The 230,686-nt window shown below is 63.5% G+C and carries 207 protein-coding genes (2 of these 207 only partly in view); 110 read left to right on the top strand and 97 right to left on the bottom strand.

All coding sequences use genetic code 11. The features are described from left to right. The 5 genes from LI72_RS11070 to LI72_RS11050 form a co-directional block, all read right to left on the bottom strand. Positions 1–1,695: the 5' portion of a thiamine pyrophosphate-binding protein gene (locus tag LI72_RS11070; protein ID WP_033925894.1), read on the bottom strand. The gene continues 135 nt to the left of window position 1, outside the view; the window shows 1,695 of its 1,830 coding nt (coding positions 1–1,695); its start codon is at positions 1,693–1,695; the stop codon falls past the left edge of the window. Beyond that, positions 1,692–3,083 (bottom strand): aromatic ring-hydroxylating oxygenase subunit alpha, encoded by a 1,392-nt coding sequence (locus tag LI72_RS11065; protein ID WP_033926312.1) that lies wholly within the window; start codon positions 3,081–3,083, stop codon positions 1,692–1,694. Before LI72_RS11065 ends, LI72_RS11070 begins: the two co-directional genes overlap by 4 nt. A 28-nt stretch (positions 3,084–3,111) precedes the next feature. Beyond that, entirely contained in the window at positions 3,112–4,938 is a 1,827-nt protein-coding gene (locus LI72_RS11060) for a flavin-containing monooxygenase (protein WP_033925893.1), read from the bottom strand. A 140-nt stretch (positions 4,939–5,078) separates the two neighbouring features. Beyond that, entirely contained in the window at positions 5,079–5,570 is a 492-nt protein-coding gene (locus LI72_RS11055) for a nuclear transport factor 2 family protein (RefSeq protein ID WP_033925892.1), read from the bottom strand. Beyond that, on the bottom strand, positions 5,570–6,346 hold the full coding sequence (locus LI72_RS11050) for an SDR family NAD(P)-dependent oxidoreductase (protein ID WP_033925891.1): 777 nt from the start codon (positions 6,344–6,346) through the stop codon (positions 5,570–5,572). Before LI72_RS11050 ends, LI72_RS11055 begins: the two co-directional genes overlap by 1 nt. A gap of 118 nt (positions 6,347–6,464) precedes the next feature. Here LI72_RS11050 and LI72_RS11045 point away from each other — a divergent pair, with 118 nt between their 5' ends. Genes LI72_RS11045 through LI72_RS11030 form a run of 4 tightly spaced genes read left to right on the top strand, consistent with a single transcriptional unit; the run spans position 6,465 to position 9,337 of the window. Next, positions 6,465–7,340, top strand: coding sequence for an SDR family NAD(P)-dependent oxidoreductase (locus LI72_RS11045; RefSeq protein ID WP_033925890.1), 876 nt, complete (start codon positions 6,465–6,467; stop codon positions 7,338–7,340). Continuing rightward, entirely contained in the window at positions 7,337–8,269 is a 933-nt protein-coding gene (locus LI72_RS11040) for an SDR family NAD(P)-dependent oxidoreductase (RefSeq protein ID WP_033925889.1), read from the top strand. The genes LI72_RS11045 and LI72_RS11040 overlap by 4 nt, the downstream gene beginning before the upstream one ends. After that, the gene (locus LI72_RS11035) at positions 8,262–8,789 is read left to right on the top strand and encodes a nuclear transport factor 2 family protein (protein ID WP_033925888.1); all 528 of its coding nucleotides are present in this window, start codon (positions 8,262–8,264) and stop codon (positions 8,787–8,789) included. The genes LI72_RS11040 and LI72_RS11035 overlap by 8 nt, the downstream gene beginning before the upstream one ends. Next, the gene (locus LI72_RS11030; protein WP_033925887.1) at positions 8,786–9,337 is read left to right on the top strand and encodes a nuclear transport factor 2 family protein; all 552 of its coding nucleotides are present in this window, start codon (positions 8,786–8,788) and stop codon (positions 9,335–9,337) included. Before LI72_RS11035 ends, LI72_RS11030 begins: the two co-directional genes overlap by 4 nt. On the opposite strand, the gene LI72_RS11025 is transcribed toward LI72_RS11030, so the two are convergent. Next, complete coding sequence (locus LI72_RS11025; protein WP_033926311.1) at positions 9,309–10,916, bottom strand: AMP-binding protein; 1,608 nt, start codon at positions 10,914–10,916, stop codon at positions 9,309–9,311. The two genes, LI72_RS11030 and LI72_RS11025, sit on opposite strands and share 29 nt — an antisense overlap. 168 nt (positions 10,917–11,084) lie before the next feature. On the opposite strand from LI72_RS11025, the gene LI72_RS11020 reads away from it, so the two are divergent. From LI72_RS11020 to LI72_RS11005, 4 genes are all read left to right on the top strand, one after another. After that, on the top strand, positions 11,085–11,837 hold the full coding sequence (locus LI72_RS11020) for an SDR family NAD(P)-dependent oxidoreductase (RefSeq protein ID WP_033925886.1): 753 nt from the start codon (positions 11,085–11,087) through the stop codon (positions 11,835–11,837). A 1-nt stretch (position 11,838) separates the two neighbouring features. Further along, the gene (locus LI72_RS11015; protein WP_033925885.1) at positions 11,839–12,642 is read left to right on the top strand and encodes an SDR family NAD(P)-dependent oxidoreductase; all 804 of its coding nucleotides are present in this window, start codon (positions 11,839–11,841) and stop codon (positions 12,640–12,642) included. A 103-nt stretch (positions 12,643–12,745) separates the two neighbouring features. Beyond that, positions 12,746–13,588, top strand: coding sequence for a TauD/TfdA dioxygenase family protein (locus LI72_RS11010; RefSeq protein ID WP_052129735.1), 843 nt, complete (start codon positions 12,746–12,748; stop codon positions 13,586–13,588). 2 nt (positions 13,589–13,590) lie between these two features. Then, on the top strand, positions 13,591–14,436 hold the full coding sequence (locus LI72_RS11005; protein WP_033925884.1) for a TauD/TfdA dioxygenase family protein: 846 nt from the start codon (positions 13,591–13,593) through the stop codon (positions 14,434–14,436). Positions 14,437–14,511: 75 nt separating this feature from the next. Here LI72_RS11005 and LI72_RS11000 read toward each other — a convergent pair whose 3' ends face one another. Then, complete coding sequence (locus tag LI72_RS11000) at positions 14,512–15,873, bottom strand: aromatic ring-hydroxylating oxygenase subunit alpha (protein ID WP_033925883.1); 1,362 nt, start codon at positions 15,871–15,873, stop codon at positions 14,512–14,514. A gap of 160 nt (positions 15,874–16,033) precedes the next feature. Here LI72_RS11000 and LI72_RS10995 point away from each other — a divergent pair, with 160 nt between their 5' ends. Then, on the top strand, positions 16,034–17,191 hold the full coding sequence (locus LI72_RS10995) for a CaiB/BaiF CoA transferase family protein (RefSeq protein ID WP_033925882.1): 1,158 nt from the start codon (positions 16,034–16,036) through the stop codon (positions 17,189–17,191). Next, positions 17,188–18,042 (top strand): SDR family NAD(P)-dependent oxidoreductase, encoded by an 855-nt coding sequence (locus LI72_RS10990; protein WP_033925881.1) that lies wholly within the window; start codon positions 17,188–17,190, stop codon positions 18,040–18,042. Before LI72_RS10995 ends, LI72_RS10990 begins: the two co-directional genes overlap by 4 nt. Here LI72_RS10990 and LI72_RS10985 read toward each other — a convergent pair whose 3' ends face one another. Both LI72_RS10985 and LI72_RS10980 read right to left on the bottom strand, forming a co-directional pair. Further along, a complete protein-coding gene (locus LI72_RS10985; RefSeq protein ID WP_052129734.1) occupies positions 18,043–18,609 on the bottom strand; it encodes a nuclear transport factor 2 family protein in 567 nt (188 codons plus the stop codon). Then, a complete protein-coding gene (locus LI72_RS10980; RefSeq protein ID WP_033925880.1) occupies positions 18,606–19,784 on the bottom strand; it encodes an FAS1-like dehydratase domain-containing protein in 1,179 nt (392 codons plus the stop codon). Before LI72_RS10980 ends, LI72_RS10985 begins: the two co-directional genes overlap by 4 nt. 237 nt (positions 19,785–20,021) lie before the next feature. Between LI72_RS10980 and LI72_RS10975 the strand changes: the two genes are divergently transcribed. The 3 genes from LI72_RS10975 to LI72_RS10965 are packed head-to-tail and all read left to right on the top strand — an operon-like array spanning position 20,022 to position 23,019. Continuing rightward, entirely contained in the window at positions 20,022–21,425 is a 1,404-nt protein-coding gene (locus LI72_RS10975; protein ID WP_231562441.1) for an aromatic ring-hydroxylating oxygenase subunit alpha, read from the top strand. 12 nt (positions 21,426–21,437) lie between these two features. Next, positions 21,438–21,791, top strand: coding sequence for an EthD domain-containing protein (locus LI72_RS10970; protein WP_033925878.1), 354 nt, complete (start codon positions 21,438–21,440; stop codon positions 21,789–21,791). Beyond that, positions 21,784–23,019 carry an MFS transporter gene (locus tag LI72_RS10965; protein WP_033925877.1) on the top strand — a complete coding sequence of 412 codons (1,236 nt, stop codon included), beginning with the start codon at positions 21,784–21,786 and terminating at the stop codon, positions 23,017–23,019. The genes LI72_RS10970 and LI72_RS10965 overlap by 8 nt, the downstream gene beginning before the upstream one ends. Positions 23,020–23,043: 24 nt before the next feature. Here the strand turns inward: LI72_RS10965 and LI72_RS10960 are convergent, their stop codons facing one another. Then, on the bottom strand, positions 23,044–23,955 hold the full coding sequence (locus LI72_RS10960; RefSeq protein WP_033925876.1) for an acyl-CoA dehydrogenase family protein: 912 nt from the start codon (positions 23,953–23,955) through the stop codon (positions 23,044–23,046). Beyond that, complete coding sequence (locus tag LI72_RS10955) at positions 23,955–25,100, bottom strand: acyl-CoA dehydrogenase family protein (RefSeq protein WP_033925875.1); 1,146 nt, start codon at positions 25,098–25,100, stop codon at positions 23,955–23,957. The genes LI72_RS10960 and LI72_RS10955 overlap by 1 nt, the downstream gene beginning before the upstream one ends. 162 nt (positions 25,101–25,262) lie before the next feature. On the opposite strand from LI72_RS10955, the gene LI72_RS10950 reads away from it, so the two are divergent. Continuing rightward, on the top strand, positions 25,263–26,447 hold the full coding sequence (locus tag LI72_RS10950) for an acyl-CoA dehydrogenase family protein (RefSeq protein WP_231562440.1): 1,185 nt from the start codon (positions 25,263–25,265) through the stop codon (positions 26,445–26,447). Then, positions 26,444–27,412 carry an acyl-CoA dehydrogenase family protein gene (locus LI72_RS10945; protein WP_033926308.1) on the top strand — a complete coding sequence of 323 codons (969 nt, stop codon included), beginning with the start codon at positions 26,444–26,446 and terminating at the stop codon, positions 27,410–27,412. The genes LI72_RS10950 and LI72_RS10945 overlap by 4 nt, the downstream gene beginning before the upstream one ends. Before the next feature lie 220 nt (positions 27,413–27,632). Here the strand turns inward: LI72_RS10945 and LI72_RS10940 are convergent, their stop codons facing one another. Then, positions 27,633–28,622, bottom strand: a complete 990-nt coding sequence (locus LI72_RS10940) for an alpha-ketoacid dehydrogenase subunit beta (RefSeq protein WP_033925873.1) — start codon at positions 28,620–28,622, stop codon at positions 27,633–27,635. After that, the gene (locus tag LI72_RS10935; RefSeq protein WP_033925872.1) at positions 28,619–29,614 is read right to left on the bottom strand and encodes a thiamine pyrophosphate-dependent dehydrogenase E1 component subunit alpha; all 996 of its coding nucleotides are present in this window, start codon (positions 29,612–29,614) and stop codon (positions 28,619–28,621) included. The genes LI72_RS10940 and LI72_RS10935 overlap by 4 nt, the downstream gene beginning before the upstream one ends. A gap of 158 nt (positions 29,615–29,772) precedes the next feature. On the opposite strand from LI72_RS10935, the gene LI72_RS10930 reads away from it, so the two are divergent. Then, positions 29,773–30,039 (top strand): hypothetical protein, encoded by a 267-nt coding sequence (locus LI72_RS10930; protein WP_033925871.1) that lies wholly within the window; start codon positions 29,773–29,775, stop codon positions 30,037–30,039. 18 nt (positions 30,040–30,057) lie between these two features. Here LI72_RS10930 and LI72_RS10925 read toward each other — a convergent pair whose 3' ends face one another. Continuing rightward, on the bottom strand, positions 30,058–31,734 hold the full coding sequence (locus tag LI72_RS10925; protein WP_331378360.1) for an FAD-dependent oxidoreductase: 1,677 nt from the start codon (positions 31,732–31,734) through the stop codon (positions 30,058–30,060). Between the two features lie 123 nt (positions 31,735–31,857). Here LI72_RS10925 and LI72_RS10920 point away from each other — a divergent pair, with 123 nt between their 5' ends. After that, a complete protein-coding gene (locus tag LI72_RS10920; protein WP_033925870.1) occupies positions 31,858–32,652 on the top strand; it encodes an enoyl-CoA hydratase/isomerase family protein in 795 nt (264 codons plus the stop codon). A gap of 20 nt (positions 32,653–32,672) precedes the next feature. Here the strand turns inward: LI72_RS10920 and LI72_RS10915 are convergent, their stop codons facing one another. The 7 genes from LI72_RS10915 to LI72_RS10885 form a co-directional block, all read right to left on the bottom strand. Further along, on the bottom strand, positions 32,673–33,638 hold the full coding sequence (locus tag LI72_RS10915; protein WP_052129732.1) for an alpha/beta hydrolase: 966 nt from the start codon (positions 33,636–33,638) through the stop codon (positions 32,673–32,675). A 92-nt stretch (positions 33,639–33,730) separates the two neighbouring features. Further along, positions 33,731–34,849, bottom strand: a complete 1,119-nt coding sequence (locus LI72_RS10910; protein ID WP_033925868.1) for a Gfo/Idh/MocA family protein — start codon at positions 34,847–34,849, stop codon at positions 33,731–33,733. Positions 34,850–34,861: 12 nt separating this feature from the next. Continuing rightward, positions 34,862–35,092 (bottom strand): biotin/lipoyl-containing protein, encoded by a 231-nt coding sequence (locus LI72_RS10905; protein WP_033925867.1) that lies wholly within the window; start codon positions 35,090–35,092, stop codon positions 34,862–34,864. 121 nt (positions 35,093–35,213) lie between these two features. Next, positions 35,214–35,855: a carboxymuconolactone decarboxylase family protein gene (locus tag LI72_RS10900; protein WP_033925866.1), complete on the bottom strand. Its 642-nt coding sequence runs from the start codon at positions 35,853–35,855 to the stop codon at positions 35,214–35,216. 31 nt (positions 35,856–35,886) lie between these two features. Continuing rightward, positions 35,887–37,245, bottom strand: coding sequence for a spinster family MFS transporter (locus LI72_RS10895; protein ID WP_033925865.1), 1,359 nt, complete (start codon positions 37,243–37,245; stop codon positions 35,887–35,889). Further along, positions 37,242–38,072 carry an acid phosphatase gene (locus LI72_RS10890; RefSeq protein WP_033925864.1) on the bottom strand — a complete coding sequence of 277 codons (831 nt, stop codon included), beginning with the start codon at positions 38,070–38,072 and terminating at the stop codon, positions 37,242–37,244. Before LI72_RS10890 ends, LI72_RS10895 begins: the two co-directional genes overlap by 4 nt. A 26-nt stretch (positions 38,073–38,098) precedes the next feature. Continuing rightward, positions 38,099–38,854, bottom strand: a complete 756-nt coding sequence (locus tag LI72_RS10885) for an SDR family oxidoreductase (RefSeq protein WP_033925863.1) — start codon at positions 38,852–38,854, stop codon at positions 38,099–38,101. A 123-nt stretch (positions 38,855–38,977) separates the two neighbouring features. Here LI72_RS10885 and LI72_RS10880 point away from each other — a divergent pair, with 123 nt between their 5' ends. Further along, positions 38,978–39,853, top strand: coding sequence for an SDR family NAD(P)-dependent oxidoreductase (locus LI72_RS10880; RefSeq protein ID WP_033925862.1), 876 nt, complete (start codon positions 38,978–38,980; stop codon positions 39,851–39,853). Here the strand turns inward: LI72_RS10880 and LI72_RS10875 are convergent. Together LI72_RS10875 and LI72_RS10870 are read right to left on the bottom strand one after the other, a co-directional pair. Next, on the bottom strand, positions 39,811–40,740 hold the full coding sequence (locus tag LI72_RS10875) for an SDR family NAD(P)-dependent oxidoreductase (protein ID WP_231562439.1): 930 nt from the start codon (positions 40,738–40,740) through the stop codon (positions 39,811–39,813). The two genes, LI72_RS10880 and LI72_RS10875, sit on opposite strands and share 43 nt — an antisense overlap. Next, positions 40,737–41,777, bottom strand: coding sequence for an NAD(P)H-dependent amine dehydrogenase family protein (locus LI72_RS10870; RefSeq protein WP_033925861.1), 1,041 nt, complete (start codon positions 41,775–41,777; stop codon positions 40,737–40,739). Before LI72_RS10870 ends, LI72_RS10875 begins: the two co-directional genes overlap by 4 nt. Before the next feature lie 153 nt (positions 41,778–41,930). On the opposite strand from LI72_RS10870, the gene LI72_RS10865 reads away from it, so the two are divergent. Then, complete coding sequence (locus LI72_RS10865) at positions 41,931–43,187, top strand: acetyl-CoA C-acetyltransferase (protein ID WP_033925860.1); 1,257 nt, start codon at positions 41,931–41,933, stop codon at positions 43,185–43,187. An 8-nt stretch (positions 43,188–43,195) separates the two neighbouring features. Then, positions 43,196–43,633 carry a MarR family winged helix-turn-helix transcriptional regulator gene (locus LI72_RS10860; protein ID WP_033925859.1) on the top strand — a complete coding sequence of 146 codons (438 nt, stop codon included), beginning with the start codon at positions 43,196–43,198 and terminating at the stop codon, positions 43,631–43,633. A 301-nt stretch (positions 43,634–43,934) separates the two neighbouring features. Here LI72_RS10860 and LI72_RS10855 read toward each other — a convergent pair whose 3' ends face one another. The 4 genes from LI72_RS10855 to LI72_RS10840 all read right to left on the bottom strand — a co-directional run bounded on the left by LI72_RS10855 (position 43,935) and on the right by LI72_RS10840 (position 47,832). Further along, positions 43,935–44,729 carry an SDR family oxidoreductase gene (locus LI72_RS10855; protein ID WP_033925858.1) on the bottom strand — a complete coding sequence of 265 codons (795 nt, stop codon included), beginning with the start codon at positions 44,727–44,729 and terminating at the stop codon, positions 43,935–43,937. A 162-nt stretch (positions 44,730–44,891) separates the two neighbouring features. Beyond that, positions 44,892–45,653, bottom strand: coding sequence for an SDR family NAD(P)-dependent oxidoreductase (locus tag LI72_RS10850; RefSeq protein WP_033925857.1), 762 nt, complete (start codon positions 45,651–45,653; stop codon positions 44,892–44,894). Beyond that, positions 45,653–47,371 carry an FAD-dependent oxidoreductase gene (locus LI72_RS10845; protein WP_033925856.1) on the bottom strand — a complete coding sequence of 573 codons (1,719 nt, stop codon included), beginning with the start codon at positions 47,369–47,371 and terminating at the stop codon, positions 45,653–45,655. The genes LI72_RS10850 and LI72_RS10845 overlap by 1 nt, the downstream gene beginning before the upstream one ends. Beyond that, complete coding sequence (locus tag LI72_RS10840; protein ID WP_033925855.1) at positions 47,365–47,832, bottom strand: hypothetical protein; 468 nt, start codon at positions 47,830–47,832, stop codon at positions 47,365–47,367. The genes LI72_RS10845 and LI72_RS10840 overlap by 7 nt, the downstream gene beginning before the upstream one ends. A gap of 89 nt (positions 47,833–47,921) precedes the next feature. Between LI72_RS10840 and LI72_RS10835 the strand changes: the two genes are divergently transcribed. After that, complete coding sequence (locus tag LI72_RS10835; RefSeq protein ID WP_033925854.1) at positions 47,922–48,239, top strand: Rieske (2Fe-2S) protein; 318 nt, start codon at positions 47,922–47,924, stop codon at positions 48,237–48,239. Between the two features lie 58 nt (positions 48,240–48,297). Here LI72_RS10835 and LI72_RS10830 read toward each other — a convergent pair whose 3' ends face one another. The 3 genes from LI72_RS10830 to LI72_RS10820 form a co-directional block, all read right to left on the bottom strand. Further along, entirely contained in the window at positions 48,298–49,887 is a 1,590-nt protein-coding gene (locus LI72_RS10830) for a class I adenylate-forming enzyme family protein (protein ID WP_231562438.1), read from the bottom strand. Between the two features lie 86 nt (positions 49,888–49,973). After that, entirely contained in the window at positions 49,974–51,155 is a 1,182-nt protein-coding gene (locus LI72_RS10825) for an FAS1-like dehydratase domain-containing protein (RefSeq protein ID WP_033925852.1), read from the bottom strand. A gap of 41 nt (positions 51,156–51,196) precedes the next feature. Next, entirely contained in the window at positions 51,197–52,174 is a 978-nt protein-coding gene (locus LI72_RS10820) for an enoyl-CoA hydratase/isomerase family protein (RefSeq protein ID WP_033925851.1), read from the bottom strand. A 141-nt stretch (positions 52,175–52,315) separates the two neighbouring features. On the opposite strand from LI72_RS10820, the gene LI72_RS10815 reads away from it, so the two are divergent. The 3 genes from LI72_RS10815 to LI72_RS10805 all read left to right on the top strand — a co-directional run bounded on the left by LI72_RS10815 (position 52,316) and on the right by LI72_RS10805 (position 57,372). After that, positions 52,316–53,377, top strand: a complete 1,062-nt coding sequence (locus LI72_RS10815) for an AraC family transcriptional regulator (RefSeq protein WP_033925850.1) — start codon at positions 52,316–52,318, stop codon at positions 53,375–53,377. Positions 53,378–53,494: 117 nt separating this feature from the next. Continuing rightward, positions 53,495–55,297, top strand: coding sequence for a hydantoinase B/oxoprolinase family protein (locus LI72_RS10810; protein ID WP_033925849.1), 1,803 nt, complete (start codon positions 53,495–53,497; stop codon positions 55,295–55,297). Next, positions 55,294–57,372: a hydantoinase/oxoprolinase family protein gene (locus LI72_RS10805; RefSeq protein ID WP_033925848.1), complete on the top strand. Its 2,079-nt coding sequence runs from the start codon at positions 55,294–55,296 to the stop codon at positions 57,370–57,372. The genes LI72_RS10810 and LI72_RS10805 overlap by 4 nt, the downstream gene beginning before the upstream one ends. 47 nt (positions 57,373–57,419) lie before the next feature. Here the strand turns inward: LI72_RS10805 and LI72_RS10800 are convergent, their stop codons facing one another. Genes LI72_RS10800 through LI72_RS10790 form a run of 3 tightly spaced genes read right to left on the bottom strand, consistent with a single transcriptional unit; the run spans position 57,420 to position 59,884 of the window. Next, the gene (locus LI72_RS10800; protein ID WP_033925847.1) at positions 57,420–58,274 is read right to left on the bottom strand and encodes an SDR family NAD(P)-dependent oxidoreductase; all 855 of its coding nucleotides are present in this window, start codon (positions 58,272–58,274) and stop codon (positions 57,420–57,422) included. A 5-nt stretch (positions 58,275–58,279) separates the two neighbouring features. Beyond that, entirely contained in the window at positions 58,280–59,554 is a 1,275-nt protein-coding gene (locus tag LI72_RS10795) for a cytochrome P450 (RefSeq protein WP_033925846.1), read from the bottom strand. Between the two features lie 12 nt (positions 59,555–59,566). Next, complete coding sequence (locus LI72_RS10790; RefSeq protein ID WP_033925845.1) at positions 59,567–59,884, bottom strand: 2Fe-2S iron-sulfur cluster-binding protein; 318 nt, start codon at positions 59,882–59,884, stop codon at positions 59,567–59,569. 149 nt (positions 59,885–60,033) lie between these two features. Here LI72_RS10790 and LI72_RS10785 point away from each other — a divergent pair, with 149 nt between their 5' ends. The 5 genes from LI72_RS10785 (at position 60,034) to LI72_RS10765 (ending at position 65,673) form a co-directional block, all read left to right on the top strand. Further along, complete coding sequence (locus LI72_RS10785; RefSeq protein WP_052129730.1) at positions 60,034–61,281, top strand: amidohydrolase family protein; 1,248 nt, start codon at positions 60,034–60,036, stop codon at positions 61,279–61,281. A 40-nt stretch (positions 61,282–61,321) separates the two neighbouring features. Next, a complete protein-coding gene (locus LI72_RS10780) occupies positions 61,322–62,743 on the top strand; it encodes an aromatic ring-hydroxylating oxygenase subunit alpha (protein WP_033925844.1) in 1,422 nt (473 codons plus the stop codon). A 21-nt stretch (positions 62,744–62,764) separates the two neighbouring features. Beyond that, positions 62,765–63,889, top strand: coding sequence for a CaiB/BaiF CoA transferase family protein (locus LI72_RS10775; RefSeq protein ID WP_033925843.1), 1,125 nt, complete (start codon positions 62,765–62,767; stop codon positions 63,887–63,889). Beyond that, entirely contained in the window at positions 63,886–65,085 is a 1,200-nt protein-coding gene (locus LI72_RS10770; protein WP_033925842.1) for a CaiB/BaiF CoA transferase family protein, read from the top strand. Before LI72_RS10775 ends, LI72_RS10770 begins: the two co-directional genes overlap by 4 nt. Positions 65,086–65,229: 144 nt before the next feature. Beyond that, positions 65,230–65,673 (top strand): MarR family winged helix-turn-helix transcriptional regulator, encoded by a 444-nt coding sequence (locus LI72_RS10765; RefSeq protein WP_231562437.1) that lies wholly within the window; start codon positions 65,230–65,232, stop codon positions 65,671–65,673. 119 nt (positions 65,674–65,792) lie between these two features. Here the strand turns inward: LI72_RS10765 and LI72_RS10760 are convergent, their stop codons facing one another. Continuing rightward, positions 65,793–66,092 (bottom strand): hypothetical protein, encoded by a 300-nt coding sequence (locus tag LI72_RS10760; protein ID WP_033925841.1) that lies wholly within the window; start codon positions 66,090–66,092, stop codon positions 65,793–65,795. Positions 66,093–66,444: 352 nt separating this feature from the next. Between LI72_RS10760 and LI72_RS20305 the strand changes: the two genes are divergently transcribed. From LI72_RS20305 to LI72_RS10735, 6 genes are all read left to right on the top strand, one after another. Further along, positions 66,445–66,642: a hypothetical protein gene (locus tag LI72_RS20305; protein ID WP_197051875.1), complete on the top strand. Its 198-nt coding sequence runs from the start codon at positions 66,445–66,447 to the stop codon at positions 66,640–66,642. Positions 66,643–66,657: 15 nt separating this feature from the next. After that, on the top strand, positions 66,658–69,120 hold the full coding sequence (locus LI72_RS10755) for a TonB-dependent receptor (RefSeq protein ID WP_033925840.1): 2,463 nt from the start codon (positions 66,658–66,660) through the stop codon (positions 69,118–69,120). Between the two features lie 280 nt (positions 69,121–69,400). After that, positions 69,401–70,630: a CaiB/BaiF CoA transferase family protein gene (locus LI72_RS10750; RefSeq protein WP_033925839.1), complete on the top strand. Its 1,230-nt coding sequence runs from the start codon at positions 69,401–69,403 to the stop codon at positions 70,628–70,630. Positions 70,631–70,659: 29 nt separating this feature from the next. Next, positions 70,660–70,950, top strand: a complete 291-nt coding sequence (locus LI72_RS10745; protein ID WP_033925838.1) for a hypothetical protein — start codon at positions 70,660–70,662, stop codon at positions 70,948–70,950. Between the two features lie 9 nt (positions 70,951–70,959). Further along, on the top strand, positions 70,960–72,447 hold the full coding sequence (locus LI72_RS10740; RefSeq protein ID WP_033925837.1) for a class I adenylate-forming enzyme family protein: 1,488 nt from the start codon (positions 70,960–70,962) through the stop codon (positions 72,445–72,447). Then, complete coding sequence (locus tag LI72_RS10735; RefSeq protein WP_033926303.1) at positions 72,437–73,540, top strand: CoA transferase; 1,104 nt, start codon at positions 72,437–72,439, stop codon at positions 73,538–73,540. The genes LI72_RS10740 and LI72_RS10735 overlap by 11 nt, the downstream gene beginning before the upstream one ends. A gap of 3 nt (positions 73,541–73,543) precedes the next feature. Here LI72_RS10735 and LI72_RS10730 read toward each other — a convergent pair whose 3' ends face one another. Beyond that, entirely contained in the window at positions 73,544–74,485 is a 942-nt protein-coding gene (locus LI72_RS10730) for an enoyl-CoA hydratase/isomerase family protein (RefSeq protein ID WP_033926302.1), read from the bottom strand. 193 nt (positions 74,486–74,678) lie between these two features. Here LI72_RS10730 and LI72_RS10725 point away from each other — a divergent pair, with 193 nt between their 5' ends. The 3 genes from LI72_RS10725 to LI72_RS10715 all read left to right on the top strand — a co-directional run bounded on the left by LI72_RS10725 (position 74,679) and on the right by LI72_RS10715 (position 78,355). Continuing rightward, positions 74,679–76,142: a class I adenylate-forming enzyme family protein gene (locus LI72_RS10725; RefSeq protein ID WP_033925836.1), complete on the top strand. Its 1,464-nt coding sequence runs from the start codon at positions 74,679–74,681 to the stop codon at positions 76,140–76,142. A 113-nt stretch (positions 76,143–76,255) separates the two neighbouring features. Then, the gene (locus tag LI72_RS10720; RefSeq protein WP_033925835.1) at positions 76,256–77,062 is read left to right on the top strand and encodes a helix-turn-helix domain-containing protein; all 807 of its coding nucleotides are present in this window, start codon (positions 76,256–76,258) and stop codon (positions 77,060–77,062) included. A 24-nt stretch (positions 77,063–77,086) separates the two neighbouring features. Next, positions 77,087–78,355, top strand: coding sequence for an amidohydrolase family protein (locus LI72_RS10715; protein WP_052129726.1), 1,269 nt, complete (start codon positions 77,087–77,089; stop codon positions 78,353–78,355). A 79-nt stretch (positions 78,356–78,434) separates the two neighbouring features. Here LI72_RS10715 and LI72_RS10710 read toward each other — a convergent pair whose 3' ends face one another. The 3 genes from LI72_RS10710 to LI72_RS10700 are packed head-to-tail and all read right to left on the bottom strand — an operon-like array spanning position 78,435 to position 80,642. Continuing rightward, on the bottom strand, positions 78,435–79,163 hold the full coding sequence (locus tag LI72_RS10710) for a hypothetical protein (protein WP_033925833.1): 729 nt from the start codon (positions 79,161–79,163) through the stop codon (positions 78,435–78,437). Further along, a complete protein-coding gene (locus tag LI72_RS10705) occupies positions 79,156–80,316 on the bottom strand; it encodes a thiolase family protein (RefSeq protein ID WP_033925832.1) in 1,161 nt (386 codons plus the stop codon). Before LI72_RS10705 ends, LI72_RS10710 begins: the two co-directional genes overlap by 8 nt. Then, on the bottom strand, positions 80,316–80,642 hold the full coding sequence (locus LI72_RS10700) for a Zn-ribbon domain-containing OB-fold protein (RefSeq protein WP_231562436.1): 327 nt from the start codon (positions 80,640–80,642) through the stop codon (positions 80,316–80,318). Before LI72_RS10700 ends, LI72_RS10705 begins: the two co-directional genes overlap by 1 nt. Here LI72_RS10700 and LI72_RS20480 point away from each other — a divergent pair. The 4 genes from LI72_RS20480 to LI72_RS10685 all read left to right on the top strand — a co-directional run bounded on the left by LI72_RS20480 (position 80,634) and on the right by LI72_RS10685 (position 84,739). Further along, positions 80,634–80,798, top strand: a complete 165-nt coding sequence (locus LI72_RS20480; RefSeq protein ID WP_231562435.1) for a hypothetical protein — start codon at positions 80,634–80,636, stop codon at positions 80,796–80,798. The two genes, LI72_RS10700 and LI72_RS20480, sit on opposite strands and share 9 nt — an antisense overlap. A 91-nt stretch (positions 80,799–80,889) precedes the next feature. Further along, positions 80,890–81,711, top strand: coding sequence for a coniferyl-alcohol dehydrogenase (locus LI72_RS10695; protein WP_033925831.1), 822 nt, complete (start codon positions 80,890–80,892; stop codon positions 81,709–81,711). Between the two features lie 13 nt (positions 81,712–81,724). Then, positions 81,725–83,920, top strand: coding sequence for an acyl-CoA dehydrogenase (locus tag LI72_RS10690; RefSeq protein ID WP_033925830.1), 2,196 nt, complete (start codon positions 81,725–81,727; stop codon positions 83,918–83,920). A gap of 9 nt (positions 83,921–83,929) precedes the next feature. Continuing rightward, positions 83,930–84,739 (top strand): enoyl-CoA hydratase/isomerase family protein, encoded by an 810-nt coding sequence (locus tag LI72_RS10685; protein WP_033925829.1) that lies wholly within the window; start codon positions 83,930–83,932, stop codon positions 84,737–84,739. A gap of 18 nt (positions 84,740–84,757) precedes the next feature. Here the strand turns inward: LI72_RS10685 and LI72_RS10680 are convergent, their stop codons facing one another. From LI72_RS10680 to LI72_RS10635, 10 genes are all read right to left on the bottom strand, one after another. After that, positions 84,758–85,510, bottom strand: coding sequence for a TetR/AcrR family transcriptional regulator (locus tag LI72_RS10680; RefSeq protein ID WP_231562434.1), 753 nt, complete (start codon positions 85,508–85,510; stop codon positions 84,758–84,760). A gap of 8 nt (positions 85,511–85,518) precedes the next feature. Continuing rightward, the gene (locus LI72_RS10675) at positions 85,519–86,988 is read right to left on the bottom strand and encodes an aldehyde dehydrogenase family protein (protein WP_033925828.1); all 1,470 of its coding nucleotides are present in this window, start codon (positions 86,986–86,988) and stop codon (positions 85,519–85,521) included. 36 nt (positions 86,989–87,024) lie between these two features. After that, positions 87,025–87,762, bottom strand: coding sequence for an SDR family oxidoreductase (locus LI72_RS10670; RefSeq protein ID WP_033925827.1), 738 nt, complete (start codon positions 87,760–87,762; stop codon positions 87,025–87,027). Positions 87,763–87,843: 81 nt separating this feature from the next. Beyond that, the gene (locus tag LI72_RS10665; protein WP_033925826.1) at positions 87,844–88,665 is read right to left on the bottom strand and encodes a TauD/TfdA dioxygenase family protein; all 822 of its coding nucleotides are present in this window, start codon (positions 88,663–88,665) and stop codon (positions 87,844–87,846) included. A 4-nt stretch (positions 88,666–88,669) separates the two neighbouring features. Beyond that, the gene (locus LI72_RS10660; RefSeq protein WP_033925825.1) at positions 88,670–89,452 is read right to left on the bottom strand and encodes a hypothetical protein; all 783 of its coding nucleotides are present in this window, start codon (positions 89,450–89,452) and stop codon (positions 88,670–88,672) included. Positions 89,453–89,474: 22 nt separating this feature from the next. Then, positions 89,475–90,236 carry an SDR family NAD(P)-dependent oxidoreductase gene (locus LI72_RS10655; protein ID WP_033925824.1) on the bottom strand — a complete coding sequence of 254 codons (762 nt, stop codon included), beginning with the start codon at positions 90,234–90,236 and terminating at the stop codon, positions 89,475–89,477. A 14-nt stretch (positions 90,237–90,250) separates the two neighbouring features. Beyond that, a complete protein-coding gene (locus tag LI72_RS10650; RefSeq protein ID WP_052129725.1) occupies positions 90,251–90,649 on the bottom strand; it encodes a nuclear transport factor 2 family protein in 399 nt (132 codons plus the stop codon). Positions 90,650–90,663: 14 nt separating this feature from the next. Beyond that, positions 90,664–92,358 carry a class I adenylate-forming enzyme family protein gene (locus LI72_RS10645; RefSeq protein WP_033925822.1) on the bottom strand — a complete coding sequence of 565 codons (1,695 nt, stop codon included), beginning with the start codon at positions 92,356–92,358 and terminating at the stop codon, positions 90,664–90,666. Between the two features lie 19 nt (positions 92,359–92,377). After that, complete coding sequence (acuI, locus tag LI72_RS10640) at positions 92,378–93,361, bottom strand: acrylyl-CoA reductase (NADPH) (RefSeq protein WP_033925821.1); 984 nt, start codon at positions 93,359–93,361, stop codon at positions 92,378–92,380. A gap of 34 nt (positions 93,362–93,395) precedes the next feature. After that, on the bottom strand, positions 93,396–94,259 hold the full coding sequence (locus tag LI72_RS10635) for a TetR/AcrR family transcriptional regulator (protein WP_231562433.1): 864 nt from the start codon (positions 94,257–94,259) through the stop codon (positions 93,396–93,398). A 156-nt stretch (positions 94,260–94,415) separates the two neighbouring features. Here LI72_RS10635 and LI72_RS10630 point away from each other — a divergent pair, with 156 nt between their 5' ends. The 5 genes from LI72_RS10630 to LI72_RS10610 all read left to right on the top strand — a co-directional run bounded on the left by LI72_RS10630 (position 94,416) and on the right by LI72_RS10610 (position 98,129). Beyond that, positions 94,416–95,606, top strand: coding sequence for an aromatic ring-hydroxylating oxygenase subunit alpha (locus LI72_RS10630; protein WP_231562432.1), 1,191 nt, complete (start codon positions 94,416–94,418; stop codon positions 95,604–95,606). Next, the gene (locus LI72_RS10625) at positions 95,603–95,941 is read left to right on the top strand and encodes a hypothetical protein (RefSeq protein ID WP_052129723.1); all 339 of its coding nucleotides are present in this window, start codon (positions 95,603–95,605) and stop codon (positions 95,939–95,941) included. Before LI72_RS10630 ends, LI72_RS10625 begins: the two co-directional genes overlap by 4 nt. A 143-nt stretch (positions 95,942–96,084) precedes the next feature. Further along, complete coding sequence (locus tag LI72_RS10620) at positions 96,085–96,387, top strand: DUF1330 domain-containing protein (protein WP_033925820.1); 303 nt, start codon at positions 96,085–96,087, stop codon at positions 96,385–96,387. Between the two features lie 15 nt (positions 96,388–96,402). Further along, positions 96,403–96,942, top strand: a complete 540-nt coding sequence (locus LI72_RS19065; protein WP_081984853.1) for a MarR family winged helix-turn-helix transcriptional regulator — start codon at positions 96,403–96,405, stop codon at positions 96,940–96,942. A 74-nt stretch (positions 96,943–97,016) separates the two neighbouring features. Next, entirely contained in the window at positions 97,017–98,129 is a 1,113-nt protein-coding gene (locus LI72_RS10610; protein ID WP_033925819.1) for an NADH:flavin oxidoreductase, read from the top strand. 47 nt (positions 98,130–98,176) lie between these two features. Here the strand turns inward: LI72_RS10610 and LI72_RS10605 are convergent, their stop codons facing one another. The 4 genes from LI72_RS10605 to LI72_RS10590 form a co-directional block, all read right to left on the bottom strand. After that, positions 98,177–98,938: a 3-hydroxyacyl-CoA dehydrogenase gene (locus tag LI72_RS10605; RefSeq protein WP_033925818.1), complete on the bottom strand. Its 762-nt coding sequence runs from the start codon at positions 98,936–98,938 to the stop codon at positions 98,177–98,179. A 100-nt stretch (positions 98,939–99,038) separates the two neighbouring features. After that, a complete protein-coding gene (locus LI72_RS10600) occupies positions 99,039–100,166 on the bottom strand; it encodes an acyl-CoA dehydrogenase family protein (protein WP_033925817.1) in 1,128 nt (375 codons plus the stop codon). A gap of 140 nt (positions 100,167–100,306) precedes the next feature. Further along, entirely contained in the window at positions 100,307–101,104 is a 798-nt protein-coding gene (locus LI72_RS10595) for an SDR family NAD(P)-dependent oxidoreductase (RefSeq protein WP_033925816.1), read from the bottom strand. After that, positions 101,101–101,574, bottom strand: a complete 474-nt coding sequence (locus LI72_RS10590; protein ID WP_033926295.1) for a VOC family protein — start codon at positions 101,572–101,574, stop codon at positions 101,101–101,103. Before LI72_RS10590 ends, LI72_RS10595 begins: the two co-directional genes overlap by 4 nt. Before the next feature lie 150 nt (positions 101,575–101,724). Here LI72_RS10590 and LI72_RS10585 point away from each other — a divergent pair, with 150 nt between their 5' ends. Genes LI72_RS10585 through LI72_RS10575 form a run of 3 tightly spaced genes read left to right on the top strand, consistent with a single transcriptional unit; the run spans position 101,725 to position 104,813 of the window. Then, positions 101,725–102,549, top strand: a complete 825-nt coding sequence (locus LI72_RS10585; protein WP_033926294.1) for an SDR family NAD(P)-dependent oxidoreductase — start codon at positions 101,725–101,727, stop codon at positions 102,547–102,549. A 9-nt stretch (positions 102,550–102,558) separates the two neighbouring features. Then, positions 102,559–103,566, top strand: a complete 1,008-nt coding sequence (locus tag LI72_RS10580; RefSeq protein WP_033925815.1) for a zinc-dependent alcohol dehydrogenase — start codon at positions 102,559–102,561, stop codon at positions 103,564–103,566. A gap of 2 nt (positions 103,567–103,568) precedes the next feature. Then, the gene (locus tag LI72_RS10575) at positions 103,569–104,813 is read left to right on the top strand and encodes an MBL fold metallo-hydrolase (protein WP_033925814.1); all 1,245 of its coding nucleotides are present in this window, start codon (positions 103,569–103,571) and stop codon (positions 104,811–104,813) included. A 9-nt stretch (positions 104,814–104,822) separates the two neighbouring features. Here the strand turns inward: LI72_RS10575 and LI72_RS10570 are convergent, their stop codons facing one another. Then, positions 104,823–105,458, bottom strand: coding sequence for a TetR/AcrR family transcriptional regulator (locus tag LI72_RS10570; protein WP_231562431.1), 636 nt, complete (start codon positions 105,456–105,458; stop codon positions 104,823–104,825). Positions 105,459–105,581: 123 nt separating this feature from the next. Between LI72_RS10570 and LI72_RS10565 the strand changes: the two genes are divergently transcribed. From LI72_RS10565 to LI72_RS10555, 3 genes are all read left to right on the top strand, one after another. Continuing rightward, positions 105,582–105,914: a 2Fe-2S iron-sulfur cluster-binding protein gene (locus LI72_RS10565; RefSeq protein WP_331378332.1), complete on the top strand. Its 333-nt coding sequence runs from the start codon at positions 105,582–105,584 to the stop codon at positions 105,912–105,914. A gap of 14 nt (positions 105,915–105,928) precedes the next feature. Further along, positions 105,929–107,176: a cytochrome P450 gene (locus LI72_RS10560; protein ID WP_033925812.1), complete on the top strand. Its 1,248-nt coding sequence runs from the start codon at positions 105,929–105,931 to the stop codon at positions 107,174–107,176. A gap of 63 nt (positions 107,177–107,239) precedes the next feature. Further along, positions 107,240–108,385, top strand: a complete 1,146-nt coding sequence (locus LI72_RS10555) for a sulfotransferase family protein (protein WP_033925811.1) — start codon at positions 107,240–107,242, stop codon at positions 108,383–108,385. Between the two features lie 109 nt (positions 108,386–108,494). On the opposite strand, the gene LI72_RS10550 is transcribed toward LI72_RS10555, so the two are convergent. Together LI72_RS10550 and LI72_RS10545 are read right to left on the bottom strand one after the other, a co-directional pair. Next, positions 108,495–109,313, bottom strand: coding sequence for a sterol desaturase family protein (locus LI72_RS10550; protein WP_052129720.1), 819 nt, complete (start codon positions 109,311–109,313; stop codon positions 108,495–108,497). Positions 109,314–109,453: 140 nt separating this feature from the next. Further along, a complete protein-coding gene (locus tag LI72_RS10545) occupies positions 109,454–110,197 on the bottom strand; it encodes an IclR family transcriptional regulator (protein ID WP_033925810.1) in 744 nt (247 codons plus the stop codon). A gap of 86 nt (positions 110,198–110,283) precedes the next feature. Here LI72_RS10545 and LI72_RS10540 point away from each other — a divergent pair, with 86 nt between their 5' ends. The 6 genes from LI72_RS10540 (at position 110,284) to LI72_RS10515 (ending at position 117,269) form a co-directional block, all read left to right on the top strand. After that, positions 110,284–111,888, top strand: coding sequence for an acyl-CoA synthetase (locus LI72_RS10540; protein ID WP_197051874.1), 1,605 nt, complete (start codon positions 110,284–110,286; stop codon positions 111,886–111,888). 44 nt (positions 111,889–111,932) lie between these two features. After that, positions 111,933–113,078, top strand: a complete 1,146-nt coding sequence (locus tag LI72_RS10535; protein WP_033925808.1) for an FAS1-like dehydratase domain-containing protein — start codon at positions 111,933–111,935, stop codon at positions 113,076–113,078. 98 nt (positions 113,079–113,176) lie between these two features. Further along, a complete protein-coding gene (locus LI72_RS10530; protein ID WP_033925807.1) occupies positions 113,177–114,343 on the top strand; it encodes an acyl-CoA dehydrogenase family protein in 1,167 nt (388 codons plus the stop codon). A gap of 19 nt (positions 114,344–114,362) precedes the next feature. Continuing rightward, positions 114,363–115,229 carry an HpcH/HpaI aldolase/citrate lyase family protein gene (locus tag LI72_RS10525; protein WP_231562430.1) on the top strand — a complete coding sequence of 289 codons (867 nt, stop codon included), beginning with the start codon at positions 114,363–114,365 and terminating at the stop codon, positions 115,227–115,229. Further along, on the top strand, positions 115,229–116,500 hold the full coding sequence (locus LI72_RS10520) for an acetyl-CoA hydrolase/transferase family protein (protein WP_033926291.1): 1,272 nt from the start codon (positions 115,229–115,231) through the stop codon (positions 116,498–116,500). Before LI72_RS10525 ends, LI72_RS10520 begins: the two co-directional genes overlap by 1 nt. Position 116,501: 1 nt before the next feature. Further along, on the top strand, positions 116,502–117,269 hold the full coding sequence (locus LI72_RS10515; RefSeq protein WP_197051873.1) for an enoyl-CoA hydratase/isomerase family protein: 768 nt from the start codon (positions 116,502–116,504) through the stop codon (positions 117,267–117,269). Between the two features lie 137 nt (positions 117,270–117,406). On the opposite strand, the gene LI72_RS10510 is transcribed toward LI72_RS10515, so the two are convergent. Then, positions 117,407–119,770, bottom strand: coding sequence for a TonB-dependent receptor domain-containing protein (locus LI72_RS10510; RefSeq protein ID WP_231562429.1), 2,364 nt, complete (start codon positions 119,768–119,770; stop codon positions 117,407–117,409). Positions 119,771–120,755: 985 nt separating this feature from the next. Then, positions 120,756–122,141, bottom strand: coding sequence for a M61 family metallopeptidase (locus tag LI72_RS10505; RefSeq protein WP_033925803.1), 1,386 nt, complete (start codon positions 122,139–122,141; stop codon positions 120,756–120,758). Positions 122,142–122,641: 500 nt separating this feature from the next. Here LI72_RS10505 and LI72_RS10500 point away from each other — a divergent pair, with 500 nt between their 5' ends. Then, a complete protein-coding gene (locus LI72_RS10500) occupies positions 122,642–125,701 on the top strand; it encodes a TonB-dependent receptor domain-containing protein (RefSeq protein ID WP_033925802.1) in 3,060 nt (1,019 codons plus the stop codon). A 24-nt stretch (positions 125,702–125,725) separates the two neighbouring features. Next, positions 125,726–127,486, top strand: a complete 1,761-nt coding sequence (locus LI72_RS10495; RefSeq protein ID WP_052129719.1) for a hypothetical protein — start codon at positions 125,726–125,728, stop codon at positions 127,484–127,486. 12 nt (positions 127,487–127,498) lie between these two features. Here the strand turns inward: LI72_RS10495 and LI72_RS10490 are convergent, their stop codons facing one another. Further along, entirely contained in the window at positions 127,499–128,752 is a 1,254-nt protein-coding gene (locus LI72_RS10490) for an aminotransferase class V-fold PLP-dependent enzyme (protein WP_052129718.1), read from the bottom strand. Positions 128,753–128,996: 244 nt separating this feature from the next. Between LI72_RS10490 and LI72_RS10485 the strand changes: the two genes are divergently transcribed. From LI72_RS10485 to LI72_RS10445, 9 genes are all read left to right on the top strand, one after another. After that, the gene (locus LI72_RS10485; protein WP_033925801.1) at positions 128,997–130,445 is read left to right on the top strand and encodes a S10 family serine carboxypeptidase-like protein; all 1,449 of its coding nucleotides are present in this window, start codon (positions 128,997–128,999) and stop codon (positions 130,443–130,445) included. Positions 130,446–130,535: 90 nt separating this feature from the next. Then, positions 130,536–131,018 carry an Lrp/AsnC family transcriptional regulator gene (locus tag LI72_RS10480; RefSeq protein WP_033925800.1) on the top strand — a complete coding sequence of 161 codons (483 nt, stop codon included), beginning with the start codon at positions 130,536–130,538 and terminating at the stop codon, positions 131,016–131,018. 168 nt (positions 131,019–131,186) lie between these two features. Continuing rightward, positions 131,187–132,611 carry a S10 family peptidase gene (locus tag LI72_RS10475; RefSeq protein ID WP_231562428.1) on the top strand — a complete coding sequence of 475 codons (1,425 nt, stop codon included), beginning with the start codon at positions 131,187–131,189 and terminating at the stop codon, positions 132,609–132,611. Then, the gene (locus LI72_RS10470) at positions 132,611–133,582 is read left to right on the top strand and encodes an ornithine cyclodeaminase family protein (RefSeq protein ID WP_033925798.1); all 972 of its coding nucleotides are present in this window, start codon (positions 132,611–132,613) and stop codon (positions 133,580–133,582) included. Before LI72_RS10475 ends, LI72_RS10470 begins: the two co-directional genes overlap by 1 nt. Next, positions 133,579–135,639: an amidohydrolase family protein gene (locus LI72_RS10465; RefSeq protein WP_052129717.1), complete on the top strand. Its 2,061-nt coding sequence runs from the start codon at positions 133,579–133,581 to the stop codon at positions 135,637–135,639. Before LI72_RS10470 ends, LI72_RS10465 begins: the two co-directional genes overlap by 4 nt. After that, positions 135,636–136,103 carry a RidA family protein gene (locus LI72_RS10460; RefSeq protein WP_081984850.1) on the top strand — a complete coding sequence of 156 codons (468 nt, stop codon included), beginning with the start codon at positions 135,636–135,638 and terminating at the stop codon, positions 136,101–136,103. Before LI72_RS10465 ends, LI72_RS10460 begins: the two co-directional genes overlap by 4 nt. After that, positions 136,100–137,614: a S10 family peptidase gene (locus tag LI72_RS10455; RefSeq protein ID WP_231562427.1), complete on the top strand. Its 1,515-nt coding sequence runs from the start codon at positions 136,100–136,102 to the stop codon at positions 137,612–137,614. Before LI72_RS10460 ends, LI72_RS10455 begins: the two co-directional genes overlap by 4 nt. Next, on the top strand, positions 137,611–138,930 hold the full coding sequence (locus LI72_RS10450; protein ID WP_033925796.1) for an APC family permease: 1,320 nt from the start codon (positions 137,611–137,613) through the stop codon (positions 138,928–138,930). Before LI72_RS10455 ends, LI72_RS10450 begins: the two co-directional genes overlap by 4 nt. 169 nt (positions 138,931–139,099) lie before the next feature. Next, on the top strand, positions 139,100–140,209 hold the full coding sequence (locus LI72_RS10445) for a pyridoxal phosphate-dependent aminotransferase (protein ID WP_156139575.1): 1,110 nt from the start codon (positions 139,100–139,102) through the stop codon (positions 140,207–140,209). Between the two features lie 107 nt (positions 140,210–140,316). Here LI72_RS10445 and LI72_RS10440 read toward each other — a convergent pair whose 3' ends face one another. Next, the gene (locus tag LI72_RS10440) at positions 140,317–140,679 is read right to left on the bottom strand and encodes a PaaI family thioesterase (RefSeq protein ID WP_231562426.1); all 363 of its coding nucleotides are present in this window, start codon (positions 140,677–140,679) and stop codon (positions 140,317–140,319) included. Positions 140,680–140,755: 76 nt separating this feature from the next. Continuing rightward, positions 140,756–142,225 carry an efflux transporter outer membrane subunit gene (locus tag LI72_RS10435; protein WP_033925794.1) on the bottom strand — a complete coding sequence of 490 codons (1,470 nt, stop codon included), beginning with the start codon at positions 142,223–142,225 and terminating at the stop codon, positions 140,756–140,758. A gap of 83 nt (positions 142,226–142,308) precedes the next feature. Here LI72_RS10435 and LI72_RS10430 point away from each other — a divergent pair, with 83 nt between their 5' ends. From LI72_RS10430 to LI72_RS10410, 5 genes are all read left to right on the top strand, one after another. Further along, entirely contained in the window at positions 142,309–142,929 is a 621-nt protein-coding gene (locus tag LI72_RS10430) for a TetR/AcrR family transcriptional regulator (RefSeq protein WP_033925793.1), read from the top strand. A 75-nt stretch (positions 142,930–143,004) separates the two neighbouring features. Further along, positions 143,005–144,129, top strand: coding sequence for an efflux RND transporter periplasmic adaptor subunit (locus LI72_RS10425; RefSeq protein ID WP_081984849.1), 1,125 nt, complete (start codon positions 143,005–143,007; stop codon positions 144,127–144,129). Then, entirely contained in the window at positions 144,126–147,266 is a 3,141-nt protein-coding gene (locus LI72_RS10420; RefSeq protein ID WP_033925791.1) for an efflux RND transporter permease subunit, read from the top strand. The genes LI72_RS10425 and LI72_RS10420 overlap by 4 nt, the downstream gene beginning before the upstream one ends. Before the next feature lie 41 nt (positions 147,267–147,307). After that, positions 147,308–147,487, top strand: a complete 180-nt coding sequence (locus tag LI72_RS10415; RefSeq protein WP_033925790.1) for a hypothetical protein — start codon at positions 147,308–147,310, stop codon at positions 147,485–147,487. Beyond that, positions 147,484–148,878 (top strand): MATE family efflux transporter, encoded by a 1,395-nt coding sequence (locus tag LI72_RS10410; RefSeq protein WP_033925789.1) that lies wholly within the window; start codon positions 147,484–147,486, stop codon positions 148,876–148,878. The genes LI72_RS10415 and LI72_RS10410 overlap by 4 nt, the downstream gene beginning before the upstream one ends. A 57-nt stretch (positions 148,879–148,935) precedes the next feature. Here LI72_RS10410 and LI72_RS10405 read toward each other — a convergent pair whose 3' ends face one another. From LI72_RS10405 to LI72_RS10380, 6 genes are read right to left on the bottom strand one after another with little or no spacing between them, the layout of a single operon-like run. After that, positions 148,936–149,448: a GlcG/HbpS family heme-binding protein gene (locus LI72_RS10405; RefSeq protein WP_052129715.1), complete on the bottom strand. Its 513-nt coding sequence runs from the start codon at positions 149,446–149,448 to the stop codon at positions 148,936–148,938. Continuing rightward, entirely contained in the window at positions 149,445–150,614 is a 1,170-nt protein-coding gene (locus LI72_RS10400; RefSeq protein ID WP_033925788.1) for an aldo/keto reductase, read from the bottom strand. The genes LI72_RS10405 and LI72_RS10400 overlap by 4 nt, the downstream gene beginning before the upstream one ends. Positions 150,615–150,673: 59 nt before the next feature. Next, positions 150,674–151,687, bottom strand: coding sequence for an aldo/keto reductase (locus LI72_RS10395; protein WP_033925787.1), 1,014 nt, complete (start codon positions 151,685–151,687; stop codon positions 150,674–150,676). 19 nt (positions 151,688–151,706) lie between these two features. Then, positions 151,707–152,306, bottom strand: a complete 600-nt coding sequence (locus LI72_RS10390; RefSeq protein ID WP_033925786.1) for an NAD(P)H-binding protein — start codon at positions 152,304–152,306, stop codon at positions 151,707–151,709. A gap of 7 nt (positions 152,307–152,313) precedes the next feature. Beyond that, a complete protein-coding gene (locus LI72_RS10385) occupies positions 152,314–153,303 on the bottom strand; it encodes an aldo/keto reductase (RefSeq protein ID WP_033925785.1) in 990 nt (329 codons plus the stop codon). 40 nt (positions 153,304–153,343) lie between these two features. Then, positions 153,344–154,177 (bottom strand): SDR family oxidoreductase, encoded by an 834-nt coding sequence (locus LI72_RS10380; protein WP_033925784.1) that lies wholly within the window; start codon positions 154,175–154,177, stop codon positions 153,344–153,346. Between the two features lie 116 nt (positions 154,178–154,293). Here LI72_RS10380 and LI72_RS10375 point away from each other — a divergent pair, with 116 nt between their 5' ends. The 3 genes from LI72_RS10375 (at position 154,294) to LI72_RS10365 (ending at position 157,456) form a co-directional block, all read left to right on the top strand. Beyond that, positions 154,294–155,187 carry a LysR family transcriptional regulator gene (locus LI72_RS10375; protein WP_033925783.1) on the top strand — a complete coding sequence of 298 codons (894 nt, stop codon included), beginning with the start codon at positions 154,294–154,296 and terminating at the stop codon, positions 155,185–155,187. A 49-nt stretch (positions 155,188–155,236) separates the two neighbouring features. Next, on the top strand, positions 155,237–155,842 hold the full coding sequence (locus LI72_RS10370) for a TetR/AcrR family transcriptional regulator (protein ID WP_033925782.1): 606 nt from the start codon (positions 155,237–155,239) through the stop codon (positions 155,840–155,842). Between the two features lie 174 nt (positions 155,843–156,016). Continuing rightward, a complete protein-coding gene (locus LI72_RS10365) occupies positions 156,017–157,456 on the top strand; it encodes an NAD-dependent succinate-semialdehyde dehydrogenase (RefSeq protein ID WP_033925781.1) in 1,440 nt (479 codons plus the stop codon). 72 nt (positions 157,457–157,528) lie between these two features. On the opposite strand, the gene LI72_RS10360 is transcribed toward LI72_RS10365, so the two are convergent. Beyond that, the gene (locus LI72_RS10360; protein WP_033925780.1) at positions 157,529–157,957 is read right to left on the bottom strand and encodes a winged helix-turn-helix transcriptional regulator; all 429 of its coding nucleotides are present in this window, start codon (positions 157,955–157,957) and stop codon (positions 157,529–157,531) included. A gap of 156 nt (positions 157,958–158,113) precedes the next feature. On the opposite strand from LI72_RS10360, the gene LI72_RS10355 reads away from it, so the two are divergent. Next, positions 158,114–159,070 (top strand): alpha/beta fold hydrolase, encoded by a 957-nt coding sequence (locus LI72_RS10355; RefSeq protein ID WP_081984847.1) that lies wholly within the window; start codon positions 158,114–158,116, stop codon positions 159,068–159,070. Between the two features lie 69 nt (positions 159,071–159,139). On the opposite strand, the gene LI72_RS10350 is transcribed toward LI72_RS10355, so the two are convergent. Next, positions 159,140–159,376, bottom strand: coding sequence for a GNAT family N-acetyltransferase (locus LI72_RS10350; RefSeq protein WP_269429439.1), 237 nt, complete (start codon positions 159,374–159,376; stop codon positions 159,140–159,142). Positions 159,377–159,562: 186 nt separating this feature from the next. Here LI72_RS10350 and LI72_RS10345 point away from each other — a divergent pair, with 186 nt between their 5' ends. After that, positions 159,563–160,093 carry a DsrE family protein gene (locus LI72_RS10345; RefSeq protein WP_197051872.1) on the top strand — a complete coding sequence of 177 codons (531 nt, stop codon included), beginning with the start codon at positions 159,563–159,565 and terminating at the stop codon, positions 160,091–160,093. Between the two features lie 116 nt (positions 160,094–160,209). On the opposite strand, the gene LI72_RS10340 is transcribed toward LI72_RS10345, so the two are convergent. Beyond that, positions 160,210–161,796, bottom strand: coding sequence for an amidohydrolase (locus LI72_RS10340; protein WP_156139596.1), 1,587 nt, complete (start codon positions 161,794–161,796; stop codon positions 160,210–160,212). 104 nt (positions 161,797–161,900) lie between these two features. Further along, entirely contained in the window at positions 161,901–164,711 is a 2,811-nt protein-coding gene (locus tag LI72_RS10335; protein WP_231562425.1) for a TonB-dependent receptor plug domain-containing protein, read from the bottom strand. A gap of 371 nt (positions 164,712–165,082) precedes the next feature. On the opposite strand from LI72_RS10335, the gene LI72_RS10330 reads away from it, so the two are divergent. Together LI72_RS10330 and LI72_RS10325 are read left to right on the top strand one after the other, a co-directional pair. After that, the gene (locus LI72_RS10330) at positions 165,083–165,595 is read left to right on the top strand and encodes an Lrp/AsnC family transcriptional regulator (RefSeq protein WP_033925778.1); all 513 of its coding nucleotides are present in this window, start codon (positions 165,083–165,085) and stop codon (positions 165,593–165,595) included. A 41-nt stretch (positions 165,596–165,636) separates the two neighbouring features. Beyond that, a complete protein-coding gene (locus LI72_RS10325) occupies positions 165,637–168,114 on the top strand; it encodes a zinc-dependent metalloprotease (RefSeq protein WP_081984841.1) in 2,478 nt (825 codons plus the stop codon). Positions 168,115–168,338: 224 nt separating this feature from the next. Here the strand turns inward: LI72_RS10325 and LI72_RS10320 are convergent, their stop codons facing one another. The 4 genes from LI72_RS10320 to LI72_RS10305 form a co-directional block, all read right to left on the bottom strand. Then, complete coding sequence (locus LI72_RS10320; RefSeq protein WP_033925777.1) at positions 168,339–169,478, bottom strand: NAD(P)-dependent alcohol dehydrogenase; 1,140 nt, start codon at positions 169,476–169,478, stop codon at positions 168,339–168,341. Between the two features lie 67 nt (positions 169,479–169,545). Then, complete coding sequence (locus tag LI72_RS10315; protein ID WP_033925776.1) at positions 169,546–172,158, bottom strand: TonB-dependent receptor; 2,613 nt, start codon at positions 172,156–172,158, stop codon at positions 169,546–169,548. Between the two features lie 103 nt (positions 172,159–172,261). Further along, on the bottom strand, positions 172,262–173,182 hold the full coding sequence (locus LI72_RS10310; RefSeq protein ID WP_033925775.1) for a helix-turn-helix domain-containing protein: 921 nt from the start codon (positions 173,180–173,182) through the stop codon (positions 172,262–172,264). Between the two features lie 43 nt (positions 173,183–173,225). Further along, complete coding sequence (locus tag LI72_RS10305; RefSeq protein ID WP_033925774.1) at positions 173,226–174,629, bottom strand: aldehyde dehydrogenase family protein; 1,404 nt, start codon at positions 174,627–174,629, stop codon at positions 173,226–173,228. A 143-nt stretch (positions 174,630–174,772) separates the two neighbouring features. Between LI72_RS10305 and LI72_RS10300 the strand changes: the two genes are divergently transcribed. From LI72_RS10300 to LI72_RS10290, 3 genes are all read left to right on the top strand, one after another. Then, positions 174,773–175,213, top strand: coding sequence for a MarR family winged helix-turn-helix transcriptional regulator (locus tag LI72_RS10300; protein ID WP_081984839.1), 441 nt, complete (start codon positions 174,773–174,775; stop codon positions 175,211–175,213). A 105-nt stretch (positions 175,214–175,318) separates the two neighbouring features. Continuing rightward, positions 175,319–176,140 (top strand): p-hydroxycinnamoyl CoA hydratase/lyase, encoded by an 822-nt coding sequence (locus tag LI72_RS10295; RefSeq protein ID WP_033925773.1) that lies wholly within the window; start codon positions 175,319–175,321, stop codon positions 176,138–176,140. A gap of 12 nt (positions 176,141–176,152) precedes the next feature. Further along, entirely contained in the window at positions 176,153–177,646 is a 1,494-nt protein-coding gene (locus LI72_RS10290) for an AMP-binding protein (protein ID WP_231562424.1), read from the top strand. 8 nt (positions 177,647–177,654) lie between these two features. Here LI72_RS10290 and ligD read toward each other — a convergent pair whose 3' ends face one another. Then, positions 177,655–180,132, bottom strand: a complete 2,478-nt coding sequence (ligD, locus tag LI72_RS10285; protein ID WP_033925772.1) for a DNA ligase D — start codon at positions 180,130–180,132, stop codon at positions 177,655–177,657. A gap of 1 nt (position 180,133) precedes the next feature. Next, a complete protein-coding gene (gene ku, locus LI72_RS10280) occupies positions 180,134–181,003 on the bottom strand; it encodes a non-homologous end joining protein Ku (RefSeq protein ID WP_033925771.1) in 870 nt (289 codons plus the stop codon). 352 nt (positions 181,004–181,355) lie between these two features. Here ku and LI72_RS10275 point away from each other — a divergent pair, with 352 nt between their 5' ends. From LI72_RS10275 to LI72_RS19625, 8 genes are all read left to right on the top strand, one after another. Continuing rightward, positions 181,356–182,495 (top strand): glycosyltransferase, encoded by a 1,140-nt coding sequence (locus LI72_RS10275; RefSeq protein WP_033925770.1) that lies wholly within the window; start codon positions 181,356–181,358, stop codon positions 182,493–182,495. Next, on the top strand, positions 182,488–183,420 hold the full coding sequence (locus LI72_RS10270) for a glycosyltransferase (RefSeq protein ID WP_033925769.1): 933 nt from the start codon (positions 182,488–182,490) through the stop codon (positions 183,418–183,420). The genes LI72_RS10275 and LI72_RS10270 overlap by 8 nt, the downstream gene beginning before the upstream one ends. Beyond that, positions 183,417–184,454, top strand: coding sequence for a glycosyltransferase (locus LI72_RS10265; RefSeq protein WP_033925768.1), 1,038 nt, complete (start codon positions 183,417–183,419; stop codon positions 184,452–184,454). The genes LI72_RS10270 and LI72_RS10265 overlap by 4 nt, the downstream gene beginning before the upstream one ends. Continuing rightward, positions 184,451–185,578, top strand: coding sequence for an acyl-CoA dehydrogenase family protein (locus tag LI72_RS10260; protein WP_033926277.1), 1,128 nt, complete (start codon positions 184,451–184,453; stop codon positions 185,576–185,578). The genes LI72_RS10265 and LI72_RS10260 overlap by 4 nt, the downstream gene beginning before the upstream one ends. Next, on the top strand, positions 185,575–186,255 hold the full coding sequence (locus LI72_RS10255; RefSeq protein ID WP_231562423.1) for a PIG-L deacetylase family protein: 681 nt from the start codon (positions 185,575–185,577) through the stop codon (positions 186,253–186,255). Before LI72_RS10260 ends, LI72_RS10255 begins: the two co-directional genes overlap by 4 nt. A gap of 1 nt (position 186,256) precedes the next feature. Beyond that, the gene (locus LI72_RS10250; protein WP_033925767.1) at positions 186,257–186,844 is read left to right on the top strand and encodes a class I SAM-dependent DNA methyltransferase; all 588 of its coding nucleotides are present in this window, start codon (positions 186,257–186,259) and stop codon (positions 186,842–186,844) included. Further along, the gene (locus tag LI72_RS10245; RefSeq protein WP_197051871.1) at positions 186,841–187,650 is read left to right on the top strand and encodes a glycosyltransferase family 2 protein; all 810 of its coding nucleotides are present in this window, start codon (positions 186,841–186,843) and stop codon (positions 187,648–187,650) included. The genes LI72_RS10250 and LI72_RS10245 overlap by 4 nt, the downstream gene beginning before the upstream one ends. A 313-nt stretch (positions 187,651–187,963) precedes the next feature. Then, positions 187,964–191,080: a GAF domain-containing protein gene (locus tag LI72_RS19625; RefSeq protein WP_081984836.1), complete on the top strand. Its 3,117-nt coding sequence runs from the start codon at positions 187,964–187,966 to the stop codon at positions 191,078–191,080. 57 nt (positions 191,081–191,137) lie between these two features. On the opposite strand, the gene LI72_RS10230 is transcribed toward LI72_RS19625, so the two are convergent. Continuing rightward, the gene (locus LI72_RS10230) at positions 191,138–192,037 is read right to left on the bottom strand and encodes a LysR family transcriptional regulator (protein ID WP_052129712.1); all 900 of its coding nucleotides are present in this window, start codon (positions 192,035–192,037) and stop codon (positions 191,138–191,140) included. Between the two features lie 192 nt (positions 192,038–192,229). Between LI72_RS10230 and LI72_RS10225 the strand changes: the two genes are divergently transcribed. Then, a complete protein-coding gene (locus tag LI72_RS10225; RefSeq protein ID WP_033925766.1) occupies positions 192,230–193,135 on the top strand; it encodes an alpha/beta fold hydrolase in 906 nt (301 codons plus the stop codon). A 64-nt stretch (positions 193,136–193,199) separates the two neighbouring features. Here LI72_RS10225 and LI72_RS10220 read toward each other — a convergent pair whose 3' ends face one another. The 4 genes from LI72_RS10220 to LI72_RS10205 all read right to left on the bottom strand — a co-directional run bounded on the left by LI72_RS10220 (position 193,200) and on the right by LI72_RS10205 (position 197,568). Next, positions 193,200–195,392, bottom strand: a complete 2,193-nt coding sequence (locus LI72_RS10220) for a TonB-dependent receptor (RefSeq protein WP_231562422.1) — start codon at positions 195,390–195,392, stop codon at positions 193,200–193,202. 38 nt (positions 195,393–195,430) lie between these two features. After that, positions 195,431–195,610 carry a hypothetical protein gene (locus LI72_RS10215; RefSeq protein ID WP_033925765.1) on the bottom strand — a complete coding sequence of 60 codons (180 nt, stop codon included), beginning with the start codon at positions 195,608–195,610 and terminating at the stop codon, positions 195,431–195,433. After that, a complete protein-coding gene (locus LI72_RS10210; RefSeq protein ID WP_033925764.1) occupies positions 195,607–196,773 on the bottom strand; it encodes a PepSY-associated TM helix domain-containing protein in 1,167 nt (388 codons plus the stop codon). The genes LI72_RS10215 and LI72_RS10210 overlap by 4 nt, the downstream gene beginning before the upstream one ends. A gap of 276 nt (positions 196,774–197,049) precedes the next feature. After that, positions 197,050–197,568: a chromate transporter gene (locus tag LI72_RS10205; RefSeq protein ID WP_033925763.1), complete on the bottom strand. Its 519-nt coding sequence runs from the start codon at positions 197,566–197,568 to the stop codon at positions 197,050–197,052. Positions 197,569–197,847: 279 nt separating this feature from the next. Between LI72_RS10205 and LI72_RS10200 the strand changes: the two genes are divergently transcribed. After that, a complete protein-coding gene (locus tag LI72_RS10200) occupies positions 197,848–200,136 on the top strand; it encodes an FdhF/YdeP family oxidoreductase (RefSeq protein WP_033925762.1) in 2,289 nt (762 codons plus the stop codon). Between the two features lie 77 nt (positions 200,137–200,213). Here the strand turns inward: LI72_RS10200 and LI72_RS10195 are convergent, their stop codons facing one another. The 12 genes from LI72_RS10195 to LI72_RS10140 form a co-directional block, all read right to left on the bottom strand. Next, positions 200,214–200,822 (bottom strand): retropepsin-like aspartic protease family protein, encoded by a 609-nt coding sequence (locus tag LI72_RS10195; RefSeq protein ID WP_033926270.1) that lies wholly within the window; start codon positions 200,820–200,822, stop codon positions 200,214–200,216. A gap of 76 nt (positions 200,823–200,898) precedes the next feature. Beyond that, on the bottom strand, positions 200,899–201,711 hold the full coding sequence (gene fdhD / locus LI72_RS10190; RefSeq protein WP_052129711.1) for a formate dehydrogenase accessory sulfurtransferase FdhD: 813 nt from the start codon (positions 201,709–201,711) through the stop codon (positions 200,899–200,901). 29 nt (positions 201,712–201,740) lie between these two features. After that, positions 201,741–203,522, bottom strand: coding sequence for a YbhB/YbcL family Raf kinase inhibitor-like protein (locus tag LI72_RS10185; RefSeq protein ID WP_033925761.1), 1,782 nt, complete (start codon positions 203,520–203,522; stop codon positions 201,741–201,743). A gap of 310 nt (positions 203,523–203,832) precedes the next feature. Beyond that, a complete protein-coding gene (gene paoC / locus LI72_RS10180; RefSeq protein WP_033925760.1) occupies positions 203,833–206,031 on the bottom strand; it encodes an aldehyde oxidoreductase molybdenum-binding subunit PaoC in 2,199 nt (732 codons plus the stop codon). A gap of 5 nt (positions 206,032–206,036) precedes the next feature. Then, positions 206,037–206,987, bottom strand: a complete 951-nt coding sequence (locus tag LI72_RS10175) for an FAD binding domain-containing protein (RefSeq protein ID WP_033925759.1) — start codon at positions 206,985–206,987, stop codon at positions 206,037–206,039. Beyond that, the gene (paoA, locus tag LI72_RS10170) at positions 206,984–207,616 is read right to left on the bottom strand and encodes an aldehyde dehydrogenase iron-sulfur subunit PaoA (protein WP_033925758.1); all 633 of its coding nucleotides are present in this window, start codon (positions 207,614–207,616) and stop codon (positions 206,984–206,986) included. Before paoA ends, LI72_RS10175 begins: the two co-directional genes overlap by 4 nt. 171 nt (positions 207,617–207,787) lie before the next feature. Continuing rightward, positions 207,788–210,145, bottom strand: a complete 2,358-nt coding sequence (locus LI72_RS10165; protein WP_033925757.1) for a transketolase — start codon at positions 210,143–210,145, stop codon at positions 207,788–207,790. Between the two features lie 121 nt (positions 210,146–210,266). Then, complete coding sequence (locus LI72_RS10160) at positions 210,267–212,036, bottom strand: SulP family inorganic anion transporter (protein WP_033925756.1); 1,770 nt, start codon at positions 212,034–212,036, stop codon at positions 210,267–210,269. 3 nt (positions 212,037–212,039) lie between these two features. Then, positions 212,040–213,332: an NAD(P)/FAD-dependent oxidoreductase gene (locus tag LI72_RS10155; RefSeq protein WP_156139573.1), complete on the bottom strand. Its 1,293-nt coding sequence runs from the start codon at positions 213,330–213,332 to the stop codon at positions 212,040–212,042. A 34-nt stretch (positions 213,333–213,366) separates the two neighbouring features. Next, positions 213,367–213,777, bottom strand: a complete 411-nt coding sequence (locus LI72_RS10150) for a DUF6691 family protein (RefSeq protein WP_033925755.1) — start codon at positions 213,775–213,777, stop codon at positions 213,367–213,369. After that, complete coding sequence (locus LI72_RS10145) at positions 213,774–214,217, bottom strand: YeeE/YedE family protein (RefSeq protein ID WP_033925754.1); 444 nt, start codon at positions 214,215–214,217, stop codon at positions 213,774–213,776. The genes LI72_RS10150 and LI72_RS10145 overlap by 4 nt, the downstream gene beginning before the upstream one ends. An 8-nt stretch (positions 214,218–214,225) precedes the next feature. After that, the gene (locus LI72_RS10140) at positions 214,226–215,143 is read right to left on the bottom strand and encodes an MBL fold metallo-hydrolase (RefSeq protein WP_033925753.1); all 918 of its coding nucleotides are present in this window, start codon (positions 215,141–215,143) and stop codon (positions 214,226–214,228) included. 105 nt (positions 215,144–215,248) lie between these two features. Between LI72_RS10140 and LI72_RS10135 the strand changes: the two genes are divergently transcribed. The 11 genes from LI72_RS10135 (at position 215,249) to LI72_RS10085 (ending at position 224,656) form a co-directional block, all read left to right on the top strand. After that, positions 215,249–215,890: a peroxiredoxin gene (locus tag LI72_RS10135; RefSeq protein WP_033925752.1), complete on the top strand. Its 642-nt coding sequence runs from the start codon at positions 215,249–215,251 to the stop codon at positions 215,888–215,890. Further along, positions 215,887–216,285 carry an ArsR/SmtB family transcription factor gene (locus tag LI72_RS10130; RefSeq protein WP_033925751.1) on the top strand — a complete coding sequence of 133 codons (399 nt, stop codon included), beginning with the start codon at positions 215,887–215,889 and terminating at the stop codon, positions 216,283–216,285. Before LI72_RS10135 ends, LI72_RS10130 begins: the two co-directional genes overlap by 4 nt. 118 nt (positions 216,286–216,403) lie before the next feature. Next, entirely contained in the window at positions 216,404–217,714 is a 1,311-nt protein-coding gene (gene purB / locus LI72_RS10125; RefSeq protein ID WP_033925750.1) for an adenylosuccinate lyase, read from the top strand. Between the two features lie 130 nt (positions 217,715–217,844). Then, positions 217,845–218,369, top strand: coding sequence for a chlorite dismutase family protein (locus tag LI72_RS10120; protein WP_033926267.1), 525 nt, complete (start codon positions 217,845–217,847; stop codon positions 218,367–218,369). Positions 218,370–218,477: 108 nt separating this feature from the next. Beyond that, positions 218,478–218,813 carry a hypothetical protein gene (locus LI72_RS19060; RefSeq protein WP_052129710.1) on the top strand — a complete coding sequence of 112 codons (336 nt, stop codon included), beginning with the start codon at positions 218,478–218,480 and terminating at the stop codon, positions 218,811–218,813. Between the two features lie 29 nt (positions 218,814–218,842). Continuing rightward, the gene (pyrF, locus tag LI72_RS10110) at positions 218,843–219,517 is read left to right on the top strand and encodes an orotidine-5'-phosphate decarboxylase (RefSeq protein WP_033925749.1); all 675 of its coding nucleotides are present in this window, start codon (positions 218,843–218,845) and stop codon (positions 219,515–219,517) included. Between the two features lie 13 nt (positions 219,518–219,530). Beyond that, positions 219,531–220,184: a phosphoribosylanthranilate isomerase gene (locus tag LI72_RS10105; protein WP_033925748.1), complete on the top strand. Its 654-nt coding sequence runs from the start codon at positions 219,531–219,533 to the stop codon at positions 220,182–220,184. Next, positions 220,159–221,403, top strand: coding sequence for a tryptophan synthase subunit beta (gene trpB, locus LI72_RS10100; protein ID WP_033925747.1), 1,245 nt, complete (start codon positions 220,159–220,161; stop codon positions 221,401–221,403). The genes LI72_RS10105 and trpB overlap by 26 nt, the downstream gene beginning before the upstream one ends. After that, the gene (trpA, locus tag LI72_RS10095) at positions 221,400–222,206 is read left to right on the top strand and encodes a tryptophan synthase subunit alpha (RefSeq protein ID WP_033925746.1); all 807 of its coding nucleotides are present in this window, start codon (positions 221,400–221,402) and stop codon (positions 222,204–222,206) included. Before trpB ends, trpA begins: the two co-directional genes overlap by 4 nt. A 13-nt stretch (positions 222,207–222,219) precedes the next feature. Next, complete coding sequence (accD, locus tag LI72_RS10090) at positions 222,220–223,077, top strand: acetyl-CoA carboxylase, carboxyltransferase subunit beta (protein ID WP_033925745.1); 858 nt, start codon at positions 222,220–222,222, stop codon at positions 223,075–223,077. A 253-nt stretch (positions 223,078–223,330) separates the two neighbouring features. Continuing rightward, positions 223,331–224,656, top strand: coding sequence for a bifunctional folylpolyglutamate synthase/dihydrofolate synthase (locus LI72_RS10085; protein WP_033925744.1), 1,326 nt, complete (start codon positions 223,331–223,333; stop codon positions 224,654–224,656). A gap of 245 nt (positions 224,657–224,901) precedes the next feature. On the opposite strand, the gene LI72_RS10080 is transcribed toward LI72_RS10085, so the two are convergent. From LI72_RS10080 to LI72_RS10070, 3 genes are all read right to left on the bottom strand, one after another. Beyond that, positions 224,902–226,242, bottom strand: coding sequence for an AmpG family muropeptide MFS transporter (locus tag LI72_RS10080; protein WP_033925743.1), 1,341 nt, complete (start codon positions 226,240–226,242; stop codon positions 224,902–224,904). A gap of 88 nt (positions 226,243–226,330) precedes the next feature. Then, a complete protein-coding gene (locus LI72_RS10075) occupies positions 226,331–227,122 on the bottom strand; it encodes a DUF1223 domain-containing protein (RefSeq protein WP_081984830.1) in 792 nt (263 codons plus the stop codon). Positions 227,123–227,203: 81 nt separating this feature from the next. Next, a complete protein-coding gene (locus LI72_RS10070) occupies positions 227,204–227,632 on the bottom strand; it encodes a response regulator (RefSeq protein ID WP_033925742.1) in 429 nt (142 codons plus the stop codon). A gap of 97 nt (positions 227,633–227,729) precedes the next feature. Here LI72_RS10070 and LI72_RS10065 point away from each other — a divergent pair, with 97 nt between their 5' ends. The 4 genes from LI72_RS10065 to LI72_RS10050 are packed head-to-tail and all read left to right on the top strand — an operon-like array spanning position 227,730 to position 229,568. Next, positions 227,730–228,542: a pseudouridine synthase gene (locus LI72_RS10065; RefSeq protein WP_033925741.1), complete on the top strand. Its 813-nt coding sequence runs from the start codon at positions 227,730–227,732 to the stop codon at positions 228,540–228,542. A gap of 15 nt (positions 228,543–228,557) precedes the next feature. Beyond that, on the top strand, positions 228,558–229,118 hold the full coding sequence (gene rsmD, locus LI72_RS10060) for a 16S rRNA (guanine(966)-N(2))-methyltransferase RsmD (protein WP_197051870.1): 561 nt from the start codon (positions 228,558–228,560) through the stop codon (positions 229,116–229,118). A 5-nt stretch (positions 229,119–229,123) separates the two neighbouring features. Then, the gene (gene relB, locus LI72_RS10055; RefSeq protein ID WP_033925740.1) at positions 229,124–229,315 is read left to right on the top strand and encodes a type II toxin-antitoxin system RelB family antitoxin; all 192 of its coding nucleotides are present in this window, start codon (positions 229,124–229,126) and stop codon (positions 229,313–229,315) included. After that, positions 229,287–229,568, top strand: coding sequence for a type II toxin-antitoxin system RelE/ParE family toxin (locus LI72_RS10050; RefSeq protein ID WP_033925739.1), 282 nt, complete (start codon positions 229,287–229,289; stop codon positions 229,566–229,568). The genes relB and LI72_RS10050 overlap by 29 nt, the downstream gene beginning before the upstream one ends. A 3-nt stretch (positions 229,569–229,571) precedes the next feature. Here LI72_RS10050 and LI72_RS10045 read toward each other — a convergent pair whose 3' ends face one another. Continuing rightward, a protein-coding gene (locus LI72_RS10045; protein WP_033925738.1) for an MFS transporter crosses the window boundary here: on the bottom strand, positions 229,572–230,686 show its 3' portion. Its footprint extends 148 nt past the window's final position; only the last 1,115 of its 1,263 coding nucleotides appear in the window; the start codon falls outside the window, past its right edge; the stop codon is at positions 229,572–229,574.

Raw genomic sequence — 230,686 nt, 5'->3', positions numbered from 1 at the left:
GATCTCGTCCGCCCTTGTCAAGAATTCGCCATGCGCACCCAGGCCTTCAGCAATCTTGTCGAAACGTACCTTGTCGGACCAGTGCGTGCCGGTTTCCTCCGTCCCCTGACCGAAGGTACGCTTGTACACGCCCACCTCGAGGCCCCATTGGAAGTCGACGGCCACCACGCAGACCAGAGGCAGGTTGCGACGCACCGCCACCTCCAGCTCTGCAATGTGGAACAGGAACGAGCTGTCCGACGTGATCAGCATGCCCGGACGCACCTGACCGGTTTCGGCCTGGTCGGCCAGCATGGCTCCGGTCGCATAAGGCAGGCCGGTGCCGATATGGCCGTAATTCTGGTTCCAGATCACGTCATTGGGCTTGCACTGGTTATAGGTCCAGCCGAACACCACCGATGCGCCACCATCGCGGATCATGATGCCGCCTTCGGGGAAGGCCTTGGTCGCCTCCACGATGAAGCGCGAGGTATGAATGGGCACGTTGCCGGTACCGTCGCTCTTGGTCAGCGATTCCTCGGCCAGCTGGTCCAGCTCGGCCTGACCGTCGCGCATGAACTTGTGCAATGCCTCATCTGCTGGACGTCCCTCGCCCAGCGCCCGCGTCAGCTGCGGCACCACGGCGCGCACGTCCCCGACCAGCGGGATGTCGATCGGGCGGTTGACACCGATCGCGGTCGGGTCCTGCTGCACATAGATCCACTTGCGATCCGCCTCACCCGCATACCAGTGACGCCAGCGGCCGAAATGCACCGGTTCACCCAGCTCCGTGGCGAGCGCCACGACACAGTCCGATGCTTCCACAGCCTCGATTGATGCGTCAGAGAACACATACTGGAACGTCCGATCCTCGAGGCCCTTGATGTAGCTGGTGCCGCCCGAGGTCTGGATCACCGGGCAGTTCATCTTCAGCGCCAGTTCCTTGACCGCCTCGCCGGACCTAGTGGTGTGAACGGCATGGCCGACCAGCAGGATTGGGTTCTTCGCAGCCAAGATCGCCTCGGCCGCCTCGATGATACGATCGCCATCGGCCCCCTGGTTGGTCAGGCGATAGCGGTGCGGCGGCAGCACTGGCGGTGCGTCCAGTTCCTCCAGGATGACGTGGCTGGGATATTCGACATAGGTCGGTCCGGGGGTGCCCGACATGGCCACCCGAATGGCCTCGCGGATCACCTCGTCGGTCTGATCCGCATATTCGATGGCCCCGGAATATTTGACCGAATCCTCAATCATGGGTTCCTGGCGGACGAACTGGATGCGACCGCGGCGCACACGCCGCTCGGTCACGCGCGCCCGCTGCCCGCCGAGGAAGATCACAGGAGAATTCTCGACCTTGCAGCACTGGATGGCGGGCATCATATTGGCAAGGCCGGGGCCAAGCGTGCCGAAGCAGAGCGCGGGCTTGCCGGTAATGCGGCTGGCAGCTTCTGCCATGAACCCTGCCGATGCTTCATGATGCGGCGATACGACGGTCCAGCCCCGACGCTCTGCCTCCAGGCACATGTGCACGAAATTGGGGTCGGGAATGCCGAACAGGGTGCGGATGCCTTCGGCCTCGAACAGGTCGAGAATGCGTTTGTAGACCGGGGTGCCGCCAGCCTTGAGCTTCAGCTCCGAGGTCGAGGTGTTCTTCGGGGCTGCCTGTCCTGGCAGAAGCGATATCGGCTGTGCGGGCTTGGGATCATCATAGCTCATAGAAGTTTCCTCGGTGCGCCGGTCCCCATGAACTCGGCAAGGTTGCGGTGCATGTTGATGATTTTCTGTTCCTGGTGGGGATTGGGCAGCGCGCCGCGGAAGCCCCGAGATTTCATGCCCTTGTGCACCCACTTCATGTTGGCGAAGTCCTGTGCCAGCACCAGCCCCCAGTTCTCCTGGTTTGGTTCGGCATAGACCCATTCGGTCCTGGGTTCCTCGCCCTCGGGATAGCGTTCCAGGGCATAGGCCTCGAAAATGCACTTGTCGGGATCGTTGCCGTACGGCCGCGCGCGGTAGCACAGGGCGAAGGTGACGCCCTGCAGGATGTTCTGGTTGGGGAAAAGGCTCCAGGCGAGCCCGGCCTCTGCCATCACTTCGGGCGGAATTTCGGGCCAGATGACGCCGCGCGCGGCGTCATCGGCCTTCGCGCTCTTCATCCAGTGCGCCATTACCTCAGCCACGGTCGCGGTCTCGGGCAGTTCGTCTTTCAGCCGCGCCGCCGCCGCGATCAGCGTATCGGTCGATGCCGAATAGTTGATGGTGGTATAGTTCTCGCGTGCCAGTTCGTAGGTCGAGACGCGCGGGTCGTCGCCCTTGCCCGCGCGGCTGACCGAACCGCCCTGGGTCGTTGTCTCGGACTGCTTGCGCTGATCGAAGCCGGAGACCGAATGCAGCCCATAGGCCTTGGAATAGGCATAGAATTCCGCATAGGCGGTCAGCTGATTGTGCGTGGTCGTGGTGTGATATGGCTCCATGAACGCTTCGAGCGACGTCTTCCAGTTGGCCGGATAGATCACCCATTGGCGCCATTTATAGCGCATCTTCTCGAACTCGAAATGCTTGAGGATGCGCCCTGCGTCGCCGAGAAACTCCTCCAGGCTTTCGCCATCTTCGCGCATGTCGACATAGATGAACCCGCCCCACGTATCGACGCGGACCGGCGACAGCGACGTGCAAGTGGAATCGAGCGCACCGTGCCAGTCGTCCTTGTCGAGAATATAGGTGCAGTTGCCATCCAGGTCATAGGTCCAGCCATGAAAGGCGCAGACGAAATTGCGGGCCTTGCCGCGCACGCCGTTGACCGTATCAGGCGTATCGACGAGCTGCCGCCCCCGGTGCGAACACACGTTGTGGAACGCCTTGATGGTGTCCGGCCCGGTGCGCACGATGATGATCGAGTCGTCGCAGATATCGTAGGTCATGAAGTCGCCCGGCTCCGGAATGTCCTCCAGCCGACCCGCCATCTGCCATACGCGCGGCCAGAGCCGCTCCTTTTCCGCTGCAGCATAATCTGCCGAAAGAAACGCTTCGGTGCCATAGGTGGCCGCCCGCTCGGAGGCGAGATCCTCTACCGAAAGGATCGGTCTCTCATCCGTGGTTCCGCTCATCGCACCCATCCCGTCTGCCAGACCGCCCTCAACTGGCCAGTTCCATGCCGGCCATGTCGCCGCGCGCCCGCCAGTCCGCCATCATCGCGTCGAAATTGTCCCAGCCATAGCCCCAGCCCGGAAACAGCGCCCATTTGGGGTTGGTCTCGCCCTCGTTGTTGAAATATCCCGGGGGGCAGCGCGCCTGCAGAGCCGTGATGTCCGGCTTGATCTCCTGGAAGGTGCGGACATATTCGTCCTGTGCTGCCTGGCTGGGCTCGACCCGAGTGACGCCTCGCCGCAGGCATTCGGCAAAGATCCAGGCGGCATGCTGCCCCTGCTTGCCGAACTGTTCGGTCACGGACGAATTCACCCCGCCCTGGATATAGCCGATGAACGCCATGTTCGGAAAACCATGGGTCGTTACGCCATGAAAGGTGAGCGGGCCATTGCCCCAGTGATCGTAGATCGATAGCCCTCCGACACCTTCAAATGCGGGAATGCCCCACCGCCGGTCGAGATCGGACGTGACCTCGAATCCGCTGGCGAAAATGACACAATCGACGGGATGTTCGACGCCATTGGCGATGAAACCAGTCTCCGTGAGCTCCTGAATGCCCAGTGTGTCGGAAACATCGACCAAGGTTACGTTGTCACGATTGAATGTGGGATAATAGTCGTTGCTCGACAGCGGCCGCTTGCACATGTGGTGATACCAGGGCTTCAGCGCCTCCGCCGCTGCCGGATCATTGACCAGCTCGTCGCAGCGCGCGCGCAGACGCTCCATGACGCGAAAGTCCATCAATTCGCGCTTCTCCATGAACTCTTCCATGGTCAATTCGCGCCCTTCGGCGGCAATCTCAGCGGCGAGGTTGCGGTTGATCTCGGTCCAGATGTCGCAGATCAGATCGTCTTCGCCGGGCAGGAACACTTCCTGTGCGCCGCGATGGAAATTGGCGATGCGCTGCTGCTGCCAGCCGGGCTGCAGGGTGCTTGCCCATTCGGGATCGGTCGGCGGATTGGGTCGCTCATCCACGGTCGAGGGCGTGCGCTGGATGACATACAGATGCCTGGCATGCCGCGCGAGATGCGGTATCGCCTGGATGGCGGTGGCACCGGTGCCGACGATGGCGACTCGCTTGTCGGTCAGCCTGTCCAGAACCGGGCTCGTTTCGCTGCCGCCGGTATAGCCATAGTCCCAGCGCGACGTATGGAACAGCTTGCCGCGAAAGCTGTCGATGCCCTTGATCGCAGGCAGCTTGGGCATATTGAGCACGCCCGGCGCCATGACCACGAACCGGGGCCGAAGAATGTCGCCGCGATTGCTCGTAACGGTCCAGCGACGATCGGTCTCATCCCATTTGAAGCTTGTCACCTGGGTGTGCAGCAGCGCCTTTTCGGCAAAGCCGAAGCGATCGGCGATCGAGCGGGCATAGGCCTGAATCTCTGCACCGTCCGCGAATTTCTTCGACGGGAGAAAACCCATCTCTTCCAGCAGCGGCAGGTAGCAATAGGCATCATTGTCGCACTGGACGCCCGGATATTTGTTCCAGTACCAGACCCCGCCGAAGTCGCCCGCCGTATCGACATTCCGGATGCTGGTCACGCCTTCGCGAGCCAGATGATAGCTGGCAATGATGCCGCCCCAGCCGGCTCCCAGCACCAGCACGTCCAACTCTTCGGTGATCGGCGCGCGCGGCGCGACCGGAGTATAGGGATCGACTGCATAATCATCGGTTCCACCATTGCCCAGGCGCACATATTGCGCCTGACCATCACGCCGCAAGCGGCGCTCCTTCTCGATCCTGTATTTCTCGCGCAGCGCGGAAATATCCAGCCTGTCCGCCGAAGGTACGGTTGTGGTTTGGCAGGGCATGGCAGACATCCATCTCTCGCTATTGTGCAGCGTCTGGCGCGCTTGGCATGGCACTGTTATCAACAGCACTGTTGATTAACGTCAATCGGAGCTATGCCTTCCGCAGCGGATAGCGCCACCGCGATATCCGCAGGGTGCGCTCAGCCCTTGCGGACGAAGGTCGGCTCGTCCGCAGCCGGAAATGCCGGAAAGGCTCCGTAGTCCGGCGTGTCGATATAGGTACCGGTCAGGTCCGGCGGGCCGCGATACTTGAAACTCCAGTGACGCAGGGCGAACCGCCATTGGCCGCTCTCTTCGACATAGCGATCATGGTACCAGCCGATGGTCATGGCCGTGGAACCGTCGTTCATGGTTGCAAACTCGGTGATGTTCAGTCGGCCGATCACGCCGCTTCCTTCGGGCTTCAGCATCGCAGGCCCGCACAGAAGATGAATGCGCTTGCACCGCCCGAGCAACTGGCGGCAGGCATCGACCAGCGCGGCCCGCCCCTGAACCTCCATACCAGCAATCTTCCAAAGGCCGTCCTCGCTCCAGCAGGCGGCAAAGGCCTCGGCATCCTGTCGCCAGACCGCATCCACAAAACGGGCGTGCAACTGGCGAATGCCGTAATCGGCAGCAATCATGTCGGTCATCAGTCCTCCTCCACCCAGCGCGAGGTCAGCGCCCGCGGGCTGAGATATTTGGTCCGGGTCCAGCCGCCATCGACGACGATCGACTGGCCGTTGATGAGTTCCGCGCCGGGGCTGCACAGAAAGGCTATGGTGCTTGCGACGTGCTCGACCTCGGCCAGGCGCGGATAAGGCGTGGTTTCGACATTGTTGCGCCGAAAGGTCTCATCCTCGAAACGGTGACGCACCATGTCCGTCATCGTCACGCCCGGAGCGACGCAATTGGAACGGATGCCGCGCGGGCCATATTCGCACGCCATATGCTCGGTCAGTGACTTGAGGCCGCCCTTGGCTGCGGAATAGGCTCCGCCCCGACGCCCGCCAATCATGGCAAAGGTAGAGGTGACATTCACGATGCCCGATCCCGGCCCCAGATGGGGAATGACCTCGCGCGCCAGGCGGAACGGCGCCTTGAGCATCAGGTCCAGGAAGCCGTCCAGCGTCTCGTCGTCGGTTTCGTCCAGCGGTTTGGGGCTGCCAGCGCCGGCATTGTTGACGAGGAAGTCGATCCGACCGAATCTGCCGAGCGCCAGCTCCACGATCCGCTGCGGCGCCTCCTTATGCGTCACATCAATGGAAAGCGTGGCGAGCCTTGCGGGATCGCCGATGGCCTTTTCCAGATTGGCAAGCTTGGCAGGATCGCGGCCCACGCCGACGATCGCCATGCCCATTTCGTGAAGCTTGATGGCGGTGCCGAGGCCTATGCCGCTACCCGCGCCGGTGATGATGGCTGTCTGCATGCGCGCAATGCGCCGCGTCGGGCCGCGACTGTCAAGCAAGCCCCCTGCAACCATCGCCCCAGCGGTTTGACCCTGGGGTCGGCCCTGCGATAGCCAGCCAGCAGAGAGGATCGGCCAAATGGGAATGCTTCAGGGCAAGACTGCTCTGGTGACCGGAGCCAGTCGGGGGATCGGCAAGGGAATCGCGCTTGCACTCGCTGCCGAAGGCGCGACAGTATTCGTGACCGGTCGCAGCGTCACAGGTGGCGATCATCCGTTGCCGGGCACCGTGCGCGAAACCGCCGACCTTTGCACGGGGCGCGGCGGCCAAGGCATTGCCGTACCTTGCGACCATGCCGACCCGGACCAGATCGCCGCGCTTTTCGACCGCATCAGGAGCGAGGGCAACCGGCTCGACATTCTGGTCAACAACGCCTTCCCCATTCCTGACGATCTGCTCGACCCTGCGGGTTTCTGGGAAAAGCCCCTTTCCAACCTCGCGATGCTCGATGTCGGCATCCAAGGCACGTTCGTTGCATGCTGGCATGCCGCGCAGTTGATGGTGCAGCAGGCGTCCGGCCTGATCGTCGGCATTTCGGGCTATGCTGCGGTAACCTATACCTATGGCGTGGCCTTTGGGCTGAGCAAGACTGCCATGGGCCGGATGATTCGCGACATGGCCATCGAGCTCAAACCGCATGGCGTCGCCGCGCTGACGCTTTGGCAGGGGCTGACACTGACCGAACGGGCGCGCCAGAACCTGGCCAATATGCCCGAAAAGATGACGCGCTCCATCACGGGCCAGAAGGGCAGTTCGGTCGAGCACCCGGGCCGCGTCATCGCGGCGCTGGCCGCTGACCCCGATCTGATGCAGCGAACGGGCGGCGAATTCATCACGGCAGAGATCGCCCGGGAATACGGGGTGACCGATGACGACGGAAGCTGGGTCAAATCGATGCGCGAAACGCGCGGCAGTCCCATTTGGCAGCCTGTTCATGGAGAATCGGGACAATGACAGTATTTCGCTTTGACGACCGGGTGGCGGTCATCACCGGCGCAGGACGCGGACTCGGCCGGGCCTATGCTCTGCTGCTGGCCGCACGCGGCTGCAAGATCGTGGTGAATGACAATGGCAGTGCCACGCGCGGCGATGAGATCGTCGCGAACCCGGCACAGGACGTGGTGGACGAAATAAGGGCTGCAGGCGGCGAAGCCGTAGCCTGCACCGAAAGCGTGGCTTCGGCTGAAGGTGCTGCCGCCATCGTCCAGGCCGCAATCGACACCTGGGGGCGGATCGATATCCTCGTCCACAATGCCGGCAATGTCCGTTACGGGACCATCGCCGATCTTTCCGATGATGATCTCGACGCCGTGCTCGATGTGCATCTCAAGGGAGGGTTCTGGCTGGTACGCGCAGCCTTTCCGCACATGGCTGCAGCGCAGTACGGGCGCATCGTGCTCACGTCGTCGTGCAGCGGGCTCTACGGCAGCAAGACGACAGTCAATTACGGCATGTCGAAGGCCGGGCTGATGGGTCTGAACAATGTCACCGCGCTGGAGGGCGGACCGTACAATATCCGTTCGAACACCATCATCCCTGCTGCGGTCACGCGCATGGCCGACGGGCTCGACACCAGCGCCTATCCGCCGATGGACCCGGAACTGGTGGCGCCGATGGTCGGCTGGCTCGCTCACGAAAGCTGCGATGTATCGGGCGAGCATTATGTCGCAGCCGCCGGCCGTATGGCCCGTGCCTTTGCCACGGAAACCAAGGGCATTTTCCGGCCGGAATGGTCGATGGAGGATGTGGCCAACGAAATCGTCGCCATCCGCGACCCCGATGGCGAGCGATGGACTTTCCCGCCCTATCCATCGGGCATGGCCGATCATCTCGGTCGCAGCTTCGAATGGGCCCATCGCGAGCGGGCGAAGCAGAATGTCTGAGCTGGACCTGCTGCTGGCGCGCGAGGCGATCCGCATCGCTCTCGCCAGGCTGGCCCGTGGCGAGGACCGGCGCGATGCGGGGCTGATCGCCAGCGCCTTCTGGCCCGATGCGGTAATCGATTTCGGCGTGTTCAGGGGTACGTTCGCGGAATATCTTGCCTGGGTCGTGCCCGGCTCCGATGCCATCACCAACACCCAGCATGTACTGGGCCAGAGCCATATCGATCTGCAAGGGCATGCGGCACGTTCGGAAACCCAGGTCATTTCCTATCACCGGGTCGATTTCGGCGGGGGGGATGAGCATGACACGTGCATGGGTGGCCGCTATCTCGACCATTTCGAGCGGCGTTCGGGCGAATGGCGCATTGCGGCGCGGACCATGGTCTATGACTGGTCGCAGGACTGGGGCAAGGCAGCCGACTGGTCGCAGGGACTGATGGGCATGCCGTTCAGCACCCCGCATTATTCCGGTCGCGCGCATGGCGACCGGAGCGAGACATTCTTCCGGGAGATGGCATGAGCGACGCCCTGCAACGGCTGCTCGATCGTCAGGACATAGCCGATTGCCTGACGCGCTTTGCTCGCGGGATGGACCGGTTCGACCGATCGCTGTTCCTCTCCGCCTTTCATGCCGATGCGACCATTGCCGCAGGCCCATTTGTAGGCAGCCCCGAAGACTGCTGGGACTGGGCCGTACCGATGCACAAGGCCGCGCAGGTGCTGCACCATCACGCGCTGCTCAACCATAGTGCCGATATCAACGGCGACACCGCGCATGCAGAGACCTATTACCAGTTCATCGCGCGCAACCGGCCTTTCGAGCCGGGCGGGGATGAAACCGTGATGCTGGCGGGTGGCCGCTATATCGACCGGCTGGAAAAGCGTGATGGGTCCTGGCGCATCGCGCTGCGCACCAACCTTATCGAATGGTCGTGTCTGCAACCGGCGTTGCCCCTGCCCTTTGGCGAGGTGCCGGACCTGATGCTCAACGGAGCGTCAGCCCGCGATCCTGACGATGCCAGCTATCTGCGGCCGCTGGTCAACAGGCGACCGGCGCAGCGTCCCTGAGCCGGTCGCGGATCACGTTCTTCAAAACCTTGCCCGCATCGTTGCGCGGCAGCGATGGCCACAGAACGACCTCTTCGGGATATTTGAACCGCGCGACGCCCAGCGCCGACAGATGCTGCGCCAGCATGGCGACATCGGGTATATGGCCCGGCTGTGGCACGACCACCGCGACGGCCCGCTCTCCGGTTTTAGGATGCGCCATGCCAACAATCGCGATTTCCGCAATTGCCGGATGGCCAGTCAGCAGGTCCTCTATCTCTTTGGGCGCGATATTCTCGCCATTGCGGATGATCAGATCCTTGATACGCCCGGTGACCACGACATGTCCCGAAGGCAGCAGGATGCCCTGGTCGCCTGATCGGTAGAAGCCGTGTTCGTCAAACGCGCCCACCTCATCCTCGGCGCGCGCGTATCCTGCCATCATTTGCGGCCCGCACGCCCGGATCTCGCCATCGGCCGCGATCCGGACTTCCGCAATGCCGGGGCGGCCGTCGGTATCGGCAGCAAGATCAGCTTCCCCCTCGCCAAGCGCGCCCACCGTGGTGACGGGCAGTTCCGTCGATCCGTATACCCGGCTCACGCGAGCATTAGCGAAATGGGCTGCCGCCTCGCGGATCAGGGCAGGCGGCACCGATGCCCCGCCGCAGATGAACACCTTCAGGGCCGACAGATCGGTGCCCGCTTCTTGCACGGCAGCCAGCAGCCCCCGCAGAAAGGGCGTCGCGCCAGCCATGTGCGTTATCCGCTGCGACTGCATCAACGTGACGGCAGCCTTGGCGTCCCAGCTTTCCATGAGTACGGCACCGGTACCCAGCATGACCGGCATCTCGAACGCGTAGATCGACCCGCCGATATGGCTGACCGGCGATGGCACCAGAAACCGGTCGCTGGGTTCCACCATCCAGTGCCTGCCGATCTGCCGGATCAGCGCACCGATGCTGTTGTGCGTGTGCAGGACGCCCTTTGGCCGTCCCGTTGTGCCGCTGGTGTACATGATCATTCGCACATCGTCCGGGTGGATGGTGGGCAGCGCGGCATCGGCCGCTTCCGCACAAAGCCCGTCCCAGCTGATCTGTCCCTGCCCTGCACTGCCCCGCAGAACCACGACTTCCGGCGGCCGGGCAAGCTGCGCGCACACCCGAACCAGCATGGCTGCACAATCATGGCCGCGGAAACTCTCCGGCACGAAGATCATCCGGCAAGCAGAGTCGCTCAGGATGAAGCCGAGATCATGGTCGCGCAGCGAAGGCAGCACTGGGTTGGCGACGAGTCCTGCCATGGTCGCTGCCATGTAGATGATCGCGGCCTCATGCCAGTTGGGCAGCATGAAGCTGACGACGCTGCCGGGCGCAAACCTGCGCGCCAGGACCCGCCCGAGCCGTTCGGACCTGGCAAGCAGGTCCTGCGCGGTCGTTCGCACCTGCCCATCGATCAGCACGACCCTTTCGGGCGCCCGCGCCGCCTCTGCGCGCAGAGCATCCACACAGGTCTCCTCGGTCCACCAGCCGTCGGCATAAGCTCTGGCGGCCCGCTCTGCGTCCCAGCGGACCGACCAGCCTCCGGCCCTTGTCTTGCGCATGCTTTCCATTAGCTCATCTTGCCGCAAAGGCAGGCGTTGCGTCACCCCGTCCACTCAGTCATCGCGGTTGCGATCCATCCGCACCATCGCTGGAACGATGCCATGGCGGGCCAGCTTGACAGTTTGCCCAGCGATCAGCCTCATCCCCGTCAAAGGAAAGGAATTGCCATGACTCGTTCACTCAAGGGCCGCGTCGCCGTCGTCACCGGGGCCGGATCGGGAATCGGTCGCGCCATTGCGCTACGGCTCGCCGAAGACACTGCCCGCATCGCCATCTGGGACATCAATGCGCAAGGCGCGGAGGAGACTGCGCAGATGATCCGCGACGCCGGCGGTACCGCCATCGCGATCGAAGCGGATTGCTCCGACAAGACGGCAATCCAGGCTGCGGCCGACCGCACCCGCGCGGAGCTTGGCCCGGTGGCGATCCTGGTGAACAATGCGGGTATTGCCCCGTTCACGCCATTCCTCGATACCGATGACGATCTGTTCGACAAGGTCATCCGCATCAATCTGCGCGGTCCCTGGCTGGTCACGAAGCAACTGCTGCCCGACATGCTCGCCCAGGGCTGGGGCCGGGTAATCAACATCACCTCTTCGTCGGTGCAGACCGGATCGCCCGCCCAGGGCCATTATGTGTCGTCCAAGGGCGGGCTGGTCGGCATGACCAAGGCGCTGGCGCTGGAATTCGCGCCGACCGGAGTCACCTTCAACATGATTCCGCCGGGCTTCATCGATACACCGATGCTGCGGGCTGCCCCCATCGATGCGGACGCCTTTGCCCAGACCCTGCCGATGAAGCGCATCGGCCAGCCCGAAGACATAGCCGCAGCCGCCGCGTACCTGGCTTCGGAAGAGGCGAGCTACATTACCGGGCAGGTGATATCGACCAACGGCGGGCGTTACATGGGATCGCACTGACATGCGGCTCGCCGGCAAGGTCGCGATCGTCACCGGAGCTGCCGGCGGCATGGGGGAAGCGGCCGTCCGTCTGTTTGCGCGCGAGGGCGCAGCCGTTGCTGCGGTGGATCTGAGCGAAGAGGCGCTGCTGCCGCTGGTCAAGGAAGTATTGGACCATGGCGGGCGCGCCATTGCAATCGGCGCGGACGTGACCCGCGCAGCCGATGCTGCTCGCATTGCTGAGCTGAGCGAAGCTGCCTTCGGTCCACCCAATGTGCTGTTCAACAACGCCGGGGTGGATACCGAAGGCAAGCGGTCGATCCTGGACATCGACGAGGCAGATTTCGACAAGGTGGTAGAAGTGAACCTCAAGGGCGTATGGCTGATGATTAAGCACATTGCCCCCAGGATGATCGCCAATGGTGGCGGATCGATCATCAATACCGCCTCTATCGCGGCATTCATCGCGGCAAGCTCGGCTGGCTATTGTGCGTCCAAGGCCGGGGTGGTGGGACTAACCAAGGCGGCAGCTGTGGAACTGGGGCCGTTCGGCATCCGGGTGAACACGCTGTGCCCGGGCGCTACCGAAACCCCGCTTGCGGCCCGGCAGCATCGGGAGATGGAAGCCGCAGGCCTGCCGACCTCCAGCGAGATCATCGGGCGCATGGGTGTACTGGGTCGCATGGCCGACCCAATGGAAATGGCCCAGATGGCGTTGTTCCTGGCCAGCGACGATAGCGCGTTTGCCACGGGTGCCGACTTTGTCAACGACGGCGGATGGACCGCCATGAGCGGAATTCGCGTGCAAGATTTTGTCGGGGCGTGAGACCATGCCGAGCGGACATGATCGCCCGTCCGATATCTTCCAACCCAGGAGAAAACAGGCCTAATTGACCCTATAATCATGACGGTTACCCAGGAGAGTGGCAATGGCAACACAGATCGACAGCCGCCTGCGTTTTGAGCAAATCAAACCCAAGATAGGCGCGCGCGTACTGAATTCGAAACAGGAGCTGCTGAGCGGCGAGCTTAGCGAGGACATTCTTGCGCTGCTGGAAAAGAGCGGTGTGCTGGTGTTCCCCAGAATCGACTTTACCGATGAAGAGCAGGTCGCCTTCACCAACGCGCTGGGCGGCAATGCCAGAGAAATTTCCGGAAACGAGGTGTTCAAGGTCAGCCTCGATGAATCGATCAATGCCAAGGTAGCCGAATATCTCAAGGGTTCGCTCTACTGGCATATCGATGGTACCATGAATCCGGTTCCGATCCGCGCATCGATGCTGACCGCAAAGGTTCTGGCACCCGAAGGTGGGGACACCGATTTTGCCAACACGGCTACATCCTATGTGGACCTGCCGCAGGAAACCAAGGACAGGATCGCCGATCTGCGCGTCGTGCATTCGCTTTGGCGGTCGCAATTCTACCACACACCGGAACCGACTATGGAGCAGATCGAGGACTGGCAATCCAAGGGCGAGGCCGAATTGCCGCTGGTCTGCACGCACCGTTCGGGACGCAAGTCGATGGTGCTGGGCAATACCGCCCACTACGTCATCGGAAAGGACCCGAAGGAAAGCTATCGCATTCTGCACGGCCTTCGCGAATTCGCGACCAGCGAGCCCTATAGCTATCGCCACAAATGGACCGTGGGCGACACGGTAATCTGGGACAACCGCACGTCACTGCACCGCGCCACACCCTATGACCCATATTCTGGCCGCATGATGCACCGGACCATATTGGACGGCACCGAGGCCTGGGAGGAACAATGAGCATGTCCGACATCCTTACCACCACCCTCCAGGCCGAGGCGATCAAGCCAAAAATCGGTGCGCGCGTGCTCAATTCGAAGGAGGAACTGCTTTCCGGGGCGATCTCGGCCGATATCCGCAAGCTGCTGGAGCAGCGCGGCGTGCTGGTCTTCCCGCAGATCAGCTTCACCGATGCCGAACAGATCGCCTTTACCAAAACGCTGGGCACCTTTGCGCCCGAGCGGGCCGGCGGGGACGAAGTGATCAGCCCGATCACGATCGACGAGAAGGTGGCAGGCGCAACGGCGGAATATCTCAAGGGCTCGCTGTTCTGGCACATTGACGGCACGCGCAACGATGTGCCGATCCTTGCTTCCCTGCTGTCCTGCAAGAAGCCTTCGCCCAAGGGGACAGGCAATACCGGCTTTTCCAACACCTATGCCGCTTGGGACGATCTGCCCGATGACCGCAAAGCGAAAATCGAGCATCTGCGCGTGCTCCATGCGCCCTGGGCGACGCTGTTCTATCATGACCCGGAGCCGAGCCTCGCCAAGCTGCAGAACTATCTTGCCATCGGTGAAAAGGAACTGCCGCTGGTCTGGGCCCACCAGTCGGGCCGCAAGTCACTGGTCATCGGCAACACCGCCCATTCGGTGATCGGCAAGGCGCCCGGTGAAAGCGCCGCGATCCTTGTCGGCCTGCGGGAATGGGCGACGCAGGAGCAGTTCACCTACAGCCACGAATGGACCGAGGGCGACATGGTGATCTGGGACAATACCGGCACCATGCACCGGGCCGAATGGTACGATCCTGCCTCCGGCCGTCTTATGCACCGTACCAAGCTGGAAGGCGAAGAGCCATTCGAGTGATCGGCTGAATACCCGCAAAACAGAAGGGACCGCCGCCCGTCTGGTCGGCGGTCCGCTTGTATCAGGCTGGAGCGCTTAATCGAGATTGCGGGGGAAGGCCGAACCAATGAACCGCGCAAGATTCATGTGCAGGCTGCCGATGGCGCGTTCCATATAGGGGTTGGGCAGCGTACCACGGAAGCCGATGTTCTTCATGCCTTGCTGCACGGCGCGCATATTGGCGAAATCCTGCTGGAGGACCGGGGGCCAGTCTTCGGCTGCGGTATATTCCCATTCGGTCTGCGGTGCCTCGCCTTCGGGATAGAGTTCGTACACTGCAGCTTCGAAAATGCACTTGTCAGGATCGTCGCCAAAGGGCCGCGCAGCATAGCAGAGCATGTTGTTGACGGCGTGGCCGATCTGGAAATTGGGGAAGACCTGCCAGGCCGTGCCGCTCTTCGCCACATGCGCAGGCTGCACTACCGGCCAGACCACACCGCGCCTTGCATCGGCCTCGCGCGCGGATTTCAGCCAATGGGCGGAAACCTCGGGTGCAGGCGTGTCCTCTGGCAGCTCGTCCTTCAGCCGTAGTGCCGCATCGACCAGCGTGCGCGTGGTGTTGGTATTGGCATTTACCCAGGTGAAGACCTGCATGTCCGCCGTGGACTGGCGCGGGTCCTCGCCCGATCCCAGTCGCAGCTTGGCCTGGTCCTGCTCTTGTCCCTTGGGTGCCTCATAGCCGATATTGGTGTGAAGGCCGTGATTGCGCGCCCAGCCGCGGAATTGGCCGAACTGATTGAACTCGGGATGCGTGGTCTGCACGTGATAGGTTTCGTTGAACGCCTCCAGCGCCACCTTCCAGTTGCAGTCGAACACGATCCACTTGCGCCAGCGGCAGCGCATGTTCTGAAGGCCGAACGGATCGAGCATTTCGGGGATCGGTCCCAGCCATTCCTCCAGCGAGGGACCGTCGGGATCCAGGCTGATCCACAGCCACCCGCCCCAGTTGCCGCAGCGCACCTTGCCCAGCGCGGTGCGCTCAGGGGTCAACGCCCCCTGCCAGTCATCCTGATGCTGGACAAAGGTGCACTGGCCTTCGCGGTCGAAAGTCCAGCCATGGAAGCCGCAAATGAAGTTGCGCCGGTTGCCGCTTGCGTTGCGCTTGCCCTGGGGCGTGTCGACAAGACGGCGGCCGCGATGGGTGCAGACATTGTGAAACGCCCTGATAGTCCCGTCATCCGCCCGCAGGACGATGATGGAATCGTCGCCAATGTCATAGGTGACGAAATCGCCAGCCTCGGGAATGTCCTCTTCCCGGCCCGCCTGCAACCAGGCCTTGCGCCAGAGCCGGTCACGCTCCATCCGCGCATGATCGCGGGACACATAAGCCTCGGGGCTGATGGTAAAGGGCGCTTCGAGTTGCTCCGCCGTGTCGACGATCCGATCGCTTCTGCTCACTGTCCTGCCCTTTCCGCTGCGGTTGCTGGGGGTAGCATCGCTCCGAAAACCGGACAACGCGAGGGGGCTTGCCAGGGGCACATATCGGCCCGGCGAACTGTGCGCGCATGGATTTGGCAGCGCCAACCGGCTAGGTCAGAGGGCCGATCAGGAGAGTTACATGCCAGCACCATCCGTCCACCAAGGCCCGCTTGCCGGCCTTCGCGTCATCGATCTGACAAGCATGGTCTTTGGCCCTTATGCCACGCAGATCATGGCCGACATGGGGGCCGAGGTGATCAAGGTGGAACAGCCGGGCGGCGACGATACCCGGTATATCAACGCCGGACAGGAACCTGGCCTGGGCAGCATCTTCGTCAACTGCAACCGTGGCAAGAAGTCGGTGGTGCTCGACCTCCGCAGCGATGAAGGCAAGGAAACGCTGCGCCAGCTGGTTGCCAGTGCCGATGTCTTCATCCATTCGATGCGCGGCAAGGCGATTGCCCGTCTGGGTTTCGATTATGTTGCCGTCAGCGCGATCAAACCGGATATCGTCTATACCAACTGCTACGGCTTTTCGCGGCGAGGCCCCTATGCCGACAAGCCCGCCTATGACGATACCATCCAGGCAGAATGTGGCATTCCGCACGTCCAGGCGCTGATGAACGGAGAGCCCGGCTTTGTCGCGACGATCATGGCAGACAAGGTGGCGGGCCTGACGGCGCTTTATGCAACGGTCATGGCGCTGTTCCACCGCGAGCGTACCGGCGAGGGGCAGGAGGTCGAGATCGGCATGTTCGAGACCATGGCCAGCTTCATGCTGGTCGAACATGCCGGCGGCAGACTGTTCGACCCGCCGATCGGGCCGGCCCATTATCATCGCGCTGCCAACCGGCACCGCCGCCCCTACAGGACGAGCGACGGCCATGTCGCGGCGCTGATCTATAACGACCGTCACTGGAACGCCTTTGTCGAGGCCGTGAAGCCCGACTGGGTGACACCCGACATGGCGACACTGGCGCAGCGGGCAGGCCAGATAGACCACATCTATCAATGTCTTGGTGAAACCTTCAAGACTCGTTCGACAGCCGAATGGCTGGAATTGCTGGAATCGCTGAACGTGCCCGCCGCACCGCTGCGCACGACCGACGAACTGTTCGATGACCCGCACCTCAACCAGATCGGCTTTTTCGAGGAAGTGGAGACGGCGCAGGGCAATATCCGCTTTCCCGGCATACCGACCTGGTTTTCGAAGACTCCCGGCCGGGTGGCTGGCCCGACGCCGGCACTGGGACGGGATACCGACGCAGTGCTGGACGCCTTGAAGGATCAGGTATGACAGCCGTTGCGATCGTCACCGGAGCCAGTCGCGGCGCAGGTCGCGGGATCGCCATCGCGCTCGGCAGTCACGGCTGCACGGTCTATGTGACCGGCCGTTCCGACAGCAGCAGTGATACCGGAATGCCAGGCACGATCCATGAAACAGCCGCAGCCGTCACCGCAGCAGGTGGCAAGGGCGTGGCCATTCGCTGCGATCATGCCGATGACGCGCAGGTGCAGGCGCTGTTCGACCGGGTGGCACGGGATGCGAGCAGGCTGGACATTCTGGTCAACAATGCCTGTGCCATCCAGGATGCCCTGCACGCACCGGGCCAATTCTGGGAAAAGCCGCTGTCGCTTTCACAGATGATCGATGTCGGCGTACGGTCGAGCTATGTCGCCAGCTGGCATGCAGCGAGGGCGATGGTGAGGCAGGGCAGCGGCCTGATCGCATTCACCTCGTCGCCGGGGTCGGTTCATTACTGCATGGGGCCGGCTTATGGTGCGCACAAGGCCGGTCTCGACAAGCTGGCAGCCGACATGGCGGTCGATCTGCGGGATACCGGGGTTTCGGCCATATCGGTGTGGATGGGGGCACTGGCAAGCGAGCGGCTGCTGGCAATGATCGAGGCCGATCCGCAGAAATACGGGCACCTGCCTGCCATATTGGAACCGACCGAATATACCGGCCAGATCATCTGGGCTCTTTCGCAGGATCCGGAACTGACTTCGTTCTCGGGTCAGACCCTGATCGGCGCCGAACTCGGGCGGCGCTATGGCATAACCCGCCAGGATGGCAGCTTTCCGCCATCCGCGCGCGACACACATGGGGTGGAGCCGCGCATCCAGTATCCGCTGATCATCCGCTGACTACCAGCGTTCGCCATCGCTGCCGACCTCGATGGGCCTTTGATAGCTGCGATCTTCCTTGCTCCAGACCGACCTCAGAAAGCCCTTGCACATCGGGCCGTTGACCCAGTCGGCTTCTCCATCGAGCGACATTTCGACGGTGCAGCGTCGATAGAGCAGCCGCCATTGCATCTGGCCATCGGCTGCAGCGCGGCGCTCGAGCCGGTCGAAATAGCGGCCTGGCGCAATCTTCATGCTTTGCCGGTCGGGCGAGAGCATGGTCCCGATGACATAGCTTTCGCAATGCGCCGTATCGCCGTCGATCTCGCAATTGTGCGTGGTGATATGGTGCATGGTCGCCGAAAAGAAGCGGGCATGGCCGGCGTTGGCGCGTTCGGGATAATCGGGCGCGGGTGTGACAATCGGGCCGTGTTCATCAATGCCGTCGGGCCACCAGCAGGATTCGATCAGGTCGCAGTCCTGCCGGTCACGCCCGCGGGCTTCGCGCATGATGCAGTCGAGAATTTCCTGTCGGTCCTGAAGGTTGCGGACCGTGACTGCCAGCGCATCGAGATCGGATGCGCTCACCCGGGCTTCTTCATCAGCTCGATTTCCGCCTTGGCGGTTGCCAGCACCGAACCCAGCTGGTTGCACATCCGGCAATCGACAGCGACCATGTAGCGACCATCCTCGTCGACATATTTGTCGAGGATATTGCCGGTCATGATCGTGATATCGCCGGTCAGCGCAGGGCTGCGATAATGGGCGACCGAATGGCGCACCATGCCCCATTCGCTGGCCCAGCCCGCGAAATAGTCGGTGATCCAGGCCCCCATGGATGCGCCATAGCCATAGCCGCGCGGCATGCCGATATAGCGGGCCCAGCGCGGGAAGAGGTGGCCGCGCGACGGGCCGATATAGGCCCCATCGGTGTTTTCGGGATTGTTCGCTTCCTCGGTCGGGTCCTGTTCCGGCCCGGCCATCGGACCGACAAAGCCCAGTTCCTCCATGTTGAGATCGGTGCGGCGGTGCATCGAGCCCCATTGCGTGAAGGTATATGCACGCCATTCGGTGGTGAAGCTGACGATCGAATGGGGTCCGAAAACCCGTTCCGGCAGCGCAGTGTTGACCTCCACATCGTCCCAGTAGCGCGGCGAATGGCCCAGATAATGGAGCATCCTGATCCACGAATATTTGCGCACCTCCAGCTCTTCCAGTTCGTCATCGGTCCAGACCGGGTCTTCCTGGCCTTCGTTGGACCCTGCCTGACTCGCCTCGCCCGCGGCCTGCGCATAACGGATCGAGGTAGAACGCTGTTTGGCCACCAGATCGCCATGCTGATTGTAGTAGAAATTGTCGCCCCGCTGGAAGCAGGTCGGCCCGAAGGATGAGGTGTCCTTGATCTTGTAATCGAACGGAATCCGTTCGTTCCAGACACGGTCACCGCCCTTGATTCGCGGACCGTAGAACCACCATTCATCCCCGCCGAATAGCATATGCGAATTGGGAATGAGGCCGATGCAGGACGGCGCGGAACCATGACCATCGTCCATCGACACGGCAAAGCTCTGGGGGGCGATCAGCTCGCCAAACCGGCTCTGCATTGCGAACATGGAATCATAATGCAGGCGGTTGGGATAATGCATGGCCTGCACCCAGCGCCGGATATCGGTATTGGCAAACGGATCGACCATTCGCGCAGGCTGCATCGGCTTGCCGATATAATTGTCGAGATCGGAACAATCGAGCTTGATGTCGGGCATGGTCTTTTCCTCAGCTATGCCATGGTGCTGGCAAAGCGGCCCCGCCTAGGCAAGCTGCGGCGATGCAACCCGGCCACATATCGCCGGAGCATTGTTGCGTTTCTGCTGCACTGCAGCAAATCGGCCCGGCGATGCTTGTGCCGACAATTCCCCTCTCCCCTTTGCGCAACCCTGACCTGCGGTTACCAATTTTGCAGTCCAATCCGGCCCGACTTTCCGCCTGGCAAGGGAAACACCATGTCGACATCCCCCATGTACTCAGACAGCACCGTCCCCTTCCGCGTCACCGATCCACAGAAGATTCCGGTGAAGCGCTATTACGATCAGGGCTTTTATGATCTCGAGACCGACAAGCTGTGGTCGCGCACATGGCAGATGGCGTGCCGAGTTGAACAGATCCAGAATGTCGGAGACTGGATCGAGTATTCGATCCTGGGAAAGTCGGTCATCGTCACGCGGACCAAGGACGGCATACGCGGCTTTCACAATGCGTGCCGCCATCGGGGTGTGCAGCTGGTGCCTGGCGGCGGCCATGGCAACTGCAAGACACAGGGTTTCATCTGTCCCTTTCACGGCTGGCGCTGGAATGGCGAGGGCAAGAACACCTTTGTCTATGGCCGTCACCTGTTCGACGAGAGCCTGCTGGGTGAGGACGAACTGAAGCTGCCAGAATGCAGGGTCGAGGAAGCGCTGGGTTGCGTGTTTGTCAATTTCGATGACGACGCGCTGTCGCTGCGCGAAACCTGGGGGCCGGTCCTGGATGCGCTGGAAAAGCGGCTCCACGCCGACCAGCGCGCCGAATGGTGGTTCTCGACCGAGATTCCGGCCAACTGGAAGATCGCGATGGAAGCCTTCATGGAAGGCTATCATGTCATGCGCACCCATCCACAGCTCCAGCGAGCGGTTCCGAGCCTGTACAACTCAATGTATGGTCATGACACCGGCGGCATCGGCGATCAGGTCAATCCGCACTGGACCAAGGCAGAAAACATCGCCGCTCAGGTCAAGAATCTGGAACTGCTGAGCGAGGGCATGGCCGGCATGGTGCATGCGAAGGAGGTGGAGCTGGCCAGGATGGTCCCCGCCGATGTCCTGCCCGATGATCCGCAGCAGATGCTGATGCACTGGTTCGGTGCGGTCCAGCATACCATCGTCGAAGGGCTGAAGGCGCGCGGCGAAAATGTGCCCGACCTCAATGCCCTGGCTGTATCCGACCCCGTCCATGCGGTCGAGTTTCTCTTTCCGCACTATTTCCTCCTGCCGTTCTTCACCAGCACCAGCGCCTATCGCATTCGGCCGACCGGACCGGAAAGCTGCACCTTCGAGATCTGGTCGCTCACCCATTTTCCGAAGGGTGAAGAGCCCGACCCTGTCATGGAACCCACAGTCCTGCCGTATGACAGCGACCAGTTTCCGCCCATTCCGCGCCAGGATTATTCGAACATTCCCGTCCAGCAAAAGGGGCTCCACGCCAAGGGTTTCGAATTCATGCGCCTGAGCAAGGAAAAGGAAGGTATGATCAGCAACTACAACCGGATCATCGACGGCTATCTGGCCGATGCCCCGCGCGAAAAGCTGGCCTCAGCCACCCATACGCTCGGCGGAAATTTTGACGGCCAATTCTTCCTCTACGATTTTTGATGGCTGTCGCCGATGCACCGGCTGATGATATTCCTGAAGCGAAGGCCCGGCATGAGCCGTGCTAAATTTCGCGCCTATTACGAGGATCATCACGTTCCGCTCTGCATGAAGTACATGCGAGGAGCGCGACGCTATCAACGGCACTACATCGAGCCGGCTCCTGATGGCAGCGAAGGTCCTTGCGATGTCATCACCGAACTCTGGTTCGATAGCGCAGCCATCCGTGACGCCGTGCTCGCTGCCTTGCGCAGCGACGCGATGCCCGCCGATGTAATCGCCGACGAGGAAAAGCTGTTCGATCGCAGCAGAAGCCTGGCCTTCGCCGTTTCGGCGCATGAAACCGTGCTGGATCCGCTCGATGGTTGAGCACAAGGCCAGCGCAGCGGCCGAATGGCGCGGACATTTCATGCTGCCGGTGGCTGCGGCGCTGGGCTATGCGACCAGCGTCATCCATATCTATGGCATTGGACCCTATATCCAGCCGATGGCCGAAAGCTTGGGCTGGAGCCGTACCCAGGTGACTTTCGGGGTGACGATTGCTACGCTGGTCCAGGCGCTGATGAGCATCCCCGTGGGCCTGGCCGTTGATCGCTACGGCCCCAGGGCACTTGGCGTCGGCGGCGTGCTGCTTTCCGCCTCGGCCTTTGCGCTGATCGGAACCGCTACCGGCAATGCCCTGAACTGGTATCTGCTATGGCTGCTGATGGCCGCCGCCACACTGCCCGTCCAGGCGACGGTGTGGACCAGCGCGGTCGCATCACGCTTCGAAGCGTCGCGCGGCCTGGCCTTTGCCGTCACCCTGTGCGGTGCGTCGGTCGCGCAGGCCATATTCCCGTATCTCGGCGCACGGCTGATCGGCACGTTTGGCTGGCAACAGGCCATGGCCTGGCAGGCCGGCATCTGGATCGCCCTGGCGTTTCCCGTCATCTTCCTGTTCTTCCGCGGCGCGCGTGATCGGCCCCGCGGCGGTGGCAAGCGGATCGCCGCCGAGCCGGAGGGGGTCGTCGATGGCCTATCCTTCGCTCAGGGTATTCGCACGACCACCTATGCCCGGCTATTCCTGACATGCCTGATGCTCACCTTCGGCATGGTGGCGATGTCGATCCATTTCGTGCCGGTGCTGACCGCACGGGGTGCCACCGCCACCAGCGCTGCCGGAATCGCCTCGCTGATCGGCCTGGCCTCCATTGTCGGCAGGCTGGGCACCGGATTCCTGATCGATCGCTACCAGGCACGGCTGGTCGGCGGCAGCGTGTTCATCCTGCCCGCGACGGGCGCGATCATCCTGCTGTTCAGCGGCGCGGGCGGCCCGGGACCGATGCTTGCCGCACTGTTCATCGGCCTGACCCTGGGGGCAGAGATCGACGTGATCGTCTACATCCTCACCCGCTATTTCGGCCTTAGGGCCTTTGGCGCACTTTACGGCGCGCTGCTTATCGCGCTGTCGCTGGGTACCGCGATAGGTCCGCTGGTCGCGGCGCGAATATTCGACCAGACCGGAAGCTACGATCTGTTCCTGTGGACCACTGCCGGGCTGATGCTGGCCAGCAGCGCGGCGCTGTTCAGCCTGCCGCGTCCACCCCGCGCCGAGTGATCCGCACACGGCTCTGACGCACGATCAGCCCCAGAGCGCCTCGGCTGCAGCAAGGGCATGGCCGCCCCGCCCGCCCAGTTCACCGGTCAGCAGCTTTAGGCGGTAGGTCCACAGATGCAGCGGATGTTCCAGTGTCATCCCCATTGCCCCCATGAACTGGTGGAGATCGTAAACCACCTCCCGCGCCGATTCCTGAGCATGGAAGGCGGCGAGCGCCGCATCTGAAACAACCAGCGTATGCGCCGCCTTCATCGCCAGCCAATAGACGCCGTTGGTGCGCACCTGCGCTTCGGCCAGTCGGTGCCGCATCGCCTGAAAGGTTGCCAGCGGTCGCCCGAACTGCTGCCGTTCGGAGACATATTGGCACACGCTCGCCAGCGCCGCCGCCAGCAGCCCTGAGGCTTCCGCGGCCAGCGCCACGCGCCAAAGGGTGCGCAACTGCTGCGGGTCGACATCATGCACCCGGCGGTCTTTTGGCATCGCGCTAAGGGTACCCACCGGATAGGCATAGATCGCTTCGGGTTCGGCGCGGACATGTTCCGGCGTTGCCACGAAACTGGTCACGGTCTCGCCCAACACGACCACGGTTGCCCCTTCGCGCAGAAAGCGCACTGGACGATGCAGGTCATGGTCTTCGACCAGACAGATCGGCCCGGTCACATTCTCGCCCAGGACAGGACGCACGATCGCTGAAAAGGCCGCTTCGGTTGCCTGTGGCAGACGCGCGATCCGCTCGACGATGAGCGCAGCCGTGCCGGTGCCGAGCTCCGGATCGAAGCCAACGTCCAGAAAGCCGCCATGGGCCAGCGCTGAGTCGAGTGCGGGATCGGTCAGTGCAAAACCGGTTTCGTGCAGCACGACATTCTCGAAGGGCCGCGCCAGAGCATCAAGTGCATCGCGGATGGCGATCTGGTCGGCATTGAGGGAAAGGTCCATCAGCGGGGCTCCCTGGGCAGCTTGAGCACATCAGTCGCGATGATGTTGAGCTGGATTTCGGCCGCACCTGCTGCAATTCCGGCCACGATGCCGCGCTGGTGGTGCATTTTCAGGTACGGATGCGCATCGGCGAGCGCTTCGGGCAGATACTCGACCACGAACTCTGCCACTCGCCGCTCGGCCATCACCGTGGCAAACCGCGCCGAAGAGCTTTCCGCACCGATCTGCTCGCCCGCTGCGCGGCGGGTGACGATCGCATAGCTCGCGGTCCGCGCGGCTTCGCACAGTGCCGCACAGCGCGCGGCATCGATCCTGACCGCATCGCTGCGCCACTGCCCCTTCGGCTTGAGCAGTTCCACCGCCCGGTCGAGCGCGGCGCGCGCCAGGCTGTAGCGCGGAATACCCAACCGCTCGTTGACCAGGCTGTAGGCGATGATCTCCCACGCCTGGCCTTCTTCTCCGAACAGCGCCCCGCGGGGTACCTTCATGTCGTCGAAGAACACCTCGTGAATGTCGCCTTCGCCGATCAGCGAAGGGATCTGCCGCACGGTAATTCCCGGCGTATCCATCGGTACCAGCAGGATCGAAATGCCCCGCTTGCGATCGTCCGAAGTGCGGCACAGCAGGAAGCAGGTGTCGGCCAGCCCCGCATAGGATGTCCAGATCTTCTGCCCGTTGACCCGGTAGTGGTCCCCCTCCAGAACGGCGCGGGTGCGCAGCGAGGCGAGGTCCGATCCCGATCCCGGCTCCGAAAAGCCCTGGCACCACAGCGCACGCCCCTCGGCGATGGGGGGCAGATAGCGGGCCTGCTGCTCGGGCGTGCCGTACTTGATCAGCGTCGGGCCGATCCAGTTGACGTTCATGTACTGGCCACCGCGTGGTTCGCCTGCGATCCACATTTCCTCGGCCAATATCGTCTGGTGCCACGGATCCAGCCCCTGCCCGCCAATCTCCCGGGGCCAGTGAGGCGTCAGCAGATCCTGTTCGGCGAGCTTTCCGCAGAATGTCTCGGCATAGCGGGTCAGTGACGGAGAGGCCGGTCCGTGCTGGGAAAACCGTTCCCAATCCTCGGGCAAGGTCGCGGTCAGAAAGTCCTTCAGCCGCTGCCGGAAGGCCTGCTCTTCGGGTGTCCAGTTGAAATCCATGGGTTGTAGCATTGCCGAGAGGCCCGGAAGCCCGCAAGCGGTGCAGGGCTCCGCATCAAAGACATTGCCGGGGCGATGCAGACCACCATCCTGCCCATCGCCAACGGGATATCTCCTCGCCCGGCTTGCGAAACGGTCCGCGAAAGGGCCTAGCTTTCCGCCATGCATCACATGGAACACGACCTCGATTGCCTGCGTGCGGATTTGCGTGCATGGCTATTGGCCAACCGCCCCGCAGACTGGCGCGATGCCGCCACGCATGAACAGTTTGTCAATGGTCAGCGCTGCTGGTTCGCAAAGCTGGTCGAGGCAGGTTATGCCATCCCGCACTGGCCTGCCGAATGGCCGGGTGGTGGACGCAGCCTGGTAGAGCAGAAGGTGATCTATGAAGAGTTGGCGCGCGCCGACGCGCCGCGATTGCTGCTTTCGTTCGTGTCCACCTATCATGCCTTTGCCACCCTGCACGAGTGCGGCAATGCCGATCAGAAGGCGCGCTATCTGCCCGGCATCCTGCAAGGCGAAACCTGGTGCCAGGGCTTTTCCGAACCTGGTGCGGGCTCCGACCTTGCCGCCGTTCGCACCCGGGCGGAGCGCCGCGGAAATGTCTATGTCGTCAACGGCCAGAAGGTCTGGTCGACCATGGCGCAATATGCCGATCGCTGCCTGCTGCTCGCACGCACGTCGAGCGAAGGGGCTAAGCAGGCGGGGCTGACCTATTTCCTGATGGACATGAACGCTCCCGGCGTGACGGTACGGCCGATCCACCAGATCCAGGGTGACGAGGAATTTGCCGAGATATTCCTCGACAATGTCGAGATACCGGTATCCGAACGCATCGGCGAGGAAGGCGGCGGCTGGGCGGTGGCGCAGACCACGCTCTCGTCCGAGCGAGGCCTGACGCTGATGGAACTGGGCTACAGGATGCGCGGCGCGCTTGCGGGCATTGCCGATCTTGTCAAGCGCACCGGCCGCGCGAGCGATGCCGGGGTGCTTCGCGATCTGGGCAATCTGGTAGCTCAGGTCGATGCCGTCTGCGCGCTGGCCGACCAGTTTCTGGAAAACCGCATGACCGGTGTCGAACGGGTCGGCGATGCCTCCATCGTCAAGAATGCCTATTCGCGCGCGCTCAGGGCCTATGCCGCCTTCGGCGTGAGGCTGGGCGGCGTTGAAGCGCAATATCGCACCGCGATAACCTATGGCGATCTGAACAGCGGCAACTGGATGGCGGATTTCATGAACAGCTATGCCTGGACCATTGCGGGTGGCAGCGAGGAGGTTCAGCGCAACATCATTGCCGAACGGATGCTCGAAATGCCGCGCGAACCAAAGTCATGGGTGCTGGCATGACAATCTCGCGCGAGGAACTGCGCGATGCGGCGCGCAAGGCACTGGGCGGCGAGGGACTTGCCCCGGACGCAATACGGAGCTGGGAACAGCTGGTCGAGATGGGCTGGTTTGCGCTGACCCTGCCCGAGGATCGGGACGGACTGGGTCTGGGCGCCGAAGCGCTTGCAGCGGTGCATATCGAACTGGGCAGGGCGCTGGTTCCCGGCGCAGCCATGGCGCAGATGATCGCCATCGAGGTGCTGGCTGCTGCGCCCGACTTTTCCGGGCGCGATGACATTCTTGCCGCTGCGGTAGCGGGTGAACGGATCACGCTTTCGTTTGATCTGCACCGCGAGGATGCAAGGGAAGCCATGGCAGATGCGGATCTTGCCCGGCACGCCCTGCTCTTCTCGCAAGACCGGATCGCACTGGCGCCTGTCACATCGGTTGATGCCCGTCCGACATGGGATGAAGGCCGCCGCCTGTTCGATGTGACTACAGGCGAGGAAACGGTTGTTGCAACCGGTTCCGATGCACAGCGCATCCGCCAGCAAGCCGAGGCAAGCCTTCTGGTTGCACTTTCGGCAGACAGTATCGGCGGGGCCGAGGCCGCGCTGGAGATGACGGTCGAATATCTGAAGACTCGCCGCCAGTTCGATCGGCCGCTCGCGCTGTTCCAGGCGCTCAAGCATCGCGTTGCCGACATGCGGATTGCCGTCAGTGCGGCTGAGGCGCTGCTATGGAACCGGGCTGGGCGAGCGGCTGGCGAACTGACCGATCTCGCCGCACTCAAGGCGCTGGCGACATCGACCTATCTGGCCGTGGCAGAGGAAGCCATCCAGCTGCATGGCGGGATCGGCCTGACGGTGGAGCACCCCTGTCACCTGTTCCTTAAGCGCGCCTTTCTCAACGCAGCACTTGGCGGTAGCGCGGATCACTGGAACGAACTGGTCGGAAAGGCCGCATTGCAGAGCATGGTCGAGTAATCCCGAACGGCACTTGCGCGCAGGATAGCTGCAAAAAGGGCCGGTGTGCGAATGACACCCCGGCCCTTCATGCTGGCGCTTCCGGGCGCTAACCTCCCCCAAGGCGCAACACCGGAATGCCGGAGTGATTTCGGCTGAAGTGCAGCGCTGCATGCCAACCGAAATCACCGAAATCGGCCCGCTCCCTTCGGCATCATGTCGGGAACAGGCTATAGGCGCATCAATCCATCAGCATCCGTGCCGCCGCGACAATATCGGCGGGCTGGATGATGAAGGCATCTTCCAGCACCTTGGCAAACGGCACCGGGCATTGCGGCGCACCGAGGCGCTTGACCGGCTTCTTGAGCTGACCAAAAAGCTCTTCATTGATCGTCGCGGCAATTTCTGCCCCCGGGCCGAACGATCGGACCGCCTCGTGCACGATCATCGCCCGCCCCGTCTTCGCAACCGATTCCAGTACGCATTCGCGGTCCCAGGGCGAGATGGTACGCAGGTCGATCAGCTCGGCAGAAATGCCCGCTTCGGCCAGACCCTGCAGCGCCATCTGGCAGCGCAGCACCTGCGATGACCATGAAACGATCGTAAGATCGCTGCCCGGCACCACGACCTTGGCCTTGCCCAGCGGGATCGGACCCTGATCAGCGGCGACCTCACCCGGCGCGAACAGGGTCATGCCGCCTTCAATGAAGATGCACGGATCGGGATCGTCGATGCATGACAGCAGCAGCCCCTTGAGATCGGCAGGGTTCGAACCCGCCACCACCTTGATGCCTGCGGTATGCGCAAACCAGCCTTCGAGATAGTCCGAATGCTGGCCCGCCGTCTGCCAGCCTGCGCCGGTCAACGTGCGGATGGTGAGCGGCACGCTGGTCTGCCCGCCGGACATGAAGCGCAGCTTTGCGGCATGGTTGACGATCATGTCCATCGCCACGGTGGTGAAGTTCATCAGCATGATCTCGGCGACGGGCTTGTAACCTGCCATCGCTGCACCGATGGCCGCACCGATGATCGCTTGTTCGGAAATCGGGGTCGAGCGCACACGCTTGGTTCCGAATTTCGTCGAAAGGCCCTTCATCGTCCCGGTGACCCCGCCACCTTCCTGGTCGCCGACATCCTCGCCCAGCACCAGCACCTTGGGATCGGCTTCCATGGCTTGCACCATCGCGGCGTTGATCGCCTGGATGCCATTCATCTTCACGGTATCGCTCATGCCGGCATCTCCTCGGCAAACACATCGCGGCGTAGTTCGTCCACCGACGGCACCGGACTGTTAAGGCCAAACTCCTGCGCTTCGGCAATCTCTGCCTCGAGCGCGAATTGCATCGCGGCCAGTTCATCCTCCGTTGCATGGCCTTCCGCCACCAGTCGGGCGCGCAGTGCGGGCAGCGGATCGGCCTCGATGGCTGCCGCCTTCACCGCCTTGTCCATGTAGAAATCATCGTCGCCCAGCACATGGCCAAGGAAACGGAAGGTCTTGCACTCGAGCAGGGTCGGTCCCTCGCCGGCGCGCGCGCGTTCGAGAGCGGCAGACACGCTGGCATACATGTCGTCGGGATCGTTGCCGTTCACCGTATAGCCCGGCATGCCATAACCGGCAGCGCGCTTGGAAATGAAGTCGACCGCCGTGCTGTCCTCGAACCTCGTATGTTCAGCAAAGCCGTTGTTCGCGCAGACAAACAGGACCGGCAGCTTCCATGCGGCCGCCATGTTCAGCGCCTCATGGAACGCGCCGATATTGGCCGCGCCATCGCCGAAATAGGCGACGACCACGCGCTTGGATTCATCGAGCAGCGCGGCCCAGGCCAAGCCATTGGCGATCGGCATCGACGAGCCCACGATACCGGTCGTGACCATGATGCCCATATCAGGATAGGTCAGGTGCATCGGACCGCCCTTGCCCTTGCAGGTGCCATCGACACGGCCTGCTATTTCGGCCCAGAGCGGTTTCAGCGGCATGTCCTTTGCCACCATGTCCTGTATGCCGCGATAAATGGTGCAGATCTGGTCGTCGCGGTTGAGCAGATGCGAGATGGTGGCCGGAATCACCTCTTGCCCGCGCGCCGAATAATAAGGCATTTGCAGGCGCCCGCGGCGCAGTGTCGCGCGGATTGCATCGTCATTTCGCTCTACCCGGAGCATGCGCCGATAGATATCGACCAGCGCCTTTCCGTCCGGCTTGGCGGCGTTGCTGAGCTCTGCCATTTCTTCCCCTAATCGGTTTGTTGAACTTGGCCGCGACTTTCGGTTTTGGGGACCCGAAGGTCAACCGCGCCACGGCGATATCTGCCCTGGCAGGGAGCCTGCGAGCCAAGTCCGGCTATAGGGTGCAAAGACGTTCCACTGGATAGAAGGAGAGACCGATGGCCGACCGCAACGACATCGAGCAGGCCGCAGAGCGTGTCATTTCGCTGGAAGCGGAGCTGGAATCGGCAGGCAATGCAACGACAGGGGGTGCCGATCTCGCCTTCATCCGATCGGCGCTGCACCAATGGGTGGACAGCGTGGTCGGCGCCGTCGCATCGCCGGGGGTCGGGCGCGTCACACTGATCCATGCCAATGGCAACCAGACCAAGATTGCCTCGCCCGAGCTGCCCTATCTGCTGACCCGGCCGGTTTCCTTCGACTGACCGGATACCAGGCCTCTTCTAGAGCAGGTTGTCCATGCCCGCTGCATGCTTGGCCGCTACATAGCCAAAGGCCAGTGACGGGCCGATACTCGCCCCTGCCCCGACATAGACCCCGCCCATGACACTGGCAGCGGAGACGCCGCACGCATAGAGCCCGTCTATCACTGATCCGTCCTCGCGCAATACCCGCGCCCGTTCATCGGTCACCGCGCCGCCATAGGTGGAGACATCCCCAGGCACCACATCCACGGCGAAATATGGCCCCTGATCGATCCTGCCCAGTGCCGGATTGGGCTTGAGATACGGATCGCCCAGCCATTTGTCATATTCACGGCTGCCGCGGCCGAAATCGGCGTCATGGCCTGAATCGACAAAGCCGTTCCAGCGGGCGACCGTGGCCTCCAGCGCCGCGGCCGGTACACCGATCTTCTCGGCCAGACCGGCCAGTGTGTCGGCCTCCTTCAGATAGCCGCTGTCCTTCCATGCCTGGTAGTGCTTTGCCATTTTCACACCCGCAATCGGATAGGTTGCCGCAAAGCGCGAATCGAAAATGGCCCAGCTCGGTATAGCGGGGATGGTGCGGTTCCGTTCGAACATCGTCTGGCAATACAGTTCGTAACTGCCGCCTTCGTTCATGTAGCGCTGGCCCGACTGATCGACCAGAATCGCGCCCGGCTTCCCGGTAAGGCTCTGCGCAGGCGGCTTGACAAAGGCCTGTTCCCAGCCGGGCATGCGCGTCATCTGATAGCCGACCATCTGGTCCATCTGGCCCAGCGCAGCGCCAACGCGCTCGAACTCGACATGCATGTCGCCGGTGTCGCCTTCCGGCGTGTTCGACCATGCTGCCTGGGTTCCCGGCATGAACCGATCGCGCATCACCTGGTTCTGCGCAAAGCCACCCGCGTTCACCAGCACGCCCAGCCGTGCGGCGATGCGGCGCGGTTGCCCGTCTACCTCTGCAACCACGCCCGTCACGCCGTCACCTTCCGCGATCAGCTCGCGCACAGGGCTGTTGGTGCGCACATCGGCGCCTGCCGCTAGGACCGCCTTGAGCAGCCGTCCCTGCAGCGCGGCACCGGCGGAAACCCATTGCTTGCCAGTCAGCTTGCCCGCGATCACGCGCCCGGCAATCCGCGCGAGCAGCAGCTTGATTTTCCAGCTGCGCCCGACCCAGGGCAGCTTCATGCCTTCGGAAAGCATGGCAGGCTGGCTGATGAACCCGGGGCGTAGCCTCGCAGCCCACTCGCGGCCTAGTTCGGCCTTGTCGAAATAGCGCGCGGTGACGGTGCGGCTGGTCTTGCAGCCGCCGGGGACATCATCGTAATAATCGGGCCAGAAGTCCGCGCCGCGGGCCAGCTCGATGCCGTTGGCGATAAGGAAATCGATCATCTTGCGCGCTTCGACCACATAGGCCCTGCGCTTTTCGGGGGTCGAGCCTGGTAGGTTCTCTGCCAGCGCTTCAAGATAGGTTATGCCCGCCTCCACGCTGTCTTGCTCGCCGGCTGCGCGCATCAGCGCATTGTCCGGCACCCAGATCACGCCGCCCGACTTGGCCGTGGTACCGCCGACATAAGGTGTCTTCTCCAGCACCAGCACGCTCTTGCCGGCCTGCCGCATGACCAGGGCCGAGGTCATCGAACCGGCCCCGCTGCCGACCACCACCCAATCGAACGTCTCGTCAAATCCGGACATCATGCGCTCTCCCTGCCCGAAGGTTAGAACCATCGTGGAAAGCCGACACAAGGCCGAACCCGGCCCTTGCTGCGCTTATCGCCGGGGCGGAGTGGGATTGCGACAAAGCCGTGATATGCAAGCCCGATGACGACACCGCCCGATTATCAAACCCTGCTGCTGCAACGCCGTGGCCGCCTGCTGGTGATGACACTGAACCGCCCCGACAGCCTCAATGCCTTCAACCTTGCCCAGCACGACGAAATGGCAGACGCACTGGCTTTCGCACGCGAAGATGCGCAATCGGATGTCATCTTGCTGACCGGGGCCGGGCGCGCGTTCAGCGCGGGCGGTGATCTCGATCACATTGCCGCCAACGCCGCCGAGCCGGAACGATTCGACCACGAAATCCAGGTTGCAAGGCGGATCGTGCTGACACTGCTGGACATTGCAAAGCCTGTGATCTGCCGAATGAACGGCCATGCCGTCGGCCTGGGGGCAACAATCGCGCTGTTCTGCGACGTGATCTTTGCGGCTGATCATGCCAAGATCGGTGACCCGCATGTCGGGCTCGGCCTGGTCGCGGGCGACGGCGGCGCGATCATCTGGCCGCAGCTGATCGGGTTGGCCAGAGCAAAGGAATATCTCCTCTCGGGCAAGCTGCTGACGGCAACGCGGGCAGCGGAAATCGGGCTTATCAACCATGCCCTGCCCGGCGATCAGCTGGACCAGGCGGTCGATGCATTTTGCGATCAACTCCTTGCCGGTGCGCAACAGGCCATTCGCTGGACCAAGGAACTGACCAATATCGAGCTGAAGCGCGTCACTGCCGCGCTGCTCGATATTGGCCTGGGTCTGGAGTCGCGTTCCGTGCGGACCAGCGATCACCGCGAGGGGGTTGCCGCGCTGAGGGAACGGCGCGCGCCCCGCTTCGGCAGCTGACGGGATTGCAGCCAGCCGGATTACCGACTGGCCGGCCCAGCGGCGAGCATCGCCTTGGCAAGATCGAGAATATGCCTGAGATCGTCCTGGGCCGAAGGGATTGCCTTGCGGAAAGTGGCAAAGCCGTGGATGTTTCCTTCAGCCTCATAGAAGCTGACTGGTACGCCTGCCTCGGCGAGCTTGCTGGCAAAGGCCCTGCCCCCGTCACGCAGCGGGTCCAGCGACGCCGTCGCCAGCACCGTCGGCGGGAAATCCACGAGATCGGCCAGCAGCGCGGAATGGCGCGGGCTGTTCACATCGGGCGCGAAGGCCTCATTGTAATAAGCGGTGTCAGCCGTATTCAGCCCATAGCCATCGCCGAACTGCGCCACCGAGGGATAGGTTCGCGAGCCATCGGCCATCGGATAGAAGGCAAGCGCCAACCTGACCGGTACTGCGGCAGGCTTGTCACGCAGCGCCAGCGCCGTGGAGAGCGTCAGCGTGCCGCCCGCGCTGTCGCCTGACAGGACCAAACCTGTAACCTCGCGTCCCAGGGCAGCACCATTCTGGGCGACCCAGCGCGCCGCAGCCTCGGCATCGTCGGGTGCCGCCGGCCACTTGTTCTCGGGTGCCAGCCTGTACTCCACCGACACCACCGGCATGTCGAGCTGCCTTGCGATTTCCGCAGCAAAAGAAGCATGCGTTGCGATACTGCCGACGATGAAGCCGCCGCCGTGATAGAAGACGACGACCGGACCGGGTTCGCGCGTCGCGCGCGGATCGAACATACGCAGTTCGATCGGACCGGCCGGTCCGGGCATGGTCAGCTTGCGGTCCACCGCCAGTTCAGGCACGGGCAGTTCCGACATCGACATCATCACGGCCAATTGCTCGGGCGGGATATTGCGGATCATCGCAATGGTCTGGTCGTTCATCGGCGGGCGCGGCTGTTTGGCGAGCGCATCAAGATAGGCCTGCGCATCATCGCGAATATGGGGTCTGATCATGGTGGCTCCTGAATCGGAAAGATCGGCGGCACTTACCGGAGGGAAAGACAGGGCGGCACAAGCCGCCAGGATAAGAAGCTGGATAGCGTTCCTCATGTCTTTTGCTCTCTTCCGATCTGGTCCAGGCTCATCCAGCTTCGCGCGGTATTCGATCGCCTGATCGCCTCGAGTATCCGCTCTATCTCGAGCGCGCGCCGGAAATCGGGCGCTGGATGACCCTGGCCGGATATGGCATCGACCAATCCCTTCATGGTGATTGCCATCGGAAAACTGGGCGGTATTTCGGCCTCCCAATCGAGCGCGATATCCGGATGGGACTTGTAGGCCTCCGGCATGGCGATGAGTTCCATTACCCCGCCAAGCTGACCGCCATGGAGCACGCAATCCCGCGCCGTCGGGAAGGTCGGGGATTCGGCCCGCAAGCGCCCCTTCGTTCCGTGCAAGTCAATCATCCAGCCGCTGGCCAGCGGCATGTTCCATCCGACCTGCATCGTCATCGTCAAACCGGAACGGAACTTCAGGATCACATTGGCAAAGTCGTTGGTCTGCGGCGTGATCGTGTCGCCATCGGGATAGACCCATTGCTTCAATACCTGCGTATCGTCGGCCACCAACCGGTCGACCGGGCCCAGCATCCGCGTCAGTACGTGCAGCATGTGGCTGCCGTTATTGCGAACCGCGCTGACCCCCGCGCTACCATCGGCAAACCAGCCATAGGGAAAGCGCTTGTCGGGGCGATTGAACAACGAGAGGTTGAAATGGCAGATTCCGCCGAGCGGTTCGCCGATATAGCCATCATCCAGCATAACCTGCATCTGCCGATGCGCGGGCAGATGCTCGCTGAACGCATCGATCACGCCAAGGGTGTGCGAACCGGCCAGAGCAGCATCGATAGCCAGGGCGCCGGCCCAGTCGGGCGCATGCGGGCAGGCATTGTATATGTGCTTGCCGTTGCGGATGGCCGCCAGAACCATCGGCAGGCGCACGGATGGCCGCGTGCCCAGATCGACGATATCGATATCGGGATCGGCGCACATGGCCTCGGCATCCCAGAAAGCGAGGGGGAGCCCCAGCCGCTGCTGCGCTGCGCGGGCAGTCTGCTCGCACGACGTGCAGATCGCCGTGACCTCGACCCCGGGAATGGCGCGCCAGGCCGGCAGATGGGCAAAGGCCCCCCAGCCTGCACTGACGATCCCGACGCGGAGGGTCACCGGTGCGGTCCGTTACTCGATATAGCCGATGACAGTACCGACCTCGTAGGTCTCGCCCTCCTGAGCAACGATGCGCAGGATACCGCTGGCGGGTGCCTCGACCTCGTTGGTCGACTTGTCCGCTTCAAGCAGGAACAGTGCCTCGCCTTCGGACACTTCCTCGCCGTCGCCGAACAGCCATTCCGCGATTTGGCCCTCGTTCATCGAGAATCCGAGCTTGGGGAGCAAAACTTCTACTGCCATCGAACCTGTCCTCGAAATTGAATTCGTCAATCGGTTACCGGAACGGCAGGCCGAGGCAATTCGCTTTGCGGCGAAGCTGAGCAAGCATCGTCGCTGCGATAGGATGCCAAGGTTGGGGTGGTCAGTCGCGCCCTTCTGCCCAGCCTTCGCCCTCGCCTGGTTTCAGTGTGCGCCCGGGCACCTTGCCCGATGCAGTCATCAGATCGAAACCGATCGCATCGGCCCAGGGCTCGACCGGCACGCCGAATGCGGACAGCGCCCAGCTGGTCATCACGTAATGGCCGATGCTCATCACCAGATCCATCCGCTGGCGAATTTCCAGCTGCTGCTCGATCCTGGCCCACAGTGCATCATCGACGCCATGATGGTCGATGAGCGCATCGACGGTGTCGAGGACGACAACGTCGCTCTCTGCCCATTCATGGCCGTCGGGATGGCTCTTGATCGCGGAGATTTCTTCCAGCGTGATCCCGCAATTGAGCGCATAGCCCACATGATGATGCCATTCATAGGCAGACTGTACCCGCCAGGCGACGCGAAGGATCAGCAGCTCCAGCTGACGCGTGCTTAGCGTGTTGGCCATCAGCAGCTGCTTGCCCCAGTGGTTGTACGCCATCCCGAGGCCGGGATGATTGCCCATGACCGGCAGGATGGACGTTTTCGATCCTTCCTCGCGCGCATTGGGTTCGCCCCAGAAGGCAAAGACATCGCGTGCCTCTTCGGTCCACTGGTCCTTGGGCATTGGCGGAATGCGCTGGGTCATGATCTGGGCCTCTTGCTGTGTTTGATGAAATTCAATGAATTACGGATGCCGGTTCGGCGGGTACCTGCCATGCACCGGCCGCCGCAAAATCCTTGCGGCAGATCATACCGGCCCAGAAGGCAAGAATGGCCGCAGGCACCCCGACAAACAGCACGGCTCGCATCGCCATCCCCAGGGACTCCTGTCCGTAGGTCGGCGCGAGCATATCCGACAGCCAGCCGACGAAAAGTGGGCCGCCGCCCAGCCCGATGACGTTGATCGTGACCATCAGCACGGCGACCGCCACCGACCGGGCATGCACCGGAGCGAGGCCGGAAATCACCGCCATCAGCGGCGCCGCAGAAAGACCGCCGACCAGCATGTTGAGGCCCAGCAGCGGAAACACGCTCGTTCCAGGGCCATTGAGCATGACAAAGGCGATCGCCGTCGCGCCGAGCGCGCTGAAAACCTGGATCCAGATGTACCAGCGGACATCGCGGCGACCCAGGAAATCGGCAATCGGGCCACCAACTGAATGCCCGATCACCGAGCCCAGGAAAAGCGCGCCGCCCATGACGAGGCCTGCCTCGCGCGCAGACATGCCGAAGCTGCGCTCCATATAGGCCGGTGTCCAGCTGACCAAGCCCATGGTGAGCAACGTCGTCAGCGACGCGGCAATGATTACAAGGGGCAAGGTCCGCACCGCCAGAATGGCGCGAAGCGTTTCCCCGAATGGCCTTGTCTGCATGGCGGCTGCAGAGTTGCGATCAGCAAGGCCGGGCGGAACATCGCGCAAGGTGAACCACACCAGCGGCACCAGGACCAGGCCGGGCAGCGCCGCCAGCATCATGGCGTTGCGCCAGCCATATTCGCTGGTCAGGAAACCGCCAAGCGCCGGACCGCTGAGATGCCCGATCGATGCGCCTAGCAGGAAGACCGAGAGCGCCGTGGCCCGCTGTTTCATCGGGAAAAGGTCGGCAATCCAACTTTGTGACGGCGGCGTGAAGCCCCCCTCGCCCAGACCGATGGCCGCACGCCCCAGCAGCAGCGGAAAAAAGCTCCGAGCTTGGCCGCAGATCAGTACGGCGAGGCTCCAGGTGGCGGCCGCAATGGCGACGATCTTGCGCTTGGACCATCGGTCGGCAAGTCGCGCCAGCGGAATGACAGCCAGGATATACACAATCGTGACCGCCAGATCCTTGGCAAGGCCGATCTGCGTATCGCTGAGGCCCAGGTCCGCCTTGATCGGGCCGACCATCACCGCCATCATGTAACGTTCCCCAGTGACCGACGCGGATACCAGCATCATCACGAACAGGAACCACGAACGGTAGCGCATGCTCGGCAGAGCATGGCCCTGTCCATCCTGTAGTCGCGCCGGCGCGGCTTCGAATTCTGCTGAAGGCTTCATCGAGATTCCCTCTTGGCAAGAACTGCACTTTCTGTGGTGCAATCGGGATGGACAGGCCGGAGGCTGCGCAACTCGGCACGGGCGGCAGCCATGTCGGCTGCAAACTGTGGTTCGCTCTTCAGTGCCTCGACCACGGGGTCCGCCAACCTTGCACCCGCCGCCACATCGCTCACGAAATGGACGTTGCAGATGCGGCGGCTGTCGCCAAAGTCCGTGCCGCGCTGGAGCAGCGCCTTGCTCCGCGCGGGCAGCAGGTCGGCGAGGATCAGGGCCCAGCCATAACCGATCGTCGCATGGCCCGAGGGATAGGAGGCGTTGCCACGCAAGCCGGCCTCATCCTGCGGTGTGCAGATCGGCTGGCCATTGCCCTCGAACGGCCGTTTGCGCCCGAAATGCTGCTTGGGAGCGGCCGATATGCGGGCAAAATCCGGCAGCGTCTTGCGCAGCAACGCATCGGTCAGCGGGGTCGCTTCGGGACCGATGACCCGGCCGGCTGCACAGGAGAACGCACCGGTTGCGCTGGGCGAGCGCAGATCGGCATCGCTGGTCGCCAGTGTCCAGCGCGCAGTGCCACGCAGCGCGAGCGCGGCCTGTTCCTCGCGCCGGTCCCTCGCCATCTCGGCACTGCCATGCGCGGGTGGCGGCGGGACCAGCGCCATGCCGTCCAGCGCCTTTTCGGCCGGGATGTATCCGGGCACCATCAGCGGACGCATGGCTGAAGCCGGTGCCTGTTGCGTCGGCGCTACCGGCGGTGGCGCAGCATCCTGCCCCCCGCCGGCGAGGAGCAGTGCCAGAACCGGCACGAAAGCTGTCATTGCGCGCCTCATGCGCCGCTCTCCTTGTCTCCCCGCCGCTACATCGGCGCGGTGTCTGTCGTGGGACGTATCAGCATTTGCGACACATTGGCGCGCCGCGGCAGCATCAGCGCGAAGATGATCGCATCGGCGATGTCCGCTGCCTGCATCGCATCGGCCTTGCTGACATGCTGCTGGATCATGGCCGACCATTTCGGGTCGGAAACGCTCTGCGCAATATCGGTTTCGGTTGCACCCGGTTCGATCACGCAGACGCGGATGTTCTCGCCCCCCAGCTCCTGCCGGATCGATTCGGTAAATCCGTTCACTCCATGCTTCGACGTTGCATAGGAGGCGAACGCCCCCGCTGCGCGGCGACCTGCGGTCGAGCTGATGTTGATGATATCACCTCCACCGGCAGCCCTGAGGTGAGGCAGGGCCGCCTTGCAGCTGTGGATTGTCCCCCAGAGGTTGATATCGATGACCTTCCGCCAGCTTTCGAGATCGAGCGCACCGATGCCGCCAGCCTCGTTGACCCCTGCAGCGTTGATCAGGATATCGAGGCGGCCGAACTGACGGACAGCCTCATCGACAGCGGCAAAAGCGCTCTGTTCGTCCGCTACATCGCTGACGATTGCCATGGCCCTGCCACCGGCGAGGCCGATCCGGTGGGTCACCCCGTCCAGTTTCTCGCGGCGTCTGCCGGTGATCGCCACGGACATGCCATGGGCCGCCAGCGCTTCTGCTGCTGCCGCACCTATGCCGCTGCCGCCTCCCGTTACGAGCGCAACCTTGCCATTGAGCCTTTGGGTCATGCTGCATCTTCCCTGCTGCCAAAGTGCCTGCAGGCTATTGTGCCGTCGTCATCAGGCAAGCCTGCCAGCATGAAAACGCCCCGGCGATTGGGGCTGGCTGCCAGACTGTGCGAAAGCCGCAGCATGGAGACGTTTCAGGACGCTGGCAGGCCAACGGTCGTCATCACGGGTGCTAGCGCCGGGGTGGGCAAGGCGGCTGCGCGGCAATGGCTGGACCTCGGCTGGCAGGTGATCGGAACCGGACGCGATGCGGGGCGCTGCGCGGCGACCAAGGCCGAACTCGCCCATCCGCATTTCACCATGCTGCAGGCAGATCTCTCGATAATGGCCAATGTCCTGCATCTTGCACGGCAGATCGCGGAGCTTGCGCCGCACATAAATGTGCTGTGCAACAATGCCGGCGGGGTCGTTGCACAGCGACGGATCACCTCCGAGGGTCTGGAAGAAACGTTTGCCTCGAACCATCTGGCACCGTTTCTTCTGACGATGCTGCTCTGGCCAATGCTGGTCGATCACGCGCGAATCATCGCAACATCGTCGGACGGGCACAAATTCTGTCCCGCGATAGCCTGGGTCGATCTAGGCCTTGCCGATGGCTGGCAGAGCGGCCGCGCCTATTGTCAGGCCAAGCTGGGCAATGTGATGTTCACGCGCGAACTCGCGCGGAGGCATGACGGGCGCATCATCGCCCACGCCCTGCACCCCGGCAATGTCGACAGCAATTTTGCCACCCACTGCGAGCCGGGAATGAAGGCCTATATGGACTCGATCCGCACGAAAATGATCACCCCCGACGATGCGGCCCGCGCGCTTGTCTGGCTGGGGACCAGTGCGGAAGCCGGCAGGATCAACGGCCGTTATTTCGAGGGTCTGGTCGAATGCGAACCGGCAGCAGCAGCCTCGGACGACGCGGCCGCCGCAAGACTGTGGACGGTCAGCGAAACCTTGATCGCAGACTATCTTAGCCGCGATTCCGCCACGATACGAAACTCGTCATAGGCATTGGCAGGCACCTCCACTCCACCGCCCGGATCACAAATCTCCGCCCAATGCGCTGCGATCTCCTCAAGTGTCGGCGGGCGGTCAAGCGGGCCATGCCATCCGGGTACAGGAGCGGTACAGACACGCGCCATGCGTCCTGCAGCGACCGAATAGATGCCATGGGTGGAGGGACAATCGGGATGGAGGAGCCATGCGACGAGTGCTGCAGTGAAGCGCGGATCGAACGTCGCCAGCGCATCCGCCACCCAGGGATTGGGGCCCAGCCCGCCCTCGCCTCGCGCCGAGCGACCGATCTCTGCCGTCATGCCGCTGGCTGCATTGGGCATGACCGCATTGCAGCGTATGCCGAGGCTGCGGCCCTCCTCTGCTAGCACACCCATCAAACCGGCAACGGCTCCTTTGGCCGCGCCATAGGCAGACAGCTGCGGCATGCCGAACATGCCGGCAGACGATGTGGTGAAGACGATATGCCCGCCTCCTTGCGCACTCATCGGTGCCCAGACGGCCTGGGCGAGATGAAAGGCACCGCCAAGATGGACATTCAGCAGCGCCGAAAGGGTCTCTTGGCGGGTCTCCTGGAAGGGCGCGATGCTGATGGTGCCCGCATTGCAGACGAGCCCGTCGATCCTGCCGAACTGCGCAAGGGTGGCCGCAACCATGGCCGCACAGCCATCAGGATCAGCCACACTGTCCGTATTGACCAGCGCTGAACCGCCGCCGGCTCGGATCTCATCGACCACCTCGCTGGCGGCCTCGGCCTTGATGTCGTTGACCACCAGATGGGCACCTCGCCGCGCAAGCTCCTGCGCATAGGCCCGGCCCAGCCCCCCTCCAGCCCCCGTGACCAGCACCACTTGCCCGTCGAGGCGAAGCACGGCACTCATGCTGCAAAGTTCGCCAGCACCTGCGGCATATCAATCGTTGTGCGGATGCCTGGGCAGGCCGTGCAGACAGCCGGTATCGCATTGACGGCCCGGTGTGCCGTCAATCCTGGGGTAAAGGCGGCGTAGTCCTCGGGCGCGACAGGAAAGCTGATCGCTACATCCAGCGGCGTATCGCCCGCGACCCGCACGCGCCATCCCGAAGGACGCAGGTCCCAATCATTCTGCTCCAGATCGCGTGATGCATACCAGTTGGCACGGAACCGCAACCGGGTCTCACCATCGCAATGGCCTTCGATCGTAATGCGCTGTGCGGCCATCTTTCCCGCGTGGATGATTCCCGCCGCAATAGTCTGGTCGGTCCGTGCCGCGGCATACTCGCCAAAGGCCTGCCAGCGATCGATGCGGATATTCAGACCGTCAGCCAATTGGGCCAGCGATGCCGCAAAATCCGCCTTCACATGATCGGCCCGGGCTTGCTGGAATTCACCTATCGGCTGACCATAGCCCATGACATTGAAAAGGAGACCGGGAGAATTGCGCGAGGAGAGATCGGCAAACTCGTCGATCGTCAGGCAATCGAGCCGTCGCGAAAGCGAGACGAGCGGAATCGCCAGCGCTTCGGTAATGAACCCGGGGCTTGATCCGGTCGAATGGATCGATGTGCCTCCCTCTGCGCAGGCGGCTTCGATGCGCTGGCGAACTTGCGGATTCATGCTTTCCGGATGGTGGAAATCGCCCCGAGTCGTGACGATGTTCTTGCCGCTGGCGAGCAGCCGGCAAAGCTCGTCGACATCGGTTCCCTGGCGCATGTACAGGACGCAATCCGCCTGCAGCGCGCAAAGCTCTTCCACCGAGCGGGTTGCAATGATGCCGGTATCGGGCAGGCCACACAGGGCTCCGGCATCGCGGCCGACCTTGTTCTCATTGCTGACCCACAGACCGGCGAGCTCGAGCCCCGGATGCTCGATCACGGCCCGCAAGGCGCGCGTGCCGATATTGCCGGTCGCCCACTGGATCACCCTTAACGCCCCACCCATGTGTCTGCTCTCCTGCCTCTTTTTCTGCAAGGCTAGCCCAGCAGCGCAGTATCGGCATGGGGGGATTCGCAATCATCGCGGTCGCGATTGGTCGGGGCAGTTTCACCATGCCATAGAGGGGCAAAATCCGGATGCATGTTGAGGAGCCGTGAAATGCCCAGTGCCTATATCATTGACGCCGTGCGGACGCCGCGCTCCATCGGCAAGGTCGGCAAGGGTGCGCTTTCCCACATGCATCCCCAGCACTTGGCAGCTACAGTGCTGAAGGCCCTGAAGGAGCGCAATTCGCTCGACACGGCAGACGTCGATGACGTGATCTGGGGCTGTTCGGCGCAGATGGGGCTTCAGGGCGGTGATATGGGCCGCATGGCGGCGCTGGATGCCGGTTTCGACGTGAAGGCATCGGGTGTCACGCTCGATCGGTTCTGCGGCAGCGGCCTCACTGCGACAAACCTTGCCGCAGCGCAGGTGATGAGCGGCATGGAAGACCTGGTCATCGCCGGCGGTACCGAGATGATGAGCCATATCACCGATTATGGCGGCAAGGTGCGCGCGGCGGGCGTCGCGGCGGCCAGCGGCCTGGGTACCGGCAACGCCCGGCTGCAGGCGTTGCATCCGCAATCAAACCAGGGGGTCTGCGCCGATGCGATTGCTGCCATGGAGGGCATTTCCCGCACCGAGCTGGAGGCATTTGGCGTCGAAAGCCAGCGCCGTGCGGCAGTCGCGCTGGCCGAAGGACGCTTCAGCCGGTCGGTCGTGCCTGTGCTCGACGATGACGGCAATGTCGTGCTGGACCATGAGGAATATCCCCGCCCCGACACGACGGCGGAGCGGCTGGCAGAGATGAAGCCGGCTTTCGAGATGTTTCTCGACATGCCGTCGGCCAAGGACGGCGAAACCTTTCGCCAGCTCATCAACCGCAAATATCCGGATGTCGACATCAAGCCGGTCCACCATGTCGGCACCTCTTCCGGCGTGGTCGACGGAGCTGCGGCCATCCTGATCGCCTCCGGTGACTATGTCGCAGCGCACGGGCTGAAGCCCCGGGCACGCATCGTGGCCACCGCCAATGTCGGGGATTGCCCGACGCTGATGCTCAATGCACCTGTGCCTGCAGCACGGAAGGTGCTGGCCAAGGCAGGTCTGACCACCGCCGATATCGACGTCTGGGAGGTCAACGAGGCATTTTCGGTCGTGGTGGAAAAATTCATCCGCGACCTTGATCTTGATCGCACAAAAGTGAACATCAATGGCGGTGCCATTGCCCTGGGCCATCCGATCGGTGCTACCGGAGCCATATTGATCGGCACGGCGCTGGACGAGCTGGAGCGGTCAGGCGGGCGTTATGGTCTCATAACGATGTGTGCTGCGGGCGGCATGGCGCCTGCGATCATCATCGAACGCGTTTAGGAGAAACCGTGATCAGCGAAACGATGGTCCAGAAGCGTTCGATCGCGTTGCGTCTGGGGATGATCGTTCGCCAGTTGCGGCGGGATTTCGATCGTGAAGTAGGCACGCTCGGTATCACCGGCGCGCAATGGACGCTCCTTGCGGTCGTGGTCGCCAACCCTGGGTCGACCCAGCGCAGCATCTCTGAAAAGCTGGAGATGACCGAAGCTTCGGCCGGCCGGTTGATAGACCGGATGGTGGCTGAAGGATTGGTAGAGCGGCGTCCCAAGCCCGAGGACCGCCGCGCGCACTGCATTTATCCTGCCGAACAGGCAGCCCCGGTCATCGCCAACCTGACCGAATTGCGATCACGCCACGAGGAGCGGCTCCTCGCCGGGCTCAGTGAAGCCGAACGCGCCGAGCTGGTCCGTCTGCTCGACCATATTTCCGGCAATCTGCACGGCTGAGCGCACAGATTGCCGGTTCTCGCCCTGTCGGCAGGCAGGAGAGGGCCTGATGAGGATCAGGCCGTGAGAGGAGCAAGGCCGATCAGAGCGAAATTCAGAATGGTGATGGCAAGGGTCACGCCGAAGGCGGTATTCGCAAAACGGGTCATGGCAGGCTCCTTAGGTCGAAGATACTCAGCTAGTTTAGTATAATCTAGCTTAGCGTCAAGGTATATGTCGCCAACCGACGAAAAAGGGTCGGCAAAGCGCCCGCCCTGCCGACCCGAGTGAATGTTTTGTCCTTATCTTTCAGTAATTTGCTCTATTTCGGTGGCATCCGGATCGCGCCATCGAGCCGCAGGCACTGGCCGTTGAAATAGGTGTTGCGGACCAGTTCGAGCACCAGGCTGCCGAACTCGTCGGGCTTCCCGAGTCGTTTCGGGAATGGGACGGCGGCCTCCAGCCCGGCATAGACCGCTGGCGCGCGTTCCTTGACCATTAGCATCGGCGGCGTGGCAAAGGTGCCTGGCAGGATGGCATTGACCCGGATCCCCAGATCCATCAGGTCGCGGGCCATGGGCAGCACCATCGAATTGACCGCCCCCTTGCCAGATCCGTAAGCCACCTGACCGACCTGTCCGTCCTGCGACGCGGCCGACGACGTCAGGATGATCGAGCCGCGTTCTCCATCCTCGTTCAGGGGCTCTGCGCCCGCCATCCCGAGCGCAGCGACTGAAGCGATGCGATAGCTCGCAACGGCGATGCCGTTCATCGCTCGTTCGAACCCGGCGGTTGGCGCGCGCTTGAAGCAGTTGTTTTCCTTGTCCCAGCCGACAGTCTTGCCGCCCCCTGCAACCATGGCGCAGTGCACGACGACGCGCTCCTGCCCATGCGCTGCACGAGCCTTCTCGAACCCGGCAAGCACACTGTCTTCGGACATGATATCGACATTGCAGAAGATGCCGCCGATCTCGTCGGCGACAGTCTGGCCGGCAGCGTCATTGATGTCGAAAATGGCAACCTTGACCCCTGCCGCAGCCAGGGCCAACGCGCTCGCGCGACCGAGTCCGGACGAACCGCCGGTGACCACGGCTGCCAGTGACGAATTGATTTCCATGCTTCGCTCTCCTTGACGCTGTCTCGTTGCAAGCGGCAGCCAGCGGATGCACCGGCGTTCCCTGCTCCATTCCTTGATCCCAAACCATCTGCGGCTTTGACGACAGGCTCAAGGCCGCCGCCCCGGCGTCGATCGGATATCGTGCACGCGTTGTGTGCGCGGCTATTGCGCGAGAAAGCGGCTGTTGATCATCCGGGTCGTGCTCCAGCCACCATCGACAGGCAGGACCTGCCCATTGATGAACTCACCCTTGTCACTGCACAGAAACGCCACCGCATTGGCGACATCCTCCGGCCGGCAATCGCGGTAGAATGGCGTCAGGCCCTGGTTGATCCGCTGGAACGCGGGATAATCCCACGCGCCCTCCGTCATCGGTGTCCTGACAACGGTCGGTGCAACCAGATTGCTGCGAATGCCCTGTTCGCCATATTGCGCGGCCATGGTCTGGGTAAGACCCTTAAGCCCTGCCTTGACGGCGCAATAGATGCCGCCGTCCATGCCACCCATGATGCCGAAGGTCGAACCAATGTTCACCACCGCGCACCCGCGGCTCATATACGGGATCACCTCGCGGCAGAGACGGAATGGTGCCCGCAGACTGATTGCGATCACCTCGTCGAGCATCGCGTCGCTGGTCGCGTGAACCGGGGCCCATGCCCCTGCCCCAGCGTTGTTGACCAGATAATTGGGCTTCCCGAACCGTTCCAGGCAATGCCCGACGATACGCTGCGGCGCATCGGCTTCGGTGATGTCCGCCACGACATGGCTGAAGGCCATGCCGGTATCCAGCGATGCAGCCAACCGCTCCAGTTTATCCGCACTTCGCCCCGTGCCGACCACGGCAACGCCCTGTGCAGCAAGCGTGCGGACGATGGCCTCGCCTATTCCGCCCGCCGCTCCGGTGACGATTGCAACTTCGGTCATTATCCCTCTCCCCGCTGATTGCCGGTGCGCGCGGCGATATCGTTGGCGGCAATGAAGCCGAAGGTCATCGCCGGACCGATGGTTCCGCCGGCACCGGGATAGCAATCGCCAAAGGGCGACCCGGCACAGTTGCCCGCCGCATAGAGATTTTCGACCGGCCTGCCCTGGCGATCGAGCACCCTTGCCCGCTCGTCGCATCGCACGCCGCCCTTGGTGCCCAGATCGCCGTTGTTGATCGGCACGGCATAGAATGGCGCGACGTCGATTGGCCCGAGATTCGGGTTGGGCGTCACCGTGGGATCGCCAAAGAACCGGTCGTAGACATTGCCCCCGCGTCCGAACTCGGTATCGATCCCGGTCCGGGCATATTCGTTCATTGCTGACACCGTGGCCTGAAGCGTGTCGGCGGGCACGCCGATCTTCTCTGCCAGTGCTGCGATGGTCGGGGCCCGCCAGACATAGCGGTCCCACCAATCGATCGGCACGCGCTGTTCGGGCGTGTGCGCTGTCGGCATAAGGCCGCCGGCGCTGAACTTCTGCCGGAACTTGGCATCGAAGATCAGCCAGCAAGGAATGTTGGCCCCGGTCTTCAGATGGTCCTCGACCATCGCCTGGCCGAAGCTGTCATAACCGGTAGCCTCGTTGACGAAGCGTTTTCCGGTGCGGTTCACGCACACGCTCCATGGTCGCCCGACATCGAATGCGGCCTGGTGTATCTCGTGAAAGTTGCTGGCTCCGGGCGTCGGGAAGGTCGTGGTCGGTATCCACCATCCCTGATCGGTATGCTCGGTGTCCGCGCCGATCTGTTCCGCCGCGATCAGGGCCTCACCCCGATTGGCATCCTCCGGCGTCGAAGAATGGCGTGTCAGTCCCGGCACGGGATAGAAACGGTCGCGCAGCGCCTGGTTCCATTCGAAGCCCCCCGCTGCAAGAACGACGCCGTGGCGAGCGGCGATCAGGAGCCTGCGACCGTGGCAGCGCGCGATAACGCCAGACACCCTGCCGGTGTCATCGACCACAAGCTCATCCAGCCCGGTCTGCAGTTTGAGCTCCACGCCGCGATCGAATACCTGCTTGTAGACGGCCCCCATCAGCGCTGCGCCCTGGGTAAACCGCCGGTCGCGCGGGCCAATGCGGCGGGTGCCGAAATCCGACCAGTAGCGCGCGATCATGCGGGCAGCGGTGAAGCGCCAGCCTTTCTGCTGCATCATGAGGCTGAAGGTTTCGGTCAGATCCATGGCGTACCGGCCGAACAGCTTGAACCGGTTGTACTGCTCGCGCATCAGCCAGTAGCGATTGTCGCCCAGTTCCCGGCCGTCAAACGTTGGAAAGATGACCGACCGGTCCGCTCGTGCGCCCGGCGCATCCGGAAAATAGTCGGGCCAGGCAGCGGCGATCGGCTGGACGCCGGTGGAACGCAGAAAGTCCAGCATCTTCGGAGCCTGATGGACATAGGCCGCAAGCCGCTGCCGGTTGACCGGCGCCTTGATCACCGCCCCCAGATAATCGAGCGCCTGATCGGGTGTGTCATCGGCATTGCCGTCCATGCCATGGCCGGGAATCCACATCACCCCGCCTGATGTCGCCGAGGTTCCGCCAAACTTGGCGGTCTTCTCGAGGATCACGACCTTCAGACCTGTATCGGCTGCGCGCAAGGCCGCCATGGCGCCGGCTGCACCTGATCCGACGATCACCACATCATAGGTCTGATTTACCATTTCGGTACACCTTCAAGATGAGAACCAGCCGGAAAGGTAAAATTCTCGATGAAATGTCCATAATCCGGCCGGGCATCAAAATAGGCATAGGTGCCACCCATGGTGTCTGCTGCCACGGGCAGGTTCCAGCGCGCCGAGGCAACTGCATGGTGCCGCTCGAACTCGCTTCGGTCGGAGAAATGACGGCCGAGATGATGAAAGCGCGTGGCATAGCCTTCTTCCGGCAACCCCCAGCGATACACGCTGCAATCGCCGCCCAGCGGCTGGATGATCTCGAACTGCAGGCCATTCTTGAACGCGAGCGCGAAATGACAGACTGCGGTCCTGCCGGGGCCGGTATCGAATTCGGCCTCGGGCATTTCCATGAACCCGCCGATATCGTGCGCTGCAGCGATATCCCGCATCGCACGCCGCCAATCTGTAGTCACATAGGCATACTGGTAATAATCGTCGGCTGTCATCGGTAACCTCCGCTCGGACCGATCCGGCTGGCGGAGTGCTTCACCCGAGGCACCCGTGCCGAATTTGCAGAACAAGAATAGGATTGATCATGTCCGAAGCCGCATTTGTCCCCGCCATTGCCGTTGACGCGGTCGCGCCCGGAAAGGCAGTGAAGGTAACCGTGGCCGGGCGCGAGATACTGGTCTGCAATAGCCAGGACCGGCTTTTTGCCGTGGAAAACAAATGCTCGCATGCAGACGAGCCGCTCGAATGCGGCCGTATCCGCAATGGCTGGATTGCCTGCCCGGCCCATGGCGCCCGCTTCGATCTGGATAGCGGCGAGGCCATGAACCCTCCGGCTAAGGACCCGATCGTCACCTTTACGGTTCGTGTGGCAGACGGGATGATCGAGATAGCGATAGGCTGAACCGGGTAGAAGGTCGGCGCGCGATCGGCCATGCCGGGCCGCCCCTGCGCCAGCTGCGTCATGCATCGGACGAAACCCCGACCCCGGCGTCGTTCACGGCAACCAGCTTGGCAGCAGCGACGCGGCGGATTTCGGCAATCACGGGCTTCTCATTGGCCGTCAGCGCAAACTCCTCGTCCGACAGCACAAGCAGATGACGCGGCAGCTTGAACGACGCGAGCCGCTCCTTCAGCTTCGCCAGCAGTGCCATCGTCGAAATCGTGGCGCCGGGCAGCGGCACGATGCAGGCGACGACTACCTCGCCCAGCAGGTCGTCGGGCACACCCACGGTCTGACAGCGCTTGACGCCGGGGAAGCGGGCGATCTCGGCATCGACCTCGTCCGGAGAGACGTTCGCGCCGCCGCTCTTGATGATGGCGGTCAGGCGGCCTTCCCAGAAAAACCGGCCCTGCGCGTCGACATAGCCACCGTCGCCGGTACAATAATAGCCCTCGTCGTCGAAGCATTGTTCGGGCGTCTTGCCCAGATAGCCCGACATCAGCGTCGGTCCCTTGATGCACATTTCACCGCGCTGCCCCACCGGGAGCACAGCGCGGTTGACCGGATCGACGATCTTGAGCGCGTTGCCGGGCAATGGCCCGCCGACGCTGCCGCCATATTCCTCTGCCGATGTCTCGGCATCGAAAGCGGTGCAGATGGTCATCGTTTCCGACGTGCCGAACGCATTGGGCGTGTGCCAATCGGTTTGGACACTGGGATGATCGGTCACCAGATCGCCCTTGGTGACATATTTCAGGCTGGACAGGTCGGCATCGGCCCAGCGCGGTGCGCTTTGCACCCGCGCCCACTGATGGGGCCGGCCGCCGAGAAAGGTCACGCGTTCCTCCTCGATCGCTGCCAGCGCCTGATCGGCATCGAAGGCAGGTTGCAGGATCATCGCGCCGCCTGTGGACAGCGCTGTGCCGATCGTCATCGACACATTGCCGGACCAGAAAAAGCCGTTCCCGGTCCAGCTGCGCACCGGTTCGCGCATGGCGAACACGCGTGGCCAGCGCCACCACTGGACCGTGAAAGCGCGGTGGCAGTGGACAATCGCCTTTGGCTGCGCCGTCGTGCCTGACGAGAAGAATACGCCCGCAGCATCCGATGCATCGACCATCCGCGCCCGGGCATCGATCGTTTCAGGATCGACCGCTGCGCCAGCAGCAAGAAAGTCCGCCCAGGCACTAAACCGGCCGCTGGCAGGTTCCGTATCGGTAACGCTGTCGAGCTCGACCAAGCCGGTCAGATCGGGTCCCAGATCGATCTCCGCGAGCGTGCGGGCGAAATCCTGCTTCAATAACCGGCCGTCGAACAACAGCCAGCCGATGCCCGATATCTGCACCTGATGCTGCAGCTCGGCGGGGGTGGAGAAAGTGTTGAGCGCAACCGCAACACCGCCGGCCATCGCGATTCCGAACAAGGAGGTGATATACTCGGCGCGATTGGCCATCAGGATGCCGACCCGGCTTGCCTTGCCGACACCCGCTGCTGCAAGGGCGCGCGCCACCTCCCTCGCGGCACGATGAAGTTCGAGATAGCTCCATTCCGCCCGCCCCCGGGCCGAACGCACGACCAGCGCCTGGGCATCCCCAAATTTCTCGGCCACCTCCGCAAGATAGCCAGGGATCGTATGGGCCCCCTGACCCGCTTCGTCAGCCAGCGGGATACCGCGGACGATGGACGGCTTCCCGTTCAAGCAGGCAGCCCCACATCGGCAATGCCCTTGAGGATTTCGTCGCCATCCTGCGTCGTCATCCGGATCTGGACGCGGACGATCGGGCAGCCGAATTCGCTGGTCGCCAGCTTCTCGATGACTTCGCCGTCGATCCAGGTCACGTCGCCCTCGAAAGCCGGGGAGCGAAACTGGGTCTTCGAATGCCAGATATAGCCTTCATGCCCGGCCCAATAGGCGACCGTATCGAGATGCCAGGCATTCATCGCGGCACCATAGCCGTACGACCCACCCATGCCGACCTGCTCGCCCTTCTCGTCATTGACATGGCCGCTGGAGGGGCCGCGATACAGGCCATCATGCTCGCGCGGGTCGATCTTCGAGGCCGCGTGATCATAGGTCATGTTCTTGGCAAAGCCGGCATCGTCCAGCGCCGGATCATGCACGCCAGCCGGCGGGTTCCAGCGCCAGGTGCCCCAGATATTCTGGCGGAAGGCGCGGCATTCATTGGCAAAGGTGACCTTGCTATGCGGCCCCATGACCCGGCGCGGCAGCCTGTCGCCCACCTGCACATCGGCAAAACGCGGCGAACGTCCGTCGCGATTGGACAGGATCCAGTCGTAGCGGATGCGGTTCAGCTCGACCAGTTCAGCGTTGGACCAGCGGCGCGGGCTGCGTTTTTCCTTGTCATAGACAGCCCGTTTGCGCGCTTCCTCCACCAGATAGCGGATGGCCGTCGCGCGTTCCTTGGCCACGGTTTCGCCGCGCTGGTTGGTGTGCACGGTATCGCCCCTGGTGAACATCGTCGGCCCGGCAAAGCCAGTTTCGGCGATCGAATAGCCATCGAAGCGCCGCTGCTGGGTGAAATGATCTCCCGGACGGATATCAACGCCGAAAAACCACCATTCCTCGCCGGCAAAGATCAAATGGCTGCCAGGAATATGGCCCACGCATGCGGGATGGCAGCCATGGCCATAATCCATGTTCACCGCGAAACTCTGAGGCGCGACAACCCCGCCGAAGCGCGAGGCGGCGGCAAATTCCTGATCCCAGTGAATGGGGTTGGGGTAATCCATCGCCTGCACCCAGCGGCGGATGTCCGTGGCGTTGCACGGGTCCCACATTTCCGCGAAGACGACCTCCTTGCCGACCCATTTATCGACGTCGCTGGTGTCGATCTGCACGGTTTCGATATCTGCCATGACTCATGTCTTTCCTGAATACCGGAGGTAGTGGCAGCTGATCAGGGCTGCTTGCGACCACCCCGGCTGAGCCGCCATTCCGGCGGATAGTTGAGATCGTTGTTCTTGACGGTCTTCGCGATGCCTTCGTCGAAGCTGCCATTGCCGAGATTGACATCACCCGGCCGGTCGTCCTTCATCATCGGCAGCATGCCTTCCAGCCAGCCGGTCATCAGGCTGCCCATGTATTCGCCGCGATACTGCTTGTAGATTTCGATAAACGTCTTCTGCGCGACGACCACGTCGAGCGGGCGGGTGCGGCAGCAGGCATCGGCATATTTGTCGGTCTCGGCCTCCAGCCTGTCGCGCGGGACAACCGAATTGACGAAGTGGCTGTCCATCATCTCCTGGGCCGTGAACGGACGGCCCGTGAACAGCATTTCCGAAAAGCGCCGGATGCCCACCATCTCCAGCCATTGCCACATGCGCGGGCCCCATCCGGCGTACCGGAACGAGGGATGGCCGAACAGGGCATCATCCGAAGAGATAACGAGATCGGCATCGGCGCACTGGTAGAAATGCCAGCCATAGCAATAGCCCTTGGCCTCTATGATGCTGATCTTCTTGAATTCCTGAAGCGGGCGGTTACCGGCATAGCCCTTGGCATAATGATCAGTCAGGCCATGGAGAAAGCGATAGGACCCCGCCGGCGGGTATTTGACGTCGGGATCGTCAATGCCGAGATCAGGCAGGAAATTCTCGTCCGGGCCGGGGTTGAGATAGATGTCGCCATGCTCGTCGATATCGCCGCCGGAACCGAAATCCTGCCCCTCGCCTCGGATGACCAGCACCTTCACGTCATCATCGATATTCGCCTTGTGCACGATCTCGGCAAATAGCAGGCGCATGCCGATGGTGGTGCAGTTGGCTCGGTCCTGCCGATCGAAGGTGACGGTTGCGATCTTGCGCAGCCTGTCTTTCTCGTAGCGGATGAACGCTGCCGCCTCCGCCTTCAGATCGTTTGCGGTCTTTCTCGCCATGTAACATCCTCTCAACCGGACGATGCCAGACCGGCGATGCACCGTATTGACAATAGGTGCAGGCCTCTCGACAATTCACGCGCGCTGTCGACTCTACCACCGACAATGCTGCAACGAGAAGCAATGCAAGGTCAGGATGAAATGGACGGACAGCTCTATTTCTTCGGGCTCGACGCGCCCCTCGAAATCACACCCTCCCAGGGTCAGGTTCGCGCTGCCAACCTGCGCGGTTTTGCAGAAATTGTGCGCAGCATGCATGGCGATCCCGAACGCATCATGCACCGTTTCGACCTGGAACTGCGTGCCCTGGCCGACCCCGATTGCCATATCAGCTGCCGCCAGATGGTCGACATGTTCGAATATTGCCGCGCGGTGCTGGATGCTCCGCTGTTCGGTTTGCAACTCGCCGGCGCGCAGGACGCCGATGTCTATGGATGCGTGACCGCGCTCTGCCGTTCCGCGCCCGACCTGCGCTCTGCGCTTGAGAGCTTTGTCGACTATCTGCCGATTGCCCATTGCCCGGATGCGGCGATGGAACTGCATGTCGAAGGGGCGCTCGCCGAACTGCGATGGGCGGTGCGAACGGACCTTGGCATCAACGATCAGGCAAACCTTCAGGGTCTGGTGCTGAACCTCAAGCTGCTGCGGATGCTGATCGGCGATCCGTTCGTGATAGACAGCGTCGAGCTTGCGACCATGTTGCGACCGCGCGATGTCGGCGAGGTACAGCGCTCGATCGGTGCACCGGTCAGCATCGTCCGCAGCAACAACGCGATCCGCTTCCCCGCCAAGCTGCTGGATCAGCCACTGACGGGCGCCAACAGGCTGACCTATCGACTTCTGGGCGGTTATCTCGGGCGGCTTCGCATCACGTCGCGGGCCAATACCGTGGAAAAGGCGCGCAGCTACATCCGGGGCGCCCTGCCCCAGGGCACCTGTTCCATCGAACGCTGCGCGGAAAAGCTGGGCATATCAGTGCGTACGCTGCAGATGCGGCTGGAAAAGCACGACACGGTCTATTCCCATCTGGTCGAGGCAGAGCGGGAAAAGCTAGCCAAGGTCTATCTCACCCAGACCCGCATGCCGCTCGACGAGGTTGCAGAGCGGCTGGGCTACGGTGAACAGACGAGCTTCGGCCGTGCCTTCCGCAGGTGGACCGGTCTCACGCCCCAGAAGTTTCGGTCGCTTGGCGATGGGGGTTGATCGGCGATAGCTGCATCTTTGGCTCAGCCTCTTGCGCAAGATGTTCAGAAGCTGCCCCCGTCTGGTCCTAGCCTCTTACCAAAGCCGAAAAGATGGTGCGAGGAGCGGATCAGTCCCATGTCTTACGAATTGAATGCCAGGCTGGCGGCGCGCCCCTCGCCGTTGCCGACCGACCACGGGATCGACCCGGTCACGGCTGACATCATCCGCGGCGCGCTGGAAACGGTTTGCTTTGAGGCAGCAACCCATCTCGGGCGGGCTGCATCGTCTCCGATCATCAATCAGTCGAACGAGCGCAATGCCGTGATCGTCGATGCGCACGGGCGGCTCGCGATGGGGTCGATCGGCACGCCGCATCTCACTTTCGTGTCGCAGCTTACGGTGCGGTACGGGCTCATGCTGCAGCAGGATTATGACTGGGGTCCGGGCGACGTGTTCCTCGGCAATGACCCCGATCACGGCGGCGGCCACCTGCCCGACTATAACGTCTATGCTCCCGTCTACGATGCCGAAGGGCGGCTGGTGCTGATCCAGGCGCTGCAGGCGCATCAGGGCGATACCGGCGGCAAGGATCCGGGCGGCTTCACGCTGGATGCGACCGACATCTTCACCGAGGGCCTTGCCATTCCCTGCCTGAAGCTGGTGCATCGCGGCGAGAAACGGCGGGACGTGATCAACCTGATCGAGCGCAACAACCGTTTTGCGACCTTCTCGGGCGATCTGGCAGCAATGATCGGCGCGGTACAGAAGGCAACGGAACGACTCTCGGCCCTGATCGCCGATTGGGGCACCGACACCATCTGGGCAGCGATCAATCATTCGATCCATACCAGCGAAAGGCAGATGCGCGAACAGGTCTCGCGCTGGCCCGACGGCTCCTACTCTGCCGAAGTGTTCATCGATCATGATACTGTGGGAACGCCCGATGTGCGGGTGAATGTGACCTGCACTATTGATGGCGACCAGCTCACCGTGGACCTGACCGGCACCGATGACCGGAAGAATCTGGTCGGTGTATGGAACACCTTCGGCAATACGCGCAGCTACATCATGACGCAGCTCGCCGCCGCCATCGATCCCGGCATCGTCAAGAACGAGGGGCTGTTCAACGCGGTGAACATCGTGGTGCCTGAAGGATGCATAGCTCACCCTCCGCCCAACAAGCCGGCTGCGCTCGGATCGTTTCACCCGGCCTGCGAGATTACCGAGGCGGTTTGCCTTGCCCTTTCTTCGGTCGTGCCCGAGCGTTCGGCGCCTCAGCTGTACAAGATCGGGATGCCAAACGCGATCATCGGCTTCCGCGACGGGCAGATGTGGATGGATCAGGGTGTCGATTGCCGGTCGATGGACGTGTCGGCGGTCCCGGGGATCGATGGCTGGGGCTCGTGCCCGGCCTCACTCGGCAATCTGCTTCTGTCCCAGGCCGAGGATTTCGAATCGCGCTACCCCGTGCTCAACATCAGCCGGGAGCTGACCATCGATACCGGCGGCCCGGGGCGCTGGCGCGGCATGCCCGGCAGCCTGAACGTGAAGCAGGTGCTGGAGCCGACCATGGCCATGGCCTGGATGGTTTCGGCGCGCCACCCGCTGCGCGGAATGCGCGGCGGCCATGATGCCAGCCCCTATTCGAACCGTTTCGAACTGGGCAGCGAGAACGAGCGGCTTATCGAGCTGCGGGCGCAGGCGCAGCTTCCGGCAGGAGCGATAACGGCCTACCAGCATGGCGGCGGGGCGGGCTTCGAGCCCCCGCACCTCAGGGAACCGGAAGCGGTCAAGGAGGATGTGCTCGACGAGCTGGTCAGCATCGCGGCAGCCCGTGACATCTACAAGGTCGTCCTGACCGGATCGCTCGACGATTACAGCCTGGCGGTCGATCGTGATGCCACTGCCCTTCTGCGCGGCGAAAGGGTCGCGGCATGAACTTTCGCGTCGGCATCGACATTGGCGGCACCTTTACCGATTTCGCGCTGCTCCACCATGGCGAGGTAAAGCTGCACAAGAACCTGAGCACGCCTCACGACCGGTCCGAAGGCGTGCTGCAAGGCCTGCAGACGCTGGCAGAGCAGCAAGGCCTGTCGCTCCGCGACTTTCTGGGAGCGTGCGAGACGATCGTGCACGGCACCACCATAGCCGACAACACGCTGATCGAGATGAACGGGGCAGTGACAGGCCTGATCACCACCCAGGGCTTTCGCGACGAGATGGCCTATCGGCGCGGATTCAAGGAAGACATCTGGGACGTAAGGCTGGAGCCGCCGGTCGAGATCGTCCCGCGCCGCCGAAGACTGACCGTGACAGAACGCATCCGCGCCGATGGATCGGTCCACGAGCCGCTGGACGAGGCCAGCGTGCGCGAGGCCTGCCGCAAGCTGCGGCTGCAGAAGGTCGAGTCCGTTGCGGTTTCGCTGCTCTTCTCCTTTCTCAATCCAGTTCACGAACGGCGCATCGCCAGCATCATCGCCGAGGAAATGCCCGGCGTCGCGATTTCGCTGTCGCACCAGATCTTGCCGCGTGCGCCTGAATATGATCGCACCAGCACCACTGTGGTGAACGCCTATGTCGCGCCCCGCGTGACGCATTATCTCGACCGGCTTGTCACCCGGTTGGCCGATGCCGGCTATCCCGGCCAGCTGATGGTGATGCAGGCCTCTGGCGGGGTGATGACGCGCGAGTATATCGCCGACGCTCCGGTCAGGGTGCTCGCCTCAGGCCCGGCAGGCGGTGTCGTGGGATCGGCGCATGTGGGCCGCGCCAAGGGCTGTGCCGATCTGTTATGCGTCGACATGGGCGGCACCAGCTATGACATGGCGCTGGTGCTGAGCGGCCAAGCCCCTGCCGAAGCCGGCTGGAACATGCACCACCGCTATCTTGTCGGAGTGCCGATGATCGGTGTGGAAACACTGGGTGCAGGGGGCGGGTCGATCTGCCAGGTGCACAATAGCATGCTGCAAGTGGGGCCGCGCTCAGCCGGGTCCGAGCCGGGGCCGATCTGCTATGGCAAGGGCGGAAACGAACCCACCGTCACCGATGCGCTGCTGATGCTGGGCATATTGTCCACAGACGAGGGCTTTGCCGGTGGCGGTTTCCGCCTTTCCGCGCTGGGCGTGACCGAAGCGTTCGGTGCGCTTGGCCACGCCCTGGGCTATGGCGCGGAGCAGGCCGCATTCGACTGCTGGCGGCTGGTCAACGCCAACATGACCAACGGCGTGCGCCGCACCACCGCCGGGAAGGGAATCGATCCGCGCAGGCTGGTCATGCTGGCTTATGGTGGCAATGGCCCGGCCTTCGCCGCAACCCAGGCGGAAAGTCTGGGCATCCGGCGCGTGCTGATCCCCAAGGCCTCGCCGACCTTTTCGGCACTGGGCACGCTGGTGGCCGATCCGACGATAGACGAGGAACGCTCGATGATCTGTTCGGCCGATCGCATAGACACGGCACGCATGTCCGCACTCTGGAGCGAGCTGGAGAAACGGGCCGAGGCGCATTTTGCCAGGGCAGGGTATGCGCGGGCGCAGATATGTGCGAGCTACCGGGTAAACATGCGCTACCCGGGGCAGAATTTCACGCTGTCGTTCGAACTCTTCGCTGCGGACCAGCTTGGCGACCAGAGTTTCGTCGGCCCGGACCTCGCCTCCAGGGCCATGAACATGTTCAATGCGCGACACCTGGCCGAATATGGCCATGTGCGCGATCATGAAGTTCCCGAACTCACGGCGGTTCGTCTGGTCAGTTCGGTACCCACGCCGCTGCCGCCGGCCAGTGGCGGAAGCGCTTCAGAAGCAGCAAAGCCCCGACCTGCGCGAACGCGCAGGGCCAATCTGGGCGAGGGATTTGCCGATACCCCGGTTTTCGTGGGGCCGGACCTGATCCCGGGCCAGACCATTGCCGGACCGGCGATAATCGAGGAGCGGTTCACCACGATCGTCGTCCAGAACGGCTGGCAGGCGCTGATCGATGCAGCCGGCGACTATGAACTGCTGAAACTACCGGGCTGAACGCTGGGCCGCCCTGCCCGGCCTGCATCCGCAATCAGGCCGGAGGCTCAGCCTTGCAGCGCCTGGGCCCGGGCAGCAAAAATGTCGCTGAGATGATTGACAGGATCGCCCGCCGTCACCCCGCCTTCGACCGGCAGGGCGACGCCGGTAATCTGTGCTGCTCGATCGCTGGCCAGGAACAGGGCCGCTTCGGCCACGTCTCTGGGCTCGCCACGACGCTTGAGCGGCTGGTTCGAGAGATAGACCGCAGACACGGCCTCCTCGACACGCATCGCGGCGGCATCCTCGGCCCCTTGAGCCTTGAAGCTGGAAAGATCGGTGCGGATGTGGCCAGGGACCAGGCAATTCACCCGGATTCCATATTGCGCCAGATCGATGGCGACCGACTTGCTGAACTGCACGAGACCCGCCTTGGATGCCCGATAGGTCATCATCGCCTGCCCGGCGAGAATGCCTGCAATCGAGGCATTGTTGAGGATCACCCCGCCGCGGCCGCGCACGGCCATGTGCCGGGCAGCGCATTGCGTGCCCAGCATCGGTCCCAGCAGGTTGACCGCCATCACCTTGTGGAAGTCATCAAGCGGATCGTCGACGAAATTCACGTGCGGCGCACAGGATATGCCAGCGTTGTTGAACATGATGTCAAGATCGCCGAAGGTCGAGACAGCAGTGGCGATCAGCTGTTCCACGTCTTCGCGCTGGCTGACATCGCAACGCGTGTAGCAGCATCGGTCGCCCAGGCTTTCGGCCAGCGCTTCGCCGGCCGCATCGGCAATGTCGGCGATCACAACCGCTGCGCCTTCCTTGACGAACAGCTCGGCTGTCGCGCGGCCGATGCCGCTCGCCCCGCCAGTGATGATCGCGGTCTTGCCCGCCAGCTGCCCTCCTACCCGATCGGCCATGGCAATCACGACCGGCGGGCAAAAGTGATCGGCAGCCGCTCGATCGACTGGGTGGCGACGGTCGGCAGATAGGTGACCTCCTCGGGCGGGATTGCCAGGCGGATATCCTTCATCCGCCGGGCGATCTCGCGCGCGGCGACCTTGATCTCCATTCTAGCCAGCGCGAGGCCAACACAGCGATGCACACCGCCGCCGAAGGAGAGGTGCCGCCCGATATTGGGGCGGTTGATGTCAAAGCTGCGCGGATCGGGAAAGACATTGTCCTGATCGTTGGCCGACGCATACATCAGCAGCAGGTGAGAACCCGCAGGCAGCGTCTTGCCGCCGAGTTCGACCTCCCTGGTGGTCATGCGCGACAGACCTCGAACAGGTGGCTCGATGCGCAGCAATTCCTCGACAAAACGGTTGAGCAATCGGTCGTCGTCCACCGATTGCTCGAGCAGCCTTGCTATGTCTGGCCGGGTTGCGAGGATGTGGAACAGGTTGCTCAGGGCGGTCGCAGTCGTCTCGTTGCCGGCAATCAGCAGCGCACGCACAAGCGATACCGCTTCGGGAAAGGTCAGCGTCTGCACCTCGCCATCGGGCATCGCGATTCTGGCATGGACTATGTCGGATATCATGTCCTCGCGCGGCTCTGCCTGCCGCTCCTTCATCTTTCCGATGAGGTAATGCTGCAGATCGCAGATCTCGCGGGCATGGGCCAGCATCTGATCGCGATCCTGCATACGGCCGATCTGCGCCGTCACCGCGATCGACCAGCGCTGGATGCGGTCCTTGATGCTCCAGTCCAGCCCCAGCTGTTCGCAGATGATGCGGATGGTCAGCGGCACCGCAAAGTCATGCACCGCATCGGCCGCGCCCCTGTCGGCCAGGCTCTCGATCAGGTCCACCACCACGGCCTCTATGCGCGGCTCGAGCTCCTTGACCCGATGGCCGGTAAAGGCGTTTTCCATCAGCTTGCGGATGCGCGTGTGATAGGGCGGGTCGGACATGATCGCATCGGGGAAATAACCGCCGCCCTCGCGCTCGAGTATCGCCTGAAATTCTTCCTGAAAGCCCTTGGCCTGCTGGGTGTGATAGCCCTTGTTCACCGAATAGGTGATCGGGTCCTGCTGAATGGCCGCGATATCCTCATAGCGCGAGACCAGAAACATCCCCAGCTTCTCGTCCCAATGAACCGGATCGAGCGCGCGCATGGCAGTGTAATATTCCCGGGGGCGCGCAGAGATGACCGGATCGGTCATCGATGCGGTTGCGAGCAGGGATGCAGCATCGGTCATGGAACGGATACCTCAATTGGGCGCGACGCGCAGGACAATTCCGTCGAGTTCGCGTGTCATCCGGACCTGGCAGGAAAGGCGGCTGGTCGGCTGCAGCACATCAGCCACCATGTCGAGCATCGCTTCCTCCACATCATTGGGCGGGCCGGCGCGATCGCTCCAGTCGGGATCGATATAGACATGACAGGTGGCGCAGGAACAGGCCCCGCCGCAATCTGCCAGGATACCCGCGATCCCCCGCGCGCTGGCAATCTGCATCAGCGTTTCACCCTCGTTCGCGTCGAGGATTTCGTGCTGCTCTCCATGCTGGTCGGTTATGATTATCTTCATGCCACAAATCTGCCCAAGCCCCCCGCCCGGCGGAAGAGGCTAATTCGGCACCTGCGCTGACTGTCGACCGGGGTGCAGCAAGTATCGAGGAGTGCCTTCGCTCAACGACTAGGCTGCCTCTCAAGCCATAAGAGCGAGAGGAGCCTTGCATGGGCAGCGTCTTTATCCGCGGTGCGACAATATGGGACGCCACCGGTGCACCCGCGGTTATGGGCGACGTGCTGGTGACCGATCGACACATCGAGTGGGTACGGCCCGGCGGCGCTGGTGAAAGCGTCCAGGCGGAACGCGTGATCGATGCGGCAGGCAGGTTCCTGATGCCAGGCATGGTGGAAGGGCATGCGCATATCTCGTTCGGCAATGCCGCCGGAACCGAAGAACTCGTCCAGCCCTCGCCCGAAGCGCACACGCTTATCACCATGCAGGGCGCCAGGGACCTTATCGATGCAGGGTTCACCAGCGCCTATGGCGCGTCCGAGGCCAAGTTGCGGTTGGGCGTGGCAATCCGTGATGCGGTGAATGCCGGGTTGATCCCTGGCCCCCGCATCCGCGCAGGATCCATGGAAATCACGGTCGTGGGATCGATCGGCGACGAAAGCCGCGAGCACAACCCGCGCATCGGCATTTCCCACATCATCTCGGGACCGGAAGAGATGCGCCATGCTGTCCGGCTCGCCTGCCGCGAGGGGTGCGACAATATCAAGCTCGATATCTCGGGCGACCCTTTCTATCCGACTGCGCCTGCGCACACCACGCCCATGGCGTGGGATGAGGTGAAAATGGCCGTCGATACGGCCCATGCCTATGGCAAGAAGGTCAATGCGCACGCCCGCTCGGCCGAAAGCGTGAAACACGCGATCCGCGCTGGCGTCACTGCGATCTTCCACGCCGAGTTTCACGACGAGGAAATGCTGGACCTGTGCGAAGAGGCGAAGGATCGCATCTTCATTGCCCCGTCAATCGGGTTGTTCCACACGATGATCCACGAAGGCGAGCCCTGGCTGCCCAAGGGGACGGCGGAAGCCATGGGAATTCCCCAGCTGGTGGAGGCTTCGATCGAGACCCATAGCGCGCTGAGAAAGCGTGGAATCCGGCATGTCATCGGCGGCGATTACGGCCTCGCGTGGAACCGGCAGGGCACGAATGCCCGCGATGTGCGGCATTTGGTGGATTATTATGGCTACACCCCCGCCGAGGCGCTGATCTGTGCGACCCGCCATGGCGGCCTGCTGATGCGCGACGAAGGTGATCTTGGCACCATCGAGCCGGGCAAGCTTGCCGATCTGCTGCTGATCGACGGCGACCCGCTGACCGATGTCGATGCGGTGGCGGATCGCTCCAGGATAGCGATGGTGATGAAGGACGGTGCCCTTCACAGCCTGGCAGCGGGGCTGTGAACGCACAGCACGGACTGCACGGGACGAACGGAGAAGCCCAATGAACATTCAGAGCGGAAATCTGGAGCCAGGCGCGGCACGTTGCCCGGCGGTATCCACGCAGGACATCATCGCGCAGGACAAGCGCCCTGCCCCCGACTGGATCCGGTCCGAGTCCTACCGATATCTGGGATCGGACGATATCGGCACCGACCGCTACACCGATCCTGCCTTTCAGCGGGAGGAATTTGCACGGCTGTGGACGCGGTGCTGGCACTGGGCCTGTCGCGAGGAGGCCATCCCCGAGATCGGCGACTATATTGTCTACGATATCGGCCAGCGCAGCTTCATCATCACTCGCACCGCCGAAGACGAGGTCCGGGCCTATTACAACGCCTGCCTTCATCGCGGCACAAAGCTGCGTGCATCGGGCAGCGAGGGCTGCGCCAGCGAATTCAAGTGCAGTTTCCACGGCTGGACCTGGCATGCCAATGGTCAGCTCAAGCAGATGACCTGTCCCTGGGACTTTCCGCATGTCGAGCCGGAGAATTTCCGCCTGCCGGAAGCACGAGTGGAACTCCTTGGCGGCTTCGTGTGGATCAACATGGACCCCGATGCCCCTAACTTGTGCGATTATCTGGGCGAGGAGGCGACCCGGCATCTGAAAAGCTGGAAGCTGGAAGACCGCTATGTCCACCTGCATGTGCAGAAGAGTTTCCCGGCAAACTGGAAGCTGACGCTGGAAGCCTTTGCCGAGGCCTATCATGTGCTCGATACGCATCCGCAGGTCGCGCCGTCCAACGCCGATGCCAATTCGCAATATGACATCTATGGCGATCACGTGAACCGCTTCATCTCGTGCCTGGGCGTCATCAGCCCGCATCTGGAGGGGCGCTATACCGAGCAGCAGATACTCGACCAGTTCACCGTCGGCGATGGATCGATGCTGGGTGAAGACCGACCGATGGTGGGCGATGGCACCGCGCGCCAGGCAATGGCCGAACTGTTCCGCACCACATTCGAGCAGCAGACGGGCAGCGATCTTTCGGCCGTGTCGGACAGCGAGTTGCTCGACTGCTTCAGCTACACGATCTTTCCGAACACTTTCCTGTTCCCCGGCATCTCGCTGCCGATGGTCTATCGGTTCCGCCCCGATGCCGCCGACCATCGGCGCTGCATCTTCGAGGTTCTGTTCCTGCGCCCCGCACCCAAAGGCGGCCCTCGTCCGGAACCGGCGGTCGTCACCCTGCTGCGCGACGACCAGTCCTTCTGTGAGGCAGAAGGCATGGATCCGGGATTTGGCAAGATTCTCGACCAGGATACCGACAACCTTTTCCTGCAACAGCAGGGCATAGAGGCCAGCGCCAAGCGGGGTCTGACCCTCGGCAATTATCAGGAGATCCGCATCCGCCATTTCGAGCACGCCGTGGACCGGTACATGGCGATGCCGCCGATGGTGCCCCGCAATGCGGTGTCCCGCTGAACAGACAAGGGGCAACAGCGCGTGAGTGCACTGAAGGGGCTGAGGATCGTCGAGATCACCGAGCAGGTCACAGGCGAGTATGCAGCGCGGCTGCTCGCCGATTTCGGTGCGGAAACGCTGAAGATAGAGCCGCCCGGCGGCAGCCCGGTTCGCGCCATCCTGCCCGACGAGGATCAGGACGGCTTGCTGTTTGCGTGGCTCAACACCAACAAGCGGTCGGTCGTGATCGATCCGGATGCGCCTGAGGCCATCGGTTTGATCGACCGCGCCCTCACACGGGCCGATGCGCTGGTCACCGATCTCGCGCCAGAGGCGGCGGCGCGACTGGGAATCGATCGCGACCGTATCGCCGACGTCCATCCACATCTTGTCCGCTGCGCGATCACACCATTTGGCGAAACCGCGCCTGATGAATGGCAGCAGCTTCGCGCCATCAACATCATCAACGCGAGCGGATGGGCCTGGCACAGCCCCAGCGAAGCGCTGCCCGACAGTCCACCGCTCCAGGGACCGGGGCCCTTTCTGGCAGCGTTCGAAGCGGGGCTCGAAGCAGCACTTGCGACGTCTGCGAGCCTGTGGCGCAAACGCCAGACCGGCCAGGGGCAGAATGTCGACATCAGCGCCGTGGCCACCATGCTGTCCCGCGCCGATTGCGTGCTTGGTCGCATGCTCGCAGGGGAGCAGGATCCAAGCCATGCCCGCACCTGTTATGACATGGGTGGGCCTGGGCGGACCTTCGCCTGCGCCGATGGCCATGTCTTCCTGATCATGACCACGCAGGCGCACTGGACAGGGCTGAGCCAGTTGATGGATGCGCCTGAATGGCTGCTCGACTTCCCGCCCGACTGGCTGGAGTTTCACTGCACGCCTGACCGCGTCGCCCGATTTCGCCAGCATTTCGCCGAGTGGGTGGCGGGGCAGCCCAGAAACGCCCTCTCGGACAAGGCACAGCGCCTCGGGGTCCCCCTCGTCCCGGTCAACCGTCCTGGCGACCTGCCGCGCCATGACCAGTTCCTCCATCGCGGCTTTTTCCAGCGATTGGGGGATCGCGTTTACCCAACTGTACCCTACAGGATGAGCGCATCCCCGACGCGCATCGCCACACCGGCGCCGGTGCTGGGCGCTGATCAGGCGATGCTCTCATGACGGGTCCGGCTTCGCGCGGCGGCCCGCTGCAGGGCATTCGGGTGCTTGAAATCACCAAGGTCTGGGCAGGCCCCTATGCCGGCAAGCTCCTCGCCTTTCTTGGCGCAGAAGTGATCAAGGTCGAAAGCCTGACCAACCTGGACGAAATGCGCGCCTATGGCGGGGTCGACATCAATTCGGCTCCCTATTTCCTCAGCATCAACCAGGAGGTGGGCAGCGTTCAGGTGAACATGAAGTCGCAAGATGGCATGGACCTTCTGCGGCGCATGATTGCGCAATGTGACGTGCTGATCGACAATCTGCGTCCGGGCGCCATGGAACGGCTGGGCCTGGGATATGACCAGGTGAAAGAGATCCGGCCCGACATAATCCAGCTTTCCATCAAAATGTATGGCAATGACGGGCCGCTGGGCTACCAGACCGGCTATGCCCCGTGCTTCGCTGCGATCGGCGGGCTGACGGCGCTGACCGGCCATGATCGAAGCGAACCGCAGGGAATGAACATCCGCTATGGGGATTCGACGGTTGGCGCATCGGCCGCCTTTGCCATTGTTGCGGCGCTGCATCACCGCGCCACCACTGGCGAAGGGCAGTTCATCGATGTGTCGGCGGTAGAAACCATGTCGGCCATGGTCGGAGACAGCCTGTTTGCGGCCCTGAACGGCGGTGCGCCGGTCTATCCCGTCGGCAACGGCCACCCGGCTTGCGCGCCGCACGGATGCTATCCATGCCGCGACGGCCAGTGGCTCAGCATTGCTGCAGAATCCGACGAACAATGGCAGGCGATGTGCCAGACGCTGGCCATTGCGCTGCCCGGTTTCGAAAATCTGACCGCGAGGCTGGGATCGCGCGAAGCGATCGACCTTGCGGTTGCCGATGCAACGCGACAGCGCGAAGCCGAACCGCTGGCCGAGCAGCTGCGCCGCGCTGGCGTCCCTGCATTCCGGTCGCAGTCCGCTCTGGATCTTGTCGGGAACGAGTGGCTCTGGGCTAGCGAGGCCTTCCGCCTCGTGACGGACGATTCAGGCAATAGTCGGCCGGTCATCGGCCCCGGGTGGCGTATGTCGCCGGACGAGGCGCGGATAGAGCGGGGAGCGCCGAATCTGGGCGCGCAGAACGACTATGTCTACCGCCATCTTCTGGGACTGGACGAGGCAGAATATACCGACCTCAAAATGCGCAACGTGATCTCCTGACAGCATCGGGCGGCACGGCCCGGCAAGACATCGCTGGCACGTCTGGCGGTTCGAGGAGGTTCGTGGGATCATCCGGCCGGGAGATGGGGGGAATAGATGGGTCAAGAAGCTGATTTGAGGCGAAGCGCATCGCTGAAGCTTGCCATGATTTCCCGGCAGCTGCGTGTCCATTTCGACTGCAGCGTGGCGCGGCTGGGTGTGACGCGATCACAATGGACCGCCATTGCAGCGATTGCGCGAAATCCCGGCGCCAGCCAGCGCATCATCGCCAGCATGCTCGAAATCAGCGAAGCATCTGCCGGGAGATTGATCGATCGGTTGTGCGCCGATGGGCTCGCCACGCGATCGGCACGCACAGACGACAGGCGCGCCAACAGCGTGTTCCTGACGGAGGCGGGAGGATCGCTGGCATCCCGACTGGGTGAAATCGCATGCGAAAACGAGGCGACCGCCTTTTCCGGACTGCGATCCGACGACCTCTGCCGCCTGATTGCGTCGCTGGACACGATCACGGCCAACGTCTTCAAGTCGCGACCCAATGGCAGCCTCATCGCCCAGGCCAGTGAACCGCACGAACTGCCCGACTGATCACTCCGCAGCAAAAAGGCCGCTTCACAGGGGAAGCGGCCTTTCCTTAGGGTGGGGACTAACGCAGTTCGAGCTGATCGAAGGCCGGGCCCGCCGCCATGCGATCTTGAAGTTCCTGCTCAGCGCGTGGTGGTCAGCGTGCGCTTGTCGATACTGGTGGTCAGCTTGCCTTCCACGACATTGAGGCTCGAAGCGGGGATGATGACCATCTTGCCACTAATGATCACCTGAGCGGCACCGTCCTGGCCCACCTTGTAGACAGCGCCGAGGCGCTCGCCCTTCGGGCCGTAGACCATCTTGCCGACATATTCCCCCGCCACCGACGTCGCACCGGGTTCACCCTGCGCGGAAGCTGCAATCGGCAACATGGCCATGCAGAAGATGGAAACGGGGATGGCAATACGGGTAACGATGCTCATGGTAAGACCTCATGAAAGTGATGTGCACGACAGCTTGGCGCGCGTGAGCTAGAAAAACTAACTAAGCTTAGTATGCTTGCTGCGCCGCACAATGTCAAGCTAGTTTAGCATTTTTTTGTACTGCCGCTCCTTAACCTGCAGCTGACCACTTCTCGGGGGCGGAGATTGCGGGCAGCGACAGGGCCAAAACCTTGCGATTCGCGCTGGCACGGCTCCGGCTTTGACATTCGCAAATGGTCTTTTCGGCAGGTAAGGAGGCTGGGGAGGTGCCCATCTTCTCGGGCAAGGCACCGATATCGCAGCGTCAACCGGCGTTCTCGACCCATGGTATGCGAGAAACAACGCTGGAGCGATGCCGGAAACCCCGAAATTGCTTACTTTTGCGCCACTGGGCACGGCGGTTGAATCGCTGCCGCGATATATCGGCACCATCCGCTTTGCCGTGATTTTCGCACCACCAGAATCGGGCATAAAGGCAGCCAGAAACTTCGGGCCAACCGAAGCACTACCGCAAGCGATGCTCCGGGGATGCATTGCCGGCGTCGTTTAGAGGGAGGATATCGCCATGCTATCAATCACAAGCCTATTGCTCGCATCCGCAAGCGCCGCTGCAATGAATGTGCCCGCAACGGCAGCTGCAGCCGATGCCGCTGTTGCGCAGGATGCCGAAGCCGATGCCGGCGTCGTTGCCAACATCATCATCGTGCAGGCTCGTCGCCGCGATGAAGCGGTGCAGGACGTGCCCGCCGTGATCAACGTGGTCGCAGCCGAGTCGATCGAGAAGCTGAACCTTCGCGAATTCAACGAAGTCAGCCGCCTCGTTCCCGGCCTTGAACTGACCAACAACGCCAATGGCATCGGCGGCAACGCGCGCTTGCGCGGCGTCAACTTCGATACCAATGCCAGCGGCAACAATGCGACAGTGGAATTCTATTTCAATGACGCGCCGATTTCCGCCGGCATCATCCTGCAGCAGATGTTCGACATCGGTCAGATCGAGGTCCAGCGCGGGCCCCAGGGCACGCTCCGCGGTCGCGCATCGCCATCCGGTGCCATCACCGTAACGGCGCGCAAGCCCGATCTCAATGAGTTCGGCGGCTTCGTCGATTGGACCGCCAACGACATCGGCACGCTGAACTTCAAGGGTGGCGTCAACATTCCCGTCATCCCCGGTATTGCGGGCATCCGCGTTTCTGGTGTGTTCGACGAGAACGAACTCGACCGCGTCCGTCCCATCAACCGGACGCTGGGCGCACGCGATCCCTTCTCTCGGACCAAGGGCGGTCGGATTGTCGCCCTCATCGAGCCGGCAGACTGGATTCGGCTGGAAGGCACCTTCCAGCGGCTCGACCGCAACGGCCGCTCGTATGAACAGGCGATCTCGTTCCGCGAGATCAACCCCGCCGCGACTGCCAGCCCGGTCCGCATCCGTGCCCAGGATCGGCTCTCCATCCAGGAAGAACCGCGCATCGTCCGCCAGCGCTTCGACATCTACAACTGGCGCGCAGAGCTCGCCAATTGGGGCCAGCGCCTGATCTATCAGGGTTCGCACACCAAGCAGCGCATCTTCTCGACCGACAATCAGGACTTCGGCAATTTCTTCCCCAATCGGGATATCCAGCAGATCACGAACACGCGTGCGACGGGCACGTCGCACGAAGTACGCCTGCAGAACGAAGAACGCATCTTCGACATTTTTGACTATGTCATCGGCTTTTTCGACAACAAGCTGAGTTCGCCGACCACCCTGACGCGGCCAACCGTCGTCAGACTGCCCGCTGCCTTCGGCGGCGGCATCGCGCAGGTCGTCCAGACACCGATCCAGCGCGGTAACCAGACGCACGAGCAGTCGTTTTTCGGACATCTGACCGCGCATATCGGCGAGAACACCGAAATTTCCGGCGGTCTGCGGCAGATCGACTATTCGCAGGACAGTTCGCTGGTCGTCAACGGAGCGCGGCTGGTCAACCTCAACCTGGATCAGAGCAAGCTGATCTATTCGGCATCGATCAAGCACAATTTCAGCCCGGACTTCCTGGTCTATGCCAGCACCGGCAGTTCCTGGCGACCGGGCATCAACATCGTCGGCAATTTCAACATTGCCCAGTCTGCGCTGGAAAGAGCCTTCACGGACCTTCCGCCTGAATCATCGCGCTCTTATGAAGCAGGCTTCAAGAGCACACTGCTGGATGGCAAACTGTTGTTCAACATGACGGCCTATCACCAGACCTTCAAGAATTTCCCCTATCGCATCCCCAACCGCGGCGTGTTCTATGTCAACACCGTTGCGCTTCGGAACCCGGCCACGGGCGCGGTAACGGGAACGGCGCAGGAGGTCGCATCGTTCAACTTTGCCGGCGCCGTGCCAGTGGAAGTGAACGGGATCGAAGGCGAGCTTTCCTATCAGGTAACCAATCGCTGGAGTGTCGGCCTTGTCGCGAGCTATTCGCTTGGCAAGATCAAGAACGGCACGATCCCGTGTACCGATCTCAACAGCGATGGGCGGCCCGATGCCGTTACGACCGCTCCCACCCTAGCGGCGCTGCGTGCAGCGGTAGGTGCCAACAATATCTCGGCATGCCGGGTGAACCAGCGATCCGCCTTCGTGCCGCCCTTCTCGGCCACGCTGCAGAGCGAGTACACGCTGCCCATCTCCGACAAGGTCGATGGTTACATTCGCGGCCTGTTCAACTATAGCGGCAAGTCGCAGGGCGACCCGGCCAACGCATTCGATCAGGTTGACGATTTCGGCTTGCTCAGCCTCTATGCGGGGATCCGGGCACCCGACGGCCAGTGGGAAGTGTCGCTCTTCGCCAAGAACCTGTTTGACACAGTCCAGACGCTCACCCGCACCGATCCACTGTTCACCTCGTTCCAGCAGCTCAATTTCGGTGGCCAGTTCGCAAACGGTCAGCCTGTCTTCACCGGGACGACGCCCACGACCGTCACCAGCACCTATACGGGCGGGACGGTTACGCCTCCGCGTGAATTCGGTCTCAACTTCCGCTTCTTCTTCGGATCGCGCTAAGTTCGCAGACCTCTCTGGCGACCGGAAAAGGCCCGGCTGATCGGCTTTCGACCAGCCGGGCCTTTCTTGTCTCTCAAGGCTCGTCCCATGACTCCATTAATGCGAGGCCAATGGACGGTTACGGGAACGAGGGTGCCATCGACGGCTGGACAAAGCCCTGCATCGTGATAGCGATAGCCGAAGGTGTTTCAGTTTTCTGGTTTGCTGCGGCCTCGTGAGCAATTAGGTGAAAAGACAGTGCAGGCGTCGCTGCACATTATGCGGCGCATCTGGGGATCATATGACGCAGGTTATGAAAGGCATACGGGTCCTGGAGGTGGCGCAGTTCACGTTCGTGCCGGCTGCAGGCGGAATTCTGGCGGACTGGGGTGCAGACGTCATCAAGATCGAACATCCGGTGCGAGGCGATGCCCAGCGCGGCTTCCTCAACATGGGCGGCGTCACGCTCGATCCCCAGCGCCATACGCTGTTCGAACATCCCAATCGCGGCAAGCGCAGTGTCGGCATCGACATGTCGACCCCGGAAGGCCAGGAAGTCCTTTACGAACTGGCCAGGTCTGCTGATGTCTTCCTGACCAATTATCTTCCGCAAGTCCGGCAGAAGAACAAGTTTGATGTCGAACATATCCGCGCGGTCAACCCCAACATCATCTACGCTCGTGGCAGCGCCTATGGCGACAAGGGTCCGGAGCGCGAGGTAGGCGGCTTTGACGGAACGGCCTTCTGGAGCCGCAGCGGCGTCGCCTATTCGATGACCCCCGAGGAACTGCCGGGTCCCCTCAATCAGGGCATTCCCGCTTTCGGCGATTCGATCGGCGGCATGTTCATTGCCGGGGGCATTTCGGCGGCCCTGCTGCACCGCGAGCGTACCGGCGAGGCCACGGTGATGGATGTCTCGCTGCTCAGCGCGGCAGCATGGGCCTCTGGCGCGCTGATTGCGCAGGTCGCGGAAACGGGGATCCTGACCCGCAACCCGATGCCGGGCAAGGGTGGCGCAGCGCGCAACCCCTTCCAGGGCAATTACCAGACGTCGGACGGCGGCACCATCAACCTGTGCACGCTCAGCCCGTCCGGTCATATCCGCAGCCTGTTCGAGCATATCGGCGTGCCCGAAGCGGCGGACGATCCGCGCTTTGCCGATCCCCGTGCGCTGTTCGAGAATGCCGGTGCCGCAAGCGATATCCTGATCAAGGCCTTCGCCGCGAAGCCGTTCGAATACTGGCGTCAGCATCTCAAGACATTTACCGGCCAATGGGCACCGATCCAGTCCTTTGTCGATCTCCTCACCGACGATCAGGCCAATGCGAACGACATGATCGTCGAGGTCGAAGCGGCTGATGGCAGCGACAAGCCGCTCAAGCTGGTTCGTGGTCCGGTACAGTTTGACGGTAAGCCGACGGTCACCACGCGTTCGCCCATTGCGTCCGAACATACCGAGCTGGTTCTGATGGAACTGGGTATCGAATGGGACCGGATCGAGCAGCTCAAATCCGCCGGGGCCATTGCCTGACAGAACGAGCGGAAACGAAGGAAAGACGGATGAAACCGGGATCGAAACTTAAGAGCCAGGTCTGTGATACGGAGGTAATGGTTATCCGCAGCGGCGAAGGCCAGATCGAATGCGGCGGCGCAGCCATGCAGACGGATAAGCCCGCAACGCTCGGCTCGCTCGCCGAGGGTTTCGCCTCCGGGACGTTGATGGGCAAGCGCTATGTCGATGCCGCAGGGAGTTTCGAACTGCTTTGCGTTAAGCCCGGCAAGGGCTCGCTGGCCGTCGATGGGGCGATCCTGACGGTCAAGGATGCGAAACCCCTGCCCGCTTCGGACTGACGGCCTGCCATGAACATCGCGCTGTTCCTCGAAATGGCGGCTGAGGCCGCGCCCGACCGCATCGGCTTGGTCTGCGATGGACGGCGCTGGACCTATTCACAACTGCTTGCCGGAGCTCGCGGGGCGGCGGCAAGGATCACCGAAAGTGGCTGCTGCCATGTGGCGCTGCTCGACGAATCGAGCGAAGCGGCGGTACTCGCGCTTTTCGGTGCAGCGTTGGCCGGCATCGCCTATTGTCCTCTGAACTATCGTCTTGCCGACCTGGACCTGGGCGCTCTTCTGCAACGCATCGAGCCTGCCCTTGTTATCGGGGACGAAGGCCGGGCAACCAGACTATGCGCAGGCAATCTGGCTATGAGCCGGTCGGCATTTGTCGAAGCCTCGCTGGCAAACTCCAGCGACAGCGTCGAGGCTGCAGAGGGAGAAGGCATAGCCATCCAGCTGTTCACCAGCGGCACGACCGCCGCGCCCAAGGCCGCGATCCTTCGCCATTCCAATCTGGTGTCCTATATCCTTGGTACGGTGGAGTTTGCCTCGGCCGATGAGTCGGATGCCGCGCTTGTCTGCGTTCCGCCCTACCATATTGCCGGCATCTCGGCGCTGCTCAGCTCGATCTACTCGATGCGCCGGATCGTGATGCTGCCCGCCTTCTCGCCCGAAGCCTGGCTGGAGCTGGCAAGGTCGGAAGGCGTAACCAATGCCTTTGTCGTGCCCACCATGCTCGCACGGATCATCGACGCCATGGAACGAAGAGGCGAGACTGCCCTGCCGGCACTGCGAGCGATTGCTTATGGCGGTGGCAAGATGCCGCTCGAGGTGATCGAAAAGGCGCTCGCGCTGTTGCCTGATACCGGCTTTACCAATGCCTATGGCCTGACCGAAACCAGTTCGACCGTTGCCCTGCTCGGCCCCGAGGATCATCGGGAAGCCCACCGATCAGCCGATCCTTCCGTCCGCGCGCGTCTGGCATCTGTCGGTCGCCCGCTGCCAACCGTCGAGATCGAAATACGCGGCGAAGACGGTCAGGTGCTGCCTGCAGGCAGTCCCGGCGAAATCTATGTCAGGGGCGATCAGGTTTCGGGCGAATACAGGGAAAAGAGCGCGCTGACCGCTGACAGATGGTTCCCCACCCGCGATGCCGGCTATATCGATGCGGACGGTTTCCTGTTCCTCTCCGGCCGCGCGGATGACGTGATTGTCCGCGGCGGAGAGAACATGTCGCCGGGCGAGATCGAGGATGTCCTGTTGACCCATCCAGCGGTCGCAGATGCATGCGCCGTTGGCGTTCCATCGATCGAATGGGGCGAAGCGGTGGGGGTTGCGCTTGTTGTGCGCGACGGGCATCAGACTCCGGACGCAGACGAACTTCGCCAGCTGGTGCGCGAACGGCTGCGCTCCAGCCGGGTGCCAGAGGTAATCCGCTTTGAGCAAGCCCTACCCTATAACGAGATGGGCAAGCTGCTCCGCCGCGAGGTCCGCAAGATCTTTGCCGCCTGAGCCGGTCACGATACCGCTGTCCGACTGGGCCGATGCCCGGCTGGCCGATATCCGCTCCAGCTTGCCCTCTCCCGAACTGGAAACCCTTTCCGGTCCGGACCTGCTTGCGATGCGGGCGCGTTTCAACCGGTTTGCCGTGCCTGGCTCTGTGTCGGCGGGGGGAGGATGCCGTTTCCACGAAACCGGCGATGGATGGATCGCGCTCAATCTTTCCCGTCCGGACGATAGGGAGCTTCTGCCCGCGCTGGTTGGCAGTGCGATGCTGGACTTGGCAAGCCCACCATCGCTGGCTGCGCATCTGCGGCAATCGACAGCCCGTGCGCTGGTCGATCAAGGCAGGAGTCTCGGGCTGGCCATAGCTGCGCTCGGCGAAAGACCTGCAAGTCCGGCGATCACCCTTGCCACTGCCGGGCAAAGCGCCGCAGCCCATCGAACGCCACCGTTGGTCGTCGATCTTTCTGCGCTATGGGCCGGGCCCCTCGCAGGGCAATTGTTGTTGCGGGGCGGTGCTCGCGTGATCAGGGTCGAAAGCCGTTCGCGCCCGGATCGCATGCGCGAGGGCGATCGAGGCCTTTTCTGCTTTCTCGATAGCGGGAAGGAGCGGATGTCTGTCGATCTGCACAGCGCATCTGACCGCGCCGCGGTGATCGCATTGATCCGCAGGGCCAATGTCGTGATCGAATCGGCGCGGCCCAGAGCTCTAGTTCAGCTGGGTATCGATGCCGAGCGGCTCGTGCGCGATACAGCCGGCCTTGCCTGGGTCACGATCACTGCGCATGGCATCTCGGGCGAAGCGGCTGGCTGGACAGGATTTGGTGACGATACCGCTGTCGCTGGTGGCCTCAGCCAGGCCCTGTACGATGCAACGGGCACGATCGGCTTTGTCGGTGATGCGATTGCCGACCCGCTGACCGGCATCGTTGCCGCAGCCGAGGCAGGAAGGATGATTGCCCATGGCCAGGGTGGCCGCATCATCCTTTCGATGAGTGGCATTGCCTCGCTGGCACTGGAACAGTCTCGCGCCCATGATGAAACAGGGCTGGTGCGTCAGCTCGAGAGCTGGGCCGCAGCGGTCGGCAAGCCCATCGGCTGACCCTCAACCCGATCCGTCATCGTCCACAAGCGCATCGACAAGGCCAATCGCGAGACCGTCGCGGGCCGAAATGCGCCGTCCGGTCAGCACAAGCCGTGCAGTCTCTTGCCGACCAATCCGCCCGACGAGCGAAACGCAACCGCCCGCCCCTGGGATTAGCCCCATGGACAGTTCGGGCAGTTGGAACCACGCCTGCACGCTCGCTGTGACATGCCCGGCGAAAGCCGCCATCTCCAGTCCGGATCCTATGCATGCACCGTGAACGTGCACCGCCAGCTTGTGCCCGCACCTTGCCAGTGCATGAGCTGGCAAGGTCTGCATGCGGATCGCATGGGCAGCGACCGGATCCAGCGTCGTCCCGAACTCCGCCAGATCGGCTCCGGTGGAAAAGGTACGCCCGACAGCGCGCAATGTGACGGCGCATACTTCATCGTCCAGCACCGCAATATCGAACGCCTGGCGTAACGCGTCGCGCATCGCCCGGTCGATGCCATTGCGGGCATCGGGGCGGTCGATGACCAGCGCCAGCGAATCCCCCGTCCGGGACATATGGAGCTCGCCGGGCGGTTGTACCGGCTGTGGCTTGCGAGCAGCCAGCCAGCGGCGATGATCTGCCCCAGCCTGCAACAAGCCGAAGGCCAGAGATTCGGCAACCAGGGCACCGGACGGTGGCAGACGCTCGATCATACGGAGTAGCTGGACAAGCACCCGCGCTGGCTCGGGATGTCGCTCGCACGCGTCGCAAATTGCCATGGCCTCGCTTATGCCGGGCACCAGCACGTCGACACTGTCGGCCCAGCCGCGATCACGTGTGCCGATGCCGATGACCGGAAAGGGCGGCAACTCGGGCGGCCCAGATCCTACCTGAACATCTGCAAGATCGATGATTGCTGCCGCGGCCAATGCATCGTGCCAGGGCGTGATCAGACGGCTCGGCGAGATCAAGCCCTGCGCTGCCGCAACCGGGTCTGTCCTGAGCATTGCAATATTCCTGTTCCGCAGCGACCTTGCCGCCCCTGTCACCCTAAGCCTGTCGCTGCGCGACGCAAGGCGCGCGCAGGGTATCGTCGCGGCGTTGTTGCATTGCCCCTGCGCTACGATTGCTTGTCAGCAGCACCGACCGGACTAGGCTGATGCCATGGCCACCTTGCCCCAGCTTGTCCGCGCTGCCCTTGATCGCGACCCTGCCCTGCCAGCCATTTGTTTTGGAGATCGGTGGTACACCTGGGGCGATGTGCGATATGCGGCTGATAAGCTTGAAGACAGCCTGGCAGCGGCAGGGATTGCGCCAGGCGAACCGGTGGCACTGGTGCCCCGCAACCGGCCCGAGGCGATCGCCGCCCTGCTGTGTCTGCTGGCGCAGCGCCGATCGGTCCGGATGGTGTATTCCTTTCAGTCGGACGAGCGCATGGCCGCCGCTCTTGCCCGCCCGGGTATCGCTGCCGTGGTGTTGCATGACGAGGATTTTGGCGAAGCCGTCGCAGCCGAGGCTGCGCGGCAGGGGCTGGCGGTGATCGTTCTGAGCGGAATGATGCGGCCGACGATACGCCGCTTGTCCGAGCGCCCGACAGACAATCAGATGCCAGTTGATACCATCGAAATTCTCACCAGCGGCACGACTGGCACGCCAAAGCATTTCCCCGTCTCGTTCGGCCTGATCGAACGGCATTTCGTTTCCACACCACTGACCCGAAGCCAAGGCGATGCTCCGCAATCCGCACCGCCGTTTCTGCTCTACTTTCCGCTCGCCAACATCACCGGGCTCTATTCCACCCTGCCTACCCTGTTGCGGGGTCAGCGCGCGATACTGCTGGAGAAATTTTCGCTCGAGGCCTGGCATGGCTATGTCAAGACCTGGCGCCCGGCACATAGCGGAGTTCCCCCCAGCGCGGTCCGGCAAATACTGGATGCAGATATCCCGATCGAGGATCTGGCATCGATCCGGGCGATGGGCGTCGGCGCGGCCCCGCTGGCACCGGATGTGCAGGACGGGTTCGAACGTCGCTACGGCATACCCATTCTGCTTTCCTATGGCGCCACCGAATTTGCCGGTCCGGTCGCGATGATGACAGCGGAATTGCACCAGGAGTGGGGTGATCGCAAACGCGGGTCGGTCGGCAAACCGCTGCCCGGAGTGCAATTGCGTATCGTCGATCCGGAGGATGGACGCCCGTTGGCAGCTGGTGAAACGGGCCTTCTGCACGTGATCAGCCCAAGGATCGGCGAAGATTGGATCGCCACGACCGATCTTGCGATGATCGATGCCGATGGCTTCCTGTTCCTCAAGGGCAGAGCCGATGGCGCGATCATGCGTGGCGGCTTCAAGCTCCTGCCGGAAGCCATCGAAGAGGCGTTGCTGTCCCATCCTGCGATTGCCGAGGCGGCAGTCGTCGGGATCGACGATGACCGACTGGGCCAGGTGCCTGCAGCAGCAATCCGAGTCGCTTCCTCCGGCCCGAGCCCGGAAATTGCGGAAATCGAGGCTCATTTGCGCCGCATTCTGCTCGCCACCCACATACCGACGCAGTGGAAAATCTGCGAGGAACTGCCGAAAACAGCCTCGCTCAAGGTCGACAGAACGGCAGTCAAATCATTGTTTTAATGACTTTTGCTGCGCAACATGCACCTAAAAACCGAGTGCTTATCATTTTTGCTTGACGACTCTGCCGCTCGTAGTGAACACTGCTGTGCATAAACACAATCAGGAGAGAACCCATGGCCGGAGCTGAGTCCAACAAGGCTAAGATCGCCCGTCGTGTCGTCGAAGTTCTGGAATTCTTTGACGATGACCATCCGCAAGCAACTGTGATGGACATCGTGCGACGGTATAATCGTCCCCAGTCAAGCACCTCCGAATTGCTCTCCAGCCTGGTCGGGCTGGGCCTTCTGTACAAAGACCCCACCACCCGGTCATTTGCCCCCACGCCGCGCGCTGCGCTGTTGGGCTGCTCGGTGCAGTCGGGGATTGTGCGTGACGGCAGGCTCGCTGGCCTGATCGATCGTCTTTCTGCCCAGACTGGCCTCGGCATCGCGGTGTTCGGCATGGTCGGAACAACAGCCCAGATTTTCAGCTGGCGTCCCGGCAAGTACCAGCTGCGTACCTCTCAGACCGAAGGTTTCAGCGGGGGCCAGCATGAAGTGCTCACCGAAACCTCGGTTGGTCACCTGTTGCTGTCTACCTTGCCCCAGGCTCGCCGCGATGGCTTGCTGCGCCGCATCAACGCCGAAGCTCCCTATGAGCGTAAGTTCAACTTCGCCGAGATGGTATCCCGCGTACAGCAGTGCAGCAACACCGGCTATGCCACCGGTGTGGCGGGCTTTGGATCGATCGCGGATGTCACGGCGATGCTCCTGCCCGATCAGCCGATGCACCAACCGCTCGCCCTTGCGCTGGTCTACGAACCTTCCGAACAGATTAATGCTGAAACGCTGCGCCTGACCTTGGCCGATGCCATCGAACGCAGCATAGCCGAACGCCCGCAGCATTCCGCTTCGGTCGAACGCATTGCAGGCGCTGCCTGAACACCGCATCGTTGGAGTATATTTGTGGCTGAATCGGACACTGCAGAACTCGCCCAGGCAGCGCGGAAATATTGGTCCGCCGAGGGTTACACCGCTGGCGGAGTTATCCGCGAGGTAGACTATGCCTCGCAATCGGGCGGTCTGGACCCGAGCCTTGCGGGTATCAAGATCGTCGATACCGACACGCACATCGTCGAACCGCCGACGCTGTTCACGGACCGGGCACCCATCGGCATGAAGGACAAGCTTCCCTATGTGAAGCGCGATGCCGACGGGGTCGATCGCTGGTATATCGGCGATCGGAACTGCGGCACGCTTGGTGGTAATGTGATCCGCAAGGACAACAACAAGCTGCTTGGGCGGCTGGCCTTTCCGACTCTGGAAGAAGCGCATGCCGGAGGCCATGAAATCGCCCCGCGCCTTGCCGCGATGGACGATATGGGCGTGTACGCACAGATCTGCTTCCAGAATTCGGGGATTACCCAGGCAGGCACCCTGATGAGCCTGGGGGACCGTGATCTCGCGCTGACGATCATGAAAATCTACAACGATTTCAATGCCGACTGGCAGCGCGAGTCCGGCGAACGGCTGTTCCCGATGGCGCACTTGCCGTTCTGGGACAAGGCTGAACTGGAGAAGGAAGCGCGGCGCTGCATTGACATGGGCCTGAAGGGCTTCGTCGTGCCGGATACGCCCGAGCGGGTGGGCGTACCCAGCTTCAACCACGACTATTGGACCAGCTTCCTCGAGATGTGCGACGCGACCGGCACGCCGATCAACTTCCATCTCAACGCCGCAATGGATCCCAACACGCTGACCTGGGAAGGCTTCCAGTTCGAACAGACCCTGTCCGTGGTCGCGACGATGTTCTCGATCGGCAATGCCGCAACGCTGGGCAACTGGATGGTTTCGGGCCGTCTCGACCAGCACCCCGGACTCAAGATCGGATTGATCGAAAGCGGCATGGGGTGGATCCCGTTTGCGGTAGAGGCGCTGGAGCACCAGTTCCAGGAAATGCTGCCGAGCAAGCGCGACGTGCTCAGGAAGCAGCCCTGGGATTATTTCCGCGACCATTTCATGTGCACGTTCTGGTTCGAAAAGGTGGCGCCCAAGCTGCTGCTCGAAACCATCGGCGTCGACAATGTGATGTTCGAGACCGATTTTCCGCATCCCACTTCGCTCTATCCCGGCGTGCAGGCGCATATTGTCGATGTTCTCGGCGGTTATGACTACGCCATCAAGAAGAAGGTACTGCAGGACAACGCGACGCGTTTCTACAACCTGCCCTTCTGACAAGGTCTCTCCAAGCAAACTTTATCGGGCCCTGCCGACCAGTTCGGCAGGGCCTTCTTTTGTTCCAAAGCACCATGGATCAGTCCGCGCGCGTCGAAAATCCGGCAACGCCAAGATGATCCAGCGGCCGGACTGTCTCCCGACTGAAATCGATCACCCTGCCCACCCGCCTGGCCTCGGCCTTGCGTTCGGGTTGAAAGGTAAAGCAATTGGCCGGCATCCGACTGGCATCGCTCTGACGTTCCATCGGAATAACCCTGCCATGCGCCAATATGGTGCCCCATTGCAGCAGCCTTGCTGGCTCGCGAAGTGGCTCGGCCAGTCCCTCGATCCAGTCACGCAACTTGAACAGCGACACGCCTGCCAGGCCTTCCGGTTCTATCAAGATGTCGTCACGGTGCCGCAGTTCCAGCACCACCTGCCCTTCGCGCGCAATGGTGGCATGCCAGCACCCTTCGACAGGATCGCTGACGAAGATGTCATAGACCAATGGAACGCGGTCGTCCCAATGCGCAGCAGCCAGTGTCGCCAGGTCATAAAGGTGGGTGCAGTTAGCCTGCTTGGATCCCGGCCTGCCCGCATCGGCCAGCGAAATACCACCGAAGGTCGCCTGCAACACGAGAGGCGCGCCCGGACACGTCGTCCACGGCGCGCGATCCATGTCGGCCTCGACCGAAGTGATGCGTTCGCTGTCGTGCCACAGCGTGACGGCCATGCAGTGATAATCGTCTTCCAGGGCAGAACGGATGCTGCCGGCCGCCGGTTCGATCCGGATACGGCGACGGAAACCTGGGGCTGGCTCAGTCACGCGCCAGCAGCAGGGCAGCGGCCATCGGACCACCGCCCGATGTCGCGATGGCGACGCGGGGATCGCCCTTGACCTGACGGGCGCCGCCCGCACCGCGCAACTGCACGACCGCCTCATAGGCAAAGCCGAAGCCGTGCAACCGGCCCCAGCCAAGCTGACCACCTCCGGTGTTCATTGGCAGTTCGCCGTCCAGGGCGATGCGGCTACCCCCTTCGATGAACCTGTGCCCCTCGCCGATATCACAGAAGCCTAATCCTTCCAGCCAGGTGATCGGCTGGAAGGCAAAGCCATCATAGAACTGAACCACATCCACGTCGTCGCGGGCATAATCGGTGTTCAGCCAGAGAGCGCGGCCCGTCGGGTAGGCGCTGGCATAGTCGGCCTGATCCCAGGAATAGCGCTCGACCGATCCGGCGGTCGCTGCGATCCGAATGGGCGTCGAGGATATCTCATCGAGCGCATCCGATGCCGAAACGATGACGACGGTAGACGCATCGGTGAAGCGATCACAGTCATACAGGCAGAACGGCGTCGAGATCATGCGCGCTTCCATGTACGTGTCGATCGACAGCGGCTGTTTGACGATGGCTCGCGGATTGAGCGCCGCGTTGCGATGATCGTTGATCGCAATCTGGGCCAGCTGCTCGCGGGTCATGCCATGCCGCTTCATCTGGCGCATGGCGAACTGGGCCGTCCAGCATGCGGCGGAAAACGCGCCAAAGGGCGACACCCATTGCGAATTGCCAGTGACGTCCTTGCGCCGCTCCAGCGGCGGAAACTCCTCGGGCCTGGCAAGCGCTGCAGCCTCGTAGACAGTGCGGAAGCAGATGACATGGCGTGCAAGACCGGCCTTTACCGCAGCCGCTGCATCGGCAATCGAGCCCAGTTGTGCCGTCGCCTCCGCAGCACCGGTATGCCAGCGGGTCTTCAGGCCGCATGTCTCGATGATTTCGTCGACGCCGATCGGCGAAAAACCGAGAAATGTCTGCATCTTGCCCGGATAGGTCGATACGCCATCGATCTGGGCGAGCGTCAGCCCGGCATCGGCGACGGCTTCCTTGATCGCATCCATGGTCAGCGCGAGCGGCGACCGGGTCAACCGAACGCCCACTTCGGACATGCCGATGCCCGTGACATAGGCCTCGCGTGCCATCAGCCCAGCCTCTCGAACAAGGGGTACCAGATGCCGTCCTGTTCCTCGAACACCACTTGGACGGGATCGTCCAGATCGACCGCATCGACAGGGCAGCCCACGATATTGGTAGTCAGCACCACGTCCGGCGCATCGTCCAGCCGCACGCGGGCGATGACAAAGGGCACTTCCATGTCGGGTGCCCATTTCTGGTGATTGACGGTGAAGGTATCGATCGTCCCGCGACCTGAAACCGGCTGGGGCGCAATGTTCTCGGACTGGCAATGACGGCAGAACTGACGCGGCGGGTGGGTTCGCGCGCCGCAATCGCCACACTGATGGATCATCAGCTTTCCTTCGCTACCCCCTGTCCAGAATGCACGATTGTCGTTGTCGAGCCGGATGCGGGATCTTTGCCAGGTCATGCGATGATCATTAGCCGCATCGGCGCGCTTGCCAATCATCGCAATGAACCGGTGCCCGGCTATCGCCAAGGCGATTAGCAGGCAACCATGGCCAATCCGCTATCCCGCATCGCGCGCGAGTGTGGCACTCGTGATCCAACACCATGAATCTTCAGGAGCGGAAAAGACCATGAGCGATCTACTGGGCTACAAGGGCAAACGCGTGATCGTCAGCGGCTGCTTTTCGGGAATGGGCGAAGCGACAGCACAGTCGCTGCTCGATCTGGGAGCCGAGGTTCATGGCCTCGACGTCAAGCCGAGCTCGCTGCCGCTGACCTCGTTCAACCAGATCGATCTGCGCGATCCTGACAGCATCGAGGCGGCGATCGCAGCGATCGGCGGGAGGGTCGATGCCCTGTTCAATTGTGCGGGCCTGCCCGGCGCCGGTGCCTTTGCCCCGATGGACACGTTCAAAGTCAATTTTGTCGGCACCCGGCATCTGACCGAGACGGTGCTTCCGATGATGGGGCCTGGAGCTGCCATCGTGTCGATCGCATCGACCGGCGGACTTGGCTGGAGCCGCCGCATCCCGGTGCACATGGAACTGATGCAAACCCAGGGCTATGATGCTGCAGTCGCCTGGGCAGAAGCGCATCCCGAGCATGTCGCCGAGGGCTATGCCTTCTCGAAGGAGGCCGTGATCGTATGGACACAGTTCATGTGTGCGCGGCTGATCAAGCAGGGCATCCGGATCAACTGCACCCTGCCCTCGCCCACGCAGACGCCGATGATGGCAACCTTCCACGCCGCTTCGGGAAAGGAGGTGGTGGACGCCGCCGCGCAACCGCTGGGGCGCTATTCGACTGCGCAGGAACAGGCAGATGGCCTGCTGCTGATCAACAGCGCCATGGCCGGCATCGTGACCGGCGTGGTCTTCCCGGTCGATGGCGGCTTCATGGGATCGCTTGCCACCGGCCAGATCGACATTTCGGCAATGATGAAGCGCGGATGACGGACATAACAGTATGAACTTCGAACTGACCAGCGAACAGGCCATGGTGCGCGAGACCTTCGCGCGTTTCCTTGACGAGAACTGCACGTCGCAACGCCTGCGCCAAGCCGAAGCGAAAGGCTTTGACGCCGAGCTCTGGCGGGGCCTGGCAGAGCTGGGAGCCTTCGGCCTTCGCGTTCCAGAGGAAGCCGGAGGTCTGGGCCTGGGGACGTTCGACGCGCAGGTCGTGATGGAAGAGATCGGCCGAACCCTGGCTGCCGGGCCAATTGCCGAGGCCATGCTTGCGGCCCGGCTGATCGGCCTGCTGGGCGGGGACCCATCGGAGATCGTCGCGGGTGAAAGCGTCGCGAGCCTTGCGATGCACGACATGGCGGCGTCGCCGATTCAGTTCATCGCTGGCGGGGCGGTTGCAGAACAGGTCGTGGCGCGGCAGGGCGATTCCGTGCTGTTGCTGGCTGTGCCGCCATTGGCGCGGCCATCCGAACCGAGCCTGGCTTCGAATGCCACGGCCGAGGTAGATCTTGCCGCAGCCGAAGCCACGTTGCTCGCCTCCGGGCCGGATGCTGTTGCTGCATTCGAAGCCACGATCGAGGAATGGAAGCTGCTGATGGCATCGGCGCTTACCGGTCTCGGCCATCAGGCGCTCCGCATGGCATCGGCCTATGCCAGCGAGCGCAAGCAGTTCGGCCAGCTGATCGGCCAGTTCCAGGCCATCAGTCACCCCCTCGCCGATTGCCTGTGCGAAGTGGATGGCGCGCGCCTTCTGGCATGGAAGGCAGTGCGAGAGATTGCCGATGGTGGAGAAGATGCCGGCGTGAACGTGAGCCTCGCAGTCTGGGCGGCCGCAGATGCGGCGGCCAAGGCAGCGGGCCAGGCGATGCAGACCTTCGGCGGCTATGGCCTCACCACCGAATATGACATCTACCTCTACGTACTTCGCGCCAAGGCCTGGCCGTTGGTCTGGGGCGATCCTGCCCGATGGCTCGAGGAAGCGGGCCGTCGGCGCTATGACGGCGAGGCCGTTGCCCTTCCCGATGTTGGCGAATGCCCGATCGAATTCGACATCGGCGAGGAAGCCCGCGCGATGATCGCCGAAATCGACGCATTCATGGAAGCGAATGTCACGGCGGAAATGCGCGACCGCTTCCATTATTCCTGGGAAGGCCATGTGCCCGAGCTGCACAAGAAGATGGCCGAGGCCGGGCTGCTTTTCCTTTCGAGCCCGGAACTGGGCGGTCGTGGCGTCGGCCCCTATGCCCGCAGTGCGGCTCGGGGAGCGTTGGAACGGCATGGCTATTCCAATCCGGCGGCGGGCGTTGCCGAGATGGTCGGCCTGATGATCGCCCGCACCGGCAGCGAGGAAGTGAAGCGCGAGGTGCTCAGCAAGATCATCTCGGGCGAATCGCTTGCCAGCCTCGGCTACTCCGAGCCCGGCGCCGGATCCGACGTGTTCGCTGCCCAGACCAAGGCCATCCCCGATGGCAATGGCTGGCGCATCGACGGTACCAAGATGTTCACCTCTGGCGCCAATATCGCCGATTATGTGCTGATGCTCACGCGCACCAACCCCGATGTACCCAAGCACAAGGGCCTCACCATGTTCATCGTGCCTCTCAAGGCCGAAGGCGTGACGGTTCAGCCGGTCTATACCTTCCAGGACGAACGCACCAACATCACCTTTTACGACAACGTCAAGATTCCCGACAGCTGGCGCCTGGGCGAAGTCGATGGCGGCGTCCGCACCATGTCCGCCGCCCTGGAACTCGAGCATGGCGGCAGTTTCTCCAAGCCGATGCGCCACGCACTGCACGCGGCCGAAGAGCTTTGCCAGAGCCAGTCTGCAACGGAGAGCGATGCCAGGCTCATTGCCGATCCCCGCATCAAGGCGCGCCTTGCAAAGGCGCTGGCGAATATCTGGGTGGCCGAGCTGTTCGAATATCGCGCAACCTGGGCTGGGGCCGAGAAGAAGCCCAGTCCAGCTTACGGCCCCATGGCGAAGATGCACTCCTCGGAAAAGTTTCTCGAGGATGCCCGCGATCTGCTCGACATCACCGCGCCGGTCTCGCTCACCAAGCGCGAAGGTGCAGCCGCGATGCTCAACCAATGCTATCGTCACGCGCACGGGACCCGCATCTATGGCGGCACCAGCCAGGTGCACCGGTCGATGATCGCCGAGCGCGCGCTTGGCATGCCCCGAACGCGCAGCTAGGCTGACCCCATGACCGATGCCCCGCCGCTGCTGACCGAGCAAACCGAGGACGGAATCCTAATCGCCACGCTGAACCGACCCGAGCGGCTCAACGCCCTTGACCTTGCGACCATGGACCTGCTGTCAGAGGCCGTGCTGAGGTTCCGCGATACGCCGGAGCTCAAGGTCATGCTGATCCGCGCGACTGGGCGATATTTCTGCTCCGGCGCGGATCTGAAAGGTGGCCAGCGAAAGATATCGCCCACCGGCCAGACAGCGCGCGGTATCCGCGAGAATCATCGGCTCAACCTCAATGGCATGCAGCAATTGTGGGACGAGATCGAGCATATCGAAAAGCCGTTCGTCGTGGCGCATCATGCCACGTGCGTGGGGGGTGGTCTGGAAATGTCGCTCTCCTGCGACTTCCGTCTCGCGGCAAGGAGCGCCAGCTACGCCTTTCCCGAGGGACTTTTCGGCGTCGTTCCCGCATCGGGCGGCGTATCACGGTTGGCGCGCATCTGCGGACCGCACTGGGCGCGCTGGCTGATCATGGCGAACAAGCCGGCCGACGCAGATCTCGCGTTGACGATGGGACTGGTACATCAGGTGTTCCCCGACGAAAGCTTCGAAGCCGACGTCATGGCCTTCTGCCAGCATCTCGCCAAACAGAATGGCGAGCAGATGGGTGCGGCCAAGGTAGCGATCGATCTATGCGCAGAACTGGGACGCGACAGTGCCCGGCACGTCGAGCGCATGGCAAACAGTGCGCTGATGCTGAACCCGGATTATCTCGAAACGATGCGCAAATACATGAGCAATCTCGGCAGCAAGAAGGGCTGAGACGCTTCCAGCGCCGTTTCACACGGGTTGATTGTGCCGTCGCTGATCGCGGATGGCCAGTTCGAACAAGCGGGCCTCCGCTTCCAGAAGATAGTCCATCGGATTGACCGGTTCGTTCAATACCTTGGTGATCTTGTTGTCGGTCATCACCGTGGCGACGCGCTCCAGGCCGGTCATCAGCGCCGTCGCCATGCTCGAGGTCGGCGTGCCGCGCTCCATCGGGCGGCTGTCCATCTGAGTGACCAGCAGCCGCATGACGGGTATTGCCGAACGGACGCGATGTTCCAGCATCCGCATATCGCCCCGGTCGGCCATGCTGTTGCGCAGGTGAAGCACGCGCGAATGGCGTTCCCAGAAGCCGAAATAGGCCTGGACGAAGGTCAGTGCGCGGTCATGCAGCTCTGCATCGGGCCAGTATTCGCGCACCAGATGGACATACTCGTCTTCCATCGTGGCCATGACCGGTTCAAGCACCGCCAGAATCAGCTCGGTCAGATCGGCAAAATAGAGGTACAACGTGCCGATGCGGATTGAGGCGCGGCGTGCGACCTCGGACAAGGTAACGAGCCCTGCATCCTCGGTTTCGGCCAGCATGTCCTGCGCTGCCGCGATGATGCGGTCGCGCGTGTCGCGACCCTTGCGACCGAGGCGCTGGCCGTTCAGATTATGGGCAACAGCTTCACGCTCGGCTTCCGCAGCACTCTTGCGCCGGATCGCACCAGACGCAGAAGTGATCGGAATGACGTTTGCGAGTTTACCGATATTAGCCACATCTGTCCCTATGATTGCCGCCAGGCCAGCAGCTTGGTTTCCAGGAATTCCTCGATTCCCTCCAGTCCCCATTCGCGGCCTACGCCGCTAGCCTTATAGCCTCCGAATGGCAAGTCTCCGGCGATGCACATGCCACCATTGATACTCACCGATCCGGTCCGGATCCGGCGCGCGACGGCCATGGCCCGGTCCAGATCACCGGACGATACGCCGCCGGACAGCCCGTACTGGCTTTCATTGGCGATGCGCACGGCATCATCGTCATCCTCGTAAGGAATGACCACCAGCACCGGACCGAAAATCTCTTCCTGCGCGATCCGCATCTCGTTGCGGACGTCAACAAAGCAGGTCGGCTCGATGAAATAGCCGTTACCCTTGTCCGGCCGCGCCTTGCCGCCGGCAAGCAGGGTTGCGCCTTCTTGCTGACCCAGGTCGATATAGGACAGGACTCGGTCCATCTGTCGCTTCGAAACGACCGGCCCCATTATATGCGCCGGATTGTCATAATCACCCCAGTTGTCGCCGAAACCGGCATAGGCGCGCTGCAGCACAGCCTTTGCCTCTTCATAGCGGCTGCGCGGCACCAGCAGGCGCGACTGTACGGCACATCCCTGGCCCGCATGGAACACGAGGATCGACTGGGCACACTCCATCGCGAAATTGGGTGCGTCATCGAGCACGATCTTGGCCGATTTGCCGCCCAGTTCCAGAAACACGCGCTTCAGCGTCGCCGCACCCTGCTCCATGATGCGCTTGCCCACGGCGGTCGAGCCGGTGAAGCTGACAAGATCCACGCGCGGATCCTGCACCAGCATTTCGCCTGCCAGTGCAGGGTCCGCACCGAACACGACATTGATCACGCCTGCGGGAAAGCCTGCTTCCTTGGCCAGTTCACCAAAGATCGCCCCCATGCCTGGGGTGTTGGGCGCAGGTTTCAGGATGACGGTGCAACCGGCCAGCAGCGCGGCGACCACCTTGCCGACATTGACATAGAGTGGAACGTTCCAGGGTGTGATCGCCGCCACCACGCCGACAGGCTCATATACGGCCTTGCGCATGGATTCGAAGCCGAACCCGGTGCGTGGGCCATAGTCCTTTTCCCATTTGAGCTGCGGGAAGACGTCGAGAAAATCCTTCCAGCCGTCCATCGCCATGTCGACATGCGCGCGGCCGACTGCACCCAGCGCTGCACCGGCCTCGTTGCGGGCAAGATCGGAAAGACGGCTGCGATTGGCATGGAAAAGTTCGTACAGCCGAGTAACCAGCGACACCCGCAAATCGGTATTGGTCGACCAATCGCTCTGGTCGAACGCACGACGGGCCGCAGCGATCGCGGCGTCGACATCCGCTGCAGACGCATCGGCTGCCTTGCCCACGATTTCCGCAGTCCAGGGGCTGATGATGTCGAAGGTCTTGCCGCCTTCGGCATCGCGCTGGGAACCATCAATGAAGAGCTTGGCATCAGGGAGCATGGCCATGGATTGTCCTTGTTCAAAATCGATAAAGGCGGATCGTCATGGGCGACGACCGTTGATCGAGACGAGATTGAGATGCATGTCGGCAGGCATGTCGAGAATGGCGCGGAAGGCATCGGTCACCGAGTTGTAGTGCGACGTTCCCTTCTCGCGCAGGTTGATGCCGACCTGCGCGGCAGCGGCCCCGAAGCGCATGGAAACCTCGATCGGCCAGGGGGCACCCGTCTTCGTCTCGTCGAACATCTGGCCGGCCCGAACCACGGTGACGCGAACGCCCTCTGCCTCCAGCTCTCGCGCCCACATTTCGGACATCAGCTCGACCGCATGCTTGGTGGAGGCATAAAGCCACAGCATCGGCGTCTTGAGGACCGAGCTTTCGCTGGTGACATTGACGACCATGCCGCCATCGCGCAGCAGCGGCAGCGCCTCGCGGGCGCAATAGACAGGGCCGGCCAGGTTGATGCCGACGATGCTCTGGACCAGTTCGTCGGTCGCCTCGGCCAAGGTGAACGGCCAGTACACGCCCGCATTGTTGATAAGCACGTCGATCTTCGCATGATGCCGGGCGACCTCCGCAAAGGCGGACCGTACCGATGCCGGATCGGCCACATCGCATTCGATTGCTAGGGCGGGTGCGCCCAACTCGTCGGCGACGGCCTGCACCTTGGACAGTGTTCGGCCGAGCAGCACGACGGTTTCACCGTCTCTCGCAAAGCGCCGCGCCAGCGCCCGGCCAAGGCCGTCGCCGCCGCCGGTAATTACAATCGTCTTGCCCATGCGTCTCTCCTCATGCTCTTCCTATCTTGCCGGGAGTCAATGTCGAGGCGACCCCCTCCACAATCGCGGAAGCGATAGATTTCAGACCGCCATGCGCTGTCTCGCCGCCTCAAGCTGCTCCATGAAGTTGTGCGTACCCAGCGCGACGCGACGCAGGATACGCCGGCCGTCCGACGGGGGGGACGGCACCGTGCGCGCATGCTGCAGGGCTAGGTTGTCCCATACCACCAGATCGCCCGGCACCCATTGGTGAACATAATGGACGGCAGGGTCGTAAATGGTGTCGAAAATGGTCTTGAGCATCGCGTCGCTAGCCTCAACTGACAAGCCATCGATCCGCGTGACGTAGTTTTCGCACACGAACAGGAACGACCTGCCGGTACGCCGATGCCGCATGCATGCCGGATGACGAGCGGTGAGCACCGGCCAATCGAGCGCCATGTCTTCAGGGGCTTCGTAGCGGTGTTCGACCGAAAGGTCACGCAGATGGTCCTGGATTGCGGCAGGCAGCCTGTCCCAGCCCACGGCATTGCTGATGAAGGTTGTCGAAGTGGCAACTTCGGGAAGTTCAAGCGGATACAGGCTCAAGCCCTCCAGCGGATGATCGACGAAACAGATGTCGGAATGAAACGGCAGCAACAGGCTGCCTGTCGGCTCGCTGTTATCCAGCACGGTCCAGGGATTGCCATCGGCATCAAGATTGGCCCCCACCGGCCCGAACCAGCCGACGATCTCCACCTGCCGCTGCGGTGTCAGGCCATGCGCGCCTTCGAAGATCAGAAGGTGGTGCGTGTCATAGGCCTCGCGCAAGGCGCCTATGGCATGGTCCGATCGCTCATGCTCGAAATCGAAACCGCTGATACGGGCCCCGAAACCCACTTCGAGGGGCGTGATGGTCAGCATCGCATCAGGCTCCTTTCTCCCGAAAATCGGGGGGGTAGACGGAAAGATCACCAGCATAGGCCATGCCGCCGTCCCAGAAGTCGGGGCCGCTGATCTTCCGGAAGAAATGGACAGTTCGCGCGAACGACCCGGCCTTGGACCGGGGCTCCATCTGATCCCCGCTGGGGCTTACTCCGCGCGCGCGCGCGCTGAAATCCTTGATCGAGAACAGCAGATCATCGGTCTGATGGCCGCACATCACGATCTCGCTGCCGGGGCAGAAGCGGCGCGGCTCGATCTGCACATCGGCCAGCCGTCCGCGGCGCATCGCTGCGAAGCCGGGAACGCGGCAGACCTCGGGGATGTGAATCTCGTCGTACCAGCGGTGATATTCCTCTTCCATGCCGGCGACGAAATTGGCCGGAATCACGAACATGCTAGAGAACGGTCGGTGAGGCTGGTGGTTCGGCCCGGATTTCCAGTCCGAATACATTCGGTAGCTGTAGATGCGTTCGGTCTCGCGGGCGTCGTCGATAAGCCCGTCGTCGCGTACTGCTGCCAGCAACGGTCCCAGTGCAGGCAGATCGATTTCGGGCTGGCTCAGTTCGAAATCATAGACACTCATGTAGCGCCAGGGCTGTGCGATATCGGGCATGATCTGCTCGGCAGTCAGTTCGAACCGGTCGGCTGACCGAAATCCCCGCAACCGGGCCAGATCTCGCCGGTGCTCGCCCTCGAACCAGGCCGCATATTCATCCTCACGGCCCTCGGCCGCATTGTGGAAGTGGATGGTCGTGTAGAGGGTCATGGCACCGTTCCCCTTTGCCCCGTCAGATCCGGAACCCGCGCATCTGGTTGCCGCCGTCGCAAAGCAGCACCTGCGCATTGATGAAGCTTCCTTCCGGCGAAGCGAGGAAGACAGCCATGTTGGCAATGTCTTCAGCCGTACCCTGGCGTTTGACCATCTGCATGGCCTTGAGTCGCTGCCAGTTCTCCTCAGGCACGCCATCCTTGGCAGCAGGCGTTTCCATCAGCCCAGGCGCGATACCGACACAGCGCACCTCATCGGAAGCGAACTGCATGGCCATGGCATGGGTAAAGACGTTGAGCGCCGCCTTGGTAATTCCGTATGCGGTCGCAGGCTGGTAGCTAGCCATCGAGCTCTTGTTGATGATCAGGCCCTTGGCGGATGCAAGCGCCGGACGCAGCGCCTCTGCCAGCAGCAGCGGCCCCAGGGTATTGACCGCCAGGAAATGCTGCCATTTCGCCATGCCCAGGCCGAAAAAGCCGCGCGCAATCTCGCCCATGTGCAGGCCGGCATTGTTGATCAGCACATCGACTGCGGCGTGCTGCCCGATCACTTCGGCGGCGAAGCGGTTGATGTCATCCTCGCTTGCCATATCGCAGCGATGGCAGGATGCGGTGCCGCCCGCGTTCTCGACCAGCGTGCGGGTTTCCGCCATCCCGGCCTCGGCGATGTCGGCAAGCACGACATGCGCGCCGCGACTGCCGAAAGCCAGGGCATGGGCCCGGCCGAGCCCTGCCGCTCCGCCAGTGACGACGACAACGCGCCCGGAAAAGTCATCGGTCATAAAGCTGTGCCCTGTCATTCGTAGCGGGTGAAGCCGACATGGCTGATCCGCCAGCCGTCAGGCGTCTTGCGGAACCGGTCGCTATAGCGGCCCACGACCAGCATGGTTTCGCCGTCGCGGCGGCGCGAGTGGACCGAGATCGTCCAATCACCGGCCGCGTCGTCACCCGAAATCTCGATCCTGGGGGATCCGAGCATGTGGATCATCCATTCCGATCCGCCACCGATGGCATTGGCCATGAAGCCCGCCAGCTTGTCGGGGCTGTCAAACTGGACGAACCCGTAATCGGCCGTTGCATCCGGCACGAAATAGCCGACAAGTTCGGTCATGGCCCCTTCGGGATCCTGCGACGAGCGGTCGCTCGTGGCGCAATAGCGCGCTTTCAGATTGGCAATCTCCAGGGCATCATCCATTGTCGGCTCTCCTGTCATCCACCTTCAAGGCGCGCCACGGCCAGGGCACGCAAATCGGCGGTCTTGATCTTGGCGCTGCCGGTCAGTGCAAGGTCTTCCTCGGCAAAGAACAGCACGCGACGCGGCACCTTGAAGCTGGCGAGCGTCTGGCGGGCAACGGATTGAATGGCGGCTTCATCCAGGTCTGCACCGTCATGCAGCACCACACAGGCCACCACCAGCTCGCCCAGCGTATCGTGCGGCACGCCGACGGTCTGCACCGCCTTGATGCCGGGGATGGTCTTGAGCACCGAATCGATCTCTACCGGTGAAACATTGGCCCCGCCGGTCTTGATGATGTCATTGAGCCGGCCGTGCCAAAAAAGGCGTCCCTCGGCATCGACATGGCCGGAATCGCCGGTTCTGAAAAAGCCCTCGGCATCGAGCGTATCGGCCAGCGGAACGCCGACATAGCCCAGCATCAGCGTCGGGCCCTTGACCGCGATCTCGCCGCGTTCGCCCTGCGGCACGACAGCGCCAGAAAGCGGATCGACGATCTTGATGGTGTTGCCGGGGCACGGGAGACCATGGCTGCCTGCGATGACCTCTTCGGGCGTGTTGGCCGGATAGGCCGTCATCAGGGTAAAGGTCTCGGTATTGCCGAAAGCGGCATAGGGCTCGCGCCAGGTCGATCGAACGGTTGGATGAGCGGCGATCGGCGACTTGCAGTCCATATAGACCAGCGAGGAAAGGTCCGCGCTGCCCCAGTTGGGTGCGGCAATCAGCTGCTCCCATTGATGTGGCCAGGCCAGCACCATAGTGGCCCGTTCCCGCTCGATCAGCGTCAACGCCTCCTGGGCATGGAAGGTCGATTGCAGGACAAGGCAGCCGCCCGATGTCAATGCACCGCCCAGCGCCATTGAAAAGTTGCCCGACCAGAAAAAGCCATTGGCCGACCAGACCCGGACGTCGCCCTCGCCCACGCGATACCATTTTGGCCAGCGCCACAGCTGCAGGGTGACGCCGCGATGGGCGGACAGGATTCCCTTGGGCAGCGCGGTGGAGCCCGAGGAGAAAAACAAGACCCCGGGATCGGCAGGCCTCACTCCGGCAGCACGCGCATCGACCAGCTCCTGCGCGATACGGTTGCCGCGTGCGACGAAACTTTCCCAGGCCTCGATGGCGCCACGCGGGTTGCCGCCCACAACGGCACAATGCGTGAGGAAGGGATAGCGCGCCGACGCAATTGCCCCGGGACTGGACGCTGCAATCGCAGGTTCCAGATCGCAAAGTATCTGAGCAAAGTCCTTCTTCAGCACCTGCCCCTCGACCAGCAGCACCGACACGGCTGAGGCCTCGAGCAGATGATCGAGTTCGGAAGCCGTGGAAAAGGTGCTAAACGTTGTCGCAACACCCCCTGCCAACGCGATTCCGAACGTGGCCGAAAGAAATTCCGGCCGGTTCGTCATCAGGACGCCGACCCGCGTGCCCTTGGCAACACCGCAACCGACCAGCGCGCGGGCAACGGCATTGGCCCTTTCCCAGAGCTGGGCATAGGTCCAGCTGATCCTCGTCCCTTTTTCCAGGCCACCATCATGATAGACCAGACATTCGGCATCGCCTCCCCTTTCGCAGGCTGAGCGCAGCCACCCCGTCAGGGTAAGCTCGCCCAACCCGTCCTCTTCCTCGAGCGATATGCCCGTGAGGATCGAAAGCGGTTTTTCCGTCATGGCCCGAACAGCGCCCCTTTTACCGGTTTACGTCAACGATGACCCGGCCGCGCACCTTTCCGGCGAGCAGATCGGCGGCCATGGCAGGCGCCTCCGCCAGCCCGATTTCGGCGCCGATCACTTCAATCAGTGCGGGATCGAGATCACGCGCCAACCGGTCCCATGCCGCCAGGCGCAACGCCTTGGGTGCCATGACGCTGTCGACCCCCAACAGCCGCACCCCGCGCAGGATGAACGGCATCACGGTGGCGGGGAAATCAGCACCCTGCGCCAGACCGCAGGCGGCCACCGCACCGCCATAGCGCGTCTGGGCGAAGGCATTGGCCAGTGTGTGGCTTCCGACGGCATCGACAACGCCTGCCCAGCGCTCCTTGGCCAGCGGACGTCCCGGAGCCGACAGCTCGGCCCGGTCGATCACCGCATCAGCGCCCAGCTGCTTCAGATATTCTTCCTCGGTGGCCTTGCCGGTCGATCCGACCACCGTGAAACCCGCCTTTTTCAGAAGGGCCACAGCGACGCTACCGACCCCGCCGGTGGCACCGGTGACCAGAATTTCGCCCTGGTCGGGCGACACGCCCGCCTTGACCAGCGCATCGACGCACAGCGCGGCGGTATAGCCCGCAGTGCCGATGCCCATAGCCTGCCGTTCACTGAACGCCGAGGGCAGCGGTACCAGCCAGTCGCCCTTCAGCCTGGCCACCTGCGACAACCCGCCCCAATGCGTCTCGCCGACGCCCCAGCCATTGAGCACCACCCTGTCGCCGGGCTTCCAGTCGGCATGGTCCGAGCTGCGCACCGTCCCGGCAAGATCGATGCCTGGCACCATGGGAAACTTGCGGACCACAGGCGAACTGCCCGTGATGGCCAGCCCATCCTTGAAATTGAGCGTCGAAAAGGCAACGTCGATGGTGACATCACCTTCGGGGAGCTGCGTTTCGTCGAGCTGCTTGAGCGCGACGCTCTGGCCGCTGTCGTCCTTGTCGATCACGATGGCATTGAACATGGTTTTCCCTTTTCGAGTGTCTTGTCGGATGAAGTCATTCCCCGGCCGGGTCGGGCTCCCCGTCGGCCGTACCCACGATGGTCGCCGGAACCTTGTCCAGCCGCACCGTGCCGTGCAGCGACAGCCGCAGCATCTCGCGCGCGAACCGGTCGGCCAGGGCGTTACATTCAGCCTCGTCGGTGCTGTGGGCGCGCGCCCAGACTGGCCAGAGAAAATGCCCTGCCAATGTCAGGATCGAAAACACCTCGACATCGATATTGGGCTGCGCGAACTCGGTCGCGGCAAACCGGCCGATCGAACCTGCATATTCGCGCCAGAAGATGTCCTGCGAGGGGTCATCGGCTGCCAGGATCTGGAGGAACCAGACCCTGCACAGTTCGGGATTGTCCATGGCGAACCGCGCCAGGTTGCGGGTAACGGCATGCATGTCGACCTGCTCGACCCGACGCTCTTCCGGTGCATCGGGGTCTCCCAGGACGGCCCGGTAAAGCTTGTCGGAAACATGCGCGATGGTTTCCTCGATGAGCTTCTCGCGGGTTTGGAAATGCTGATAGGCCGTGCCGCGGTTGACCCCGGCGAGCAAGGCCACTGAAGAGAGGCTTACGCCGATCGGCCCATCGCGGGCAAGCAGGCGCGACGCGGCATCCAGGATCACGACCCGCGTGGCTTCGCGATCGCGAGGTCGGCGCGCCTTCGCCTGCTTGATCGTACTGCCCATGACTCGCCCCTGCCTGCCGTTGTCGCCACCGGATGTGCCATTCATAAGAAACTGCCTCCTCATCCTGTCAACGCCAGCGGACCGCCGACCAGCTTTCATCGCCATAGCGTCGTTGCACTTCAGGGTGCGAAACTGCCGGGATACGGGAACGATGCGCAAGCGCATCGTCACGGCGATCATGTCCAGATGGCTCGCCGGGAGTGTTTTTGGGCAGGGCGTGCCCTGTTACCAAAGTGCGGATTTCCGGGATGGCCGCAAAGGACAACCGGTCATCCACCGGGCCCGCCAGGTCTGACCAAGGCGTGCAGGACGCGGAAACGCAAGGTGAGGACAGCCGTGGCAACAGAACCGGTCTTTGCATCCATAGGGCAAGGCGATGTCGATTTTCTCGGGCGCGATCCCGTTCCGGCCAGGCCCTATTACGATCCGGCCTGGTACGAACTCGAGCGCAAGGCCATCTTCCTGCGCAATTGGATCGAGATCGGCCATGTCTGCGAACTGCCCCAGCCCGGCAGCTTCATCCGCCGGGAACTGGAATTTGCCGGTGCCTCGTTGCTGATCGTGCATGGCAAGGACGGGGTGATCCGTGCGTTCCACAATGTCTGCACGCATCGTGGAACCCAGCTGACCCAGGAAGCCGAAGGCAGGACATCGACGTTTTCCTGCCCCTATCATCGCTGGTCGTTCGGACTGGACGGTGCGCTGCTTTCCGCGCCCGATTTCGAGAGCTTCGGACTAGCCAAGGCCGATTGCGCGCTGTCCCGGATACGGCTGGAGCAATGCGCGGGGCTGCTATTCGTGAACCTGTCAGACGATGCCCCACCGCTGCGTGATTGGCTGAACGGGCTGGCCGAAGAACTGGAGACCCTGCCCGTTGCCCAGGCAACGACGTTCAGCGAGTATGTCTATGACATCAATGCCAACTGGAAGCTGACATACGACAATTTCCAGGAAAACTATCACCTGCGCTTCATCCACCCGAAAACCGGCCAGGCCACGTTCAGTCCGGACAATCCCTATGGCTATCCCGTCCGTTATCGCTTCTTCGGCCCGCACCGCACTCAGACCATCTGGTCGAACCCCGAGCCGCGCATCACGCCGCTGCAGCGCATAGCAATGGGCAAGGCAATGGCTTCCGCCCTGCAACGCGGAATTGCCGGCGGACCGAACGGACGGGAATATCTGGCGCTGTTCCCCAATTTCTTCATCCTCGGCACACCGGCCCCGCATTTCAGCCATGTCGTCTATCCGCTCGGCCCCACCCGGTCGCGCGGCGTCATCCGGCTCTACTGGGTGGGCGACGACGCCAATGCCAGCGAACGCTTTGCCCGCGAATATGTCATGGCCACCGCTCGCGATGTGCATGCCGAGGACAGGGCCGTGATCGAGGCGGGCCAGCGCGGGCTTTCCAGCGGCGCGCTCAAGCATATCCATTTCCAGACGCAGGAGGCGCTTTGCCGTCATCTGTTCGTCTCGGTCCAGGAGGCCGTGCACCAATATTGCGATGAACATGGAGAACAGCCATGAACGCAACATTGCCTCCGCCATTCGGCGATCTGGAATATCTGACAGAGTCCTGGGCGCTGCCGACCAGCGCGCTTCGCGATGCACGGCGAAGTGAGTCAACTGCGGGCGAACGGTCCGCCTTTCACGATGCCATGGCACCGCGTCTGGAAGAAGCACTTGCATGGCTTGACCAGCAGCCGCTTGCCACGCTGGACCAGCCGGCCACCAATCTGATGAACCTCTGCCTGATGCTGGCGCATGTTGCACTGGCGGTGGAAACCCAGGCCGACGACGAGCCGCGCCATGCGCCGCACCGGGCGGCGATGCAGATAACCCGCACCCCGGCGGATGCATGAAGACCCCGACTTGTTCTAGCGAGCAGGCCGAGCATCTGGCCGACGCGGCCGCGCAGATTGATCGCACGGACGATTGCGCTTGCGATTGCGCCAGCCCCCGTCCGGTGGAAAGCTGCGGCCATTGCCGTTGAGGAGCCTACCCGATGCCCGCCTATATCATCGTCACGCGCGAGAGCCCGGTCCGCGACGAAGCGCGGTTTGCCGAATATGGCAGGCTGAACCGCAACAACGCTGCCCAGTTCCAGTCGGAGTTCGGCATCAAGCCGCTGAGCGTCTACGGTCAGGTCGAGCCTCTCGAAGGTGCCGCCCCAGACGGCATCGTGCTGCTGGAGTTTCCGACCGTGGAAAAGGCGCGCGCCTGGTATCACAGCCCCGCCTATCAGGAAGCATTGAAGCTGAGGCTGGGAACGGCGGACTGGCGCATGACGCTGGTCGAGGGACTCTGAACGGGTTCGAGGCTGATGCCACCGCGCCCTCCCGACCGGCCGGTCGCGCAGATGGAGGCCGCCCGGACCTTTTTCGGCCCGCTAGGCTTTGCGATGGAGCCGGTTGGGGCGCTATGGCATCTGCTCAAGGTGGCCCAGCTTGCACAGACCGATCTCGACCGCATCCTTGCAGACCAGGGCATCAGCTATGCCGATTTCCAGTTGCTCGGCGCGCTGATGATGGCCGATCCTGAGCCGCTACGGCCAAGCGACATAGCGCCCAGGCTCAATGTGTCGATTGCGGTACTCTCGGTGCGCTGCCGCAAGCTCGCCGCCAAAGGCCTGATCGAGCGGCAGAGCGGACATGCTGACCGCCGCAGCGCGCCGGTCCGTCTGACCCAGGAGGGAGCAAGGCTCGTCCATGTCTGCGCCGCCATGCTCGAGCAGCGCGGACAATTTCTGCAGCATTACGGCCAGATCGCGAAACAGGACAGGGCCGTGGTCGATCGTGTGCTGAGAGACCTGCACGCAAGGCTTGACCGGGATTTCCAGCCCGTCACGAGGCCGGACGTTTAGCCCCCTAAACAATCGCCGCTTGGCCATATCCCTCATTCGCCTGCATCAGACGAGCGGACGAAGGAACCGCGATCATGGCAGACATCACCCCCTTGTTTAAGCCGCTGCGCATCAAGTCGATGCAACTTGCCAACCGCATTGTCATGGCGCCAATGACGAGGGGTTTTGCCGTCAATGGCCATGTCGGCCAGGGCCATGTCGATTATTATAGACGCCGCATCGAAGGCGGGGCGGCACTGGTCGTTACTGAGGGGGTCACCATCGACAGACCAGCGGCGGCCAACGAACCGCATGTGCCACGCTTTCACGGAGAGATGCTGGATGGCTGGCAGCCGGTGGTCGAGGCCGTGCATGCTGCGGGCGGTGCGATCGCGCCGCAAATCTGGCACACCGGCTCGGTCGAGAGCAAGACCACCGACTGGCAGCCTGATGTTCCGGTGGAAAGCCCGTCAGGTCTGATCATGCCGGGCGAGGCGCGCGGCCAGGCGATGAGCGAGGAGGATATTGCCGATACCGTTGCGGCCTTTGCGAGGGCCGCAGCCGATGCAAAGCGCCTGGGGTTCGATTGCGTGGAGGTGCACGGCGCGCATGGCTATCTGGTCGACCAGTTCTTCTGGTCCGGCACCAATGTCCGCGGCGATCACTGGAATGGCCCCAGCCTTGCCGACCGAACCCGCTTTGCGGCCGAAATCATTCGGCAGATCCGGGCGGCGGTGGGCGAGGAGTTTCCCCTCATCCTGCGCGTCAGCCAGTGGAAGCAACAGGACTACAGCGTCAGGCTTGCCCCAAGTCCGGCAGAGGTCGAGGCCTGGCTAGGCCCGCTGGTGTTCGCCGGGGCGGACGTCCTGCACTGCTCGCAGCGCCGTTTCTGGGAACCGGAATTTCCCGAGATCGATGGTGAGCAAGGGCTCAATTTCGCTGGCTGGGTGAAGAAGCTGACGGGTGCCGTCACAATCAGTGTGGGGTCAGTCGGGCTGGATGGCGATTTCCTCAAGGTGTTCGAAGGTGCGGTTGCCGGACCGGCACGGATCGATGGCCTGCTGGACCGCATGGACCGCGACGAGTTCGACCTCATCGCCGTGGGCCGCGCGCTGATCGTCGATCCGGGCTGGCCAACCAAGGTCCGAACGGGCCGTTTCGACGACATGATCCCGTTCACGCCCGATGCGCTGGCCAGCCTGGCCTGACCCATTGCGAAACGGGCACCGCCAGGCGGCTGCGCCCGCAATGGCCATCAGCGTGGTGCCATGCGGATGGCACCGTCGAGACGGATCACCTCGCCATTGAGCATCGGGTTGATGATGATGCTCTCGACCAGCCGCGCATATTCTTCCGGCTTGCCCAGACGGCTGGGGAACGGCACCTGCTGCCCCAGCGAGTCCTGAGCGTCCTGCGGCAACGAGGCCAGCATCGGCGTCCAGAAAATGCCGGGCGCGATGGTCATGACCCGGATGCCGGAACGCGCCAGCTCGCGAGCGATCGGCAACGTCATGCCGACCACGCCGGCCTTGGATGCGCTATAGGCCGCCTGTCCGATCTGCCCTTCGAAGGCCGCGACGCTCGCAGTATTGATGATGACCCCGCGCTCCTCGCCCAGCGGATCAGCGGCAGCGGCGCGGGCGCTGAACTTGGACAGCATGTTGAACGACCCGATAAGGTTGATCGTTACTATCTTCCTGAAATGATCGAGTGGCATGGCAGCACCATCGCGACCGATGACCTTGGCTGGGGGAGCAATGCCTGCGCAATTGACCAGAATGCGGGCCACACCATGCGCGTCCTCTGCCTGCGCCAGCAGCGCTTCCACCGCAGCCTCGTCGGTCACATCAGCACGCACGAACAGTCCGCCAATGGCCTTGGCATTGGCCTCTCCTCGCTCCGCATCAAGGTCGACGACGGTAACTCTTGCACCGCGTGCAGCCAACATTTCCGCGGTTGCCTGGCCGAGGCCAGAAGCGCCGCCGGTGACAATGGCGGCCAGTCCGTTGATGTCCATGTCTTTCTGTCCTTTCCAAGAGTTTCATCCGCAGACGCGCCGCTGCCGTTGGACCGGCTGGATTACGCCTGCGGCAAGGCTGAACCGCTGTGATTGCTGTTCAAAGGTCCCGCGCGATGACCATGCGCTGGATGTCGGAAGTGCCCTCGTAGATCTGGCAAACCCGGACATCGCGGTAGATCTTGGCCACGCCATATTCTTCGAGATAACCATAGCCGCCCAGCGTCTGCAGCGCCCCGGTCACAACTTCCTCGGCCGTTTCGGAGGCGACCAGCTTGGCCATCGACGCCTGCTTGAGGCAGGAAACGCCGGTGTCCTTTACCGCTGCCGCGTGCAGCACTAGCTGACGCGCGGCTTCAAGCTTGGCGGCAAGGCCTGCCAGCCGGTGACCGACCGCCTGATGCTCGATGATAGGCATCCCGAAGCTCTTGCGTTCGCGGGCATAATCGACAGCAATCGCCATCGCGGCGTCAGCCATGCCGATGCACTGCGCGGCAATGCCGATGCGCCCCGCCTCCAGATTGGACAGCGCGATGCGATAACCCTCACCCGGCTCGCCCAGCATCAGTTCATCGGCCACGAACATTTCATCAAAGCGGATGGCGCAGGTGTCCGACGCACCCTGGCCCAGCTTGTGCTCGACCTTGTCGACCGAATAGCCCGGCGTGTCGGTAGGCACCAGAAACGCGCTGATGCCCCGCTTGCCCGCGTCCGGGTCGGTCACGGCAAAGACGATCGCAATCTTTGCGATCCGTCCGTTGGAGATGAATTGCTTCGATCCGGTAATACGCCAGCCGCCTTCTGCCCGCACTGCGCGAGTGCGCAAGGCGGACGCATCCGATCCGGCCTCGCTCTCGGTCAGCGCAAAGGCACCGGTGCCCTGCCCCGATACCAGCATAGGCAAGAAGCGCTCCCGCTGCGCATCGCTGCCGTATTTCAGCAGCGCAGTCACGATCAGGCTGTTGTGGATCGACACGATGGTGGAAAGCGCGCCGTCGCCCGCCGCCAGTTCGATCAGCGCCAGCGCGTAGGACACCGAATCCAGGCCTACCCCGCCGTGATCCTCGGGCGCGATCATGCCCATCATGCCCAGTTCCGCCATATCGAGGAACAGTTGCGGAGGGTAGGTCCCGGCCTTTTCGAAGGCAAAGGCGTTCGGCCTTACCTGCTCCTGCGCAAAGGCTCGCACCGTATCGCGCACCGCAATCTGAGTATCGGTCAGAATCATGTGTTCGGTTCCTGCATTTTCGCCCCCGGGACCATGCCGGTGCGACGGCTATAAGGGCATTGCAGCCCGCGCGGCGAGCCTCGGCAAGATCAAGCCCTGCGGGAACCGCCACGGCGATATGACCCCGCCCCCCGGCACGCTCAGTCCATCCGGTAGCGTGTCTGCGGCTCCAGCGAACGGGTCATCAGCTCCACTGCCTTGCGCCTGGGCATGCCGCGCATCGCGATGAAGCCCTGCATGTGCTCCGGCGGCACCAGAACCGGCCCCTGATCGAGATGGCTGAGTGCATAATCGACCACGTCCTCGGGCTCGGCCGCAGGTACACCGCTGTTGGCGTGCAGTTCGACCTGCTCAAGCTTTGGTGTCCGGGTACGACCGATCATCAGCACGGCAACATTGATGCCCTGTGGTGCCAGTTCGGCCCAGAGGCCTTCGCCGAAGGTCTGGGTGAAACTCTTGACACCTGCATAGACTGAGAGGTTCTTGCACCCGGCAATAGCCCCGAGCGACCCGACCAGAATGATGGCACCGCGCCCGCGCGCCACCATGCCGCGCGCGAAATGCTGCGACAACAGGGTCTGTCCAACCACATTCAGGCGGATATTGGCCAGCGCTTCCCCAATCGGCTGATCGACCAGCGGCACCGGACCGCCCGCTGCTCCGGCATTGTAGACCAGCGTGCCGATCTCCAACCCGTCCGTCGCGGCGGAGATGCTCGCGAGCATGTCTTCATGCGCAAGATCAAGCGAGAGGGTGCGCACCTCCACGGCATGCGCGGCGCGGAGGGCAGTTGCTGCAGCCTCGAGCCTGAGGGCATTGCGCGCCACGAGCAGCAGGTTGATTCCCGCCTCGGCGAGCCGTTCGGCAAACGCGGCGCCCACCCCTTCCGAGCCACCGGCAACCAGCGCCCAGGGCCCATGCCGCCCGGCGCAGATCATGCCACCGGACCGCCCAGTTGCGCCCAGCGGGTATCGTTCATCCAGACATATTCGAGATAATGGCCGCACACCGCGCGCGCATCGAGATAGAGAAACTTGAGCGCATCGCCCTCAATCGCACGTTCGAGCACGACCGGTAGGTCTTGCGCATCCACGGCGGCGCGAAAGGCATCCCAGTCGGCCACGCGCATCGCCACATGGTGGAAATGCATCACGCCGCCATTGTCGACAAAATTGGCGTAGATACCCGATTCATCGATCAGCGGCTGGATCAGCTCGAACTGGAACGCATCAACCCATACAAAGGCAAGCCTCGTCACCTGCCACGCCGGGCCTTCGGGTGTCGAGAGCACCTGCTCCGCCTCGAACGGGCCTATGATCCGGGCATCGCTACGCGCGGAAAACTGCGCCAGTGCAGCATCGATGTCCGCACAGATATAGCCGTTCTGAAACACCTTGCCCTGGAACATCCTGCCCGTCTCCTCGATGGCTGCAGCGATAACAGCGATCCGCGCCGCGTGTCTCCATGCCCAGCGCCATTCATCGCAGTGACGATTGCTCCGGGGCTGGCAACTGACCGCCTGCTTGGGCATGGATGGCGACCATATAGGAGGATGCGCATGACCAAGGGTTTGTTCGATTGCAGCGGCAAGGTCACGCTGGTGACAGGCGGCAATGGCGGAATTGGCCTGGGCTTCGCCCGGGGCGTAGCCAAGATGGGCGGCAATATCGCGATCTGGGCCCGCAATGCGGAAAAGAACGCGGAAGCCAAGGCCGATCTTGAGGCTGCTGGTGCGGGCCGGGTCATGACCTATCAGGTCGATGTCTCGTCTGAACAGGCGATCGTCGATGGCTATGACAAGCTGCTGGCCGATTTCGGGCGGGTGGACTGCGTGTTCGCCAATTCCGGCCGCGCGTCGCGCTCGCGTTCGGTTCTGACGCTCGATGCGGACGAATGGCATGATCTGCTTGCCGTGAACCTGCATGGCGCGTTCTTCACTCTGCGCGAAGGCGCCAAGGCTATGGTCGCGCGGGCAGAGGCCGGTGAGCCTGGGGGTAGCCTGGTCTATTGCGGCAGCCTGTCGATGGTGCACGGCATTGCCGGGATCAACAATTATGCGGCATCCAAGGGCGGCATGGGGGCCGTCGTGCGCGGCATGGCATCGGAACTCGGCAAATACCAGATCCGCGCCAACACGATCGCACCTGGTTATATCAAGACCGGCATCGGTGCGGACCAGGGCATGAGCGAGGAAATGAAGGCGCGCATGGCGCAGGTCGATGCGCATTTCTCTGCCAAGACGCCGATTCATCGCCCCGGCACGATCGAGGATTTCGAGGGTATCGGTGCCTATCTCTGCTCGGATGCCTCGTCCTTCCACTCGGGCGACACGATCTTCATCGATGGTGCAAGCCATATCCACGCGCCTTACGCCTTCAACTGAGGACCAGCCATGGGACACCTGCTGACGATTCACGATGTCGACGACGTCCGCCTGGACAGCTACACCCGGCCCGATCCCGGACCCAAGGATGTGCTGGTCCGGATGAAGGCCTGTGGCATCTGCGGCAGCGACCTGTCCTACATCAAGAATGGCGGCATTCCCCTTCCCGGCACCAGGACCGCGCTGGGACATGAGGGGGCGGGCGAGATCATGTATGTCGGCCCGGAGGTTTCGGGCATCGAGATCGGGCAGCCGGTGATCGTCAACCCCATGAACACACCCAGCTATATCGGCAGCGGCGGACCCGAAGGCGCGTTTACCGAGGAACTGCTGGTGCGCGAGGCACGTGCAGGCGATTCGATCCTGCCCATTCCCGAGGGCGTATCCTACGACGTGGCCGCGATGTGCGAACCGCTGGCCGTGGCGCTGCACGGCGTGAACCGCGCGCAGATTTCGGCAGGGGACAAGCTGGTCGTGTTCGGCTGCGGTCCGATAGGCCTGGGCATGGTGCTATGGGCCGTGGACCGGGGCTGCGACGTGATCGCGCTCGATCTCGCCGAGGAACGGCTGGAACGGGCACGGGCGCTTGGCGCACGCACGGTCAACCCGAAAACCGAGGATGCCGATGCACGGATCAAGGAATTGCATGGCACGACAAAGGTGTTCGGGCGCGAAAAGGCAGGGACCGATGCCTATATCGACGCCGCCGGTGCGCCTTCGATCCTGGCGCAGGTGGTGGGCCTCGCCAAGACCCATGCCCGCCATGTCATCACGGCGGCCTATCTGAAACCGATCGAACTGCCGGCAGGGCCGATGCTGACGACTGAAATGACGATCACGACGGCTGTCGGCTATCCGACCGAGTTTCCGGAGGTGGTTGCTGCCATGCCGCGCCTCAAGGACAAGATCGCCGCCCTGATCAGCCACCGCCTGCCCTTCGGCCAAGTCATCGAGGGATTGAAAATCGCCGCGACGCCGCAATCGGCCAAGGTGATGATCGAGTTTGGAGAATCGTGACGATGTCGGAGGAGAAGAAGCCGGCGCTCGCCGGTCTGGTCCGCGCCGGTGAGGCGCAGGCCGAAGCGACGGCGATTACCGATTTCATTTTCCAGGTAAACGATATCTCCAACCTGTATCTCGTCACCACCCAGGATGGCGACGTTCTGGTCAACACCGGCTTCATGGACAATGCCGAGCGCAATGTCGGATTGTTGGCCCCGCATCGCAGCGGCCCCGTGCGCAAGATCGTGCTGACCCAGAGCCATGCCGATCATTTTGGCGGCCTCGACGCGTTCCGGGAGGATGGTACAGAGATCATCGGCGGACCCGGATTTGCCGAGGCTTGGGCCGACATGAAGCGGCTTCAGCCGTTTTTCGGGCCGCGCAGTGCCAAGCTGTGGGCCAGCACCCTGCGCAGAGGCGGCACGCCCAAGCCGCCGCCCGAGGTCAGACTCGACCTGGAAATCGATCGCAGCCACGAATTCACCGTGGGGGGGCGGCGCTTCCAGCTGATCCATGCGCCGGAAGGCGAAACGGTGGACAATCTCATTGTCTGGCTGCCCGACGACCGCATTGCCTTCACTGGCAACCTTGTAGGCCCGGTCTGGCTGTCGATGCCGTTCTTCTGCACGTTGCGCGGCGACAAGCCGCGCGCGGTCTGGAACACGCTGAAGTCCCTGCGCAAGCTGCGCGACCTCAATGCGGACATCGTGATCACCGGCCATGGCGAGCCGATCCGGGGAGCAGATCGCATTGCGGCGGATATCGACCGGATGATCGGCGCGATCACCTGGGTCCGCGACTATACGCTCGACGGCATGAATGCCGGGCGCACCGTGCACGAACTGATGCGCGATGCCCGGCTGCCAGAGCAGCTCGTCATCGGCGAATATCACGGCAAGCTCAGCTGGGCGGTCAAGACGATCTGGGACCAATATGCGGGATGGTTCCATTACGAGGATGGCACGACCGAGCTCTACGGCGTTCCGCGATCCGCGATAAACGCCGATATCGTTGCTCTTGCCGGAGCCGATGCGCTGGCCGACCGGGCGGCGGCCCACCTTGCCGACAACCGGCCGCTTGAGGCGATCCATCTGACCGATATCATCCTTTCGGCTCGGCCCGATCACCGTGCAACCCTGGAAACTCGCAAAGCGGCGCACGAGCGCCTCCTTTGCGACAGCACGGCGGGCAATCTTTCCGAAACGATGTGGCTGCGATCCGAAATTGCCGACGCCGAAAGGCGGCTGGAAGCACTGGGCTGAAACGCCTGCTCAGGCCGCTATCGCACGCCTGGCAAATTCCCAGATCTCTGCGGCCAAGGTCTCGCGCCTCTGCCTGTTCTGGCGCTCGCTCTCCCCGTCGAGCAACTCGCTGTGCACGGTTGTGGAAACGAGGTTGTAAACCAGCATGGCCATGGCTGCGGAATCACCGTCGCGCACTTCACCCCGCGCCATGCCCCTGGCGATTTCGCGGTCGATCAGGTCGACCAGCGGCGCGATCGTCCGCTTGAGGTCCGCCGGTCGCGTATCCGCCAGCCGCAGATGTTCCCGCGACAGGGCCGCGCTGCGCCGGCTTGTCTCCCAGCTGCCATCGGGTCCATCGTTGGCGCGCCCCATGACAATGCCGCAAACGATGAGCTTCAGTCGATCCATCGCAGGGGCGATGCCCGCCATTTCGCGCGCAAACAGCGCCGCAGCAGACGCCAGTGTACGCGCGAACACCTCCAGCATCAGCTCGTCCTTGCTGTCGAACCGGTCATAAAATGCCCGGCGGGCCAGCCCGGTGCGTGCGAGAACCGCCCGGATTGTAAGCCCTTCCAGCCCGACTTCGTCCAGCAGCTGATAGGCTGCCTCGACGAGCGCATCACCACGCCCGTCAAACGCCATTGTCGCCGTATCGATTTGCACCCCCGGTATCTCCATGCAGCCCCCGCACCGATGATTTGCCCTTTGCAAGCGAGCGTATCGCGCTGTAAACCCCCTGTCGAGAACGCTGTTCTCACCAAGATTGAATTTCAGCATCCGGAGAGAATGGGAATGGGCAAGGTGACCTATATAGGCGCGGACGGGGCCAGCACGACGATCGATGTCCCGGAAGGCGAAAGCGTGATGCGCGGGGCCGTGTACAACGAAGTCGAAGGCATTGTCGGGGAATGCGGCGGCGGTCTCGCCTGCGCGACATGCCATTGCTATGTCGACGAGGCCTGGGCCGAACAGCTTGGCACGCCGCCATCAAAGGACGAGCGCGAACTGCTCGAATCCGCTTCAGCCGAATTGCGTCCCACCAGCCGTCTGTCGTGCCAGATCATCATGGCCCCCGCCTTTGACGGTCTCATCGTGCATCTCCCCGCATCCCAGTACTGACAAGGAACGGCATTATGGCGATCGATGTTCTGAACCCCAGCCCGCCCACCTTCCAGCGCCGTGTCGGCATGGATCAGGTACCCCCGCACGTGCCCAAAGAGCTTGTGCATTCCGCCGGCATTACTTTCGGCCCTGATTTTCTGGCTGCCCCGCATGCCTTCATGGCGGCGATGCACGAGAAATTCCCTCCGCTATTCTATGATGTCAGCCCGTTCGGAAACGCGTGGACGGCGATCAAGCACGAAGATGCCCTCCATATCCTGCGCAACGCAGAGGTCTTTTCGAACGAGGGCGCGACGCCTTTCCCGCGCGATCCGGATGACTATTTCTACTTCATCCCTCAGGAGATCGAGCCGCCTCAGCATCGCAAGTACCGGATGATCGTCGATTCGATGTTCTCGCCCCAAGGCGTGGCAGGGCTTGAAACTCAGATGCGCCAGCTAGCCAACGAACTGATCGACAAGGTCATCGACAAGGGTGAGTGCGACTTTACAGAAGCCTTTGGCCGGCCCTTCCCGGTGACGATCTTCCTGCGGCTCATGGGCCTGCCGGTGGACATGACGGACACCTTTGTCGAATGGGCTGTGGCGCTGCTGCATTCCAACGACCGCGCGATCATGGCCGAGACGCTGAAGACGATCTCGGTCTATCTCAAGTCTGCCATTGCGGAAAAGCAGGCCAATCCGGATGACGGTGTGGTCAGCCGCATTGCCCATGCCGAGATCGACGGACGACCTATGTCGGACAAGGAAATCTTCGGTTTCGTCGCCTTCCTGTTCATCGGCGGACTGGACACGGTTTTCGCGACGCTGAACAATATCTGGCTGTGGATGGCCGAGAACCCCGACCGCCGTGCCGAAATCAACGCCGATCCCGAGAATATCAATGCCCAGGTCGAGGAACTGCTGCGCGTGCATTCGGTGACCTTTTCGGGTCGCACCGTGACGCGCGATTTCGAGCTGCGCGGCGTGCAGTTGAAGGCTGGCGACAAGATCACCTGCCTGCTGCCGGCCTGCAACTTCGATCCGGATGTCTTCCCCAATCCGACAGTGGTCGATTTCCATCGGCCAAAGAAGATCGTGCTCGCCTTTACCGTCGGTGTGCACAGCTGCATGGGAGCGCACCTCGCACGCCTCGAAACCAAGGTCGCGATGCAGGAATGGCTCAAGCGCATTCCCGATTTTGCGGTCAAGCCGGACACCAAGATCGTCTACCGACCGGGTGGGGTCGTCGGGCCGCATCATTTGCCGCTGGTCTGGTGACGCCACGGCGATAACTGGTCCGCGCCGGTTGCAAGCTCCGGCGCGGACCAATAGCCAAGGCGTATGTTGAACGCAGAAAACTTGCTCGCCGCCGCCCGCGAACAGACCGGGCTGGCAGATTTTGGGGATCCCAGCTTCCGCGAGGGCCTTGATGCCCTGGTCAACGCGCTGAACAGTGAGGGGAAGCTGAGCGAAGCAGGCGAAGGCCGGGTTGCGGGAAGCATCACCGCCACGCTGGCCCAGCGCCTGAGGGTCGAGGACTATCTGGCGGCCAATCCGGCGCTGCTCGATGCACCCGTCGAACAACCCACCTTCCTCTTCGGGCTGCCGCGGACCGGAACCACCCTGGCGATCAACCTGTTATCCGCCGATCCCAGCCGCCGTGTTTTCATGCGCTGGGAGGCCTTTGCCACCGTGCCGCCCGCGGCTCCTGGCGAACTGCGCACCGATCCCCGCTGTCTCGCAGAACAGGCCCGGCTTGACGGGACCAAGCAATACATGCCGCATATCGCAGCAATGCACTGGGAAAATGCCGACAGTTCGACCGAATGCCAGTTCGCGATGTCGCCGACCTTCTGTGCGCAGGTCTATGAATCGCAATATGACATTCCCAGCTATTCGGACTGGTTTCACAATACCGACTACCTGCCTGCCTTCCGCTACCACAAGCGGCTCATGCAGTTGCTCCAGGGCAATAATGGCGGTCACTGGACCTTCAAGAACCCCTGGCATCCGCTCTATCTGGACGCGCTGACCACGGTCTATCCAGATGCACAGCTCATCATGACTCACCGCGATCCGGCCGATGTGGTGGCCTCCGCGTGCAGCCTGATCTTCGCGGTGCGCAAGATGTTTTCCGACCAGGTCGATCCGCTGGCCTGTGCCCGTGCACAGATGCGCACGTTCGATCTGATGATCGAGCGGGTGAAGGCATTCGAGGACAAGCATGGCCGCGATGCCATCCACCATATCGAATACAAGGCGCTGGTCAGCGACCCGATTGGCGAGATGAAAAAGGCCTATGCCCGGTTCGGCAAGCCGTTCACTGCCGAGGTCGAGGCTGTGATGCAGGCCGTGCTCGACGAGAACCCTCAGGGCAAGCATGGCAAGCATGCCTATAGCCTGGAAGATTACGGTCTCACCCGCGACCAAGTTTATGACCATTTCGCCGACTATATCGACCGGTACGATATCGTCACGAAGCGCTAGGCAAGCGCGCTTCTGCTGATGAAACAAAGCGGCGCGCAGATTGCAGTCGGCGCGCCGTTTCGTTGTTCATGAGCTTCTGGCACCCGGCAGCCTGGGCATCGCCGGCCGGTCAGCTCACCGGGGCAGCCGCCCCCTCGACGGATCCGGCCTTGCGTTGCACCGCCGCGCGGTCCTTCACCGTTGCCATTTCCTCCTCGTATTTCGGGCGCATGGTTCCGCAGATACGATCCCAGATCGTCGTGTAGCCGCCGAAATTGACGCGAAAATATTTGTGGTGCTGGTCGTGGAAAGTGGCGGTGATGAACCATTTGGTCGCCCAGCTCCGGTTCCACCAGCGTGGCATCAGCTCATAGCCGGAATGGACATAGAGCCCCATGATGACATTGGTTGGCGTGATCAGCGCCATCGCCTGTTCGTGCACGGGCCAGACAAAGGCCATTCCGGTCAGGAAGATCGGCACGAAACCGCCATTGATGATCGATTCGATCGGATTGACCGAAAAGGTCGTCAGCAGGTTGGGCGAGGTCGAGAAATGGTGCAGCTTGTGGACATAGCTGTAGACCGGTTCGTTATGCATCCAGCGGTGCAGCCAGTAGAACCACGTGTCGAACAGGAAGAAATACAGCGCATATTGGATGGCTACTTGCCACCAGGCGACCGGTCCCTTGTCGACCGCGATCCAGCCATTGGCGAGCAGCCAGGTCATGGCGCCGCCGATAAGCGTACCCGACACTGCGACGTTGATGACCGCAAACAGGCCTTCGTTGCGGAAGGTCTTCCACTTGAAGCCGCGTGGCTGGATCTTGCGGGCCTTGAAATAGCCGCTAACCACACCGGCCAGGAGCCCTGCGCCGATAAACAGGATAAACCACAGCCGCAGAGATTCCTCGCCGCTGAAGAGAAACAGGATCTGGTCCCACGGGTTCATGCGCTAACATTCCTACAGGCAGACGAGGCCTGGGCGAGCCAGGATCGTGCAGGTGTTCTCGGAAGATCATCACCTATGGCTTCGCTCGCCAGCGGAGCAATCCATGCACCAACATATCGCCCTGGCGACGCCTACAGAACCTAAAGGCTCTCGGCGATTCCGTCAGCCGCATGAACCAGGGCGTGGCCAAGTACATCGATCCCTGCGCGATCGATCACACTGTCGATGCCGAGCGCAATGAGTGCGTGTGATACTCCCCCCTGCCGTGCCTTCACCGGCGCCGCCACGACCGTTACCCCGGCAATATAGTTGCCGCGATCCAGGCCGTACCCCGTGACGCGTGCCTGCTCCACCTGATCGAGCCAGTCGCCGAAAGCCGGAGGATTGTCCCATCGCAGCGTGGAGAACTTCGCCTTCAGCCGCTCGGCAGGGTGGTTGCCAAATGCGGCTATGCATCGACCTGTCGCGCTGATCAACGCGGGAAAGCGGCTGCCGGGCTCGGCGCTCAGCTGAAAATTGCCACCGCCCTGCGCTGCAGCAACCAGGATGATATGCTCAAGGCCGACCACCTGCACCCCCAACATGGTCACGCCGTGTTCGCGGGCCAGCCGGTCGAGCGAAGGCTGCGCCCGCGCCGCAAAGCCATTCTGCCGCAGCCAGCCACGGGCAAGCGTCAGCACACCGGCTTCCAGGCTGTATCGCTTGGTATTGTCGTCGAAAGCCACCAGTTCCTCATCGACCAGAGCGCGCAGCACATACAGGCAGGTCGATGGTACCAGCGCCAGTTCGCGGGCAATGGCGTTGACCCCCATGGGCTGCGCGCTTTTGCCCAGCAATCGAAGGATGGCGGCGGCACGGGAAATGGCGGGGGCTTTTGAACTCATCACCTGGGCGATCTCCTAATCATTCAATATATCGAATATCATTCTATATTTACAACAGCAAGACCTGAGGGCATGTCTATGCCATCATGAGACTCACCGAACTGACCAGCTTCGCCGATGCCCAGCAGCATGCCAGCAGCGCTGCCCTGTGGGAGTTGTTCGATGGCGATCGGGACCATCTCAACATTGCGCATGAATGCATCCTTCGCCACGCGGACGGGACTGGCCGCGTGGCAGTGCGGATCGCGCATGCAGCAGATCATGAGGGCGGGCGCGACGAAATCCTGACCTTTGACGAGATCGCCGCACAGGCGGCCCGGTTCGCACACTGGCTGGACGCTCAGGGCATCAAGCCGGGCGATCGCATCGCGTTCATGCTCGAACCGTCGCTGTCCTTCTATGTCTGCCTGTTCGGGGCGATGCTGAACGGGGCCATCTCCGTTCCGCTGTTCACGCTGTTCGGCCCGGACGCGCTGCGCTTGCGCCTGGACGACTGCAGACCGCAGATCCTGGTGACCAATGCGGAGAAGGCGGAGGTTGCCCGGTCGGTGGCAGGCGAAGGTTCGCCCAGCATCGTGGTCGCGGATCAGGCGTTCCTCGAACGGCTTTCCGCCTTTCCCGACGAATATCGCCCGCAAACCCGTGCCAATGACATGGCAGTGTTCCAATATACAAGCGGCACCACGCGCGAGCTGCCGGAAGCTGTCAGGCACAGCCACCGCACCCTGGTGACGCTGATGTTTGCCGCGCTTTACGGCACCGGAATCCGGCCGGGCGACCAGTTCTTCTGCCCGTCATCGCCTGCCTGGGGTCATGGCCTGTGGCATGGTACGCTGGCACCCCTGGCGCTCGGCGTGACCACGGGCACCTTTGCGGGTCGCTTTGATCCCGTCCGGCTGATGCAGGCGCTCGCAGACCATCGCATTACCAACATGAGCGCCGCCGCCACCCACTATCGCATGATGAAGAACAGCGGACGCGGCAGCGATTTTGCCTTCGCGCTGCAAAAACTGTCGTTCACCGGTGAGCCGATCGATCCGGCGACGCTGGAGTGGATCGACGCGACATTCGGTGTCCCGGCCTGTTCGATGTACGGAACGACCGAAATCGGCGTGGTACTGGTCAACTATCCCGGTGCCGGCGATTTCCACGTCAAGCCGGGTTCGCTCGGCAAGGCGGTGCCCGGCCAGAGTCTCGAGGTGCAGCGACCCGACGGCACGCCCTGCGACCCGGGCGAAATCGGCGAACTGATGCTGTGGCGCGCCGCCAAGGGACAGCCCGCTGGCTGGATGAGTACCAAGGACCGGGCGCGGATCGACGAAGACGGCTATTTCTACCATTGCGGCCGCGCCGATGACGTCATCATTTCGGCCGGTTGGACAATGAGTGCGGTCGAGATCGAGGCCACCCTGCTCAAGCATCCAGACGTGCTCGAAACCGGCGTGATCGGCGTGCCCGATGATAAGCGCGGCCAGATCGTCAAGGCGTTCATCGTCACCAACCGCACGCCCGACGACGGGTTTGTCCGCGAACTGCAAGACTTCACGCGCGAACGCCTGGCAGCGCACGAATTCCCCAGGACGATCGAGTTCGTTGCCGAACTTCCCAAGACGCCTGCAGGCAAGGTCCATCGCAAGATGCTGCGAGACCGCGAAGCCCTCAAGGCCACGCAAGCCCCTGCCGCTGCGTGAAGCTGCAGATCGATCAACACAAGACCCGATAGGAGACGAAGCCGATGTCCGAAGTGCTGGAGGCCCAGAAAGCCAAATTCCCCAAAATTACCGAAGAGGGGCTTGCCGATCTGCGCAGCCGCGTCGGCGTCAAGATCGAGAACACGGTCGAGCCCTGGAACTACGAGGCGACGCGCGATGCCATCCGTCACTATGCGCATGGCATCGGCGACGACAACCCGCTGTGGTGCGATCCGGAATATGCCGCAAAGACCAAATATGGCACGATCGTCGCCCTGCCCTCGTTCCTTTTTACCACAAGCCGCCTGATCTCGGGCTATTGCGGCGGTCTTTCCGGCGTGCACGCGATGTGGGCTGGCGCGGACTGGACCTGGCACAAGCCGGTGCTGCGTAACGACACCATCCACACCGAAGCCTATCTCAAGGACCTGGTCGAGCATCAGACCCGCTTTGCCGGACGATCGTTCCAGCAGATCTACCATGTCGATTTCTATAACCAGCATGGCGACATGGTGGCAGAGGCCGACAGCTGGGTGTTCCGCACCGACCGCGACATCGCCCGCGAACAGGGCACCAAGTACACGGAAAGCCGCGGCCGCGTGGAGCAGCTCAGCGATGAACAGCTCGCCGAATGGGGCAAGCTGTACGCCAACGAGGAAATCCGCGGCGCCAATCCGCGCTATTGGGAAGACGTGCAGGTCGGCGATGAACTACCCCGGATGATGAAGGGCCCGATGACGGTTACCGGCTTCATCTGCTATGCCCAAGGCTGGGGCGGGCTGTACATTCGCGCCAACAAGCTGGCCTGGCAAATGCAGCAAGCGCATCCCGGCCTGGGGATCAAGAACCGGTTCAACGTGCCCGACTGCCCCGAGCGCGTCCACTGGGACGAAGCCTTCGCGCTCGAAGTCGGTGCACCGGGTGCCTATGACTATGGTCCGGAGCGCAACAGCTGGCTGACGCATCACATCACCAACTGGATTGGCGACGACGGCTTCCTGCACAAGTCGAAATGCCAGATCCGCCGCCACAATCCCGATGGAGACGTCATCTTCATCGACGGCAGCGTGATCCGCAAGTTCGAGGAAAACGGCAAGAAATATGTCGAGATCCAGCAGCAGGCGACCACGCATCGCGGCGAAATCTCCGCATTTGGAACAGCTATCGCAGAGCTGCCCAGCCGCAGCTGATACCCAAGCCGGTACCGATCTGACACGGGGTGCCGGCGGCGCGGACATGCCATCCGCGCCGTCGGCTTCCTCCGTGCAAACAGCCTGGAGGCAGAAAAGTGGATTTCGCTCTCACTCAGGATCAGACGAACATTCGCGAAGCGATCCTGAAACATTGCACGCAATTTCCCGACGAATATTGGCTGGAAAGGGACCAGTCGGGCGAATTTCCAGAAGATTTCTACCGCTCGCTGGCCGATGCCGGATGGCTGGGAATTGCCATGCCCGAACGTTTTGGCGGATCGGGGCTGGGCATTACCGAAGCATCGATCATGATGCAGGCCATTGCCGAAAGCGGTGCCGGCATGAGCGGCGCGTCTTCGGTGCACATCAACATTTTCGGCCTTGAGCCGTTGATCCTGTTCGGCACCGAAGACCAGCAGCAGCGCGCCATCCCCAATATCGTCTCGGGCACCGACAAGGCGTGCTTTGCGGTGACGGAACCCAATGTCGGCCTCAACACCACGCAGCTCAAGGTGCGCGCAGAGCGCAAGGAGGGCGGCTATCTGGTAAACGGGGAGAAGATCTGGATCTCCACTGCGCAGGTCGCCAACAAGATGCTGCTGCTTGCCCGCACGACCCCACTCGATCAGATCAAGCGCAAGACCGAGGGGCTTTCGCTGTTCTACACCGATTTCGACCGGTCGAAGATCGAGACCCGGCTGATCCACAAGATGGGCCGCCATGCCGTCGATTCGAACATGCTCTTCATCGAGGATCTCTGGGTACCCGAGACAGACCTGATCGGCGAGGAAGGTCAGGGATTCAGATACATACTGGAAGGGCTGAACCCCGAACGGGTCCTGCTGGCGGCAGAGGCGATCGGCCTTGGACGCGCCGCGATCCGGAAAGCGGCACGCTACGCCAAGGAACGCATCGTCTTCAACCGCCCGATCGGCCAGAACCAGGGCATCCAGCACCCGCTGGCCAAATGTTGGGCGCAGCTGGAAGCGGCCAACCTCATGACGATGAAAGCGGCAACGTTGTTCGACAAGGGCGAGGATTGCAGCGTCGAGGCCAATACCGCCAAGTATCTGGCGGGCGAGTTCGCCTTCGAGGCCTGCCACACCGCGATGCTGTCCATGGGCGGCATGGGTTATGCGCAGGAATATCATGTCGAACGCTATCTGCGCGAGAGTCTGATCCCGCGCACTGCCCCGGTCAGCCCGCACATGATCCTGAATTTCCTGGCAGAGAAGGTGCTCGACCTTCCCAAATCCTATTGAGGGCAAGGCAATGCAGCAGATGAGGATGCGATCATGGCTGTTCGCCCCGGGCGATAGCGACAAGAAGATGGGCAAGGCGCTGGGCGGCCCCGCCGATATCGTCATCCTCGATCTGGAGGACGCGGTGTCGACGGATGCCAAGCCCCTGGCAAGGCAGCTGGTGTGCGCGTTCCTGCAGGAAAATGCACAGGACCGCGCCCGCATCTGGGTGCGGGTCAATCCGCTGGATGGCCCGCATACGCTGGATGATCTGGTTGCCATCATGCCGGGCAAGCCGGGCGGCATCATGCTGCCCAAGGTTTATGGCCGGGCCGATGTCGAACTGCTGGACAACTATCTTACCGCATTCGAGGCGATGCATGGTATCGAGCGGGGATCGACCCCCGTGATCGTCCTGGTGACAGAGACTGCCGAGGCGATGTTCCATACCGGCGACTACAAGGGCGCACCACGCGTCGTTGCCCTCACCTGGGGGGCGGAAGATCTTGCCGATTCCATCGGGGCGAGCAGCAATCGCAATCCGGATGGCAGCTATAGCTTTACCTACGAGCTGGCCCGCAGCATGACCGTGCTTGGCGCAGCAGCCGCCGGTGTTGCCGCAGTCGAGACGATCCAGGGCGATTTCCGCGATCTGGAGGCCCTGCGCCTGCGGGCCGAAAAGGTTCGGCGCGACGGGTTCAGGGGCATGCTCGCCATTCACCCTGCGCAAGTCGATGTCATCAACGCGGCCTTCACCCCTGCCGAGGACGAACTGGCCGAGGCGCGAGAGATCGTGGCGTTGTTTGCGGCCCATCCGGGTGCGGGAACCATAGGCTGGAAAGGCGGCATGCTCGACCGACCCCACCTTTCGCGCGCGCAGGCCCTGCTGGCGCAGGTCGGCGAGTGATGCGCACGGAAACGAGCCCGGAAGCACTGGATCTTGCCATTTGGCTGAAGCCGGGCGACCGGATCGTGATGGGCCAGGCGTGCGGCGAGCCATCGACCCTCGTCGCTGCCCTGGTTGCCCAGGGCAGCGCCATCCCGGGCCTTAGCGCGTTCATCGCCACCAGTTTCTCAGGCGCGTTCCGCCCCGAGAGCGCTGCCAGCTTCGCCCTGTCCAGCATGGGCGCAATCGGCCAGCTGCGCAGCATGAGCAAGGTCGGCAAGCTTGCCGTCATTCCCTGCCATGTGAGCCAGGTCGGCCCACTGATCCGGGCGGGCATCATCGGCTGCGATGTGGCGATGATCCAGGTCAGCCCGGCGGACGAGAACGGAAATCACAGCTGCGGCCTGATTGCCGACCATGTCCGCGATGCCGTGTCAAAGGCGCGCGTCGTCATCGCCGAAGTCAATGCGGCCGTGCCCTATACCTTTGGCGAGACCATTCATGCCTCGGAAATCGACGTTGCCGTCCATTGCGACCGGCATCCCGTCGAGGTTGCACCCGCACCGATCAGCGAGACCGATGCTGCCATAGCGCGCCACTGTGCCGAGTTCATCGGGGATGGTGCCGTGATCCAGACCGGCGTCGGCGCGGTGCCCGACGCCATCCTGCGTCTGCTGGGCGACCGCAAGGATCTGGGCGTCCATTCGGGCATGCTGGGCGACGGCCTGGCAGAACTGGCCGAGGCCGGCGTGCTGACCAACGCCCGCAAGGAGATCGACCCGGGTGTTTCGATCAACGGTGCGCTGATCGGGACGCGCAAGCTCTATGATTTTGCGGATCGAAATCCGGCTATCCGCATGGCGCCAGCCAGCTATACTCATGATGCTGGTGTGCTGGCCCGCTTGTCGCGACTGGTATCGATCAATTCGGCGATGGAGATCGATCTGACCGGCCAGGTCAACGCCGAAGCATCGGGCAACAGCTATGTCGGCGGAACCGGCGGCCAGGTCGATTTCGTCAGAGCCGGGGCTCGTTCTCCGGGCGGACATGCGCTCACCGCGTTGTCAGCCACTGCCAAGGGCGGCAGCGTCAGCAAGATCGTGCCCGTGCTCTCCGGACCGGTCACCACGGCGCGAAGCGAGGTCGATGTGGTCGTTACTGAGTTCGGAGCGGCGGAGTTGAAGGGGCGCAGCCTGGCCGAACGCGCCAAGGCGCTGGTCGCCGTTGCCCATCCCGATTTCCGCGAAGCACTGGACCGCGACGCGTACGCCATTGCCCAGCGAGGCTTCTGACATGACCGATGCCGTGACGTATGACCGCAGCCACGATGGCATTGCGGTGCTGACGATAAACCGCCCCGACCAGCGCAACTGTCTGAGCCGCGAAGTGCGCGAGGGACTGCGCGCGGCGTGGGCGCAGTTCGAGGCCGACAGGGAGGCCCGGATTGCCATCCTGACCGGCAGCGGCGACAAGGCCTTTTGTGCCGGCGGTGATCTCAAGGAAATGGTCGAGACAGGGTTGAAGACGCCTCCCCGCGACATGTTTCCCGTGCCTTACGAAAATCTGCGCCTGACCAAACCAACCATTGCGGCGGTCAATGGGGCAGCGTTTGCAGGTGGATGGATGGTCGCTCAGGCCTGCGACCTTTGCATCGCCTCGACCAATGCGCAGTTCGGCATCACGGAAGTACGCGTCGGCCGCGGTTCGCCCTGGTCTGCGCCGCTGATCCACATGATCCCCCAGCGCATCTACATGGAGATTGTACTGACGGGAAAGCCGATCAGCGCGCAGCGCGCTTATGAGATCGGGCTGGTCAATCGGCTTTGCCAGCTTGGCGAGGCATTGAATTGCGCGATCGAGCTGGCGCGAGAGGTTCTCGCAGGTGCACCTCTGTCAGTGGCTGCCGCGCGCGAGACGGTTATGCTGGCCACCGAAATGGGGCGTTCCGCAGCCCTGGATGCAGCCTATGCGGTGCACGAAAAGGCCTATAGCAGCCAGGACGCCCAGGAAGGGCCGCGTGCGTTTGCCGAAAAGCGGACACCGCAATGGAAGGGTGAATAGCGCCGATCGCTGGCGATTGGGCAACCATGGCGGCGATTTGCCCCTGACGCTGCGGCCCCGGACGCCATCGATTACCCCCGCCGGCGCGGCAACCACATGGCTGGCATGCGGCACCGGGCTCGACGGGGGTGCAATCGTCAGAAGAAGAACCGCGCCGATGCCGAGATGGTCCGACCATAGATGGTCCGTGCCATGACGACGCCGGAAGCCGGAAGCGCCCCATCGAGAATGTCGGTGATGCCGCGGGTATTGAACAGGTTGCTGGCATTCAAGCTGAACTCCAGCCCCTCCATCGGTCGGACCTGTGCGAACATACCGACCGTGGTGTAGCCGGGCATGACCAGCTGGTTTACATCCTGGGCAAAGCTTTTGGTAATGCCTACAACATTGGCACCGACAGAGAAGAAGTCGCTGTCATATTGCGGGCGCAGACCGAACATCAGCTTGGGTTGATGACGCGGCGTATTGCCCACCAGCGCAGGGACTTCGGCTGCATCGATTTCAGCCTCTGTATAGGTGGCATGAGCGGTCAGGCTGAAAGGACCCCGGCGGATTCCGCCTTCGAACTCGAGACCATAAGCCTTGTAGGACCGGGTCACGGCGACCAGGATCGTCTGTCCCGTTGCTGCATTGTTCACGATCTGCGAGTTGGTTTCGTCGGTCAACGCGTAGAAGCCGGTCAGGTTGAGAACCAGCCCCTCCTTGCGATACTTCAGCCCCAGCTCTGCCTGACGCACGGTATCATGACCGGCGCTGCGGTTGATCAGATCGCCCGTCGTCCCGCTGATGGCCGGCGTGAACAGGATCTTGTCGGCACCCGCCCGGCCACCACGGCTGTAGCGACCGAACATCGAGAAGGATTCCGACACGCGATAATTCGCGCTGAGCGAATAGGACACATAATCATGGTCATAGCGAACCGGCGCCGTGACCCCGACAGGAATGAACGCGACGCGATTTTCCGGAGCCGAGATAACGCCGTCGCCGTTCATGTCGAACCGCTTGGTAGCGCTGTCGTTGATGACATTGCCACGCACACGGACATTGTCCCAGCGCACCGAACCGCCGATCGCAATCTTGCCAGCGGCAAAGTTGAAGGACGCAAACGGAGCAGTGATCTGGTAGTTCAGGTCAATGTTCTTGGCATTGCCAGGTGCGCCCGGCGAACCATAGATTAGAACGCCGTTCTGGGTCAGTGGAATGCCCGAGCCGGTCCTGAGCGCGAGCGGCACTGCGGTGCCGTTGCTGACAGCATCCTGAAAATAGGACGTGAAGCCCGCTTCCGACACGAATTCCTGGCGGGAGCGGTACATTCCCGCCGTCGTGGTCAGGTTTCCGCCACCGAGATCCCACACGCGGCTAACGCGCAGGTCGTTGGTCATGTTGCTGACATCCGGCGCGTCAAAGTCGGCATTGAACGAAAGCACAGCCAGGCGGTTGCCATTGGCATCCAGTGCCTGGCCAGCACGCGGCCCGGCGGCATAGGTGAACGCACCGCCTGGTCCTGCACTTGCGGCGGCCAAAGCGGCGGCCGGCGCCGCTGCCGACTGGAACACGATGGTATTGAGCAACGACTGGTCAGCATAGCGGAAGCGGTTGGCGACCGTCCATTCGCCCAGATTGAATTGTGCATCGAAACCGAGCGACTTAGCCTTGGCGCGGTTGCCATTGGCAAGATTCCGGGATGTCGGCGTACCGGAGGCGCCGAGACGCAGCGAGGCTGGGAGATTGAGCGAAAGCAGGGACCCCCGACGGCTGTCCGTGCCGACAGGATCGGCAAACTTGGGGTCGGCATTGGTGCCCGTGACCAGTAACGGGGTGTTGATGATTGTCGGCGTGCGATCATCCAGCACCTTGGCATAGACACGGATATATCCGCTGTCGAACTGCTTGGTGACGTTGAACTTCATCTGCCCGCCGCGCATCGCGTTGTAGCCGGTTGCGCGAGGGCCTTCGCCTTCGCGGTAGAAGCCGCCGACATGGAAGCGCCAACCATCACCAAGACGGCCGCCATAATCGAAATCGGTGCGATAGCTTTCATAGTCGACGCCGATGGTGCCCATGACCGATCCGCCTTCGACCTCGCCGGTCTTGGAAATCAGGTTGATAACACCACCGGGCGCATTCGACGCAAAGGTCGAGGCCGATCCGCCGCGGATCGATTCCACCTGCGCCACATTCAGGTCGACGCGAAGGAAATTGTCCGGATTGAGCCCCTGAAGGTCGCCGAATTCGAGGACCGGCAGGCCATCTTCCTGCAACTGGATATACTTGCTGCCGTCATTGACCAGCGGCAGGCCGCGAACCGTATAGTCGTTATTGGCTTCGCCACCGCTGGCTTCCACGCGAATGCCGGGAATGTTGCGGAACAATTCGCCCATCGAACGCGGAGCGATCGAAATGATATCGTTCTCCTTGATCGCGCTAGTGGACGTAGCACTGTTCAGGCGATCGCGTCCGCGTGCCACGCCAGTGGTGACCACGTCGTCTTCATCGACCATCCTGCTGGCTTCCCATGCGGTACGCGGTTCACCTTCTTGAGCGAAAGCAGGTTCCGCTGCCGCATTGACTATGACAACTGCCAAGACAGCTACGGAATTTACAAGATGATCTTTTAGAATGTTCATTTTATGCCCCGTTTGACCGTTCCCGATCGTCCTATTTTCGGACACTTAAATCATGGTTAACGGCATCTGCGGCAGCGGATGCATCGCGACAAAAGCCCGTGGCAGAATGAATCTTGATTTTGGCGCCCCAGAGCGGAAGCCTCATGGGGTGACCGGCACGCTGAACCAGCCGACTTCCAAGTTTGCTTCAAATCACTTTCTCTGGTTTTCTCTCGGGTTATCGGGATGGAAGCAGACTTGCAATCCGCTTCACCCTCCTGCTGCAAGCGGCTGATAATGCGATCGGCCCCGCGCAGCTGGGCGGTTAAAATTGCTGATCAATAGGACAGCTCAAGCCCGATATCGCTGTAGCGATTTGTCCTGATTGTTCGAGCCCCCCCTCTCAATGCGCATCAAGTGCACCCTTGGGCAAACAGATTGGTGTTTGATTCTGTTGTTGAACGGGCACACTTCAACACAATTATTGGTTCGCCGTTACGAATTCGGTGCGCCGTAGTGGATTACTGGCGTTTTATATGCCGAATTTGTCCATGCCAGAGCGGCAATTTCAACTTTCTGGTATGCATGGGGACTCTGAGATTTCGCACCATCGTTAATCTGCAAAGCTCATGACGCATAACCTTTCGTACAAATTTCTATTTTATATAATAGAATATTGATATTTATATTTTGCTGCTTGCCAAACGATAAATGTGTAATTGACTGTTAACTACAAATTTGTAAGTAGAAAAATTTCTCTAATTCAACCAATATCCACCAGGGGAGCATAAAAAAATCTAAATGTCATAAATTTAAATTTCACTACGATAATCTCAATTGGACAGACTCGACAAAATTCAGCCCTGTTGCTGTTCCAGCACTACCAGTTCTGGCAGTCTGTCGGACCTATACCGTCGCGAATTTTCCAGACATAGCCCGGCCTCGGCTTGCCGCCGGTTTCGAACTCGGTGGCGATCGCCTCCAGACAGGGTCCGAACCCGTCGCTGGCAGGCGCGGCCATATCCTCTCCGTTCAGGATGATGCGTTCGAACCGTTCGCCCTCGTCGTCGCCCAGTATCTGGCTGACAGCATCGGTCCAGTAGCGGTGGTCGATGGTCCTGCCGCTTTGCCGATCGCGGAACAGCCGGAACAGCAGATCCTCGAGCTTGCTCTTGCCACGCGTCCGGGCCCGAATGCGCGAATCGAGATCGGCAAAATAGAAGGCACCACGTTGATAGGGCATGTGACGAATGCGGTCGTCGCCGAAGCCGATCCTGGTGATGTCCGCAGCCGACATCCCGCGGGCCGGGTTGATGAAATAGTCGCGCGCCAGCTTGTTCACGCCATCCCGATAAGCCTCCAGCCCGACAAATCCGCCGCGAAATGGCAGGATGTATTCGTAATAGGTGGTCAGCCCTTCTGAAAACCAGCTCGATACGCCCTGGGGTGCATCTATCCCCCCGACCCATTGGTGGATCATCTCGTGAAACAGCGTGCTGCGCGGCGCCAGGGGTGGTTCGTCGGGCTTGAGGGGACCGCGCGAGAGCATGAACGAGTTGTCGAGCGCTGTCGCACCCCCAAAAGGCGCCTGCTCGAGGAACCGCATGAAGACCCGATATTCCGGCTGTTCCAGATAGCCGAAATACTGCTTGAGATATGCATAGGCACTGGCCGTCCACGCCATGTCGCGGGGCGCATCGAACACTGGCTTGCCCAGCCAATAGGCATGAAGTCCGCCGGGCCGGGGTTCGCCCTGAGGAAAGCGTCCGACCGGTCCGGCGATATACCAGCCTTGCATCAGGCCCGCGATGGGTCCTCGAAAGGCGAAGTCGCCATCGCCGAATGTGCTCGCCGCCGAGACATTTCCTTCCAGACCCGTCAGATCCCAATGGATCGAAGCTGCTACGGGTCGGTCCAGTCCGGGCACCAGCAAAAAGCCTGACCCTGCGCCTGCAAGCCCACCGCCCACCGCACGGATGCCGAATGGGGGGCCGTTGCGCCCGCCCGGCGGCTGCACCACGGCCGTGTAGCGCAGTGTGAACGGACACTCGACCAAACGGTCAGCGGTGAAATGGCGAAAATAGGGAAATCCGCCGGGTGCAGGCGGATCATCGCGGATGGCAAGCTTGACGGGCCCTGCCGGATCTTCGAGCGTGATCGCCTGCATTCGATCGGCAATCCCGTCCACCGCCGCATAGACAATCGGTGCAGCCAGGCTGAAATCGCGGCCCACGCAATCCGGCTGGCTGGCTTGGCCAATCGTCATCCTGACATCGAGTGCCGTTACCTCGCCTGCAGCTGCAACAGGTCGCAAGACCAGCCTAGCGGGAATTGGAGCCTCTTGCCCGAGCGCGGCCTGCCCTGCGAAAGCGAAGAAACAGGCCGCAAGTGGCGGTAATAGACGGACAGAACGCATGGTAGCCCTCGCTCAGCAATGATCGCCTCCAAGAATGACCCAGTCGCGAAGCAAAGTTTATGCGGAATCCGGCCGGGTCCGGGATCCCCAGGCTGACATCAGGCCGCAGGGCCACAGGATGCACGCGTTGCCCGTCTCAAAGCGGCCGCCAAAAGCCCACGGAAGCGCGATTCCGTCAAACATGGCCACGCCGCATAAATAATGCGGACGGCGCAGCCCACCGGTTCAGATCGAATATAATTTCGGGCCAGCGCCTCATATCGTTACGAGGATCGATCGGATCGGCCAATCCCGCCGCGCGAGCAGGATGGCCCGGACCCGCACTCGCCAACAACAAGGGGGCAAAAGCCATGACGACCGCCAGCACCGAACTGAAACTTCGCCTGATGACGGCCAGCGCCGCCTTCGCGCTGGTCTGTCCAATCACGCCGGCAATCGCCCAGACCTCCGCGGCGGCGGCAGAACCGGAAACGCTAGCGGAGAGCAACGAAGCAACTGGCGATGCCATTGTCGTGACCGGCTCTCGCATCCGCCGATCGGACCCCGAAACCAGCGCGCCAGTCTTTGTCGTCGATCAGCAATCGCTCACCGATCGCGGCTTCGTTTCTGCAGCTCAGGCCCTGAACAACGTCACGTCCATCCGCCCTGCACTCAACCAAGCGGCTGGCGATGGCTCCTCGGCGGGCAATGGGCAGCAATTCCCCAATCTGTTCAACCTTGGCCCTGGCCGCACGCTGACCCTGATCAACGGTCGCCGCATGGTGACCAGCTCGAGCGGTCTCGGCGATTCACAGGTTGATGCCAACATCATACCGGTGGGCCTGCTGGAGCGGGTCGAGATCGTCGAGGGCGGCGGCGCGGCGGTCTATGGCTCCGATGCGATCGCAGGCGTGGTCAACTATATCCTGCGCAAGAATTTCAGCGGGATAGAGCTGGACTTGCAGACCAGTCTGTCATCGCGCGGCGATTATCCGGTGCACAGCCTTCGCGCGACGCTCGGCCAGAATTTTGCCGAGGGACGCGGCAATTTTGCGGTGAACATCGAATATACCCAATCGCCGATCCTGCGCTTTGCCGATCGTCCGCTCAGCAACCTGGCGCGCATCACCCAGACCAATGCCGCCGATACCGGCCCCAATGACGGCATCCCCTCGGTCCGCGAGATCATCCCGGCGCATTTCTGGAACTTCAACACCAATGGCGTCATCTTCACCGCGCCTGCCCCGCCGCCCAATTTTCTCGCGCGGCTGAACGGCAACGCACTGCAGTTCGCGCCCGATGGCAGCGTGGTGACCTATGATCCCGGCACGATCCTGGGCATTCCCTTTGCGCAGGGCGGACAGGGCTTTCGCTATTCCGACCTCGCGGCACTGCGCACCGGGGTCGAGCGCCTGAGCGTCAATGCACTGGCGCATTACGACATCACCGACAATGTCACGCTGAACTTCGAGTTTCTTGCGGCGAGGACGACGGGGTCGGAAATTCCGCAGGGCGAAAGCCGCACCGTGCTGAACAGTGCCGCGAGCAATGCCGGGGCGATTGCCTTCACCATCAACAACCCGTTCCTTTCCGCACAGGCCCGGACGGCGCTATCCACCAACCGCCCCGGCTTTGCCGCCGGTGCGCCGCTGTTCCTCTCTAAGGTCTTTACCGATCTGGTGCCGAGCGAGGTCACCGACAACCAGACCCAGACCTATCGCGGACTGCTGGGGCTGGAAGGCAAGTTCTCTGCCGGAGATCGCGATTTCTACTGGTCGGCATCCGGCTCCTATGCGCGCGTCGAAGGCGGGTTGAGCCGCTGGCGCGTCAACAATGCGCGGTTCAACAATGCGATCAACGCGGTGCGCACCGCCAGCGGATCGATCGTCTGCGCCATCAATGCCGATGCCAGCACCGCCAATGACGACCCGAACTGCGCACCGATCAACCCGTTCGGCAACGGCAATGTCGGCGCAGCCGCCCGCCGCTATGTCAGCGTCCTGACCGGCCAGGATTATGTGAACATCCAGAAGGATTTCCTGGCGACCTTTGGTGGCGACCTGGTGAAATTGCCCGGTGGAACCGCAGGGTTCAGCCTGGCCTACGAACATCGCGACGAATCGGCGCGGTTCACGCCTTTCCTGGCCAACCAGCTCGGTACCTTCGGTGTTGGCACGCGCGAAATTCCACAGGCCGGTGGGTACAATACCGATGAATTCTCCGCCGAGCTGCTCGTGCCGCTGATCGGCGGGGACTTCACCCTGCCGCTGGTCCAGTCGCTCGAGGTCACCGGGGCTTATCGCCATGTAGACAATTCGGTGGCGGGCAAGGAAGACGTCTGGAATGTCGGCGTCCGCTGGAAGCCCATCGAAGACATCACGCTGCGCGGATCGCGCGGCCGCAATTTCCGTGCGCCGACATTGACGCAGCTGTTCGCCCCCTCTTCCAGCGCGCTGGCATCGACGGGGCAGGACCCATGCGATGCCGACCGTATCAATGGCGGCCCCAACCCCGCCCAGCGCCGCGCGAGCTGCCTGGCGCTGTTCCGCGCGAACCCGCTCTATGGCACGGGCGCGACCGGAGCGGCTGCCGTCGGTGCCTCGGCCGAGGTGCGTCTGGCGAGCTTCCAGAACCCTTCGGAAAACTTCACCCGCGCGCTGGTCACCACCGGCGGCAACCCCAATCTTCGCAACGAGATTTCGGATACGCTGACCTATGGCATCGTGATCCAGCCCCGCTTCATCCCCGGACTGACAATCACCGCCGACCGCGTGAAGATCGACCTGGAAGACGGCCTTTCGGCCTTTGCGACGGACAGCTTCACCGCCGCCTGTTACGACGATCCGAACCCCGATCCGGCCGTCTGCGCCGCCTTCACCCGTCTGGCGGCCGGCAACGGCACCGATCCGGGCGGCACGATCATCACCGGCACGACGACGACCTTCAACGCGGGCGTGATCCGCTATCGCGGCGAGAACTACAATCTGAACTATGTCTTCCCGCTTGCATCGGTGTTCGGCGGCGAGGGCGATCTGGGGCGGATGGAGATCAACGTCACCGCCACGCACAACACGCTGCTGACCACATCGGTCACCGGCACCACCTTTACCCGCACCGACGGCACCGTTCAGTCGCCCGAATGGGTCGGCAGGTTGGACCTCGCCTATGCCAAGGGTCCGCTGCGGCTGACCTATCAGCTCTTCTATCTCGACGAGGTGCTTGCCGCCCCCAATGCGACGATCGAGAACAATCCCAACCCGGTGATCGGTAAGAACATCACGCACTCGATCTCGGCCCAGCTGGACATCGGCAACCTGCAATTGCGCGGTGGCATCACCAACCTCACCGATCGTGGACCGTCCTATCCCAATATCGCCTATGGCGATATTATCGGCCGCCAGTTCTTCGTCGGCGCGCGGATGAAGTTCTGAGCCCTCGGACGGTCTGAGCTGACAATGGGTATCCGCAGCTGGGCGAAGATGGGCAATGCGGCGCGACCACGCGACCAGTGGCGCTGGGCACTGGCGCTCGTCCTGCTGCCCAGCCCGGCCCTGGCCGCGGGCGATCCGTCACTGGCGCTAACCCTTGCCCCTCAATCGGAAGGGTCGAACGCTGAGATCGGTCAGCTTGCCGTCACAATGCGGCTGACCGACTCGGCGGTAACGGATGGGGTGCTGGTGAGCCTTCCCCATGTCGTGACCAATGTCGACACCAACGCCCTTGGCTTGAGACACGTCACGGCCCGCGACGAGAGCGGACCGTTGCCGCTGACGGTGCGCGATTTCGAGACATCTGCCGGGACGATCCGCCAGTGGGTCGTCGCTCGTCCCGCTCGCGGTCCCGTCACGCTCACCTTTACGGCTCCGGCCTTTGCCCCAGCCGGAACGCGCGGCGCCGCCCCGCCGCTCGAGCTGCGCAACGACGCAGGCGCGGTTTCGGGAAATCTCGGCATCCTGCTGCCGCTGCCGCACGATGATCGTCCCTATCGCTTTTCGCTGGACTGGGCGCTTCCGGGCGATGCCGGCACTCTGCGCGCTGCCAGTTCGCTGGGGCTGGGCGACCGCACCGCGCCCGATCCGATGGCCCTAGCCGATATCCGCCGGGTCTATGTGATGGCGGGCCGCATCGGCACCTATCCGGATGCTGCCGCAGCCCCGTCGGGGTTCTTTGCCGCATGGCAGGGACAGCCCGGCTTTGCCATCGCCCCGCTGATGGCCTGGACCGAGACGCTTTATGGCCATTATGGCAGGCTGTTTTCGGTGACCGAGCCGCAGCCTTATGGCGTGTTCATGCGGATGAACCCGGTCAATCCTGGGGGCGGCATCGGGCAGTATCACTCGTTCGTCACCACTTTTGGCGAGCAGCGCGGCAATGACCCGGAAGAGCTGAAATTCACGCTTGCGCACGAAATGTTTCATACGCTGCAGCCCTATATCACCGATCCCGACGGGCTGGCCTCGTCCTGGTTCAACGAAGGGCTCGCAGTCTTCTACCAGCGCACATTGCCGCTGCGCTTCGGCATGATCACGCCCGATGCGTTTCTAGCCGATCTAAATTTTCATGCCGCGCGGCTTTATACCAGCATTAAGGCCGATACCCCCAACGACCAGATTCCTTCACGCTTCTGGGCCGATACCCGGGTACGCACCCTACCCTATGATCGTGGGTCGATGTATCTGGCGACCATCGACTGGCAGATGCGCAGCGCCTCGGGGGGCGCCAAGTCGCTCGACGATCTGATGCTGGCGATGCTGTCCCTGCAGAAGCAGGGGCCCAAGGTGTCAGTCGATGACTGGCGCGAACTGCTGCGCCGCGAACTGGGTGAAGAGGCCGCACGCGGCGTCGACCGGGCTCTGGCGGGCGAGATCCCCCTTCCCGAAAGCGACGCCTTCGGCCCGTGCTTCCGCCGCACGACCAAAGACCTCAAGCGCTATGATCTGGGCTTTGCGCCGGAAGCGCTGGTCAGTTCGCCGCGCATCATCAGAGGTCTGGTGCCAGGCTCCGCCGCCGAGGAGGCAGGATTGCGCGAAGGCGACGAGATCCTGCGCCCGGTCGGCCAGGATGGCTTGCAGGGCGAGCAGGCCGGCGTGCTGACGCTTGCGATCCGCCGCGATGGCATCGACCGCACCATCAGCTATGTGCCGCGCGGCGAGACGGTTGCTGCCTGGCAATGGGAGCGCGTTCCCGGCGTTCCGGACGATCGCTGCGCGCGCTAGCGGCGTGCGCGCTTATCCGTTGCGCAGTTCGGGCCGCTTGAGCAGATCGATCAGCGCGTCGATATCCGCCATGCTGTTGAACACCGATGGCGTGACGCGAAAGCGGTTGCGCGATACCGTCAGCCGGATCCTTGCCGCCGCAAGCGGGGCCCTGAGCCGTTCGGCCGCGTTGGCCAGGGTGAAGGTGGCCAGCGGCGTCCGAGCCTCTTCGGGGCTGGCCAGCGCGTAACCGAGGCGTGGCAGTTCCTGCTTCAACCGCTGCACCATCGGCTGAACCTGGGCCTGAATGCGATCTGGCCCCATGGCGTGCAGAAGATCGAGCGACGTGTCGAGGATCGCCGCCGTGCTGTGCGAAAAGGTACCCTGAGCAAAATAGCCCATGGCGGTTTCGGCAAAGCTGTAATCGGCCACCGCATCGCCGGGCGGGTCGAGCGGATAGACATGCGAGGTAAAGCTCTGCACGCCATAATAGCCGGCACTGGGGCGGCGCAGACCGGCCAGCCGGTCCTTGCGCACATACAGAAAGCCCAGGCCGAAATCACCCATCAGCCATTTGTAGCTGGCGCAGGCGGCAAAATCGACGCCGCTCGCCCTGACGTCCAGCGGGATACAGCCTGCCGCATGGATGATATCGGCATAGACCATCGCGCCTGCCGCATGCGCGATCTCGCATATCCGCGCGAGATCGTGGGCAAAACCGTTATAGGTCGACACCAGCGACAGCGCGACCAGCCGCGTGCCCTTGCGCACGGCGGCCTCGACATGCTCGATGCGGATCCGGCCATCGACCGCCCGCACCCAGCTGACCTCGCAACCCTGCCGTGCCATCTCGCCATAGATCGGGAACGAGCCGAAAAAATGCAGCGTATCGCTGACGATATGCGCGCCGCGTTCGGGCAGGCCCAGCGCGCGCAGCACCATCTGCTCGGCTGCGCTGGTGCTGGGGACGAAGGCGATCTCGTCCGCGTCCGCATTGATCAGCCGCGCAAACTTGGCGCGCACCAAATCGTCATCCGGGCGCGGCGACGGCACCGCAGGGTCGAGCGCACGGCGCGCCAGATAGTCATCACCCGCCTTGCGCGCCACCTTCGGCAGCGGATGCTGCGAACCCGAATCGAGATAGATAAGCCCGCCGGTATCGAACTGCTGCGGATCGCTGAGCGTCGCGATGGCCGCCTGCGCATCGAGCCGCTGCGGCACCAGCGGAACGGCCACCGCCGCAGCCGCGCTGGCAGCGAGATATTGGCGGCGCGTCATCCGGTTCATGGCAATCCTTCCCATCGTCGTCGCCACAGGTTGGCGAAAGACAGTATCGGCGGATAGCAGGCCTGGATCGGGGTTTCTCGCCCCGCATCGGCTGCACTGCGGAAGCCGCCGCAAAGTCTAGCCCCGCAATCGCCCTGCCGCGCATGAATTATGTCGCGCGGTGCCAATCGATGCGAAGCCTGCACTGTTCTCGCGGCAAATCGGCCTATAGTCATCAATCAGAGCAGGATCCGGCGGAGGCAGAATGGCGATCGGCAGCATGACGGGCTTGGCTTTGGCCTTGTTCGCCGCAACGGCAGCACAAGCGGCACCGACCCCGGAACAGGCCGTGACGGCGCAAGCTGATCCATCGGCTGTGGCCCAGACGGTGCAAACAGCCGATGGCCGCACGCTCCATTATCGCGCACAATTCGAGACGCTGGTGCTGCGCGATGATGCCGATGCCCCGCAGGCGACCATCACGGGGACGAGCTATCAGCTCGATGCCGCCGCGAAGGAAAGGCGCCCGGTGCTGTTCGCCTTCAACGGCGGACCCGGCGCGTCATCCTCTCCGCTGCATTTCAGCGCGATGGGTCCGCGCCTGATCGAGCGACAGGCCGATGGGACGCGCAGGCTGATCCCCAATGCCGATACGCTGCTGCCGCTGGCCGATCTGGTCTTTGTCGATCCGGTCGGCACGGGCTTCAGCCGTGTCCTTCCTGGCGGCAGTGGCGCGCCCTATTGGTCGGTGCCGGGCGATGCGGCGGCGATGATGCGCTTTATCCGGCATTGGCTGGTGCAGCACCAGCGGCAGGGATCGCCGGTCTATATCGCAGGCGAAAGCTATGGCGGACGGCGTCTCGCGGAGCTGGCGGGCGATGCAGGCGACCTCGAGATCGCCGGGCTCATATTTATCTCGCCTGCGGTTTGCGCCTGCGACGGGCCGGACCTGCCATATATCCTGGGCTTGCCAGGGCTCGCGATCGCGGCCGCGCATCATGGCAAGGCGCACCGGGAAGATCCGGACGCGATCTTCACCAGGGCCCGCACCTTTGCCCTTGGCGACTATGCCAATGCGCTGCTGCAGGGCAATCGCCTGCCCCCTGACCGCCGCCGCCGGATAGCCGAGGCGATGGCAGAGCTTATCGGCCTGCCCGTGTCGACCATCGAGGCGGCTGACTTGCGTATCGATGCCGAGACCTTCCGCAAGACGCTGCGCGCGGACGAAGGTCTCGACATCGGCAGGCTCGATACGCGCGTTACCGCCCCGTCTGCGAAACCCGTCACCGGCGAGGCGTCGGCCAAGTCCGATCCCGCACTGGGTCTCAACGGCAGCAACGTCATCCTCAACCCGAGGATCGGCGACTATCTGCACCGCGACCTGCGGGTACCGGGGCGCAGCGATTACATCTCGCTGACGCTGGACGTGAATGCGCAATGGAACTGGACCGCCGGGGCGGCTGGCTATCAGCGCCCCGACCCGATGGCAGGGCTGGAAAAGCTGATCCGCAACCGGCCTGCGACGCGGCTGCTGGTGGTCACCGGCGATTACGATCTCGCCGTGCCGCCCATGGAAGTGGAATATGCCTTTGCGCACTCCGCCATCCCACCGCAAGGGGTCAGGTTCGTCAGGCTGGCCAACGGCCATGCAGCGTTCGAGGGGGCCGAGGGTCGCCAGCACATGCAATCGCTCTTGCGCGATTTTGTTCGATAGAATTGATGGACAACGACCAGTGAACAACATTCTTGTTGCACGTTTTGATGAAATTCGGTCTGTTTTCCCCTTATTGCGAGGGAGCCGGGCATGAGCGACGAACTTTCTGCGGTAGACATCCGCATCCTTGAGCAGATCCAGCGGGATTCCTCGCTGTCCACAGGTGAACTCGCGGAAAAGGTCGGGCTGTCGCAGTCCCCCTGCTGGCGGCGGCTGCAACGGCTGAAGGACGAGGGCTATATCAAGTCCGAGGTCGCGATCCTGAACCGCGAGATGTTCGGGCCATCGATGTTCGTCTATGCCACGCTCAAGATGACCACCCTGACCGAGCAGACACGCGCCGAGTTCATGCGCAAGGTGGAGGTCACCCCGCAAATCCTGGAATGTCATACCATTTTCGGTGACCGCGATATCCTGCTGAAAATCTATGCCACCACGCTCGGCTGGTATCAGAAGTTCATTTTCGACGTGATCCTGAAACTGCCCGGCGTGATCGACATACAGTCGATGGTGACGCTGGCAGAGATCAAGAACAGCACCGCCATTCCCGTTCGCGGCAACCGCGCGCTGTAACGTGGAAGAATTTGCCGCAGCAGGCGCCAGGGCATCGCAAACCGCATAAATTTTGCGCCGCCCCGCCCATAGACTGACCTGCAACAAGGGGACGAACGGATGAAGCGCGGCATATGGACCCTGTTGGCGACCGGTTGCCTGCTTGCGGGTTGGCCTGCAAGTCCCCTGGTGGCACAGCAGGCCAGCGCGACCGCACAACAGGTGGCGCACGATCCCGTCATCACCCGGCACAAGGGCAGATTCGGCGGGCAGCAAATGGGCTATCGCGCGATCGTGGAAGCGCTCGATGTCGCCGATGACACGGGCAAGCCGGGTGCGCGGATCGTCAGCTTCTCCTACATTGTCGAGGCGTCCCCAGAGGCTTCCCATCGCCCGGTCATGTTCCTGTTCAACGGCGGGCCGATTTCGCCGTCGCACCTGGTTCATCTCGGCGGTTTCGGCCCGCGCCGGGTGCTGTTTCCCGACGACCTGCAGGCAGACCCGGCCAGCTACCGGATCATCGACAATCCGGACTCCCCGCTCGATCAGGCTGACCTGGTGTTCTTCGACCCTGCATCGACCGGGTTCAGCCGCGTCGCGCCGGGCAAGCGCCCGCAGGATTATTTCTCCGTCACCAGCGATGCCCAGCAGGTTACGGCCTTTATCGAGGCATGGCTAAAGCGGCACGGGCGCGAAGGATCGCCCGTGTTCATCCTCGGCGAAAGCTATGGCACCAATCGTGCCGCGACCGTGGCGGCGCAGCTCGCTGCTCTGCCCAAACCCATCCCGGTCAGCGGCGTCGTGCTGTTCGGCCAGGCGCTCAACATCATCGAATATGCCCAGCGCCCGGCGAATATCATCAGCTATGCGGTATCGCTGCCGACGCTGGCCGCCATCGCGTGGTATCACGGCAAGGTGGAGCGCCGGGGGCAGGATATCGAGGGCTTTGTCGAGGCGGCCCGGGTATATGCCCGGACGACCTATCTGCCCGCCCTGTTCCGCGGTGCCCAGCTTTCTGCGGCCGAGCGGGGTGACGTGGCGCAAAAGCTGGAGCAGTTCAGCGGCATTTCGGCGGACTGGTATCTCGCCAATGACCTCAGGATCACCAAGGAACGCTATCGGCTGGAACTGCTGAAGGACAGCGGGCGGCTGATCGGTCGCAACGATGCCCGCTATACCGAAGCGATCGGCGAGCGCGGAGGCGCGGCTGACCCCTCCCGGCTCGTTCCCGAAGGCACCGAGCGACTGTTCCGCCAGTATATCCGCGACGAACTCAAGATCGACTGGCCCGAGCCCTATATCACCGCTTCGCCGGTCCAGGGGCTGGACGGCTGGGGCTGGGGCGGCACGACCCCCTTTTCCGACTGGCCCTATCAGGCAAGCCTGACCCCGTTGTTCGCGCAAAACCCCCGGTTCCGCGTGATGGTGGCCAACGGCTATTTCGACACCCAGACCACAATCGGCGCGGCGGAATATCTGGTCACCCAATCGGGCTGGCCTGCCGATCGCACCGAGCTGAAATATTATCAGGGCGGCCACATGGCCTATTCGGTCGATGCCACCGCGCGGCAGTTCGGGGCTGATCTGCGCGCCTTTGTGACCAGCGCGCGGTGATGACCTCAGCGCGTCCTGCCTTTTACGATGCGCAAGCGGTTGCGCGCTGGCTTGATTTTCCCGGCGGCGTCGCCGCCATGCGTGCGGCGATGCTCGCGCTCAGTGGCGAAGCGTTGGCGCAGCCTCAACGTTCCATAATCCCGGTGGGCGATGCCGGACTGTTCGGCGTCATGCCGGGCAGCTTCGCGAGCACCCTGGGCTTTGGCGCGAAGCTGGTCGGCGTGTTTCCCGATGCTGCGCGCGCCGGCCGGTCGCGTCATCACGGCATTGTCGCGCTGTTCAATGCCGCCAGCGGCGCCATCATCGCGCTGGCCGATGCCGAGGCGCTGACCACCATCCGCACCGCCTGCGCCACCGTCGCCGCGACGCAGGCGCTAGCACGACATGATTCCCAGACGCTCGCGATCTTCGGCTGTGGGACGCAGGCGCGGTCGCACATCGCCGCCTTTGCCAGTGCCATGCCGATGCGCGAAACCGTGATCTGGGGCCGCGACAGCCAGCGTGCCGAGGCTCTGGCGCAGGCGCTGCGCGATGAGCTCGGCATTGTCATCCGCGCCGAGGCGGATGGCCGCGCTGCAGCCCAGGCCGCGGATATCATCTGCACCGTGTCGGGCTCTGCGACCCCCATCCTGCTGGGCGAGTGGATACGGCCCGGCACCCATGTCAATCTGGTCGGCTCCAGCTATCTGGGGCCAAGCGAAGCGGACAGCGATCTCGTCTGCAAGAGCCGCTATATCGCCGATTATCGCAGCTCGGCGCTGGCGGCAGCGGCCGAATTCGCCATCGCCCGCGAGGCCGGGCTGGTCGACGAGACCCATATCGTCGCGGAGATTGGCGAGGTCTTTTCCGGCTCCACGATCGGTCGCCGCGACGATGACGACATCACCCTCTACAAATCGCTCGGCCATGTGGCGCAGGACCTGGGTGGCCTTGGTTGTCTGCACCGGCGCGCTGTGGCGGAAAGCGCATGATGAAACTCGCGAGACCCTTGCCCGCAGCGCTGCTGGCGCTGCTGCTGTCCGGCGGTATCGCTCAGGCCGAAACGCGCGAGCGGATGACCGTCCTCTCCAATGACGAAGCGGTCGGGCATGTCGAGGCCGTGACCGATGGCGAGCGCGTCGAGATCGACTATTTTGTCCACAATAACGGGCGTGGTCCCAAGCATCGCGAGACGCTGACGCTGGGACCCGACGGTGTGCCGCTCGCCTGGTCCTTGCAGGGCAGCTCGCTGATGGGAGCACCGGTCAGCGAAAGCTATCGCTTCACCGGCGGCCATGCAGTGTGGCAGAGCCAGGCAGACAGCGGTAACGTCCCCAGCGACCGCGCGCCGCTCTATATCGGCAACGATGTCAGCCCCTGGGCGCTCGGCCTCTATGCACGGCGCGCAATTGCAGCACCAGGAATGCAGGCTGCGGTCCTGCCGGGTGGTACGATCCAGGCGGAAATGCTGCGCAGCATTTCGCTCGGCACCGGCGACCAGGCCGTGCGGCTTTCCATCTATGCGCTGACCGGTCTGGGGCTGGAGCCGGAGCTGGTCGCGCTCGACGACAGGCAGCGGCTGTTTGCGGTGTTGACCGGCGGGCCCGTGATCCGCACCGGCTATGAGAGCGAGGCCCCCCGGCTGCGCGCCCTGGCGACGGAACTCACCAACCAGCGCGCCGAACGCCTGCAGCAGCGGCTCGCGCATGATTTCACCGCGCCGATCCGGATTCGCAATGTACGGGTGTTCGATCCGGCTAGGGGCGAGCTCGGTCCGCTTTCGACGGTCGTGGTCATGGGCCAGCGGATCAGCCGTATCCTGCCCGGGGATGGCGGCCCGGCGCCCGCTGACGAGGTGATCGTGGAGGGCCAGGGCGGCACGCTGATGCCGGGTCTGCACGACATGCACTCGCACTCGACGGTGGAATCGGGGCTGTTCTATCTGGCCGCCGGTGTCACCACCACGCGCGATCTCGGCAACAGCAACGATTTCCTGCCCGGGCTGATGCGCCGGATCAAACGGCGCGAGATTGCCGGGCCGCGCATCTTCCCCGCCGGATTCATCGAGGGGCGCAGCGAATATTCGATGCGCATGGGATTCCTGCCCGAGACGCTGGACGAGGCAAAGGCGGCTGTCGACTGGTATGCCGACCGGGGCTATGGCGAGATCAAGCTCTACAATTCGTTCAATCCGGATTGGGTCCAGCCGCTGGCCGCGCATGCGCACGCCCTGGGCCTGCGCGTGACCGGTCATGTGCCTGCCTTCAGCACCGCAGACAGGGTCGCGGCGGAGGGCTTTGATTCGATCGCGCATATCAACCAGTTCATGCTGGGCTGGCTGCTGCAGCCGGGAGAGGATACGCGCACCCCGCTGCGCCTCACCGCGATGACCCGCGCGGCAGGGCTGGACCTTTCCTCACCCAAGGTCCGTCACACCATCGAATTGATGCAGCAGCATCATGTCGCGCTCGACACCACGGCGGTGATCCTGGAACGGCTGATGCTGAGCCGCGCGGGGCAAGTGGCGAAGGGCGATGCGGCCTATCTCGATCATATGCCCATCGGCTATCAGCGCTACCGCAAGCGCAGCTTCGTCAATGCCGCCGCGCCAGAAGCTGACCGTGCCTATCGCGAAGGCTTTGCCAAGGTGCTGGAAACGATAGCGCTGCTCGACCAGTCGGGCATCCCGCTGTTGCCGGGCACCGACGACATTACCGGCTTTACCGTACAGCGCGAACTGGAGTTGTACGTCGAGGCGGGGCTCAGCCCGGCACGCGCGTTGCGGGCCGGAACGCTCGGCGCGGCGACCTTTCTCGGCGCGGAGCGGGATCATGGCAACATCGAACGGGGCAAGCTCGCCGATATGGTGCTGATCGCCGGCAATCCGCTGGATGATATCCGCGCCATCCGCCGTCCCATGATGGTGCTGCGTGCCGGCACGGTCTATTTTCCCGAAGAGATCTATGCGGCACTGGGCATCCGCCCCTTTGCCGCCAAGCCGCCCATGATCGTGCCGCCAGCCGCGGCCAGCCCCAAGGAACAGCCATGATCCGCTCCCTTCTTGCCCTGGCCGCAGCCACTGTTGCTGTGGCGACCGCCTCGCCAGCCCTGGCCGACGACCGGCGCGCCGACATCGAATATTTCAGGCGTGCCGGATCGCCTGCGCCATTCTCTGCAGCGGTGCGGGTAGGCGATGTGCTCTATCTTTCGGGCCAGATCGGCGCATCGCCGGAGGACGGCAAGGTCCCGCCCGATATCGAAGGCCAGACGCGGCTGGTCATGGCCAATATGCAGAACGCGCTGAAACTGGCTGGAGCGAGCCTGGACGATGTGTTCAAATGCACCGTGATGCTGGCAGACATGAGCCAATGGGCCAGGTTCAACGCGGTCTATGTAACCTATTTCAAGCCCGATCGCCTGCCCGCGCGCAGCGCCTTTGGAGCATCGGGGCTTGCCCTCGGTGCGGGCGTGGAGCTGGAATGCATGGCGCATATGCCGGAGAAGCGGCCGTGATCGTCAGAAATGCCCTGGCGCTGATGTTCGGCACAGCATTCATGTCGCCGGTAGCGGTTGCCCAGGCCCCTGCGCCGGAAACTGCTGCCGCAGCCCCTGCCCCACGCGAGTTTGCCAGCGAGCATGTCGCGCGCATAGCTGGCAGGAACCTGCGCTATACCGCTGCGGTCGAGGAATTCGTGCTCGCCGATCCTGCCGGAACGCCCCAGGCCAGCATCTTCACCACCAGTTATGTCGCCAGGACCGCCCCGGGAGGCGGCGAGCGGCCGGTGATCTTCGTGTTCAATGGTGGGCCGGGATCGTCATCGGTCTGGCTGCATCTGGGTTTTGCCGGACCGCGCCGTCTGGCCCTGCCCGATCCGGTCAACCCGCCGACCACCCCGCCCTTTGCCATAACCGATAACGAGGAAAGCCCGCTCGACGTCGCCGATATCGTGATGATCGATCCGCCCGGCACCGGGTTTTCGACGGTCCTTCCCGGCGGCAGGCCCGAGCAATTCTATGGCGTGCAGCAGGATGCCGCAGCGATGGTGCGACTGATCGAGGCGTGGATCCAGCGACACGACCGCTGGAACGCACCGCGCTATCTGCTGTCGGAAAGCTATGGCACCATTCGCGCCGCTGTGGTCGCGCGGATGATGGCGGGCGGGCCGATGGAGACCGGCCGCATGACCGGGCTGCCGCTGAGCGGTGTCATCCTTCTTGGCCAGGCCATGGCGGCGGACCCGGGAGCAGACATGGCCGCAGCGATGGCTCTGCCCAGTCTTGCGGCCACCGCTTGCCATTTCGGCAGGGTCTCCAGCCCATGCGATGTCGCCCAGCACGTGCAGAAGGCGCGCGAATTTGCCGCTGGACCCTATCTGACCGCGCTGTACCAGGGGAGCGCCCTGAGCGAGGCGGAACGCAACAGCGTCGCAACGGGCCTGGCCGCGCTGACAGGGCTCGCCCCGCAAGCGATTCTGGCTGCGGACCTCAGGGTCAGTCCGGCGCAATTTGCTCGCACGTTGCTGGCGTCGGACAATCGCCAGATCGGCCTTTACGATGCGCGCTTCACCCTGCCGCTCGCACCCAATGGGAATGATCCGGTCGCCGATGACCCGGCCATGGGACAATATGTCCCAGCCTTTGTCGGCGGGCTCAACGGCTATATGCGGCGCGACCTCAAGGTCGCTCTCGACCAGCCCTATGAGGCGATCGCCTTCCGCACCGTCAACGCCCGCTGGGACTACGGCATGGGCCCCGGGGTCCAGTCGCGGCGCAATTTCGGCGAGGACCTGGGCATCGCGATGCGGCGCAATCCCGGCATGCGGCTGATGGTCGGCACCGGCTATTTCGATCTCGTGACCACTCTGGGTGCGGCCGAACATGCCGTCCGTCATTCGGGGATTCCGCTCGCAGCGACGCGCTTCACCTATTACCGCTCCGGCCACATGCCCTATCTGGGTGATGAGACGCGCCGCGAACTGGCCCGCGATGTCCGCGCCTTCGTCCGGGGCGGCGCGGCGCAATGACGGCTGAGGCCAGTAGCGCGACCGGCGAGCGGACGCAGCTCAAGCAGGGCGTCGGTCTGTCTGGCGTCGTGATGTTTGGAGCCGGCACCGCCATCGGCGTCTCGATCTTTTCCGTTCTGCAGCCGGCGGCGCAGGTGGCAGGCTCGGGCCTGCTGCTCGCGGTGCTGCTGGCCGCGCTGCCGATGGTGCTGTTTGCCATCTGCTATGCCTATCTCGGCTCGGCACTGCCGGTCTCGGGGGCCTCGTATGAATGGCCGCGCCGCTTTATCCACCCGTTTGTCGGCTTTGCGATCGGCTGGATGCGTATCATCGGCAATGTCGGCGCGCTCATCCTGCTCTCGCAGGTGATGGCCAACTATCTCTCGATGGTAGTGCCGGTTCCGGCCAAGCCGCTGATGGCCGTTACCCTGACCCTGGTCTTCGCGCTCAACTATCGCGGCGTCGCCGTCGCGGCCCGGGCCCAGGTAACGCTCATGCTGATGCTGTTGGCCGTGCTGGCGACCTTTGTGCTCACGGGCCTTCCTGCGGTAGAAGCGCAGCGGATCGGCGCACCGACGCAGATGGGATGGCTGGCGATCCTGGCGGCAGTTCCGCTGATGGCATCGCTGTTCATGGGCATCGAATCGGCAGTCGAGATCGGCGAGGAAATCCGCCATCCCGGCCACAACATCCCGCTGGGTATCACGCTGGCCATCCTTCTGACGGCAGCCGTGTACCTACTGGTCGCTTTTGTGGCGCTGGGCCTGGCTGGGCCGGCCCGGCTGGCCGCATCGGATGCGCCGCTACTCGATGCGGCGAGGGTATCGCTGGGCGATCTTGCTGTTCCGTTGATCGTCGGTGCGGCAACGGTTTCGATCCTAAAGACCATGAATGCTACCGCGATGGTCTTTTCGCGCAGCCTGTTCGCGATGGCGCGCAATCAGGCGCTGCCAAGCGCGCTGGCGGCGGTGCACCCGCGCTTCGGAACGCCGCATCTTGCCATAGCGACGGGCTATGCCCTGGCTATGGCGGGCCTGTTCCTGCCATCGAGCATCCTGTTCCTGCTGCTGGCGGTCAACATTCCGACAATGCTCAAGTATCTCGCCTGCTCCCTTTGCGCAGTGCGGGTCGCGCGCAACCATCCCGAACTGCACGCAAGGGCTCAGTTCCGCCCCTCGCCGAGGATCATGCAGCTCGCCGGATGCGCGGCGATGCTGGGGGCGCTGACGATCATCCTGGTGGGGCTGGAGGCGGATTGGCGCCCCTATCTGCTGGTCGGCGGATGGCTGGCGATCGGCTGCGTCTACTGGCTGACCCGACCGGTCAAGGCTCCATGACGATGCGTCCGACCGGTGCTGCTGAAGGCGACAATTATGCGGAGGCAAAGCGCAATCGCCCCATGATAAAATAATAAATCCTGCGGGACCGCTCTAGTTTCTCATCATCGAAGCATTGCCGCCAGAGTGGGAGGACATCATCGCGTACCCAACCGGATTTGCCCAATGGGTGCGTCATGCCATCCGTCTGGTCCAGCAGGGCCAAGGGTCGATGGTGTCGCTGTTCGACAGTTCGGTGCCCGAACCCACCGAATTGCTGCGCCAGACCGTGGCCGATGCCTTTGGCGAAACCCTGACCCCCCGCTATGCGAGCGCTTTCGTTTCCGGAAACCCGTATGTCGTTGCGGCGCTGGGGCGGCATTACGGCGTGTCGTCGGCATCCATCCTGTGCACCACCGGCGCGACGGGCGCTTTGTCGCTGATCTACAAGTCGCTGTTGAAGCCTGGCGAGCGCGTGCTGGTCGAGCGGCCAGGCTTCGACCTGTTTGGCTCGCTCGCCGAGGCCGCCGGCCTGGGGGTCGATCATTTCGACCGGCCTGCACCCGAATATCGGCTCGATCTGGACAGCATCATAGCCCGATTGACGCCACAGACGCGGATGATCGTGCTGTCCAACCTCCACAACCCTTCCGGCATGGTGATCCCTCCCGCAGAGCTCGATGCATTCGCCGAAATCGCCGAGCATCACGATCTGCTCTGCGTGATCGATGAGGTATATCGCGACTATGCACCTGATCAGGTGGCCGGCCCCTATGGCGCGACCGTATCCGACAGGTTCATCTCGATCAGCAGCATGACCAAGATCTTCGGGTTGGCCACGCTGCGCTGCGGCTGGCTGATTGGCGATCCCTCGCTGATCCAGCGGGTCCGTGCGGTCAGCGATGCCACCGAGTTCGGGATATCCAACCTGGCCCATTCGGTTGCGGCCCTGGTGCTCGAGAAGCCCGAACCATTTGTCCAATATTGGCAGTCGATGCTGGCAGCGAGCCGCCCCGTGGTGGAGCACTATCATCGGCAATGGGTGGAGGACGGACTGGTTGAAGGCAGGCTGCCCGATCATGGCTGCATAGCCTTCCTGCGCCTGCCCCACATCGCCGATACGCTCGCCTTTGCCGATCAGTTGTGCCGGGAGCGCGGGATTGCGGTGGCTCCGGGCGAATATTTCGGCAGCCCTGGCCATATTCGCATCGGCTTCGGCAAAGGCGTGTCATCGCTAGACAGGGGCCTGTCGCTGATTACAGCGGAACTGAAGAATGCCAGCGAGACGGTCGCGGGATAGCAAGGATTGTGTGCTATGCCTTACGACAGGCTCGGCACTGCTTCAATTTGTTCAGACTCTGATTGCGCCGCCCGCTCTTTCGCCGGAACAGTGCCCAAGGCCTTGGCTCAAGCTGTACGTGCCTCGAACACAACCAGGGTCGACGTCGCCGTGGCACAGAGCCTGCCGCTCTGATCGAACAGGCTGGCTTCGGCAAATGCGGCGCGCTTGCCCATTGACACGAGCTTTCCGATCGCCCGGACCTTGCCGCTATCTGCCGTCAGCGCACGCAGATATGACACCTTGATCTCGGCCGTGATATAGGCCTGGCCGGGCAGAAGCCCGGTATGCGCGGCGATACCGCAGGCGCTGTCGAGCAGGGCTGCGGCATAGCCGCCATGAACCGTTCCCATCGGGTTATAGTCTTCCTCGCCCGGCGCCCCCTCGAACACCGCATGGCCTTCACCCGCTTCGACGAGCGATACGCCCATTTTGCGGCCAAAAGGAGGTTGAACTCCGCCAGCGAGCAGCGCTTGTACCTGTTCCAGTCCGTTCATCGTCTTGCTTTCACTTCCCTGTTTCAACGTCGGTACGCGACCCCGCACCCTGCCAGCCGCCGCCCAGCGCCCTGAAGGCGGCGATCGCACCGCGGCTGGCACCTGCGCGCGCCTGCGCCAGACCATCACGCGTTTCGAGCAGGCGGCGGTCTGCTTCGAGCACTTCGATCAGGCTGACCATGCCCGCCTTGTATGCGGCCTGCGACGAGGAGCGTGCGCGTGCCAGCGATGTCTCGGCGGCTGCCAGAGCTTCCGCCCGCGCCTCCTGCCGGAGCATTACGGAAAAGGCATTCTCGACATCCTCCGATGCGCGCAGCACCGTCTGCCGATAGGCCGCAAGCGCCTCGGCATTGCGGCCTTGGGCCAGCTTGATCTCGGCATCTATCCGCCCAAAATCGAACAATCGCCAGCGCAGGCCCAGAAATCCGCTGCCCTGGACCGCATTGCCGCCGAACAGCGCGCCCGGGCCGGTCGCAGCAGCACCCAGCAGCCCATTGAGCGAGAATTTCGGATAATATTCTGCGGTCGCAGCCCCGATCCGGGCACTGGATGCGGCAAGAGTGCGTTCGGCGGCGATTATATCCGGGCGTCGCCGCAGCAGAGCAGCCGGTCCTTCGGCAGTGGTGATGGCAGGCGGAGCTGGCACCGGCACGGGGCCTGCAAGCTCGGAGCGGGTTGCTCTAGGCTGCTGTCCGAGCAGCACATCAAGCGCGTTCATCGCCGTTTCGAGGTCGCTCTCGATCGCCGGTATGCTCGCACGCACCTGGCCAAGCGCGCCTTCTGCCTGGCGCCATTGCAATTCGGCCGCAACGCCGCGTTGGAACTGGAGCGCGATCAGCCCGGCAAGGCGCGCCTGCACGGCTTCCTGCTCGCGGACGATCCGCAGGCGTTCCTGCAGCGTGCGGATAGCGACATAGGTATCAGCGGTCTGCGCAATCACCGCAAGCCGGGCAGCAACCGCGCCGGCCTCGGACGCCTGCCAGTCCGCGCGGGCAGCATCGCGGGAAGCGTCCTTTCCGCCGAACAGGTCGATTTCCCAGCTGGCGGAGAGGCCCGCGTCATAAGCCCCTGTCGAACGATCGAAGCCGGGGAATGCACCAGCCACCTGTCCGATCGGGGTTTCGAGCGACTGGTAATTCGCTCCGGCCTGTGCGCTGGCCGTTCCTGAAGGCGCGAGGGCAGCATTGGCAGAGCGAAGCGCTGCCCGCGCCTGCAGGACTCGCGCCTCGGCCTGCTGCAAATCCAGATTCTGCGCGATGGCGCGTTCGACCAGGCTTGTCAGCAGCGGATCATCGAAGGACCGCCACCATTCGACCAAATCAATCTGGGCCACAGTCCCCGCGCGAGCCGCAGCCGCGTCCGATACGAGGAAGGTATCAGGGGTCGCCATCCGGGGCGGGGCGTAATCCGGCGCAGCCGCGCAGCCGCCGAGCAGCAGCATTGCGAGCGTGACGCTTTGCAAACGGAGCGGATGGCGCATGGCGATTCCTTCAAACGAGTTGTGACTAATGACTCAATCAGTCACTATTTGTCAATCGCCGAGTTTTTCGCTAAGGTCGTGTCATGACCACGAACCCATCTGCTCCAGAACTGACCTCACGCGGTCCAGCGGACCATGCCGTGCGCGACCAGATCATCGCGGCTGCCCATAATTATTTCGCGCATTATGGCTACGAGAAGACCACGGTCGCCGATCTTGCCCGCGCCATCGGCTTCTCGAAGGCCTATATCTATCGCTTCTTCGAATCGAAGCAGGCGATAGGCGAAGCCATCTGCCTGAACACTACCGGCAAGCTGTTCGAAACGGTGAAGGCCGCAGTCGATACCGGGCAGACCGCAACTGAGAAAATGCGGCTTTTCACCGGCACAGTGACCGCAGCCGGGCTCGATCTGCTGTTCAACGAACAGAAGCTGCATGCGATTGCGGCGCATGCCTCGACCGAGAAGTGGCCTTCGGCAAAGGTCTATACCGACCGGTTGAAGCAACTGATCGAAACCATCGTCAAGGAAGGCCGCGAGAGCGGCGAGTTCGAGCGCAAGACACCGCTCGACGAGACCACCCGGGCAATCTTTTTCGCCATGATGCCGTTCATCAAGCCAATCTTTCTGGAGCACAGCCAGGACATACTGCCGCGCGCGCAGCAGGATGTGACGGCATTGATCCTGCGCAGCCTAGCCCCTTGATCGAGCATGTTGTGACTAATTGACATTTTGGTCACTAGGCTACATTTTGCCTTCGACTCGAAGAGAAGGCATCCCATGGCTGCAACTGCACCCAAATACTCATTGGCGGCTGTGCGCGGGTTCTACCGTCGCCGCCCGGTGGCACCCGTCCTTCTGGTGGGGCTGGCGATGACGTTCTCGCTCGCCGCGTGCAGCAAGCCACCAGCCGATCCGCGTACCCTTGCCCCGCTCGTCCGGGTGATGACGGCAGCGCCTGGAACTGCAGGCGCGCAGGAGTATACCGGCGTCATCGCGGCACGCGTTCAAAGTGATCTGGGTTTCCGCGTCGGTGGAAAGATCGTCGAGCGCTATGTCGAGGCAGGGCAGGTGGTCCGGCGAGGGCAACCCCTGATGCGGATCGACGGATCGGATCTTGCACTGGCCGCGACCGCCGCCGAAGGCAGTGTCGCCGCCGCCCGCGCGCGCGCCGAGCAGACGGCGGCGGATGTGGCGCGGCTAAAGGGCCTAGTCGAGGCCGGCGCAGTATCTGCGTCGACCTATGACCAGGCCAGAGCCGCCGCCGATGCGGCGCGTGCGCAGCTTGCCACCGCATCCGCACAAGCCGGAGTTGCGCGCAATCAGGGTCGGTACAGCCTGCTCGTTGCCGATGCCGACGGCACGGTGGTCGAAACGCTTGCCGAACCGGGACAGGTCATCGGGGCAGGACAGGTGGTCGTCCGGCTGGCCCGGAACGGACCGCGCGAGGCGTTGGTCGACTTGCCGGAGAACGTCCGCCCCGACATCGGGTCCGTGGTCCAGGCCCGGACCTATGGAGGTGTACGGGCGACAGGCACCCTGCGGCAGTTGTCTGATGCAGCCGATCCGCTGACCCGCAGCTACGAGGCCCGCTACACGCTGGGCGGGCCGGCCGCGAACGCGCCGATCGGCGCCACAGTAACGGTGGCGTTGCCGCACGCAGGCGGAACGGGGCCGCGCCTTGCCGTGCCGCTGGGCGCGGTCCACGATGGCGGCAAGGGACCGGGCGTGTGGGTGGTGCGCAAGGGTAAGACCGCCAGGGTCGCCTGGCACCATGTCAGGATCGAAAGCGTGGACGAGGAATCCGCCTATCTCGCCGGCGGCATCAGGCCAGGCGACGTCATCGTCGCGATGGGCGCGCATCTGCTTCGTCAGGGCCAGGCCGTGCGAGTGTCGCGGAAATGAGCGGGTCAGGACAGTCGGACGACAGCGAAGGTTTCAACCTCTCGGCGCTCGCGGTGCGAGAGAAGTCAGTCACCCTCTTCTTTCTCATCATCACGGTGCTCATCGGCATCTTCGCTTATACCAATATCGGGCGGGCCGAAGACCCGTCCTTTACCATCAAGACCTTCACCGTGGCCGCTGCCTGGCCAGGGGCCACCGCGCAGGAAATGCAGGACCAGGTCGCCGACCCGCTCGAGAAGCGCCTGCAGGAACTGCCCTATTATGACCGTGCCGATACCTTCACCCGGCCCGGCTTTGCGTTCCTTACCGTCTGGCTGAAAGACACCACCCCGCCCGCCGAGGTGCCGGAGCAATTCTATCAGGCCCGCAAGAAACTGTCCGACGAGCAGCGAAAATTGCCGCGCGGGGTCGCAGGTCCCTATGTCGATGACGAATATGGCGATGTCAGCTTTGCGCTTTATGCCCTGAGCGCAAAGGGCGTGCCGCACCGGCAGCTGGTGCGCGATGCCGAAGCGCTGCGGCAGCGCCTGCTGCATGTGCCGGGCGTCAACAAGGTCAAGCTGCTGGGCGAACAGCCCGAACAGATATTCGTGGAATTCGCGCCTGAACGGCTGGCGACGCTGGGCGTATCGCCGCGTGACGTGCTGCAGGCGCTCGGCCAGCAGAACCTGCTCACGCCTGCAGGTTCGCTCGAGACTAAAGGGCCGACCGTTGCTGTGCGGCTCGACGGGGCGTTCGACGATCTTCAGACTATCCGCGACTTGCCGGTCTCAGGCAATGGCACGGCGATGCGCCTGTCGGATGTGGCGACCGTCAAGCGCGGCTATGAGGACCCTGCCACCTACAGAATTCGCAGCCAGGGCGAAGACGCGCTTATGCTGAGCGTGGTGATGAAGAAGGGATGGAACGGCCTGGAGCTTGGCAAGGCACTGAATACCCAGCTGGAGGCGATCCGGAGCGAACTTCCTTTGGGCATGACGCTGGACAAGGTGTCGGATCAGGCCGTCAATATCGATGCAGCGGTCGGCCAGTTCACCAAGACCTTTATCGAGGCGCTGCTCATCGTCCTTGTCGTCAGCCTCGTCAGCCTGGGCTGGCGGGTCGGCATCGTGGTCGCTGGCGCTGTCCCTCTGACCTTGGCGATCGTGCTGGTGGTCATGTGGATTACCGGGCGCGTGCTGGATCGCATCACCCTGGGTGCGCTGATTCTGGCGCTCGGGCTGCTGGTCGATGACGCGATCATCGCCATCGAGATGATGGTGGTGAAGATGGAAGAGGGCTACGACCGAATCAAGGCCTCGGCTTATGCCTGGAGCCACACCGCCGCACCGATGCTGGCGGGAACACTGGTGACCGTGATCGGTCTGATGCCGGTCGGCTTTGCCCAGTCGACCGCAGGCGAATATGCCGGCAACATCTTCTGGGTGGTCGGCTTCGCGCTCATCGCCTCGTGGTTCGTGGCAGTGATCTTCACCCCCTATATGGGCGTCAAGCTTTTGCCTGCGATCAAGCCAATCGAAGGCGGGCACGACGCAATCTACCGCACACCCCGCTATGAGAGGGTGCGCGGCTGGATCGGCTGGGCCGTCCGGCGCAAAACGCTGGTCACGCTGGCGACCCTGGGCAGCCTAGTCGTTTCAGGCGTTGGCCTCGCGCTGGTCAAGAAACAGTTCTTTCCGTCATCGGACCGGCCGGAACTGCTGGTCGAAATCTATCTGCCCGAGGGCAGCGCCATCGACAAGACCGGCAAGGCGTCAAGCGAGGTCGAAACCTGGCTGCGTAGGCAACCCGAGAGCCAGGTCGTGACCAGCTATGTCGGCCAGGGCGCGCCCCGCTTCTATCTCTCTCTCAATTCGGAATTGCCCGATCCGGCCTTTGCCAAGATCATCGTCCAGACCGGCAACGAGGAGGAGCGAGACGCGCTCAAGTGGCGCTTGCGTCAGGCCGTGACCGACGGTCTTGCGCCGATGGCGCGGGTGCGCGCCACGCAGCTTGTCTTCGGCCCGCCGTCACCCTTCCCTGTCGCTTTCCGGGTCAGCGGACCGGAGACCGGCCAGGTACGGGCTATCGCCGATCGGGTGAAGGCCATCCTCGATGCAGATCCGATGATGCGCACCGTCAATCTCGACTGGGGCGACCGGGTGCCGGTCATGCGGGTAAAGCTCGATCAGGATCGTCTGCGCGCCCTTGGCCTTACTTCGGCCAGTGTCGCCGAGCAGCTCCAGTTCCTGCTCAAGGGAGTGGCGGTGAGCCAGGTGCGACAGGATATTCGCGCGGTCGATGTCGTCGCCCGCTCGTCCGGTTCCGACCGTCTCGATCCTTCGAAGCTGGGCAATTACACGCTTGTTGGTGCTCAGGGGCAGGCAATCTCGGTCAACCAGATCGGCCGCATCGAGGTGCGCATGGAAGAACCGATCCTGAAGCGCCGCGATCGGGTTCCGACCATCACTGTGCGCGGCGATATTGCCGAAGGCTTGCAGCCGCCCGATGTTTCTGCCGCGATCATGAAGAAGCTGCAGCCCGTCGTCGACAGCCTGCCGGGCGGTTACGCCATCGCCATGGGCGGCTCGATCGAGGAATCCGGAAAGGCCAACAAGGCGCTCGCCCCGATCTTCCCTATCATGATCCTGCTAATGATGGTGGTGATCATCCTGCAGGTACGAAGTCTTTCGGCCATGGCTATTGTGCTGATGACCTCGCCGCTGGGGTTGATCGGCGTGGTTCCGATCCTGCTGATCACGGGCACGCCCTTTGGGTTCAACGCGATCCTGGGCCTGATCGCGTTGGCGGGCATCCTGATGCGTAACACGCTGATCCTGATCGGCCAGATCCACGACAACGAGAAGGCCGGTCTTTCCGCTTATGACGCGCTGGTCGAGGCGACAGTCCAGCGCTCGCGGCCGGTCATCCTGACCGCACTCGCGGCAGTGCTCGCGTTCGTGCCGCTGATTTCCTCGGTATTCTGGGGGTCAATGGCGATTACCCTGATCGGCGGGACGCTAGGCGGCACCGTCCTGACGCTGCTGTTCCTGCCGGCCCTGTACGCCTTATGGTTCAGGATCGGTCCCGATGCGAAGGACACGGACCATCCAGAAACTGGCGAGCCTGCCATGCCGCCGCAAGCCTTGCCTGCCTGAGCCGATCCGTGATGCCGCAACCAACAGAAAGAGAGAGACCGATGACCCAGGACAAAGCGAACCAGTCGGTGTGGAACCGCATCGGCACCGCGCTGACCGAGCTTGACGCTGCCTTCGATCCCGCTGCCTCGGTGCAGGACCGCTTGTCGGCGCTCGAAGCGCGGGTGGATGCGCTGGAAGCCGTGCCAACCCGCGACGGCCAGCAGGATAAGACAGCATGAGTCTGTCTGCAGCACCTGCTGCCCCGGAGCCGTCGCCCGCCCATCCATCTCCAGCGGCCAAGCGCGCTGCGATGATGCGCTCGGGGCCGGTTCTGCAGACCCTCGTGTTACTGACCCTACCCAATCTCGTTTCTCTGGGATCATCGGCAGTCGTTTCCATCGCCGAAACTGCCTATGTCGGCAGGATCGGGGTCGCCGCACTGGGCGGGATTGCCTTGGCCTTCCCGGTGTTCATGCTGATGCAGATGCTATCGGCAGGCGCTATCGGCGGTACGATCTCGGGTGCCATCAGCCGGGCACTGGGCGCTGGCAATCGTGACATGGCGCTGGGGTTCGCGCTAGGAGGATTCGCGATCGCGCTCAGCTTCGGGCTGGCTCTGGCGCTGATGGTGCGCACGTTCGGCGTGCATATCTATGGTGCGCTGGGGGGCAGCGGCGCTGTGTTGCGCGAGGCACTGGCCTATTCCGATGCGGCCGCATGGGGCATTCCTGCCATCTGGCTGGCCAATGCCCTGTCATCAATCCTGCGGGGCTCGGGCGTCATGTCGGTTCCCGCCGCAATCCTGCTGTGCGCCGGTATAGGCCAGGTCCTGATCGGCGGCGCGCTGGGACTGGGCATCGGACCCGTTCCGCAACTGGGAATTGCAGGGGTCGCAATCGGCCAGGTGGCTGCCTATTGGACTGCAGCAGTCGTGCTGCTCTTATACCTGCGGACCGACCGCGCGGCGGTGGGTCTGCAACTCAATCCCGAGATCTGGCGACCGTCCTGTGTGACCGCTCTGCTGAAGGTAGGGTCGATCGCGATGCTCTCTCCCCTGCTTTCGGTCGCATCTGTGCTGATGCTCACGCGCATGGTCGCAAGCTTCGGCCCGGAAGTCCTGGCCGGCTATGGCATCGGGGTGCGACTGGAGTTCCTGCTGATCCCGATCGCCTTCTCGGTTGGCGTGGCCGCCCTGCCGATGGTCGGCACCGCCATCGGCGCGAACGATGTCGTCCGGGCCCGCACGATCGCCTGGACCGCGGGTGGGATGGTGTTTTTCGCGGTGGGGATGATCGGTCTCGGCGCGATCCTTGTCCCCGGGCTATGGGTCGATCTGTTCACCAGGGTCGCGGCGGTCCGCGAGGCAGCCTATCAGTATCTGACCGTTGCCGGATTGGGGTACGGCTTTTTCGGTCTGGCCCTGTGTCTCTATTTCGCCTCGCAGGGAGCTGGCCGGATTGGCGGCGTGATCGCAGCACAGTCGCTTCGCACCGGGATCATCGCGCTGGGCGGCTGGTGGCTGCTCGGGACCCATAGCTCTGCAAGCAGCGTCTTTCTGCTCTCGATGATCGCCATGGTGGCCATGGGCGTTGGCACGGCGCTTGTCGTGAAACTGAGCCGATGGGGGTGAGGCGAAGCGCCGAGAGCAAACTATCCGACGGTGCCTCGCCAACCCACGGAGTATCGATCACTCTCCTATGATGGTTCGTGCCATGCTGGCATCTTCCGCCGAGGTTCCACCCGATACACCAATGGCACCGATCACGCACCCATCGGCCAGGATCGGAACGCCGCCCCCGATGGGCAGGACCTCCTCCGAAGCCAGCAGGACAGTCCTGCCAGCCATGACGCGTGTTTCAAATTCAGCGGTGTCGAGGCGGAACCGCGCTGCCGACCTTGCCTTCTGTATGGCAACCTGTGTTGAGGCATACACCACGCCGTCCATTCTGACGAAGGCGACCAGGTCGCCAGAGGGCTCAACGATGGCAAAGGCCATGGGCCGACCCAGGGCCTTCGCCAGCGCTATCCCGCGTTCAACAAGCCTGGTAGCCTCATCCAGCGATATAGGTGCCCCGTAAGTGAGGGGTTCGTTTCCGGCGGTCCCTATCTTAGCATCGGCTTGCTGCGCGCAGCCAGCGTTGATGCACAGCAGGGACATCGTCAGTCCAAGCGCAACCGCTGCCCTTTTGAAGTTTGTCATCGCGTGCCCTCCGATGCGCGAGGAGGCGCCTCAACGTTGGAATAGGCCAGAACGTCATCGGGCAGCCGTTGACCGGCAATGTCGATAGCGCGCACCTCGGCATTCAGTTCGGTGAATTCGCTTTCCGAGAACCGAATGGAAGCTGCCCCGATATTCTGCTGCAGGTGCGCTGCGTTGGTCGTGCCCGGAATCGGAACTATCCATGGACGCTGGGCCATCAGCCAGGCCAGTGCGATCTGGGCCGGGGTTGCGGACTTGCGCTCCGCCCATCGCTTGAGCACGGCAACGAGTCGCAGATTTTGCGGCAGGTTCTCTGGCGAGAAACGGCTTTCGCGACTGCGGAAGTCGCCAGGCGCAAAGCGTGTTGCCGTATCGATCCATCCAGTGAGGAACTGTTGTCCCAGCGGGCTCCAGGGCACAAATCCGATGCCCAGTTCTTCGCACAGCGGCAAGACGGACGGTTCCGGTCCGCGCCAGAGCATTGAGTATTCGCTCTGGACGGCCGTAAGCGGCAGTTCAGCATGGGCTCGGCGCAATGTTTGCAGGCCCATCTCGCTCAGCCCCCAGTGACGAACCTTGCCTTGCTGCATCAGATCGCCGACGGCTCCGGCGACATCCTCAATCGGCACGGCCGGGTCGACCCTGTGCTGGTACAGAAGGTCGATACGGTCCGTCCGTAGCCGCGAGAGCATATTGTCCACCACAGCCTTGATGTGCTCGGGTCTGCTGTTCAGCCCCGGTCGCCGCTCGCCCGTTTGCTGATCGATATTCCAGCCGAATTTCGACGTGATGACGACCTCATTCCGGAACGGGGCGATTGCCTCGCCCAGAATGCGCTCGCATTCGTGCGGACCATAGGCCTCGGCACAGTCGAAGAAGGTGACGCCGCTGTCGAAGGCCTGGCGGAGCAGCGCGATTTGCTCGGGTCGGTAGGGTCGTTCCGTCGTGTACTTGCGGAAATTGTTCTGCACGCCGATACCGAGACTGGAAACCGCCAGGCGGCCCAGACAACGCTGTCCAAGTGGTCCGCCAGCAGGCCGTTGCGGCTGCGAGGCAATAGGCTGCGTTCTCTTGGCTGTCGACGCAAGAAGCGGAGTTGCAGCCACAGCTCCTGCAGACAGAAGCACGGTTCGCCGAGCGATCATGTTGCTAGGATCAGTTGTCATGATGCCATTCCTTCGAAAAGAGAAGCGCCGCCCCGGTCTCGATTAGGGCGGCATTGGCTTCAGGCGGTTTGCTTGAGCGGAGCCTCGACGCCGACCATCGCCTCGGCGCCTGCTGAATAGCGGTGGCCTGCAACCTCCAGACCATCGAGCGCCTTGCCGATCTCCGCCAGCTCATCCGACTTCAGCGCGATCCGGGCCGCACCCAGATTCTCCTCGAGCCGATGCGCCTTGGTGGTGCCGGGGATCGGGACGATATAGGGGCGCTGCGCCAGAAGCCATGCGAGCGCGACCTGTGCAGCCGTGGCATCGCGAGCCGCCCCCACGCGCTTGAGCAGATCGACAAAGGCCTGGTTCATGGCAAGTGCTTCGGGCTGGAAGCGCGGCGATGTGGTCCGGAAATCGTTCTTATCCAATCTGGTGTCCGCGCCGATGGCGCCCGTCAGAAAGCCCTTGCCGAGCGGACTGTAGGGCACAAAACCGATGCCCAGCTCGTCGCAGACATCCAGAATGCCGTTCGTTTCCGGCTCGCGCCACCAGAGCGAATATTCGTTCTGCACCGCTGCCACGGGCTGCACGGCATGCGCTCGGCGCAGTGTCTGGACCCCAGGCTCGGACAGGCCGAATGCCCTTGCCTTGCCTTCGGTGATGAGGTCACGGACGACGCCCGCGACGTCCTCGATCGGGACATCGGGATCGACACGGTGCTGATAGATCAGGTCCACGGTCTCGATGCCGAGACGCTTGAGTGAGCGTTCGACGATGGCGCGGATGTTTTCCGGGCGGCTCGAAACGCCGTTGATCTGGCCCGTCGCTGGATCGATGTCGAACCCGAACTTGGTGGCGATCACCACCTCGTCGCGGATCGGCCGCAGAGCTTCGCCGACCATGTCCTCATTGGTGAATGGGCCATAGATTTCGGCGGTGTCGAAAAAGGTGACGCCGCAGTCTGCTGCATGGCGGATAAGGGCGATGCCTTCTTCGCGGCTGATGCGGTGGCCATAGCTGAAATCGAGGCCCATGCAGCCGAAGCCGATTTCGCTGACGGTAAGGTTGCCGAGTTGGCGCTGTTTCATGATCTGCTCCTTGGGAATGCTAGGCGTTGGCGTGGTGCACGCCGAAGCTTTCGCCGATGCCGAAGCCGGGTTCGGTGACGAGCCGGACGATCAGGTCGGCGACGCTGGCGCGCGAGACGGTTTCCTGGGCATTGGTAAAAGGCTCGCCCTTGCGGGTCGTGCCATAGGCGATCGTGCTTTCGTCGGTCAGCCATGCGGGGCGGATGACCGTGGTATCGAGGCCCGAGGCCTCGACAATGGCGGCGCTGTCGCGATAGGGATCGAGGATGCGGCGATAGGGTTCGCCTGGAATCTCGCCGTAGATGCCCATCGAACTGATGAAGATCAGCCGGCGCACACCTTCTTTCTCCATCGCACCAAGGATCGCTTCGGCCTGCCGTGGCATATCGCCCGAGAGGTTGGCATAGACGATGTCCTGCCCTGCCATCGCTCCAGCAAGCGCGTCCTGATCGGTCGCATCGCCCTCGACAATCGTCACCCGCGGGTTTTCCGCCAGATGAGCAAGCCGGTGAGCGCGGCGAAGGAACAGGGTAAGATCCGCGTCACTTCGTTCGAGAAGCTGGCGGGTTGCAACGCGGGCAATCTGCCCGGCTGCCCCGATGATCAGAATCCTGGTCATGTCACCCTCAAAGGTAGGACATCTTCAGGACGGCGGCCGGCAGGCGTTCACCCTGAATGTCGATCTGGCTGACTGCTGTTTCGATCCGCTCGATACTGCCGGCGGTCAGCGCCACATCGGCAGCGCCAAGGTTTTCCTCGACCCGGTCGAGCCTGCGCGTGCCGAATATCGGAACGATGAACGGCGCACGGGCCAACAGCCAGGCCAGCGCGATTTGCGCCGGGGTAGCCTGCTGTTCGACTGCCATCCCGTGAAGCAGATCGACCAGCGCCTGATTAGCAGCGCGGGCTTCCGGGGTGAAGCGGGGCGAATGGGCGCGGAAATCGCTGCTGTCGAGCGACGTCGCGGCATCTATCTTGCCGGTGAGGAAACCGGCACCCAGCGGGCTCCACGGCACAAACCCGATGCCGAGCTCTTCGCACAACGGAAGCACCTTGGCCTCGGGCTCCCGGGTCCAGAGCGAGTATTCGCTCTGGATCGCGGTGACCGGTTGCACGGCATGGGCGCGGCGAATGGTTTCGGCTGCGGCTTCGGACATGCCGAAATGCCGCACCTTGCCCGCTGCGATCAGATCGCGCACGGTTCCGGCGACATCCTCGATCGGCACATCGGGGTCGACCCGGTGCTGGTAGAACAGGTCCACAGTCTCGATTCCCAGGCGCTTGAGGCTGTTATCGATCACCTTGCGGATCTGGTCGGGCCGACTGTTTACGCCTGCGCCGCGCTTGCCGGTGGCCTGGTCTATGTCAAAGCCGAACTTGGTGGCGATCACCACCTCGTCGCGGATCGGGCGCAGAGCCTCACCCACCAGTTCCTCATTGGTCCATGGGCCATAGGCCTCCGCGGTATCGAAAAAAGTCACGCCAAGGTCGTGCGCACCGCGGATGACGCGGATGGCCTCGCTGCGTTCAGGTGCCGCGCCATAGGTCGAGGCAAAGCTCATGGTGCCGAAGCCGATTTCACTGACGGAAAGGCCGCCCAGATTGCGCTGTCTCATGTCGAATGTCCTTTCGCGGTAACCGGGGGATGATCGATGATCAGTGCGGCGTCGGCAGCTTGCCTGCGCGCATCGCAGCCACCACACCACCATCGATCAACAGGTCGCTACCGGTGATAAAGCCCGCGTCCGGGCCGAGCAGGAAGTTCGCCGCAACCGCGATTTCCTCGGGAGAGGCCATCCGCTTCGAGGGCGAAGCCTCCACCATCGCGCGGAAGATGTCTCCCGACGGCGAGGCCAATTCGTGCGCGGCTAGCGGGGTAACGACGATGCCGGGGCTAATCGCATTGACCCGAGCGCCCTTCTCACCCCAACGCATGGCCTCGGCCTGCACGCGAAGGATATTGGCGCGCTTGGCTACCATATAGGCGATCATCCCGTTGGGCACGGCATCGCTGTTCAGGCAGGGCAGAGCCAGCAACTCCTCGGTGGGCGTATAGGCCAGCAGCTTCTCGTCTTCTTCAGGCAGGGGGCGCCGATGGTGCCCGGCCATGCTCGATACCACCAGGCCGGCACCGCCCGGAGCGATCACTTCGCCGAATATCTCGAACACCAAGGCGGTGCCGTAGAGGTCGACCTCGAGCACCTTTTCGGCAGGTGCCATATTGGGAGAAAGGCCGGCGGTGTTGATCACCTGCATCACCTGACCAAGCGTGGCGGCCTTGTCGGCCAGTGCTTGCACAGACGCGCGGCTGGTCACATCGACGGGCTGTGATTCGACATCGAAGCCCGCGTTCGCCATCCCTTCGGCCGCTGCGGCAAGGATGTCCTCGTTCCGGTCCGCGAGCAGAACCTTGTTGCCAAAGCCCTGGCGGCGCGCAATCGCGAGGCCAATGCCTCCTGCGCCAATCACGACAACCACATTCTTGTTCATAACTTCATCTCCTCACTTTGCAGCGGTCCGACGCTGGCTCGAGCAAGGATATAGATGCTGGGAATTTCAGTGATTAGGCGCTAAATTTTGCATGTAGCTATATCTGAGGGTTATCAATGAAACGCGAGGAACTGAATGATCTCGCCGTATTTCTCGCGGTTGCCGAGGCGCGCAGCTTTACGCGGGCGGCGGCGAAGCTGGGCACCTCACAATCCGCCATCAGCCAGATCGTCAAGCGGCTTGAGACTGGAATGGGGATCAAGCTGCTCACCCGCAACACGCGCAATGTCGCCCCTACCGAAGCGGGCGAACAACTGGTGGCAACCCTGCGCCCCGCATTCGACGAGATAGACGCCCGGCTTTCGGCGCTCAGCGCTTTGCGTGAACGTCCAGCGGGAACAGTGCGGATAACCTCCAGTCGCCATGCCGCAGAGGCGATCCTCTGGCCAGCTGTTAGCAAGCTTATCAGGGCATATCCCGATGTGACGGTCGAAATCTCGATCGACAGCCATCTGACCGACATTATCGGCGACCGGTTCGATGCAGGGATCCGTCTTGGCGAGCAGATCGAAAAAGACATGATCGCCGTGCGGATCGGTCCGGAGCTTCGGATGGCGGTGGTGGGCGCCCCTTCCTATTTCGCCACGCATGGCCGGCCAGGAACCCCTCAGGAACTCACCCGGCATGCGTGCATCAACATCCGCATGCAGACCCGGGGCGGGCTATATGCCTGGGAATTCGGCAAGGATGGGCGGGATCTCAATGTCCGTGTCGAAGGTCCGGTGATCGCCAATGACGTGCCGATGGTCCTGCTCGCGGCTGCAGACGGGCTCGGGCTGGCCTGCGTGCTGGAAGACCAGGCGCAGGCGCTGTTGGAAGCCGGACAGCTAGAGCGCGTGCTGGACGACTGGTGCCCGCCTTTTGCCGGTTACCACCTTTACTATCCTGATCGCCGCCAGTTGCCGCCAGCCTTTTCGTTGCTGGTCAACGCGCTGCGCTATCGCGGCTGAGGCAAAGGCATTATTTGTCGCTTGCTGACAAATATGTCATGGCACGCGCATGGTGGATGTTCAGAACGCCCGATCGGGCCTGAGAGAGCGCAAGAAGGACAAGACTCGCGCCGCGCTGCTGGAAGCGGCGCTGCGGCTGTTTGCGCAACAGGGCTTCGCCGAAACCACGATCAACCAGATCGCCGCCGAGGTCGATGTCTCGGCGCGCACCCTACTGCGCTATTTCCCCACCAAGGAAGACATCGTCGTCAGCCAGGTGGAAGACAGCGTGGCGGTTTTCCGCACTGCCTTTTCGCTGCATTGCACCGATCACTCTGTCCGCGCAGCGCTTCTGGCGAGCGCCCGCGCCTTGCTGGACCATTACGAGACGCAGACCGACTTCTATCTCGCCATCGAACGCGCGATCGCCGCCTCGCCGGAAATTCGCGCAAGAAAGCTGGGCCTGTCGGCCGAGCTAGTCGACGAGCTGGCGACCTTGGCGAGCCAGTGCAGCGATGGGCAGGCTCAACCGGTCTGGCTGGCGAGGCTGCACACGGAGATCGTGTTTTCGATGGTCAGGGCGGTCATCGGCCGCTGGGTCGAGGCGGACGGCAATTCCTCGCTCCGCACCTTGTTCGATGAGGCGCTCAGGCTGACTGGTATCGCACAAACATAAAGTGTCATCAGTTGACATTTGACATTTAGCGACATAAATTGGGTGTGCAGTGCGCAGCTCCGTTCGAGGCTTCGCATCTGCTGTCGTCGGGCCATCGTTTGAGCCCTGTTCCCTTGCAAGCAGCGTATCGTGCCAGTGCACGCGCCATTGCTGCGCCCTGAGCGGAGTTACCCCATGCCTTCCCCCGAATACGTGCCCCTCTATCAATGGATCAATGGCGAGCGGCTGTCCGGCGCCGGACGCGAAACCAGCCCCGTGATCAACCCTTTCAACGGCGACCTTCTGGGCGAGATGCCGCACGCGACCGACGCCGATCTTGAAGCCGCACTCCAATCCTCACAGCGTGCCTTCAGGCAGTGGCGGAAGACACCGGCATGGGAACGCTCGGCGATTATCCTCAAGGCCGTCGAGCTCATGCGCGAACGCTTCGAGCAGTTTGTGACGATTCTCACGTTGGAGGTGGGCAAGCCGCTGGCTGAGGCTCGCATGGAAATGGGCCTAACGATCGACTCGATGATCTGGGCCGGTGAAGAGGCCAAGCGCATCTATGGCCGAACGGTCGAATCGCGCCTGCCGCATGGCCGCGCCATCATTTCGCGCGAACCGATCGGCCCGGTTGCTGCCTTTGCGCCATGGAATGTTCCTGCGCTACTCACCGGCCGCAAGATTGCCGCAGCGCTGGCGGCGGGCTGCTCGATGATCATCAAGCCATCGGAAGAAACCCCCGGCAGCTGCCTGCTCATCGCCCAGGCCTTCGCCGATGCGGGACTGCCCGCTGGTGTCTTGAATGTGGTGCTCGGCGACCCGGCGCATATCTCGCGCACGCTCATCTCCTCACCGGTCATCCGCAAGGTCTCCTTCACCGGGCCTACTCCGGTGGGCAAGGAGCTGGCTGCACTAGCCGCAGAGCAGGTCACGCCGGTGACGATGGAACTGGGAGGTCATGCCCCGGTGATCGTTTGCGACGACGCGGATATCGATGCCGTCGTTGCCGCTTCTGTGCCCAACAAGTTCTTCAACGCAGGCGCGAGCTGCATCGCGCCAACGCGCTTCTATGTGCAAGATGCGGTCCATGATGCCTTTGTCGAAAAGTTCACGACTGCAACCAAGGCGATCAGGGTCGGCGATGGGTTCGATCCTGCGACCCAGATGGGGCCACTGGCCAATGCGCGCCGCCTTGCAGCCATGGACCGTCTGATCGCCGACGCGCTAGGCCATGGCGCGATCCTTGCTACCGGCGGCAAGCGGATCGGCGATGACGGGTTCCTGTTCGAGCCGACCGTGCTCCTGAATGTGCCGGAGGACGCGCAGATCATGAACGACGAGCCGTTCGGACCGGTGGCGATCATCTCTCGCTTTTCCGACATGGACGATGCGATCGAAAAGGCCAATCGCCTGCCATTCGGCCTTGCGGCCTATGCCTTCACCAGCAACACCACCCGCGCACAGACGCTTTCGGATGAACTGGAGAGCGGGATGGTGGGGATCAACACCTATTATTTCGGCATGCCCGAAGCGCCGTTCGGTGGCGTCAAGCAAAGCGGCTATGGCAGCGAGAACGGAACCGAAGGGATCGATGCCTATCTTGTGACCAAGTTCACCCATCAGGGCTGATCAGGGCCATGACGCAATGAATGCGCGCCGGGCTGCGCCCATCCGCAGCCCGGCATTTGCGTGACCCTCAATTCAACCTTCGGCTTCGGGAATAATCACTCTGATCGGTCTTGTGCCGATCGGATCGCCTGTCACCCGATCGATGGCCACAGGCTCGAGCTCGATACCGCTTGCGGCATCAAGATATCGCACCAAGTCGCCTCCGGGCCGATGCGTGCGGCCCCATTGAGCGATGAGCATCAGGATCGGTCGCAGATCGCGCCCGGCAGGCGTGAGCCGGTATTCGTCGCGCGGCGGATTGTCCTGATAGCGAACACGCTCCAGCAAACCCTCTTCCGTCAGCATGGCAAGCCGCTTGGTCAGCACCGTGGGCGCAATGCCCAGGTTCTTGCGGAAGCTGTCGAAGCGGGTCGCCCCACCCAGCGCATCGCGCAGGATCAGCAGGCTCCAGGTGTCGCCGAATGCGGAAATACCGCGCGCGATCGGGCAAGGCGTATCCATCCATCAACCTCAATATCATTTTGATAGTGACTTGCTACGAATTGCGTAGTAACACGCTATCGAATCGATATCTACCCGATTCCATCATCCCAGACCCAGCCGGCATCCTCGATTGCCGCAGTAAACCCGCTTGTCGCGGGCCCAAGGAGTATTGCCATGAACCTTTCACGCAGAACCATCTTCAAGTCGGGTGCCGGCGCCGCCGCTGCCCTTGCCGTGTCGGCTAACGTCCCGGCGGCAGGCGCACTCAGCGCTGGAACAGAACCGGATTACGCCCACGCCCCCACCCTCTATCTGGTGACCGGCGGACGCAGGCTGTCCTATCGCCGGGTCGGCACCGGCAGGCCGCTGGTGCTGTTCAACCGGTTTCGCGGTACGCTCGACACCTGGGACCCGCTGTTCATCGACAGCCTGGCCGGACAGGGCTTCGAGGTGATCACGTTCGATTATTCGGGCCTTGGTCTTTCGACGGGCGAGCGCAGTTACGATCCGCCCGCTCTGGTCAAGGATGCACGCGAGCTTATCCTCGGCCTCGGTCTGAAGGACGTCGCTATCGGCGGCTGGTCCCTGGGAGGAATAGTCGCGCAGATCTATCTCGCCATGTTCGGCGCAGAGATCAGCCATGTCGTGCTGATCGGAACCACACCTCCGGGCCAACTGGTGAAGACCGCCGAACAGCTGTTCTACGACACCGCTGCCAAGCCTGGCGCGGATCTGGACCAGTTCACCACCGTGTTCTTCGAGCCTACCGACAAAGGCAGCCGCGAAGCCTCGGCGCGATCGTTCGAACGCATCTTCAGCCGCCAGGAGGATCGCAGCCCCGACGTCGATGCACAGTGGGCGATTGCCCAGATTGGCACCACCCCCCGCAACCCGGCATTTCCGGTCGAGGATATTCTTCAGGTTCTGAAGAACAGCACGGTGCCGATCCTGCATCTTGGCGGCGACCATGATATCATCTTCCCGGTAGAAAACTGGTATGCGCTCAATGGTCAGCTGCCGACGATGCATCTGATCACCTATCCTCGCGCGGGCCATGGTCCCCAGCATCAGTATCCCGAGGCAGCAGCGAGCCAGATCGGATCGTTCCTGAAAGCGACGCCGCTCGCCTGACCAAAGATGCTCATCCTCGCGCGCAGGGCGCGCGAGGTGTCGGGGTTTCTCAAAGGTGCGCCTCACGGGTCACTGAGTACGGGCAAAAGGTACCTGTTCCAGCAAATGCGTGAAGCGCACCTTGGCAGTGTCAGGCGCGCCGGCGCGGCGATAGAACACGATCGCCCGCTCGTTCCAGGCCAGGGTCTGCCATTCCATCCGGTCAGCACCGCAGACGAGGGCATGATCGGCGGCCGAGCTCAGCAGCATGGCACTTAGCCCGAGCCCGCGGCTGGCATCGAGCGCATGGCCAGCGCGGCAGACCAGCCATAATGCCGTTTTAGGACTTCGGGAACACGTGCCTGCTGCTGGCGCGTGCCCGCGAAGGCGCTTGGGTTTTCACGACGAGGAGTGAGCGAAACTCTGTGCAGGCTAGGCGTCGGGCGCGATGGAGGCTAGCCTGCGGGGGTTGCGACGAAGCTTCGATCATCGATGAGTCAAAAAGGATCTGCCATGCGCATTCCTGTTACTGCACTTGCCCTTCTGATAGCCGCTCCTGCATGGGGTCAGGCCTATCAGACCCCGGTACCTTCGGCTGGAACCCCGAAAGACATTCCGGGGGCCATGGAAAAGCCGGACCGGGCGCTCCAGTACCGCATCCTGTTCGACGTGTCTGAACCCAACCGCGACAAGGCGCAGCCGCACCAGACGTTGCGCCGCGCGGGCAGCCTGTTGAACGCAACGGCAGCCAATGGGGTCAAGCCAGAGGCACGGGCGATCGCAATCGTCGTGCATGGCGCACCGGATGCGAACCTGTTGACCGATGCCGCCCATATCAAGCGCTTTGGCAAGCCCAACCCCAGCCGTGCCCTTCTGGAAGAGCTGGCCGCAGCGGGGGTTTCGATCCGCATCTGCGGTCAATCCTATCTTGCCCGCGGCTACGCGCGTGACGAGCTGCACCCGGTGGTGCAGCTGGACCTCATGGCCATGGTGACCATCGCCAACCTGATGGCACAAGGCTATGGCGTGGTTCGCGACGACTGATCCTGCAGCGCACCCGCGCCGCTGCACCCGGATCGTATCCTGCCTGGGTCATGACAACGCGAGACGCCGCCCCTGTCGCCAGAGGCGGCGCCGCGCCATGACCGTTTGCTGGCCTGTTATTGCGGGGTCAATTGGGGGTAGCTGACGCCCAGCTGCTCCAGATAGCTGTCGTATTTGCTGGGGTCGTAATAGAATTTCTTCAGCTCGGGACGGATGCGATCCATCAGTTCCTTGTTTAGGTGGATCGCCGGCTGGTCTTCTGCGGTGAGCACCGGGTCGTATTTCTGGTCCTTCAGCTGGACGGTCTGGAAATAGGTCTTGGCATCACTGACAAGCTTGGGAGTCGTCATCACATCCAGCACCGTCAGTGCCACCGCCTTGGCCCCAGCAACGGCACCCTTGTGCGCCACCGGCGTTGCCATCGCGATCGCCGAGGTGACGTTGTGGCCGATCATGCTGGGGATGTTGGACGGGAAGCGGATGGTGATCGTCGGCACCGTCCACATGATGTCGCCGATATCGTCCGATCCCCCACCGGTCGAGGGCTTGCGGTTTTCGGGGGTCGAAAGCGGCTCGACTTTGGTCTTGAGCGGCTCGACCTTGAACTTCAGCGCCTCTTGCACCGCCTTCGCGAAGGCCTGGTCTTCAAAAGACCATTTGGGCATCCCGACCATCTCGATATTGGCGTGCGCCGCCTCGGCCAGTGGCTTGTTGCCAAAATTGGGGGCCGCATAGCCGAGCACGCGGCGGCTGACGAATGTTCCCGTGGCCTTCGCAGCCGCCTCGGCAATATCGCTGCCCGTGTTGTACAGATCACGAACGGATTGGAACGTCTGCTCGCGGAAATAATACCAGACCGTCGCCTCGCCCGGAACGATGTTGGGCTGGCCGCCTCCGTTGGTGATGACATAATGCGAACGCTGGGTCAGCGGCATATGCTCGCGGCGCATGTTCCACGCGATGTTCATCAGTTCGACCGCGTCCAGCGCGCTGCGCCCCGACCAGGGCGAGGCGGCTGCGTGGCTGGTAATGCCCTTGAAAGTGTATTCGACCGAGACCATCCCGTTGTTGCCGGAATCGCCATAGCTGGTGCCGAAGCTCGAGGAGACGTGCGTGAAGATCGAGACGTCGACATCCTTGAACATCCCTGCACGCACATAGAAAGCCTTGGTCGCCAGCAGCTCTTCGGCCACGCCCGGCCACAGCATCAGCTTGCCCTTGATGCCATGCTTGGTCATCACCTCCTTGGCGGCGATGGCGGCCGCAACGATCAGCGGCATGCCCGAATTGTGCCCCTCGCCATGCCCTGGCGCGCCGGGGATCAGCGGCTTGATCTGCGGCACGCCGGGGACCTGCGACAGCCCCAGCAACCCATCGACATCGGATCCCAGCGCCACTGTCGGTCCATCGCCATTGTCCCATGTCGCGGTCCATGCCGTCGGGATGCCCGCGACACCCATGGTGATGGTAAAACCGTTCTTGGCGAGGATACCGGTGAGATATTCGGCGGTCTGGAATTCCTGGAAGCCGGGCTCCTGGAAGCTGTAGACGGAATCGACCATTTCCTGGACCAGCTTGGCCTGCTCATCGACCTCGGCGATCGCCTCCTTCTTCAGCGCGGTCGAGGCCTTAGCATGGGCGGCCAGCGGGGTGGATGCCATCAACAAGGCGGTGAGCAGTTTCATCGAACGATTCTTCATCATCATCATGCGGTTCCTGATATCAGTCTGTTGGGATGTGGCGGTGCGGACGCTGGTCACGATGGGGCACGGAACATGCGTGAAACCGTGCCCCACCGTGTCTGCGATCAGATTGTCAGGCGAACGCCCACGCGGAAGACGCGTCCCAGCACATCGTAAAGGTTGCGGTTGGTCTGGGGATAGGCAGGCGTGTTGTCCCCGGTGGGGCCATTGCCGACCAGGACCGGATCGGTGTTGAGCACGTTGCGAACGTACAGGAACAATTCCGCCTGTTGCTTGGCGATTTCGAAGCGCTTGGTCAGCGACACATCCAGATACCATTGCCCGTCGATGTGATTGTCATTGATCGTGCGGAAATCGGGCGTCGAAAGCGGGCAGCCGCTCTGGCACTCGATGAAGTTGTTGCTGTACACCCCGTCGGAGAAGCCGCGACCGACGACGTTCACCGACCAGTCTTCGGTGTCGTAATTGGCCGAGAGGCGATAGTTCCACGATGGCGTCGCATCGCCGCCACCGCCATTCTGCCCGGCGAGGTCGACCGGCGCGTTGATGCCGTTGTTGGTGATGTTGTCGATATAGTGCGACACCACCGCACGCAGCGTCAGGTTGCCCGGGCCGATCGCGCGGCGATAGCTTGCCTCGAAATCGATGCCGCGCACCTTGATCGACGCGAAGTTGAACGGCACCAGGGTGATCGTGCTGATGTCGTTGGGGCTGGCAAACGCGATCTGCGCGCACTGCGACTGTATATTCTGCTCGAAGCACAGATTGGCGGTGGTCTGCGCGGTAATGTTGGCGATGGCATCCTTGAGCGAGATGTCGAAATAATCGACCGAGGCGGCAAAGCCCGGCAGGAATGTCGGCGTGAACACGGCGCCGACGCCCCATGTGCGCGCGACTTCCGGGCTCAGGTTGACGTTGCCGGTGGTCTGTTCGAGAAATGTGTCTGCCCGTGTTCCCCCGCCTGCGACCGGAACGTTGACGGTGTTGGTCCGGCCGGTGCCGGGCGCGAACAGGTCGTTGAGGTTGGGCGCACGGATATCGCGAGAGCGGGTGACGCGGAATTTGAGGTCGTCGATCACCTGGAATGTGCCGCCCAGCTTCCAGGTGACGACCGTGCCGGAGGTGGAATAGTCGGTGACACGCAGGGCACCGTTCAGGTCAACCCCGTCGTAGACCGGGAACACGGTTTCGATAAAGGCTTCCTTCACATCGAAGTCACCCACCGTGACCCTGTAGTTTCCGTAGAGAAAGCCCAGGTTGTTGGGTGCGGCCGGGTTCAGCGACCCGTTGACCTTCTCGCGGCGGTATTCCGCGCCGAAGGCCAGGCTGACCGGGCCGGCCCAGTTCTCGAACAGGCTGGCAGTCTGGAAGGTGACCGCTGCCACATCCTGCTGCAGCCGCTGGCGACGCGAGGGTTGCAGGCCGTCGTTGAAGATGTAGTTGAGCGCAGCCTCGCTCGGTGTGGCAAGGCCGATGCGGTTGATCGGCACGCAGCCGTTGGTGGGGTTTGTCAGCGTCGAACGGCAGACGATGGCCCCGGCGGAGTTGCGCACCGCATCGGTTGCCAGGGCGAGGCGGGACGTGACCCAGGTATTGGTCAGCGTCTCCTGCGTCTTGGCGATGCCGAGCTGATAATAGGCGTCATAGTTCCATGCGATGCTGCCGGTGTCGAAATCACCCTTGGCCCCGACGACATAGCGATACACATCGCGGGTGTTGTCGCTGCCCTGCGCGGGGATGCCGAAGTTGCCGGTGCCGATGGTCACGCTGTTGAGGTTGTTGGCCACCATCAGTGCACGAAAGGCATCAGGCAGGAAGGCATTGTCGCGCTGGATGGTCACCGAGGGCGAGGGCGTCTTCTGGTAGAAGCTCTGCCCCTCGTAGCGCGAATAGGACCCCTGCGCATAAAGCTCGAATGCGGGCGAGATCTCGAAGCTGGCGCGGCCGAAGACGTTGATGCGCTTTTCATCGGGGGCAAGCGAGTTGGAGCTGAAATGACCCTCACGGCTGATCAGGTAATCGCCGCCCTGCATCCACTGGCCACGCGTGGGCCCATAGGTGAACTGGTTGAGGCTGGCCTGCCCGGTGGCGGGGTTGATCGACCCGAAATAGGTACCTCGCAGCGGGCCCGAGTTGACGATGCCGCCCGGCGTGAACTGATAGGTGCCGATATTGCTGCCGACAAACCGTTCAGGCTGGCCGTTGCCCTGGACAAAGGCCGGGTTGTCGATCTGGAAAAAGCCGCTGTCCTGCCATTTGCGGTCGTAGGTATCGACACCTCTCTGGGTGAAATAGTCACCTGCCAGCAGCAATTTTCCCCGGCCATCGGCAAACTGGGTGCCACCGGTTAGCCGCACCAGATGGTTGGGAACGTCGCCATAGGTGGTGACACCATGTTCGTATTCGAGCTTGAGCCCGGTGAAATCCTTGTCGAGGATGAAGTTGACGACGCCCGCGACGGCGTCCGAGCCATAAGCGGAAGAGGCACCGCCGGTCACCACTTCAACGCCCTTGATCAGCCCCTGCGGCACGGTCTGGACATCGACGAAGCCGACGGTGGCCGATGCGACCGAGCGCTGGCCGTCGATCAGGATCAGCGTGCGGTTTGCACCCAGGTTGCGCAGGTTGATCGTCGCGATCCCAGCCTGACCGTTCGAGAGCGATCCCGAGTTGGTCGAGGAGGACTGGCTGCCCTTCACCGCGGGGAGTGTGCTGACATAGTCGCCGATATTGGCCTGGGGTTCGGCATCCAGCTCTGCCTCGGTCACGACATTGACTGGGGTCGGGGCGTCATAGCCGTCGCGCGCGATGCGCGAGCCGGTCACCGTGATCACCTTGCTGGGATCGCCCTCGGCAGGCTGCTCTTCGGCCGCCTCGGTTGTGGTCTGCGCGCAGGCAGCTGATGCCTGCAACACGCCGGGCAGCGATGCTGCACAAAGAAAAAGCGTCTTGGCTGAAAGTATGCGGCGCGAATTTAGTGCTGAAAAAGACCCCATGGATTATCCCCCATTTCAAGAATACTAGGGCCTTTCGTCACCTTCTCCCTTTTTGATATTTTATTATTGTTGACCGGCCGTAAGCATCATTATAGATGTCTGCAGGCCGCTTTGATGTAACATTGTTACCGCACGTCGCTCTCCGGGATGGTCGGTTTTCAAAATTGCGCGACTGCGGCAGTTCCCCTGATGGAGCAAAGGCTAACAGAAAATTTGCAGAAAAATCTGCCAAAATTGCAGCAGATTTGACGACATAATGTGAGTTTCAGAACCATAAGCTGGGTATTTTGATGGAATCCACCAAAGTTGAACTGGACAGAATCGATTTTCGAATTCTCGAAGCCCTGTCGGCGGACGGCCGGATGTCGGATGTGGCGCTGGGCGAATCGATCAACCTATCGAGCACGGCGGTCGCGCGTCGCCGCCGGATTATGGAGGAATCCGGGGTCATCACAGGCTACAATGCCAACCTGTCGCTGCAGGCGCTGGGGTTTTCCGGCGTTGTCATCGTAATGGTAGAATTGAGGTCGCAAGCCGAGCATATTCTGGACGAATTTGAGCAAGAGGTCGTCAAGTGCCCTTCAATTTCCTATTGCGGCTTTATTTCAGGCGACACCGATTTCATCATCATGATCCATGTCAGCTCACTGGACGAATACGACAACATCTATCGCCGCGAACTTTCCAACCTGCCGCATGTCGCCAAAATCCGCAGCAGCTTCGTCCTGCGCGAAGTGGCGCGCCGCACAACAGTGCCGGTCATCTTCGAGCGCGGCAAGAAGCAGACCAACGGCCGCGGCTGACCGAACATCACAAGACACGACAACTCAAAAGGGGGCAGATCATGACACCATCGCCGTTTTCGACTTTCCGGCTCGCCGGCATGCTGCTGGCATCGACGGCCATGATCGGCGCGGCCATCCCGGCTGCGGCGATCGCAGCTCCCGCTGCAGCCAGCACCGCGCCGGAAAGGATGGATGGTTTTGTGCCTTTGGTCTGGGATGCCGCCAAGGGCCGCATTCTGATGGAAGTGCCCGCGTTCGACAGCGACATCCTGTATTACGTATCGGCGGCGAGCGGCGGTGGTTCGGTGGAGCTGCCGCTCGACCGGGGCATATTGAACAGCTCTGTCATCCGCTTCCAGCGTGTTGGCGCGCGCGTGCTGGTGATCGAGGTCAACACCGATTATCGCGCCACCACCGGCACTGCGGACACCGCAGAGGGGGTCGTCGATTCCTTTCCGACATCGGTGATCGCCAGCCTGCCGATCGAATCGACAGCGGGCGGCAAGGTGCTGGTTGATGGCACTGCGCTGTTCATGCGCGATGCGGCCGGGATCGAAGCGACAATGAAGCGCGCCAACCAGGGCAGCTTCAAGTTCGATGCTGCGCGCAGTGCCTTTCACATGCCGAAGACCAAGGCGTTTCCCGACAATACCGAGGTGGAGACGATCACGACGTTCGCGGTCGATGGCCCCGGCGCGCTCGTCCGCAATGTCACCCCCGATCCGCGCAGCGTCACGCTGCGCATCCATCACAGCTTCCTCAAGGCTCCCACCGGCTATGTCCCGCGCCTTGGCGATCCGCGCATCGGGGTGAGCGAACTGACCTTCCGCGATTATTCCAAGCCGTTCAGCGAGGGGACCGAGACGAACTGGATCACCCGCTGGCGGTTGGAGAAGAAGGACCCGTCCGCAGCGATGAGCGAGCCGGTCAAGCCGATCACCTTCTATTTCGACCCTGCCATCCCCGACCCCATCCGGACCGCGATGAAGCAGGGCACCTTGTGGTGGAACACGGCATTCGAGCAGGCAGGGTTCGTCAATGCGGTGCGAGCGGTCGATGCGCCTGCCGATATGGACCCGATGGACATCCGCTATGCCTATGTGCTGTGGATCAACCGCGACGAGCGCGGCTTTTCCAGCGGCGGCACCTATCGCGATCCGCGCACGGGAGAGATCATCGGATCGAAGACGCGGATGGACACCCACCGCATCCGCACCATCGGCAATTACTGGGATGCCTATATGGGCGGGCTGGCCAGCGACGGCAGCGGCGTGACGGTGGCGGACCCCAAGTTGCTGACGCCCGGCGCGTTTGCCGGGATGCCGGCCGGCCAGCGCGACATGGTGCTGCTGCGCCAGGCGCTGCTGACCGCCCACGAACTGGGCCATGCTTTGGGCTTTCAGCACAATTTCTCGTCCAGCCTGGATAATCGCCAGTCGGTGATGGAATATCCCACGCCGCGGGTGATGGTGAAGAACGGGCGCATCGACCTGTCGGAATCGTTCCAGAAGCAGATCGGCGCCTATGACGCTGCGATGACGCGCTATGCCTATACGCCATTGCCTCCGACGCAGGAGAAGGCAGGCCTGGCAAAGGTGATCGCCGACATGCGCGCGGCGGGGCTGCACTACGTGCCAGAAACCGATCCGCGCTGGACGTGGTATGACGACCGCGCGACGCCGACCGAGTTCCTCAAGGAAACCTTTGCCGCGCGCGCTATCCTGTTGAACAGCTATGGGCAGAACGCCCTGACGCCGGACGAACCGATGGGCAGCCTGCGCGATGCGCGGCTCTGGATGGTGTATCTGCATCACCGCTATGCGCTGGAAAGCGGGCTGAAATACATCGGCGGGCAGTATCAGAACCATGTCGTCAAGGGCGACACGGTGCCGCCGACCGAGTTCATTCCGGCGGCGTTGCAGCGCGAGGTGCTGGGGCTGCTGCTCGATGCGATCGCGCCCGAGGCGCTGGCCATCCCCGAGCCGCTGCTGGCGCTGCTGACACCCTCGCCGCGGTCGAACCTTGAAGACCTGTCCGACGATCCGGTGTTCGACCAGATCAAGGCGGCGCGGATCTCCACGGCGCTGGTGCTGGAACCGCTGCTGGATGGCGCGCGTGCCAACCGGATGCTGGCCTTGGGCGCGCGGCAGGGCGATGCACTGACGTTTGTCGAGATGATCGATGCCGTGATTGCGCGCACCTGGAATGCCCCGGTCAAGGCCGATGCCGGCGGCCGAGCGCTGCAGATGGCGGCGCAGGGCGTGACGCTGGATGCGCTGAAGATGCTGGGCGCTAACGAAAAAGCGGCTCCAGAGGCGCGCGCGGTCGTGCTGGAGGCATTGCGGACACTGGCGTCATCGCTTGGCGCATCCCGCGATGCCGACCGGTTGACCCGAGCGTTCCGCAAGCAATCCGCCGCGGACATCATGCTCTATCTTTCCGAACCCATGGCACACGCCCCCAAGGCGATTGCGCCATCCTGGGGATCCAGCCCGCGCTCACGCTTCCCGATGCCGCCCGGTCCGCCGCTCGGCTGATCCCGGTCTGCACCTCGCACGCTCAGGCGCATGTCCTGCATGCGCCATAACGCGTCCGCTGTGGGATAGGATCGAGCCGGTCGCTGCAAGCCGTGATCGCTGCCAGAACCCCAGATAGGCGGCGCGGAAGCGGCGAACGCTGATGCAACTTCCCCCGCGCTCCGCTTTTGGGGCGCGTCAAGCATTGGCACCGCAGGCTGGGTTCGCCTGCGACCCAGCGGGACCTATTGGATGCCCCGCTGCCTGGAGGCCTCCGCGAACCGCAGCACAGGCTTGATGACCTGGCCCGTTTCGCCCGCTGCAATAGCGCGATCGATGTCATCGAACGGAAAATACGCGACGAGCCGGTCGAACGGAAAAAGGCCCTGGCGGTAGTATTCGATCAGCTGCGGAATGAAGGTCTTGGGGTCGGCGCTGCCTTCGATCACGCCTCGAATGATCCGGCCGCCACTCATCAGATGGGCCAGATCGCTGTCCAAGCGGTTGCCTGGAGCATAGGCGCCGACCAGGGCCAGCTCGCCGCGCGGCGCGAGGGCCAGAACCGCGTCGTTGACCAGCGAGCCGATGCCTGCGGTGTCGATGATATAGTCAAACCCTGCAGGACAGCCGGCCTGTGCCGCCAGACCGGCAAACGTCTCTGCGTCGGACCGCAGCGCGTGCGTGGCGCCCAGTTCCAGCGACAGGGCAAGGCGGTCATCGTTGATGTCGATGGCGACAATCTTTGCGGCCTCGGCGATGACCGCAGCCATGACGGCGGAAAGCCCGACCGCGCCTGCACCGATCACCGCAACGCTCGATCCTGGTCGCACACGGCATGCATTGAGGACGGTGCCCGCCCCCGTCTGGATGCCGCAGCCCAGAGGGCCAAGCAGTTCGATCGGCAGATCCTGGTCGACCCTGATGGCATTGCGCTGATTGACGAGCGCGTGGCTGGCGAAAGAGGACTGACCGAAGACATGGCTATGGACGGGCGCTCCATGGGCATCGGTCAGCGCGGTGGACCCGTCGAGACGCGCTCCGAAGAAATTGAGCGGCACCCATTGATGGCAATAGGCAGGCTGGTCGTCGGCGCAGGATCCGCATTGTGCGCAGGACATGAAGCTGAGCACGACATGGTCACCGGGGACGAAATCGGTCACCGCGCTCCCCACGGCCCTGACGATCCCGGCACCTTCATGCCCCAGCACCACCGGCAGCGGCACCGGCAGATGCTGGTCGCGCATCACCATGTCTGTGTGGCACACGCCCACACCCCGGATTTCGACCAGCAATTCGTCTGGCCTGGGATCCTCGATCGTCACGGGCTCGATCTGCGGCACGGCGCCTGGCTGGCGCAAGACCGCGGCTCTGGCGGCAGTACTCATCGTTCTCGCTTTCCTAGCTGAGCGCCAAGCCCAGTGCCCGGCATCGGCCGGACCACCGGAGCCTGGATCAGAACTTGACGCCCAGACGCAGATACCATTCGCGCGGCCGATTGTAGCTGCCGAACACCAACCCGGCCGACAGGTTCGGGCCGCCGGTGGTGATGAAGCGCTCATCGCTGAGATTGGTGCCGCCCAGCGTCAGGTTCCAGTTCTCGTCGGGGGCGACATACTGGATCGATGCGTTGAACACGTCTGTCGAAGGGCGGAACAGCAGCTCGGTCCCGGCAATGTCGTTGCGGAACGCGCTGGCATAGGACCAGTCGCCCAGCACGACGATCTGCGCGCCGCTCGGCAGCGTGTATTCATAGCGCGGGCTGAGGTTGAATTTCCACTCGGCAGATTTCGGCAGTGGGGCGCCCACGCCGATCCCGCGCTGGATGCCGGGGATGGCCGCAGAGTTGACCAACGCTGCGGCTTCCACACTGGTATAGGCGGTATCGAGATACCCCAATGCGCCGGTGATGGTGAGGCCACGAACCGGTTGTGCGGCCACCTCAAGCTCGAAGCCCCTGATCCGCGCATCGCCGGCATTGTCGATGGTCGGCGACGTGCCCACCTGGATGTTGAGCTGCACGCCCGTATAATCGGTGGTGAACACCGACGCGTTGACCTGCAGCCGCCGGTCCAGCAGCGTCGCCTTGACGCCCGCCTCGAAGGTTTCTGCTTCTTCGGGGCCGAAGTCCGGTGCGACATTGCCTTGCGGGTTGGTCAGGCGCGTCGTCCAACCACCGGTCTTGTACCCCCTCGACCAGCTCGCGAACACCAGCAGGTCCTCGCTGGGATGGATCTGGATGCCTGCGCGCGGCGCGAAATTGTTGAACTTGGCGCGGTTGACGCCGGGTACGTAGACGCGGGTGGGTTCGGCCGCGCTCGGAAAGCTGAGACCGGCAAAGCAGGGTACGCCGGGAGGAGCGAGCGGGAACTGGCCCAGCGGCGTGATCGTCCCATCGGGCGCCGAACAACCGAACAGCCGATAGTTGAAGCCGTTCAGTTCCTTCTGGCCGCCTTCGAACTCCTTGGTCTCATTGGTGTAGCGCCCGCCGAGGGTGAAGCTGATCAGATCGATCGGACGGTAATCGATCTGGCCGAAAAAGGCATAGTTGCTGGTGTCGAAATCATTCGGACCGTCAACCTGCACCAGACCTTCGTTGAAGGTGACGAAATCGTGCAGGTCGCCCTTTTCCTCGAAATAATAGGCGCCGCCGACAAAGGTCAGCGTGTCATCCAGCGCCGATCCCAGCAGCTGCAGCTCCTGGCTGAACTGCCACTGGTTCTGCTCGAAGCTGATTTCGAGGATGCTGAGCGGCGAGCCGTCATAATCGCCGCCAGCCTTCCAGGCGGTCTTGCGATAACCGGTGATCGACTTGATCTGGATATTGTCGGTCAGGTCGAATTCCAGCGTCCCGGCCAGACCCCAGGCAGTCAGCTTGGAAAAGCTGGGCCCGGTCGAAAAGCTCTGGTCGATATTGGGGTTGAGGAACCGGCTGTCGAACGGAATGCGGTTGTTGGTCGGGTCCGCATCGACATTGACGCTGGCAAAGGATGTCAGGCGGCGCCCCGGCAGGAACTGCGTGCCACGCGCGCCGCAAAGCGCCTGGGCATTGCGCGCCGCAATCTGGGCAGGCGTGGAGCCGATACAGAAATTGTACAGGCCGCCGAACAGAAAGCCGGTATTGGCAGGACTGAACGCCGTGCCCGGCAGATTGGCGGTGCCACCGAACGGACCGGGGATATTCTCGAACGTGCCCAGCAGCTTGCTGGCCTGGCCGCTGTTGTCGCTGTGCATGTAATCGCCAGAGAGCGAGATGCGCCAACGGTCCGATGGCTCCCAGATGGCCCGGCCGCGCATGCTGAAGCTTCCCTCACCACCTTCGCGCTCTGCAGACCGGTAGCTCGAATGGTTGAAGTTGAGGAAGTTGTCCGAATTGGACGCGAAGCGTGCCCCTTCCCCGTTAAACGGCACGCGGCGCAGAAAGCCGTCGCGGTTGGAGCTCGACACGGTCAGCGAAGTCCGGAAATTGTCTGCCAGCGGCAGATCGACGGTGCCGCGGAACCGCAGATAGTTGAAGCTGCCCGCGGTGATATCGCCCGTGAACCCAAAATTGCGGCCCGGCTCGCGCGTGACGATCGAGATCGCACCGCCAATGGTGTTGCGGCCGAACAGCGTGCCTTGCGGACCTTTCAGAATTTCGACGCGCTCGACATCGGGCAGATCGAGATTGGCACCGACGGTACGCGCCAGGTAAATGCCATCGAGATAGATGCCCACGCCCGGGTCGATGTTGAAGGCAAAGTCGTCCGATCCGATGCCGCGGATTGTCGCGGAGATGACCGCGGTCGACCCGGAAAAGGGCGTGCCGCCGTCGAGGTTGACGTTCGGCGTCAGGCGCGAGAGCGATGCCAGATTGCCGACACCCTGCTCGGTGATCGCCTCTGCACTGAACACGGAAATCGCGATCGGAACATCCTGCAGCGATTCCGACCGGCGCTGCGCGGTCACGACGATTTCCTGCAGCCCTTCGGTCTCTGGTGCGGGCGGCGCTTCCTGGGCCCAGGCGGGCGTGACGGCGAAGGCAAGGCACAGCGCAAGGGCGCACGTGGATACGCGAGTTACGGACATTTCAGACTCCCCCGGAGTTATTCTTGTTGTTGGAGGGGGGAGTACCAAGCCGCCGATGGCGCGGCTTTAACGATTGCGCAAAAACACCGGACTCAGGCGCAAGTCAGTGGCGGGTGCGATATTCTGTCGGAGAGACGCCAAAAGCGGCCTGGAACCGCCGAGCGAAATAGGCGCAATCGTTGAACCCGACATCAAAGGCGATCGCCGTCACCGACCGGTCGGGCGCGCTGACCAGCAGCTCGGACGCCTTTTCCAGCCGCCTGCGGGTGATATAGGCCGACAGCGTAAATCCATGCTTCGCACAGGCGAGCTGCAGCGTGCGGAGCGGCATCCCCATCTGGTCGGCAATCGAGGACGGCGTCAGCCCCGTATCGTGCAAGCGGGCTTCGATGATGCCCTTGACCCGGGCCAGCGACAGATCGGCGCCGGTGGCCCCGGGTTCGGGCCTTGCCTGAAGCGCGGCAGCGGTCAGCGACAGGATCGTGTCGTTGTACAGGCCTGACGAGGCGTTATCCAGATTGCTCGCCCCTTCGCGCCACAGCGACAGCAGGAAGCTGCGCAGAATGCGGGTGCTGGCAATTTCACCGGACACGGGGCGGGCGATATGCGCATCGACGTCGGTCATCCGGTCTGCCAGCAGAGTGCGGTCAAACTCGACGATCAGCATCTGGTGATCGTGCGGCGCATCGAAGGCATAGGCTTCCTGCGCCGCGCACAACACCATGTCACCCGGCGCGAGATTGGCGGTGCGGCCGCGATGCGAGACCGCGCAGCGCCCGGTGTGCAGGATGTGCAGCACCAGATTGTCCGGGCTCTGCGCAACCCGCATCCGGGAAATGCGGGCACTGGTCGATTGCGGCCAGGTCAGCGTCATCCGATCGAGCGACCATCGCTTGAGCTCGGCCCGAAACCGCCGATCGAGAGGATCGACCACCAGTCCATGATAGGTCTGGCTGAGCAGGGAATTCCAGAACTCTACCCCGGTTTCGGACTCTGCCTGTACGGTGGAAAAAATTTCGATCACCCTGCTGCCTCCCCCTCATGTCATGCCATCGTCCCTGGTCGGTCTACGCCGCCATGTTGACGATATGCGCCTGGGTATATTCGTGCAGACCGGCTTCGCCAAGTTCTCCGCCCAGGCCGGACTGCTTGCTGCCCCGGAACGGGATCGAAGGATCGATGGCCATATGCTGGTTGACCCAGACCGTGCCCGAGTCGATCTGCATCGCAACGGCAAGGGCGCGCTGCCGATCCTGGCCCCAGACGGTGCCCGCAAGGCCGTAGTCGGAGGCGTTGACCTCGTCGATCAGGCTGTCGAGATCGTCATAGGCGAGCACCGGCAGCACCGGGCCGAACTGCTCTTCCTGCACGATCCGCGCGTCGCGCGGCAGATCGCGCACGATCGTCGGCGCAATGAAATAGCCTGGCCGATCGAGCGCTTCACCGCCGGCGATCACCTTGCCGTTGGCCGATGCATCGGCAAGAAACTCCTTCACCTTCTCGTATTGCGCGCGGTTCTGGACGGGGCCGATCTCCGCGCCCTGGCGGGTGCCTTCATCGACCACCATCGCCTCGGCCAGCCGCGCCAGCTCGTCGCAGAACGGATCGTAGAGCGCGGCCGGAACATAGGCACGCTTGACCGCAACGCATATCTGCCCGGCGTTGAGCATGGCGCCGTGAAACACCTTGCCAGCCACCTCCTGCACATCGACATCATCCAGCACGATGGCCGCGTCGTTGCCGCCCAGCTCCAGCGTCACACGCTTGATGCCGGTCGCCGCCGATTGCATCACCTTGCGTCCGGTGGCGGTCGAACCGGTGAACGCCACCTTGGCAATATCGGGATGGCTGGTCAGCAATCCGCCCAGATCGTTCTCGTCGCAGATGATGTTGATGACGCCGGCAGGGAGGATATCGCGGCACAGTTCGCCAAACAGCAGCGTCGTCAGTGGCGTGGTCGGCGCTGGCTTCACCACCATCGTGTTCCCCGCGACCAGTGCAGGGCCCACCTTGTTCATCAGCAGAATGACCGGGAAGTTCCAGGGCGTGATGGCTGCCACCACGCCCAGCGGCGTGCGATGCTCGATCACGGTGCCGTTGGCGTCGTCGCGCAAGATGCGCGGCTCGATCGTCATGTCGGCAAAGGTGCGCAGCGTGCCGACACTGGCCATCATCTCGTAATACGCCTGCCCCAGCGGCTTGCCCTGTTCGGCCGTGAGCAACCGCGCGAATTCGTCTGATCGGCTTTCAAGAGCATCGGCAAGGGCATGAACCAGCCGGGCGCGCTCGGCGGCGGGCGTACGCGCCCAACTGGGAAAGGCGGCCTTGGCGGCGGCGACAGCGGCGTCCAGCAGCGCTGCGTCGGCGCGGGGGCACTGCGCGAAAACCTGTCCTGTCGCCGGGTTGATGACCCCGAACGCACCGCGGCCTGCATGGGCCTTGCCGTCGATCAACAGACTAAATTCGTTCATGCTCGCTCTCCCTCCATCGGGTCTGGCCGTGCGGACCCAAGCCCTGTTTGCACAATGCCAGCCCATCCGGCTTGACAATTTGTATCCTTGGTGGATATTCCGCCCTGGATACAAAATCAAGCTCTCGTTGAACAGGACCCGTCATGCCCACACTCGACACCATAAGCGGCAGCCGCGCGTTGGCCGGGCTGGTGGGATTCCAGCTGCATCTGGCCAATATGCGCGTCATGCAGGCTGCACGCGAAGCGCTGGCCGGTCGCAACACGACACCTGCCAAGGTCACAGCCATGCTGTTCGTGCTCGACAATCCGGGCTGCGATCAGACCACCCTTTCCCGCTTCATGCACGTGGGCCGGTCGGCGATCATGAAGCTGCTCAACACGATGGAGAGCCACGGTCATGTCGAGCGCCGCAGCGGCCGCGACCTGCGCAGCAACGGATTGCACCTGACACCGCAGGGCGAAGCATTCCTGGCTGAAGCCCTGGAGCTCATCCAGGAAAGCGACCGCCATGTGACCGCCCAGCTCACCAAGGCAGAGCAGGATCAGCTCATCGCGCTGCTGCACAAGCTGCAGGGCAGCTGAGCCCCGCACTGCCCGGGTCCCGATCCTTACCCGAACCGCAAAACCAAACCCCGATGCCGCAAGGGCCCGATCGATCCGGCCCGGCATCAACAGCTGGAGAATGATATGTCAGACACCGACATCGTGAGTTGCACCATCGAGGACGGCATCGCGTGGGTGAAGTTCAATCGCGCCGACAAGCGCAATTGCATGAGCCCGACGCTGAATCGGCGGATGCTGGAGGTGATCGAAAGCATCGAGTTTCGCGATGACGTCGGCGTGCTGGTGCTTTCAGGCGAAGGAACCGCATGGTCGGCCGGCATGGATCTCAAGGAGTATTTCCGCGAGAACGAGCACAAGGGCCTGCATGCGGTGCGCAAGGCTCAGCGTGAGGCTTATAGCTGGTGGCAGCGGCTGCGCTGGTTCGAAAAGCCGACCATCGCGATGGTCAATGGCTGGTGCTTCGGCGGCGCCTATGGCCCTCTGTTCGCATGCGACCTCGCTTTCGCCGCGGAAGATGCGCAGTTCGGCCTTTCGGAGATCAACTGGGGCATCCTGCCGGGCGGTGGCGCGTCCAAGGTGGCGACCGAACTGCTCGGGTTCCGCGACGCGATGTATCACGCCATGATGGGCGAAAACCTTGATGGCATTGCTGCGGCGCGCAAGGGCCTGGTCAACGAAGCCGTCCCGGCCGATCAGCTCAAGGCGCGCGTCACCGAGGTCGCACATGTCCTGCTCAAGAAGAACCCGACCGCGCTGCGCGCGACCAAATGGGCCATCCGGCGGGTGCGCGAGATGACCTATGACAATGCCGAGGATTATCTGATCCGCGCGCAGGAAGCGGCCAACTCGTTCGATGGCGAGGGCCGCAAGGAGGCCACCCGCCAGTTCATCGACGAGAAAAGCTTCAAGCCGGGCCTGGGTGCCTATGACCTGACCCGTGCCTGACGGTCACGCCCGATGGACATGATCGCCGTTCACGCGCGGATGCAGCCCGAAAAGCTGGCCGCGCATGATCTCACCACCGGCCAGCGATGGACGTACCGCGCGCTCGACCGGCTGGTGGCTGGTCTGGCGACGGTCCTGAAGCGCCGCAGCGTCGAGCCGGGCGTCCAGGTGGCGCTGCACGCGCGCAACAGCGTGGCGCAGGTCGCGCTGCATTTCGCATGCGCGCGGCTGGGGGCGATCTTCGTTCCGCTCAACTGGCGGCTGGGCGAGCCGGAGCTGCAAACGATCGTCGATCTGGCCGAACCGATGTTGGTGCTCGGCGACAATTCTGCGCCAGGCAGCATCGCAGGCCGAGCCGTGCTGCCGTTCGGCGCCATGGTGACGGAAGCCGAGACCGCCGAGCCTGCGCTCGATCAGCTTCCCGACTGGAATGCACCTTCGCTGATCCTGTTCACATCGGGCACGACCGGCGTGGCGAAAGGCGTGCCGTTGTCAGAGCGGGCATTGCGCGAAACCGCGATCAATTTCGCGCTCCTCAGCCGGATAGACCACACCAGCACCGTCCTGTGCGAAGCTCCGATGTTCCACATCATCGGGTTGGTCAGCAACATCCGCCCGGTGCTGACCCAGGGTGGGACCATCGTCGTGTCGGACGGATTTCAGCCTGACCGGACGCTGGCGCGGTTGGCCGATCCGCACCTTGGCGTCACCCATTTTGTCGGCGTCCCGCAGATGATGGAGATGATGCGCGGCCAACCCGGATTCGATCCTGCCAGGCTGCGCCATATGGTGGCCCTGATTTCGGGGGGCGCCCCGCATGACCGGGCCGACCAGCAGGCCTGGATCGATGATGGCATCCCGATGGTCCTCGGCTACGGCATGAGCGAGGCTGGCACCATCTTCGGCATGCCGCTGGATTGCGGAATTCTGGCTGAAAAGCTCGGCTCGGTCGGACTGTCGATGCCCGGTGTGGAAATGCGCATATGCTCGGCCAACGGCAGCCTGGTGGCACCCGGTGAGCCTGGCGAACTCAAGCTGCGCGGGACCAACGTGTTCTGCGGCTATTGGCGAAATGCGCAGGAGACGGCCGCGGTGTTCGACGATCAGGGATGGTTCGCGACCGGCGACATCGTCAGGCGCGATGCCGACGGTTTCCACTGGATCGTCGATCGCAAGAAGGACATGTTCATCTCGGGCGGCGAAAACGTGTATCCGGCCGAGGTCGAGGCCCAGCTGAAATCCTATCCCGGGCTCGCCGAGTGCTGTCTTGTCAGCGTCCCGGACGCACGCTGGGGCGAGGTCGGACATCTCGTCCTCGTCGAAAGTCCGGGCGCGTCGGTTTCCATCGATGCGGTGCAGGCGTTTCTCGCGACCCGTCTGGCCAGGTACAAGCAGCCAAAGCTGTTCACCATCCTGACGCAACTTCCGCGCACCGCCACCGGCAAGGTGCGCAAGGGGGAATTGCGCGAACAGCTCTTGCAGGAGCAGGCCCCGGTACCGCAGTAACCGGTCGATCAGTATTCCGGCAGCGTCTGCGTGGCAAATCCCCAGCCCTGAAGGTCGGGCGCGGACGCGCGCTCGAGCAGAATCGCGCCATCGTCGATCGTGAACTGACTGGCGCTTTCAGCCTTTGCCAGCGCATCCCAGCCGATCGGCACCGCCACAGGCGCATGCGGCCGTGCGCGCGCCGAATAGGGCATCACCGCGGTGCTGCCCCGCTGGTTGCGCAGCCAGTCGATGAAGATCCTGCCCTTGCGCTTGGCCTTGCTCATCGTCGCGACGAACCGGTCGGGCTCGGCCATGCTCAGCGCTTCGGCAAAGTGCCGCGCAAACGCCTTGTGCGCCTCCCAGCTGTGCCCCGGATCCAGCGGCACCACGACATGCACGCCCTTGCCGCCGGTGAGCATCGCAAAGCTGACGAGGCCCATGTCGGCCAGATGCCCGCGGATATCCAGCGCCGCCTTCCGGACGTCGGAAAAATCAAGGCCCTCGTCGGGATCGAGATCGAACACCATCCGGCAGGGATGCTCGACCGCCGCGATCTGGCTGCCCCAGCCATGGAACTCGATCGTCCCCATCTGGACACAGGCCAGCAGTCCGGCGGCATCCTCGACATACAGATAGTCTTCGTGCCCGCCGTCCTTCTCGCGGATGGTGATCGGGTGGACATGCTCGCCGAATGCGCCCGAATCATGCTTCTGGAAGAAGCACGTCTTGGCGCGTCCCTGCGGGCAGCGCACCAGGCTGACCGGGCGGCGGGCGGCGTGCAGCACCATCACCGGGGCAATCGCGGCATAATAGTCCGCAAGGTCGCCCTTGGTCTTCTTCGCTTCGGGAAAGATGATGCGGTCGCGGCTGGAGATCGTGACCTCATCGTCGGCGGCAGGCGCGCGCGCTGCAATTTCCGGAGTCACATCGCGCGCCGCCTTGTCGCCGCGCAGCCCCAGAAAGCTTGCATGCCGCACCGCTCCGCCCGCGGTGAATTGCGCAAATGCGATTTCGGCGACCAGTTCGGGCTTCAGCCAGTGCGCATTGCGGGCGGCGGCACCCTCGACAGGCAAGGGTGCCGTCTTGCGCGCCAGCCTGGCGAAGGTCCGCGCAAGCTCGTCCATGACATCGGCGCTGAACCCCGTGCCGACATTGCCCTTGTAGACCAAGGCATCGCCCTCGTGCTGCGCGAGCAGCAGCGAGGCGAACGGCCTTCCCTTCGCCCTGGAGGGGTTCCAGCCGACGATGACGAATTCCTGGCGGCGGGTGCATTTCACCTTCACCCAGTTGGCCGAGCGCTTGCCGGCATAACTGGCATCGGCGCGCTTGGAGATGATCCCTTCCTGCCGCGCGCTGCACATCGCGGCATACAGCTTTTCCCCGGCACCGATGACATGATCGGCCACCGCGATCGGCCTGGCGGCATTCTGCAGCAAAGCTTCGAGCCTTTCCTTGCGTTCAAGATTGCCCAGCGCCGTCAGCGACGTGCCATGCTGCTCAAGCAGGTCGAAAGCGAAAAGCTGGAGTTCGGTCTTGGTGTCCTGCGCGCCGTGCCCGCGTTTCAGAACGGCCTGAAGCGCAGAAAAATCGGGGTTGCCATCGGCACCGAACGCAACGATTTCGCCATCGATCAGGCAGGGCGGCAGATCGAGCGCGGCGATATGCGCTGCCAGCGGCGCAAACTTGTCGGTCCAGTCCAGCCCGTTGCGCGTATAGATCCGGACGTCCTGGCCCGCTGCGGCGATGGCGGCGCGATAGCCGTCGTATTTGATTTCGTGGATCCAGTCGTGTCCGCTCGGAACGGCATCAACCAGCGTTGCCAGCTGCAGGGGGCGGAACCGGGGCGGCGTGCTGTTGCACCGGCGCTTGGCGGCAGGCTTGGCGGTGGCGGCAGGTCTTGCGCCTGCATCGGGCGCGGCAGCCGCATCGCCTGCCGCGATCTGCGCCATCGTCCGGTCGGTCAGCACGCTGGTGAGCGCGCGCCCGACCAGGTCGTCGGTGCCACCGGCCCATGCGTCATCGATCTTGCGCAACAACCAGTTCTCGCGCTTTTCGCCGGCACGTGGCTTCATCCGGACCAGCAGCCACTCACCCTTCATCCGCTGGCCATCGAGGGTGAAGTGGAGATGCCCCTCTTCGATGTCGTGCGCGCTCTTGCCGGCAACCGGTGCCCATGTGCCGCTGTCCCACAGCATCACCGTGCCGCCGCCATAGGCGCCCTTGGGGATCACGCCTTCAAAATCGGCGTACGACATCGGATGGTCCTCGGTGCGCACCGCCAGCCTCTTGTCATCGGGATTGGCGCTGGGGCCCTTGGTCACCGCCCAGCTCTTGAGCACGCCGTCGATCTCCAGCCGCAGATCGAAATGCAACCGGGTGGCATCGTGCTTCTGGACAATGAAGCGGTTGCCGCCTGGCTTGTCCACCTTGCCCGCGGGCTCAGGCGTCCGCTCGAAATCGCGCTTGGCGTTATACTCCGCAAGAAGATCGGCGGCCCTCGCCATGTCAGGCCCGCTTGCGCGCCGGCGCCTTTTTGGGCGGAGCCTTCTCGGGCGCAGCGGCCTTTTTGGGTGCGGCCTTTTTCTTGCCGTCGACCGAGGCCTTGAGCGCCGCCATCAGATCGATGACATTCGATCCCTTGCCGCTGTCACCCGGCTCCTCGACATCCTCGAGAACGCGCTTGCCCTTGGCCTTGGCCTTTTTGGCGATCACCCGCTTGAGGGCATCTACATAGTGGTTTTCGTAATCGCTGGCGTCGAATTCGCCGGACTTGTTGCTGATCAGCGTTTCGGCAAGGTCGAGCAGGTCGCTGTCCGGCTTGGCCGATCCGACCTCGCGGAAATAGTCCGCCGCCTTGTTCACCTCGTCGGCATAGCGCAGGACCTCGAGGATCAGCCCGCGGCCACAGGGGCGCAGCGCCACCAGCTGTTCCTGCCCGCGCAGCGACAGCTGGCCCAGACCCACCTTCTTCGTTCGCTTCAACGCTTCGCGCAGCACGATATAGGCCTCTTCCGCCAGATCGTCTGCCGGAACCACATAATAGGGCTTGGTGTAATAGAGCACGTCGATCGCATCGCGGTCCACGAACTGGACGAGTTCGAGCGTCCGTTTGCTCTCCAGCTTGACCGCCGCGATCTCCTCGTCGTCGAGCAGCACGTAATTGCCCTTCGACAGCTCGAAGCCCTTGACGATGTCGTCATGGTCGATCGCGCCGATGCCGGGCACGACCTTCTCGTACTTCACCGGCTTGCCGCTCGGCTCGTGGATCTGGCGGAAGCTGACGGCCGCGCCGGACTTGGTCGCAGAATAGATTTCGACGGGGATCGACACCAGCGCAAGGCGGATATGTCCCTTCCAATAGGCGCGTGCAGCCATGGTGTTCTCGCAATGACGTGAAACGCACATATGCGCGAGCGCCGGACAGGTTCCCACAACGCGCCCTGGCAGCAGCAAACCCCTATGCACAGGACGCAAATGCACTTTGGCCATGGGCCTGAATCGTGATCGGGGCATCCGCCTGAGCTGGCACCGGATCGCCGGATCGCGGCTTTCGTCGCCACGCAACCAATCCCCCGTTCACAGGTATCGTCTTGATTACATGCGCCAGCAATTCCGGCCCCCAACAGTTGCGTATCAGTGCGGTGAAGCGTGACCGGCGGCGACGGTTGCACGCACCGGTTCGGCGCTGACCGCGGGTCCAGGATATCGATTTCGGGAGTTTCCAGGGTTGCGTATCGGCATCATTTCCCATCTCAAGCACCCGATCGCCGAACCCTTTGCCGGGGGTCTGGAGATGCACACGTTCCAGCTGGCAAGAATGTTGCGCCAGCGCGGGCACGATGTCACCCTTTTCGCCACCGTGAGGTCCGATCCCGATCTTGGCCTGGAGGCGATCTGCTCAGAGACCGCGATCGCCGAGGTCGGCCTCGCGGAAGCCAGCGACATTGCCTTCTTCCGCGAGCACCACGCCTATCTCTCGCTGATGAACAGCCTTCGCACGCGCAATTTCGACATCATCCAGAACAATTCGCTGCATTATCTGCCGGTGTCGATGGCCGATGCGCTCCCGGTGCCGATGGTCACCACGCTGCACACCCCGCCGTTCTGCTGGCTGGAAAGCGGTGTCCGGCTGAGCGATACGACGAACCATGCGCTGGTCGGCGTGTCGCAATCGATCGAGCGGCAATGGGCGCACGTCCGCCTGCTCGATGCGGTGATTCCGAACGGCATCGATCTTGACCGATTTGCCTTCCGGCCGTTTGCCGATGCCGACCCCTATCTGGTCTGGTACGGGCGGATCGTCCCCGAAAAAGGCCTGCATCTGGCGATGGATGCGGCCCGGCAGGTGGGGCTGCCGCTGCGGATTGCCGGTCCCGCGCACGCCGAGGGCTATTTCCGCGACGAGATCGGACCTCGGCTGGGGAGCTATGCCCGGTATGAAGGTCATCTGGCGCACGCGGATCTGGCCAGTCTGATCGGCGGGGCGCGGGCCTTCCTGTGCTCGCCGATGTGGGACGAGCCCTATGGGCTGGTGGTGGCCGAGGCTTTGGCATGCGGCGTTCCGGTGGCAGCTTTTGCGCGCGGCGCCATCCCAGAGATCATCGATTCACGCTCCGGCGTGCTGGCAACGCCCGGCGATTCCGGCTCTCTCGCGCTGGCCGCGCTGGCCGCGATGCAGCTTGATCGGCGCGCCTGCCGCGCCCGGGCCTTTGCGATCTGCGATGCCGAAAAGATGATCGATGGCTATGAGGCGATCTATGCGCACATGATCCGCCGGATGCGCGCGCAAGCCGTGCCGCCCCCGCGCGACGAGCCCTATCCGGGTCAGCCTGTCAGCGCCTCCCTTGCGGCCATGATCCATGGGTGATCCAGGTGCCACCCCGCTGTGCGTGTGCGTGCCGGCGCGCAACGAGGCAGACCGCCTGCCGATGCTGTTGAACGCCCTGGCAGCGCAGGATGTTCCCGGACCCATCCAGGTCGCCATCGTCGTCAACAACTCGACCGACGCCAGCCTTGTGGTGCTCGAGCGATGCCGGGCCGACTATGCTGGACGGCTGAGCATCGATGTGACCGACGTCCAGTTCCCACCGGGCGAGGCGCATGCCGGATCGGCACGACGGCTTGCGATGGACCGCGGTGCCCGATTGCTCGCCGACAATGACCATGCCATCCTGGTCAGCACCGACGCCGATGCGCGGCCCCCCTCGCACTGGCTGTCGGCGATCGCGGCGGGCATAGCGCGCGGCGTCGATCTGGTGGGCGGTCGCATCGTCATCGATCCCGACGAACCTTTGCCCGCGCATGCCGCGATGCTGCGCGAGGCGCTGGATCGCTATTGGGAACAGGTGCGCGCGATCGAGGATGCGGTCGATCCGATAGCCTGGGACCTGCCCCCGCGGCACGGCGACCATACCGGCGCCAGCCTGGCGATCACACTAGCTGCCTACCGTGCATCGGGCGGGGTGCCCCGGATCGCCAGCGGCGAGGATCGCGGGCTGGTGATGGCAGCGCTGGCGCGTGGCGCTCGGATCGCGCATCCGTCCGATGTCTGGGTCTATGTCTCGCCCCGATGCGATGGTCGCGCGGCAGGCGGCATGGCCGACGACATGGCGCGCCTGATCGACGTCGGAGCCGACACCCCTTTGCTGATGCCCGATTTCGACCACTGGCGTGCTCGCGCCGAATGGCGGCGCGGGATGCGCGCGCGCTCGGCGAGCCCCGCCGACATGGTGCGCGACGAGGCCATGCTGCCACCGATGCCGCACGATATGGAGCTGGCGGTGATGGCATGACCGAGCGCCCGATCGGCTATTACGTCCATCATCACGGCGCCGGGCACCTGACCCGCGCGCGGGTGATCCGCGAGGCGACATCCTTGCCTGTGACGCTGCTCGGCAGCCGGATCGGCGCAGAGGGCATCGTGCTTGCAGATGATCGGCTCGGCGATGGTTTCGATGGCCGGGATCAGGCTGCCAACCGCCCGAACACGTTGCATTACGCCCCGCTCGACCATGATGGCATCCGCAGCCGTGTCGCCCGCATCAGCGAATGGATCGCGCACGCCCGGCCGCTGCTGATGATCGTCGATGTGTCGGTGGAAGTCGCCATGCTGGCGCGGCTGGCCTCGGTTCCCGTGCTCTATGTGCGCTTGAATGGCCAGCGCAGCGACCCGGCGCATCTGGAGGCGTTTCGCGGCGCGCAGGCGCTGATCGCGCCCTTCGCGCAGGCCATGGAGGATCCCTCGACTCCCGACTGGGTCCGCGCCAAGACCTATTACGCGCCGGGGCTGAGCCCTGCCCTCGCTGCGCCGGGCGCTCCCCGTGACACCGTGCTCGTGATCGTCGGCGAAGGCGGGACATCGCTGACGGCTGCGGCCATCGCCGACGCCGCCCGCGCCTGCCCGGACCATACCTGGAGGGTTGTCGGAAACCTCCCGGCACCATCAGATTGCCCGGGTAACCTGGTGTTCGCCGGCTGGACCGATGCGATGGCCAACGAGGTGGCGAAAGCTTCGGTGGTGGTCGGCGCAGCGGGCGACGGGGTCGTCGCCCTGGTCATGGCCGCTGATCGCCCCTTCGTCTGCATCCCCGAGCCGCGACCTTTCGGCGAACAGCATGCCACCGCCTCGGGGCTGCAGCGCATGGGCGCTGCCATCGTCCGCCCGGCCTGGCCGGATGCGCACGAATGGCCTGCAACCCTTGCCGCGGCGCGAGCGCTGGCCCCGGAAGGACGCCGCGCGCTGCGCGATCCGCAGGCGGCAACGAAGCTTGCCCGCTGGCTTGAGGCGCACGCCCTCACATGGATCGCGCAGGAGCTGGCGGCATGACCTTGGCCAGCGCGTCCGTCCCGGCAGGCCCAGATTGCGTCGCCGCAGCGATGGGCATTGCCGACAATCTGGCGGAGCTCGGTGCGCGCTATGATGCAGCGCCAGTCTATCCCGCCGACAGTATCGCGCAGATCGTGCGCTCGGGGCTGCACCGCACCTTCGCGCCGGTGGCCAGCGGCGGCGAGCCTTTCCGCGACGAGGATCAGCGCCATCTGGCGATGCTCGATGTCCTGAGGATCATCGGGCGCGCTGACCTCAGCGTCGGCAGGCTTTACGAGGGGCATGTCAACGCCATGCTGCTGTTCGGCTGGTATGGCTCGACGGTGCAGCTGCATGCGCTCAAGCGGGCCCTGGGCACCGGTGCGATCTACGGCGTGTGGGCCACCGAGCCACCCCCAGGGGTCGCGATTCTCGAAACGCAAAGCGGCCATGTGCTCGAAGGCGCCAAGTCGTTCGCTACCGGCGCGGGCGGCAATTCCCATGCCCTGATCACGGCCCGCCGGCCGGATGGAGACGCACAGCTGGTGATCGTGCGCGCCGACGACCGCGAGCGCGCCGATCTGTCGCAATGGCGTGTGCGCGGGATGCGCGCCACCGGCAGCGGCAGCTATGCGCTGGACGGGCTTGCCATAGCGCCGGAGGATTGCCTGGGGGAAGGTGGCGATTACCACCGCGACCCACGGTTCACGGCTGGCGCGTGGCGGTTCACTGCGGTCCAGCTGGGCGGAATCGAGGGATTGCTCACCGAAATCCGCAAGGCCATGCGCCCTGCCGCACGCGAGGACCCGGTGCAGCGTGCACGGTTCGCCGACGCCGTGGCTTCCGCCCGCACCGCCTATCTGTGGGTCCGCGAATGCGCACTGCGCGCCGCGTCGCAGGATCCCGATGGACCGGCGTTCGCGCAGATGACGCGCGGGATCGTGGAGCGCGCGGGGCTGGACATGATCGAGGCCGCAGCGCGGATCACCGGCACCTATAGTGCGCTGGATGGGACGCGGATCGACAAGATCAGCCGTGATCTCAGCCTGTATCTGCGCCAGGCCGGGCCCGATTATGCGCGCGATTGCGCGGCTCAGGCATGGCTGGAGCGTGACCCATGGGGTCCGGCGGACCGGCTGTGGTGAGCGGACTGCTGCGCGCCGCCAGCCTCTCGGCCAAGCCCTGGCGGGCTTTGCGCTGGCTGGTGATCGCGCCTCATCCTGATGACGAGACATTGGGTGCAGGCGCCCTGATCCACCAGACCGCGCGCGAAAGGCGTCTGGCCGGGATTGCCTATCTCACCGATGGCTCGGGCTCGCACCCTGCCGGCGCGGGCCGCAACCTGATCGCCACCCGCAAGCGTGAGGCAGCGCTGGCATTGCGGCGGCTGGCGGGCGAAACGGTCGATACGCTCCACCTCGACTGGCGCGATGCAGCGCCGTCGCATCCGGGTGACCCCTTGTTCGATCGCACCTGTCGGCGGCTGGTGGCACTGTGCGCGGCACAGCGGGTGGATGCGATCGCGGTGACGGCCTTGCACGAGCCGCACTGCGACCATGCCGCCGCCGCGCGGCTGGCCTATGCAGTGCGCGATGCCAGCCCTCGCCCCTTGCAGGTCGCGGAATACATCGTTTGGGGGGAGCGGCGCTTGCCGCGTGGCAGCACCCTGCTGCGCACCCAACCGATGCCGGCAGGGCTTCGCCGCCACGCGCTGGCCGCGCATCGCAGCCAGACTGGGAGCTCGCAAGGTCCGGGGTTCCGGCTGCCGCGCGCCTTCAGGCGCATGCCGACCACCGATATCCTGTATCACACCGGAGACTGACATGCGGCACCAGACCAGCCTTGATGCGGACTATTTCGAACAGATGTTCCGTGACACGCCCGACCCCTGGGGCTTCGAGACCCGAGCCTATGAGCAGGCGAAATATGCGCAAACGCTGGCGGCACTGGGCGATCGCCGTTTCGACCGCGCGCTGGAGATCGGCTGCGCCAACGGCGTGCTGACCGCACAGCTGGCGCCGTATTGCGAGCGGCTGCTGGCAATCGATGTCAGCCAAACCGCACTGGATCTGGCGCGCGCACGCTGCAGCCGCCTGCCTCAGGTCACCTTCGAGCGGATCGAGTTCCCCCGGCAGACCCCTGCAGACAGCGCGTTCGATCTGCTGCTGCTCTCCGAAGTGGCCTATTATTGGGACGATACCGATCTGCAGCGCGCCGCCGACTGGATAGCCAGCGCTGTGATCACCGGAGGCGAACTGCTGCTGGTGCACTGGACGGGGGAAACCGACTATCCGCAATCCGGCGACGGCGCCGTGCAGAAGCTGCACGCGATGCTCGCCGAGCGCATCGTGCTCGTGCAGGCCGACCGCCAGCCCGAATATCGGCTCGATCTCTGGCGGATGGGCGCATGATCTCGGTCCTCACGATCGTGCGCAACCGCGCCGGGCATCTGGCGCAACTGGTCGAAGGGCTGCGCCGCAGCATCTGCCCGCCGGCAGAGCTCATCATGATCGACATGGCCAGCGATCGCCCGATCGCGCTGTCCGATACCGACTTTCCCGTCCACGTCCTGAGGCTGGCGACCGAGCACCTGCCGTTGGCCGAGGCGCGCAATCTGGCTGCCCGCCACGCCAGCAGCGACAACCTGCTGTTTCTCGATGTCGATTGCATTCCGATGCGCGCGCTGGTCGGAACCATGGACAAGGCCCTGGAGCAGACCGATGCGCTGATCTGCGCCGAAATCCTCTATCTTGGCCCCGATGATGCGCGCGCGCGCTGGGACGAGGCGGATCTGGCAGCGCGGGGCAAGCCGCATCCCGTGCGCGACTTCCCCCCAGAAGGCCTGCGCGCCGAGCCCAATCCGGGGTTGTTCTGGTCGCTGGCGTTCGGCATCCGCCGCACGCGGTTCGAGGCACTGGGCGGCTTTGACGAAGCGTATCTGGGCTATGGCGGCGAAGACACCGATTTCGGTTTTCGTGCCACTGCGGCCCAGCTGCCGCTTCTGTTCATGGGCGGCCCCGGCGCTTTCCACCAGTATCATCCCAGCCCCGATCCACCATTGCAGCATTTTGGCGATATTGTGCGCAACGCGCAGCTCTTTCGCGACCGCTGGGGTTTCTGGCCGATGGAAGGGTGGTTGCGGCAGTTCGAGGCGATGGGCCTCATTGCCATTGCACCATCCGCGTTGCAGGTCCTGCGCCAGCCCGTTGAAGGATAAAGCCCCTTTTTCTGCATTCGGCGGCGCTCGGGCGCATCGCACGGAACCCATTGCCCCTTGTAGAGTTTGCTCCAAAGGCGTTCGGACAACGCTCGAAGACGTAATATTTCGTGCGTTTTCAAAAGAATGGACGATCGGTTTGGGCCCTTTAGGCGGGCAGTAAAGGCCTATCCGAAACGGTGCGTCCGAAAGGCACCGCCAAGGCCAGATGGTGATCGGGACGGACGAGAACAGTCAATTCGGTAACGGTGAGAATGGCCGATTGGGAGGGTTTCCCGTCTCCTCCGAGCGCAGCAATCTATGAAAGTCAGTGATGAAGACTCCCAAGATTTCCGACATCGAGCAGGCGCGCCGGGATGCGATGCGCATCGGCGCGGAAATCGGCGGTCGCGACAGGGGCACCGATCCCTTTGTCGCGGCGGTGCGCGCGACACGGATGCCGATGGTCATCACCGATCCGCGTCAGCCCGATAACCCCATCGTCTTCGTCAACGACGCCTTCTGCCGCCTGTCGGGCTATGAACGCGCGGAAATCGTGGGCCACAACTGCCGGTTTCTGCAGGGCCCGCGCACCGACCGCGAGTCCGTTGCCAAGGTCCGCGCTGCCTTGCAGGACGTTCACGCGATCGAGATCGATCTCCTCAACTACCGCAAGGATGGCGAGACCTTCTGGAACCGCCTGCTGCTCGCGCCTGTCCATGATGCCACCGGCGAACTGGCTTATTTCTTCGCCAGCCAGCTCGACGTGACGCTGGAACGCGAACGGCTCGAGGATCTCGAAAACAGCAATGCCGCCCTGATTGCGGAACTGGCAGGACGGCTGCGCGAGCAGCAGGCCAGCGAGGACGAGCTGCGCTTCACGCTGGAGGCCGCGCGCTTTGGCGCCTGGAGCCTGACGCTTCCCGATCAACAGCTGACCGCATCTGCGACATGTCGCCTGAACTTCGGGTGGACCGTCGATCGACCGTTCACCTATGCCGATCTTCTCGCGGCGATCCATCCCGACGACCGGGACCGAGTGCGGCAAGAGCTTGATTCGAGCATTTCGCAGCGCACGGATTGCGACATCGATTTTCGGGTGGTGCTGCCGGATGCCGATGTCCGGTTCGTCACCATGCGGGGGCGTGCAAGCCACCTGACCGATGGCACACCTTACAAGATCACCGGGATTTCGCTGGACATCACCGAACGCGTCCGCGCCGAGCGCATGCGCAAGGGGCTGGTCGCGCTATCCGATGCGTTTCGCGATCTCGACAACGCCGCCGACATCTCGTTCACCGCGGGGCGCATTCTGGGCGAAACGCTGGATGTCGATCGCGCAGGCTATGGCACCGTCGATCCGGTGGCCGAAACGATCACGATCGAGCGCGACTGGAACGCGCCGGGTGTCGAAAGCCTGGCTGGCACCCTGCGCTTTCGCGAATATGGCAGCTATATCGAAGATCTGGTGCGCGGCGAGACGGTGGTGTTCCAAGATGCGGACACTGATCCCAGGACCCGCGACACGGCAGCCGCGCTGAAAGCGATCAGCGCGCAGGCGGTGGTCAACATGCCAGTCTCCGAGCAGGGCGAGATGGTTGCGATCTTCTACCTCAACCACGGGCGGGCGCGCATCTGGCGCGAGGACGAAATCGATTTCCTGCGCGAAATCGCCGACCGCACCCGTACTGCCGTCGAGCGCCGCCGCGCAGAGCTGGCGTTGCGGCTCGCCAACGCGCGGCTCACCTTTCTGGATTCGGTGGGACGCGCCACGACGACGGCAGGCGATGCCGATGCGGTCATGGCCATCACCACCCGGATGGTGGGCGAACATATGACCGTTTCGAGCTGCGCCTATGCTGATGTCGACGACGACCAGGATGGCTTTACCATTCGCGGCGAATGGGCCGCGCCCGGTTCGCAGACCATCGTCGGCCACTACAGTCTCGCATTGTTCGGCAAGCAGGCGGTGACCGAGCTGCGGGCCGGCAGGCCGCTGATCCTGCATGACATTCCGGTGGAACTCGCGCCGGATGAAGCCGCTACCTTTCAGGACATCGGCATCCAGTCGACGATCTGCATGCCGCTCATCAAGGAGGGGCGGCTGATCGCGCTGATGGCGATCCACGACACAGCCCCGCGCCAGTGGACCAGCGAAGAGCTCGCGCTGATCCGCGAGGTCACCGATCGATCCTGGGCGCATATCGAACGCGCGCGTGCCGAGGGCGAACTGCGCTATCTCAACGCCACGCTGGAAGCGCGGGTCGAGGAGCGGACCGGCCAGCTGGTCAAGACCGAAGACGCGCTGCGGCAGGCGCAGAAGATGGAAGCCGTGGGTCAGCTTACCGGCGGTCTGGCGCATGACTTCAACAACCTGCTCGCGGCGATCGGCGGAAGTCTCGAAATGATCGAGACCCGGCTCAGCCAGGGCAAGCTCGACGCGCTCCAGCGCTATTGCACCGCGGCCCAGGGCGCGGTGAAGCGCGCGGCATCGCTGACCCACCGCCTGCTCGCCTTTTCACGCCGCCAGACGCTCGACCCCCGCCCCGTCAACGTCAACCGCCTGGTGTCGGGAATGGAAGAGCTGGTGCGCCGGACGATCGGGCCCCAGGTGCAGCTCGAAATCGTGGGCGCGAGCAGCCTGTGGACAACGTTCGTCGATGCCCATCAGCTGGAAAATGCATTGCTCAACCTGTGCATCAATGCCCGCGATGCCATGCCCGAAGGCGGTCATCTGACGATCGAGACAGCCAACAAATGGTTCGACGATCGCTCGGCGGCGGAACAGGCGCTGCAGCCGGGCCAGTATGTCTCGCTGTGCGTCACCGATACCGGAACCGGAATGGCCCCCGATGTCATCGCGCAGGCGTTCGATCCGTTCTTTACCACCAAGCCGCTTGGCCAGGGAACAGGGCTGGGTCTGTCGATGATCTATGGCTTCACCCGCCAGTCGGGCGGCCAGGTGCGGATCTATTCGGAAGTCGGCCAAGGCACGACAATGTGCCTGTACCTGCCCCGGCACACGGGGGCGCAGGCACCCGAACCGGCTGTCGCCACCCAGCACGAAGATCCCGCATCGAGCAACGGCGAGGTCGTGCTGGTGGTCGATGACGAGCCGACGGTGCGGATGCTGGTGGGCGAAGTCCTCACCGAAAACGGCTATCGCGCCATCGAGGCGTCCGATGGGCCGTCAGGCTTGAGCATCCTCCACTCCGATGCCCGCATCGATCTGCTGATCACCGATGTCGGCCTGCCCGGCGGCCTGAACGGTCGTCAGGTGGCGGATGCCGCGCGGATGGTCCGTCCCGACCTCAAGGTGCTGTTCATCACCGGCTATGCCGAGAATTCGACGATCGGTCACGGCCATCTCGACCAGGGGATGTCGATAATGACCAAGCCGTTCCATCTGGACATGCTGGCACGCAAGATCCGCGAGATCCTGGCGAGCTAGGCCGCTCCGGACGCCAGCGCCGATGAAGATCGGCATGCCAGCGCGCCGGACATCAAATCAGATCTGCGGTGCTCGGGTCGAGCCCGGCAGGCTGGCGAAGGCCTGCACCACCCATTTCTGCACCAGGCGGATTGCGGGTCGCCCGCGCAGGTCGCGATGGACGATCAGCCATGGTTGGCGGCTCGGCAGGGCCGTTGGCGGCGGCACCTCGATCAGCGTGCCGGTACGCAGCGCGAACGGAACCGGCAGAAGGGCAATGCCCGCGCCCGCCAGCGCAGCCGCCAGCAAACCGCGCGTGCTGCCGGTGCGCATGGCCACGGCATCCGAAAGCCCATGGCGCGTGACCCAGTCGAGTTCGGGCAGGCGGCCATAGCTGTTGTCATAGATCAGCAGCCGCTCGCCATTGAGGTCGATTGCCGCTGGCACGCGGCCCGCAAGATAATCGGCCGAGGCAAACAGCCCGAGCCGGATATCGGCGAGCCTGCGCGCATAGAGGCTCGCGCCTTCGGGCCGGACCATGCGGATCGCAAGGTCGGCATCGCGCCCGGCGAGGCTGACCACATCTGCCTGTGACTGGAGATGGACCGGAAAGTCCGCGCCCATCGCCCACAGCTGGCCGAGTGCCGGAGCAAGAACGTCGGAGATCACGAATTCGGTCGCCGAGATGCGCACCGGCACGGTCTTGATGCCCTGCCTCAGGCTTTCGGCCACCCGCTCGACCCGGCGCATCTGCTCGCCGATCGGTGCGGCCGCCTCGGCGATGGCGCTGCCGGCACCGGTCAGCCGCACGCCATCAGTCCGCCGGTCGACGAGTTGCAGCCCGAGCGCCGCCTCCAGCGTCTCGATCCGCCGCGACACGGTCGAGACCGCCACTCCGCGCGCCTTGGCTGCCGCGCTGAGCGTGCCTGCGTCGCGGATCGCGATAAGATCGCCAAGGTCCTGCGGATCGAGCGGCACGTCCCTGTTCCTTTTCGAAAACGGAAAACTGATTTGCCATATCGCAAGATGCTTGGCGCAAGACAATCGCCTAACCCTTGGCCATCGCTGGATGGAGCCCGGGATGACCACACACACACGCCGATCGCGCAGCATACGAACAGCCGGGTTCTGGCTGTCTGCCGCTATCGCGGACCTGCCGCGAGCGCCTTCATGACCGGGCTGCTCACCCGCCTGGGCGCGCGGATCGACACCTGGGGCGCGGCGGCCAGAATGGCGCGCCTCCGCACCGGCTGGCCCGCCACAGCCACCCCGCAGGTGCAGTTCCACCGCACAGCAAAGGTGCAATATCGCTACCTCGAGGCAGGCAGCGGGCAGACGATCGTCTTCACCTGCGACCCGCCGATGACGATCGAGGTCTACGGCCCGCTGGTCGAAGCCTTCGGCGCGCACTTCCGGGTCATCGTGGTGGAATTGCCCGCCATGGGCTTCTCCGCCGCCACCTCCGATTACGCCTTCGGGTTCCGCGAGACCCATGACGACCTCGCCGCCTTTCTGCGCAACGTGGCCGGCGAGCGCAGCATCTTCGCCTTCTCCTGCGCTGCAGGCCTGGCCGCGCTCGACATCGCCGGGCGCATGCCCGAACTCGCCTCGCATCTGACCCTCCTGCAGGCAGGCGGAACCGAGGCTTTTGCCGTCTGGAAGGCCGGGCGTGATCCCAGGGGCCTTCTCGCCAAGCCCCTCCTGGGACAGCTTGCCATGGCGCACATGGCGCCCCGGCGCATGCCGCAATGGTATCGCCTCTCGGTCGGTCGCAAGGAGCAGATCCCGCATTTCTGCGCCTGTGCCGAGCGGTCCTTCACCCATGGCGCAATGTGGTCGCTGGCGAGTGCCTACCAGATCTATCTGGACCGCCGCGATGAGCTGCCCAGGCCGCAGCAACCGATCCTGTCGATCTGGGGTGCGGCCGATCGCTCGCACACGGCGGGCAACGCACATTCACTGGCGCGGCTTTACGACGGCGTGCGCACGGTCACCTTCGACGACCTGGGCCACACGCCCGAACTCGAAGCGCCCGACCAGGTGCTGACCGCGATCCTCGGCTTCGTGCGGTCATGATGACGCAGGCCAGCCAGCCAATCCCGCCCTGCCCGAGATCGACCGCCTTTCATCCGGCCAGGGACTAGAAATCGTAGGTCACCGACGCCTTGAACGTGCGCGGCGCGCCCAGCTGCAGGTCCGGGCGGAAGCTGTCGAAGGCCGAAGCCCAGTAATCCGCATCGGCGATGTTATCGATGTTGACGCGGAAGGTCAGCGGCTTGCCGCCCACCACAGCGACATAGCGCGCACCCAGATCGACCCTGGTCCAGTCCTGCAAAAACAGCGTGTTGCCGATATTCGCCGCCTGTTCGCCGGTATGGACCACGCGCCCCGTCAGGGTCAGCGCAGGGATGAACGGCACGTCCCATTCGACATTGGCATTGAGCGTGTATTCGGGCACGCCGACCGCCTGCGCGCCATCGCTGGCGCCGTTCTGCGTCCGGCGGAGCTTGGCGTCGATCACCGATCCGCCACCGATCAGCCGCAGTCCCCGGGTCAGCTCTCCCGCCACGGTGAATTCGATGCCGCGATGGCGCTGAATACCGAACGGGCCGAACTCGAGCGCGCCCGCATTGTCCGCATCAAGCCGCAGGATCGAGCTTTCACGGTCGATCTGGAACAGCGCCAGCGACAGGTCGACCGCCCCCATCTTCAGCTTGCCGCCGACCTCATATTGTTCGGACACGAAAGGCGGCAGGATCTGCCCCGCGTTGGTGACCGGCAGCGCCGCACCGCCCGAAGGGTTGGCCCCGGTCTGGGGCGCCGTGGCACCCTGCACCAGTCCCTCGATGCGGTTGGCATAGAGCGACAGGGTTTCGGTGGGCTTGATCACCAGCCCGAAGACCGGAGTCACCTTGTCCTCGTCATATTCGCTGACGAGTGCGCCGGTGGCGTTGGAATAGGATTTGGCGTTGATCGTCTGCAGCCGCAGACCGGCGGTCACCAGAATGCGGTCGTCCCAAAGGCCGATGGTGTCCGAGAAAAAGACGCTGGCCAGCCGCGTGCGCGAGATCGGGAACGGATCGTCCAGATTGCCGCCGACAAAGGTCACCCGAGTCGAAGGGACCACTTCGACCGGCGCGTAGAGATTGGTGCGCTGGGCCGAGACGTCGAAGAACCGGAAGGCATTGCGGTTGACCAGCCAGTTCATCGAGCCGCCGAGGTTGAACTCATGGGTGATGCCACCGCCGCTCAGCTTCGCCCGCGCGCCGATGGTCGCGGCCTCGTTGTTGTCGGTGCGCGGGATGAACGAGCTGCTGACGGTGATATCGCCGTTCAGGTTGACCAGCGTCGGGGTGCTGTAGACGCCCTCTTCCGATCCGTCGCGCGCTCCGACAGCGGCATAGACCATGACGTCCTTGGCGATGTCATATTCCATGCGCAGCTGGCCGAAAATGTCGCGCAACGTGGTGTATTGCCAGGGCTGGCCATAGTTGGTCCCGGCATCGGGCGCGTCCGGGATTTCGGTCAGCGTGTTGACCCGCAGCTTGGGGCGGAAATGCGACACCTTGACCCGCTGATAGGCAAGATCGAGCGTCGCGCGAAACGGCCCAGAGTTATAGTCGATCGCCGCGCCCAGAACATAGGTGCTGCGGAATTCGTCGTCGATCGAGGCATCCCCGGCGCGCGCGGTGCCGTTGATGCGGATGCCCCATTCGCCATTACCGCCCAGCCGGCGTCCGACGTCGAAGCTTCCGCCGACATGCTCGGGCCCGGTATAGCCGATGGTGGCGCGCGTGATGGGGTCCGCCGTCGCGCGCTTGGGGATCAGGTTGACGCTGCCGCCAATGCCGGTGCCCCCCGGCGCGGCACCGTTGAGGAACGCGCTGGCGCCGTTGAGCACCTGCACCGATTCATACAGTTCCGGCGCGACAAGCTGGCGCGGGGCGATGCCGTACAGCCCGTCCATGCCGATATCGTCGCCCGCCAGCGCAAAGCCGCGGATGACGAACAGTTCGCCGGCAATGCCGAAACCGGTGGTGGTGCGGATGGTGGGGTCGTTCTCCAGCACCTGCCCCAATGTCTGCGGCTGCTGGTTGAGGATCAGCGCGGCATTGTAGCTGCGGATGGCGAACGGTATGTCTGCCGCATCCTTGTCGCCCAGGACCCCGGCGCTGCCCTGCAGCTCGACACCCGACTGGTTCTGCCGCTGCGCGGTGACGATGATCGTCTCCCTGTCGGTCTCCTGCTGCTGGGCAAGGGCCGGGCTGGCGAGACCCAGCGCGCCAAGCGAGGTGGCGACGAGCAGGGCATGGCGGATGGCGAAGGCGTTCACGGTCTAATCGTTCCCTTGGATTGAGCAATTGCGAGAATTCAGGTCCGGCGCGAGCGCATCGCCCAGACGGAGGCTGCAACCGGGGCGCTCAGCGCCGCCCAGGAGGCGGCATCGCGCCAGCCGTCTCCGGTCAGCGCGATGACCAGCCCGGCCAGACCAGCGACAAAGATCGCGAGCGGCCAGGCGAAGATGCTGCGGAGCGGGCGGGCGCGGCTCATTCCGCCGGCTCCGCCACGGGAGTTGCGGCGCGAGCATGAGCGGGCGCCGTTGCCCTGCGCTTGGCCAGCCACATGTACAGGCCCGTGCCCAGCACATGGACGGTGAACAGCGTCAGCGCCGCCCAGAGCAGCTTGAGCGGCAGTCCGCCATAATCGCCGAAGTGCAGTGGCCGCGAGAGCGACAGCGCCTGATAATACCACGGCATCTGCCGCGCGTCGGTGAAGCGTCCCGTCTCCGCATCGACCAGCGCCGGGGTCAGCAAGCGCTCGGTCAGCGGCGTGTCCCCCTGAAAGAACACCGCGTAATGGTGATTGGAACTGAATGTGCCCCCGGGAAAGGCGATGAACTGGGGGTTGTTGTTGGGCAACCGCGCCCTGGCTGCCGCCATTGCCTTGTCGAGCGACCCGTAGCGGGAAGGATCGAGCGGCTCGCGCCCGGCATATTCGCGCGTCATCGCAGCGAGTTCATCGGCCTTCCACAGCTGCTCGATCGGCACGGCGAAGGCATTGATCACTCCGGTCAGCCCGACCACCAGCATCCAGGCGAGCCCGACAATTCCCAGAAGGTTGTGATAATCCAGCCATTTGGTCCGCGCGCTGCGGCTGCTGCGCAGCGTGCCGAATTCCAGCTTGCGCATGAACGGGGCGTACAGCACGACACCCGAAACCAGCGCGGCGACAAAGGCGATCCCCATCACGCCCAGAAACAGCATGCCGGGCAGGCCCAGGAACATGTCGGTATGCAGCTTCAGCAGGAAGTGCATCACGCCGCCGTCGCTTTCGGCGACCTTGCCGATCAGCTGTCCCGTCGAGCGGTCGAACGACTGGATGGTCATGTCCGCACCCGGCGAATCCGGACGAGGCCCGGTGGTAATGGTCATCGACGGCTGGTCATTGTCGAACGCCATGTAAAGCGGCACTTCACCCGGACGATTGGCGAGCGCGCGCGCCAGCATTTCGTCCAGCGACAGCAACCCGTCCGCCGTACCCGAAGAGCCAACCCCGGGCATGCCGAACACCGGCTGCTCCTCGGTCAGATCATCGATCTCGTCATGGAAGATCAGCGGGAGGCCGGTGACGCACAGCATCAGCAGGAAGAGGGTGCACACCAGGCTGGTCCATTTGTGAACCGCGGCCCAGATCATGATCGATGCGCGGGTCATGACGGTCTTCCGGCATCGCCGGGCACCGTCACCTCATGCTCGCAAGATTGCCAATGCATCACCCAACCCGACTCCATCGCCGTTTGCGGCTATCGGAGCGCATGCGATCAGTCAATGCTAATCATTCGCATTTACGACGATCAAGGTCTTGCGAATGGCCGATGGGTGTGCCGAAACCTCGCATTTGCCGGCCGATAAGGATCTGCGAGTAATTCTCAGAATCGTTAGTACGGCACGGAGTGGGCCAGCTTCCTCCGCCAGGCTAGGGCGGAGAGGTCAATCCAGTCTCACCAGCAGCTTGCCCGTGTTGCCGCTGGTGTACAGCAGGTTGAGCGCCTCGGGGGCGCTTTCGAGGCCATGGACCATATGCACCGGCATCTTCAGCCTGCCATCGCGCAGCCAGGTTGCGAGATCAGCGAGCACGGCTGTCTTGATGCCGAGGAACACGGCGGCGAACCCGTCGACATTGGCCGCGAATGCATAGAGCGCGGACAACGCGAGCATCAGCAGCGCACCTGGGACCACGAACAGAAGCCCGGCCGCCAGACCGCCCTTGAACCCGTGCAACCGCCATCCGATCCATGTCGCCAGCTGCTGTGCTTCGGGCCCCGGCAGCAGGTGGCAGAAATTGAGCGCGTGCAGATATGGCTCTTCGTCGACCCAGCGGTGCTTCTCGACCACCTCGCTGTGCATCAGCGCGATCTGCCCGGCGGGGCCGCCGAAGCTCAGGCAGCCGATCCGTACAAAGACGCGCAGCAGATCGGCGAACGTGGGCCTGGATGTCTCTATCTGCATGACGTGCCATTCCTCTAGGACTGCATCCCCCCTTGTGGAGCAGTTCAGAAGCAACGCTTGGGCACCATCTGCCTGATCACGGGGGGTTGCAACGACCCCGATCCCCTTGGCTCCCACGTCTCTCGTCGCACGTCAATGGTGCAGGCCGGACTGCGTGGCTGATCGCATGGCATGTGGCACCGCAGGCCGCGTCACCCGATCGCTCAGGGTAAATGCGCCAGGCGGGAACCCATCTGCGTCCCATCGCTTCTTAGAGCTAACCCCAGCCCTGGAGCACCGATGGCAGACGACCGCACCGCACAGCCCGATCCTGATACGATCGAATACGACGGGTCGGCTGGCGGATGGGGGTCCGTGCGCGGTATCGTCCAGACGATGGCCCGCGAGATGGCCTCGCCCGGCGCGCTGGCGACGCTGCGCACCCAGAACAAGGTCGGCGGGTTCATGTGCACCAGCTGCGCTTGGGGCAAGCCCAAGCATCCGCACGCCTTCGAATTCTGCGAAAATGGCGCCAAGGCCACGCTGTGGGAGCTGACCACGCACCGCTGCACACCCGATTTCTTCGCGCAGCGCAGCGTGACTGACCTCAGGGCGTGGAACGACCACGACCTTGAAAGCGTGGGCCGGCTCACTCACCCGATGCGTTATGACGCGGCCACCGACCATTATGTGCCGTGCAGCTGGGATGAGGCGTTCGCGACGATCGGCGCCGAACTCAAGGCGATCGATCCCAAGGCTGCGGTCTTTTACGCCTCCGGCCGCGCCAGCCTGGAAACCTCCTATCTCTATGCGCTGTTCGCGCGGCTCTATGGCCACAACAATCTGCCCGACAGCTCAAACATGTGCCATGAGACCACCTCGGTGACGCTGAGCGAGCTGATCGGCTCTCCGGTGGGGACGTGCACGCTCGATGACTTCGAGCATTGCGACGCGATCTTCTTCTTCGGTCAGAACACCGGCACCAACAGCCCGCGCTTCCTGCATCCGCTGCAGAAGGCGGTCGAGCGCGGATGCAAGATCGTCACCTTCAACCCGATCCTCGAAAAGGGGCTGATCAGCTTCACCAACCCCCAGCGCGCCGGACAGATGCTGACTGGGGGCGATACGCAGCTGAGCTGTCAGTATCTGCAGGTGCGCGCAGGCGGCGACATCGCTGCCATCATGGGCCTGTGCAAGCATGTGTTCGCGCAGGACGCAGCGCGCGGCGGAACCGTGATCGACCGAGCCTTCATCGCCGAGCATTGCACCGGGTTCGATGCCTTTGCCGCAAAGGTGCAGGCGACGTCCTGGGAAGCGATCGAACGCGAATCCGGGTTGAGCCGCGCCGATATCGAGCAGGCGGGCGAGGTCTATGTCGCGGCCAAACGGGTCATCGGGGTCTATGGCATGGGCCTGACCCAGCATGTGCACGGGTTCGAGAATATCGCGATGCTGGTCAACCTGCTGCTGATGGGTGGGCATATCGGCCGCCCCGGCGCCGGAATCTGCCCGGTGCGCGGCCATTCGAACGTTCAGGGCCAGCGCACCGTCGGAATTTCGGAGAAGCCCGAGCTCGTCCCGCTCGACACACTGGCGGAACAGTTCGGCTTCGCGCCGCCGCGCGACACCGGCATGACCACGGTCGAAGCCTGTGAAGCGGTGCTCGATGGCAGCGCCAGGGCATTTATCGGCCTGGGCGGCAACTTCCTGCGCGCGATCCCGGACCAGGGACGGATCGAGCCCGAATGGGGGAAGATGCAACTCACCGTGCAGATCGCCACCAAGCTCAACCGGGGCCATCTGTTCAACGGACGAACCGCGTTTCTGCTTCCCTGCCTGGGCCGCAGCGAGGAGGATCGCCAGGCCAGCGGCCCGCAGACAGTGACGGTCGAGGACAGCTTCAGCCACGTGCACGCATCACTGGGCCACCGCAGCCCGGCCAGCGAGCACCTGATGTCCGAACTGGCGATCGTCGCCGGCATCGCCAGGCACACGCTGCCCGAAAACCCGAAGGTGCACTGGGACGCCTGGACCGGGGACTATGGTCTGGTACGGGACCTGATCGCGCAGACCTATCCCGAGCAGTTCCACGACATGAACGAGCGGATTTTCGAACCCGGCGGCTTCTATCGCGGCAACAGCGCGCGCGAACGCATCTGGAAGACCGAAAGCGGCAAGGCGCAGTTCACCGCGCCGGGCATGCTCGCGGCGACCGATATCCCCGATGCCGTCGGCCGCTACCGGCTGGTGACGGTGCGATCGAACGACCAGTTCAACACCACCATCTATGGCTATAGCGACCGGCTGCGCGGCATCGAGGGCAAGCGCGACGTGGTGCTGATCTGCCCCGCCGACATTGCGGCGGCAGGTCTGGTCACCGGGCAGCGCATCGCGCTGGTGGGCGATGCAGGGGATGAGCATCATCGCCGGATCGACGGGCTGGAGATCGTGCCGTTCGATCTGCCTGCAGGCACGATCGTGGGCTATTACCCCGAACTCAACCCGCTGATTGCCCTGTCGCACCACGACCAGGCCTCGAAGACCCCTGCCAGCAAGGCCGTGCCGGTCCGGATCGTTGCCGAAGGCTGATTGCCCGCACCGCGGGCTTCATGGCAAGGCTGCGCGCACTGGTCGAAGCAGCACGTGGTTGCTCCGCCAGACAGCGATCACGCGGCAGGCGGCACAAGGATCAGCGTGTCTCCCTCGACCCTCCAGGAGGCGAGCTGCGAGAGGAAATTCATCCCGATCACATTGGTGTCGCCAAAGGCCGGCGAAATGACGACCTTCAGATTCTTGGCCTCGATACCGGCCATCTCCAGCCGCGCAACGCTGCCGGTATCGGCGCGCACCATGCCGTTGGCGGTGCGCAATATCACCGGCGCCAGGCTCATCTGCGGCTCGACCGAGGCGCGACGGGCGGTTTCGGCCGACAGCGCGGTGATCGTCGCGCCGCTGTCGATCAGCATCCGCTGCTCGACCCCGTTGATCGTCACCCGCGCCCAGAAATGCTCATCGGACCCCATTGCGATCCGTACCTCGTCCCCTGCGACCTGCTGGTTGTTCAATCCGAGCCGGTCGGTCCAGCGCGACAGCACCGGGTCATAGGGAGCTTGCTGCACCACCACGAACAGCAGCAGCGCCAGGATCGCGAACGAGAACAGCGCGCGAAACAGCCGTCCGACGAACGGGATATTGAACAGGATGATCAGAACCAGGGCAGCGCCCGCGGCATAAAGCGCGAGCTGCTGCCATTCGGGAAAAGTGGTCACAGGCATATGAAAGCTGAACCCGCGGCCGCGATATTCGATCCCCGGCGGCCCGCTGGCGCCCATGGCTGGATGGACGTTGGCGCTACCCGAACAGCCCATGCGGATCGTGCGCGATGAGCACGGTATCGCTGCGCGCGAGCACGCCCAGCGTCAGCCCTGCCTCGCGCGCGCGGTCGATGGCCAGGCTGGTCGGCGCACTGATCGTGAACAGCATGGGGAATCCGGCGCGCACGGTCTTTTCGACCAGCTCCTGGCTGCAGCGGGCCGACAGCAGGACAAAACCTGCCGCAGGCGACAGGCCATCCCGCACCAGCGCGCCCACCAGCTTGTCGAGCGCGTTGTGACGACCGACATCCTCGCGCGCCACCAGGATCTCTCCGTCTGGCGCGCAGAATGCCGCAGCATGAGTCGCGCCAGTGGCAGCGCCGAGCTGCTGATGATCACCCAGCGTGGCGAACGCGCGCGCGATGGCGGAGCGGGCAACCGCTATTCTTGCGGTAACCTCCGGCAACGGCGCCAGCGCGGCTGCGATGCTGTCGATGCCGCAGATCCCGCAGCCGCTTTCCGACACGCGCGAACGCGCCCGCTCCACGATGCGCGGCAGCGAACGTGCAGGAAGGGTCGCACGCACGATCCAGCCCCCCTCGACCTGCGTGACCTGCGGCTGCGTGATCTCATCCGCGTGCGCGAGCCCTTCGCTGATCGTGAAACCCGTGACGAAATCCTCAAGATCGATGGGCGTCCCCATCATTACCGCATAGCCGATGCCATTGTATTCGATTGCGATCGGCGCTTCGATCGGAACGGCGCGGGTCAGCGCGCGCGCAGGATCATCGCCATAGCCGGTGCTCAGGAATGCGATGCTGCAGCTTCCCCCAGCGGGCTGGTCAATCATCTGTCATCCTGACCCGCGACCGACCCTGGTCACGGCTTGGCCGGGGCGCGCGGCTGCGCATAGCGGCCAACGATCTCCCCCTTGGCGATGACATGACCGCGCATGTCCTGCAACAGCTGCTCGCGACTTGCGCCGGGAATGGTCGCCAGCTGCGTGTCGAGCGCGAAGACCTGGACATGGTAGCGGTGCGGGCGGTCGCCGATCGGCGGGCGTGGCCCATACCAGCCGGTATAGCCGGCCTGGTTGGCCCCCTGCCGCATCATTTTCGGCGTAGCGAGCTGCGGCGTCCCGGGCAGTCCTTCGGGGAGGCTGGTGCTGGTCGCGGGAATGTTCCACGCGACCCAGTGCGCGACCGGCTTGACGCTGGCGGCGTCGGGATCATCGACCAGGATGGCAAAGCTGCGCGTGCCTTCCGGCGCGCCGCTCCAGGCCAGCGGCGGCGACGCCTTTTCATGATAGTCCGAAAAGCGCGGCGCCAGCAGCGCATTGGCGGTGAATGCCGGCGACGATACCGTCAGCCGGCCGGAGGTCTGGGTCTCGGGCCGCGCCATCGCGATGGGACCGGCAGGCGGCGGCGTCATCGGCATCACCGGCCTTGCCAGCTCTGCCGAGGGGCGATCATTGCCTTCGTAGCGCACCCGGTAGAGCACGCCATTCTCGCTGTCGGACACCAGCATCGACCCATCCGGCGCAAACGCCAGCCCGGTGGGTCGCCCGGTCCAGCCTGCCTCGCCGCCCGGCGCGCGGGTGAGAAACCCGGTCAGAAAGGGCTCAATCGCACCCGGCCGACCGCTGGCATCAAATCGGATCCGCACCACCTCATAGCCCTTGGGGTCACTGCGGTTCCACGATCCGCGCAGCGCGACAAAGGCGTCGCCCTGCGTGTCGCGCGCAAAGCCGGTGCCGCGATTGAACGCCATCTGCATCGGTGCGGCGTGCGCGGTATAGCCTGCGACCATCCGCTCGCTCATCCGGTCCCAGTCCTCCATGGTCAGCCCATTGGGCGGCACATCCTGCGGGTTGCGGCGACCATCGGCATAGATATACGGCCAGCCGTAACGCTTGCCCTGTTCGATCCGGTTGAGCTCTTCAGGCTGCGCCTCGTCGCCCAGCCAGTCGATGCCATGGTCCATGCCCCACAACTGTCCGTCGCGCGGGTTCCAGTCGAAACCGATGGTGTTGCGCAGCCCCGAGGCGTGGATTTTGCGCTGCTTGCCGTCCTTGCTGATCTGCATCATCGTGGCGTTGAACGGGCTGGTTTCGACGCATGCATTGCAGGTCGAGCCGACCGAGGCGTAGATCATGCCATCAGGCCCGACGCCCAGGGTGCGATTGGGATGCTGACCCGCCGCAGGCAGCCCGCCGACGATCTGAGTGAGCGGGCCCAGATCTCCGTTGGCCATCACCGGCGCGGTGAAAATTTCAGACGCGGTCATCAGATACGCCGTGCTGCCATCGATCGCGATGCCGTGCATGTCGGGACGCGAGGCCACCACGCGGCGCACTTCATAGCGGCCGTCGCCATCGGCATCCTTCAGCAGCAGCACATCCGCCTCGGACCGGCGAGTGACATACACCGCGCCATCGGCCCCGACCGCGAGCATGCGGGCATTGCCAAGATCGCGCGCCGCGACATCGACGCGATAGCCATCGGGCAGCTTCAGCTTGGCAGGATCCGCCGGAAGCTGCGTCGGCTTGTTGATATTGCCTTCGATGCGAAATTCAGGCGCGGACCGCCCCGGAACGCCCGAGCCCTGGGCAAAGGCGGTTCCGGTGCACACACCGGCAAGAAGGAGGAGAGCGCGTTTCATGACCAGTTTTCCCTGTTGGATAGTCCGACTACCCCTCAGCCGGCGTTGCGATCCCCTGGAGACGCCAGATCAGGGAAAACCGGCTGGTCTCGGCATCCGATCGTCAGGCCAGCCACGCCGCAGAAGCGGAGCGCGTGCTCCGTTCCGCATCAACAGGCGGGCAAGGATCAGCGGGGCGGCCCGACAGGCGCACTTTCGGGCATCAGCATGATGCGCGACGCCGCGATGCACCGACGCATGGGTCGCTTGCACGGGGCAAGGCGTGCTCCGCCCTGCCCCGTGCACCAGCATCGACAACCGGCGCGCCGGTTTACGCGATCTGGGGAAGCCGTTCGAAATATTTGTCGAGCGTGATCGGATATTCGCGCACCCGCACGCCGGTGGCGTTGTAGATCGCGTTGGCAATCGCCGCACCGGGGCCGCAGATGCCCAATTCGCCGACGCCCTTGGCCTTGATCGGCGAAATGACCGGATCGAGCGTATCGAGGAAGATGACATCCTGCTTGCCGATGTCGGCGTGGACCGGCACTTCGTATCCGGCAAGGTCATGGTTGATGAAGAGGCCGAACCTCTTGTCCACCACCAGTTCCTCCATCAGCGCGGCGCCTGCTGCCATCACCATCGCGCCAATCACCTGGCTGCGGGCCGACAGCGGATTGAGGATACGCCCGGCATCGCACACAGCCAGCATCCGGCGAATCCGCGCTTCTCCGGTAAACGCGTTGACAGCCACCTCGGCAAAGTGCGCCGCATAGGTTCCGACGTCATAGTCGCGCTTGAACTGACCAAAGGTCATCTCGCCATCGGCGGACATCGTGCCGGCGTCGGCGAGCGGCACGACCTTGTCGCCCGCGCGGATTTGGCCATCGGCAAACACCGCGTCATCACCATTGAAACCCAGCTTTTCACCGATCATCCGGCGCATCGCGACACAGGCGGCATAGACGCCCGCCGTTGCACTGGCTGCGCCCCATTGGCCGCCCGATCCCGAAGAGGCCGGAAAGCGCGAATCGCCCAGGGTCACCGCCACGCGGTCGAGCGGAACGCCCATCGTCTCCGCAGCGGTCTGGGCGATGATCGTGTAGCTGCCGGTGCCGATGTCGGTCATGTCGGTCTCGACGATCACCCTGCCGGTGCCATCCAGACGAATGCGCGCGCCCGATTTCATCGTCGGTGCGGCCCGATAGCCTGCGGCCACGCCCATGCCGACCAGCCATTGGCCGTCGCGCACCTTGCCTGGTTCGGCCTTGCGCGCCGACCAGCCGAAGCTTTTGGCGCCTTCGCGCAGGCAGCGCACCAGATTGCGGTCGGAAAAGCGCTTGGTCGGCGTGCCGGGAACCGTTTCGGGCTCGTTGCGGATGCGCAGCTCGATCGGGTCCATGCCGAGCTTTTCGGCAAGCTCGTCCATCGCGACTTCGAGCGCCATATGCCCGGGGGCCTCGCCCGGCGCACGCATCGCATTGCCTTCGGGCAGATCGAGCGTGGCGATGTAATTGGCCGTCAGCCGGTTTGCCCCGGCGTACAGAATGGGCGTCTGCAGCGTGCCATTCTCGCCGTCCTCGCCCTTGAGGTTGCCCGACCAGTTTTCATGGCCGAGCGCGGTGATCTTGCCGTCCTTCTGGGCACCGATGCGGATGCGCTGGATGGTGGCATGGCGGTGCGTGGTGTTGTTGGGGATCAGCGGTCGCTGCAGGGCAACCTTGACCGGACGCTTGGCAGCGCGCGCCGCCAGCGCAGCCACGAGAACGTCGGCGCGAATGAACAGCTTTCCACCAAATCCGCCGCCGATATAGGGCGAATCGAGCCTGATCTTTTCAGGATCGATCCCCAAAGCTTCGCCCATGCTCTTCTTGCCCCAAGCGATCATCTGGTTGGATGTCCACAGCGTCAGCTGATCGCCCTGCCATGCCGCGATGGTGGCGTGCGGCTCCATCATCGCATGGCTTTCATCGGGGGTCGTGTAGGTGGCGTCGAGCGTGACCGGCGCTGCTGCAAAGGCGCTGTCGAAATCGCCCAGCCGGGCCTCATCGGGCTTGCCGCCGCGACCCTTGGCGAGCGGTGCATCAGGGGCCAGAGCGGGGAAATCGAACCGGCCCTGCTCACGGTCATACTGAGTGCGGATCAGAGCGGCGGCGGCGCGGGCCTGCTCGAACGTCTCTGCGACCACGCAGGCGATCGCCTGATGATAATGCGTGACCTCGCTGCCGCCGAACAGCCGGGCATTGTTCATCGAACTGATACCTGGAACGTCGGTGTCGGGCGATGTCACCACGGTGATCACGCCCGGCGCGGCCAGCGCCTGGGATACGTCCATCGAGGTGATGCGTCCCTTGGCGATCGCTGCTCCCAGAATATAGCCATAGGCCTGATTGGCCACGACATCATGCCGTTCATAGGCATAAGGCGCGGTGCCGGTGGTCTTGAGCGGGCCATCGATGCGCGGGGTCGACTTGCCGACCACCTTGGCATTGTCGAACAGATTGGTTTCGGCTGGAGCGGTGAATTCCATGATGATCAGCTCCTTGTCTGCGCGACGACCGACGCGAGCGCACGCTCGGCCAACGGTATCTTGAACGCGTTTTCTTCTGTCGGCCGGGCACCCGCAAAGATCGCCTTGAACGCCGCTGCCCGGTCCCCGTGCAGACCGGCTTCGGCCGCCTCGACACGCCAGGGCTTGGGCGCCATGCCGCCGAAGGCCGCCCGGGTCTTGCCGTCGGGCTGGATCACCGCAGCGACCGACACCAGGGCAAAGGCATAGGACGCCCGGTCGCGCACCTTCTTGTAGAAATGCTGACCGCCGATCGGGCTGGGCAGATCGACATGGGTGATCAGTTCGCCGCGTTCGAGAACGGTGTCGATCTGAGGCGTATCGCCCGGCAGACGGTGGAAATCGGCCATCGCGATCGTCCGAGTCTGGCCATTGGGCTTGACGGTAGCGATCGTGGCATCGAGCACGCGCAGCGCGATCGCCATGTCGCCGGGATAGGTGGCGATGCATGTGTCGGATGTGCCGATCACGGCGAGCTGGCGCGAGAAGCCCTTGAGCGCCGCGCAGCCAGAGCCGGGCTGGCGCTTGTTGCACGCCATGTTGGTGTCGTAGAAATAGGGGCAGCGGGTGCGCTGGAGCAGGTTGCCCGCCGTCGTCGCCTTGTTGCGCAGCTGGCCCGAAGCGCCCGCGACAATCGCGCGCGACAGCACGCCATAGTCCTGCCGCACGCGCTTGTGCGAGGCGAGCGCGGTGTTTGTGACCAAAGCGCCGATACGCAGGCCGCCATCGGCCGTGTCCTCGATCGTATCGAGGCCTGTGTCCTGCACATCGACCAGATGCGTCGGCGTCTCGATTTCCAGCTTCATCAGGTCGAGCAGGTTGGTGCCGCCCGCGAGGAATTTTGCGCCGGGCACCTTGGCGACGGCTGCTGCAGCCTCGGCCGGAGTCTTGGCGCGCTCGTAGGTGAAGCTCTTCATGCCTTGGCTCCAGCGGTCTCGAGGATAGCCTCGGCAATGTTCGAATAGGCGCCGCAGCGGCAGATGTTGCCGCTCATCCGCTCGCGAAGCTCGTCGGCACTGACCCGCGGCCTGGCGGTGATATTGTCCTGCACATGGCTGGGCACACCCGCCTTGATCTCGTCGAGCACCGCCACGGCCGAGCAGATCTGGCCCGGTGTGCAATAGCCGCACTGATAGCCATCGTGCTTGATGAAGGCCGCCTGCATCGGATGCAGCTTGTCGGGCGTGCCGAGGCCTTCGATCGTCTTGATCGAATCGCCCTGATGCTGGACCGCGAGGCTGAGGCAGGAATTGATCCGCTGGCCGTTGACGATGACCGTGCAGGCACCGCACTGGCCATGATCGCAGCCCTTCTTGGTACCGGTAAGCTTGAGGTGTTCGCGCAGGGCATCCAGCAGGGTGGTGCGCGTATCCAGCGTAAGCTCGACCGGCTTGCCGTTGACGTCGAATTTTACGGGCATCGCCGCAGGTGGCTTGCCAGGGACACGTTCCTGCGCCGTCGCCGGCAGCGATGCCAGCGCCACGGCGGATGTCCCGCCCACGATCACGCCGCGTCGCGACACAGCGAGTTCACCCTTGCCATTCATGTCTGTCTGTCTTTCCTTCCGGGCCGCCCGAGCAGCTCCCCACGGGGAGAGCAACGCATCATGGCCAAAAAAGATGCTATTGCCCGAAATTAGGAATGAGTACCCGCTAAATGCGTCTGACGCGGGGGGCGCCCCATCTATGATTTGGTTTGCCGCCAATCCGCCTTCGGCTCAGCCGCCGACGAACAGCTCTGCCATCGCATCGATGATCGCCTCGCGGTCGAGCCGGTAGGTGCGATACAGATCCGGCAAATCGCCGGTCTGGCCGAAACGGTCGGTGCCCAGGGGGCTGACCCGGTGCCCACGCACGCCGCCCAGCCACGACAGTGCGGCAGGCGATCCGTCGAGCACGGTGACCAGCCCCGCGCCGGGAGCAAGCTGCCCGAGCAAAGTCGCGATGTGGCTCTGCGTCTGCGCATTACCCGTCCAGCGCGCCGCGCGTTGCGCCGACCAGTCGCGGTGCAGCCGGTCGGGCGAGGTGACGGCGAGCAGGCCAAGGCCCGGGATGTCGTCCTTCAGCGCCTCCCACGCCGCGATCGCCTCGGGTGCGACCGCACCGCAATAGGCGATCGCCGCCTGCGCACCAGGGCCCGGCGCGCGCAGCCAGTAGGCGCCCGCGATCGCATCGTCCTCCCAGCTGGAATCGGTCCGGACGACCTGCTCGATCACCCGCGTGGTCAGCCGCAGATAGACCGAGCTTCCGCCGTCTGCCTGCAAATGGTCGAAGGCCCAGCGCATCATCAATGCGACCTCGTCGGCAAATGCCGGTTCGAAACTTTCCAGCCCCGGCTGGCCCATGCCGATCAGCGGAGTGTTGATCGATTGGTGCGCGCCGCCCTCACCCGCCAGCGTGATGCCCGATGGCGTGCCGACCAGCAGGAAGCGCGAATCCTGGTAGCAGCCGTAATTGAGCGCATCGAGCCCGCGCGCGATGAACGGATCGTAGACCGTGCCCACCGGCATCAGCCGCGTGCCGAAATGCTGAGCGGACAGGCCAAGCGCCGCCAGCGCGAGGAAGAAATTGTTCTCGGCAATGCCCAGCTCGATATGCTGGCCCGCGCGGTGCGCCGACCATTTCTGCGCGCTGGGAATCTTCACCCGCTGGAACACATCGGCCAGCTCCTGCCGCCGGAACAGCCCGCGCTGGTTGACGAAAGCCCCCAGGTTGGTGGTCTGCGTGACATCGGGCGCGGTGGTGACCAGCCGGTCGGCGAGCGGCGCGTCGGACTTCGCCAGATCGTGCAGCACCTTGCCGAACGCGGCCTGGGTCGATTGCTCGGCACCTTCGGGCACCGGCAGACGATCGGGCAAGGGGATCGCGGGCGCGGCGAACTCGGCCTGCTTGCGCGCGATCGGGCTCTTGTCGACAAACGCCTGCAACGTGGCGGCCAGATTGTCGCCCAGCCCTGCCCATTTGCCCCATTCCTCGCCCGCAGCGATGCCCAATGTGTCGCGCAGCCCTTCGATCTGCGTGCCGTTCATCATGCCGGAATGGTTGTCCTTGTGCCCGGCGAGCGGCAGGCCAAAGCCCTTGACGGTATAGGCGATCAGCAAGGTGGGCCGGTCGTCGTCCATCCGGTCGAACGCTTCGAGCAGCGTCTCGATGCAATGGCCGCCCAGATTGGTCATCAGCCGTGCAAGCGACGCATCGTCATGCGCGCCGAGCAGTTCGGCCACGCCGCGCTTCTTGCCGATATCGTGCAGCAGCCGCTCGCGCCACGCCGCACCGCCGAGATAGGTGAGCGCGGCAAAATCGGCGTTGGGACAGGTCTCGATCCAGTCTTCCAGCGCCTTGCCGCCCGGCTGCGTGAACGCCTCGCGCTGCAGCTTGCCGTGCTTCAAGGTCACCACCCGCCAGCCGCAGGTCTCGAAGATGTCGTCGAAGCGGCGGAACATGCGGTCGGCGGTGGTCGCATCGAGCGACTGGCGATTATAATCGACGATCCACCAGCAGTTGCGCAGGTCGTGCTTGTAACCCTCGATCAGGCATTCGTAGATATTGCCCTCGTCGAGCTCGGCATCGCCCATCAGCGCGATCATCCGCCCCGATTGCTCTTCGCGCATCTGGCCGTGCGCGATCAGATAATCCTGCACCAGCGAGGAAAATGCCGTGATCGCAACGCCGAGGCCGACAGAGCCGGTCGAGAAATCGACCGGAATGCTGTCCTTGGTGCGCGAGGGATAGCTCTGCACTCCGCCCAGCCCGCGGAACCGCTCCATCTTCTCGCGGGTCTGCTCGTCGAGAAGGTAATGGATCGCGTGCAGCACCGGTCCTGCGTGCGGCTTGACCGCCACCTTGTCCTGCGGGCGCAACGCTTGGAAATAGAGCGCCGCCATGATCGCGGTCATCGACGCGCAGCTCGCCTGATGCCCGCCGACCTTGAGCCCGTCGCGCTTGTCGCGCAGGTTGTTGGCATTGTGGATCATCCACGACGACAGCCAGCGCAGCCGCTGTTCGATCTCGGTCAGCAGCCGGACGGTCTCGGCGCGGTCTTCGGCGCTCTGGGGGGTGGCAACCTGAGTGATCATCGCAAATGGGCCTTTGTCGGCAAAGGGAGCACCGGGAATCGCCCGGTGCGGCGCCAGGGAATAGTTTCGAGCGTAACCATGCCCGAAATGCGGGCAGGTCATCCAGCCCTTTTTCCGCGCCTCAGATCAGACCGCGGGCCATCCATGTGTCGCTGCCGGCCTGGGGAGCATCCTCCTCGTCAGCGCGCAGCAGCAGCGCCGAGAACGCCTGGTCCTGCGACAGCCAGACCTCGCCGGTGAGGTCATGCAGCAGGTGCGAGCGCTCCAGCGCGTCCATCACCGGGCCCTTCACCTCCGAAAGGTGCAGGCTGACGCCGGCATCGGCCAGCCGGTGGTTGATCGCCTCTAGGCTCTCGAGCGCGGAGGCGTCGATCGCGTTCACCGCCGATGCCATCAGCACCAGATGCCGCAGCCGCGGAGTCTCGGCAACTTGCTCGAGCACGAATTCCTCGAGCCAGCGGGCGTTGAGATAGGTCAGGCTCTCGTCGATCCGGATGGTGAGGATGCGCGGATCGGTGAGCACGGTGTGCCGCTTGACGTTGCGGAAATGTTCGGTGCCCGGCACGCGCCCGACAACTGCAGCATGCGGCCGCGATGCGCGCCACAGGAACAGCGCCAGCGACAGGCCGACCCCGGCGATGACCCCCGGCTCGACCCCCACCAGCAAGGTCACCAGCACGGTTGCCGCCATCGCTGCGAAATCGGCGCGCGAATAGCGCCAGATGTGGCGCGGAGTCTTCACGTCCACCAGGCTGAGCACCGCCACGATGATCGTCGCGGCCAGTGTCGCGATCGGCAGCGAGGCGAGATACGGGGTGAGGAACAGCGCCGCGATGGCAATGCCGACCGCGGTATAGGCGCCTGCCGCCGGCGTTTCTGCCCCCGCATCGAAATTGACCACCGAGCGCGCAAAGCCGCCGGTCACCGGATAGCCGCCCGAAAAGGCGGCCGCGACATTCGCCGCCCCCAGCCCGATCAGCTCCTGGTCCGGGTTGATCCGCTGGCGCTTCTTGGCGGCCAGGGTCTGCGCCACCGAGACGCTTTCGACAAAGCCGATGACGCTGAGCAGCAGCGCGGGGATGGCGAGCTGCTGCCACAGCGCCGCATCGAATAGCGGCACGGTGAACGGCGGCAGGCTCTGCGGGATTTGCCCGACGGTCCTGACGCCCGCTGCCTCCAGATCGAGCCACACCACCGCCAGGGTCGAGACTGCGACAGCCGCGATCGGCCCGGCCTTGGCGGTGAGGTCAGCAGTGCGCGGCTTGAGGCCCAGGCTGATCAGCAGCGGCTTCAGCCCCTTGCGCACCCAGAACAGGAACGCGGTGGAGACGACCCCGATGATCAGCGTCGGGATATTGGTCTGCGGCAGATTGGCGGCCAGGGTGCTGACCAGCTCGGGCATCACCTCGCCGCTCGCCTTGATGCCAAGGATCGACTTGAGCTGGCTGGTCGCAATGATCAGCCCCGATGCGGTGATGAAGCCCGAGACGACGGGATGCGATAGCAGGTTGGCGAGAAAGCCCAGCCTGAGCACACCCATGACCAGCAGCATGAGCCCCGACAGCAGCGCCAGCACCAAGGTCGCCGCGATGAATTCCGCGCTACCCGGCGGGGCGATGCTGCTCGCGGCGGTCAGCGTCATCAGCGAGATCACCGCCACCGGCCCCACCGCCAGCGCGCGGCTGGTGCCGAACAGGGCATAAGCGATGATCGGCAGGATCGAGGCATAGAGCCCAATCTCGGGCGGCAGCCCCGCCAGCATCGCATAAGCCAGACTCTGCGGGATCAGCATGATCGTGACGATCCCCGCCGCCACCAGATCGTTGGTCAGCGTGGTGCCGTTATAGGCGCGGCCCCATGCGAGCACCGGCAGATAGCGCGAAAGGCGCATCGGTCAGCTGCCGATCCTGTGCGGCCTGGCCATCCATTCGCGCCCTTTCAGCATCCCGTGCCAATAGACCGGCGGCAGGATCGTGTCCTTGAGCAGCCAGGACAGGCGCGAAGGCCGGGTGCCGTCGATCAGCCATCTGGGGAAGCTGGGCAGCAGCTTGCCGCCATAGCCGAATTCGGCGAGCACGATCTTGCCCGATTCCACGGTCAGCGGGCAGCTGCCATAGCCATCATAATCGGCGACCGGCGGCTTGCCTTCGAGCGCGGCCAGCACGTTCACCGCCACCACCGGGGCCTGCTTGCGCGCCGCCGCCATGGTCTTGGCGTTCGAGGCGCTGCAGGCGTCGCCCAGCGCGAAGACATTGGCATAGCGGGCATGGCGCAGCGTCGCCTCGTCGACATCGATGAAGCCGGATGCGGCGGCAAGCGGGCTCGTCCGGACGAAATCGGGCGCGGTCTGCGGCGGCACGACATGGATCATGTCAAAGCGTTCGTCGACGCGGGTCACATCATCACCGCGCCTCTGCTCGAAGGTCGCAAAGCCGCCGGGGCCATCGATCGCCACCAGCTTCGATTCGAAGTTCAATTGCGCGTCATAGCGCGCGACATATTCCATCAGCGCCGGGACATAGGCCGGAACGCCGAACAGCACCGCGCCTGCGGTGTGGAACTGCACATCGATGTTGGGCAGCACGCCCGATTTCTCCCAGCGGGTGCACGACAGGTACATCGCCTTTTGCGGCGCGCCCGCGCACTTGATCGGCATCGGCGGCTGGGTGAACAGCGCGCGGCCCCCCTTCAGCCCGTCGACCAGCTGTCGGGTGTAGGGGGCAAGATCATAGCCATAGTTCGAGGTGACGCCGGAGTTGCCGAGAGCCTCGCGCAGGCCGGGAATGGCGTCCCAGTCCAGCTTGATGCCAGGGCACGCAACGAGCACCCGGTAGCGGACGTCACTGCCATCGGCGAGGATGACGCGGTCGTCATCGGGCGCAAAGCCGCTGGCCGAGGCGCGGATCCAGGTGACGCCATCGGGCATCACCGATTCCTCCGAGCGGCGCGTCACCGCGGCATCGAAAATGCCCCCGCCGACCATCGTCCAGCCGGGTTGGTAGTAATGCACCTCGGACGGTTCGATGATCGCGATCGACAGCCGGGGGTTGCGCTTGAGCAGGCTGGCGGCGGTCGCGATGCCCGCGCTGCCGCCGCCGACAATGACGACGTCATGGATGAGGGTCGCCGGCTGCGACGCGATGTGCGGCGCACAGGAAACCGGATCGGCAGGATGGGGATCGTTCATGCGGATGTCCTCTGCGCGCGCGGGCGGAACGCGACTAGCGGGTGGTGAAGCGGTGGATCGCCATGCCAGCGAGCATGGCGGCGACGAACATCGCCGCCTGAACCGGCGCGATGGCGAGATCGGCGATGGCGGGACCGGGGCACAGCCCGCCGATGCCCCAGCCCGCACCGAAGATCAGCGCGCCGATGGCGAGCCTGGCATCGATCCGGTTGGTCGCCGGCAGATCGAACTTACCGGCAGCAACAGGCGCAGCCATGCGCCGCTGGATTGCCCAGGCGACAACCATCACCAGCATCGCGCCGCCCATGACAAAGGCGAGCGTCGGATCCCAGTCGCCGCCGAGATCGAGGAACGCCTGCACCCTTTGCGGATCGGCCATGCCCGAGACCGCGAGTCCCGCACCGAACAGCAGCCCGGCTGCGAGGGCAATCGCACCTTGTCTCACAGCAGCTCTCCCATCCGCAGCAATGCGACGGTGACAAAGCCGCTGGCCATGAACAGGGCGGTGGCGGCGAGCGAGCGCGGCGAGAGCCGCGACATGCCGCAAACCCCGTGGCCGCTGGTGCAGCCCGAGCCCAGCCTGGTGCCATAGCCCACCAGCAAGCCGCCGATCAGCAGCGGCCAGGGGCTGTCAGGGAAACGGGTGACCACAGGCCCTGCGGCCTGGCTGATCAGCCATGCCCCCAGCGGCAGGCCGATGACGAACGCGACCGCGATGCTGCGCGGTGCGCCGCTCGCCGAAAGCCCGGTGGCGCGCGCGGCAAGGCCGCTGACGCCTGCAATCCGTCCCAGCATCAGCAGCATGATGGCGGCGGACAGGCCGATCATCAGCCCGCCCGCCAGCCCCTGCAGCGGCATCGCTTCGGGAAATCCGGGCAAGGTCATGCCCCCTGTCACAGGGCGTTCAGAGGAATCTTGAGATAGCGCACGCCGTTCTCTTCCGGCTCGGGCAGATGGCCTGCGCGCATGTTGACCTGCACCGAAGGCAGGATCAGCCGCGGCATGTCCAGGGTCGCGTCGCGTGCCTCGCGCATCGCCACGAATTCGTCCTCGGTGATCCCGTCATGCGCGTGCACATTGTTCGCGCGCTGTTCGGCCACCGTGGTTTCCCAGACGAAATGGTCGCGGCCCTCAGGCAGATAGTCGTGGCACATGAACAGCCGGGTATCGCCGGGCAGCTCCAATATGCGACGCAGCGAGCGGAACAGGGTGCGCGCATCGCCGCCCGGGAAATCGCACCGCGCCGTGCCATAGTCGGGCATGAACATGGTATCGCCGACAAACACCGCATCGCCGATGACATAGGCGATGTCTGCAGGCGTATGGCCCGGCACGTGCAGCACCGTCACGTCCAGATGGCCGATCTTGAACTGGTCGCCGTCGTGGAACAGCGCATCGAAATCGCTGCCGTCACGCTCGAACTCGGTGCCGGCGTTGAACAGCTTGCCGAACACGTTCTGCACAAGCGTGATCGACGCGCCGATGGCGATCTTGCCGCCCAGCGTCTGCTGCAGATACGGCGCGGCAGAGAGGTGGTCGGCATGCGCGTGCGTCTCCAGCAGCCAGTCGATCGCAAGCTCCTTCTCCCCGACATAGGCGATGATCGCGTCTGCCGAGGAGAAGGAGGTGCGACCCGATGCGGGGTCATAGTCCAGCACGCTGTCTATCACTGCCCCGCGCAGGGACTCGGGATCATGGACGACATAGGACACGGTGTTGGTGTCCTTGTCGAAAAAGGCCTTGATGACGGGAACGCCGTGCTGTGCGGCCTTCACCTGCTCAAGAGCGGCGGAAAGTGCGGCGTCGGACATGAGGTCATCCTCTACAAATTCATATTTACATAAATCATGTAATCTACTAATTGATGATCGTCAAGGAATTGATTTGCCCCCCTTGGATGTGAGATGGCCGGAGAGATGAGCCTGACCGAAACCCCGTCCCGCACCCCGCCCCGCCCGTTGCGGATCGGTGACGTCGCACCCGACTTCACCGCGCGCACCACGCAGGGCGAGCGCGCGCTCGGCGACTATCGCGGGCAGTGGCTGGTGTTCTTCTCGCACCCGGCGGATTTCACCCCGGTCTGCACCACCGAGTTCATCGGCATGCAGCAGGCGGCCGAGCGGTTTGCCGCGATGAACTGCGCACTGCTGGGGCTTTCGGTCGACAGCCTTTATGCGCATCACGCCTGGCTGCGCGCGATTCAGACCGGCTTCGGTGTCACGATCGGCTTCCCAGTGGTGGAAGACCCGTCGATGGCGATCGGCCGCGCCTTTGGCATGATCGACGAGCAGGCGGAAAGCAGCGCGGCGATGCGCTGCACCTATTTCATCGATCCCGATGGCGTGGTTCGCGCCATCACAGTCTATCCGCACAATGTCGGCCGCTCGGTGGACGAGATGCTGCGGCTGCTGGCGGCGCTGCAGCGCGCCGATGACGGCGATGTGATGACGCCCGAGGGCTGGCAGCCCGGCGGCGACCTGCTGCGCGCCCCCGACCCTGAGGCCGCGCCGCCTGCCGACGCGCCCGACTGGTTCTGCCAGCGGATCGCCGACCGGTGACCGCGCTCTACCAGAGCCGCGCGCTGGCCGATGCGATGACCGAAAAGCTGCGCATCTTTGCCCAGCCGCAGCGGCTGATGATCCTCTCGTGCCTGCTGTCGGGCGAGAAGAGCGTGAGCGAGATCGACGCGATGACCGCGATTGGCCAGCCTGCGCTCAGCCAGCAGCTCGCCGAACTGCGCCGCGCAGAGATGGTCCGCGCACGCCGCGCGGCCAAGCAGGTGCACTACACCCTGGCCGATGACGAGGTCGCGCTGTGTGTCCGCACGATGGAGGCGATGCTGGGCCAGGGAGATACCGCCGCAGCGCTGCAATCGGCGCTCGCCAACGCCGCGCCCGCCGCCGCGCCCCGCCGCACACCCGCGGGCGCCGCCGCCTTCGCCCGCATCGGTTGAGACCGCCCGCCGCAGCCCGTGCCGGTTGAACGCGCGGCCGCTTGCTGCTAGCTGCGCGGCGGAATCGTCGGGGCGGCTGAACGCGCCCTCCATCGCCTCTTGCTGCAAGGACATGCTTATGGTCCCCCGTTACGCCCGCCCCGCCATGACCGCCATCTGGGAACCGGAAGCCAAGTTCCGCATCTGGTTCGAGATCGAGGCGCACGCCACCGACGCACTGGCCGAACTGGGCGTGGTCCCCAAGTCCGCCGCCAAAGCGCTCTGGGCCTGGTGGGCGACCAATCCGGTGATCGATGTCGCCGCGATCGACGCGATCGAGGCAGTCACCAAACACGATGTGATCGCCTTCCTCACCTGGGTGGCCGAGCAGGTCGGCGACGAAGCGCGCTTCATGCACCAGGGCATGACCAGCTCCGACGTGCTCGACACCTGCCTTGCGGTGCAGCTGGCGCGCGCCAGCGACCTGCTGCTCGAAGATCTCGATGCGCTGCTCGCCGCGATCGAGCGCCGCGCGATGGAGCACAAATACACGCCGACCATCGGCCGCAGCCACGGCATCCACGGCGAGCCGACCACCTTCGGCCTCAAGCTTGCGCAGGCCTATGCCGAGTTCGACCGCTGCCGTGCGCGCCTCAAGGCCGCGCGCGCCGAAATCGCGACCTGCGCGATCTCCGGCGCGATCGGCACCTTCGCCAATATCGACCCGCGGGTCGAAGCGCATGTCGCCAAGAAGCTGGGCCTCGCGCTCGAGCCCGTCTCGACCCAGGTCATCCCGCGCGATCGCCACGCAATGTATTTCGCGACCCTGGGCGTGATCGCCTCGTCGGTCGAACGGCTGGCGACCGAAGTCCGCCATCTGCAGCGCACCGAAGTGCTCGAGGCGGAGGAATATTTCTCGCCCGGCCAGAAGGGTTCGTCGGCCATGCCGCACAAGCGCAACCCGGTGCTGACCGAGAATCTCACCGGCCTCGCGCGCGTCGTCCGCGCCGCTGCGATCCCGGCGATGGAAAACGTCGCCCTGTGGCACGAGCGCGACATCTCGCACAGCTCGGTCGAACGCTTCTTCGGCCCCGATGCCACGATCACGCTCGACTTCGCGCTCGCGCGGCTCACCGGGGTGATCGACAAGCTGCTCGTCTACCCCGAGCGGATGCAGAAGAATCTCGACCGCATGGGCGGCCTCGTGCATTCGCAGCGGGTGCTGCTGGCGCTGACCCAGGCCGGCGTCAGCCGCGAGGACGCCTATCGGCTGGTCCAGCGCAACGCGATGCAGGTGTGGGAGTCGGACGGCGCGCTGTCGCTGCTCGAACTGCTCAAGGCCGATGCCGAGGTCACCGCCGCGCTGTCGCCGCAGGAGATCGAGGACAAGTTCAACCTCGACTATCACTTCAAGCATGTGGACACGATTTTCGCGCGCGTCTTCGGCTGAAAACCCGCAGGGCGGCGCGTAACGCGCGGCCTTCGGCCAGCGAACCTTCGAGCAACGGGCGCGTTTGGCCCGGAATCCGAAGGTTCGCCTCATGCCCCCCTCTGCTGCTTATGGCGCTGCGGCGCCCATCATGGTCTCGTTTTGCGCCGGCACGACCGGCGAATGGCAGGTTATCCGCCAATCCACCTGGATCGGCGAGCCACTGCCCCAGGCGGCACGGCTGGCGGTCGATGCCGCGACGCCGGACGCCAGCTGGACGCTGACCGGCTTTACATCAAATCTGCGGTACACGACCCGGGCCGAGCGACAGTCGCTCGACGCCCGCACCGCCGCGATCGGACGTCCGGAAGCGCGCATGGCCGCGCTGATACCGATCCGCAAATCGGCCGTATGGTGGGCGATGGCGCAGGACGACCGGCGCGCCATCTACGAACGCTCCGGGCATACCCCGATCGGCCGGGGCTATCTGCCCGCCATCGCGCGGCGGTTGCACCACAGCCGTGATCTGGGGCAGCCCTTCGACTTCCTGACCTGGTTCGAATTTGCGCCCGACGCCGAGCCCGCGTTTGAAGAGCTGCTGGCGCAGCTGCGGATTACGCCGGAATGGCGCTATGTCGAGCGCGAGGTCGACATCCGGCTGGTCCGCATCGACTGAGCCCCGGAGAGCCCGGCCGGATAGCAGACTGGCCAATCCGGAATATTACTCCTATGCTCTCCCATTGACCGCCGGGACGCGGGCAGGATTTGAGGAGACACAGCGGTCATGCAGTTTCTGAAGACACTGGTGATCATCATGCTGGCCGTGGTGTTCATCGTGTTCGCCTATAACAACTGGCAAGCGGTCACGGTGGACCTTTGGGGCGGGCTGCAGCTCGTGACCAAGCTTCCGGTGCTGCTGTTCCTGACCTTCCTGGCCGGGTTTGTGCCGCTCTGGGCTTATCATCGCACCACAAGCTGGCGTCTCAAGCGCCGCATCGCGACGCTGGAATCGAACCAGACGCGCACCGCCACTTCGGTTGCCGCGCCTGCCCCGATGCAGTCTGCGGCGCCGGCAGCGGAAAGACCGCTCGAACCCGAAAGCGTCCTGCGCTCGGTCTGACGGATTACAACAGGGGTCACGCACACATCATGTCCAATCCCATCTATCTCGCGGTCGATGTTCCCGATCTCGCGCGTGCCACCGATCTCGTTCAACAGGTGCGCGGCCATATCGGCGGCGTGAAGCTGGGGCTGGAGTTCTTCTGCGCGCACGGCCATCACGGCGTGCACGAGATCGCCAAGATCGGCCTGCCGATCTTCCTCGACCTCAAGCTACACGACATCCCCAACACCGTCGCCGCCGCGATGCAGGCTATCCATGTGCTCGAACCTGCAATCGTCACCGTCCACGCCGCCGGGGGCCGCGCAATGATGGAAGATGCCAAGGCGGCGGCCGGCGCGCATACCAAGGTGGTTGCGGTCACCATGTTGACCAGCCTCGACGATGACGACATGGCACAGATCGGCATGGCGGGCACATCGCACGACAATGTGCTGCGGCTCGCCGATCTCGCGCATAGCGCCGGGCTCGATGGCATCGTGTGTTCCGGGCAAGAGGTCGGCGCAGTGCGTCACCAGTGGCGTGACGGCTTTTTCGTTGTTCCCGGCGTTCGCCCGGCAAGCGCGATGCTGGGCGACCAGAAGCGCGCCGTCACCCCGCGCCAGGCGCGCGATGCCGGCGCATCGGTGCTGGTGATCGGCCGTCCGATTGCCCGGGCCGCAGAGCCCGATCAGGCGGCCAGAGACATCATGGCGACGCTGTAGGCGCGGATTTCTCATGACCACCCTGATCAAGATCTGCGGGCTTTCCACCGAAGCCGCCATCGACGCCGCTGCCAGCGCGGGCGCGAGCCATATTGGCCTGGTGCATTTCGAAAAGAGCCCGCGCCATGTGACGCTGGAGCAGGCGGCGGACCTGCGACGGCGGACGCCGGCATCGGTCAAGGTCGTGCTGCTGCTGGTCAACGCCTCGCCCGAGCTGACGCAAAAGGCCTATCGCACCGTTCGGCCCGATGTCATCCAGTTCCACGGTACCGAAAAGCCCGAATGGCTGGCCATCGTGAAGAAGCACATGCCCGTCGAAGTGTGGAAGGCCGTGGGGCTGCGCAGCGCCGACACCCTCGTCAATTCACGCCGGTTCGATGGCATTGCCGACCGGCTGCTGTTCGATGCCCCCGCGCAGGCCCTGCCCGGCGGCAACGGCGTGATGGTCGACTGGTCGCTGCTGGCGGGGCAGCAGCACGTCCTGCCCTGGGGGCTAGCAGGCGGGCTCGATCCGGACAATGTTGGCGAGGCGCTGGCAGCCACGCACGCGCCTCTGGTCGATGTGTCCTCGGGCGTCGAAAGCGCGCCGGGAGTCAAAGATATGGACAAGATGGCGCGCTTTTGCCAAGCGGTTGCCAACCATGACCAACACCGCAACCCAGCTTAACAGCTATCGCAATCAACCCGACGCACAAGGCCATTTCGGCCAGTTCGGCGGGCGCTATGTTGCCGAAACCCTGATGCCTTTGGTGCTCGATCTCGAGAAACACTATCGCGCTGCCAAGGCCGATCCCGCATTCCAGGCGCAGTTCGACGACCTGCTCGAACATTATGTCGGCCGCCCCAGCCCGCTCTATTATGCCGAGCGGCTGACCGAGGAACTGCGCAAAACCGCCCCCGAAGGCAAGGGTGCACAAGTGTGGTTCAAACGCGACGAGCTCAACCACACCGGCGCGCACAAGATCAACAACTGCATCGGCCAGATCCTGCTGGCTATCCGCATGGGCAAGACGCGGATCATCGCCGAGACCGGCGCGGGCCAGCACGGCGTTGCCACCGCGACCGTCTGCGCGCGCTTCGGCCTGCCGTGCGTGATCTATATGGGCGCGACCGACGTCGCGCGGCAGCAGCCCAATGTGTTCCGCATGAAGCTGCTCGGCGCGGAGGTCATTCCGGTGACCTCGGGCGCAGCGACGCTCAAGGATGCGATGAACGAGGGCCTGCGCGACTGGGTCGCCAACGTTCACGACACCTTCTACATCATCGGCACCGCCGCCGGCCCGCACCCGTATCCCGAGTTGGTCCGCGATTTCCAGAGCGTGATCGGCAAGGAAGCGCGCGCGCAGATGCTGTCACGGATCAACCGCCTGCCCGACCTGCTGGTCGCGGCGATCGGCGGCGGATCGAACGCGCTCGGCCTGTTCCACCCGTTTCTCGACGATCCCGATGTGAAGATGCTGGGCGTCGAAGCCGCAGGCTACGGCCTCGATGGCAACGAGCATGCCGCCAGCCTTCTGGGCGGCTTCCCCGGTATCCTGCACGGCAACAAGACCTATCTGCTGCAGGATGAGGACGGCCAGATCACCGAGGGCCATTCGATCAGCGCAGGCCTGGATTATCCCGGTATCGGCCCCGAACACGCCTGGCTCAAGGACATGGGCCGGGTCGAATATACCGCGATCACCGATGACGAGGCGCTGGACGGCTTCCAGCTGCTCTGCCGCACCGAAGGGATCATCCCTGCGCTCGAGCCCGCGCATGCGATTGCTGCAGTCGCCAAGATCGCCCGGGACATGGACCGCGACCAGATCATCCTCGCCAACCTGTGCGGCCGCGGCGACAAGGACATCTTCACCGTGGCCGAGAAGCTGGGAGTGGAGATGTGAGTTCGCGTCTCGCCAACGCCTTCCCCGCTGACCGCGCCGCGTTGGTGTGCTTCGTCACTGCGGGCGATCCCGACGCCGCATCCACCCCTGCTATCCTCGACGCGCTCGTCGAGGGCGGGGCGGATGTGATCGAATTGGGCATGCCGTTCACCGATCCGATGGCCGATGGTCCCGCGATCCAGGCGGCGAACCTGCGCTCACTCGCGGCGGGCACGAAAACCGCCGACATCTTGGCAATCGCCACCGATTTCCGCGCGCGTCATGCCAATGTGCCGCTGGTGCTGATGGGCTATGCCAACCCAATGACCCGGCGCGGACCCGAATGGTTTGCCGATGCCGCGGCTGCGGCTGGCGTCGATGGCGTCATCTGCGTCGACATTCCGGTGGAGGAAGACGCATCGCTCGGTCCCGCATTGCGCGCCAAGGGCATCGCCCCGATCCGGCTCGCGACGCCGACCACCGATGCCGCGCGGCTGCCCGCCGTGCTCGATGGCGCAGGCGGATTCCTCTACTACGTGTCGGTCGCCGGGATCACCGGCAAGCAGCAGGCGGTGCAAGCGAGCATCGAGGAAGCAGTGACGCGGCTCAAGGCTTCGACCGACCTTCCGGTCGCAGTAGGCTTTGGCGTGCGTACCCCCGAACAGGCCGCCGCCATCGCGCGCGTCGCCGATGGGGTGGTCGTCGGCAGCGCCATCGTCGATATCGTTGCGCAGCACGGTGCGGCAGCAGCAGGCCCGGTGCGCGACTATATCCGCAGCCTCAGCAGCGCGATCGCCACCGCCCGCCAGACCACGAATGCCTGATAGGAGCGTCCCCATGAGCTGGTTCAGCCGCGTCCGAAATTCCATTCCGCTGATCGCCAAGCGCGATTCCACCCCCGACAACCTGTGGCACAAGTGCAAGGCCTGCGGCGAAATGGTGTTCGCCAAGGAGTTCGAGGACAATCTTTCGGTCTGCCCGAAATGCGGCCATCACGAACGCATCGGCTCGGCCGCGCGCTTTGGCATGCTGTTCGATGACGCGATCTGGGAAGAGCTGCCCTCGCCGGTGGTCCGTGAAGACCCGCTCAAGTTCCGCGACAGCAAGAAATATGTCGATCGCCTGAAGGCAGCGCGCGCTGCCAATGTCGGCAATGATGCGCTGACCAACGCCTTGGGCCGCATCCTGGGCCACAAGGCCGTGGTCGGCGTGCAGGATTTCGCCTTCATGGGCGGATCGATGGGCATGGCAGTGGGCGCAGCCTTCATCGCCGGCACCGAGCGCGCGATTGCCGAGAAATGCCCCTATGTCATCTTCACCGCCGCTGGCGGCGCGCGGATGCAGGAGGGCATTTTGTCGTTGATGCAGATGCCGCGCAGCACGGTGGCGATCAGCCGCCTGCACGCAGCGGGCCTGCCCTACATCGTCGTGCTGACCGATCCCACCACCGGCGGCGTCACCGCAAGCTATGCGATGCTGGGCGACGTCCAGATGGCCGAACCCAACGCGCTGATCGGCTTTGCCGGCCAGCGGGTGATCGAGCAGACGATCCGCGAAAAGCTGCCCGAAGGCTTCCAGCGCTCCGAATATCTGCTCGAGCACGGGATGCTCGACATGGTCGTCGAGCGCAAGGACCTGCGCGCGCGGCTGGGCAGCGTGATCGATTATCTGATGGCGGCCAAGGCGGCGGCGTGACACTGACGGGGTTCAGCCGTCAACCTCTGACCGCGCCCTCTCCCCTCCCGCTGGCGGGAGGGGTGCCCGAAGGGCGGGGTGGGAGCGAGGCACAGACGAACCTTGCGTCGTTCGTGCTCCCTGCCCACCCCGGTCCGGCAAGCCGCGCTCCCTTATTGGCCCACCCCGGTCCGGCAAGCCGCGCTCCCTTATTGGCCCACCCCGGTCCGGCAAGCCGGCCCTGCCCCTCCCGCAGGCGGGAGGGGAGAGGGTAATGGACCACGCAATCTCTGCCCATCCCGGCGTCCAGACCCAGCTTGACCGGCTCGCCGCATTGTCTCCGGGCCGCGATGTGCTGGGGCTCGAGCGGATCACCGAACTGCTCACCCGGCTGGGCGATCCGCACCACCGCCTGCCGCCGGTGTTCCATGTCGCAGGCACCAACGGCAAGGGCTCGACCTGCGCTTTTCTGCGCGCCGCTATCGAGGCATCGGGCCAGACCTGCCATGTCTACACCAGCCCGCATCTGGTGCGGTTCAACGAGCGTATCCGCATCGCCGGGCGGCTGATCGACGACGAGACGCTCGCCGATTACCTGGGCCGCGTGCTGGATATCGCCGAGGGGATCAGCGCCAGCTTTTTCGAAGTCACCACGGCGGCCGCCTTCCTCGCCTTTGCCGAACATCCCGCCGATGCCTGCGTGATCGAGGTAGGCTTGGGCGGCAGGCTGGATGCGACCAACGTGCTGCCCCAGCCTGCGGTGTGCGGGATCGCGGCACTGGGGATCGACCACGAAGCCTTTCTGCTCGCACCCGAAGAGGGCACGCCCGACATCCCGCTGGAGCGGATCGCGTTCGAGAAGGCAGGGATCGCCAAGCAGGATGTGCCGCTGGTCATCCAGAAATACGCGACCGGGATGATGGGTGCGATCGCAGGCCAGGCGATGCGGGCCGGTGCCTATGTCAAGGCGCGCGGGCATGACTGGGATGCCGCGCTCTATCAGGACCGGCTGCATTATCGCGATGTCGACGGCAAGCTGACCCTGCCGATGCCGCGCCTGCCGGGCGAGCATCAGGCGGACAATGCCGGGCTTGCGATCGCGATGATCCGCCACCAAAGCGCGCTCGCCGTCCCCGACAGCGCGCTCTCCGCAGCGATGGGCTGGGCCGAATGGCCAGCGCGCATGCAGCGGCTGACCGATGGGCCGCTGACCGCATTGCTCGGCACCGGCGAGCCCGTTTGGCTCGATGGCGGGCACAATCCGGATGCGGGCGCTGCACTCGCGCGCCATGTCGCAGCGATGGGAGGCAAGGTGCATCTGGTGCTCGGCATGCTGTCGAACAAGCAGCCCGGCGCGCTGCTCGGCCCGCTCGAGCCCTATCTCGCCAGCGTTACCGCGCTCCCAGTGCCGGGGCATGAATGGCACGATGCCGATGCGTTTCAGGCGTGCCTGACCTCGGGGATCGAGGTCGAGGCGGCGGCGGATATCGAGGCCGCGCTGGGCCTGCTGGCAGACCACCAGCCGATGCCTGTGCTGATCGCGGGTTCGCTCTATCTGGCGGGCGAAGTGCTCAAGGCGAACGGCCAGGAGCCGGATTGATTAGGCACGCGCCTATGACACCCCATCCGTTTGTCCCGAGCCCTTCGACGCCGCCAGTCGGCGTCGCTCAGGATAAACTTCAGCCTGCGGCTGAAGTCGAGGGACGTAATCGAAAACAGTAGCGCGTGCGTCCCGCGACTTCTCGGCTTTGCCGAGACGTTTATCCTGAGCGGCTGGCTTGCCAGCAGCCGAAGGGCTCGGGGCAAACGGGTTGGGCTAGTCTGAAAGCAAGAGGTCTGCCCCGCCTACTCCCCGCTCTCCTCGGTCCCGGCCGTGCCGAGCGAACGATCAACCAGCCCGCTCGCCATCATCCACCAGAACAATAGCACGCCGGGCAGAGCCGCGAGTGTCGTCACCAGATAGAAATTGGCAAAGCCCAGCTGCTCGATCATCCCGCCCGCCAGCGTGCCTGTCAGGAACCGCCCGGTAATGCTCGCAGCCGCCGACAGCAGTGCGAACTGCGTCGCGGTGAACTCCAGGTTGCACAAGGCCGAGAGATACGCGACCACGCACACCCCGCCGATGCCGCTGGCGAAATTCTCGAAGCCCATCGCGCCTGCCATCGCCCACGTGCTGTGACCGACCGATGCAAGCCCGGCGAAGGCAAGGTTGGACACCGCCATCAGGACGAGGCTGATCAGCACCGATCGCTTCATGCCCAGCCTGGCGTAAAGGATGCCGCCAACAAAGATGCCCGCGAGCAGCGCCCAGAAGCCGAGGCCCACGTCGTAGATCGCCAGCTCGTCATTGGTGAAGCCCAGATCCTCGAACAGCAGCCGCAATGTCAGGTTGGCGAGCGTGTCGCCGATCTTGTGGACCAGCACGAACAGCAGCACGACCAGCGCGCCCGAGCGCTTGAAGAACTCGGCGAGCGGGCTGACATAGGCGATCGCGGCGGCAACTGGCCCCTTCAGGGGCTTGGGTTCCTGGCGGCGGGCAGGCTCGCCCATCACCAGCCCGGTGATCACCGCAAACAGGCCGAAGAACGACACGGCGATATAGGCGGTGGTCCAGTCGGCGCGTGCCGCCACGATCAGCGCCACCGATCCTGCCAGCGCAGCACCGATGCGCCAGCCATACTGGCTCATGCCCGATCCCACGCCCAGCTGGTGCGGCTCGAGCAGTTCGATGCGATAGGCGTCGATGACGATATCGAAGGTCGCGCCGGCCACCCCGACCAGGATCGCCGCGATCGCGACGCTGGCAATGTCCGCTTCAGGATCAGCAAGCCCCAGGTTCATGATCGCGACCATCACCAGCACCGCGCACAGGATCAGCCATGATACGCGCTGGCCGATGCGGCCGAGCAAGGGCAGCTTCACCGCATCGATGATCGGCGCCCAGAGCCATTTGAAATTATAGGCCAGGAACGTGAGGGCAAACGCGGTGACGGTCGACTTCTCGATCCCCGATTGCGCCAGCCGGGTCGAAAGCGTCGCGGCGATCATCGCGAACGGGAAGCCCGACGACATGCCCAGAAACAGCGCAGCCAGCGGCGCCGCTTCGGTATAGGGCCTGAGGCCTGCGGGAAGCGACGCGCGCCAGCCCGTGACTTCGGGCGATACCCCGGCAGCGTGATCAGTCATCCAGCAAACTTCCCTTCCCGTGTCCCTGGGCGGGAAACTAGCGGCATCGACGATTTACGCCAGAGGGATTTGCAACGGATGGACGGCCTCAGATCACCGCCGATCCGATCACCGGGCCGCCAGCACCCTGGCGGACGATCAGCGCATGCCGATCCGCCCCCGGCGCGGCGAGCTGGGTTGCGCGCAGCGTGATCGTCTGCTTGCCACCCTTCCAGCGGCCCAGCACCGTTTCGTCGATCACGACATTGGTATAGCTGACCGTACGCCCGCCGTTTTCACCGCGCCCGATGCGCACCGTCTCGTTGGCCGACAGTGCGACCAAGATCACATCGGCACCCTGCCCGGCCTTGCCCTGCAGTTCCACGCTGCGGCCGCCATCGGCGGTGCGCGAGACACGGACCGCAACGCCGCTGGCCTTGCGCACCGTGCCAGCGCGCGCGATCAGCTGGCGCGCCTTGGCTTCCTGCGAACCGACGCCCTGCGTCCGCCCATCGATGACGAGCTGCGGGGTGTAGATGTTCGCGCCGCCAAAGGCGGTATCGCCATATTGGCGCTGCAGCCGGGTGTTGCTCTCACGCCCCAGACTGTCCTTCCAGCCCAGCCGGTCCCAATAGGTCACCGGGCGGCTGATCACCAGGATGCCGGGATCGCGCGCCAGCCGCGCCGCGACCGCATCGGCAGGCGGGCAGGACGAGCATCCCTGGCTGGTGAACAGCTCTGCCACCACCGGCCCTGCGGCGGCGACGGGGCGCGGTCGCAACGCTTTACCGCCAGGCTCTGCCACCGCCTGCGCTGGTGCGGCCACACCGGGAAGGCCATGGACCAATCCAAGGCCTGCAAGGCCCGCCAGGGCAAGCACGGGAATCCACATTCTGGTCATCGTCTGTCTTTCACACGCGCACCATGCGCCTATGGGGAACCGTTCGGCCAGACAGGGCGACAGGTTACGCCGTCGTGTCGATCAGGCCGCGGAATACAGGTTCAAGGGCTTGGGCATCGCCTTGGGTGTCTGGCCGCGGATCATCAGATCGACCGCATGGATCGCCTTGACGAGCTCCGCAGCGCTATAGGGCTTGATCAGGCAGCCGATAGCATATTGCCGGGCATGGCCGGGGCATGTGCCAGTGGCGAACAGCACGGGGATATCGCGCTCGCTGGCGACCCGCGCGACCTCGACGCCGCTGCCGCCGCGCGACAGATTGACATCGGCCAGCACCAGATGGATCGGCTCGCGATGCAGCACGGCAATCGCCTCTGCTTCGGTGTCCACTGTCGCCACCACGCGATAGCCCGCATCGACCACCCGCAGTTCGTTGTCGAACGCCACCAGCGGCTCATCCTCGACGATGAGAATGCTTTCGATCGACCGGGTGAACCGCGAAAACAGCATGAGCGGCCTTTCTGACAGGGCGGGAGGGGCAATCTTAACTACGCGGCAGTGATTTCTTGCGTTCCCGCACGGCATCTTCGCGGTTATAGCAGCCCGCATGCCCCCCCGGAAACCGAAATTCGATCCGCTTGCTGAAAGCGAAACGCCGCCCGAACCTGTCGTGCGCAAGACCTCTGCTCTGGGCGAAGGCCAGCGCATCGCCAAGCTGCTGGCGCGCGCCGGCATCGCCAGCCGGCGCGAGATCGAGCGGATGATCGAGGGCGGCCGTGTGGCGCGCGATGGCGTGGCGATCACCACGCCTGCGACGGTGTTGACCAGCCTGCATGGCATCACCGTCGACGGCAAGGCGGTCAGCGAGCCAGCGCCGGCCAAGCTGTGGCGCTTCCACAAGCCTGCCGGGCTGCTGACGGCGGCGCGCGACTTTACCGGACGCTCGACGATCTACGATCACCTTGCTCGCGTCGCGCCCGATGCGCCGCGGATGATGCCCGTCGGGCGGCTCGACCTCAATACCGAGGGGCTGCTGCTGATGACCAACGATGGCGAGTTGAAGCGCCAGATGGAGCTTCCCGCCACCGGGGTGGAGCGCACCTATCGCGCCCGCGCGTTTGGCGAGGTCAGCCAGACGCAGCTCGAAGACCTGATCCACGGCATCACCATCGAAGGCATCCGCTACGGCAAGATCGACGCCAATCTGGAACGCCGCACCGGGCGCAACGGCTGGATCGAGATGACGCTGACCGAAGGCAAGAACCGCGAGGTCCGCCGCGTGCTCGAGCATCTGGGCCTCAAGGTTTCGCGCCTCATCCGCACCCGCTATGGCCCCTTCCTGCTCGACGGGCTTGAGCCCGGCGCGATCGAGGAAGTGCGCCGGCATGATGTGGTGACGTTCAGGAAGACGCTGAAATGAAGGTGAAAAGGTAAGATGCTGCGGATCATTGCCGGAGAGTGGCGCGGTCGCAAGCTCAAGGCTCCGGTGGGAGACACCACCCGCCCGACCGCCGACCGCACCCGCGAAACCCTGTTCTCGATGCTGACCAGCCGCCTGGGGTCGTTCGAGGAACTGAGCGTGCTCGACCTGTTTGCAGGCTCGGGCGCGCTGGGGCTGGAAGCCCTGTCGCGCGGCGCGGCGCGCTGTGTGTTTGTCGAGCAGGACCGGCCCGCGATCGATACGTTGCGCGCCAATATCCGCTCGCTCGAGGCTGATGCCCGCGCCGAGATCCGCCCCAGCTCCGCGCTGGCGCTGGGCCCCGCGCTCAAGCCGTTCGATGTCGTGCTGATCGACCCGCCCTATGGCACCGGGGCGGGCGCGGTTGCGCTCGACAAGCTGAAGCGCCTGGGCTGGTTCGCGCCCTCGACCTGGATCAGCGTGGAGACGGGTAAGAGCGAGAAGCTGGAGGTCGAGGGCTTCGACATTGACGCCGAGCGCGTGGTCGGCAAGGCCAGGCTCACGTTATTGCGGCTGGCGGGCGATGTGATAGACTGACGTCCATGGTAAAATACTCGCCCATCGAATCCGAATTCGCCTCATCCGAGGAAGAGGCGGCCTATGATGCCTGGTTCCGCGCCAAGGTGGAGCGCGCGCTGCAGTCGACCGGGCCCTTCATCCCGCATGAAGAGGTCATGAGGCAGATGCGCGAAATCATCAGCAAACATGAAACCCCTGAATCTGATCTGGACTGAGGCGGCGCTCGCCGATCTTCGGAACATATCGGAATACATTGCGTCACGGAATGTGCGCGCCGCAAGAAAGCTGGAAGACGCTATCGTGGCCTGTGCAGACCGCCTGCCCCAGCATCCGCTCATGTACAGGACTGGACGGGTCAGTGGAACGCGGGAAGCCATCGTCCACCCTAACTACCTCATCATCTATCGCGTGACTGAGGATGCAGTGATCGTGGTCGCTGTAATGCACGCCCGCCAGCAATATCCCTGACGGCTAACCCGCAGCCCGTCCCCGCTGCGCCCACAGGCCTGCAAAGCTGATCAGCCCTGCCGCTGCCAGATACAGCCCCACCGCATCCGCGCCGCCTCGGTCCGCAAGCGCCTGCGCTGCGATCGGGGCGAGCGCGCCGCCGATGATGCCGCCGCCGTTGAACGCCACCGACGCCCCGGTATAGCGCACCCGTGCCGGGAACTGCTGCGGCAGCCAGGCACCCAGCGGGCCGTAGACAAAGCCCATCACCAGCAGCGCGACCGAGAGCGCCACCCAGGACAGCCACAGCGAGCCCGAGCCCAGCAGCGGCCCGAACATCAGGCCGACGCCCACCGTCGCCGCACAGCCGATCATCAGCACTCGCCCGCTGCTGGTCGCATCCGAGCGATAGCCGGATATCACGATGCCCAGCGCCAGAAACAGGATCGCGCCCAGCTGGACGATCAGGAAGCTGGTGCGGTCATGCCCCAGCGCGGTGGTGGCATAGCCCAGAGCGAAGGCGGTCGAGAGATAGAAGATGGCAAAGCACGCCACCACCGCGAAGGTCCCGGCCAGCGTGGCGCGAAGGTGATGGCGCAGCAGCTCTGCTACCGGCACCGGCGCAGGCCTGTCTCGCTCCAGCACCGCGGCAAAATCCGGAGTCTCGCTGATCTTCAGCCGCACCCACAGGCCCAGCCCGACCAGAATTCCGCTGGCGAGGAACGGGATGCGCCAGCCCCAGGCGACAAACTGCGCCTCGGTCAGCCCCAGCCCGAGCAGCAGGAACAGACCGTTGGCGGCGATGAACCCCACCGGCGCGCCCAGTTGCGGCGCCATGCCGAAGCGCGTCGCCCAGCCCGGCGGTGCATTCTCGACCGCCAGCAATGCCGCGCCGCCCCATTCGCCGCCCAGACCGAAGCCTTGGCCAAAGCGCAGGATGCACAGCAGCAGCGGCGCGACCCAGCCCACCATCTGATAGGTCGGCAGGAACGCGATCAGCAAGGTGGAGCCCCCCATCAGCAGCAGCGAGGCGACCAGAGTGGACTTGCGCCCGATCCGGTCGCCGAAATGCCCGAAGGCGATCGCACCCACCGGCCGAGCAAAAAATGCGAGGCCAAAGCTCATGTAGCTCAGCAGCA

The organism is Sphingomonas sp. 35-24ZXX (assembly GCF_000786215.1).
Lineage (GTDB): Bacteria > Pseudomonadota > Alphaproteobacteria > Sphingomonadales > Sphingomonadaceae > Blastomonas.
Note: the sequence above shows the minus strand (reverse complement) of the source record. Positions and strands in the feature narration are given on the sequence as shown.

Coding starts and splice junctions, on each gene's coding strand:
- LI72_RS11065 (WP_033926312.1), bottom strand. CDS start 3,083: ATGAGCGGAACCACGGATGAGAGACCGATCCTTTCGGTAGAGGATCTC.
- LI72_RS11060 (WP_033925893.1), bottom strand. CDS start 4,938: ATGCCCTGCCAAACCACAACCGTACCTTCGGCGGACAGGCTGGATATT.
- LI72_RS11055 (WP_033925892.1), bottom strand. CDS start 5,570: ATGACCGACATGATTGCTGCCGATTACGGCATTCGCCAGTTGCACGCC.
- LI72_RS11050 (WP_033925891.1), bottom strand. CDS start 6,346: ATGCAGACAGCCATCATCACCGGCGCGGGTAGCGGCATAGGCCTCGGC.
- LI72_RS11045 (WP_033925890.1), top strand. CDS start 6,465: ATGGGAATGCTTCAGGGCAAGACTGCTCTGGTGACCGGAGCCAGTCGG.
- LI72_RS11040 (WP_033925889.1), top strand. CDS start 7,337: ATGACAGTATTTCGCTTTGACGACCGGGTGGCGGTCATCACCGGCGCA.
- LI72_RS11035 (WP_033925888.1), top strand. CDS start 8,262: ATGTCTGAGCTGGACCTGCTGCTGGCGCGCGAGGCGATCCGCATCGCT.
- LI72_RS11030 (WP_033925887.1), top strand. CDS start 8,786: ATGAGCGACGCCCTGCAACGGCTGCTCGATCGTCAGGACATAGCCGAT.
- LI72_RS11025 (WP_033926311.1), bottom strand. CDS start 10,916: ATGCGCAAGACAAGGGCCGGAGGCTGGTCGGTCCGCTGGGACGCAGAG.
- LI72_RS11020 (WP_033925886.1), top strand. CDS start 11,085: ATGACTCGTTCACTCAAGGGCCGCGTCGCCGTCGTCACCGGGGCCGGA.
- LI72_RS11015 (WP_033925885.1), top strand. CDS start 11,839: ATGCGGCTCGCCGGCAAGGTCGCGATCGTCACCGGAGCTGCCGGCGGC.
- LI72_RS11010 (WP_052129735.1), top strand. CDS start 12,746: ATGGCAACACAGATCGACAGCCGCCTGCGTTTTGAGCAAATCAAACCC.
- LI72_RS11005 (WP_033925884.1), top strand. CDS start 13,591: ATGTCCGACATCCTTACCACCACCCTCCAGGCCGAGGCGATCAAGCCA.
- LI72_RS10995 (WP_033925882.1), top strand. CDS start 16,034: ATGCCAGCACCATCCGTCCACCAAGGCCCGCTTGCCGGCCTTCGCGTC.
- LI72_RS10990 (WP_033925881.1), top strand. CDS start 17,188: ATGACAGCCGTTGCGATCGTCACCGGAGCCAGTCGCGGCGCAGGTCGC.
- LI72_RS10980 (WP_033925880.1), bottom strand. CDS start 19,784: ATGCCCGACATCAAGCTCGATTGTTCCGATCTCGACAATTATATCGGC.
- LI72_RS10975 (WP_231562441.1), top strand. CDS start 20,022: ATGTCGACATCCCCCATGTACTCAGACAGCACCGTCCCCTTCCGCGTC.
- LI72_RS10970 (WP_033925878.1), top strand. CDS start 21,438: ATGCACCGGCTGATGATATTCCTGAAGCGAAGGCCCGGCATGAGCCGT.
- LI72_RS10965 (WP_033925877.1), top strand. CDS start 21,784: ATGGTTGAGCACAAGGCCAGCGCAGCGGCCGAATGGCGCGGACATTTC.
- LI72_RS10960 (WP_033925876.1), bottom strand. CDS start 23,955: ATGGACCTTTCCCTCAATGCCGACCAGATCGCCATCCGCGATGCACTT.
- LI72_RS10955 (WP_033925875.1), bottom strand. CDS start 25,100: ATGGATTTCAACTGGACACCCGAAGAGCAGGCCTTCCGGCAGCGGCTG.
- LI72_RS10950 (WP_231562440.1), top strand. CDS start 25,263: ATGCATCACATGGAACACGACCTCGATTGCCTGCGTGCGGATTTGCGT.
- LI72_RS10945 (WP_033926308.1), top strand. CDS start 26,444: ATGACAATCTCGCGCGAGGAACTGCGCGATGCGGCGCGCAAGGCACTG.
- LI72_RS10940 (WP_033925873.1), bottom strand. CDS start 28,622: ATGAGCGATACCGTGAAGATGAATGGCATCCAGGCGATCAACGCCGCG.
- LI72_RS10935 (WP_033925872.1), bottom strand. CDS start 29,614: ATGGCAGAGCTCAGCAACGCCGCCAAGCCGGACGGAAAGGCGCTGGTC.
- LI72_RS10930 (WP_033925871.1), top strand. CDS start 29,773: ATGGCCGACCGCAACGACATCGAGCAGGCCGCAGAGCGTGTCATTTCG.
- LI72_RS10925 (WP_331378360.1), bottom strand. CDS start 31,734: ATGATGTCCGGATTTGACGAGACGTTCGATTGGGTGGTGGTCGGCAGC.
- LI72_RS10920 (WP_033925870.1), top strand. CDS start 31,858: ATGACGACACCGCCCGATTATCAAACCCTGCTGCTGCAACGCCGTGGC.
- LI72_RS10915 (WP_052129732.1), bottom strand. CDS start 33,638: ATGATCAGACCCCATATTCGCGATGATGCGCAGGCCTATCTTGATGCG.
- LI72_RS10905 (WP_033925867.1), bottom strand. CDS start 35,092: ATGGCAGTAGAAGTTTTGCTCCCCAAGCTCGGATTCTCGATGAACGAG.
- LI72_RS10900 (WP_033925866.1), bottom strand. CDS start 35,855: ATGACCCAGCGCATTCCGCCAATGCCCAAGGACCAGTGGACCGAAGAG.
- LI72_RS10895 (WP_033925865.1), bottom strand. CDS start 37,245: ATGAAGCCTTCAGCAGAATTCGAAGCCGCGCCGGCGCGACTACAGGAT.
- LI72_RS10890 (WP_033925864.1), bottom strand. CDS start 38,072: ATGAGGCGCGCAATGACAGCTTTCGTGCCGGTTCTGGCACTGCTCCTC.
- LI72_RS10885 (WP_033925863.1), bottom strand. CDS start 38,854: ATGACCCAAAGGCTCAATGGCAAGGTTGCGCTCGTAACGGGAGGCGGC.
- LI72_RS10880 (WP_033925862.1), top strand. CDS start 38,978: ATGGAGACGTTTCAGGACGCTGGCAGGCCAACGGTCGTCATCACGGGT.
- LI72_RS10875 (WP_231562439.1), bottom strand. CDS start 40,740: ATGAGTGCCGTGCTTCGCCTCGACGGGCAAGTGGTGCTGGTCACGGGG.
- LI72_RS10870 (WP_033925861.1), bottom strand. CDS start 41,777: ATGGGTGGGGCGTTAAGGGTGATCCAGTGGGCGACCGGCAATATCGGC.
- LI72_RS10865 (WP_033925860.1), top strand. CDS start 41,931: ATGCCCAGTGCCTATATCATTGACGCCGTGCGGACGCCGCGCTCCATC.
- LI72_RS10855 (WP_033925858.1), bottom strand. CDS start 44,729: ATGGAAATCAATTCGTCACTGGCAGCCGTGGTCACCGGCGGTTCGTCC.
- LI72_RS10850 (WP_033925857.1), bottom strand. CDS start 45,653: ATGACCGAAGTTGCAATCGTCACCGGAGCGGCGGGCGGAATAGGCGAG.
- LI72_RS10845 (WP_033925856.1), bottom strand. CDS start 47,371: ATGGTAAATCAGACCTATGATGTGGTGATCGTCGGATCAGGTGCAGCC.
- LI72_RS10840 (WP_033925855.1), bottom strand. CDS start 47,832: ATGACAGCCGACGATTATTACCAGTATGCCTATGTGACTACAGATTGG.
- LI72_RS10835 (WP_033925854.1), top strand. CDS start 47,922: ATGTCCGAAGCCGCATTTGTCCCCGCCATTGCCGTTGACGCGGTCGCG.
- LI72_RS10825 (WP_033925852.1), bottom strand. CDS start 51,155: ATGGCAGATATCGAAACCGTGCAGATCGACACCAGCGACGTCGATAAA.
- LI72_RS10820 (WP_033925851.1), bottom strand. CDS start 52,174: ATGGCGAGAAAGACCGCAAACGATCTGAAGGCGGAGGCGGCAGCGTTC.
- LI72_RS10815 (WP_033925850.1), top strand. CDS start 52,316: ATGGACGGACAGCTCTATTTCTTCGGGCTCGACGCGCCCCTCGAAATC.
- LI72_RS10810 (WP_033925849.1), top strand. CDS start 53,495: ATGTCTTACGAATTGAATGCCAGGCTGGCGGCGCGCCCCTCGCCGTTG.
- LI72_RS10805 (WP_033925848.1), top strand. CDS start 55,294: ATGAACTTTCGCGTCGGCATCGACATTGGCGGCACCTTTACCGATTTC.
- LI72_RS10800 (WP_033925847.1), bottom strand. CDS start 58,274: ATGGCCGATCGGGTAGGAGGGCAGCTGGCGGGCAAGACCGCGATCATC.
- LI72_RS10795 (WP_033925846.1), bottom strand. CDS start 59,554: ATGACCGATGCTGCATCCCTGCTCGCAACCGCATCGATGACCGATCCG.
- LI72_RS10790 (WP_033925845.1), bottom strand. CDS start 59,884: ATGAAGATAATCATAACCGACCAGCATGGAGAGCAGCACGAAATCCTC.
- LI72_RS10785 (WP_052129730.1), top strand. CDS start 60,034: ATGGGCAGCGTCTTTATCCGCGGTGCGACAATATGGGACGCCACCGGT.
- LI72_RS10780 (WP_033925844.1), top strand. CDS start 61,322: ATGAACATTCAGAGCGGAAATCTGGAGCCAGGCGCGGCACGTTGCCCG.
- LI72_RS10770 (WP_033925842.1), top strand. CDS start 63,886: ATGACGGGTCCGGCTTCGCGCGGCGGCCCGCTGCAGGGCATTCGGGTG.
- LI72_RS10765 (WP_231562437.1), top strand. CDS start 65,230: ATGATTTCCCGGCAGCTGCGTGTCCATTTCGACTGCAGCGTGGCGCGG.
- LI72_RS10760 (WP_033925841.1), bottom strand. CDS start 66,092: ATGAGCATCGTTACCCGTATTGCCATCCCCGTTTCCATCTTCTGCATG.
- LI72_RS20305 (WP_197051875.1), top strand. CDS start 66,445: ATGCCGGAAACCCCGAAATTGCTTACTTTTGCGCCACTGGGCACGGCG.
- LI72_RS10755 (WP_033925840.1), top strand. CDS start 66,658: ATGCTATCAATCACAAGCCTATTGCTCGCATCCGCAAGCGCCGCTGCA.
- LI72_RS10750 (WP_033925839.1), top strand. CDS start 69,401: ATGACGCAGGTTATGAAAGGCATACGGGTCCTGGAGGTGGCGCAGTTC.
- LI72_RS10745 (WP_033925838.1), top strand. CDS start 70,660: ATGAAACCGGGATCGAAACTTAAGAGCCAGGTCTGTGATACGGAGGTA.
- LI72_RS10740 (WP_033925837.1), top strand. CDS start 70,960: ATGAACATCGCGCTGTTCCTCGAAATGGCGGCTGAGGCCGCGCCCGAC.
- LI72_RS10725 (WP_033925836.1), top strand. CDS start 74,679: ATGGCCACCTTGCCCCAGCTTGTCCGCGCTGCCCTTGATCGCGACCCT.
- LI72_RS10720 (WP_033925835.1), top strand. CDS start 76,256: ATGGCCGGAGCTGAGTCCAACAAGGCTAAGATCGCCCGTCGTGTCGTC.
- LI72_RS10705 (WP_033925832.1), bottom strand. CDS start 80,316: ATGGCACGCGAGGCCTATGTCACGGGCATCGGCATGTCCGAAGTGGGC.
- LI72_RS20480 (WP_231562435.1), top strand. CDS start 80,634: ATGGATCATCAGCTTTCCTTCGCTACCCCCTGTCCAGAATGCACGATT.
- LI72_RS10700 (WP_231562436.1), bottom strand. CDS start 80,642: ATGATCCATCAGTGTGGCGATTGCGGCGCGCGAACCCACCCGCCGCGT.
- LI72_RS10695 (WP_033925831.1), top strand. CDS start 80,890: ATGAGCGATCTACTGGGCTACAAGGGCAAACGCGTGATCGTCAGCGGC.
- LI72_RS10690 (WP_033925830.1), top strand. CDS start 81,725: ATGAACTTCGAACTGACCAGCGAACAGGCCATGGTGCGCGAGACCTTC.
- LI72_RS10685 (WP_033925829.1), top strand. CDS start 83,930: ATGACCGATGCCCCGCCGCTGCTGACCGAGCAAACCGAGGACGGAATC.
- LI72_RS10675 (WP_033925828.1), bottom strand. CDS start 86,988: ATGGCCATGCTCCCTGATGCCAAGCTCTTCATTGATGGTTCCCAGCGC.
- LI72_RS10670 (WP_033925827.1), bottom strand. CDS start 87,762: ATGGGCAAGACGATTGTAATTACCGGCGGCGGCGACGGCCTTGGCCGG.
- LI72_RS10665 (WP_033925826.1), bottom strand. CDS start 88,665: ATGCTGACCATCACGCCCCTCGAAGTGGGTTTCGGGGCCCGTATCAGC.
- LI72_RS10660 (WP_033925825.1), bottom strand. CDS start 89,452: ATGACCCTCTACACGACCATCCACTTCCACAATGCGGCCGAGGGCCGT.
- LI72_RS10655 (WP_033925824.1), bottom strand. CDS start 90,236: ATGACCGATGACTTTTCCGGGCGCGTTGTCGTCGTCACTGGCGGAGCG.
- LI72_RS10650 (WP_052129725.1), bottom strand. CDS start 90,649: ATGGATGATGCCCTGGAGATTGCCAATCTGAAAGCGCGCTATTGCGCC.
- LI72_RS10645 (WP_033925822.1), bottom strand. CDS start 92,358: ATGACGGAAAAACCGCTTTCGATCCTCACGGGCATATCGCTCGAGGAA.
- acuI (WP_033925821.1), bottom strand. CDS start 93,361: ATGTTCAATGCCATCGTGATCGACAAGGACGACAGCGGCCAGAGCGTC.
- LI72_RS10635 (WP_231562433.1), bottom strand. CDS start 94,259: ATGATCGCCGTGACGATGCGCTTGCGCATCGTTCCCGTATCCCGGCAG.
- LI72_RS10625 (WP_052129723.1), top strand. CDS start 95,603: ATGAACGCAACATTGCCTCCGCCATTCGGCGATCTGGAATATCTGACA.
- LI72_RS10620 (WP_033925820.1), top strand. CDS start 96,085: ATGCCCGCCTATATCATCGTCACGCGCGAGAGCCCGGTCCGCGACGAA.
- LI72_RS19065 (WP_081984853.1), top strand. CDS start 96,403: ATGCCACCGCGCCCTCCCGACCGGCCGGTCGCGCAGATGGAGGCCGCC.
- LI72_RS10610 (WP_033925819.1), top strand. CDS start 97,017: ATGGCAGACATCACCCCCTTGTTTAAGCCGCTGCGCATCAAGTCGATG.
- LI72_RS10605 (WP_033925818.1), bottom strand. CDS start 98,938: ATGGACATCAACGGACTGGCCGCCATTGTCACCGGCGGCGCTTCTGGC.
- LI72_RS10600 (WP_033925817.1), bottom strand. CDS start 100,166: ATGATTCTGACCGATACTCAGATTGCGGTGCGCGATACGGTGCGAGCC.
- LI72_RS10595 (WP_033925816.1), bottom strand. CDS start 101,104: ATGATCTGCGCCGGGCGGCATGGGCCCTGGGCGCTGGTTGCCGGTGGC.
- LI72_RS10590 (WP_033926295.1), bottom strand. CDS start 101,574: ATGTTCCAGGGCAAGGTGTTTCAGAACGGCTATATCTGTGCGGACATC.
- LI72_RS10585 (WP_033926294.1), top strand. CDS start 101,725: ATGACCAAGGGTTTGTTCGATTGCAGCGGCAAGGTCACGCTGGTGACA.
- LI72_RS10580 (WP_033925815.1), top strand. CDS start 102,559: ATGGGACACCTGCTGACGATTCACGATGTCGACGACGTCCGCCTGGAC.
- LI72_RS10575 (WP_033925814.1), top strand. CDS start 103,569: ATGTCGGAGGAGAAGAAGCCGGCGCTCGCCGGTCTGGTCCGCGCCGGT.
- LI72_RS10565 (WP_331378332.1), top strand. CDS start 105,582: ATGGGAATGGGCAAGGTGACCTATATAGGCGCGGACGGGGCCAGCACG.
- LI72_RS10560 (WP_033925812.1), top strand. CDS start 105,929: ATGGCGATCGATGTTCTGAACCCCAGCCCGCCCACCTTCCAGCGCCGT.
- LI72_RS10555 (WP_033925811.1), top strand. CDS start 107,240: ATGTTGAACGCAGAAAACTTGCTCGCCGCCGCCCGCGAACAGACCGGG.
- LI72_RS10550 (WP_052129720.1), bottom strand. CDS start 109,313: ATGAACCCGTGGGACCAGATCCTGTTTCTCTTCAGCGGCGAGGAATCT.
- LI72_RS10545 (WP_033925810.1), bottom strand. CDS start 110,197: ATGAGTTCAAAAGCCCCCGCCATTTCCCGTGCCGCCGCCATCCTTCGA.
- LI72_RS10540 (WP_197051874.1), top strand. CDS start 110,284: ATGAGACTCACCGAACTGACCAGCTTCGCCGATGCCCAGCAGCATGCC.
- LI72_RS10535 (WP_033925808.1), top strand. CDS start 111,933: ATGTCCGAAGTGCTGGAGGCCCAGAAAGCCAAATTCCCCAAAATTACC.
- LI72_RS10525 (WP_231562430.1), top strand. CDS start 114,363: ATGAGGATGCGATCATGGCTGTTCGCCCCGGGCGATAGCGACAAGAAG.
- LI72_RS10520 (WP_033926291.1), top strand. CDS start 115,229: ATGCGCACGGAAACGAGCCCGGAAGCACTGGATCTTGCCATTTGGCTG.
- LI72_RS10515 (WP_197051873.1), top strand. CDS start 116,502: ATGACCGATGCCGTGACGTATGACCGCAGCCACGATGGCATTGCGGTG.
- LI72_RS10510 (WP_231562429.1), bottom strand. CDS start 119,770: ATGGTCGATGAAGACGACGTGGTCACCACTGGCGTGGCACGCGGACGC.
- LI72_RS10505 (WP_033925803.1), bottom strand. CDS start 122,141: ATGACGATTGGCCAAGCCAGCCAGCCGGATTGCGTGGGCCGCGATTTC.
- LI72_RS10500 (WP_033925802.1), top strand. CDS start 122,642: ATGACGACCGCCAGCACCGAACTGAAACTTCGCCTGATGACGGCCAGC.
- LI72_RS10495 (WP_052129719.1), top strand. CDS start 125,726: ATGGGTATCCGCAGCTGGGCGAAGATGGGCAATGCGGCGCGACCACGC.
- LI72_RS10490 (WP_052129718.1), bottom strand. CDS start 128,752: ATGAACCGGATGACGCGCCGCCAATATCTCGCTGCCAGCGCGGCTGCG.
- LI72_RS10485 (WP_033925801.1), top strand. CDS start 128,997: ATGGCGATCGGCAGCATGACGGGCTTGGCTTTGGCCTTGTTCGCCGCA.
- LI72_RS10480 (WP_033925800.1), top strand. CDS start 130,536: ATGAGCGACGAACTTTCTGCGGTAGACATCCGCATCCTTGAGCAGATC.
- LI72_RS10470 (WP_033925798.1), top strand. CDS start 132,611: ATGACCTCAGCGCGTCCTGCCTTTTACGATGCGCAAGCGGTTGCGCGC.
- LI72_RS10465 (WP_052129717.1), top strand. CDS start 133,579: ATGATGAAACTCGCGAGACCCTTGCCCGCAGCGCTGCTGGCGCTGCTG.
- LI72_RS10460 (WP_081984850.1), top strand. CDS start 135,636: ATGATCCGCTCCCTTCTTGCCCTGGCCGCAGCCACTGTTGCTGTGGCG.
- LI72_RS10450 (WP_033925796.1), top strand. CDS start 137,611: ATGACGGCTGAGGCCAGTAGCGCGACCGGCGAGCGGACGCAGCTCAAG.
- LI72_RS10440 (WP_231562426.1), bottom strand. CDS start 140,679: ATGGGCGTATCGCTCGTCGAAGCGGGTGAAGGCCATGCGGTGTTCGAG.
- LI72_RS10435 (WP_033925794.1), bottom strand. CDS start 142,225: ATGCGCCATCCGCTCCGTTTGCAAAGCGTCACGCTCGCAATGCTGCTG.
- LI72_RS10430 (WP_033925793.1), top strand. CDS start 142,309: ATGACCACGAACCCATCTGCTCCAGAACTGACCTCACGCGGTCCAGCG.
- LI72_RS10425 (WP_081984849.1), top strand. CDS start 143,005: ATGGCTGCAACTGCACCCAAATACTCATTGGCGGCTGTGCGCGGGTTC.
- LI72_RS10420 (WP_033925791.1), top strand. CDS start 144,126: ATGAGCGGGTCAGGACAGTCGGACGACAGCGAAGGTTTCAACCTCTCG.
- LI72_RS10415 (WP_033925790.1), top strand. CDS start 147,308: ATGACCCAGGACAAAGCGAACCAGTCGGTGTGGAACCGCATCGGCACC.
- LI72_RS10410 (WP_033925789.1), top strand. CDS start 147,484: ATGAGTCTGTCTGCAGCACCTGCTGCCCCGGAGCCGTCGCCCGCCCAT.
- LI72_RS10405 (WP_052129715.1), bottom strand. CDS start 149,448: ATGACAAACTTCAAAAGGGCAGCGGTTGCGCTTGGACTGACGATGTCC.
- LI72_RS10400 (WP_033925788.1), bottom strand. CDS start 150,614: ATGACAACTGATCCTAGCAACATGATCGCTCGGCGAACCGTGCTTCTG.
- LI72_RS10395 (WP_033925787.1), bottom strand. CDS start 151,687: ATGAAACAGCGCCAACTCGGCAACCTTACCGTCAGCGAAATCGGCTTC.
- LI72_RS10390 (WP_033925786.1), bottom strand. CDS start 152,306: ATGACCAGGATTCTGATCATCGGGGCAGCCGGGCAGATTGCCCGCGTT.
- LI72_RS10385 (WP_033925785.1), bottom strand. CDS start 153,303: ATGAGACAGCGCAATCTGGGCGGCCTTTCCGTCAGTGAAATCGGCTTC.
- LI72_RS10380 (WP_033925784.1), bottom strand. CDS start 154,177: ATGAACAAGAATGTGGTTGTCGTGATTGGCGCAGGAGGCATTGGCCTC.
- LI72_RS10375 (WP_033925783.1), top strand. CDS start 154,294: ATGAAACGCGAGGAACTGAATGATCTCGCCGTATTTCTCGCGGTTGCC.
- LI72_RS10370 (WP_033925782.1), top strand. CDS start 155,237: ATGGTGGATGTTCAGAACGCCCGATCGGGCCTGAGAGAGCGCAAGAAG.
- LI72_RS10365 (WP_033925781.1), top strand. CDS start 156,017: ATGCCTTCCCCCGAATACGTGCCCCTCTATCAATGGATCAATGGCGAG.
- LI72_RS10360 (WP_033925780.1), bottom strand. CDS start 157,957: ATGGATACGCCTTGCCCGATCGCGCGCGGTATTTCCGCATTCGGCGAC.
- LI72_RS10355 (WP_081984847.1), top strand. CDS start 158,114: ATGAACCTTTCACGCAGAACCATCTTCAAGTCGGGTGCCGGCGCCGCC.
- LI72_RS10345 (WP_197051872.1), top strand. CDS start 159,563: ATGCGCATTCCTGTTACTGCACTTGCCCTTCTGATAGCCGCTCCTGCA.
- LI72_RS10340 (WP_156139596.1), bottom strand. CDS start 161,796: ATGATGAAGAATCGTTCGATGAAACTGCTCACCGCCTTGTTGATGGCA.
- LI72_RS10330 (WP_033925778.1), top strand. CDS start 165,083: ATGGAATCCACCAAAGTTGAACTGGACAGAATCGATTTTCGAATTCTC.
- LI72_RS10325 (WP_081984841.1), top strand. CDS start 165,637: ATGACACCATCGCCGTTTTCGACTTTCCGGCTCGCCGGCATGCTGCTG.
- LI72_RS10320 (WP_033925777.1), bottom strand. CDS start 169,478: ATGAGTACTGCCGCCAGAGCCGCGGTCTTGCGCCAGCCAGGCGCCGTG.
- LI72_RS10315 (WP_033925776.1), bottom strand. CDS start 172,158: ATGTCCGTAACTCGCGTATCCACGTGCGCCCTTGCGCTGTGCCTTGCC.
- LI72_RS10305 (WP_033925774.1), bottom strand. CDS start 174,629: ATGAACGAATTTAGTCTGTTGATCGACGGCAAGGCCCATGCAGGCCGC.
- LI72_RS10300 (WP_081984839.1), top strand. CDS start 174,773: ATGCCCACACTCGACACCATAAGCGGCAGCCGCGCGTTGGCCGGGCTG.
- LI72_RS10295 (WP_033925773.1), top strand. CDS start 175,319: ATGTCAGACACCGACATCGTGAGTTGCACCATCGAGGACGGCATCGCG.
- LI72_RS10290 (WP_231562424.1), top strand. CDS start 176,153: ATGGACATGATCGCCGTTCACGCGCGGATGCAGCCCGAAAAGCTGGCC.
- ligD (WP_033925772.1), bottom strand. CDS start 180,132: ATGGCGAGGGCCGCCGATCTTCTTGCGGAGTATAACGCCAAGCGCGAT.
- ku (WP_033925771.1), bottom strand. CDS start 181,003: ATGGCTGCACGCGCCTATTGGAAGGGACATATCCGCCTTGCGCTGGTG.
- LI72_RS10270 (WP_033925769.1), top strand. CDS start 182,488: ATGGGTGATCCAGGTGCCACCCCGCTGTGCGTGTGCGTGCCGGCGCGC.
- LI72_RS10265 (WP_033925768.1), top strand. CDS start 183,417: ATGACCGAGCGCCCGATCGGCTATTACGTCCATCATCACGGCGCCGGG.
- LI72_RS10260 (WP_033926277.1), top strand. CDS start 184,451: ATGACCTTGGCCAGCGCGTCCGTCCCGGCAGGCCCAGATTGCGTCGCC.
- LI72_RS10250 (WP_033925767.1), top strand. CDS start 186,257: ATGCGGCACCAGACCAGCCTTGATGCGGACTATTTCGAACAGATGTTC.
- LI72_RS10245 (WP_197051871.1), top strand. CDS start 186,841: ATGATCTCGGTCCTCACGATCGTGCGCAACCGCGCCGGGCATCTGGCG.
- LI72_RS19625 (WP_081984836.1), top strand. CDS start 187,964: ATGAAGACTCCCAAGATTTCCGACATCGAGCAGGCGCGCCGGGATGCG.
- LI72_RS10225 (WP_033925766.1), top strand. CDS start 192,230: ATGACCGGGCTGCTCACCCGCCTGGGCGCGCGGATCGACACCTGGGGC.
- LI72_RS10215 (WP_033925765.1), bottom strand. CDS start 195,610: ATGAGCCGCGCCCGCCCGCTCCGCAGCATCTTCGCCTGGCCGCTCGCG.
- LI72_RS10210 (WP_033925764.1), bottom strand. CDS start 196,773: ATGACCCGCGCATCGATCATGATCTGGGCCGCGGTTCACAAATGGACC.
- LI72_RS10205 (WP_033925763.1), bottom strand. CDS start 197,568: ATGCAGATAGAGACATCCAGGCCCACGTTCGCCGATCTGCTGCGCGTC.
- LI72_RS10200 (WP_033925762.1), top strand. CDS start 197,848: ATGGCAGACGACCGCACCGCACAGCCCGATCCTGATACGATCGAATAC.
- LI72_RS10195 (WP_033926270.1), bottom strand. CDS start 200,822: ATGCCTGTGACCACTTTTCCCGAATGGCAGCAGCTCGCGCTTTATGCC.
- fdhD (WP_052129711.1), bottom strand. CDS start 201,711: ATGATTGACCAGCCCGCTGGGGGAAGCTGCAGCATCGCATTCCTGAGC.
- LI72_RS10185 (WP_033925761.1), bottom strand. CDS start 203,522: ATGAAACGCGCTCTCCTCCTTCTTGCCGGTGTGTGCACCGGAACCGCC.
- paoC (WP_033925760.1), bottom strand. CDS start 206,031: ATGGAATTCACCGCTCCAGCCGAAACCAATCTGTTCGACAATGCCAAG.
- LI72_RS10175 (WP_033925759.1), bottom strand. CDS start 206,987: ATGAAGAGCTTCACCTACGAGCGCGCCAAGACTCCGGCCGAGGCTGCA.
- paoA (WP_033925758.1), bottom strand. CDS start 207,616: ATGAATGGCAAGGGTGAACTCGCTGTGTCGCGACGCGGCGTGATCGTG.
- LI72_RS10165 (WP_033925757.1), bottom strand. CDS start 210,145: ATGATCACTCAGGTTGCCACCCCCCAGAGCGCCGAAGACCGCGCCGAG.
- LI72_RS10160 (WP_033925756.1), bottom strand. CDS start 212,036: ATGCGCCTTTCGCGCTATCTGCCGGTGCTCGCATGGGGCCGCGCCTAT.
- LI72_RS10155 (WP_156139573.1), bottom strand. CDS start 213,332: ATGAACGATCCCCATCCTGCCGATCCGGTTTCCTGTGCGCCGCACATC.
- LI72_RS10145 (WP_033925754.1), bottom strand. CDS start 214,217: ATGACCTTGCCCGGATTTCCCGAAGCGATGCCGCTGCAGGGGCTGGCG.
- LI72_RS10140 (WP_033925753.1), bottom strand. CDS start 215,143: ATGTCCGACGCCGCACTTTCCGCCGCTCTTGAGCAGGTGAAGGCCGCA.
- LI72_RS10135 (WP_033925752.1), top strand. CDS start 215,249: ATGAGCCTGACCGAAACCCCGTCCCGCACCCCGCCCCGCCCGTTGCGG.
- purB (WP_033925750.1), top strand. CDS start 216,404: ATGGTCCCCCGTTACGCCCGCCCCGCCATGACCGCCATCTGGGAACCG.
- LI72_RS10120 (WP_033926267.1), top strand. CDS start 217,845: ATGGTCTCGTTTTGCGCCGGCACGACCGGCGAATGGCAGGTTATCCGC.
- LI72_RS19060 (WP_052129710.1), top strand. CDS start 218,478: ATGCAGTTTCTGAAGACACTGGTGATCATCATGCTGGCCGTGGTGTTC.
- pyrF (WP_033925749.1), top strand. CDS start 218,843: ATGTCCAATCCCATCTATCTCGCGGTCGATGTTCCCGATCTCGCGCGT.
- LI72_RS10105 (WP_033925748.1), top strand. CDS start 219,531: ATGACCACCCTGATCAAGATCTGCGGGCTTTCCACCGAAGCCGCCATC.
- trpB (WP_033925747.1), top strand. CDS start 220,159: ATGACCAACACCGCAACCCAGCTTAACAGCTATCGCAATCAACCCGAC.
- accD (WP_033925745.1), top strand. CDS start 222,220: ATGAGCTGGTTCAGCCGCGTCCGAAATTCCATTCCGCTGATCGCCAAG.
- LI72_RS10085 (WP_033925744.1), top strand. CDS start 223,331: ATGGACCACGCAATCTCTGCCCATCCCGGCGTCCAGACCCAGCTTGAC.
- LI72_RS10080 (WP_033925743.1), bottom strand. CDS start 226,242: ATGACTGATCACGCTGCCGGGGTATCGCCCGAAGTCACGGGCTGGCGC.
- LI72_RS10075 (WP_081984830.1), bottom strand. CDS start 227,122: ATGACCAGAATGTGGATTCCCGTGCTTGCCCTGGCGGGCCTTGCAGGC.
- LI72_RS10070 (WP_033925742.1), bottom strand. CDS start 227,632: ATGCTGTTTTCGCGGTTCACCCGGTCGATCGAAAGCATTCTCATCGTC.
- LI72_RS10065 (WP_033925741.1), top strand. CDS start 227,730: ATGCCCCCCCGGAAACCGAAATTCGATCCGCTTGCTGAAAGCGAAACG.
- rsmD (WP_197051870.1), top strand. CDS start 228,558: ATGCTGCGGATCATTGCCGGAGAGTGGCGCGGTCGCAAGCTCAAGGCT.
- relB (WP_033925740.1), top strand. CDS start 229,124: ATGGTAAAATACTCGCCCATCGAATCCGAATTCGCCTCATCCGAGGAA.
- LI72_RS10050 (WP_033925739.1), top strand. CDS start 229,287: ATGAAACCCCTGAATCTGATCTGGACTGAGGCGGCGCTCGCCGATCTT.